This window comes from Mesorhizobium sp. M0207 (genome assembly GCF_040321995.1).
Classification (GTDB): Bacteria; Pseudomonadota; Alphaproteobacteria; order Rhizobiales; family Rhizobiaceae; genus Mesorhizobium.
Genome location: NZ_JAMYSQ010000012.1, coordinates 1 through 175,038, shown reverse-complemented (window position 1 = coordinate 175,038; position 175,038 = coordinate 1). Strand labels below are relative to the sequence as shown.

The 175,038-nt window shown below is 62.3% G+C and carries 167 protein-coding genes, 1 tRNA gene and 3 pseudogenes; 65 read left to right on the top strand and 106 right to left on the bottom strand.

The features are described 5' to 3' along the window. Window positions 1-150: 150 nt before the first annotated feature. Together NKJ15_RS18045 and NKJ15_RS18040 are read right to left on the bottom strand one after the other, a co-directional pair. A complete protein-coding gene (locus tag NKJ15_RS18045; protein WP_352816538.1) occupies window positions 151-1,257 on the bottom strand; it encodes an aldo/keto reductase in 1,107 nt (368 codons plus the stop codon). 53 nt (window positions 1,258-1,310) lie between these two features. After that, window positions 1,311-1,739, bottom strand: a complete 429-nt coding sequence (locus NKJ15_RS18040) for a nuclear transport factor 2 family protein (RefSeq protein WP_352540566.1) — start codon at window positions 1,737-1,739, stop codon at window positions 1,311-1,313. A 114-nt stretch (window positions 1,740-1,853) separates the two neighbouring features. Here NKJ15_RS18040 and NKJ15_RS18035 point away from each other — a divergent pair, with 114 nt between their 5' ends. After that, on the top strand, window positions 1,854-2,804 hold the full coding sequence (locus NKJ15_RS18035) for a LysR family transcriptional regulator (protein WP_352816536.1): 951 nt from the start codon (window positions 1,854-1,856) through the stop codon (window positions 2,802-2,804). On the opposite strand, the gene tsf is transcribed toward NKJ15_RS18035, so the two are convergent. The 5 genes from tsf to NKJ15_RS18010 all read right to left on the bottom strand — a co-directional run bounded on the left by tsf (window position 2,794) and on the right by NKJ15_RS18010 (window position 7,422). Next, entirely contained in the window at window positions 2,794-3,717 is a 924-nt protein-coding gene (gene tsf, locus NKJ15_RS18030; protein WP_352471655.1) for a translation elongation factor Ts, read from the bottom strand. The two genes, NKJ15_RS18035 and tsf, sit on opposite strands and share 11 nt — an antisense overlap. Window positions 3,718-3,836: 119 nt before the next feature. Further along, entirely contained in the window at window positions 3,837-4,634 is a 798-nt protein-coding gene (rpsB, locus tag NKJ15_RS18025; RefSeq protein WP_031211288.1) for a 30S ribosomal protein S2, read from the bottom strand. Window positions 4,635-4,838: 204 nt separating this feature from the next. After that, window positions 4,839-5,117 (bottom strand): DUF4031 domain-containing protein, encoded by a 279-nt coding sequence (locus tag NKJ15_RS18020; RefSeq protein ID WP_352816533.1) that lies wholly within the window; start codon window positions 5,115-5,117, stop codon window positions 4,839-4,841. A gap of 43 nt (window positions 5,118-5,160) precedes the next feature. Then, window positions 5,161-6,459, bottom strand: coding sequence for a lysophospholipid acyltransferase family protein (locus NKJ15_RS18015; protein WP_352816530.1), 1,299 nt, complete (start codon window positions 6,457-6,459; stop codon window positions 5,161-5,163). A gap of 135 nt (window positions 6,460-6,594) precedes the next feature. After that, on the bottom strand, window positions 6,595-7,422 hold the full coding sequence (locus NKJ15_RS18010; protein ID WP_023674927.1) for a cell envelope integrity EipB family protein: 828 nt from the start codon (window positions 7,420-7,422) through the stop codon (window positions 6,595-6,597). Between the two features lie 138 nt (window positions 7,423-7,560). Here NKJ15_RS18010 and NKJ15_RS18005 point away from each other — a divergent pair, with 138 nt between their 5' ends. The 4 genes from NKJ15_RS18005 (at window position 7,561) to NKJ15_RS17990 (ending at window position 10,575) form a co-directional block, all read left to right on the top strand. After that, a complete protein-coding gene (locus NKJ15_RS18005) occupies window positions 7,561-8,025 on the top strand; it encodes a RidA family protein (RefSeq protein WP_352448812.1) in 465 nt (154 codons plus the stop codon). Window positions 8,026-8,039: 14 nt separating this feature from the next. Beyond that, window positions 8,040-8,768, top strand: a complete 729-nt coding sequence (locus tag NKJ15_RS18000; protein WP_023674925.1) for a glycerophosphodiester phosphodiesterase — start codon at window positions 8,040-8,042, stop codon at window positions 8,766-8,768. A 40-nt stretch (window positions 8,769-8,808) separates the two neighbouring features. Further along, window positions 8,809-10,023: a GNAT family N-acetyltransferase gene (locus NKJ15_RS17995; protein WP_352682816.1), complete on the top strand. Its 1,215-nt coding sequence runs from the start codon at window positions 8,809-8,811 to the stop codon at window positions 10,021-10,023. A gap of 120 nt (window positions 10,024-10,143) precedes the next feature. After that, the gene (locus NKJ15_RS17990; RefSeq protein ID WP_352502384.1) at window positions 10,144-10,575 is read left to right on the top strand and encodes an HIT family protein; all 432 of its coding nucleotides are present in this window, start codon (window positions 10,144-10,146) and stop codon (window positions 10,573-10,575) included. 93 nt (window positions 10,576-10,668) lie between these two features. On the opposite strand, the gene clpA is transcribed toward NKJ15_RS17990, so the two are convergent. From clpA to NKJ15_RS17975, 3 genes are all read right to left on the bottom strand, one after another. Next, the gene (gene clpA / locus NKJ15_RS17985) at window positions 10,669-13,137 is read right to left on the bottom strand and encodes an ATP-dependent Clp protease ATP-binding subunit ClpA (protein WP_352613749.1); all 2,469 of its coding nucleotides are present in this window, start codon (window positions 13,135-13,137) and stop codon (window positions 10,669-10,671) included. A 6-nt stretch (window positions 13,138-13,143) separates the two neighbouring features. Further along, window positions 13,144-13,470, bottom strand: coding sequence for an ATP-dependent Clp protease adapter ClpS (clpS, locus tag NKJ15_RS17980; protein ID WP_023717744.1), 327 nt, complete (start codon window positions 13,468-13,470; stop codon window positions 13,144-13,146). Window positions 13,471-13,744: 274 nt separating this feature from the next. Beyond that, window positions 13,745-14,074 carry a phasin family protein gene (locus tag NKJ15_RS17975; RefSeq protein ID WP_352471661.1) on the bottom strand — a complete coding sequence of 110 codons (330 nt, stop codon included), beginning with the start codon at window positions 14,072-14,074 and terminating at the stop codon, window positions 13,745-13,747. Between the two features lie 298 nt (window positions 14,075-14,372). Between NKJ15_RS17975 and NKJ15_RS17970 the strand changes: the two genes are divergently transcribed. After that, the gene (locus NKJ15_RS17970; RefSeq protein WP_352816527.1) at window positions 14,373-15,761 is read left to right on the top strand and encodes an SPOR domain-containing protein; all 1,389 of its coding nucleotides are present in this window, start codon (window positions 14,373-14,375) and stop codon (window positions 15,759-15,761) included. Window positions 15,762-15,808: 47 nt separating this feature from the next. Here the strand turns inward: NKJ15_RS17970 and NKJ15_RS17965 are convergent, their stop codons facing one another. The 4 genes from NKJ15_RS17965 to NKJ15_RS17950 form a co-directional block, all read right to left on the bottom strand. Next, the gene (locus NKJ15_RS17965; protein WP_352471663.1) at window positions 15,809-16,507 is read right to left on the bottom strand and encodes a DnaJ domain-containing protein; all 699 of its coding nucleotides are present in this window, start codon (window positions 16,505-16,507) and stop codon (window positions 15,809-15,811) included. Then, window positions 16,507-17,238 (bottom strand): vWA domain-containing protein, encoded by a 732-nt coding sequence (locus NKJ15_RS17960; protein WP_352471664.1) that lies wholly within the window; start codon window positions 17,236-17,238, stop codon window positions 16,507-16,509. Before NKJ15_RS17960 ends, NKJ15_RS17965 begins: the two co-directional genes overlap by 1 nt. Before the next feature lie 124 nt (window positions 17,239-17,362). Then, window positions 17,363-17,800, bottom strand: a complete 438-nt coding sequence (locus NKJ15_RS17955) for a DUF1489 family protein (protein ID WP_352466463.1) — start codon at window positions 17,798-17,800, stop codon at window positions 17,363-17,365. A gap of 85 nt (window positions 17,801-17,885) precedes the next feature. Next, complete coding sequence (locus NKJ15_RS17950; protein WP_352816524.1) at window positions 17,886-19,289, bottom strand: L-serine ammonia-lyase; 1,404 nt, start codon at window positions 19,287-19,289, stop codon at window positions 17,886-17,888. Window positions 19,290-19,459: 170 nt separating this feature from the next. Here NKJ15_RS17950 and NKJ15_RS17945 point away from each other — a divergent pair, with 170 nt between their 5' ends. Beyond that, entirely contained in the window at window positions 19,460-20,215 is a 756-nt protein-coding gene (locus tag NKJ15_RS17945; RefSeq protein WP_352816522.1) for a DUF599 domain-containing protein, read from the top strand. Here the strand turns inward: NKJ15_RS17945 and NKJ15_RS17940 are convergent. The 6 genes from NKJ15_RS17940 to NKJ15_RS17915 form a co-directional block, all read right to left on the bottom strand. After that, on the bottom strand, window positions 20,152-20,961 hold the full coding sequence (locus tag NKJ15_RS17940; protein WP_352816519.1) for a YdcF family protein: 810 nt from the start codon (window positions 20,959-20,961) through the stop codon (window positions 20,152-20,154). The genes NKJ15_RS17945 and NKJ15_RS17940 overlap by 64 nt on opposite strands. A 27-nt stretch (window positions 20,962-20,988) precedes the next feature. After that, window positions 20,989-22,554, bottom strand: a complete 1,566-nt coding sequence (locus NKJ15_RS17935; protein ID WP_352816517.1) for an amidase — start codon at window positions 22,552-22,554, stop codon at window positions 20,989-20,991. Continuing rightward, entirely contained in the window at window positions 22,554-23,012 is a 459-nt protein-coding gene (locus NKJ15_RS17930) for a GNAT family N-acetyltransferase (RefSeq protein ID WP_352502374.1), read from the bottom strand. Before NKJ15_RS17930 ends, NKJ15_RS17935 begins: the two co-directional genes overlap by 1 nt. 7 nt (window positions 23,013-23,019) lie before the next feature. Next, window positions 23,020-23,307 carry an Asp-tRNA(Asn)/Glu-tRNA(Gln) amidotransferase subunit GatC gene (gene gatC, locus NKJ15_RS17925; protein WP_023674910.1) on the bottom strand — a complete coding sequence of 96 codons (288 nt, stop codon included), beginning with the start codon at window positions 23,305-23,307 and terminating at the stop codon, window positions 23,020-23,022. A 76-nt stretch (window positions 23,308-23,383) separates the two neighbouring features. After that, window positions 23,384-23,800: a hypothetical protein gene (locus NKJ15_RS17920; RefSeq protein WP_352471669.1), complete on the bottom strand. Its 417-nt coding sequence runs from the start codon at window positions 23,798-23,800 to the stop codon at window positions 23,384-23,386. A gap of 25 nt (window positions 23,801-23,825) precedes the next feature. Continuing rightward, the gene (locus tag NKJ15_RS17915; RefSeq protein WP_352816514.1) at window positions 23,826-24,533 is read right to left on the bottom strand and encodes a metal-dependent hydrolase; all 708 of its coding nucleotides are present in this window, start codon (window positions 24,531-24,533) and stop codon (window positions 23,826-23,828) included. 116 nt (window positions 24,534-24,649) lie between these two features. Between NKJ15_RS17915 and ruvX the strand changes: the two genes are divergently transcribed. Further along, the gene (gene ruvX, locus NKJ15_RS17910; protein ID WP_352471671.1) at window positions 24,650-25,135 is read left to right on the top strand and encodes a Holliday junction resolvase RuvX; all 486 of its coding nucleotides are present in this window, start codon (window positions 24,650-24,652) and stop codon (window positions 25,133-25,135) included. On the opposite strand, the gene NKJ15_RS17905 is transcribed toward ruvX, so the two are convergent. From NKJ15_RS17905 to NKJ15_RS17895, 3 genes are all read right to left on the bottom strand, one after another. Further along, a complete protein-coding gene (locus NKJ15_RS17905; RefSeq protein WP_352816511.1) occupies window positions 25,102-25,413 on the bottom strand; it encodes a DUF6105 family protein in 312 nt (103 codons plus the stop codon). The two genes, ruvX and NKJ15_RS17905, sit on opposite strands and share 34 nt — an antisense overlap. Beyond that, entirely contained in the window at window positions 25,413-25,967 is a 555-nt protein-coding gene (locus tag NKJ15_RS17900) for a hypothetical protein (RefSeq protein ID WP_352816509.1), read from the bottom strand. Before NKJ15_RS17900 ends, NKJ15_RS17905 begins: the two co-directional genes overlap by 1 nt. Window positions 25,968-26,126: 159 nt before the next feature. Then, complete coding sequence (locus NKJ15_RS17895) at window positions 26,127-27,755, bottom strand: DNA alkylation response protein (RefSeq protein WP_352816506.1); 1,629 nt, start codon at window positions 27,753-27,755, stop codon at window positions 26,127-26,129. A 155-nt stretch (window positions 27,756-27,910) separates the two neighbouring features. On the opposite strand from NKJ15_RS17895, the gene NKJ15_RS17890 reads away from it, so the two are divergent. The 5 genes from NKJ15_RS17890 to NKJ15_RS17870 are packed head-to-tail and all read left to right on the top strand — an operon-like array spanning window position 27,911 to window position 32,368. After that, window positions 27,911-28,873, top strand: coding sequence for an aspartate carbamoyltransferase catalytic subunit (locus tag NKJ15_RS17890; protein ID WP_352502370.1), 963 nt, complete (start codon window positions 27,911-27,913; stop codon window positions 28,871-28,873). Beyond that, entirely contained in the window at window positions 28,873-30,159 is a 1,287-nt protein-coding gene (locus NKJ15_RS17885; protein ID WP_352816503.1) for a dihydroorotase, read from the top strand. Before NKJ15_RS17890 ends, NKJ15_RS17885 begins: the two co-directional genes overlap by 1 nt. A gap of 58 nt (window positions 30,160-30,217) precedes the next feature. Beyond that, a complete protein-coding gene (gene plsY / locus NKJ15_RS17880; RefSeq protein WP_352471677.1) occupies window positions 30,218-30,805 on the top strand; it encodes a glycerol-3-phosphate 1-O-acyltransferase PlsY in 588 nt (195 codons plus the stop codon). Then, window positions 30,802-31,926, top strand: coding sequence for a DNA-processing protein DprA (dprA, locus tag NKJ15_RS17875; RefSeq protein ID WP_352682843.1), 1,125 nt, complete (start codon window positions 30,802-30,804; stop codon window positions 31,924-31,926). The genes plsY and dprA overlap by 4 nt, the downstream gene beginning before the upstream one ends. Window positions 31,927-31,972: 46 nt before the next feature. Then, window positions 31,973-32,368, top strand: a complete 396-nt coding sequence (locus NKJ15_RS17870) for a hypothetical protein (protein WP_352682962.1) — start codon at window positions 31,973-31,975, stop codon at window positions 32,366-32,368. A gap of 89 nt (window positions 32,369-32,457) precedes the next feature. Here the strand turns inward: NKJ15_RS17870 and NKJ15_RS17865 are convergent. Further along, window positions 32,458-32,533 (bottom strand) — tRNA-Lys (locus NKJ15_RS17865). 308 nt (window positions 32,534-32,841) lie between these two features. On the opposite strand from NKJ15_RS17865, the gene NKJ15_RS17860 reads away from it, so the two are divergent. Next, window positions 32,842-33,315, top strand: coding sequence for a BA14K family protein (locus tag NKJ15_RS17860; protein ID WP_352744256.1), 474 nt, complete (start codon window positions 32,842-32,844; stop codon window positions 33,313-33,315). Window positions 33,316-33,401: 86 nt separating this feature from the next. On the opposite strand, the gene glpK is transcribed toward NKJ15_RS17860, so the two are convergent. From glpK to NKJ15_RS17785, 15 genes are all read right to left on the bottom strand, one after another. Continuing rightward, window positions 33,402-34,895: a glycerol kinase GlpK gene (glpK, locus tag NKJ15_RS17855; protein WP_352816499.1), complete on the bottom strand. Its 1,494-nt coding sequence runs from the start codon at window positions 34,893-34,895 to the stop codon at window positions 33,402-33,404. 145 nt (window positions 34,896-35,040) lie between these two features. Continuing rightward, a complete protein-coding gene (locus tag NKJ15_RS17850) occupies window positions 35,041-36,768 on the bottom strand; it encodes an ABC transporter substrate-binding protein (RefSeq protein WP_352816496.1) in 1,728 nt (575 codons plus the stop codon). A 78-nt stretch (window positions 36,769-36,846) separates the two neighbouring features. Then, window positions 36,847-37,113 carry a DUF2160 domain-containing protein gene (locus tag NKJ15_RS17845; RefSeq protein WP_031193610.1) on the bottom strand — a complete coding sequence of 89 codons (267 nt, stop codon included), beginning with the start codon at window positions 37,111-37,113 and terminating at the stop codon, window positions 36,847-36,849. A gap of 173 nt (window positions 37,114-37,286) precedes the next feature. Then, entirely contained in the window at window positions 37,287-38,201 is a 915-nt protein-coding gene (locus NKJ15_RS17840; RefSeq protein ID WP_352448784.1) for a carbohydrate ABC transporter permease, read from the bottom strand. Between the two features lies 1 nt (window position 38,202). Continuing rightward, entirely contained in the window at window positions 38,203-39,069 is an 867-nt protein-coding gene (locus NKJ15_RS17835) for a carbohydrate ABC transporter permease (RefSeq protein WP_352502510.1), read from the bottom strand. A 1-nt stretch (window position 39,070) separates the two neighbouring features. Beyond that, complete coding sequence (locus NKJ15_RS17830; protein WP_352502509.1) at window positions 39,071-40,138, bottom strand: ABC transporter ATP-binding protein; 1,068 nt, start codon at window positions 40,136-40,138, stop codon at window positions 39,071-39,073. 9 nt (window positions 40,139-40,147) lie between these two features. After that, on the bottom strand, window positions 40,148-41,227 hold the full coding sequence (locus tag NKJ15_RS17825; protein WP_352502508.1) for an ABC transporter ATP-binding protein: 1,080 nt from the start codon (window positions 41,225-41,227) through the stop codon (window positions 40,148-40,150). Between the two features lie 39 nt (window positions 41,228-41,266). Continuing rightward, window positions 41,267-42,793, bottom strand: a complete 1,527-nt coding sequence (gene glpD / locus NKJ15_RS17820) for a glycerol-3-phosphate dehydrogenase (RefSeq protein WP_023674890.1) — start codon at window positions 42,791-42,793, stop codon at window positions 41,267-41,269. 125 nt (window positions 42,794-42,918) lie between these two features. Further along, window positions 42,919-43,686 (bottom strand): DeoR/GlpR family DNA-binding transcription regulator, encoded by a 768-nt coding sequence (locus NKJ15_RS17815; RefSeq protein WP_023674889.1) that lies wholly within the window; start codon window positions 43,684-43,686, stop codon window positions 42,919-42,921. A 129-nt stretch (window positions 43,687-43,815) separates the two neighbouring features. Beyond that, a complete protein-coding gene (locus tag NKJ15_RS17810) occupies window positions 43,816-45,228 on the bottom strand; it encodes a pyridoxal phosphate-dependent decarboxylase family protein (protein ID WP_352816491.1) in 1,413 nt (470 codons plus the stop codon). 58 nt (window positions 45,229-45,286) lie between these two features. After that, window positions 45,287-46,018, bottom strand: a complete 732-nt coding sequence (locus tag NKJ15_RS17805) for a proteasome-type protease (RefSeq protein ID WP_254817354.1) — start codon at window positions 46,016-46,018, stop codon at window positions 45,287-45,289. Window positions 46,019-46,049: 31 nt separating this feature from the next. Then, window positions 46,050-46,844, bottom strand: coding sequence for a transglutaminase family protein (locus NKJ15_RS17800; protein WP_352682855.1), 795 nt, complete (start codon window positions 46,842-46,844; stop codon window positions 46,050-46,052). A 61-nt stretch (window positions 46,845-46,905) separates the two neighbouring features. Further along, window positions 46,906-47,847 carry an alpha-E domain-containing protein gene (locus NKJ15_RS17795; RefSeq protein WP_023674885.1) on the bottom strand — a complete coding sequence of 314 codons (942 nt, stop codon included), beginning with the start codon at window positions 47,845-47,847 and terminating at the stop codon, window positions 46,906-46,908. 164 nt (window positions 47,848-48,011) lie between these two features. Beyond that, window positions 48,012-49,424 carry a circularly permuted type 2 ATP-grasp protein gene (locus NKJ15_RS17790; RefSeq protein WP_352613762.1) on the bottom strand — a complete coding sequence of 471 codons (1,413 nt, stop codon included), beginning with the start codon at window positions 49,422-49,424 and terminating at the stop codon, window positions 48,012-48,014. A gap of 172 nt (window positions 49,425-49,596) precedes the next feature. After that, a complete protein-coding gene (locus NKJ15_RS17785; RefSeq protein ID WP_023674883.1) occupies window positions 49,597-49,833 on the bottom strand; it encodes an Lrp/AsnC ligand binding domain-containing protein in 237 nt (78 codons plus the stop codon). A 236-nt stretch (window positions 49,834-50,069) separates the two neighbouring features. On the opposite strand from NKJ15_RS17785, the gene NKJ15_RS17780 reads away from it, so the two are divergent. Next, window positions 50,070-50,489, top strand: coding sequence for a DUF4864 domain-containing protein (locus NKJ15_RS17780; RefSeq protein ID WP_352455762.1), 420 nt, complete (start codon window positions 50,070-50,072; stop codon window positions 50,487-50,489). 9 nt (window positions 50,490-50,498) lie between these two features. On the opposite strand, the gene NKJ15_RS17775 is transcribed toward NKJ15_RS17780, so the two are convergent. The 8 genes from NKJ15_RS17775 to coaD form a co-directional block, all read right to left on the bottom strand. Continuing rightward, window positions 50,499-51,878: a glycosyltransferase family protein gene (locus tag NKJ15_RS17775; RefSeq protein ID WP_352816488.1), complete on the bottom strand. Its 1,380-nt coding sequence runs from the start codon at window positions 51,876-51,878 to the stop codon at window positions 50,499-50,501. Between the two features lie 221 nt (window positions 51,879-52,099). Next, the gene (gene tgt, locus NKJ15_RS17770) at window positions 52,100-53,230 is read right to left on the bottom strand and encodes a tRNA guanosine(34) transglycosylase Tgt (protein ID WP_352502505.1); all 1,131 of its coding nucleotides are present in this window, start codon (window positions 53,228-53,230) and stop codon (window positions 52,100-52,102) included. An 8-nt stretch (window positions 53,231-53,238) separates the two neighbouring features. Next, a complete protein-coding gene (locus NKJ15_RS17765; protein ID WP_352471691.1) occupies window positions 53,239-53,508 on the bottom strand; it encodes a hypothetical protein in 270 nt (89 codons plus the stop codon). Continuing rightward, entirely contained in the window at window positions 53,498-54,583 is a 1,086-nt protein-coding gene (gene queA, locus NKJ15_RS17760) for a tRNA preQ1(34) S-adenosylmethionine ribosyltransferase-isomerase QueA (protein WP_352816484.1), read from the bottom strand. Before queA ends, NKJ15_RS17765 begins: the two co-directional genes overlap by 11 nt. A gap of 12 nt (window positions 54,584-54,595) precedes the next feature. Continuing rightward, on the bottom strand, window positions 54,596-54,877 hold the full coding sequence (locus tag NKJ15_RS17755; protein WP_352816481.1) for a hypothetical protein: 282 nt from the start codon (window positions 54,875-54,877) through the stop codon (window positions 54,596-54,598). Window positions 54,878-54,985: 108 nt separating this feature from the next. Continuing rightward, on the bottom strand, window positions 54,986-55,498 hold the full coding sequence (locus NKJ15_RS17750) for a peptidylprolyl isomerase (protein WP_254817363.1): 513 nt from the start codon (window positions 55,496-55,498) through the stop codon (window positions 54,986-54,988). Window positions 55,499-55,527: 29 nt separating this feature from the next. After that, on the bottom strand, window positions 55,528-56,118 hold the full coding sequence (locus NKJ15_RS17745) for a peptidylprolyl isomerase (RefSeq protein WP_352471695.1): 591 nt from the start codon (window positions 56,116-56,118) through the stop codon (window positions 55,528-55,530). Between the two features lie 75 nt (window positions 56,119-56,193). After that, window positions 56,194-56,694, bottom strand: coding sequence for a pantetheine-phosphate adenylyltransferase (gene coaD, locus NKJ15_RS17740; RefSeq protein ID WP_352448768.1), 501 nt, complete (start codon window positions 56,692-56,694; stop codon window positions 56,194-56,196). A gap of 195 nt (window positions 56,695-56,889) precedes the next feature. Between coaD and NKJ15_RS17735 the strand changes: the two genes are divergently transcribed. After that, complete coding sequence (locus tag NKJ15_RS17735; protein ID WP_352540595.1) at window positions 56,890-57,042, top strand: hypothetical protein; 153 nt, start codon at window positions 56,890-56,892, stop codon at window positions 57,040-57,042. A gap of 53 nt (window positions 57,043-57,095) precedes the next feature. Here NKJ15_RS17735 and gyrA read toward each other — a convergent pair whose 3' ends face one another. Next, window positions 57,096-59,900: a DNA gyrase subunit A gene (gene gyrA, locus NKJ15_RS17730; protein WP_352816478.1), complete on the bottom strand. Its 2,805-nt coding sequence runs from the start codon at window positions 59,898-59,900 to the stop codon at window positions 57,096-57,098. Window positions 59,901-60,047: 147 nt separating this feature from the next. Next, window positions 60,048-60,875: a helix-turn-helix transcriptional regulator gene (locus NKJ15_RS17725; RefSeq protein WP_352816475.1), complete on the bottom strand. Its 828-nt coding sequence runs from the start codon at window positions 60,873-60,875 to the stop codon at window positions 60,048-60,050. Between the two features lie 86 nt (window positions 60,876-60,961). On the opposite strand from NKJ15_RS17725, the gene NKJ15_RS17720 reads away from it, so the two are divergent. Beyond that, window positions 60,962-61,492, top strand: a complete 531-nt coding sequence (locus NKJ15_RS17720; protein ID WP_352816473.1) for a hypothetical protein — start codon at window positions 60,962-60,964, stop codon at window positions 61,490-61,492. Between the two features lie 74 nt (window positions 61,493-61,566). After that, the gene (locus NKJ15_RS17715) at window positions 61,567-62,196 is read left to right on the top strand and encodes a MarC family protein (RefSeq protein WP_023674869.1); all 630 of its coding nucleotides are present in this window, start codon (window positions 61,567-61,569) and stop codon (window positions 62,194-62,196) included. Between the two features lie 8 nt (window positions 62,197-62,204). Here the strand turns inward: NKJ15_RS17715 and NKJ15_RS17710 are convergent, their stop codons facing one another. Further along, a complete protein-coding gene (locus NKJ15_RS17710; protein ID WP_352816470.1) occupies window positions 62,205-62,630 on the bottom strand; it encodes an OsmC family protein in 426 nt (141 codons plus the stop codon). A 122-nt stretch (window positions 62,631-62,752) separates the two neighbouring features. Continuing rightward, window positions 62,753-63,265 carry a single-stranded DNA-binding protein gene (locus NKJ15_RS17705; RefSeq protein WP_352448761.1) on the bottom strand — a complete coding sequence of 171 codons (513 nt, stop codon included), beginning with the start codon at window positions 63,263-63,265 and terminating at the stop codon, window positions 62,753-62,755. A 208-nt stretch (window positions 63,266-63,473) separates the two neighbouring features. Here NKJ15_RS17705 and NKJ15_RS17700 point away from each other — a divergent pair, with 208 nt between their 5' ends. The 9 genes from NKJ15_RS17700 to NKJ15_RS17660 all read left to right on the top strand — a co-directional run bounded on the left by NKJ15_RS17700 (window position 63,474) and on the right by NKJ15_RS17660 (window position 71,138). Next, entirely contained in the window at window positions 63,474-63,863 is a 390-nt protein-coding gene (locus NKJ15_RS17700) for a cupin domain-containing protein (RefSeq protein ID WP_352471700.1), read from the top strand. An 82-nt stretch (window positions 63,864-63,945) separates the two neighbouring features. Continuing rightward, a complete protein-coding gene (locus NKJ15_RS17695; protein ID WP_352448759.1) occupies window positions 63,946-64,260 on the top strand; it encodes an ArsR/SmtB family transcription factor in 315 nt (104 codons plus the stop codon). After that, a complete protein-coding gene (locus NKJ15_RS17690) occupies window positions 64,257-64,781 on the top strand; it encodes an SRPBCC family protein (RefSeq protein ID WP_352682875.1) in 525 nt (174 codons plus the stop codon). Before NKJ15_RS17695 ends, NKJ15_RS17690 begins: the two co-directional genes overlap by 4 nt. 26 nt (window positions 64,782-64,807) lie before the next feature. Beyond that, window positions 64,808-65,413, top strand: coding sequence for an ATP-dependent Clp protease proteolytic subunit (locus NKJ15_RS17685; protein ID WP_352455702.1), 606 nt, complete (start codon window positions 64,808-64,810; stop codon window positions 65,411-65,413). Next, window positions 65,410-65,808, top strand: coding sequence for a hypothetical protein (locus NKJ15_RS17680; protein ID WP_352682877.1), 399 nt, complete (start codon window positions 65,410-65,412; stop codon window positions 65,806-65,808). Before NKJ15_RS17685 ends, NKJ15_RS17680 begins: the two co-directional genes overlap by 4 nt. A 696-nt stretch (window positions 65,809-66,504) precedes the next feature. Beyond that, window positions 66,505-69,426 (top strand): excinuclease ABC subunit UvrA, encoded by a 2,922-nt coding sequence (gene uvrA / locus NKJ15_RS17675; protein WP_352816467.1) that lies wholly within the window; start codon window positions 66,505-66,507, stop codon window positions 69,424-69,426. After that, entirely contained in the window at window positions 69,426-69,836 is a 411-nt protein-coding gene (locus NKJ15_RS17670) for a DUF302 domain-containing protein (protein WP_352816549.1), read from the top strand. The genes uvrA and NKJ15_RS17670 overlap by 1 nt, the downstream gene beginning before the upstream one ends. Beyond that, the gene (locus NKJ15_RS17665; protein ID WP_352816465.1) at window positions 69,833-70,303 is read left to right on the top strand and encodes a GNAT family N-acetyltransferase; all 471 of its coding nucleotides are present in this window, start codon (window positions 69,833-69,835) and stop codon (window positions 70,301-70,303) included. Before NKJ15_RS17670 ends, NKJ15_RS17665 begins: the two co-directional genes overlap by 4 nt. A 28-nt stretch (window positions 70,304-70,331) precedes the next feature. Beyond that, the gene (locus NKJ15_RS17660; protein WP_352455697.1) at window positions 70,332-71,138 is read left to right on the top strand and encodes a DUF72 domain-containing protein; all 807 of its coding nucleotides are present in this window, start codon (window positions 70,332-70,334) and stop codon (window positions 71,136-71,138) included. 46 nt (window positions 71,139-71,184) lie between these two features. On the opposite strand, the gene NKJ15_RS17655 is transcribed toward NKJ15_RS17660, so the two are convergent. The 6 genes from NKJ15_RS17655 to urtA all read right to left on the bottom strand — a co-directional run bounded on the left by NKJ15_RS17655 (window position 71,185) and on the right by urtA (window position 77,374). Continuing rightward, entirely contained in the window at window positions 71,185-71,385 is a 201-nt protein-coding gene (locus NKJ15_RS17655) for a hypothetical protein (protein ID WP_352471707.1), read from the bottom strand. 212 nt (window positions 71,386-71,597) lie between these two features. Then, window positions 71,598-72,293 (bottom strand): urea ABC transporter ATP-binding subunit UrtE, encoded by a 696-nt coding sequence (urtE, locus tag NKJ15_RS17650; RefSeq protein WP_126041867.1) that lies wholly within the window; start codon window positions 72,291-72,293, stop codon window positions 71,598-71,600. Between the two features lie 70 nt (window positions 72,294-72,363). Continuing rightward, entirely contained in the window at window positions 72,364-73,110 is a 747-nt protein-coding gene (gene urtD, locus NKJ15_RS17645) for an urea ABC transporter ATP-binding protein UrtD (RefSeq protein ID WP_023674855.1), read from the bottom strand. Window positions 73,111-73,117: 7 nt separating this feature from the next. Further along, entirely contained in the window at window positions 73,118-74,350 is a 1,233-nt protein-coding gene (urtC, locus tag NKJ15_RS17640; RefSeq protein WP_352816461.1) for an urea ABC transporter permease subunit UrtC, read from the bottom strand. After that, the gene (urtB, locus tag NKJ15_RS17635; RefSeq protein ID WP_352682885.1) at window positions 74,347-75,963 is read right to left on the bottom strand and encodes an urea ABC transporter permease subunit UrtB; all 1,617 of its coding nucleotides are present in this window, start codon (window positions 75,961-75,963) and stop codon (window positions 74,347-74,349) included. The genes urtC and urtB overlap by 4 nt, the downstream gene beginning before the upstream one ends. Before the next feature lie 100 nt (window positions 75,964-76,063). Continuing rightward, a complete protein-coding gene (gene urtA, locus NKJ15_RS17630) occupies window positions 76,064-77,374 on the bottom strand; it encodes an urea ABC transporter substrate-binding protein (RefSeq protein ID WP_352455694.1) in 1,311 nt (436 codons plus the stop codon). Between the two features lie 301 nt (window positions 77,375-77,675). Here urtA and NKJ15_RS17625 point away from each other — a divergent pair, with 301 nt between their 5' ends. Continuing rightward, a complete protein-coding gene (locus NKJ15_RS17625; RefSeq protein WP_352502497.1) occupies window positions 77,676-78,071 on the top strand; it encodes a hypothetical protein in 396 nt (131 codons plus the stop codon). A gap of 46 nt (window positions 78,072-78,117) precedes the next feature. On the opposite strand, the gene NKJ15_RS17620 is transcribed toward NKJ15_RS17625, so the two are convergent. Both NKJ15_RS17620 and cckA read right to left on the bottom strand, forming a co-directional pair. Beyond that, on the bottom strand, window positions 78,118-78,828 hold the full coding sequence (locus tag NKJ15_RS17620; RefSeq protein ID WP_352682887.1) for a purine-nucleoside phosphorylase: 711 nt from the start codon (window positions 78,826-78,828) through the stop codon (window positions 78,118-78,120). An 84-nt stretch (window positions 78,829-78,912) separates the two neighbouring features. After that, the gene (cckA, locus tag NKJ15_RS17615) at window positions 78,913-81,486 is read right to left on the bottom strand and encodes a cell cycle histidine kinase CckA (RefSeq protein WP_352682889.1); all 2,574 of its coding nucleotides are present in this window, start codon (window positions 81,484-81,486) and stop codon (window positions 78,913-78,915) included. 203 nt (window positions 81,487-81,689) lie between these two features. Between cckA and NKJ15_RS17610 the strand changes: the two genes are divergently transcribed. Beyond that, entirely contained in the window at window positions 81,690-82,442 is a 753-nt protein-coding gene (locus tag NKJ15_RS17610; protein ID WP_352816456.1) for a hypothetical protein, read from the top strand. 83 nt (window positions 82,443-82,525) lie between these two features. Here NKJ15_RS17610 and dksA read toward each other — a convergent pair whose 3' ends face one another. Next, window positions 82,526-82,942 carry an RNA polymerase-binding protein DksA gene (dksA, locus tag NKJ15_RS17605; protein ID WP_023674847.1) on the bottom strand — a complete coding sequence of 139 codons (417 nt, stop codon included), beginning with the start codon at window positions 82,940-82,942 and terminating at the stop codon, window positions 82,526-82,528. Between the two features lie 260 nt (window positions 82,943-83,202). On the opposite strand from dksA, the gene NKJ15_RS17600 reads away from it, so the two are divergent. The 4 genes from NKJ15_RS17600 to NKJ15_RS17585 all read left to right on the top strand — a co-directional run bounded on the left by NKJ15_RS17600 (window position 83,203) and on the right by NKJ15_RS17585 (window position 86,980). Further along, window positions 83,203-83,706 (top strand): SixA phosphatase family protein, encoded by a 504-nt coding sequence (locus NKJ15_RS17600; protein ID WP_352613780.1) that lies wholly within the window; start codon window positions 83,203-83,205, stop codon window positions 83,704-83,706. A 62-nt stretch (window positions 83,707-83,768) separates the two neighbouring features. Beyond that, complete coding sequence (locus NKJ15_RS17595) at window positions 83,769-85,247, top strand: YcjX family GTP-binding protein (RefSeq protein ID WP_352816453.1); 1,479 nt, start codon at window positions 83,769-83,771, stop codon at window positions 85,245-85,247. Further along, window positions 85,244-86,338, top strand: coding sequence for a YcjF family protein (locus NKJ15_RS17590; protein WP_352471717.1), 1,095 nt, complete (start codon window positions 85,244-85,246; stop codon window positions 86,336-86,338). The genes NKJ15_RS17595 and NKJ15_RS17590 overlap by 4 nt, the downstream gene beginning before the upstream one ends. Window positions 86,339-86,425: 87 nt before the next feature. Further along, window positions 86,426-86,980, top strand: a complete 555-nt coding sequence (locus tag NKJ15_RS17585) for a hypothetical protein (protein WP_023674843.1) — start codon at window positions 86,426-86,428, stop codon at window positions 86,978-86,980. 64 nt (window positions 86,981-87,044) lie between these two features. Here the strand turns inward: NKJ15_RS17585 and NKJ15_RS17580 are convergent, their stop codons facing one another. Further along, window positions 87,045-87,209 carry a hypothetical protein gene (locus tag NKJ15_RS17580; RefSeq protein ID WP_352471718.1) on the bottom strand — a complete coding sequence of 55 codons (165 nt, stop codon included), beginning with the start codon at window positions 87,207-87,209 and terminating at the stop codon, window positions 87,045-87,047. 134 nt (window positions 87,210-87,343) lie between these two features. Here NKJ15_RS17580 and NKJ15_RS17575 point away from each other — a divergent pair, with 134 nt between their 5' ends. Together NKJ15_RS17575 and NKJ15_RS17570 are read left to right on the top strand one after the other, a co-directional pair. Continuing rightward, window positions 87,344-89,179, top strand: a complete 1,836-nt coding sequence (locus tag NKJ15_RS17575) for a monovalent cation:proton antiporter-2 (CPA2) family protein (protein WP_352682898.1) — start codon at window positions 87,344-87,346, stop codon at window positions 89,177-89,179. 20 nt (window positions 89,180-89,199) lie between these two features. Then, on the top strand, window positions 89,200-89,748 hold the full coding sequence (locus NKJ15_RS17570; protein ID WP_352448961.1) for a DUF924 family protein: 549 nt from the start codon (window positions 89,200-89,202) through the stop codon (window positions 89,746-89,748). A gap of 24 nt (window positions 89,749-89,772) precedes the next feature. On the opposite strand, the gene folK is transcribed toward NKJ15_RS17570, so the two are convergent. Genes folK through folP form a run of 3 tightly spaced genes read right to left on the bottom strand, consistent with a single transcriptional unit; the run spans window position 89,773 to window position 91,489 of the window. Next, window positions 89,773-90,297 carry a 2-amino-4-hydroxy-6-hydroxymethyldihydropteridine diphosphokinase gene (gene folK / locus NKJ15_RS17565; RefSeq protein WP_352471720.1) on the bottom strand — a complete coding sequence of 175 codons (525 nt, stop codon included), beginning with the start codon at window positions 90,295-90,297 and terminating at the stop codon, window positions 89,773-89,775. Further along, window positions 90,281-90,640, bottom strand: coding sequence for a dihydroneopterin aldolase (gene folB, locus NKJ15_RS17560; RefSeq protein ID WP_352471721.1), 360 nt, complete (start codon window positions 90,638-90,640; stop codon window positions 90,281-90,283). Before folB ends, folK begins: the two co-directional genes overlap by 17 nt. Before the next feature lie 3 nt (window positions 90,641-90,643). Beyond that, window positions 90,644-91,489, bottom strand: a complete 846-nt coding sequence (gene folP / locus NKJ15_RS17555; protein WP_352502492.1) for a dihydropteroate synthase — start codon at window positions 91,487-91,489, stop codon at window positions 90,644-90,646. A 96-nt stretch (window positions 91,490-91,585) separates the two neighbouring features. Between folP and NKJ15_RS17550 the strand changes: the two genes are divergently transcribed. Together NKJ15_RS17550 and NKJ15_RS17545 are read left to right on the top strand one after the other, a co-directional pair. Beyond that, a complete protein-coding gene (locus NKJ15_RS17550) occupies window positions 91,586-92,203 on the top strand; it encodes a DUF922 domain-containing Zn-dependent protease (protein WP_352502491.1) in 618 nt (205 codons plus the stop codon). A 199-nt stretch (window positions 92,204-92,402) separates the two neighbouring features. Next, a complete protein-coding gene (locus tag NKJ15_RS17545) occupies window positions 92,403-93,884 on the top strand; it encodes an MDR family MFS transporter (protein ID WP_352568757.1) in 1,482 nt (493 codons plus the stop codon). A 27-nt stretch (window positions 93,885-93,911) separates the two neighbouring features. Here the strand turns inward: NKJ15_RS17545 and NKJ15_RS17540 are convergent, their stop codons facing one another. From NKJ15_RS17540 to NKJ15_RS17530, 3 genes are all read right to left on the bottom strand, one after another. Beyond that, window positions 93,912-94,940, bottom strand: a complete 1,029-nt coding sequence (locus NKJ15_RS17540) for an NAD(P)/FAD-dependent oxidoreductase (protein ID WP_352770340.1) — start codon at window positions 94,938-94,940, stop codon at window positions 93,912-93,914. A gap of 82 nt (window positions 94,941-95,022) precedes the next feature. Beyond that, a complete protein-coding gene (locus NKJ15_RS17535; protein ID WP_352816448.1) occupies window positions 95,023-95,343 on the bottom strand; it encodes a 2Fe-2S iron-sulfur cluster-binding protein in 321 nt (106 codons plus the stop codon). Window positions 95,344-95,440: 97 nt separating this feature from the next. Continuing rightward, complete coding sequence (locus NKJ15_RS17530; protein ID WP_292660938.1) at window positions 95,441-95,809, bottom strand: Hpt domain-containing protein; 369 nt, start codon at window positions 95,807-95,809, stop codon at window positions 95,441-95,443. Window positions 95,810-96,095: 286 nt separating this feature from the next. Here NKJ15_RS17530 and NKJ15_RS17525 point away from each other — a divergent pair, with 286 nt between their 5' ends. Beyond that, window positions 96,096-102,479 (top strand): apolipoprotein A-IV repeat region-like domain-containing protein, encoded by a 6,384-nt coding sequence (locus NKJ15_RS17525; protein ID WP_352816446.1) that lies wholly within the window; start codon window positions 96,096-96,098, stop codon window positions 102,477-102,479. Window positions 102,480-102,610: 131 nt separating this feature from the next. Next, on the top strand, window positions 102,611-103,066 hold the full coding sequence (locus NKJ15_RS17520; protein WP_352471799.1) for a macro domain-containing protein: 456 nt from the start codon (window positions 102,611-102,613) through the stop codon (window positions 103,064-103,066). A 41-nt stretch (window positions 103,067-103,107) separates the two neighbouring features. Here the strand turns inward: NKJ15_RS17520 and NKJ15_RS17515 are convergent, their stop codons facing one another. The 4 genes from NKJ15_RS17515 to NKJ15_RS17500 are packed head-to-tail and all read right to left on the bottom strand — an operon-like array spanning window position 103,108 to window position 107,193. After that, window positions 103,108-103,764: an ABC-type transport auxiliary lipoprotein family protein gene (locus NKJ15_RS17515; RefSeq protein ID WP_352816546.1), complete on the bottom strand. Its 657-nt coding sequence runs from the start codon at window positions 103,762-103,764 to the stop codon at window positions 103,108-103,110. 37 nt (window positions 103,765-103,801) lie between these two features. Then, a complete protein-coding gene (locus NKJ15_RS17510; protein WP_352816443.1) occupies window positions 103,802-105,175 on the bottom strand; it encodes an MlaD family protein in 1,374 nt (457 codons plus the stop codon). A gap of 13 nt (window positions 105,176-105,188) precedes the next feature. Further along, a complete protein-coding gene (locus NKJ15_RS17505; RefSeq protein WP_352613792.1) occupies window positions 105,189-106,007 on the bottom strand; it encodes an ABC transporter ATP-binding protein in 819 nt (272 codons plus the stop codon). Between the two features lies 1 nt (window position 106,008). Next, the gene (locus tag NKJ15_RS17500; RefSeq protein WP_352613793.1) at window positions 106,009-107,193 is read right to left on the bottom strand and encodes an ABC transporter permease; all 1,185 of its coding nucleotides are present in this window, start codon (window positions 107,191-107,193) and stop codon (window positions 106,009-106,011) included. Between the two features lie 78 nt (window positions 107,194-107,271). Here NKJ15_RS17500 and dgcA point away from each other — a divergent pair, with 78 nt between their 5' ends. Then, on the top strand, window positions 107,272-108,255 hold the full coding sequence (gene dgcA / locus NKJ15_RS17495) for an N-acetyl-D-Glu racemase DgcA (protein WP_352502484.1): 984 nt from the start codon (window positions 107,272-107,274) through the stop codon (window positions 108,253-108,255). On the opposite strand, the gene NKJ15_RS17490 is transcribed toward dgcA, so the two are convergent. Beyond that, a complete protein-coding gene (locus tag NKJ15_RS17490; protein WP_352816439.1) occupies window positions 108,226-109,443 on the bottom strand; it encodes an MFS transporter in 1,218 nt (405 codons plus the stop codon). The genes dgcA and NKJ15_RS17490 overlap by 30 nt on opposite strands. Window positions 109,444-109,570: 127 nt before the next feature. Next, window positions 109,571-110,359 (bottom strand): UDP-2,3-diacylglucosamine diphosphatase, encoded by a 789-nt coding sequence (locus NKJ15_RS17485; protein WP_352816543.1) that lies wholly within the window; start codon window positions 110,357-110,359, stop codon window positions 109,571-109,573. 153 nt (window positions 110,360-110,512) lie between these two features. Between NKJ15_RS17485 and NKJ15_RS17480 the strand changes: the two genes are divergently transcribed. Continuing rightward, window positions 110,513-111,292, top strand: coding sequence for an SDR family oxidoreductase (locus tag NKJ15_RS17480; protein WP_352471735.1), 780 nt, complete (start codon window positions 110,513-110,515; stop codon window positions 111,290-111,292). A 126-nt stretch (window positions 111,293-111,418) separates the two neighbouring features. Next, window positions 111,419-111,856: a hypothetical protein gene (locus NKJ15_RS17475; RefSeq protein ID WP_352471736.1), complete on the top strand. Its 438-nt coding sequence runs from the start codon at window positions 111,419-111,421 to the stop codon at window positions 111,854-111,856. Between the two features lie 128 nt (window positions 111,857-111,984). Here the strand turns inward: NKJ15_RS17475 and NKJ15_RS17470 are convergent. Continuing rightward, a pseudogene (locus NKJ15_RS17470) lies at window positions 111,985-112,377 on the bottom strand (transposase); the annotation flags it as partial. 275 nt (window positions 112,378-112,652) lie between these two features. Here NKJ15_RS17470 and NKJ15_RS17465 point away from each other — a divergent pair. After that, window positions 112,653-114,977 carry an NADP-dependent malic enzyme gene (locus NKJ15_RS17465; RefSeq protein WP_352816436.1) on the top strand — a complete coding sequence of 775 codons (2,325 nt, stop codon included), beginning with the start codon at window positions 112,653-112,655 and terminating at the stop codon, window positions 114,975-114,977. A 12-nt stretch (window positions 114,978-114,989) separates the two neighbouring features. Here NKJ15_RS17465 and NKJ15_RS17460 read toward each other — a convergent pair whose 3' ends face one another. Then, the gene (locus tag NKJ15_RS17460; protein ID WP_352816433.1) at window positions 114,990-115,610 is read right to left on the bottom strand and encodes a DUF1287 domain-containing protein; all 621 of its coding nucleotides are present in this window, start codon (window positions 115,608-115,610) and stop codon (window positions 114,990-114,992) included. A 267-nt stretch (window positions 115,611-115,877) separates the two neighbouring features. On the opposite strand from NKJ15_RS17460, the gene NKJ15_RS17455 reads away from it, so the two are divergent. Continuing rightward, window positions 115,878-117,062: a DUF2865 domain-containing protein gene (locus tag NKJ15_RS17455; RefSeq protein WP_352816430.1), complete on the top strand. Its 1,185-nt coding sequence runs from the start codon at window positions 115,878-115,880 to the stop codon at window positions 117,060-117,062. Here the strand turns inward: NKJ15_RS17455 and gltX are convergent. From gltX to NKJ15_RS17430, 5 genes are all read right to left on the bottom strand, one after another. Continuing rightward, entirely contained in the window at window positions 116,980-118,353 is a 1,374-nt protein-coding gene (gene gltX, locus NKJ15_RS17450) for a glutamate--tRNA ligase (protein WP_352816428.1), read from the bottom strand. The two genes, NKJ15_RS17455 and gltX, sit on opposite strands and share 83 nt — an antisense overlap. 133 nt (window positions 118,354-118,486) lie before the next feature. Next, entirely contained in the window at window positions 118,487-120,292 is a 1,806-nt protein-coding gene (locus tag NKJ15_RS17445) for an ABC transporter ATP-binding protein (RefSeq protein WP_352613797.1), read from the bottom strand. Window positions 120,293-120,674: 382 nt separating this feature from the next. Next, on the bottom strand, window positions 120,675-121,088 hold the full coding sequence (locus NKJ15_RS17440; protein WP_352816425.1) for a GNAT family N-acetyltransferase: 414 nt from the start codon (window positions 121,086-121,088) through the stop codon (window positions 120,675-120,677). Window positions 121,089-121,115: 27 nt separating this feature from the next. Next, entirely contained in the window at window positions 121,116-122,798 is a 1,683-nt protein-coding gene (locus NKJ15_RS17435; RefSeq protein WP_352471743.1) for an NAD+ synthase, read from the bottom strand. Window positions 122,799-122,863: 65 nt separating this feature from the next. Beyond that, entirely contained in the window at window positions 122,864-123,577 is a 714-nt protein-coding gene (locus NKJ15_RS17430; RefSeq protein WP_352816423.1) for a DNA-3-methyladenine glycosylase I, read from the bottom strand. A gap of 83 nt (window positions 123,578-123,660) precedes the next feature. Here NKJ15_RS17430 and NKJ15_RS17425 point away from each other — a divergent pair, with 83 nt between their 5' ends. Further along, window positions 123,661-124,224 (top strand): DUF1003 domain-containing protein, encoded by a 564-nt coding sequence (locus NKJ15_RS17425; RefSeq protein WP_023680015.1) that lies wholly within the window; start codon window positions 123,661-123,663, stop codon window positions 124,222-124,224. Further along, a complete protein-coding gene (locus tag NKJ15_RS17420) occupies window positions 124,221-124,808 on the top strand; it encodes a DedA family protein (RefSeq protein WP_352816420.1) in 588 nt (195 codons plus the stop codon). The genes NKJ15_RS17425 and NKJ15_RS17420 overlap by 4 nt, the downstream gene beginning before the upstream one ends. A gap of 13 nt (window positions 124,809-124,821) precedes the next feature. On the opposite strand, the gene NKJ15_RS17415 is transcribed toward NKJ15_RS17420, so the two are convergent. The 6 genes from NKJ15_RS17415 to NKJ15_RS17390 all read right to left on the bottom strand — a co-directional run bounded on the left by NKJ15_RS17415 (window position 124,822) and on the right by NKJ15_RS17390 (window position 131,807). Beyond that, window positions 124,822-125,409: a hemerythrin domain-containing protein gene (locus tag NKJ15_RS17415; RefSeq protein WP_352816417.1), complete on the bottom strand. Its 588-nt coding sequence runs from the start codon at window positions 125,407-125,409 to the stop codon at window positions 124,822-124,824. Between the two features lie 40 nt (window positions 125,410-125,449). Continuing rightward, window positions 125,450-125,809, bottom strand: coding sequence for a diacylglycerol kinase (locus NKJ15_RS17410; protein ID WP_352471749.1), 360 nt, complete (start codon window positions 125,807-125,809; stop codon window positions 125,450-125,452). A 77-nt stretch (window positions 125,810-125,886) separates the two neighbouring features. Further along, window positions 125,887-126,306, bottom strand: a complete 420-nt coding sequence (locus tag NKJ15_RS17405; RefSeq protein WP_352471751.1) for a GFA family protein — start codon at window positions 126,304-126,306, stop codon at window positions 125,887-125,889. 149 nt (window positions 126,307-126,455) lie between these two features. Next, on the bottom strand, window positions 126,456-127,829 hold the full coding sequence (locus tag NKJ15_RS17400) for a class II 3-deoxy-7-phosphoheptulonate synthase (protein WP_352471752.1): 1,374 nt from the start codon (window positions 127,827-127,829) through the stop codon (window positions 126,456-126,458). A gap of 179 nt (window positions 127,830-128,008) precedes the next feature. Continuing rightward, window positions 128,009-131,506, bottom strand: coding sequence for a transcription-repair coupling factor (gene mfd, locus NKJ15_RS17395; protein WP_352816413.1), 3,498 nt, complete (start codon window positions 131,504-131,506; stop codon window positions 128,009-128,011). Between the two features lie 13 nt (window positions 131,507-131,519). After that, on the bottom strand, window positions 131,520-131,807 hold the full coding sequence (locus tag NKJ15_RS17390) for an FAD assembly factor SdhE (protein ID WP_352471754.1): 288 nt from the start codon (window positions 131,805-131,807) through the stop codon (window positions 131,520-131,522). 91 nt (window positions 131,808-131,898) lie between these two features. Between NKJ15_RS17390 and recG the strand changes: the two genes are divergently transcribed. Continuing rightward, on the top strand, window positions 131,899-134,007 hold the full coding sequence (gene recG / locus NKJ15_RS17385) for an ATP-dependent DNA helicase RecG (protein ID WP_352816410.1): 2,109 nt from the start codon (window positions 131,899-131,901) through the stop codon (window positions 134,005-134,007). Here recG and NKJ15_RS17380 read toward each other — a convergent pair. The 4 genes and pseudogenes from NKJ15_RS17380 to glmS all read right to left on the bottom strand — a co-directional run bounded on the left by NKJ15_RS17380 (window position 133,959) and on the right by glmS (window position 137,254). Then, entirely contained in the window at window positions 133,959-134,711 is a 753-nt protein-coding gene (locus tag NKJ15_RS17380; RefSeq protein WP_352471756.1) for a DUF502 domain-containing protein, read from the bottom strand. The two genes, recG and NKJ15_RS17380, sit on opposite strands and share 49 nt — an antisense overlap. A gap of 81 nt (window positions 134,712-134,792) precedes the next feature. Then, window positions 134,793-135,092: a HigA family addiction module antitoxin gene (locus tag NKJ15_RS17375; RefSeq protein ID WP_352540632.1), complete on the bottom strand. Its 300-nt coding sequence runs from the start codon at window positions 135,090-135,092 to the stop codon at window positions 134,793-134,795. Between the two features lie 37 nt (window positions 135,093-135,129). After that, window positions 135,130-135,398 (bottom strand): annotated as a pseudogene (locus NKJ15_RS17370) (type II toxin-antitoxin system RelE/ParE family toxin). Between the two features lie 32 nt (window positions 135,399-135,430). Further along, the gene (glmS, locus tag NKJ15_RS17365) at window positions 135,431-137,254 is read right to left on the bottom strand and encodes a glutamine--fructose-6-phosphate transaminase (isomerizing) (protein WP_352770298.1); all 1,824 of its coding nucleotides are present in this window, start codon (window positions 137,252-137,254) and stop codon (window positions 135,431-135,433) included. Window positions 137,255-137,481: 227 nt separating this feature from the next. Here glmS and NKJ15_RS17360 point away from each other — a divergent pair, with 227 nt between their 5' ends. Further along, the gene (locus tag NKJ15_RS17360; RefSeq protein WP_023679968.1) at window positions 137,482-137,835 is read left to right on the top strand and encodes a hypothetical protein; all 354 of its coding nucleotides are present in this window, start codon (window positions 137,482-137,484) and stop codon (window positions 137,833-137,835) included. A 1-nt stretch (window position 137,836) separates the two neighbouring features. On the opposite strand, the gene glmU is transcribed toward NKJ15_RS17360, so the two are convergent. Together glmU and NKJ15_RS17350 are read right to left on the bottom strand one after the other, a co-directional pair. Continuing rightward, window positions 137,837-139,198: a bifunctional UDP-N-acetylglucosamine diphosphorylase/glucosamine-1-phosphate N-acetyltransferase GlmU gene (gene glmU, locus NKJ15_RS17355; RefSeq protein WP_352816406.1), complete on the bottom strand. Its 1,362-nt coding sequence runs from the start codon at window positions 139,196-139,198 to the stop codon at window positions 137,837-137,839. A 130-nt stretch (window positions 139,199-139,328) separates the two neighbouring features. After that, on the bottom strand, window positions 139,329-140,276 hold the full coding sequence (locus NKJ15_RS17350; protein WP_352816403.1) for an AraC family transcriptional regulator: 948 nt from the start codon (window positions 140,274-140,276) through the stop codon (window positions 139,329-139,331). Between the two features lie 128 nt (window positions 140,277-140,404). On the opposite strand from NKJ15_RS17350, the gene NKJ15_RS17345 reads away from it, so the two are divergent. Beyond that, window positions 140,405-141,298, top strand: a complete 894-nt coding sequence (locus NKJ15_RS17345; protein ID WP_352816400.1) for an SDR family oxidoreductase — start codon at window positions 140,405-140,407, stop codon at window positions 141,296-141,298. 24 nt (window positions 141,299-141,322) lie between these two features. Here NKJ15_RS17345 and NKJ15_RS17340 read toward each other — a convergent pair whose 3' ends face one another. Continuing rightward, window positions 141,323-142,069, bottom strand: a complete 747-nt coding sequence (locus tag NKJ15_RS17340; protein WP_352471765.1) for a cytochrome c biogenesis CcdA family protein — start codon at window positions 142,067-142,069, stop codon at window positions 141,323-141,325. 187 nt (window positions 142,070-142,256) lie between these two features. On the opposite strand from NKJ15_RS17340, the gene NKJ15_RS17335 reads away from it, so the two are divergent. The 9 genes from NKJ15_RS17335 to rpmG all read left to right on the top strand — a co-directional run bounded on the left by NKJ15_RS17335 (window position 142,257) and on the right by rpmG (window position 151,939). Beyond that, window positions 142,257-142,634 carry a COG4315 family predicted lipoprotein gene (locus tag NKJ15_RS17335; protein ID WP_352471767.1) on the top strand — a complete coding sequence of 126 codons (378 nt, stop codon included), beginning with the start codon at window positions 142,257-142,259 and terminating at the stop codon, window positions 142,632-142,634. A gap of 447 nt (window positions 142,635-143,081) precedes the next feature. Next, window positions 143,082-145,697, top strand: coding sequence for a type I DNA topoisomerase (topA, locus tag NKJ15_RS17330; protein ID WP_352471768.1), 2,616 nt, complete (start codon window positions 143,082-143,084; stop codon window positions 145,695-145,697). Between the two features lie 6 nt (window positions 145,698-145,703). After that, a complete protein-coding gene (gene rnr, locus NKJ15_RS17325) occupies window positions 145,704-148,010 on the top strand; it encodes a ribonuclease R (RefSeq protein WP_502906922.1) in 2,307 nt (768 codons plus the stop codon). Next, window positions 148,010-148,462: a DUF983 domain-containing protein gene (locus tag NKJ15_RS17320; protein WP_023679976.1), complete on the top strand. Its 453-nt coding sequence runs from the start codon at window positions 148,010-148,012 to the stop codon at window positions 148,460-148,462. The genes rnr and NKJ15_RS17320 overlap by 1 nt, the downstream gene beginning before the upstream one ends. Before the next feature lie 72 nt (window positions 148,463-148,534). Next, window positions 148,535-149,269: an NUDIX hydrolase gene (locus NKJ15_RS17315; protein ID WP_352540637.1), complete on the top strand. Its 735-nt coding sequence runs from the start codon at window positions 148,535-148,537 to the stop codon at window positions 149,267-149,269. Window positions 149,270-149,285: 16 nt separating this feature from the next. Continuing rightward, complete coding sequence (locus tag NKJ15_RS17310) at window positions 149,286-150,461, top strand: MFS transporter (protein WP_352502459.1); 1,176 nt, start codon at window positions 149,286-149,288, stop codon at window positions 150,459-150,461. Window positions 150,462-150,571: 110 nt separating this feature from the next. Next, window positions 150,572-151,033, top strand: coding sequence for a YqfO family protein (locus NKJ15_RS17305; RefSeq protein WP_352471771.1), 462 nt, complete (start codon window positions 150,572-150,574; stop codon window positions 151,031-151,033). 51 nt (window positions 151,034-151,084) lie between these two features. Continuing rightward, window positions 151,085-151,453, top strand: a complete 369-nt coding sequence (locus NKJ15_RS17300; RefSeq protein WP_352471772.1) for a YybH family protein — start codon at window positions 151,085-151,087, stop codon at window positions 151,451-151,453. 318 nt (window positions 151,454-151,771) lie between these two features. Beyond that, entirely contained in the window at window positions 151,772-151,939 is a 168-nt protein-coding gene (rpmG, locus tag NKJ15_RS17295) for a 50S ribosomal protein L33 (protein WP_006201775.1), read from the top strand. 68 nt (window positions 151,940-152,007) lie between these two features. Here rpmG and NKJ15_RS17290 read toward each other — a convergent pair whose 3' ends face one another. The 8 genes from NKJ15_RS17290 to NKJ15_RS17255 all read right to left on the bottom strand — a co-directional run bounded on the left by NKJ15_RS17290 (window position 152,008) and on the right by NKJ15_RS17255 (window position 160,531). Next, on the bottom strand, window positions 152,008-153,075 hold the full coding sequence (locus NKJ15_RS17290; protein ID WP_352540640.1) for an ABC transporter ATP-binding protein: 1,068 nt from the start codon (window positions 153,073-153,075) through the stop codon (window positions 152,008-152,010). 4 nt (window positions 153,076-153,079) lie between these two features. Next, complete coding sequence (locus tag NKJ15_RS17285; protein WP_352540641.1) at window positions 153,080-153,928, bottom strand: carbohydrate ABC transporter permease; 849 nt, start codon at window positions 153,926-153,928, stop codon at window positions 153,080-153,082. Further along, a complete protein-coding gene (locus tag NKJ15_RS17280; protein WP_352816393.1) occupies window positions 153,928-154,851 on the bottom strand; it encodes a carbohydrate ABC transporter permease in 924 nt (307 codons plus the stop codon). The genes NKJ15_RS17285 and NKJ15_RS17280 overlap by 1 nt, the downstream gene beginning before the upstream one ends. A gap of 212 nt (window positions 154,852-155,063) precedes the next feature. Next, the gene (locus NKJ15_RS17275; RefSeq protein ID WP_031212851.1) at window positions 155,064-156,341 is read right to left on the bottom strand and encodes an ABC transporter substrate-binding protein; all 1,278 of its coding nucleotides are present in this window, start codon (window positions 156,339-156,341) and stop codon (window positions 155,064-155,066) included. A gap of 29 nt (window positions 156,342-156,370) precedes the next feature. Next, window positions 156,371-157,558 carry a PLP-dependent transferase gene (locus tag NKJ15_RS17270; protein ID WP_352816391.1) on the bottom strand — a complete coding sequence of 396 codons (1,188 nt, stop codon included), beginning with the start codon at window positions 157,556-157,558 and terminating at the stop codon, window positions 156,371-156,373. Between the two features lie 14 nt (window positions 157,559-157,572). Continuing rightward, window positions 157,573-158,289: a FadR/GntR family transcriptional regulator gene (locus NKJ15_RS17265; RefSeq protein WP_352816389.1), complete on the bottom strand. Its 717-nt coding sequence runs from the start codon at window positions 158,287-158,289 to the stop codon at window positions 157,573-157,575. A gap of 463 nt (window positions 158,290-158,752) precedes the next feature. Continuing rightward, window positions 158,753-160,126, bottom strand: coding sequence for a PleD family two-component system response regulator (locus tag NKJ15_RS17260; protein ID WP_352471778.1), 1,374 nt, complete (start codon window positions 160,124-160,126; stop codon window positions 158,753-158,755). A 33-nt stretch (window positions 160,127-160,159) separates the two neighbouring features. Further along, complete coding sequence (locus tag NKJ15_RS17255) at window positions 160,160-160,531, bottom strand: response regulator (protein WP_006334976.1); 372 nt, start codon at window positions 160,529-160,531, stop codon at window positions 160,160-160,162. Window positions 160,532-160,748: 217 nt separating this feature from the next. Between NKJ15_RS17255 and NKJ15_RS17250 the strand changes: the two genes are divergently transcribed. After that, complete coding sequence (locus tag NKJ15_RS17250; RefSeq protein WP_352502452.1) at window positions 160,749-161,048, top strand: DUF3572 domain-containing protein; 300 nt, start codon at window positions 160,749-160,751, stop codon at window positions 161,046-161,048. After that, window positions 161,045-161,698 (top strand): hypothetical protein, encoded by a 654-nt coding sequence (locus tag NKJ15_RS17245; RefSeq protein WP_352816387.1) that lies wholly within the window; start codon window positions 161,045-161,047, stop codon window positions 161,696-161,698. The genes NKJ15_RS17250 and NKJ15_RS17245 overlap by 4 nt, the downstream gene beginning before the upstream one ends. Window positions 161,699-161,707: 9 nt before the next feature. On the opposite strand, the gene NKJ15_RS17240 is transcribed toward NKJ15_RS17245, so the two are convergent. Continuing rightward, window positions 161,708-163,288, bottom strand: a complete 1,581-nt coding sequence (locus NKJ15_RS17240; protein ID WP_352816385.1) for a hypothetical protein — start codon at window positions 163,286-163,288, stop codon at window positions 161,708-161,710. 96 nt (window positions 163,289-163,384) lie between these two features. After that, window positions 163,385-163,960, bottom strand: a complete 576-nt coding sequence (locus NKJ15_RS17235; protein WP_352471783.1) for a GNAT family N-acetyltransferase — start codon at window positions 163,958-163,960, stop codon at window positions 163,385-163,387. A gap of 68 nt (window positions 163,961-164,028) precedes the next feature. Between NKJ15_RS17235 and NKJ15_RS17230 the strand changes: the two genes are divergently transcribed. Continuing rightward, on the top strand, window positions 164,029-165,357 hold the full coding sequence (locus NKJ15_RS17230; protein WP_352816383.1) for a DNA polymerase IV: 1,329 nt from the start codon (window positions 164,029-164,031) through the stop codon (window positions 165,355-165,357). Window positions 165,358-165,507: 150 nt separating this feature from the next. Here the strand turns inward: NKJ15_RS17230 and NKJ15_RS17225 are convergent, their stop codons facing one another. Beyond that, window positions 165,508-166,014 (bottom strand): hypothetical protein, encoded by a 507-nt coding sequence (locus NKJ15_RS17225; RefSeq protein WP_352471786.1) that lies wholly within the window; start codon window positions 166,012-166,014, stop codon window positions 165,508-165,510. 173 nt (window positions 166,015-166,187) lie between these two features. Here NKJ15_RS17225 and NKJ15_RS17220 point away from each other — a divergent pair, with 173 nt between their 5' ends. After that, window positions 166,188-167,069: a DMT family transporter gene (locus tag NKJ15_RS17220; protein ID WP_352816381.1), complete on the top strand. Its 882-nt coding sequence runs from the start codon at window positions 166,188-166,190 to the stop codon at window positions 167,067-167,069. A 14-nt stretch (window positions 167,070-167,083) separates the two neighbouring features. Here the strand turns inward: NKJ15_RS17220 and dnaE are convergent, their stop codons facing one another. Both dnaE and NKJ15_RS17210 read right to left on the bottom strand, forming a co-directional pair. After that, on the bottom strand, window positions 167,084-170,611 hold the full coding sequence (gene dnaE / locus NKJ15_RS17215) for a DNA polymerase III subunit alpha (RefSeq protein WP_352816379.1): 3,528 nt from the start codon (window positions 170,609-170,611) through the stop codon (window positions 167,084-167,086). 574 nt (window positions 170,612-171,185) lie between these two features. Then, entirely contained in the window at window positions 171,186-173,198 is a 2,013-nt protein-coding gene (locus NKJ15_RS17210) for an acetyl-CoA carboxylase biotin carboxylase subunit (protein WP_352816377.1), read from the bottom strand. A 212-nt stretch (window positions 173,199-173,410) separates the two neighbouring features. On the opposite strand from NKJ15_RS17210, the gene NKJ15_RS17205 reads away from it, so the two are divergent. The 3 genes and pseudogenes from NKJ15_RS17205 to NKJ15_RS17195 all read left to right on the top strand — a co-directional run. Next, on the top strand, window positions 173,411-174,538 hold the full coding sequence (locus NKJ15_RS17205; protein ID WP_352541895.1) for an S-(hydroxymethyl)glutathione dehydrogenase/class III alcohol dehydrogenase: 1,128 nt from the start codon (window positions 173,411-173,413) through the stop codon (window positions 174,536-174,538). After that, window positions 174,535-174,807 (top strand): hypothetical protein, encoded by a 273-nt coding sequence (locus NKJ15_RS17200; RefSeq protein ID WP_352451332.1) that lies wholly within the window; start codon window positions 174,535-174,537, stop codon window positions 174,805-174,807. Before NKJ15_RS17205 ends, NKJ15_RS17200 begins: the two co-directional genes overlap by 4 nt. Window positions 174,808-174,827: 20 nt before the next feature. Next, a pseudogene (locus tag NKJ15_RS17195) lies at window positions 174,828-175,038 on the top strand (S-(hydroxymethyl)glutathione synthase); the annotation flags it as partial.

The following is a 175,038-nucleotide window of genomic DNA, read 5'->3' as shown; positions in this document are numbered from 1 at the left end:
GTGGTGCTCCCCGTCTTGGGGGCCTCTGTCTGGGGGGGGGGGCGGTTTTGGGGCCCCCCCAAAAACTGGGGGGTTCCCAAAACCTTCGGGCGCCGTTTTTGCCCGGGGCCCCCCGAGCCGGAAAGTTGAGATCGTGGACCGGGATAGCCGTCAGCTCACGCCGGCAAAAGTTCCTCGCATGAGCAGATCCGGCAGATAGCTTGCCGGCTTACCGCCAACCGCCTGCCCACCGGTCAGGCCGCCTTGTATTTCAGGGCCGAAGAACGAATACGGAAAGGGCGTGACCGGCCGGCTCACCGCATCGAGCCGTGCCCGAAGATCTTCGGGAATGTCGAAATCAAGCGCGCCGAGATTGTCCTTGAGCTGGTCAAGCCTGGTGGCGCCGACGATGACGGACGCAATGCCTGGCCTGTTTGCCGTCCAGTTCAGGGCGACCTGGGCCATGCTGCGGCCGAGCTGGCCGGCAACCCTCTCCAGTTCGGCGACGATTTGCCAGTTGCGATCGGTGAATTTCTGGAAACCGGGATTGGTCGAACCACGCATTGTCTCCAGCCGGCCACCATCTTTGACGATTGTATCGAAACGGTATTTTCCGCTGAGCAGGCCACTGGCCAATGGACTCCAGACCATGATTCCAGCGCCATAGCGCGTGCCGAACGGCACGAACTCGTGCTCGATGTTGCGCTCGGCCAGCGAATATTCGAGCTGAAGCGCCGAAACCGGTTCATAGCCGCGATGCTCGGCGACGGCCTGCGCCCGGCTTGCGTACCAGGCCGGCACGTCGGACAGACCGACATGCCGGATCTTTCCGGCGCGCACCAGATCGTCCAGCGTCCGCATCACCTCCTCCGGCGGCGTCAGCCTGTCCCAGGTATGGAGGATGTAGAGGTCGATGTAGTCGGTGCCGAGCCGCTTCAGCGAACCGTCTATCGCCCGCAGGATGTTCTTGCGGCCGTTGCCCCCGGCGTTCGGGTTGCCCGGTTCGGCGTTGTAGGTGAATTTGGTACTGATCACCGCCTTGTCGCGCAGCCCACGCTCGGCGATGAATTCGCCGAGCCAGGTTTCGGCCGTGCCACCGGTATAGAGATCGGCGGTATCGAAGAAATTGCCACCGGCTTCGACATAGGCATCAACCAAGGCGCGTGCGGTTTCCTTCTCCGCGCCCCAGCCCCATTCCGTGCCGAACGTCATGGTGCCGAGCGCCAGGCGGGTGACACGCAGCCCGCTGTTGCCGAGCGTGTAGTAGGACATGGTCATGATTTCTCCTGAAGTTTGAAAAGCGGGATTGAGGTCTTGCCTGGGATACGCAGTCAGGCCTTGGCCAGAGCATCGACCACCACCTGGAAGCGGCGCGGATCGAAATAGTCGTGGTAGGCGCTGATCAGACCGCTCTTGAAGTGGAAAATCGCGATATTGCTGTTGGTGTATTCAGTGCCGCCGATCAGCACCGCGCGGTTCTTGTACTCAACGACGATCGCGTCCGAATCCGCTGCCGGATAGATGGCTGTCAGCTGCGAATCGAAGGATTCGAAATTACCGAAGAGGCCTCGGAAGGCCGCCAGGATCGCGGCCTTACCATCGATGCTGTTTCCAAATCCTGCCGGCGGGTAGAAGACAAGTATCCGGCCATCTTCAGCCCAAAGGTCGCCCCATGCCTCAATGTCCTTGCTGTGCATCAGATCAAAGAATTTACGCACGGTCTCGAGATTACGGGTTCGTTCGGAATCGAGGTCGGTCATTAGACGTCTCCTTGGCTGCTCGGCGATTGCCGTGTGATGCAGCCAAAGATGCGCCCTCCTTTCCCCGCCGATAAGATTGCATTATGCGAATGGACTATGCGATATCATGCATGAATGGACCGCGATCTGCTTAGCCACTTACCTGTAATCGTTGCCGTCGCGCGACGTGGCGGCTTCGCGCCGGCAGCCGCCGAGCTCGGCATGAGCCCGTCAGCGGTCAGCCATGCGGTTCGGCTGGTAGAGGAGCGAATCGGCCAGCCGTTGTTTGCCCGCACCACGCGCAGCGTCTCGCTGACCGAGGCTGGCACCGCGCTTGTCGCTGCGGCGGAGCCGGCGCTGGAAGACATTGCCGACCGGATCGAACGTATCCGCTCTGTCAAAGGCCGGGCAAGCGGACTGCTCAGGATCAACGCGCCGCGTTTGGCGCTGCCTCTGGCGCTGATGCCCATCCTGACGGCGATGGCGGAACGTTACCCTGACGTGACGGTGGAGATCGTCACCGACGAACGTCTGAGCGATATCGTCGGCGAGGGTTTCGACGCCGGCATCCGGCTGGGCGAGATGATCGTCGAGGATATGGTGACGGTGCGACTGACAGGGCCTTTCCGCAGCATCATCGTTGCCTCGCCGGCCTATGTCGGCGGGCGCGGGCGGCCATGGGCGTTGGCCGATCTCGCCGCGCACAACTGCATCGGCTATCGGCTGTTGCGATCACGTGCGCTCTATCACTGGGATCTATCCGATCAGGGCAAGGATATCAGCGTCGAGACACGCGGCAGCGTGGTCGTCAGCGATCCGCTGTCGGCAAGGGAAATGGCGCTTGCCGGCATCGGCCTCGCCTATCTGTTCGAGCCGCTTGTCAAGCCTGACATCGAGGCAGGCCGGCTGGTTGAAGTCCTTGGCGAGGCATCGATCGAGGAACCGGGACTGTTCCTCTATTTCCCGCGCCGCGCCGCGATGGCCCCGAAGCTCCGCGCCTTCATCGACACCGTGCAAGAAATCGGCCGGGCATCCTCGCGGATACCCGGCCGAAAAAAGCCTTTCAAACGAATAGTTACTTCTTGACCGCTGCCGCGACTTCCGCCGCGAAATCGGTCTCTTCCTTCTCGATACCCTCACCGAGCGCGAAGCGCAGATAGGCAGCGATTTTGGCTGGCGCGCCTATTTCGCTCTCGGCATCCTTCAGCGCCTTCTCGACGGTAATGTCGGGATTGAGCACGAAAGCCTGCTTGAGCAGCACGACCTCTTCATAGAACTTGCGCAAACGGCCTTCGACCATCTTCTCGATGATCGCTTCCGGCTTGCCGGACTGGCGCGCCTGGTCGGCGAAGATCGCCTTCTCGCGTTCCACTGCGGCCGGATCGAGCTCTTCGGTGGTCAGGGCCATCGGATTGGTGGCAGCGACATGCATGGCAACCTGACGGGCGAAGGCGTTGGCGGCATGCGCGTTGCCTGTCGTCTCGATGGCCACCAGCACGCCGAGCTTGCCAAGGCCGTCGGCGACCGCATTGTGAACGTAGGTTGCGACAGCGCCGTGCTCGACGGTGAGCTTGGCCGAGCGGCGGAAGCCCAGATTCTCGCCGATGGTGCCGACAGCGTCCTTGATGGTCTCGGCGACCGACTTGCCCGAGCCCGGATAGGGAGCGGCGGCAACGGCCTCGGTCTTGCCGCCATAGGCAAGCGCGACCTTCGCGACATTGGCGACGATCTCCTGGAACGCAGCATTGCGGGCAACGAAGTCCGTCTCGGAATTGACCTCGACGATCGCTGCCTCGCGGACGCCGGAATCTACGCCGATCAGGCCTTCGGCAGCGGTACGGCCAGCCTTCTTGTCGGCCTTGGAAATGCCCTTCTTGCGCAGCCAGTCGATGGCTTCTTCCATATTGCCGTTGGTCTCGTTCAACGCCGCCTTGCAGTCCATCATGCCCGCGCCGGTCAAGTCGCGGAGTTCTTTGACCTGTGCAGCCGAAATGCTCATTGTCGCCTCTTTGTCTAAATGCACTGACGCACCATCGATTTTCGATGATGCGCCTGGTGCCGGTAGCGCTTACCGCGCCAACATATTGGAAAGATGAACGCCGCAGCCGGCCTTCGCTACTATGCTTCCGGGGTCTGGGCTGCCGGGCTCTCGGCGGCCGGGGTCTGATCGAGCGCCGGCTCGACCGGAGCCTCGACCGATGCGCCGATATCGACACCGAGCGCGCCCTGCTGACGGGCGATGCCGTCGATAGCTGCCTTGGCGATCAGATCGCAATACAGCTGGATGGCGCGGGCCGCGTCGTCATTGCCGGGGATCGGGAAGTCGATCTTGTCCGGGTCGCAGTTGGAATCGATGATGGCAACGACCGGGATGCCGAGACGCTTGGCCTCGAGAATGGCGATCGCTTCCTTGTTGGTGTCGATCACGAACATCAAATCGGGCGTCGAACCCATATCCTTGATGCCGCCCAGCGCCTTGTCGAGCTTCTCACGCTCGCGGTCGAGGTTGAGGCGCTCCTTCTTGGTCAGGCCCTGAGCCTCGCCGGCCAGCATTTCGTCGAGCTTGCGCAGGCGCTGGATGGAATTCGAGATCGTCTTCCAGTTGGTCAGCATGCCGCCGAGCCAGCGCGAGTTGACATAGTACTGGGCCGAGCGCTGCGCGGCATCGGCGACGATGTCGGAGGCCTGGCGCTTGGTGCCGACGAACAGCACGCGGCCGCCCTTGGCAACAGTGTCGGAAACCTGCTTCAGCGCCTGGTGCAGCAAAGGCACCGTCTGCGAGAGGTCGATGATGTGTATGTTGTTGCGGGCGCCGTAGATATAGGGCGCCATTTTCGGGTTCCAGCGGTGGGTCTGGTGGCCGAAGTGAATGCCAGCTTCCAATAGCTGGCGCATGCTGAAATCAGGCAGAGCCATTCTTATTTCCTTTCCGGTTAGCCTCCACGGACACAGGCATTTTTGGACTTTGTCCTCGAACGCCACCGGAGGTTTCAGCCGGATTTCTCCCGGGCAGACACCAAAGTCCGTGTGTGGAATGAGCGCGCATATAGAGGGGAAGCGCGACAAACGCAAGCGCTGTGGCGTCTTGCGGCTCAGCGTGCGGCGATCAGCGCACCGGTGTCATTGTCGCATTTTCCCCTTCGGCACCCGCACACGCCGGAAAACAGCGACGATCTCCTCGCGGGTGCATTCGATGGCGCCTAGCCGCACTGCGCGGTCGCGCTCGAACCCGGTTATGTCATAATGCGGTGCCGATGTCTTCGGCGGTCCTTGGTAGGACGCGCGCTTGATGCCGAGCTGCCCGGCAAAGCGATGCAGCTCGTCGGTGTCGTCTGCCAGCAGATGACACCAGCGGTGGCCGATCCATTTCCAGATCGCCGCATCGACATAGACCGCCATGAGATTTGCCGCACTCCTTCATCTTGCGCCGACCAACACGCCGCTAACGATGATAGAAGGGATTGGCATAGAAAATGAAGCCGCCACCGGCCTCGAGTTGCGTCATCGTCCTGGTGACGGTCTCCTGCATCCGGTCGTGCAGTTCGGCGAGTGTCTCCTCGACGGAGCCTTGATAGGCGTGCAAGCCTAGCGGCTCCGGTACCCGGACATAGGCGCGGCGTGGGCCTGCCGGCTGCGGCACGAAACGGTTGATCGTATCGCGCAGCGTACCCTTGCAATAATCGTTGCGGATCCGCTTCAAATGTTCGGCGATCTCCTCCTGCGTGATGCGCGGGTTGGCTGAAGCCCACGGCCCGACACGCTGCAGGCGCTGGATCGCATCTGCCAGCGTTCGGACCTGCTTCTGGCTTCCGCTGCCATCCGTGCTTTCCCGCAGCCAGCGCCGCGAACGGCGCAAAAGGTCGGCATTGTCGAGCGTGCCGGCGTCGACCGAGACAAGTTCGGCAAGGCGACGGCCGAGTTCGGTCAGCAGGTCCTTTTGACGTGCGTCATACGAAGCCCGCTCATCGGACCGCAGGCCATATGCAGCCTCATCGCGCGACAGCAACGTCGCATAGATATGATGGATGCGCTCCGGCAGCGAATCGGCGGCACGGCGTTCGATTTTCAGGCTGTGCTCGACATAGGCGCATTCCTTTGCCAGCGCTGCCTCGACATTCCCCGTGAAAGCAAGCTTCCAGATCACGGGCGCGATCCAAACCTTGAAATCCGGATCCGTCAGGCGGCCGCGCTTCAACGCCTCGAACCCCATTTCGACCGCGCCCGGCAGCAGCGGGGCAATGATGTTGGCATGCCAGCCGACACCGCCTTCGGGATGCAGGAGCACGCCGTGCCCCTTCAGCGCCCAGGCCACCGAATGTTCCTTGGCGGCCGCGCTGTTGCCCGGGATTTGCGCGATCAGATTGTTGGCCAACCAGAATTTCTGCATCAGCCGGCCAAGCCCGTTGACGACGCCGTGCGTGGCCCAGGATGCCGCCAGCGGGCTTACCCGCGAGACGACCTCCTTGTCGATCATCCAGTCGGTAAAGAATTCAGGATGGTTGGGCGTGATGAACGTCGCCTTGCCCGCGCCGCAACAAGCCTTCAGCCTTTGCCGGTCATCCTCCGGAAAATCGATGTGGCGGACATTGGCGACGCCGCGCAAACCGGCCAGACGGTTGAATGGCAACAGGTCGCGAAACCCCGGAATGCCGTGCAGCATGACAATCCGGTTGACGAATGTCATAGCGTTGATCAGTGTCGCATTGGGCCGCGGCGCCACAAAAACGTCGATCCTGCTCAACCTGCTCCCCCGCGGCGCATACCGTAATAAAACGTTGATAGGCAATTGCGGCATGCTCAAGTCGATGCGACTTGCCCCGCAAGATTAAGCGCTACTATCCCGGATAGCGGCCGGCGGCTTGCCGTTCACTCGAGCTTATTTAGACGGGCAGGTCTTAGGCTGATCGAACAGTGACAGATTGACCAATTTGCCGGTCATCGAGAACTCGCCATAGTCCATGACGAGATCGCGCGTGATGCCGTTCTTGTGCAGCTTGAAGCTGATCCGGTATTCCGGCACCTCCTCGCCGCCTTTGTCGGCATCATCGAAATAGGCGATGTCGACCGGCCAGTATTTGTCGGTGGCGAGCTTGGCCAGCGCCGGCGCTTCCGGATCGGCATTGTCGGCATCGGCTTGCTTGCCGACGACGACGGTGGTGGTCACCACCTTGTTGGCGTCCTCAGAGCCGTCGAACAGGTTGGTTTCGTAGAAACGCTCGCCCTTTTCCGCCTTGCCGATCATTTCGACCATTTGCTGGGTCGGGAACTGGGTCGGCGCGAGTTCCAGGCTGTTCTTCTCGGGCTTGTCGATATCGACCTTGAGACCGTTGGCTTCCTTCGTTGCGGTACCCTTGACCTCCTTGTCGAGGTTCTGGTCGACAAAGGATTTGTTGACGAAGGAGAAGGTCTTGCCCTCGGCATCCTCGAAGGTGGTCATCTGCTGGTCGGTCAGCCTTGTGTTGTCGCTGGTTACGATCTGGGTCACCAAACGGAACTTTACCGTATAGCCCTCGCAAGGCGAGCCGTTGAACTCGTAGACCATGCGGCCGGTGATGCCGGTGATGCCGGAACGGTCTGAGGCCTTGTCGAGTGAAATGTCGTAAACAGCACGATGCGCCTGCAGCGCAGGCACGGCAAAAGCGGGAGCCGCCCAGGAAGCCGCTGTCAAGAGAACGGCGTTGAATGCAAGGCGCGTTGCGCGCATGGGGTGCTCCGATCATCGCGGCTAGTGGCAAGCCGCATGGAAAGATGGTCCAGCTTAAAAAAAGTCGTGGCGGAAGCGAGGCAAAAATAGCAATTTCGGCCCGGCCTGCGCGGCACCTTCAAGCAATAGGGAAATAGCATGAGCGAAACAATCGAAAAGCGGCTAAGCGATCTCGGCGTGACGCTGCCGGCCGCCGCCGCGCCCGCCGCCAATTACGTGCCCTATTGCCGGACCGGCAATCTGCTGTTCACCGCCGGGCAGTTGCCGCTCAAGGAGGGCAAGCTCCAGGCGAGCGGACTGCTTGGCCGCGATGTCGACACCGCGACCGGCAAGGAAGCCGCAAAATACTGTGCGATCAACATCTTGGCCCAGGCTCAGGCGGCACTTGGCGATCTCGAGAAAATCCGTCGCTTGGTGAAGATCACTGTCTTCGTCGCCTCGGCACCGGATTTTGTCGAACAGCATCTGGTTGCCAACGGCGCCTCGGATTTTCTCGCCGCCGTGCTCGGCGATCGTGGCAAGCACGCTCGCTCCGCCGTCGGCACCGCCTCCCTGCCGCTTAATGCCGCAGTGGAAATCGAAGCGATCTTCGAAGTCGAATGACCGGGACTGCAACCATGACCGATCTTTCCTGGCTGACCGCCCGGCCCGTCGCCCATCGCGGCCTCCACGACATGAACAAGACGCGCTGGGAGAACACCCTTTCCGCCTTCGCTGCGGCGGCCGAGCGCGGCTACGCGATCGAATGCGATGTGCACCTGTCATCCGACGGCGTCCCCGTTATCATCCACGATGGCGATCTGCGGCGGCTGACCGGCGAGGACGGCTTCGTCTGGCAGCGTACGGCTGCAGAGATCACGGCGCTGAAGGTCGGCGGCACCGCCGACCATTTGCCGACGCTGCAGCAGGCGCTTGATCTGGTCGACGGCCGTGTGCCGATGGTTGTCGAACTGAAAGGTGCTGCCGGGCATGACGAAGGCCTGGTCGAAAGCGTCGGCAAGATGCTCAAGCATTACAAGGGCAAGACCGCGATCATGTCGTTCGACCATTGGCTGATCCGCGAGTTCCCGAAATATGCACCCGGCATACCCGGCGGGTTGACCGCCTACGGCAACGACAACCACCTGATCGAGGCGCATTTCGCCATGCTGGCGCATGACATCGCCTTCACCTCCTACGCTGCCGGCGACCTGCCGAACCGGTTCGTCTCCTTCGTGCGAGAGAGACTCGGTATGCCGGTGATCACCTGGACCGTGCACGACCAGCCTGCCGTCGACCTGACCTTCAAATATGCCGACCAGATGACGTTCGAAGGATTCGAGCCCGATCTGGTACGGCTTGCCTGAGCGGGCTTGTATGGGTCCGCAGCGAGCTTAAGTAAGCCTCATGGATCAAGGGGACGACTGTGAAAGACAAACGGCGAATGCGGAGCTGTCGATCCGCATCGCCGCGGGCATCGGCGCCTTTACCAGCGCTGAATGGGACAGCCTCGGCGGCACTACACGCGGCGATGCAGAATACGGCTACAACCCGCTTGTCTCATTCGCTTTTTTGAGCGCGCTGGAAGATTCCGGCTGCGCTGTTCGGCGCACAGGCTGGCAAGGCCATCACCTCAGGCTGGAAACCGCGCGAGGCATGTTGCTCGGAGCGGTCCCCTGCTATCTGAAGTCGCACAGCCAGGGCGAATATGTCTTCGACCATGGCTGGTCGGACGCGTTCGAACGCGCCGGCGGGCGCTACTATCCGAAGCTGCAATGCGCGGTGCCGTTCACACCCGTCACCGGCCCTCGCCTGCTGGTCGGCAGGGGCGAGGACATCCCCACCGTCAAGGCCGGTCTTGCGACCGGCCTGAAGGCGGTGACGGATAAGCTCGGCGTGTCTTCCGCGCATGTTACTTTCGCGCCGGAGGACGACGTCCAGGTATTGGCGGCGGCCGGCTTCCTGCATCGCACCGACCAGCAGTTTCACTTCTTCAACGAAGGCTTTTCGAGCTACGACGATTTTCTCACAACGTTAGCCTCGCGCAAGCGCAAGGCAATGAAGAAAGAGCGGCGCGAGGCCCTCGCCGACGGCATCTCGATCGACTGGCTGACCGGCAAGGATCTGACCGAAAAGGCCTGGGACGACTTTTTCGCGTTCTACATGGATACCGGCAGCAGGAAATGGGGCCGGCCCTACCTCAACCGCGATTTCTTCTCACTTATCGGCGAACGCATGGCCGACGACATCCTGCTGGTCATGGCCAAACGCAGCGGGCGCTACATTGCAGGTGCCATCAACTTCATCGGTTCAGACGCGCTCTACGGCCGCAATTGGGGCTGCATCGAGGACCACCCGTTCCTGCATTTCGAGGTCTGCTACCATCAGGCGATCGATTTCGCCATCTCGCGCAAGCTGAAGGTGGTTGAAGCCGGTGCGCAGGGCGAGCACAAGCTGGCGCGCGGCTACCGGCCCGTGACGATGCATTCGGCGCACTACATCGCCCATCCAGGTCTGCGCAATGCAGTGGCCGACTACCTCCAGCGCGAGCGGCGCGAAGTCGAGCGGATGAGCGAATATCTGGAAGAGCACACCCCGTTCCGCAAGGACATGGCGGAGTAGAGTAGCGAGCCCCAATCGCTCAGCCGAGCGGGCCGGCACGGCCGATGTCGACCGATCGTCTTGCCCGCCCGGAACAGCTTCGCTACACGAGACAGCGAGCCAAGAACCGGAGCGCGCGCCATGGCCGAAGCAACCTATGACAGCAGCAACATCTTCGCCAAAATCCTGCGCGGAGAAATCCCTTCGCACCGCGTCTACGAGGATGACGCGGTCATTGTCTTCATGGATGTGATGCCGCAAGGACAGGGTCACACGCTGGTGGTGCCGAAAGCGCCGTCGCGCAACCTGCTTGACGCGGATCCGGCGGTGCTTGGCCCGCTCTTCGCTCACGTCCAGAAAGTTGCGCGGGCCGTAAAGAAGGCCTTCGATGCCGATGGCGTCACGGTTATGCAGTTCAACGAACCAGCTTCGGGGCAGACTATCTTTCACCTTCACGTCCATGTCATTCCGCGCTTCGAGGGCATTCCCCTGAAACCGCACAGCGGACAGATGGAAAAGCCTGAAGTCCTGGCCGAAAACGCCGGCAAGATACGGATGGCGCTGGCAAGCTGAACCGGTGCAACCGCTCTGGCGGGCGCCGGGCGGTTAACCGGAAGGTGTCACAAAAAAAGCCCCGTTTCCGGGGCTTTTTTACTGGCTGGTTCGTCAGTTCTTACGCGGCAGTTGCGGCACAAGGCTGCGCTTGCCACCATCCTTGCCTTTCGGCTCCGGCTTCGGCGCCACCGCCTTTTTCGCGGCGGGCTTCTTCGCCACGGCCTTCTTGGCCTTCGGCACGTCGTCCGGCTCTTCCTTCTTCGGCTTCACCGGCGCCTCGTCGGCGAGCGATTCGAGCTTCAGGCCGGTCTCGCCGGTTTCCTTCTTCTCGACGGTGACACGTACCGTGCCGCCCTTCTTGAGCTTGCCGAACAGCACCTCGTCGGCCAGCGGCTTCTTGATGTGCTCCTGGATGACACGGCCAAGCGGCCGGGCGCCCATGCGCTCGTCATAGCCCTTGTCGGCCAGCCATGCGATCGCCTCCTGCGACAGGTCGAATGTCACGCCGCGCTCGGAAAGCTGCGCTTCCAGCTGCATGACGAACTTCTGCACCACCTGATGGATGACCGGCACCGGCAGCGAGCCGAACGGAATGATCGCATCGAGACGGTTGCGGAACTCCGGCGTGAACAGCCGGTTGATCGCTTCGACATCGTCGCCTTCGCGCTTGGTCGAACCGAAACCGATGGCCGCGCGCTGCGCATCGGACGCGCCCGCATTGGTGGTCATGATCAGGATGACATTGCGGAAGTCGATCTGCTTGCCGTTATGGTCGGTCAGCTTGCCGTGGTCCATGACCTGCAACAGGATGTTGAACAGGTCCGGATGCGCCTTCTCGACTTCGTCCAGCAACAGCACGCAATGCGGATGCTGGTCGACGCCGTCGGTCAGAAGGCCGCCCTGGTCGAACCCGACATAGCCGGGAGGGGCACCGATCAGCCGCGAAACGGTGTGGCGTTCCATATACTCCGACATGTCGAAGCGGATCAGCTCCACGCCGAGCGACGCGGCGAGTTGCTTGGCCACTTCCGTCTTGCCGACACCGGTCGGACCCGAGAACAGGTACGAGCCGATCGGCTTTTCCGGTTCCCGCAGGCCGGCCCGCGCCAGCTTGATGGCCGAGGTCAGCGCTGTGATCGCGGTGTCCTGGCCGTAAACGACGCGCTTCAACTCGATGTCGAGGCCTTGCAGCACCTTCTCGTCGTCGGCGGAAACTGTCTTCGGCGGGATGCGCGCCATGGTGGCGATCGTCGCTTCGATCTCCTTGATGCCGATGGTCTTCTTGCGCTTGGCTTCCGGCACCAGCATCTGCGAGGCGCCGGTCTCGTCGATCACGTCGATCGCCTTGTCCGGCAGCTTGCGGTCGTTGATGTAACGCGCCGAGAGTTCGACCGAAGCCTTGATCGCCTCGCTCGTGTAGCGGACCTTGTGGAACTCCTCGAAATAGGGCTTGAGGCCCTTCATGATCTCGATGGCGTCCTCGACGGTCGGCTCGTTGACGTCGATCTTCTGGAAGCGCCGCACCAGCGCGCGGTCCTTCTCGAAGAACTGACGGAACTCCTTGTAGGTGGTCGAGCCGATGCAGCGGATCGCGCCCGAAGACAGCGCCGGCTTCAACAGGTTCGACGCATCCATGGCGCCGCCGGAGGTGGCCCCTGCCCCGATCACGGTGTGGATTTCGTCGATGAACAGCACGGCGCCGGGATAATCCTCGAGCTCCTTGACGACCTGCTTCAGCCGCTCCTCGAAATCGCCGCGATAGCGGGTGCCGGCCAGCAACGTGCCCATGTCGAGCGCGAAGATGGTGGCATTGTGCAGCACTTCGGGAACGTCGCCCTCGACGATGCGCTTGGCGAGGCCTTCGGCGATTGCCGTCTTGCCGACGCCAGGATCACCGACATAGAGCGGGTTGTTCTTGGAGCGGCGGCACAGCACCTGGATGGTCCGGTTGATCTCGCTCTCGCGACCGATCAATGGATCGATCTTGCCGGCCTTGGCCTTGTTGTTCAGGTTGACGCAATAGGCAGTCAGCGCGTCCTGCTGCTGCTTCTTCTTGCCGCCTTCCTCTTGCGGCTCGGCTCCGCTCTGGCTGCCTTGCTCGTCGTCGGCGCCGCGCGGCGTCCGCGTCTCGGAAGCGCCGGGGCGCTTGGCGATGCCATGCGAGATGTAGTTGACCGCGTCGTAGCGGGTCATCTGCTGTTCCTGCAGGAAGTAAGCGGCGTGGCTCTCGCGCTCGGCGAAGATGGCGACGAGCACGTTGGCGCCGGACACTTCCTCGCGGCCTGACGACTGCACATGGATCACCGCGCGCTGGATGACGCGCTGGAAACCGGCAGTCGGCTTGGAATCTTCATCGTAGCCGGTGACGAGGTTGTCGAGCTCGGTGTCGATATAGGTGAGGACCGTATGCTTCAACTCGTCGAGATCGACGTTGCAGGCACGCATGACAGCGGCCGCCTCGGTGTCGTCGATCAGGGCGAGCAGCAAATGTTCAAGGGTTGCATATTCATGGTGCCGCTCATTGGCGAGCGTCAGCGCTTGGTGAAGCGCCTTTTCCAGGCCTTGGGAGAAAGCCGGCATGTTACCTCACTTCTTCTCCATCACGCATTGCAGCGGATGCTGATTCTGTCGGGCGAAATCCATGACCTGAGACACTTTGGTCTCGGCCACCTCGAATGTATAGACCCCGCACTCGCCCACCCCATGATTGTGAACATGAAGCATTATGCGTGTGGCGGCTTCGCGGTCCTTCTGGAAAAAGCGCTCCAGCACGTGGACCACGAATTCCATGGGTGTGTAGTCGTCGTTAAGAATGAGGACCCGATACAGACTGGGCTTCTTGGTCTTGGTTTTTGTGCGCGTGATGACGGCCGTGCCGCGACCGGCCTCATTGCCGTTGCTGCCGTTCTGCATTCGCACCACGTAGCTCGTGGCAGTCAAACCTATAGTCACGTAGTCCTGCCTCTTTCGAATCCTCATGCATGCTCGACATGTAGGTGTTCGATGGACGATTTTAAGCCCTTCTGTTTAGCTGACAATATGGCTAGGTGGCCAAACTTGACCGATTTTTCAAATCGTGAAGACCGCAGGCCCCCGATTTCGAGCCGGCATGAAAAAACCCGGCCGCGCGTTTGCGACCGGGTCTGTCTTTGCAAGCCCAAGGGCCGGCTCGGAATGTTCGTCGAATTTACTTCGCCTTGGCGACGATCGATTCGAACGGCTTGTAAGCTTCCTTGGCGAGTTCGGCATAGAGATCGCCAAGCTTGGTGGCCTCGGTGACGAAGCTCTCATAGGACTGCTTGGCATAGTCGGACTGGATATCGATCGCCTTGTCCAGCGACTTGGCGGAAAAGAGCTTCTCGACAGCGGCGCTACCGGCTTCGAAGCTTTTCTTGGTGTACTCACCCGCCTCGGCGGCGATAGCCTGCGCCCCCTTGGACAGCGAGGCGAAGCTCTTCAATCCGGTGTCCGCAAATTCCTTGCCGTATTTGCTGAAATCTTCATAGGTCTGGGTCATTTCACGCATTCCCTTGAACGGTTGCCTTGGACGATAGACGCGGCTTGTCCGGGCCGCGTTGTGCAATGCGTGTAAATATATTGTGCAGTGCACAAAAGTCAAGATTCCCGCTGCAATGCGGATCGTGAGCTGCCGGCAATCGCTAAGATTCGAATAAAGAGAAGCTCAATCCCACAGAAAATGGTGAACGCGGCGGTTACCATAAACGGATTGGTAACGCTGCCCGCGTTAGCGTGGCCGGAGGTGAGGCAGGACCCTTTGCCGCCTCCAAGGCAACGGAAATTCAAAGGAACTATCAGTGCGTAAGGCGTTGTCGGGCTTCGTTTCCAAATCCGCGTCCCCCCTCAAAACGATCATGATCCTCGCCATGGCGATGAGCTTCGTCGTCGCGGACGCGGCCTCATCCATGGCGGCCAAGTCGGCGGCCATCGTCATCGATGCCAAGACCGGCAAGGTGCTTTATTCGTCGGATGCCGATGGCCGGCGCTATCCGGCTTCGCTTACCAAGATGATGACGCTCTATCTGACGTTCGAGGCGTTGGCGAAGGGCAGGATCAGCAAGAATTCCCCGGTCGTGTTCTCGGCCAATGCCGCTGCCGAACCGCCGACGAAGCTCGGCGTCAAGCGGGGCGGCTCGGTCACGGTCGAGACCGCGATCCTGTCGATGGTGACCAAATCGGCAAACGATTCCGCAACGGCGCTTGGCGAGATGCTCGGCGGCAACGAAGCCAATTTCGCCCGCATGATGACCGCCAAGGCGCGGGCGCTGGGCATGAGGGGAACCGTTTTCCGCAACGCCAACGGCTTGCCTGATCCCGGCCAGTTCACGACCGCGCGCGACATGGCGATGCTCGGCATCGCCCTGAGAGAGCATTTCCCCCAATACTACGGCTATTTCTCGCAGCGCTCCTTTCTTTACGGGCGGCAGCGCATCAACGGCCACAATCGTCTGCTCGGACGCATCAAGGGCGTCGACGGCATCAAGACCGGTTACACCCGCGCCTCCGGTTACAATCTGGTCTCCTCGGTCTCGGATGGCGATCGGCGCATCGTAGCGGTGGTCATGGGCGGCAGGTCCGGAGGCAGCCGCGACAGCCAGATGGCCGGGTTGATCAATGCCTACATGCCGCAGGCGTCGTCGCGCGGCGGCGGCGTGCTGATTGCCAAGGCCGGCGGCGGCAATCCGATTTCAGCCTTGGCCAAGGTGCTTCTACCGAAGCATGACGCGCCGACACCGGACAGTAAGCCGGACGACGATGCCGTTGCCTCTCTTGTCGAGGAAAATGCGCCCATCGTCGAAGAGACCGCTCCGGTCGTTCAGGCCAAGAGGGTCAAGACGGCGGCTGTGTCGACGGTGGACGACGTGGCGACAGCCCGGGTCGCCGCAGCCTATGCCGAACCGGCGGCAGAGGTCGATCCGGTCAGCACGGCGTCGGTGCCATCCGGCTGGGCAATACAGGTCGCCTCTTCGCCAAAACAGGCCGAAGCGAAGGCTTTCCTCGACAAGGCGACGAAGCAGGCGCCCTCCGTTCTGACCGATGCCTCCGGTTTCACCGTCGCCTTCGACAAGGACGGTGTCACCTACTACCGCGCCCGGTTCGGTGGTTTCGGTTCGAAGACGGCTGCCTGGAAGGCCTGCAACGCTTTGAAAAAGAAGAAGATCGAGTGCTACGCCGTCCATCAGTAAGCGGCGCGCGAAACGATATCTTTCCCGAAGTTCTGCGTCGAAGGAGACTAGTTGTGATTGGAGAGCAAGACGTCCTTGGCTTCATTGATCCGCGCCGCCAGGAAAGACGTGCCACCGATATCGGGGTGCAGGCGCTGCATCAGGCGGCGGTGCGCCTTGCGGACATCCGCCGCGGCAGCCCCCGCTTCAAGACCAAGGATCTTGTAGGCCTCCTCCTTAGTCATGGCGCCAGAACCTGGCGCAACACCCAGCCCTTCGCCACCATTCGCATCAGCGTCTTTGCGCCAGATGGGAAATCTGCCGTCAAGATACGTCTCTAGCAATTGGCGGCTCTCCGGATCGCCGGAGAGTTCGCGATAGAGTTGCTGCAATTCGGCAAGCCCCATCGAGCCAAGCATCTTGCCTTCATGGCGCCCGGCCAGCACAAGGCCTTCGAGGCCGCCGGTATCGTGATCGAGTTCCATCTCAAGCGCCGCCGTACGAACTGTCGAACGCTTGCCTGCCGCCAGTTTGGCTGCCGGCCGATTCATGCGCATGGAGCCGTACCAGGCGAGCGCAGCCGACAGGATCAAGCCCCCGATGCCCTCGCGCCCGACCAGCAGCACGGCGACGCCGACCAGCGCGAGCAGCACAGGTCCAAGCGTCCTCATGCCGCCTGCAAGCTTCGCCGGATCGGCGCGCAGGAAGATGGTGAGCATGCCGAGAAACACCAGAAGCAATGCTACGAAAGCGATAATCGCGCCCATCAGTTTCCGCCGCCCCGCATATGCTCGATCATCAGTCGGTCCTCCGGCCTGCCCCGGGCCTCCAGTGCCTTCAGCCCGCCGGTCGCAAACACGGCGACGGACGAAAGCAGGCCGGCCAACGTCGCGGCAGCCCGCCGATCGAACCGGAACCAGGCCCCTTTCGACAGCCGCGCAATTTCCTTGAACGCCTTTTCCGCAGCGGCATCATGGCCCTCCTGAAAGACGAAGACAGGAACGCCGTGCAGACCGAGGCTGCCGGCCTTTTCGGCCAGATCATCTATGTTTTCTTCCATCGCGTCGCCGATATAGACCAGCGCGTTGACCTTGGCCGCCGCCGTCTGTTTCAGCGCGTGGGCGAGCACCTTGCCGATCTGGGTATGGCCGCTGCGGCAGTTGATGCGCGTCATCAGCTGTTTCAGAGCTGCGGTATCGGTGACGAATGCGGATGAGCGGCACTCGCCAAGGCCGCGAAAATAGACAAGTTGAACCTTGAGCGCCCCGGCCTTGCCGACGGCGTCGAACATCTCGGCCTGCAGCGCACAGGCGAGATCCCAGGTCGGCTGGCGGCTCATTGTCGCGTCGAGGGACAGGATCAGCCTGCCTGAACCGGTGGCGGATGCAGCGAGCGTCCTTGCCTGACGGAGAAACGCGTCGATCTCGCCGGTGCTCGATTGAGACTCGACCGGCGCAGGATTGGCCCTTGCAGGCACGGGCTGCTTCTTGTCGCTCATGACATTCAAGATGTGGCGTTGTTCCCCGGCTTGCAAGCCCAGATGGGGCGACCTGGAGGACCTGTGATGATGGCACCTGCGGACAGCGCTTCGGCTGGTGGTCTTGGCGTTGCGTTTCTCGGCGTCAGAGCAGGCCGAGATCGGCAAGCTCACGCCTGAGCTTCGGCGGCATCTCGATCAGCCCGGCTTTGCCCTTGCCGAGATCGGCCGGCGCGTCCGCCGGCTTCAGGTAGCGCCACCCCTGGAATGCACGGCGCGGTTGCCAGTCAGTGCGCACGACCTCGGGATCGAGGATCAGATGGCAACGGCCGATGCCCTCGTCATCGGTGAAGGGCCGGATTTCGGTGATCAGCTGGCGGCATTGGACATTGCCCTTGATCACCCAGTAGAGCGAGCCGCCGTCGGTAATCTCGGCGCCACGCGTCGGCACCATGCGGGTGGTGTGGTAGTGCTCGGCCGGTTCGCCGGCGCGGCGCCGCTCGTCGAGACGGAAGGCAATCCACTCTTCCAGATCCTCGACGCTGTCACAGCCGACGCAAAGCTTTATGAGATTGAGAGACATCGTTTAAGGTTTAGTCCAGCACGCGAACGCGTCAACGGCCTGATCGACTTCTCCACAGTGGTGGTCCATGCCGCCAGATTGGCGCTCAGCACTCCACGACATTGACGGCCAATCCGCCAAGGCTGGTTTCTTTGTACTTTTCGTTCATGTCGAGGCCGGTCTGGCGCATCGTCTCGATCGCGGCATCGAGCGGCACGAAATGAACGCCGTCGCCCTTGATGGCCAGCGAAGCGGCGGTCACCGCCTTGACGGCACCAAGCGCGTTGCGCTCGATACACGGCACCTGCACCAGGCCGCCGACCGGATCGCAGGTCATGCCGAGATGATGTTCCAGCGCGATCTCGGCAGCATTCTCGACCTGCTCGGGCGTGCCGCCCATGACGGCGCACAATCCCGCCGCAGCCATTGCCGAAGCCGAACCGACCTCGCCTTGGCAGCCGACTTCCGCCCCCGAGATCGAAGCATTGGTTTTGATGATGCCGCCGACGGCCGCCGCCGTCAGCAGGAAATCGCGAATGCTGGGCTGGTCGGCTTCGGGATGGAAATGCAACCAGTAGCGCAGCACTGCGGGCAGAGTGCCGGCCGCCCCATTGGTTGGCGCGGTGACGACACGGCCGCCGGCAGCGTTCTCCTCATTGACCGCCATCGCATAGATCGACAGCCAGTCGTTGGCGAGCAGCGGGTTAGGCCGGTTCTGCTGCCATTGCTCCTGCAGCTTGTCGTGCAGCATCCGGGCACGGCGGCGCACCTTGAGTCCGCCCGGCATGATGCCGTCTTGCGACAGGCCGCGCTCGATGCAGCCCTTCATGGCGCTCCAGATGCCGTCGAGGCCGGCGTCGAGCTCCCCGCGCGACATCTGTGTCTCCTCGTTGACGCGCTTCATCTCGGCAATGGAAAGCCCGCTTTTCGCTGCCATGGACAGCATTTCGACGGCGTTCTTGAACGGATACGGAACCTTCTTGCCTTCGGTTGTCGCCGAGCCCCTCGCCTTGATCCGCTGCAGTTCTTCCTCGGACACTACGAAGCCGCCGCCGATCGAATAGTAGACGCGCCTCAGCAGCAACCGGTCGCCGGCATCATGGGCAGAAAAGGCCATGCCATTGGCGTGACCCGGCAGCGGCGTCTTGCGATCCAGCACAAGATCCGTTGCCGGGTCGAAACGGTAGGACGGATGGCCGGGCGGCGAAATCCGCTTCTCGGCGGCGATGCCAGCGACGATGCCGTCTGCTAGGTCGGGATCCACCGTCTGCGGCGTCTGGCCGGCGAGGCCGAGCACCACGGCACGATCGGAGCCATGGCCGATGCCGGTATAGGCGAGCGAGCCATGCAGGCTGGCAGCGATCCGGTCGACCTTGGCGCCGGCCGGGCGCGGCCAGTCGTCTCCCGCAATCTCGTCGAGAAACCGCCGCGCGGCCGTCATCGGCCCCATCGTGTGCGAACTCGATGGGCCGATGCCGATCTTGAACAAGTCGAAAACCGAAAGGAACACGTGGGCGTTTTCTCCTGGGACCCTGTTGAGGTCTACATATAGGAATTCCCATGATGTTTTCCGCTGTTTTGAAGATTGCGGCGCTGCGCCTGCCGACCTTGTTTGCTCCGGCAGCGACATTCCACCTTCGGCCATCGAAGCATTACTGCCGCCTGTGGTAAAAGCAACGCATGAGCGATTCCTTTCACCTATCGACGGCCGACCTTGCGGCGCTGGGGTTCTTCCTTGCCGCGTGGGTGCTGCATACGCTCGCCGCCGATGGAATGCTGGTCAGCCGCATGTCGCTGACGAGGGCTATGAACACGCAGCGCGAGGCCTGGATGCGGACCATGGCCGAACGCGAGATCCGCATCGTCGACACCGCCATCATGAGCGGGCTGCAACAGGGGACCGCCTTCTTTGCCTCCAGTTCGCTGATTGCGATCGGCGGCTGTTTTGCCCTGCTCGGCGCCTCCGATCAGGTTCTGACCGTGCTGAGCGACCTGCCGTTTGGCGCCACGTCCTCACGCGCAGCCTTCCAGACGAAGGTGCTCGGGCTGGTGCTGATCCTGGCCTTTTCCTTCTTCAAATTCGGCTGGGCTTACCGGCTGTTCAACTATTGCTCGATCCTGATCGGCGCCGTGCCGATTCCGCATGGCGAGGCGTCGCGCAATCCGGTCACCGAAACGGCGGTGTGGCGTGCCGCGCGCATGAACATGTTGGCCGGAAAGCATTTCAATTCGGGCCTGCGCGGCGTGTTCTTCTCGATCGGCTATCTCGGTTGGTTCGTCGATCCCGCGGTGTTCGTCCTGTCGACGCTGCTGCTCCTGGCGGTGCTGGTGCGCCGGCAGTTTTTCTCCGCGGCGCGACAAGCAGTGCTCGGTCAGCCGCCCGGCCCAACATCCGGCGCCGGAAAAGGCCGGTCTATCCGGCCTGACAGCCAGTAGGCAATCAGCCCGATCCATTCACGGGTCGCGATGGTTGTGGTCTGCAGTGCTTCGTTGGCATCTGTGCGGAACAGGCCGATGCCTTCCTTGCCGGAGGTGCGGTAGTCGACCGGCCACGGAACCGTCGGAAAGCCGGCTTTGTCGAACAGCGCCTTGGCGCGCGGCATGTGGAAGGCCGAGGTCACCAGCAGCCAGGTCTCGCCCGGTTTTGGCGTGATCAGTTGCTTGGTGAAGACCGCATTCTCGTAGGTGTTGCGTGATTTGCCCTCAAGGACCAGCCGATCGGCCGTCACGCCGAGCGCAGTGAACAGGCGTGGAGCTGTCGCCGCATCGCCCTCGTCTTCGCGGACCATTGCAATGGGGCCACCTGAAATGACGACCCTCGCTGTCGGAAAACGCCGTGCCAGCACGGCTGCCTCGACCAATCGGTCGCCACTGGCGTTGAGTTCATAGCCACCGCGGACGAAGTTGATGGCGCTCTCCATACCGCCGCCGAGCACAACGATTCCGTCAACTCGTTCCGGCAGCGGTGGCTTGGGGAAACGCTCCTCGAGCGGATTAAGCATCACTGCGCCGAGCGAGGTCCACGCCGAGAGTGCAAGGACAAGGAATGCCAGCACGCTGCCGGTGGCAAACAGCCTCTTGCGCCCGACCAATGCCGCAAGCAATCCAGCCAGCAGCAGGATGATCGCGAGATTAAGCGGCTGGACGAAGAGCCACAGAGCCTTGGAGACATAGAAGAACATCCCTCACCCCTCAGATGAGAAACGATCCTACCACCATTTTTCCGGCTGAAATGTGCCGGCCGCCTGTTCGATGACGTGGGCGGTCTGGAACAGCGTTTCCTCGTCGAAAGGCCGGCCGATCAGCTGCAGGCCGAGCGGCAGCCCCTTGGCGTCGAGCCCGGCTGGAACCGCTATACCGGGCAAGCCGGCCATGTTCACCGTCACCGTAAAAATGTCATTGAGATACATCTTGACCGGGTCGGCGGCCATGTCCTCGTCGGCGATGCCGAAGGCAGCGGAAGGTGTTGCCGGCGTCAGGATGACGTCGACGCCTGCTGCAAACACATTTTCGAAGTCACGCTTGATCAGGGTTCGAACCTTCTGCGCCTGCAGATAGTAGGCATCGTAGTAGCCGGCGGAAAGCACATAGGTGCCGATCATGATGCGGCGCTTGACCTCCCGCCCGAAGCCGGCGGCGCGGGTCTTTTCATACATGTCGACAATGTCCTTGCCGGGCACGCGCAAGCCATAGCGGACGCCATCGTAACGGGCGAGGTTGGACGAGGCTTCGGCCGGCGCCACGATGTAATAGGCCGGCAGCGCGTATTTTGTGTGCGGCAGCGAGATATCGACGATCTCGGCGCCGGCATCCCGCAGCCAGGCAATGCCTTTCTGCCACAGCGCCTCGATCTCCGCGGGCATGTCGTCGACACGATATTCCTTTGGGATGCCGACCTTCATGCCTTTGATCGGGCGGCCGATCGCCGCCTCGTAGTCCGGCACCGGCAGGTCGACGGACGTCGTGTCCTTCGGGTCGACCGAAGCCATCGACTTCAACAGGATCGCGGCATCGCGGACGTCGCGCGCGATCGGCCCGGCCTGGTCGAGCGAAGAGGCGAAAGCTACGATCCCCCAGCGCGAGCAGCGGCCATAGGTCGGCTTGATGCCGACTGTGCCAGTGAAGGCGGCGGGCTGGCGGATCGAGCCGCCGGTGTCGGTGGCGGTGGCGCCGGCGCACAGGAAGGCCGAGACCGCTGATGCCGAGCCTCCGGACGAACCGCCCGGCACCAGTTGGGCATTGTCCAACGTGCGCGCGGTCCTGGTGCCGCCCGCCGAAACGAAGCCGCCCTCGCCCTGATGTGTCGTCGGCATCACCACCGTGTCGAGGCGCGAACGCCGCCACGGGTTGATGACCGGCCCGTAATGCGAGGTCTCATTGGACGAGCCCATGGCGAACTCGTCCATGTTGAGCTTGCCGAGCATGACGGCACCATCCGCCCACAGATTGGCGGTGACCGTCGATTCGTAGCGCGGCTTGAAGCCGTCCAGCACATAGCTGCAGGCCTGGGTGTGGACGCCTTCGGTGCCGAACAGATCCTTGATGCCGAGCGGGATACCCTCGAGCGACCTGCCCTCGCCCTTGGCCAGTTTCGCGTCGGAGGTCTTGGCCATGTCGCGCGCCTTGTCGTCGGTGACCACGACGTAGGCATTGAGCGCCGGATTGGCTCGCTCGACCGCCGATAGATAAGCCTCGGTGATTTCGGTGGCTGTGATCTCCCTGGAGCGCAATTTGGCGCGGGCCTGCGAAATCGTCAGCTGGGTAAGGTCGCTCATCAGGCAAGGCTCTTTTCGTAAAACACCGACCACTCGGAATCGGGATAATCCAGTACCGGGCCGCAGCGCGAAAAACCGGCGCGTTCGTAGACGGTCCAGGCGGCGGGATGACGGTCGCCCGTCTCCAGCACCAGACGCTTAAGCCCTTCTTGGCGCGCCAGCGCCTCGATACGCTCGACAATCTTCGCGCCGATCTTGTGGCCGCGATGCGACGGTCGCGTATACATGCGCTTGACCTCGCCTACGACAGCATCGTGGCGCTTCAGTGCGCCGCACCCGATGGCAAGGCCGTTGTCGCGGGCGATGAAGACGGTCGTGTTGCGGTCCGCCATCTGCTCGACCGTCAAGTGGTAGCAATGCTCTGGCGGCGTCAGCTCCAGCAATGTGGCGTTGAGCTCCTCGATCAGCCCACGCACATCGTCCTGCAGCGGCGTCTCAGCCGCGATGTCGATTGCCATCGGCCTGCTACTCCACGACCTTCGGCACAAGGAAGAAATTTTCTTCGGTCGCCGGTGCATTGGCGACGATGTCGGCTGCCTTGCCGCCGTCGGTGACGACGTCCTGGCGCTTTTTCATTGCCATCGGCGTGACCGAGGTCATCGGCTCGACGCCGGAAACATCGACCTCGTTCAACTGCTCGACAAAGCCCAAAATGGCGTTCAATTCGCCGGTCATGCGCTCTGCATCCTCCTCGCTCACCGCAATACGGGCAAGATGCGCGACGCGCTTCACAGTTTTTATATCAACGGACATGTTTGTGCCTCGGGGAAAACCAGCGCTATAGCGGCGCGGCGCGTGCCACGCAACATGCATCGTGCCTTCAACTGCCCTATGGCATCGCCACGCCGTCGCAGAGGAAATAACTGCCGCCGTTGCCGCTCTGCTCGCCTTCGTCGGCGGCAGGCCGAACCGATACCAGGTCGATTTGCTTCGGGCTCATCTGTGTCAGTGAGAGAACATCGGGAAAGACGTAGCCCGGCTCCTGGCATATAGCGGTCACCGCCCAGCTCGGTGAGCGTGTCGCTTTGGTGATCTGCAGGAATTCACAATTATATTCGATGCTTTCCAGGCCATTTGCCGACAGCACGATATTGCCGCCCTCGATCACCGTCTGCAGCGTATCCTTTTTGGCCTGCGCGCAGAGGTCCTCCGATTGCAGATAGACGCCCTCGATGAAATTTTCCGCGGCCAGCGTCGGCGACGCGGCAACCAGCATTGAAATGCAAAGAGAATTTCTCAAGCGCATCGTATCGTTCCGGACCCGGCTTTCTTTACAGCGTAATCGTCTCGCCGATCTTCGGCAACGCAACTTTCACACCCGATCCATCCAGCCCGGCCACGAATTTGTCGGCGGTCTGATCGATCATCGGAAATGTGCCGAAGTGAGCGGGAACGACCGTCTCGAACTTGAAGAAACGCTGGCAGGCAAGGGCTGCTACCGCGCCACCCATGGTGAAGCGGTCGCCGATCGGCACGATGCCGATCTTCGGTTCGTGCAACTCGTTGATCAGCGCCATGTCGGAAAAAATGTCGGTGTCGCCCATATGATAAAGCGTCTTGTCCTCGGGGAAGTGCAGGACGAGCCCGCCCGGATTGCCGAGATAGGTATTCTGGCCGCCTTCGCCCGGAAAGGACGATGAATGCAGAGCCTGAACGAAGGTGGTGGTGAAGCCGCCGCAATCGACGGTGCCGCCGATATTGCCGGGATTGATCTGCTTGTCACCGACACCCTTGCCGACCAGGTACATGCAAATCTCGAAATTGGCGACCAGCATCGCGCCGCTCTTCTTGAGCGCTTCGACCGCGCCGCTGATGTGGTCACTGTGGCCATGGGTGAGCAACACGTGCGTGATCCCTTCGGCCGGCCCTTCCCAGCCGCCCGCCCATGACGGATTGCCGACCAGATAGGGGTCGATGAGGATTTTCGCGCCTTCGATTTCGATTCTGAATGCCGAATGTCCGTACCAGGTCAGTTTCATCAATGCTTTCCTCGATTTTTGCTTCGGTAGAGGATAGAACGCCGACGGCGAAATTAAAGTGCCGCGCACGCTTTGCGCGTATAGGACGTGCGGCGTCGCGGTCAAAGGAAAAGCCGTTGGGCATCATCACCATCGAGGAGTTGCCGGCCCGGCTGGGCGGCGGCAAGACCCTGGCCGGTCTCGACCTTGGCGACAAAACGATCGGCGTGGCGGTTTCGGACCGCGGCTTGTCGTTCGCGCACCCGCGCCCCGTCATCATGCGCAGGAAATTCTCGCTCGATGCCGCAGTGCTGCTCGCCCTGTTGCAGAAGGAGAATGCCGGCGCCGTGGCAATCGGCCTCCCCATCAACATGGACGGCTCGGAAGGCCCGCGCGCCCAAAAATCCCGCGCTTTCGTCCGCAACATGGCTGGATTGACCGATCTGCCGTTCGTCTTTTGGGACGAAAGACTGTCGACGGTGGCGGCCGAGCGAACACTGATCGAGATGGATTTTTCCCGCAAGAAACGCGCCGGCAAGATCGATTCTGCGGCGGCCGCTTTTATCCTCCAAGGTGTTCTCGACCGGCTTCAGGCGCTCGGCGTCGATGCCTGGTCGAAATAGCGGTTGCGCATCGCCGTGATCCAGCCACCAATCGCCTTGCGGCGGCGAAATGCCCAGAACGCCGTCAGCAGCAGCCCATCGAACACGCAAGCTTTCGCCACCATGCCCGGAATAAGCGCCGGATCAACGCCGAGCATCTGTCCATAGAGCTGGAAGACGAGATCGTGTAATTGGCGGCTCAGCATGACATAGCCGAAATTGATGTCGTTGAGCGACAGAAAGAACCAGCCCCAAAACAAGAGGAGCGGAGCCGCCCACAGCGCGAACAAGGTGCGCATCAGCGGTCATCCCTCGAATCCAGCCGGCCGGAAATGCGTGCAAGCGAGGAATTATGCGCCGCTGCCTTGGCCATGACATGCGCGGCCGCTCGGATTTCGCCGTTCCCTGGAACTGCCGCGGCAACGGTCGACCGCCGCTCCGCGAGCACCGCGACATAGGACGCCAGAAGTGCCGCCAATTGCACCGCGACAATCATGAACAGCCCATTGATGCCTTGCGCGGCGCCGCCAATGACGATCAGCGACAGCACGCCCAAGGCGGAAATGAAGGCGATTCGCATGACGCTGTCGGCGGGATCCGGGTTGGTCGTGTCGCTGGTCAGTGCTTCAACAAAGGCCCAGCAGAACAGCACCGCGACGACAAGCAGTGCCACGGCGAGCGGCGCCACGACGACGGCGTTTTCGAGATCGGCAAATCGAGTGTTCTGGACGGGAACGCCCAGTACGCCAAGGGCCGTCGCCACGCCTCGATTCCCGTCGATGCAAATGAACGCCAGCAGGGCGAAAACGGCCGCCCAATGCAATGCCAGAAAAGAGCTCAGAATATGCCGCATGACGCTCCTGCTTCGCAGGGCAAAGCCGCTCAAGCTGAACAATCCTTGCCTTAACCATAACACTGGGCTTTGCCACCGGCCGCCGCAATGGAAACCATTCGTTAAGGTTAACGGCCATCCACAGGCTCGCGAGAGCGGCAGCGAATTGGGCGACGCCCCTTAGTTGATCGGCGGGTAGAGCGTATCGATGATCATGCGCGCATCATGGCGGGAATCGATCATGCCATAGGTATTGCGCCACTGGCCGGCGAGGCGCGTTTCGACGAAGGCGTCGGCGATCCGCCCTGCCCCGAGCCTGCGAAGCTCTGCCGCCGCCGCCGACAATGCCAATTGCTCGGTCAAGAGCCGCGCCGAGCCCTCGTCGGTTGCAGCGACCTGCATTGCCGCCTTGAGCACGCCGACGGTGCCGCGTCCGCCGGCGCCGAGATCGCGGTCGATGCCGGCCAGCACGTCATCGAACAGGCCGGGTGCACGCCCCAGCACACGTAGTACGTCGAGCGCCATGACGTTGCCGGATCCCTCCCAGATCGCGTTGACCGGAGCTTCGCGATAGTAGCGGGCGAGCGGCCCCTCCTCGACATAGCCGTTGCCGCCGAGGCACTCCATCGCTTCATAGAGCAGCGGCGGCGCAATCTTGCAGACCCAGTATTTGACGACCGGCGTCATGGCGCGCGCGAAGGCCGCCTCGCCGCGGTCGCCGGCCGCCTCGTCGAAGGAGCGCGCCAGCCGGAACGACAGCGCGGTAGCGGCGGCAACGTCGAGCGCCATATCGGCCAGCACACGCTGCATCAGCGGCTGCTCGACCAGATTGGTTCCGAACACCTTGCGGTGGCGCGTGTGGTGGACGGCCTCGGCCAGTCCGGCCCGCATGATCGCCGATGAGGCGACGGCACAGTCGAGCCGCGTCAGGGTCACCATGTCCATGATCGTCTTCACGCCCGCGCCCGGCTCGCCGACCATCTCGCCGATGGCGTTGACGAATTCCACCTCCGACGAGGCATTGGAGCGGTTGCCGAGCTTGTCCTTCAGCCGCTGAAAGCGGAAGCCGTTGCCGGATCCGTCGCCGAGCAGGCGGGGAACAAGAAAGCACGACAGTCCCTCCGGCGCCTGTCCGAGCACCAGGAAGGCATCCGACATCGGCGCCGACATGAACCATTTGTGGCCGGTCAGGCGATAAAACCCGCTGCCCGCGCGCTCCGCCCTGGTGACGTTGGCACGGACATCGGTGCCGCCTTGCTTCTCGGTCATGCCCATGCCGAGTGTCAGCCCGGCTTTTTCGACCGGAGGCTTCTGGCTTTGATCGTATTTGCGCGTCGTCACCCGGGGCGCCCATTCGCGAAACAGCTTTGGGCTGGCCATCAGCGCCGCCAGCGAAGCGCTGGTCATGGTGATCGGGCAGAGATGCCCGGTCTCGAGCTCAGCCGTGAGGTAAAAGCGCGCGGCGCGCACCTGATGGCGGCGGCCGATCTCGGCATCGCCGTTCTCCCAGACCGACGAATGCAGCCCGTTGGCAACAGAGCGGCGCATCAGCGCGTGATAGGCGGGATGGAACTCGACCTGGTCGATGCGCCGGCCCTGGCGGTCATGGGTCCTGAGCTTCGGCATCTCGACATTGGCAAGACGGGCCAGTTCCTGCGCCTCATGGGTCAGAACGAAACGGCCAAGCCCGTCGAGGTCCTTGCGCACCGGATCGGAAAAGCGCTCGGCAAGCTGGATCAGCAACGGATCGCCCCGCCAGGCGTTGCCGCCGGCCAGCGGCGGCGGCTGGTTGGTCACGTCGTCAGTCACGCTTCGTCCTTATCACCTGAAGGCTGCGAATCCAAAGCCAAGGCGGTTTATAGCCTATGGCCAGCGGCGCGCGACGAAAATACCGGGGAGAACCAATCCAATCCCAAGCCGGTGCTTGCAGCCGCGGAGCCTCCCCCCTATAGCAGCGACTTGAGATGACCGACGCATCGTCCCTGCCGCTTTATCCCCACCGCCATCTTCTGGGCATCCGCGATCTTTCCCCTGCCGACATCGAGCTTCTGCTCGACCGGGCGGACAGGGCCGTTGCCATCTCGCGGCAATCGGACAAGAAGACATCGACGCTGCGCGGCCGCACCCAGATCAATCTCTTCTACGAAGCCTCGACCCGTACGCAATCGTCATTCGAGCTGGCCGGCAAACGGCTCGGCGCCGACGTCATGAATATGTCCGTAGCGAGTTCGTCGGTGAAAAAGGGCGAGACGCTGATCGATACGGCGATGACGCTGAATGCCATGCGTCCCGACATATTGATCATCCGCCATCAATCGGCCGGCGCGGCAGCACTTCTTGCCCAAAAAGTTGGCTGTTCGGTGGTCAATGCCGGCGACGGCGCCCATGAGCACCCTACCCAGGCGCTGCTCGACGCACTGACCATCCGCCGCGTCAAGGGTCCGCTCTCGAAGCTGATCGTGGCGATCTGCGGCGACATCCTGCATTCGCGCGTGGCCCGCTCCAACATCATCCTGCTCAACGCGCTTGGTGCCCAGGTCAGGGTCGTCGCCCCTTCGACGCTTTTGCCCGCCGGCATCGAGAGGATGGGCGTCATCGTCACACGTTCCATGGCCGAGGGTCTGAAGGACGCCGACGTGGTAATGATGCTGCGCCTACAGCGCGAACGCATGGAAGGCGCTTTCGTACCGTCGGTGCGCGAATATTTCCGCTATTTCGGCCTCGACGCGGAGAAGCTGAAGGCGGCCAAGGACGGTGCGCTGGTCATGCATCCCGGCCCGATGAACCGCGGCGTCGAGATCGCCTCCGAGATCGCCGACGGCCCGCAAAGCGTTATCCAGGAACAGGTTGAGATGGGCGTCGCCGTGCGCATGGCGGTTATGGAAGCGCTGCTCGACCCCCGTCGAAACCACGAGGGCCGCGCCTGATGAGCATAACGGTCTTCCGCCGGGCCCACATCGTCGACCCGTCGCGCGGCATCGATGAGGTCGGCACCGTCATCGTCGAAGGCCGTAAAATCGTTGCCGCCGGCAGGGCGGCCTTGAACCAGGGCGCGCCCGACGGCGCCACCATCATCGACTGCGCCGGCAAGACTATCATCCCCGGATTGATCGACGCGCGTGTCTTCATCGGCGAACCCGGCGGCGAACACCGGGAGACCATTGCTTCGGCGAGCATCGCTGCGGCGGCTGGCGGCGTCACCTCAATCGTCATGATGCCCGACACCGACCCGGTGATCGACAATGTCGCACTGGTCGAGTTCGTGCTGCGCACCGCCAAGGACACCGCAATCGTCAACATCTTGCCGGCAGCAGCGATCACCAAGGGGCTGGAAGGCCGCGAGATGACCGAATTCGGCCTGCTGCGCGAGGCCGGCGCGGTCGCCTTCACCGATGGCCGGCATTCTATTGCCAGCGCGCTGGTGATGCGCCGCGCGCTGACCTATGCGCGCGATTTCGGTGGCGTCATCGCGCATGAAACCCAAGACGCCGACCTCGCTTCGGCCGGCGTGATGAACGAAGGCCTTTACGCAAGCTGGCTTGGCCTTGCCGGCATTCCGCGCGAAGCCGAATCGATCCCCTTGGAGCGCGATCTCGCGTTGGCTCGCCTGACCGGCGGCGCCTATCACGCTGCCAAGATTTCGACGGCTATGGCAGCAAGCGCGGTAGCACGCGCGAAAGCCGATGGCGCCAATGTCACATCAGGCGTGTCGATCCACAATCTGTCGCTCAACGAGAATGATGTCGGCGAGTACCGCACCTTCTTCCGGCTGACGCCGCCGCTGCGCGCCGAGGAAGACCGGCTGGCGATGATCGAAGCGATCAAGGACGGCACCATCGATCTCATCGTCTCCTCGCACGACCCGCAGGACGTCGACACCAAGCGCCTTCCCTTTGCCGATGCCGCGGCCGGCGCCATCGGCCTGGAAACGCTGCTAGGCGCAGCGCTGCGGCTCTATCACAATGGCGACGTGACGCTGCTCCGGCTGGTCGAGACACTGTCGACCGCGCCGGCAAGATTGTTCGGCCTGCCCGGCGGCACGCTGAAACCGGGGGCATTGGCCGACCTTTCGCTCGTCGATCTGGACGAGCCATGGGTCGTCAGCGAGAGCAGCATCCGCTCACGCTCGAAAAACACCTGTTTCGAAGGCGCACGACTGCAAGGCAAGGTCTTGCAAACGATGGTGGCGGGCCGCACAGTGTTTTCGGCCTAGGACGAAAACAGGCGTCAGGGCTTAAAATCCGCTCAGCCAAGGAAAGTTCGGGGGAACAATGGCTTACAGTCCCGTCTTGGCATTGGTGTTCGGCTATCTTCTCGGCTCGATCCCGTTTGGCCTGCTGATCACCCGTGCCGCCGGCCTCGGCGACGTGCGCAACATCGGCTCCGGCAACATCGGCGCCACCAATGTGCTGCGCACCGGCAACAAGAGCTTGGCCGCGGCCACGCTTCTGCTCGACGCCCTTAAAGGCACCGCGGCGGTGCTGATCGCAGGCCGCTTTGCGCCCGAGCTCGGACTTTGGGCCGGCTTCGGCGCGTTTTTAGGTCATCTCTTTCCGGTCTGGCTCGGCTTCAAGGGGGGCAAGGGTGTCGCCACTTACCTTGGCGTGCTGATCGGCCTTGCCTGGCAGGCGGCGCTGATCTTCGCCGTCGTCTGGCTGGCGGTGGCTTTCCTGTTCCGCTACTCCTCGCTCGCGGCGCTGACGGCAGCAGTCGTGGTGCCCATGGCACTGTATTTCCTGAGCACGCCGCAGATTGCCGGGCTTTTCGCGGCGATGAGCCTAATCGTCATCGTAAAGCACCGCGCCAACATTGCGCGGCTGCTTGCCGGCACCGAGGGTAAGATCGGGGCCAAGGAGTGAGCGAGCCCGACGCTGGGCCGCGCCTCAGCGACCGGCAGCGGCTGAGCTGGCTTCGTCTGATCCGCACGCCGAATGTCGGCCCGGCTTCCTTTCGCGACCTGATCAACCGGTTCGGTTCGGCCGAAGCAGCGCTATCGATGCTGCCCGAGCTGATGATTTCGGGGGGCGCCAAAAAAATCGTCCGCATCCCGTCCATTGCCGAGACCGAGGCGGAGCTGGAGACCGCCCGGCGGGCTGGCGCCCGCTTCGTCGGCATCGGCGAAGCGGATTATCCGCCGCTGATGAAAAGCATGGATCATCCGCCGCCGCTGCTCGCGGTCAGGGGCAATAGCGCGGTGTTCCGCTTGCCAGCGGTCGCCATCGTCGGCGCTCGCAACGCATCGCTGGCCGGCATCAAGATGGCGCGGATGCTGGCGGCGGATCTCGGCCGCGACGGCTATGGCATCGTCTCCGGCCTGGCGCGCGGCATCGATACGGCCGCGCACCAGGGCAGCCTTGCGACTGGCACAATCGGCGTGCTCGCCGGCGGCCTCGATTTGCCCTATCCGCCCGAAAATGCCGGCCTGTGCGACGAGATTGCCGAGCGCGGCGGCGCCATCATCTCCGAAATGCCGTTTGGCTGGCAGCCGCGCGCGCAGGATTTCCCGCGCCGCAACCGGCTTGTCGCGGGTGCTGCATTAGGGCTGGTGGTGGTCGAGGCCGCACAGCGCTCCGGCTCACTGATCAGCGCCCGGCTTGCCGGCGAGATGGGCCGGCTGGTCTTTGCCGTTCCCGGTTCGCCGCTCGATCCGCGCGCTACCGGCGCCAATGGCCTGCTCAAGGACGGCGCAACCCTTGTCACCGAGGCCGCCGATATCACCAGTGCGATCGCCCCGCTGGTCGGCGCCCGGGCCCCAAGGACATCGCCGCTTGAGGAGCCGCCCGACTTTTCGGCAACGCCGCCGCCGCGCGAGGACGACCGCGACCGCGTCGCCGAGGCGCTCGGCCCGACGCCAGTGGCGGTAGACGAGATCATCCGCCACACCGGCCTGCATCCCGCTCAAGTGTTCATGGTGCTGCTGGAGCTCGACCTCGCCGGACGGCTCGAACGCCATCCCGGCGGCAACGTCTCACTGATCTGACCGAGAGCTTGCGCATGTCACGGCAAGCAATCCCGACGTGATCCCGATGGCCGATCCGAGCAACAAACCAAAGCAGACGCTGTTCACTCGTACGACGGCCCTCGTCTGGTCAGCGCTGAGCGTCATGCTGGCGCTGCAATGGTCCGCCGATCTCGGCATGCTGGGTTTTCCTGATGGCTACATAACGCCCTTCGCAAGAGCGACCAGCACGCTTCTGGGCATTCTGACCGCAGCCTGCATGGCCCAGGGTCTCTACTTTTTCCTGGCCGGCGTGTTCGGCAGAAAGGTAAGCGCCGTCGGTCTTTGCCTGCAAATCCTTGCCGCAGCGGTTCTTACCGTGGCGCCAGTGCTTATCGTGAAGGATTGTCCGGGTTCTCAGCTGTGCAGCAAAGCCTATGAGGCACTCACAGGCACGATGATGGACGATGGGGCGGGCGGCTAGAGCCACTGCATGCGTTCGGCACGAGGTTGTCACCCATGTCTTAGGTACAATCTGTTACCCATGTCTCCGGGTTGGACACATCTTGATTGTGGTGAGCGCGATGGGATTCGAACCCATGACCTACTGATTAAAAGTCAGTTGCTCTACCGGCTGAGCTACGCGCTCCCGCGGGCTCAGAAAGGCCGCCCTCGAAATTGCGCGGAACATAGGGAGAGTGCCTCTGCCGGTCAACCGGAAAAAGACGGCTCGCAAACCGGACTGTCCTGCAGTGTCATCATGCCTTGCGGAGCGCTTCGGCGTCGACGGAACGGCCTCGTTCTCGCGCAAGACCGAAGCTCGCCCTCTATGCCGACAAAGGCAAGCAGCAAATCGGAAGAACCTTTGCGGATCAGCAGCTTGGGATTTTTGGCGGAACAATTTGCGCAGCCTGCCCGTTTCCCGCGATAAGGGACATGCGTTTCAAGGAGAAGACCATGAATAGGATCATGTCGGGCCTGCTGGCGACCACTCTTTCGATCTCATTCGCTGCCGCGGAGATCGTGCCAGTCAACGCTCAGCCCAGCTATGCGCCCCCGGCCCAGGGGCTCACCTCGAATATCCAGACCGTCCAGTACGAGCCGTGGCGGAGGCACCGGAATTTCAATCGCGATTTCTCGCGTCGCGATTTCCGTCGCAATTTTGCGCGTGACGACGGCATGTACTGGCGTGGCCATCGCGGCTATCGCGAATATCGTCGCGGCTATCGCCGTCACGGCGACTTCTGGTTCCCGCTGGCTGCGTTTGCTACCGGAGCGCTGATTACCGGCGCGATCGTCAACCAGAATCGTGTCTATCGTGGCGATGCCCACGTGCAGTGGTGCTATGACCGTTATCGGAGCTATCGCGCTTCTGACAACACTTACCAGCCCAATTACGGTCCGCGCCGGCAGTGCCGGTCGCCTTACTGAGTCCCAGATTAGAGGCTGCAAGCCCGCGCCCGAAACGGCGCGGGTTTTTTCATTAGTGCGAATCCCGGGCATCGGGGCATCCCTGCCTATTGCGTACTTAGCGTCCTGCGCACAGCGTGGCGCCAACCGGCTAGCTTGGCCGCACGTGTCGAAGCATCCATGTCCGGCTTGAACCGGCGCTCGAGCGCCCAACTCCTAGCGAATTCCCGCGCCTTCGGCCAGACACCGGCCTTCGAGCCGGCCAGCCATGCCGCACCAAGCGCGGTCGTCTCGAGAATTGTCGGCCGGTCTACCGGCGCATCGAGAATGTCGGCCAGCCGCTGCATGGTCCAGTCCGACGCCACCATGCCGCCATCGACCCTGAGCACGGTCTTGGCCGAGGCGGCCTTCCAGTCCTTGCGCATGGCGTCAAGCAGGTCGCGTGTTTGGAACGCAACGGATTCCAGTGCCGCGCGGGCAAATTCCGCCGGCCCCGAATTGCGGGTCAGCCCGAAGATGGCGCCGCGCGCTCCGGCATCCCAGTGCGGTGCCCCGAGCCCGACGAAAGCAGGCACCAAATAGACGTTCTGCGTCGGATCGGCTTCCGCTGCCAATTTGCCGCTATGCTCGGCCTTGCCGATTACCTTGATGCCGTCGCGCAGCCATTGCACGGCGGCGCCCGCGATAAAGATCGAGCCTTCCAGAGCGTAGGTGGTCTTGCCGTTCAGCCTGTAGGCGATGGTGGTCAAAAGCCGGTTCTTCGAACGAACCAGATCGCTGCCGGTGTTGAGCAGCGCGAAGCAACCGGTGCCGTAGGTGGATTTCATCATGCCTGGCTCGAAACAGGCTTGGCCGATCGCCGCCGCATGCTGGTCGCCGGCCACACCGAGGATTCTGATCTCTGCACCAAACAGGCTTTTGTCGGTGATTCCAAAATCATCGGCACAATCTTTCACCTGCGGCAGCATTCTTGCAGGTATGCCGAAAATGGCCAGCAGCTCGTCGTCCCAAGCGTTTTGTTCGATGTTGTAGACCAGTGTGCGCGAGGCATTGGTGGCGTCAGTCGCGTGGACCTTGCCGCCAGTCAGGCGCCAAATCAGGAAACTGTCGATGGTGCCAGCCAGCAGCTCGCCCTTCTCGGCGCGTTTTCTTGCGCCCTTCACCTTGTCCAGCATCCAGGCGATCTTGGTGCCGGAGAAATAGGGATCGAGCAGCAGGCCGGTCTTTTTCGTGAATTTCTTCTCCAGCCCCAGCTTCTTCAGTTTCTGGCATAGCGGCGCGGTGCGACGATCTTGCCAGACAATCGCGTTGTGGATCGGCTTGCCGGTCTGTTTGTCCCAGATGACGACCGTTTCGCGCTGGTTGGTGATGCCGATCGCGGCGACTTCCGCTGCGTTGCGGCCGGCTGTCTTCAGCGCGGCCTTCACCGTTTCCACGACGCTTGCCCATATCTCCTCGGGATCGTGCTCGACCCAGCCGGAGGCCGGATAATATTGGGTGAATTCCTTTTGCCCGCTGCCGACGACCATCATCTTGTCGTCGAACAGGATCGCCCGGCTCGATGTCGTCCCCTGGTCGATTGCAAGGATATATCCGGTCATTCTCTCTCCCGTCGAAGCGAATTCAAGGTGCTGCGATGTCTCGACGCCAGATGGCGCGGAGCCGTTCACGCAAACAGGGGAGACGGCAACATGCCGCCTCCCCTGAGTATGGCGATGCGGGCGCGGACGCCCGCATCAAACGGCCCTATTGCTGCCAGCTCTTCACCAGCTCGTCGTAGTTGATGGTGACCGGCTTTTCCTTCTCGTTCTCGATCTTGAGCTGAGGAGCGAGATTGCCCTTCTTGACCGCTTCCGCATTCCAGTAGGCGAGGTCATGCTCTTCGGCCATCTTCGGGCCAATATCGCCCTGGACGCCCGACTTCTCGATGCGGCTCATCACCTTTTCCTGCTCGGCGCAGAGCGAGTCCATCGCTTCCTGCGCGCTCTTGGCGCCCGACGAAGCATCGCCGATCGCCTGCCACCAGAGCTGTGCCAGCTTCGGATAGTCCGGCACGTTGGTGCCGGTCGGGGACCACTGGACGCGCGCCGGCGAGCGGTAGAACTCGATCAAGCCGCCGAGCTTTGGCGCACGTTCGGTGAAGCTCTTGTCGTGGATCGTGCTCTCGCGGATGAAGGTCAGGCCGACATGGCTCTTCTTCACGTCGACCGTCTTCGAGGTGACGAACTGCGCGTAGAGCCAGGCGGCCTTGGCGCGGTCGGTCGGCGTCGACTTCATCAGCGTCCAGGAACCGACGTCCTGATAGCCGAGCTTCATGCCGTCCTTCCAGTAGACGCCATGCGGCGACGGCGCCATGCGCCACTTCGGCGTGCCGTCGTCGTTCAGCACCGCCTTGGCGCTGGCGTCGACCATGCTGGCGGTGAAGGCGGTGTACCAGAAGATCTGCTGGGCAACCGCGCCCTGCGCCGGAACTGGCCCCGATTCGGAGAAGGTCATGCCTTGGGCTTCCGCCGGTGCATAGGCCTTCAGCCAATCGAGGTACTTCTGGATGGCATAGACGGAAGCCGGACCATTGGTGTCGCCGCCGCGCGCCGTGCAGGAACCGACCGGACGCGAATTCTCGTCGACCTTGATGCCCCACTCGTCGACGGGCAGACCGTTCGGAATGCCCTTGTCGCCATTGCCGGCCATCGACAGCCAGGCGTCGGTGAACCGCCAGCCGAGCGACGGGTCCTTCTTGCCATAGTCCATATGGCCGTAGACCTTCTTGCCGTCGATCTCACGCCCGGTGAAGAACGCTGCAATGTCCTCATAGGCCGACCAGTTCACCGGCACGCCGAGGTCGTAGCCGTATTTGGCCTTGAAGTCCGCCTTGTTCTTCTCGTCGTTGAACCAGTCGTAACGGAACCAGTAGAGGTTGGCGAACTGCTGGTCGGGAAGTTGGTAGAGTTTCTTGTCGGGCGCGGTGGTGAACGAAGTGCCGATGAAATCCTTCAGGTCGAGATTCGGGTTGGTGACATCCTTGCCGTCGCCTGCCATCCAGTCGGTCAGGTTGCGCACCTGCTGGTAGCGCCAGTGCGTGCCGATCAGATCGGAATCGTTGACCCAGCCGTCATAGAGGTTCTGGCCGGTCTGCATCTGGGTCTGGATCTTCTCGACGACGTCGCCTTCCTGGATGACGTCATGCGTAACCTTGATGCCGGTGATGGCCGTAAAGGCCGGCGCCAGCACCTGCGATTCATATTGATGCGTGGCGATGGTTTCGGAAACCACCTTGATATCCATGCCGGCGAAAGGTTTCGCGGCATCGATGAACCATTGCATCTCGGCTTCCTGGTCGGCGCGCGAAAGCGTCGAAAGGGGCCCGATTTCCTTATCGAGGAAGGTCTTGGCCTCGTCCATTCCGGCATAGGCATTGCTTGCCCCGAGCAACAGGACAAGCGCAGTTGTTGATGTCAAGAATTGCCGTCGCATGTATTTCCTCCACTGTTAAAGTTCAAAGTGCGATCTGGATCGGCGGCCGGCACGCCGCCGTTCCAACAGTTTCCCCCTCTATACGTAGCGGAACACGCCGACGGCGTAGACCACGGAGAGAGCGAGAGCCCACCACAGATTGGGTCCGACTAGACCCAGCCAAGCGAGATGGATAAAGGCGCTGCCAAGCAGCGACAGGAACAGGCGGTCGCCACGCGTCGTTTCGAACCGCAGCACGCCGACGCGCGGATTGCCGCCCGGCGAGACGTATTCCCACACCGCCATGCCGCAAAGCAGCAGAAAGATGGTTCCAAAGAAGGCCGCGGTCGGCCACGTCCAGGCCATCCACGAAAAATCGAGGTTGGACGAGAGGTTAAATCCCCACAGGCGGATATTGGCCGGATCGCTGAAGCCCACCGTTATTGCCACGAAATCGATTTGAAGTGCCACCCAGGCCACGACGACCAGGGCGAGAAGCAGCACGGCCCACCACCATGGGCTTCTGTCGACCTGCTCCATCATACCCTCCCCAGGGCAAAGCCCTTGGCGATGTAGTTGCGCACAAACCAGATGACGAGCGCGCCGGGAATCAGCGTCAGCACGCCGGCTGCGGCGAGCAGCCCCCAATCCATGCCGGCGGCCGAAACGGTGCGGGTCATGGTCGCGGCGATCGGCTTGGCATCGGTTGTCGTCAGCGTACGGGCGATCAAGAGCTCCACCCACGAGAACATGAAGCAGAAGAAGCACGCCACGCCGATGCCGCTCGCAATCAGCGGCATGAATATCTTGATGAAGAAGCGCGGGAACGAATAGCCGTCGATATAGGCGGTCTCGTCGATCTCCTTGGGTACGCCCGACATGAAGCCTTCGAGGATCCACACCGCCAGCGGCACGTTGAACAGGCAATGCGCCAGAGCCACGGCGATGTGGGTGTCGATAAGGCCGAAGGCCGAATAAAGCTGGAAGAATGGCAGCGCGAACACCGCCGGCGGCGCCATGCGGTTGGTCAGCAGCCAGAAGAACAGATGCTTGTCGCCGAGGAAGCGATAGCGCGAAAAGGCATAGGCAGCAGGCAGTGCCGCAGCCACCGAAATCACCATGTTCATAACCACATAGGTGATCGAGTTGATGTAGCCCGAATACCAGGACGCGTCGGTGAAGATGGTGCGGTAATTCGCCAATGTCGGTGCGTGGGGGTAGAGCGTCAGCGACGAGACGATCTCGCCATTGGTCTTGAAGCTCATATTGATGAGCCAGTAGATCGGCAAAAGCAGAACGATGATGTAGAGCGTCGGCACGATCCACCACCAACGCGACTCCTCGCCGCGACGGCGCATCAGCCGTGCGATCTCGTCCTGCCGTAGCGTGCTGGCGAGCCCTTCCGAAGCTGTCGTCTCGCTCACCCTATCGGCTCTCTCTTCGGTGCGGCTCATCTCAGCGCTCCGCGTCGTAATTGGTCATCACGGTGTAGAACACCCATGACAACAACAGGACGATAAGGAAGTAGACCAGCGACATCGCCGCCGCCGGGCCGAGGTCGAACTGGCCGAGCGCGGTCTTGACGAGATCGATCGAAAGAAAGGTCGTCGAGTTGCCGGGTCCGCCGCCGGTCACCACGAACGGTTCGGTGTAGATCATGAAGCTATCCATGAAGCGCAGCAGCACGGCGATCAGCAGCACGCGGTTCATCTTCGGCAGCTGGATGTAGCGGAACACCGCCCAGCGCGAGGCACCGTCGATCTTGGCCGCCTGATAAAAGGCATCCGGGATCGAGACCAGGCCGGCGTAGCAGAGCAGAACGACGAGGCTGGTCCAATGCCAGACGTCCATGATGATGACCGTGACCCAGGCGTCGTATGGGTCTTGCACATAATTATAGTCGATGCCGAGCGCGTTGATGTAATAACCGAGCAGGCCAATGTCGTTGCGCCCGAACACCTGCCAGATGGTGCCGACGACGTTCCACGGGATCAGCAGCGGCAACGCCATCAAAACAAGGCAAACAGGCACGCCCCAACCCTTCTTCGGCATATTGAGCGCAATGAAGATGCCGAGCGGCACTTCGATCGCCAGGATGATGAAGGAGAAGACAAGGTTGCGGATCATCGCCTGCCAGAAGCGGCTGGAGGAAAGCAGTTCCTCGAACCATTCCGTGCCGGCCCAGAAGAAGACGTTATTGCCGAAAGTGTCCTGCACCGAATAATTGACGACCGTCATCAGCGGTATGACCGCCGAGAACGCCACCAGCAGCAGCACCGGCAGCACCAGGAACCAGGCTCTGTTGTTCCAGGTCTTTTCCACTTCAGGCTCCCATCTCGACGCGCCAGGAATTGGCATAGATGTTGATGCCGGCCGGGTCGAACCGCACCTTCGGATCAGCCGGAACTGTCTCGTCCTCGCCGATGACGGCGGCGATCTCGCGCCCTTCAAGATTGGCACGGACCACCTTGTGGCGGCCGACGTCCTCGACCTTGCTGATCCGGACGGCCATGCCCTGGCTGCCTAGGCGCACATATTCGGGACGGATGCCGAGTTCGATGGCGCCGCCGCCCGCCTTGGGCACGCCCGGCAGTTCGATCTGCTGCGAGCCCAGCTTCGCTGTCTTGCCGTCGATCGCCACCGGCATGACATTCATGCCGGGCGAGCCGATGAAATAGCCGACAAAGGTGTGGCGCGGGTGCTCGAACAGCTCTGCCGGTGTGCCGATCTGCACGATTTCGCCGTCATACATGACGACCACCCTGTCGGCGAAGGTCAACGCCTCGGTCTGGTCGTGCGTGACATAGACCATGGTGTAGCCGAAGCGGCGGTGAAGCTGCTTCAACTGCGAGCGCAGCACCCATTTCATATGCGGGTCGATGACTGTCAAAGGCTCGTCGAACAGGATGGCATTGACGTCGGAGCGCACCAGCCCGCGTCCGAGCGAGATTTTCTGCTTCTGGTCGGCGGTCAGTCCGCGCGCCTTTCGTTCGGCCATATCGGCCAGCCCGGTCATCTCCAGCGTCTCGCGCACCTTGCGGTCGACGTCGGCCTCCGGCACGCCGCGATTGCGCAGCGGGAACGCCAGATTGTCGTAGACGGTCATCGTGTCGTAGATCACCGGGAACTGGAAGACCTGGGCGATGTTGCGCTCTTGGGTCGACAGATTGGTCACGTCCCTGCCGTTGAACAGCAGCTGGCCATGCGAGGGATGCAGCAATCCCGAAATGATGTTGAGCAGCGTGGTCTTGCCGCAGCCGGATGGGCCGAGCAGCGCATAAGCGCCGCCATCCTCGAAGGTGTGGTGCACTTCCTTCAGCGCGAAATCGGCATCCGTGCGCGGGTTCTGCAGATAGGAGTGGCGGATATGATTAACATCGATGCGCGCCATCGCTTCCTCCTAGGCCGCCAGCTTCGGCGCGGCCACGGCACGGCCGTGCTCGTCGAAGACCATGATGTGGCGCGGGTCGATGAACACCTCGACCTCCTCGTCCGGCTCGAAGTCGCGAATGCCATGGGTCAGCATGACCCAGCGCGCATCGGCAAAATCGAGATGGACGAAGCTTTCCGATCCGGTGATCTCGGTGATCGTCACCTTTGCGCGCACCGGCACTGCGGCGGCGTTGGGCCGATCGAGGGACAGATGATGCGGCTGGAAGCCGATCGTATAGATCGCATCGGCAATGCCGAAGAGTTCCGCCGGCACCGGCAATTTCACGCCGCCCTCGAGCAGGAAATCCAGACCCTTCTTGGCAAGCACGATGGTGTTGAGCGGCGGATCGGCGAAGGTTCTCGCCGTCACCAGATCAACCGGTTTGCGGAACACTTCGATGGTCGGCCCGAACTGGGTGATGCTGCCTTCGGAAAGCGTCGCCGTGTTGCCGCCGAGCAGCAAGGCTTCGTGCGGCTCGGTCGTGGCATAAACAAAGATTGTACCGGCGGCCGCGAAGACTTTCGGCAGTTCCGCGCGTAATTCTTCGCGCAGCTTGTAGTCGAGATTGGCGAGCGGCTCGTCGAGCAGCACGAGGCTGGCATTCTTGACGATCGCGCGGGCCAGCGCGGTGCGCTGCTGCTGGCCGCCCGACAGACTGAGAGGCGTCCGGTCGAGATAGGGCGTTAGTTTGAGAAGGGCGGCGGCATTGCGCACCTCCCTGTCGATCGCTGCCTGATCCGTGCCGGCCACCCGCAGCGGTGAGGCGATGTTTTCGTAGACCGTCATCGCCGGATAATTGATGAATTGCTGGTAGACCATGGCGACGTTGCGCTTTTGCACCGGCATGCCGGTGACATCCTTGCCATCAAACCAGACCGAGCCCGAGGTCGGCACGTCGAGGCCCGCCATCAGCCGCATCAGGCTGGTCTTGCCGGAGAGCGTCGGCCCGAGCAGGACGTTGAGCGAGCCGTGCTGAAGCGTCAGCGAGACGTCGCGGATATGTTCCGCCGCACCCACCGTCTTCGTCACGTTTCTCAGTTCAAGCATGATGCCTCCTCCCAGGCTTTCTGCATCAGTCGGCCGTTCCTATTCGGCAGCCGCTACGTGCTGCCGGCTTATTCCGCGCATGAACTCGTCGAGCACTGCCGCCTGCTCACGGCTGAGACGCAGGCCGCGCTTGGTCCGGCGCCACAATACATCCTCGGCAGTCATCGCCCATTCGTTTTCGACGAGGTAGCGCACCTCGGCTTCGTAGAGATCGGCGCCAAAGTTGCGGCCAAGATCGACGTTCGACTTGGCGAGGCCCAGCAGCTTCCTTGCGCGGGTGCCGTAGAGCCGGGTCAACCGGCGGGCCAGCCGGGCGTCGAGGAACGGGTACGCCGTTTTCAGTTTCGCCACCTCGGCATCGAAGCCGGTGACGGGAAAGTCACCGCCGGGCAGCGGTGCGTTTGCCGTCCATGGTTTGCCGCGCTTGCCGAGAAAACCCTCGATCTTCTCAAGCATCGATTCCGACAATCGGCGGTAGGTCGTGATCTTGCCGCCAAAGGCGTTGACAATCGGGGCGGCACCCTCGCCTCCATCGGCCTTCAGCACATAGTCTCGGGTGGCTTCCTGCGCCTTTGAGGCGCCATCGTCGTAGAGCGGTCGCACCGCGGAATAGGTCCAGACGATATCCGACGGCTTGACCGGCTGCGCGAAATATTCGCTTGCCGCAGCGCAGAGATAGTCGATCTCGGCGTCATTGATCCTGACGTTGTGCGGATCGCCGGGATAGTCACGGTCGGTGGTGCCGATGAGCGTGAACTCGTCCTCGTAAGGGATGGCGAAAATGATGCGCCCGTCCTTGTTCTGAAAGAAATAGGCGCGTGGGTCGTCGAATTTCTTGCCCACGACGATGTGGCTGCCTTGTACGAGGCGGACATTGTGCACGTCGTTCAGGCCGACGGTGGCCGACAGCACCTGATCGACCCACGGGCCGGCGGCATTGACCAGCAGCCGCGCCTTGACCTCCTCGGTATCGCCGGTCCGCACATTTTCAAGCCTGACCGTCCAGAGATTGCCTTCGCGGCGTGCGCTGACGACCTTTGTTCGGGTTCGAATGGTTGCACCGCGTTCGGCAGCGTCGCGGGCGTTCAACACAACCAGCCGGGCATCGTTGACCCAACCGTCCGAATATTCGAACGCCTTTCGAAACAGCGGCTTCAGCGGCTTGCCGGCCGGATCCTTAGCCATGTCCAGCGTTTTCGTCGGCGGCAGCAATTTGCGCCCGCCAATATGGTCGTAGAGGAAAAGCCCGAGCCGGATCAGCCAGGCCGGACGCAGCCCCTTGGCGTATGGCAGCACGAAGCGCATCGGCCAGATGATGTGCGGCGCGTTCCTCCACAGGACCTCGCGTTCCATCAGCGCTTCGCGTACCAGGCGGAATTCGTAGAATTCGAGATAGCGCAAGCCGCCATGGATCAGTTTGGTCGAGCCGGAAGAGGTCCCGCTGGCCAGATCGTTCATCTCGGCAAGAAAGACCGAAAAGCCACGTCCAACGGCATCGCGGGCGATGCCGCAGCCATTGATGCCGCCACCGATGACGAAAATGTCATGAATCGGTGATGCGCTCAAAGAATCCTCCCTCGATTTCGCATTGCAGCATTTTTGGGTTCTTGCGAAACCGTACGGGAATTATTTCGAAATGATAACGAATGTCAAACGAAATGTGATAGGCGGAAGATGCCGCGACGGCATCTCTAGGATAGCGACGTTTCGATCAGCTGAACTTCTGCCTCCTGGCAGATCTTACGCACCGACGGGATGTCGCAACGATCGGTGATAAAGGTGTTGACCTGCGACAGATGGCCGATGCGGACGGGCGCGGTGCGCTCGAATTTGGTCTGGTCCGACACCAGGATCACATGTCGGGCGTTGGCGATGATCGCCTGAGCCACCTTCACCTCGCGAAAATCGAAGTCGAGCAGTGCGCCGTCATGGTCGATGGCCGAGGCGCCGATCACCGCAAAATCGACCTTGAACTGCCTGATGAAATCGACCGCGGCCTCGCCGACCACACCGCCGTCGGAACCGCGCACGACACCGCCGGCGATCACCACCTCGATCGAAGGATATATGCGCATCCTGTTGGCAACATTGATGTTATTGGTGATGACCATCAGGCCGCTGTGATCGAGAAGCGACTTGCTGACAGCTTCCGTCGTTGTCCCAATATTGATGAACAGAGACGCGTTGTCGGGGATCAGCCGGGCTGCTGCGCGGCCGATCGCCTCCTTCTCCTCGGCGGCGATCTTGCGCCGAGCCTCATATTCCATGTTCTCGATGCCGGAGGGGAACAATGCCCCGCCATGGATGCGGGACAAAAGCCGCTGGTCGCAGAGATCGTTGAGATCCTTGCGGATCGTCTGCGGCGTCACGTTGAAATGCGTCGCCAGCTCCTCGACCAGTACGCGGCCATGGTCCTTGGCCATCTGGATGATTTCGGAATGACGCGGCGACAGATACATCTAGCAACCCTCTCATTTTCGTTTTTCTCGTCTATAGCTGAAAACGAAAGCCATGAACAGGTATGGGCCGGCTAATGACAATCGGACGACTGCAGCGAGAAAAGCTCCGGCGCGATCTCGACGAGGCTATCAACTCAGCCCACGCGCGATCTCAGTGATGACCTCGAACGCAGTATCGACGTCCGCCGCAGTCGTTTCGAACTGCCCGACCTGAAAGCGGATCGCCACCTGCCCGTCCACCCGGGTCTGCGTCAGGTAAATGCGGCCGTCATCGTTGATCGCGCTGACCAACCGCAAATTGTGCTCGTCAGAGTCGATGGCCGCAGCCGCGAGATGGCGGAATGAGAATAGCGACAGCATCGGTTCCGTGACGATCTCGAAATCCGGTTCCCGAGCCAGCCGCGCGGCGAGGCTCTCGCTCCAGGCAACATGGTTGCGGATCATGTTCCGCAGATTTTCCAAGCCATGCGCACGCAGCAGGAACCAAAGTTTCAGAGCGCGGAACCTCCGTCCGAGCGGCACCGACCATTCGGAGTAGTTGATGACCCCGTCGCGGCCATGCGTTTTCAGGAATTCGGGCTTGATCGCCAGCGTGCGGACCAGGTCTTCCGGCTGGCGGATGAACTGCATCGAGCAATCGAACTGTGCCCCCAACCATTTATGCGGGTTGAAGACGATGGAATCGGCATTTTCGGCGCCGGTCCAGAAATGCCGGAACTCGTGGCAGATCATGGCGGAGCCGGCCCATGCGGCATCGACATGCAGGTAGAGCCCGTGCCGCTTCGCCACCTCGGCAACAGCCGCCACATTGTCGGTGCCGCCGGTACTTGTGCCGCCGACGCTGGCGATGATGCCCGCCGGCAGCATGCCGTTTTCGCGGTCGGTAACGATCGCGGCTTCCAGAGCCGCCGTCTGCATGACGCGGAAGCGTCCGGCGACCGGAATGCGCACGAGGTTCGCCTCGCCGATGCCCGACACCCAGATCGCCCGGTCGATAGAAGTATGGACCTGGTCGGAAGAATAGATCCGCACGACCGGCTGCCCTTGCAAGCCGTTCTTGTTGCCTTGCCAGTCGAGCGCGCGCTCGCGCATTGTCAGCACGGCGGCAAGCGTCGCCGATGAAGCCGAATCCTGCATGACGCCGGAAAATCCCTCCGGCAAACCAAGCGCCTGCCGCATCCAGTCGACGACACGCGTCTCGAGCTCGGTTGCCGCCGGCGAGGTCTGCCAGAGCATGCATTGCGCGGCCATCGCGGAAACCAGATACTCGGCCACGACGGAGACCGGTGCCGCGTTAGCCGGGAAATAGGCGAAGAAACGCGGATGCTGCCAGTGCGTCATGCCCGGCAAGATCTTTTGTTCGAAATCGGCGAAGATTGCCTGCATCGTTTCGCTGTCTTCCGGCGGCGCGGCATCGATGCTTTTGAAGATTTCGCCCGGCTCGACAAGCGGCCGCACCGGTGTTTCGCGAAGGCCGTTTCTGTAGTCGACGCCCCATTCAGCCGCTCGCAGCGACCATTCGCGGAATTCGTTGCTATTCATCTTCGCCTCCGTAGCGCCTCATCGAGCCGCGATCAAAGAGCACGAAAAACGAAGGTTTTCATTCGGGAAAATCAGGCAGACTGGCAAAGGCGGTCTTCAGCGCGTTCGACCAGCTATCCGAGATCGTACGATAATATTGATCGTCCTGGGTTATTCGCTTTTTGAGGCCGACCTTGAAAGTGTCCTTTTCATAGAACAGCAGGTCGAGCGGCAGGCCGACCGACAGGTTCGACTTCAGCGTCGAGTCGAACGACACCAGCAGCAACTTCACCGTCTCGGCGAAACTCATGGTCCTTTCATACGCACGGATAATGATCGGCTTGCCGTATTTGGTCTCACCGATCTGGAAGAACGGCGTGTCGTCGGTGGATTCGATGAAATTGCCTTCCGGATAGATCATGAACAGGCGCGGCGCGCTGCCCTTGATCTGACCGCCGAGGATGAAGGAGGCGTTGAAGTAGGAATCCGCCTTTTCGCCCGCCGGCGACGAACTGGCGATGACCTCCTTGACGGTGTCTCCGACCAACCGGACTGTCTGGTACATGGAGGGCGTTTCGAGCAGTGTGGCACGGCGCTCCGCCACTGCCTTGGTGCGTTCGTCGAGCAGGCTGACCACGGCCTGCGTCGTCGCCAGATTGCCGGCCGACATCAAAACGATGACGCGCTCGCCCGGCTCTTCCCAGACATGCATCTTCCTGAAGGTCGAGATCGAATCCATGCCGGCGTTGGTGCGCGTGTCCGACATGAACACGAGCCCGCGATCGATCTTCAGGCCGACGCAATAGGTCATCGAATCTCTTTGGCAACAATCTTGCCGGGGATTACTGCTCCACGGTGACGGTGACCGCAAGCTGTTCTTCCGCCTGTCCCAGCCGAATTCCAGATACCGGCGTGGCGTCGCGATAATCGCGGCCGGTCGCCACCTTCACATAACGCTCGTCCGGAGAAATGCCGTTGGCGACATCGAAGGCGACCCAGCCGAGGCCCGAGATATGCGCCTCGGCCCAGGCGTGGCTTGCCGCCTGCTCGATGGCCGCATCCATCATCAGGTAGCCGCTGATATAGCGGGCCGGAAAATCCATGGCACGCGCCGCGGCAACGAAGATGTGGCTGTGGTCCTGGCAAACGCCGGTCTTGAGCGCCAAGGCCTCTTCGGCCGGCGTCGTCACGTTGGTGGTGTCCGGCGTATAAGCGACGCGCTCGCCGATCACCGCCATCAACCGGTGCAGCCTTTCGATGTCGGTACCCTTGCCGACCGAGGCAGCAAGCTCGCGAATGCCGCTTCCGATCGTCGTCAGCGGCGTTTCCTGGCCGAACAGCCAGAGCGGCGCGAAACCCTGGTGCGGTCCGCAGACGCCAGCGGTGTCGCGCGTCACCACTTCGCCGGCTGCTTCGACGGTGATGAAGTCGCGCTCGCCCTCGACGCTCAACAGCCGGGTATCATTGCCGAAATGGTCGGTGAAGCGCACTTCCTCGCGTGCGCCTTCGATCCTCAGCGCCCAGGACAGCACCGTCTGGGTGCGCCCGTTCACCGGGAGCAGCCGCAAACGCTGCAACAGATAATGCACCGGCGCATCGTAGCGGTATTCGGTCCGGTGGGTGATCTTCAGCCGCATCGCACTCGTCCCTGGAGCATGAGCTTTTCCGAAAACCGGTCTCCGCTTTTTGGGATCATGCTCAATAGAACCTGTAATCCTGCGCGATCTCGTCGCCGAGCCTGGTGTTGTCGCGGATGAAATTGGCCAGGAATTCGTGCAGGCCGGCGTCGAAAATATCCTTGATCGACCCGGCCGTCAGCATGGCCTGGGTCTTGGCAGCCGTCGCATGACAGGCGTGGCGCTCCCCATAGTCGTCACCCAGGAATTTGAGATGCTCCGTCAGGAAGCGGTAGCAAAAGGTCAGCGAGCGCGGCATGCGGACGTTGAGGATCAGATAATCGGCGATGTTGCTCGGCTTGTAGTCGGCATCATAGACCCAGCGATAGGAACGGTGCGCCGACACCGAGCGCAGGATCGATTCCCACTGGTAGTTGTCGAGCGTCGAGCCGACCCAGGAGATCGACGGCAACAGCACGTAGTATTTCACATCCAGGATGCGCGCGGTGTTGTCGGCGCGTTCGACATACGTGCCGAGCTGCGAAAAATCGAAAATCTCGTTGCGCAGCATCGTGCCGTAGAACGAGCCGCGGATCAGCGCCGTCTCGCGCTTGATTGCGTCGAGCGCGTTGGGCAGGTCGCGCTCGTCGATCGGCTTGGCCAGCATCCGCTTCAGCGACATCCAGGCTTCGTTGATGCTTTCCCAGGTCTCACGCGTCAGTGCGGTACGCACCATGCGGGCATTGTTACGGGCCGTTTCGATAGACGACATCGTGCTCGACGGGTTCGATGTGTCGCGCAGCAGATAGTCGGCGACATTGGCGGCGGTGTAGTCGGAATATTTCTGCGTGAAGCTGGCGTCCGAACCGGCGCTGAGCAGCACCGAATTCCACTCCTCCGAAGCGTTCTGAGTACGAGTCAGCGCCATGCGCAAGCCGGCATCCACCAGCCGCGCCATGTTTTCCGCCCGCTCGATGTAGCGGTTCATCCAGTAGAGCCCGTTGGCGGTGCGGCCGAGAAGCATGTCAGGCGGTCCTGTGGTGAATAGTGAAAGGTGAATGGTGAATGGTGACTATCCGGATTCCAGGGCACGATTCCGCGCGCTTCACTTCAGGGCATTTCACCAACATCAACGACCCACATCCTTACCTATTCACTATTCACTATTCACTATTCACTACTTTCACTCTAATCATCCAACACCCACGTATCCTTCGTGCCCCCGCCTTGCGAGGAATTGACGACCAGCGAGCCTTCCTTGAGCGCTACTCGGGTCAGCCCGCCGGGCACGATCTGGATACGGTCGGAAACCAGCACATAGGGGCGCAGATCGACATGGCGCGGCGCCAGCCCCTTGTCCGTCAGGATCGGACAGGTCGACAGCGCCAGCGTCGGCTGGGCGATGTAGTTCGACGGTTTTGCCGCGAGCTTTTTGGAAAACTCTTCGCATTCCTTCTTGGTCGCCGCCGGACCGACCAGCATGCCGTAACCGCCGGAGCCGTGGACTTCCTTGATCACCAATTCGTCGATGTGTTCGAGCACGTATTTCAGGCTGTCCGGCTCCGAGCAGCGCCAGGTCGGGATGTTGCCGAGGATCGCCTTGCGGCCGGTATAGAATTCGACGATTTCGGGCATGTAGGAATAAATCGCCTTGTCGTCGGCGATGCCGGTTCCCGGCGCATTCGCGATCGTGATGTTGCCGGCGCGGTAGACGTCCATAATGCCCGGCACGCCAAGTGCCGAGTCGGGGCGGAAGGTCAGCGGATCGAGGAACGAGTCGTCGACACGACGGTAAAGCACGTCGATCTGCTTGTAGCCCTCGGTGGTGCGCATCGCGACATGGCCATCGACGACGCGCAGATCCTGCCCCTCGACAAGCTGCACGCCCATCTGGTCGGCAAGGAAAGCATGTTCGAAATAGGCCGAGTTGAAGCTGCCCGGCGTCAGCACGGCAATGGTCGGCGCGCCCTTGGTGCTTTGCGGCCGCACTGCCGCCAGCGACTGGCGCAAGAGCTGCGGGTAATTCTCAACCGGCCGCACCTTGATCTGCTGGAACAGCTCGGGAAAGAGCTGCATCATCGTCTCGCGGTTCTCCAGCATGTAGGAGACGCCGGACGGCGTGCGCGCGTTGTCCTCCAGCACGTAGAACTCGTTCTCGCTGATGCGTACGATGTCGACGCCGATGATGTGGGTATAGACGCCGGCCGGCGGCCGCACCCCGATCATCTCGGGCAGGAACGCCTCGTTCTTGGCGATCAACTCCTTCGGCACCCGGCCGGCGCGTAAGATCTCCTGGCGATGGTAGATGTCGTCGAGAAAGGCGTTCAGCGCCTGGACGCGCTGCTCGATGCCTTGCGTCAGCCGTCGCCATTCGTTGCCCGAAATGATGCGCGGAACGATATCGAAGGGTATCAGCCGCTCCGATGCTTCCTGCTCGCCGTAGACGGCGAAAGTGATGCCTGTCTTGCGAAAGACGCGTTCGGCGTCCTGCATCTTCTCGGTAAGTCTGGCCGGGTCCTGTTCCTTCAGCCAGCGATCGTAAGCCGAATACGGTTTTCTCAGCCCGGAAACTTCCGGAAGCATTTCATCGAACGCTGCCAATCGCATACTCCCCTGTGGCGCCATTTCACTGGCCTGGCTGGAGAAAATCAAGCGCAATCGGTGATTTGTTGGGCGCCGGCGATCAGTATATCGCACTTGCCTAAAATTAAGGCAGCACCAATAGGGCCTTGATCAGGCTTTGCCTGGTGTCCGGGCACATGCCGGATGCGGATCAAAACGCGCGAAAGGTGACGACCGTGAACGTGTCCTTGATGCCGGGAAGAATCTGCACTTTCTCGTTGACGAAGTGGCCGATGTCTTCCTCGTCGTCGACATAGAATTTGGCGAGCAGGTCGTAGTTTCCGGCTGTCGAGTAGATTTCCGAAGCGATCTCGGCATCGGCCAGGGCGCTGGCAACGTCGTAGGCCTTGCCCAGATCGCATTTTATCTGCACGAAAAATGCCTTCATTGCCTGGTCCTGCTCACATCGCACGCTCTAATCGAGCGGCCCTTGTGGCAGACTGCCGCCCGGCTTTCAAGCATCGGCAATCGCTCAGGCTGTTCTCGCCTCGACAATGCTTTCTCGGCTCGGACACGGACTGCCACGCCGAATGTTTGCGCTCGGCTGAAACCCTGAAGCACTGCAAAGCGTATGGTATCATGTACCTTCAGGCAGCGATTTCTCAGGGACAACGGAGACAGGCCATGCGCCGCGCGTTTTTCGCATTCGCAGTCGTTCCATTCATTTTCGCATCCCAGGCCTTTGCTGGCGACGCCGAAGTCAAAGCGGCGCAGACAGTCATCGATGGGCAGTTGAGGGCGTTCATCGCCAATGACGGAATGACGGCCTACAGCTTTGCCGCACCGAATGTGAAACGCATCTTTCCGACCGTCGATACCTTCATGAACATGGTGACAAAAGGCTATCCGCCGGTGCGCCAACCGCAGACCTACTCCTTCGGCAAAGTTCGCGAGACGAGCCCGACCTCGATCATCCAGCAAGTGCTGATCGTCGGCCCGGATGGCAAGGACTACGAGGCGGTCTACACGCTCGAACTACAGCCTGACGGCAGCTTTCGGATCACCGGCTGCAGCCTGCGTGCGTCCACGTCGCTCAGCACCTAAAGGGGTGTTTCAATCCTGTCGCCGGTAGAGCGTCCAGCTCAGGCCTGAAAACCCCCAATGCCTCGACGCATCGGCCCGTTCATACGCCAGAGCGCATGCGGCCGTAGGTTGGACATGTTCGGCTTGTTTGTCCACGTCCCCTTCGAGGACCAGCCAGGCGGGCCGTTCGGTGCACATCCCGTCGTCTGTGACCAGCAATGCCCGACGATCCATTCGCGCCGCAAAATAGTTGACGACAATGGGGGTGCGGAAATTACCGTCGCTGGCATAGGTGGTTGCGCCGTTCCTGGTCATTTCATCAACGATAGCGGCGTAGGAGCCGCGTCCATATTGATAGAACTGAAGCACCGACGAAATGCTTCCACTCACCACGATCGCCAGCGCTCCCATCGCAAGCAGCCTGGCAGTTCCGCGAGCATCCAGGCCGCGGCCAATCATCTCGCCGGCCCAGAGCAGCAGCAATGTTCCGCTGATGATGAAATAGCGCGGGAACTCAAGGTTGGGCAGATGCGCCGCCGCCATGAGCAAAGGCAGTCCGATAATCCCGATGGCATAAAGGCTGGCTCGACGACCGCGCCAGACACCGGCGGAGAGGCCGACAAGACCGCAGGCGGCAACGATATAGGGCCCGTCGCCAAACCAGGGTGGCAGGCCGAACAGAGAGCGGATCATCCCGCCATAGCCCTGCGCGAAGGCGGCAATCGAGAATGGCGAAACACCACCGACACTGAAGCCGAACAGCCTGCAGCCGACAAACACGCCGACAGCCAGCGGCAGCACGGCAAGCAAGCCCGGCAGGAAGATCGACGCCAGGTCCGCAACGACGCGGCCGACCTTCGCCGTACGCTGCCAGGCGAGCCAGGCGGTCCAGATTGCGAGGACCGCCACCATTCCGATCATTGTGAGATGGCACAGGAAGCCGAAAAGGATCGCCGCTGCCAAGGCCGCGCCAGACCACCGTCTATTGTCGAGCCGGCGCTCCAGAAAAACCACCGAGAGCAGCGTGAACAGCACAAGGCCGGCATAGCCGCGCGCCTCCGAGCCGTAATGGACCATTGGGTAGCTCACGGCAAACAACAGGCTTGTGGCAATCATCGCCTGTCGTCCGCGCGATGCGGCGCTCGCTGCCGCCGCACCGATCGTGGCAACACCTAATGCTATCGACAGACCTCGCTGGATCAGCGGCGAAGCATCGGGGCCAATGAGATAGAGATAGACCGAGTTGAGGAAATGATTGTTGTCGTGATTGACGCGCCAGAATATCTGGTCGATCGAGGTCAGCGGCTCGATCAGCGCAAAGCTCCAGATCTCGTCCAGCCAAAGGTCGCCGCGCGCGCCAAGCAAGCGCAAGACCAGGCCGGTCACTGCGATCGCCAGAATCGCAAGCAACGACCCAGCCGTCCATCGCTGAACCGCGATGGGGGTCGAAGGCGAAGGCTCGGCGATGCCGTTCGTCCGCACCGTCGTGCCAGGAACTGAAACTTGCCGCGAAACGAACAGGTTCTTGATCCTCGCCCGATGTCGTCCGGCAATGCTTATTGGGCAGTCGTTTCAAAACAGTTCATGGCAGGGACAACTCCTCCCTGGAGCCGGATTCCTGGCGAGCATGCCTACCGGACGGCGAGGTCACCGTTTGCCCATTGCTGCGTGATGATCTCGGCTTCTTCGGCGAACCTGCCAGCCTCGATCGCTTCACGAATGTCGCGCATCAGCTGCTGGTAATAGGACAGATTGTTCCAGGTCAGGAGCATCGCCCCAAGCGCCTCTTGCGAGCGCACCAGATGATGCAAATAGGCCCGCGAATAGTCGCGTGCGGCCGGGCAGTCGCTTGCCTCATCGAGCGGACGCGGATCGTCGGCATGGCGGGCGTTGCGCAGATTGACCTTGCCGCGCCGTGTGTAGGCTAGGCCGTGGCGCCCTGCCCGCGTCGGCATCACGCAGTCGAACATGTCGATGCCGCGCGCCACCGACTTCAAAATGTCGTCCGGGGTGCCGACGCCCATCAGGTAGCGCGGCCGGTCAGCCGGCAGCTCCGGGCAAGTGATGTCGAGCATCTCCAGCATCACCGCTTGCGGCTCGCCGACAGCCAGCCCGCCGATCGCGTAGCCCTTCAGCTCCATTGCCTTCAGCGCCTGCGCCGAGCGCAGCCGCAGATCCGGCACGTCGCCGCCTTGCACAATGCCGAACATCGCCTTGCCGGGCTGCTCGCCGAATGCCGTCTTGCAACGCTCGGCCCAGCGCAACGACAACTCCATGGCACGCTCGATCTCGTTCTGCTTGGCCGGCAGAGCCGTGCATTCGTCGAGCTGCATCTGGATGTCGGAATCGAGCAGCCCCTGGATCTCTATCGAACGCTCCGGCGACATCTCGTAGGCGCCGCCGTCGATATGCGAACGGAAGGTAACGCCGTTCTCGGTCAGTTTCCGCAGCTTCGACAGCGACATCACCTGGAAGCCGCCGCTGTCGGTCAGGATTGGATGCGGCCAGCGGGCGAATTCATGCAGGCCGCCGAGCCGCGCCACGCGCTCGGCGCCGGGTCTTAGCATCAGGTGGTAGGTGTTGCCGAGGATAATGTCCGAGCCGACGCCGCGCACCTGATCCATATACATGGCCTTCACCGTGCCGCCGGTACCGACCGGCATGAAGGCAGGCGTGCGGATTTCCCCGCGCGGCATGGTGATTGCACCACGCCGCGCCCTGCCGTCGGTCGCCAGCACCTTGAAGGTGAATGCGTCAGTCATTGAATTCCCTAGCCATCGAACTCCTTGTCGAATACCGGCGCGTCCGGGGCCTGCTTGTCGAGTGATTGCCGGTAGCGGATGCAGCCGCGCATGAATTTCGGCCACGGCGGCACGGCAATCGCCGGGTCGGTCTTTTCGGGCAAAAGTGACCAGAGGTCGGGATGGTGCCAGCACAGATCATGGCCGGTGGCGTCGCGGTGTTGGCGGATGCCGGCGCGCAGTTTCCTGACCTCGGCGATCAAGGCTTCCCGGTCGAAGGTTTCCAGGTCATCGTCCATCGGTATCCTCCCTGAACAGAAGACTTGCGTCTCCATAGGAATAAAACCTGTAGCGATTCTCGATGGCATGCGCATAGGCCGCCCGCATCGTCTGCAAACCGCAGAAGGCCGAAACCAGCATGAACAGCGTCGAACGCGGCAGATGGAAATTGGTCATCAGCAAGTCTGCGGTCTTGAAACGATAGCCGGGCGTGATGAAGATGTCTGTCGGGCCTGACCATGCGGCCAGCCTGCCGTCCTCGCCAGCCGCGCTCTCCAATAAGCGCAGCGATGTCGTGCCGACGGCGATAATGCGCCCTCCTTTTGCTTTCGCCGCATTCAGCGCCTCGGCGGTTTCCGGGCTGACCGAACCGGTTTCGGCGTGCATCTTGTGGTCGGCGGTGTCGTCCGCCTTCACCGGCAGGAACGTGCCGGCGCCGACATGCAGCGTGACGAAACGGCGCTCTATGCCCTTGGCGTCGAGCGTCGCAAACAGCTCCGGCGTGAAATGCAGCCCTGCCGTCGGCGCGGCGACCGCGCCCTCCTCCCTCGCATAAATGGTCTGATAGTCGCTGCGGTCGCGTTCGTCGTCGTCACGCTTGGAGGCGATGTAGGGCGGCAGCGGGATGTGGCCGACTGCATGCAGCGCCTCGTCGAGGAACGGACCTGACAGGTCGAAGCCGAGCAGCACCTCGCCGCCTTCTCCCTTCTCGATCACGGTCGCGTCGAGCTGGCCGAGAAGGCAGGAATTGGCGTCATGACCGAAATGGATACGATCGCCGGCGGCGATGCGCTTGCCCGGACGCATGAAGGCGAGCCAGCGGTCGGGCGCCATCCGCATATGCAGCGTGGTTTCGACCTGCGCCGCCGCCTCGCCGCGCCGCCTGATGCCTTTCAGCTGTGCCGGAATGACCTTGGTGTCGTTGAAGACCAGCACATCACCGGCCTTGAGCAGGGCCGGCAGGTCGCGCACCGTCCGGTCTTCGAGCCCCTCACCCGGCCTGACCACCAGCATCCTGGCACTGTCGCGCGGCTCGGCTGGGCGAAGCGCGATGCGCTCCTCCGGCAGATCGAAGTCGAAAAGGTCGACGCGCAAGAGATCCCCGCCTCAAGGTTCCGGGCAGGTCACCGCCCAGGCGCCGACACCGTCTATGCTCAATGTGCCGCCCATCGCGAAGCTGGACTGCTCGCTGGCCTTGACCAGCCGCAATCTGGCGACGATCGAGCTGAGGCCCTCATCAGTGAGATCGATCAGCATGCGCTCGTCGTCTTCGAATGCCTGTCCAACGATGACTTTCGTTGAGCCTGGCTGTCTGTCCGTGGTCCATGTCTTGCCGCCGGCATCCAGCCACACACGCGCCACCGCAATGACGGCCGTGTGTCCAAACATCAATCGATGCCGCGCCGCCGTCGGCGCTGCAGACGATCGATTCCGTTGCCAGCGCCGGAGTGGCCGCCGCGGCGAGCATAATTGCGATGGCCGCGACAGCCCGGCTGGTCATTTCACGTCGGCCGCGACCTTGAGCGATACGATCTTGTCAGGATCCTGCACCGGTTCGCCGCGCTTGATCTTGTCGACGTTGTCCATGCCTTCGATGACCTGGCCCCATACCGTGTACTGGCGGTTGAGGAAGGCGGCATCGTCGAAGCAGATGAAGAACTGCGAATTGGCCGAGTTCGGGTTCTGCGAGCGCGCCATCGAGCAGGTGCCGCGGCCGTGGTTGGCGTTGGAGAACTCGGCCTTCAGATCGGGTTTGTCGGAACCGCCAGTGCCGGCGCGCGATGGCGCGAAAGACGGCTTGTTGGAATTGCCGAACTTCACGTCGCCGGTCTGCGCCATGAAGCCGTCGATGACGCGGTGGAAGACCACGCCGTCATAGGCGCCTTCGCGCGCCAGCTCCTTGATACGGCCGACATGGCCGGGCGCCAGATCTGGAAACAATTCGATGACGACCTTGCCCTTGGTCGTGTCCATGATAAGCGCGTTCTCGCGGTCCTTGATTTCGGCCATGTCAGAAATATCCTTTTGAACAATTGGGGTTACTTGCCGTCCGCGGCGATGCGCACCTTGATCATGCGATCGGGGTCGGTCACCGTCCCGTTCTGCGCCTCGTCGCCTTTCTTGATGTGGTCCACCAACTCCATGCCGCTGACGACATTGCCAACGATGGTGTACTGGCCATCGAGCGGCGGTGCCGGCGCGAACATGATGAAGAATTGCGAATTGGCGGAATTCGGATCGTCGGAGCGGGCCATGCCGACCACGCCGCGCTGGTAGTGCTCGGTGCTGGAGAATTCGGCCGGCAGGTCAGGAAGATCGGAGCCGCCGGTGCCGACAGCGTCGGCATTGAAGCCGCTCTTCATGTTGCCGAACTTGACGTCGCCGGTCTGCGCCATGAAGCCGTCGATGACGCGGTGAAAGGCGACGTTGTCGTAGGCGCCCTGGCGCACCAGCTTTTTGATCTGCGCGACGTGCTTCGGCGCAAGGTCGGGCCTCAGCGCGATGGTCACGTCGCCGTCCTTCAGCGTTACGATCATGGTGTTTTCCGGATCGGCGGCAAAGGCCGACACGGATGCGGTCACAAGACCGGCAAGCACGGCAAGCAAGAAGGCAAGCTTTTTCAGCTGCATGGGATCTTTCTCCGAATATCTTCGTTCATGCATGTCGTTACCCAAAGCCGGGTTCCACTTTGGGTGACATGCATTTTATTTCGCGAATTTGGCGGTGAGCGCGCCGGCCACGGCCGCCGGCACGAAGGGGCGGATGTCGCCTCCCATCGAAGCTATCTGGCGCACAAGTGTGGCGGTAATGGTGCGCACTGAAGGGCTGGCGGGCAGGAACACCGTCTGCAGCTCCGGCGCCATGGTCTCGTTCATGCCGGCCATCTGCATCTCATAGTCAAGGTCGGTGCCGTCGCGCAGGCCGCGGATCATGATCGAGGCGCCATGCTTCCTGGCCGCGTCGATTACCAACCCGTCGAAGGCGACTACTTTGATACGCGCACCGTCGCTGCCGAATTCCGCCTTCGCAGCCGTTTCGATCAGGCCAACCCGTTCCTCGAAGGAAAACAACGGCTTCTTGCCGGGATGGATGCCGATCGCCGCATAGATTGTATCCGCCACGGCCAGCGACGCCTTCAGCACGTCGAGATGGCCGTTGGTCAGCGGGTCGAAAGAGCCGGCATAAAGGGCGATGCGTTCGGTCATGGCAGGTGCTTCTAGCGAGCCTCTCTCCTAAAGGCAAATCCGATCGCCAGCCCGCGCCGTGAACCTTTTGGCCGACGTGAACGACAGATGAATGTGCCGCTCACAACAGCTTCACGCAGTGTTCACTAAGTTGCAGCTGCAGGAGATGAAACCAAACACCCATCTAATCGTTGTTAGGCGCAGGAGAACACGCACATGCTGATCTACATGCTCGCCACCGCAATGACCGTCGCCATGCTGATCGCCACCGTATTCGGGTTGCATCAGGAAGCACAGCGCGTCCGCGCCAAGGCCAACACCAAGCGGTTCGAAGGCTTCGGCAACCGCAGGCCTTATCGCCGCTTCTAGATTGCGGGTGTCTTCACACGCCGGCCCACAGGGCTGGCGTCGTCGTGCCAAACTCACTCGACGGAAGTATCGGGCTCCCTACCATCGGCATCGGCAACAGCGCCGCTTTCAGCATTCTCTTCGATCTCTTCATCCGCTTGCGGTTCTGAAATTCGCTCCACCGAAACGACCTTCTCGCCCTCTGCGGTATTGAAGATGGTAACGCCCTTGGTGGCGCGGCTGGCGAAACGAATGCCGTTGACCGGAACACGGATAACGGTGCCGCCATCCGAAACCAGCATGATCTGATCGTCATTGCCGACCGGGAAGGTCGCCACCAGGCGGCCGATTTCGGCCGTTTTCGAGACGTCGGTGGCGCGAATACCCTTGCCGCCACGGCCAGTCAGGCGGAAATCGTAGGACGATGAACGCTTGCCGTAGCCATATTCCGTCACCGTCAACACGAACTGCTCGTGCGCCTTGAGGAATTCATAGCGGTCGTCGGAAAGCTCTGCCTCTTCGCCGACCTCTTCATTGGTGAGCTGGATTTCTTCCTCCTCGCCGGCCGCGATGTCAGCAGCGAGCCGGCGTTCGGCCACCACCCGCTTGAGGTAGGCGGCACGCTCCGCCGGCGGCGCATCGACATGCTCGATCACCGCCATCGAGATCACCCGGTCGCCATCGGCCATCGCAATGCCGCGCACGCCGACCGAATTGCGGCTCTGGAAGACGCGTACGTCGCTAACCGGAAAGCGGATGCACTGGCCGGAACTTGCCGTCAAAAGCACGTCGTCATTGTCGGTGCAGGTCTCGACGCCGAGGATCTCGTCGCCTTCCTCGTCCAGCTTCATGGCGATCTTGCCGTTGCGGTTGACCTGGACGAAGTCCGACAGCTTGTTGCGGCGCACGGTACCGCGCGTGGTGGCAAACATGACGTCGAGCTCGCCCCAACTCGTCTCATCCTCCGGCAGCGGCATGATCGTGGTGATGCGCTCGCCCTGTTCGAGCGGCAGCATATTGATCAGCGCTTTGCCGCGCGATTGCGGGTTGCCGATCGGCAGGCGCCAGACCTTTTCCTTGTAGACGATGCCGCGCGAGGAGAAGAACAGCACCGGCGTGTGCGTGTTGGCCACGAACAGCCGGGTGACGAAATCCTCTTCCTTGGTCGACATGCCGGAGCGGCCCTTGCCGCCGCGGCGCTGCGCCCGGTAGAGCGACAGCGGCACGCGCTTGATGTAGCCGGAATGGCTGACCGTGACGACCATGTCCTCGCGCTGGATCAGGTCCTCGTCTTCCATGTCCGCCCCGCCCTCGGCGAGCTCGGTACAGCGCGGCGTGCCGAACTCGTCGCGCACGGCGATGAGCTCGTCCTTGACGATCTGCTGGACGCGGGCGCGCGACGAGAGGATGTCCAGGTAGTCCTTGATCTCGTCGCCGATCGTGTTCAGCTCGTCGGCGATCTCGTCGCGGCCGAGCGCGGTCAGGCGCTGCAGGCGGAGTTCGAGGATGGCGCGCGCCTGCTCCTCGGAGAGATTGTAGGTACCGTCCTCGTTGATGCGATGGCGCGGGTCGTCGATCAGAAGAATCAGCGATTCCACGTCGCCCGAAGGCCAGCGCCGCTCCATCAACTGCTCGCGCGCCGTCTGCGGGTCCGGAGCGCTGCGAATCAGCTTTATGACTTCATCGATGTTGGCAACAGCGATGGCAAGGCCGACCAGCACATGGGCGCGGTCGCGCGCCTTGCGCAGCAGGAACTTCGTGCGCCGGCTGATCACCTCCTCACGGAAGGCGACGAATGCCTTCAGCATGTCGGTCAGAGTCAGCAATTCCGGCTTGCCGCCGTTCAGTGCCACCATGTTGGCGCCGAAGGACGTCTGCAGCGGGGTGAAGCGGTAAAGCTGGTTGAGGATGACATCGGCGACCGCGTCGCGCTTCAGTTCGATGACGACGCGGTAGCCCTGGCGGTCGCTCTCGTCGCGAATGTCGGAAATGCCTTCGATGCGCTTGTCGCGCACCAACTCGGCCATCTTCTCGATCATCGACGCCTTGTTCACCTGATAGGGAACCTCGGTGATGACGATCGATTCACGATCGTTGCCGCGCGCCTCGACGTTGACGCGGCCGCGCATGACGATGGAGCCGCGACCGGTCGAATAGGCGCTATAGATGCCGGAACGGCCAAGCACGATGCCACCGGTCGGGAAATCCGGTCCCGGAATAATCTCCATCAGCGCCGGAAGGTCGATCGCCGGATTGTCGATGAGGGCAATGGCGCCGTTGCAGACCTCGCCCAGATTGTGCGGCGGGATGTTGGTGGCCATGCCGACGGCGATACCGCCGGAGCCGTTGACCAACAGGTTCGGAAAGCGCGCCGGCAGGACTTTCGGTTCGCTGCCGGACGCATCGTAAGTGTCCTGGAAATCGACGGTGTCCTTGTCGATGTCTTCCAGCAACTCATGCGCGACCTTGGTCAGCCGCGATTCCGTGTAGCGCATCGCCGCCGGCGGATCGCCGTCGATCGAGCCGAAATTGCCCTGCCCGTCGATCAGCGGCACGCGCAGCGACCAATCCTGCGCCATGCGCACCAAAGCGTCGTAGATCGAGGCGTCGCCATGCGGATGATATTTACCCATCACGTCGGCGACCGGGCGTGCCGATTTCACATATTTGCGGTTCCAGTGATAGCCGCTCTCATAGGCGGCGTAGAGGATGCGGCGATGCACCGGCTTGAGGCCATCGCGCACGTCCGGCAGCGCGCGGCTGACGATCACGCTCATGGCGTAGTCGAGATAGGAGCGCTGCATCTCCTCGATGATGGATATCGGCTCGATGCCGGTGGGGCCGCCGTCGGCGCCGCGCGGTGTCTTTTGGTCGGTCAAATCGGATCACAATCTAATCAGGAATCACTTGGTGCTTATATAGGAAGCCAGCCTGAAACTCCAACAATCGCGGCAGTTTTCCAGTGTGGTTTTTAGCGGCAAATTCAAAAGGATAAACCAATTGCGACGATATGGCCGTGCACCCTTTCACGGGCGTCGCCGGCGGGCGCGATAAGTACCCGGCGCCTCGCCCATCAGCCGTCGGAAACGGCGATTGAAGGTTGATAGATCGTTGAATCCCGCCGAAAAGGCAATCGCCGAAATCGTCCGATCCGACGTCCGCAGCCGCACGGCTGCCCTGTGCAGCCGCGCTCTCAGCAGGAATTGGTAGGGCGTCATACCGGCAACGTGCCGGAAGGTGCGCAGGAAATGGTAAGGGCTGGTGGCGGTCTCGTCGGCGAGTTCGGCAAGCGAGATCGGCCGGTCGGCATCGACTTCGATGCGCCGCACCGCTTCGGCGACACGCTTCTGGTCACGGCGGCTCGGCGTCCGTCCCCGATCCGTAGCGCTGCAAGCCGCTGTTACCGCGGCACCGGCAATGCGCAGGGCGAGTTCCTCGAACGCGCCGGTGTCGGCCATCTCGCGCGCCGCCTCTGCTTCGGCAAGCAGCGACACCAGCGCCGGCAAGGGCGGCAGGCGCGGCGTGCCGAAATCGAGCGTCTTGGCGCCCGGCACGTCGGCGACGATCCGCTCCATATAGGCCGGTCCGAAATGGAAGGAGAGGCAACGGTCGCCGGCGCCATGCTCGTGCCCGCATTCGTAGCATGTGCCGGGATTGCCGAGCAGGAGCGCGCCCGGCGCCAGCATCGCCGTGCCCTCGCGCGCACGATAGCGGAAGGTGCCGTTGGTTACGGCGGCAACGCAGAAATCCCGATGCTCCTCTTCGAATGGCCTGTCGGCGGCGCTGGCGGTGCAGATGACATCCGACACCTGCCAGCCTCGGCCCGACGCCAGCCTGTGCGCGCTCGTCGTCATCGCCGAAACATAGCAACTTTTCCCAAGCGCAGAACCCCTGTCGGCCTCTATGCTTGCCGGTCTCCTGACAAGATGAGAGCGAAGCCATGTCCAATTCCTTTGCCAAGGCCCTGCACAGCGATGGGCCCGTATCGGCCCTTGCCGAGAAACTGAATCTTTATGGCCGCTTCGTCGGCGCCTGGACGTTCGACGCCACGCGCCATCTCGAGGACGGTCAGGTGCTGACCGGGCGCGGCGAAGTGCATTTCGGCTGGGTGCTCGAAGGCCGCGCGATCCAGGACGTATGGATCCTGCCTGCCCGTGACGCCGGCCCCTCGCCCTCGCTCGGCAAATGGACCTTCTATGGCACGACGTTGCGCGTCTACGATCCCGGCGTTGACGCCTGGCACATCTTCTGGAGCGATCCGCGCAATCAGTACTACAGCCGCCAGCTCGGCCGTGCCGAGGGCGATACCATCATCCAGCAAGGCGCAGACGGCACCGGATCTGCTGTGCGCTGGAGCTTTTCGCGCATCACCGAAAATTCGTTCCGCTGGCTGGGCGAACGCTCACAGGACGACGGCGCCACCTGGCGTCTCGAAGTCGAGTTTCTGGCGCGCCGCACCGCCAGCCCCTGATCCGCACGGTTTCCACTGGCTCCGCTTTGCTCTACCAATCCCGTTATCCGGCTTTGCCGGCGGGGAGGGTCAGCATGCCGAGCTTCGACAGCCTGTTCAACGCCTTCGTCACCATACTGGTGACGATCGATCCGCCCGGCCTGGCGCCGCTCTTCCTCGCCGTTACCCGCGGCATGAACCGCGAGGAGCGCAACCAGGTCTCCGTGCGCGCCTCGGTCATCGCCTTCCTGGTAATGGCGTTGTTCGCAATCGCCGGCGCGTCGATCCTGTCAGTCTTCGGCATCACTCTGCCGGCCTTCCGCGTCGCCGGCGGCTTTCTGCTGTTCTTCATCGCCTTCGAAATGGTGTTCGAGCGCCGGCAGGACCGCAAGGAGAAGATCGGCGACGTCGCCATCACCAGGGACATGATCCACAACATCGCCGCCTTTCCGCTGGCGATCCCGCTTATTGCCGGTCCCGGCGCGATTTCGGCGACCGTCCTGCTCTCAAGCTCGTTTCAGGGTTTGGGCGCTCAGACAGCCCTTGTCGGCATCATCGCCATCTGCCTCGTCATCACCTACCTGGTGTTCGTGCTGTCAGAGCGCATCGACCGTATCCTCGGCCAAACCGGCCGTTCGATCCTGACAAGGCTGCTCGGCGTCATCCTGGCGGCGCTCGCCGTACAGTTCGTCGCCGACGGCATCAAGGCGCTGATGGCGACGTAGGGACAGCCCTACTTCGCTGTCGTTTCAATGACTTCGAAGTCGTGGGTAATCTCGGCAGTCTTGGCCATCATTGCCGAGGCCGAGCAGTATTTCTCGATCGAAAGCCCGATCGCCCGCTTTACCTTGTCGTGTGACAGCGCCCGGCCCTTGACGACAAAATGCATGTGAATGCGGGTGAACACCCTGGGATCGGCTTCTGCACGGTCGGCATCGAGTTCGACCACGCAATCTTCGACCGCCTCGCGCCCCTTTTCGAGGATATGGACCACGTCATAGGCCGAGCAGCCGCCAGTGCCGATCAGCACCAGTTCCATTGGGCTCGGCCCCGGCGTCTTGCCCTCCGGCCCTAACGCAGTGCCTAGCACCAGCTTGTGCCCATTGGCCGACTCGCCAACGAAAGTGCGCTCCTCGACCCATTTGATCCTTGCCTTCACCTGATACGTCCTTTCACCGCTCAAACGCACAACGTCCCGAAAATCCAAGACAGATTTTCGGGATGCCATTTCGTGACCAAGGTACCGGCGCTTTTCGCCGCAAGGGCAGTCCGCCCGAGAAATCAGAACGGGATTTCGTCGTCCAGCTCGCGCGACGAACCACCGCCGCCGCCCTTGTTGGCGCCACCGCGATTGAAACTTTCGCCCGGGCCGGACTGGCCGAAATCGGAACCGCGGCTCGCACCACCACCGGCATAGTTGCCGACCTGGCCGCCGCCCTCGCCCCGCGCATCGAGCATCTGCAGCTCGCCGCGGAATTTCTGCAACACGATTTCGGTCGTATAGCGGTCATTGCCGGTCTGGTCCTGCCATTTGCGCGTCTGCAGCTGGCCCTCGACATAGACCTTCATGCCCTTCTTCAGATACTGCTCGGCCACCTTGGCGATCTGGTCGTTGAAGATCACGACATTGTGCCACTCGGTCTTTTCCTTGCGCTCTCCGGACGTCTTGTCGCGCCAGCTTTCCGACGTCGCGATGCGGATGTTGACGACCGGGTCACCCGAATTCAGGCGGCGGATTTCAGGGTCCGCCCCGAGGTTGCCCACCAGAATGACCTTGTTGACGCTACCCGCCATGAGACTTCTCCGCGCTCATCCGAAACCGAATTTTTGTCGCCGCACCTTACAGGCTATGGACAATCCCTGCCTGCCGTCGCTGCCTTTTCCCACAAGGTTTTTGTTCTCTTTTCGTTCTATCGGAGAGGCCCTGCACTGTCAATAGTTGTCAGTAAGAAGTAGTGTCTTGGCGTCGAATTTCCACAGACCATGGGATCGAGGCGAACGCATGAAGATGGTTGCGCATAACGATCAGCCGCAAGAAGAGTGGCGGACGGGAGTAAAGACCCGCATGCATGTCTCTGCCCGCAACGGCGCAACTCAACTTTGCATGTTTGAACAATGGGTCGAACCCACCGTTGGCGCCCCGACACATTGGCACCCGGTCGAGGAAGTACTTACCGTCATCGCTGGCAGGGCCGAGATGTGGATCGACGAAGAGCATCTCGTCTTGACTGCCGGACAGTCGCTTGTTGTCGCCGCGTACAGGCAACATGGCTTCCGAAACGTCGGCTCCGAATTGCTTCATATTCATGCTGTGCTCGCGTCACCAGTTTTCGAGGCGACGTTCAACGGATCCCCCGACATGGTGAGACGCTGGCTTCCAGCGAGTTTGTAAAACCTCGCCTGTCTTAAAAAATACCGCCTGTCTTAAAAAACACGGCTTGCCAAACCGATAAGTATTGACTTATGCTTTCGGCATGATCGAAGCAGACATTTTTCGGGCACTAGCGGATCCAACGCGTCGCGCCGTCTATGAGCGGCTCGCCGACGGCGAGATGACGGTGTCGGAACTGCGCACTGGCATACCGGTATCGCAGCCGGCGGTATCGCAACATCTCGCAGTGCTGCGCGGCGCCGGCCTCGTGGTCGAGCGCCGGGCCGGTCGCAACGCCTATTACCGCGTCGATCCGAAGGGGCTTGCGCCACTGCTCGGCTGGATCGAACGCTACCGTGCGTTCTGGCCAGAGCGCATCGAAAGGCTCAAGACGGTTTTGAAGGACATGGACCAATGACCAACCGAGGCAAAGAACGCGCCGAAATGGCCGCAGACAAGATCGAGTTCGAGTGCGAGCTGCCCGAACCGCCGGAACAGGTGTGGCGGGCGCTGACGGTGCCGGACCTGCTCGCGGCCTGGATGATGCCGAACGACATCAAGCCCGAAATCGGCAACCGCTTTGCCTTTAAAGCGCCGAATGCGCCGATCGAGTGCGAAATCCTCGACGCGGATCCCGGACGGCTGCTGCGCTATTCCTGGCGGGAGCGGCCGGCGCCCGGCGATACGCAGGTGCCGCCCGGCAATCCCCTGGACAGCGCAATGAACGACAGCCCAGTGGACAGCATCGTCACCTTTACGCTCGACCGCACCGTTTCCGGCGGCACGCATCTGCGCATCGTCCATGATGGTTTTGCTCGGGCAGCAGTGCCGGAGATCGCGATGGCAGGCGCCGGTTGCCGGCTTTCCTTTGACGCGCACACTCCCAGGCACAAGCAGATCGCCGCAAACACCCCGCGCCTCTTCCTGCGCGCGGCCTGAACGACAACAGTCAACGGAGACAACCGATGAGCGGCCTTGCCAATCTGGTGCCGATGGTGATCGAGCAGTCGAGCCGCGGCGAACGTGCCTTCGACATATTTTCGCGGCTGCTGCGCGAGCGCATCGTCTTCATCAACGGCCCGATCGATGACGGCACCTCAGCGCTGGTCTGCGCCCAGCTTCTGTCGTTGGAATCCGACAATCCCGACAAGGAGGTCTCGCTCTACATCAACTCGCCGGGCGGCGTGGTGACCAGCGGTTTCGCGATCTACGATACGATGCAGTATATCAGTTGCCCGGTCTCCACGGTTTGTATGGGCTTCGCCGCCTCGATGGCCTCGTTCCTTTTGATGGCCGGCACACCGGGGCGGCGCATCGCGCTACCCAACACCAGCATCGTGCTGCATCAGCCTCTCGGCGGTTTCCAGGGCCAGGCCTCCGATATCCAGCGCCATGCCGAGGGCATCCTTCGCACCAAGCGGCGCATGACCGATCTTTACGCCCGCCATTGCGGCCGCACCTACGAAGAAGTGGAACGCACGCTCGACCGCGACTTTTTCATGACCGCGCAGGAGGCCAAGGATTGGGGCCTCGTCGACCATGTTTTCGACACTCGCAAGCAGGCCGCATGAACGAGCCGGGCCGGCGGACGGAACTGAGGCGATTGAGCGCCCGCAATTTCAGCGCCATCGGTCTGGTCTTGCCGCTATCGCGGCACTATAGTCCGGCGATGACCGCCAGCCGCTCATCCAGCCTGTTATGCCTTGCCATCGCTACCGTTGCCGGCACGAACATGCTGGTGGGTATGGCACTTGCCCAAGATAATTCGACGTCTTCGCAAAAGCGCGCTCTGCCCGGTGTGACCAGCGATTATCGCATCGCCGAGCCAGCGCCGCGGCCTGAGCCTGACGATATGGCTCTAGGCAGCGGCAACGGCACCTTCAAGATTGGCGATACCGACGTTCGGATTTCCGGTAGCATCACCATTGATGTCGCTACCGGCGGGATCAGGCCCTCCAGCCGCTAAGTTCGCCTGGTGTGAACCACAAATATTGCGCTTCAAACGAACAGCCCCGCCATTGCTTTGCAACTGACGGGGCTTTCTTGGATCTGAAATCCAAATTGCCGGGAGTGTACTGCCGGCTTTTTATTTCGGATGCTTCGCGGCGTTCAGCCGACGATCCGACTAGCAGTCTCTGATTGTTGTGGGGATCGGCAGGTCAACGTGGGCAGGTAGCGCTAAACGCCTGACCTGGCTACTTATACCTGCCGCGGCTCCAGCGACACGTGGAGCCTCAAGGAACAATCCGGTGGAGTCATGCCTCTGCTCTCCTTCTGTTCGTTGCGACTGTCGTCGAAGCGCTCATCGCATAACCCGCGGCGTCTCGCAGGCTAGCCCCAGGCCGCGAGGCCATCGAAAGACGGCCGGCTTCGTTGACAATTGGATTCTGCCCCCATGACGCGGGGACGTCAACCTTGAATAGCCGGGTTGCCGAAAAATGTGATCGCGAGACGCTTTGTGAAGCCGGCCTCACGGGCAGCTTTTGTCAGGAGCGTGTTCGGCCTTTGTTCTTTCCGCTTGCCCGTTCGCGCGAAAGGCGGTTAAACGCTTTGGTCGAGAGTTGTGGCGTCTCTCGAAAAGGCGGCGAAATTACCTACATAGGGGGTGGTCGGGAAAACCCGCCCATCCCACGAATTCCAGATTCTGAGGCGGCGACCGGCGATGGCCGACCATAAATATCTCTCCATTCGCGGGGCACGCGAACACAATCTGAAGAATGTCGATCTCGACCTGCCGCGTGACAGCCTGATCGTCATGACCGGCCTGTCGGGGTCGGGCAAGTCGTCGCTTGCCTTCGACACCATCTACGCCGAGGGCCAGCGCCGCTATGTCGAGAGCCTTTCGGCCTATGCACGGCAATTCCTCGAAATGATGCAGAAGCCGGACGTCGACCAGATCGACGGCCTGTCGCCGGCCATCTCCATCGAGCAGAAGACCACCTCGAAGAACCCTCGTTCGACGGTCGGCACCGTCACCGAGATCTACGATTATATGCGGCTTTTGTTCGCCCGCGTCGGTGTACCCTATTCGCCGGCCACCGGCCTGCCGATCGAGAGCCAGACGGTCTCGCAGATGGTCGACCGGGTGCTTGCGGTCGAGGAAGGCACCCGGCTGTTCATTCTGGCGCCGATGGTGCGCGGCCGCAAAGGCGAGTACCGCAAGGAACTGCTGGAGCTGCAGAAGAAGGGTTTTCAGCGCGTCAAGGTCGATGGCGTCTTCTATGAGATCGCAGACGTGCCGGCGCTGGACAAGAAGTACAAGCACGACATCGACGTCGTCGTCGACCGCATCGTCGTGCGCGGCGATCTGGCGACGCGGCTCGCCGATTCCATCGAGACCGCGCTGAAGCTGGCCGACGGGCTGGCGGTGGCGGAATTTGCCGACAAGCCGCTCGACGCCAGCCAGACCGGCGAGGATTCGGTCAACAAATCGAAGAACGAGACGCATGAACGCATGCTGTTCTCGGAAAAGTTCGCCTGCCCGGTGTCCGGCTTCACCATTCCCGAGATCGAGCCCAGGCTGTTCTCCTTCAACAATCCGTTCGGCGCCTGCCCGACCTGCGACGGGCTCGGCAGCCAACGCGCCATCGACGCCAGCCTGGTCGTGCCCGACGAGAATGTCTCGCTGCGCGCCGGCGCCGTCAGCCCGTGGGCGAAGTCGACCTCGCCCTATTATGCGCAGACGCTGGAAGCGCTGGGCATTGCCTATGGCTTCAAGCTCGGCGACAAGTTCAAGGATTTGAGCGAGGAGGCAAGGCAAACCGTCCTGCACGGCACCGGCGAGCGCGAAATCACCTTCCATTATGATGACGGTCTGCGCTCCTACAAAACGACGAAAACCTTCGAGGGCGTCGTCCCCAATCTCGAGCGCCGCTGGAAGGAAACCGAATCCGCCTGGATGCGCGAGGAGATCGAGCGCTTCATGTCGGCCACGCCCTGCCCGGCCTGCCGCGGCTATCGGCTGAAGCCCGAGGCGCTCGCGGTCAAGATCGCCGGCAAGCACATTGGCGAGGTCACCGAGCTGTCGATCCGCAAGGCCGACCAGTGGTTCACCGACCTGCCTGCATCGCTCAACGACAAGCAGAATGAGATCGCGGTGCGCGTGCTCAAGGAAATCCGCGAGCGGCTGCGCTTCCTCAACGATGTCGGTCTCGACTATCTGACGCTGTCGCGCAACTCCGGCACGTTGTCGGGCGGTGAGAGCCAGCGCATCCGTCTTGCCTCGCAGATCGGCTCCGGCCTGACCGGCGTACTTTACGTGCTGGACGAGCCGTCGATCGGTCTGCACCAGCGCGACAACGCCCGCCTGCTCGACACGCTGAAGCATCTGCGCGACATCGGCAACACGGTCATCGTCGTCGAGCATGACGAGGACGCCATCCTGCATGCCGACTACGTCGTCGATATCGGCCCGGCGGCCGGCATCCATGGCGGCCACATCATCGCCCAGGGCACGCCGCAGCAGATCATGGCGACGCCCGCTTCGATCACCGGTAAATATCTGTCGGGCGAGCTCGAAGTGGCGACGCCGGCAGCGCGGCGAGAGGCCAAGAAGAACCGCCGGCTGAAGGTCGTCGGCGCGCGCGGCAACAATCTGAAGAACGTCACCGCCGAAATCCCGCTCGGCACGTTTACCGCCGTCACCGGCGTATCCGGCGGCGGCAAGTCGACCTTCCTGATCGAGACCCTGTTCAAGGCGGCGTCGCGCCGCATCATGGGCTCGCGCGAGCATCCGGCCGAGCACGACCGCATCGAGGGGTTGGAATTCCTCGACAAGGTCATCGACATCGACCAGTCGCCGATCGGGCGCACCCCGCGCTCCAACCCCGCCACCTACACCGGCGCCTTCACGCCGATCCGCGACTGGTTCGCCGGCTTGCCGGAGGCGAAGGCGCGCGGCTACCAGCCGGGCCGCTTCTCGTTCAACGTCAAGGGCGGCCGCTGCGAAGCCTGCCAGGGCGATGGCGTCATCAAGATCGAGATGCACTTCCTGCCCGATGTCTACGTCACCTGCGACGTTTGCCACGGCAAGCGTTACAATCGCGAGACGCTCGACGTCCTGTTCAAGGGCAAATCGATCGCCGACGTTCTCGACATGACGGTCGAAGAAGGCGTCGATTTCTTCGCCGCCGTGCCCGGCGTGCGCGACAAGCTGGAGACGCTGAAACGGGTCGGCCTCGGCTACATCCATGTTGGCCAGCAGGCAACGACTTTGTCGGGCGGCGAGGCGCAGCGCATCAAGCTCGCCAAGGAACTATCACGCAAGGCGACCGGCAAGACGCTCTACATCCTCGACGAGCCAACCACCGGCCTGCATTTCCACGATGTAGCCAAGCTGCTTGAAGTGCTGCACGAGCTGGTCGACCAGGGCAACACGGTGGTCGTCATCGAGCACAATCTCGAGGTGATCAAGACGGCTGACTGGGTACTCGATCTTGGCCCCGAAGGTGGTGACGGCGGCGGCGAGCTGGTAGCGTCCGGCACGCCTGAGGAAATCGTTCGCGAAAAACGCAGCTATACCGGGCAGTTCCTGAGGGAATTGCTGGAGCGGCGCCCCGGAGGCAAGCGCGAAGCGGCGGAGTGATGGTAAAGAACGGTCTCATCACGGTCCAAAGCCGCTTCGGCGTGGCCGAAACGATCGATCGCCTGGTCGGGACCGTGGAACGCGCAGGATTGCTGGTCTTCGCCCGCATTGACCACGCCGCCGGTGCGCGCAGTGTCGAAGCTTCCCTGCGTCCGACCCAGCTTCTGATTTTTGGCAACCCGAAAGGCGGCACGCCGCTGATGCAGGACCGGCAACTTGCCGGCATCGATCTGCCGGTCAAGGCACTGGCTTGGGAGGACGAGCAAGGCAAGGTCTGGCTCTCCTGCAATGAGGCGCACTGGCTTGCTGAGCGCCACGGCTTGGGCGACGCCAGTCGCAATGCCGTCGCCGCGATAGCGGCCGGCATGGACAAGGTGATTGCGGCCGCTGTCGGCGCGGGCCAGTTTTGATCATGAGAGCCGCTCGGGCCGATGATCTCCCCACGGTCATCTCGCTCACCACCGACGCCTACGCGCCCTACACTGCCCTGCTCGGCGCACCGCCGATCCCTGTCACCGAGGACTACGTGCCGCGCATAGAACGCGGCGAGGTCTGGCTTTCGGAGCAGGACGGACAGCCGGCCGGCTTGATCGTTCTCGAACGACATGCGGACCATACAATGATCTTCAGCGTCGCCGTTGCGCCCGCCTTTCAGGGCAAGGGTTTCGGCATCGGGCTGCTCGACTGGGCCGAGCAACAGACGCGCCTGTGGAGCTTGCCTGAAATCCGACTCTACACCAATGCCAGAATGGAACGGAACGTTTCGTTGTATAAGGCCTACGGCTTTCGCGAAACGGGTCGCCGGCCCAATCCATATCGGCCAGGATGGACGGTCGTCGACATGGCGAAAGCCGTCGAGACGACCGCCATCGCGTGATCCTTTTCTGCAAACCGGGAGGACGACCATGACTCAATCAGGAACAATCCGCGCCGGCATGGGCGGCTGGACCTTCGAGCCGTGGGACACGTCCTTCTACCCGGACAAATTGTCGAAGGCCAAGCAACTGCATTATGCCAGCCGGCAGGTGCCCACTGTCGAGGTCAACGGCACCTATTATTCGAGCTTCAAGGAGCCGACCTTCGTCAAATGGGCCAACGAGGCGCCGGATGGTTTCGTCTATTCGCTGAAGGGCAACCGCTTCGTCACCAACCGCCGCGTGCTCGGCGAGGCCGGGGAATCGATCATGCGCTTCCTCGGGTCGGGCGTCGCGGCACTTGGCGACAAGCTCGGGCCGATCTTGTGGCAGTTCGCGCCGACCAAGAAATTCGACCCGGACGATTTCGAGGCCTTCCTCAAGCTGTTGCCGGAAAAGCAGGACGGCGTTGCGCTGCGCCACGCCGTCGAGGTGCGCAACGACAGCTTCGTCGTGCCGGAGTTCGCCGCCTTGGCGCGAAAGCACAAGGCCGCCATCGTCTATGCCGACCACGCCAAATATCCGGGGATTGCCGACGTCACCGGCGATTTCATCTATGCCCGGCTGCAGACCGGCAGCGACGACAATCCCGATTGCTACACGCCAAAGGCGCTCGATGAATGGGCGGCGCGCGCAAAAACCTGGGCGGAAGGCAAGGTGCCGGCCGACCTGCCGCGTGTCGCTCCTTCAACCGACGCGCCGGTCAAGCCACGCGACGTGTTCGTCTACTTCATCACCGAGGGCAAGGTCCGCGCTCCGTTCGGCGCCATCGCGCTGATGAAGCGGGTCGCAGGCTGACGCCCCCGCTGTCGGTGATCTGCCTGGCCGGGTCCTCAATTACCGGCTATGCGGCGCGTTCGTCCGGACGCCGATCAACCCTGACGATCTCGTTGAAAGCATCGAGATCGATATAGAAGACCTTGGTGATCTCCGCGATGAGTTCGTCGTGGTCATACCCCTGCGATTTCAGAATGTTGATGGCTGTCAGGATATCGACGCGCTCCGTGAGCCGTCGTTTCTGGTAGTCCTCGACATAGCGCTCCATTGACTGGCCCTGGCTCCCAAGCACCCGAAATGTTGGACGACAACAGATCGCTGGAAGGGCTTGCGCGCAAGCGTGCCGACGCGGGCCGCGCCTTCCCCTGATCTGCCAAGTTGAAACTGCTACGGAAAGCGGCCGACTCACCAAGGCCAAGCAAAATCTAGCACGCAATCTGCAGCGCGCCAGAGTTGCAAAGTAACGGAATCAATAGGAATTCAGACAGTCAGGAATTTGCGGACGTCCGCCCGGTCGAGATCCTCGGCTGGGCCGGTATGGACGATCTGACCGCGGTCCATGATGTTGACCTCATCGGCCAATTCCCGGCAGAAGTCGAGATATTGTTCGACCAGAAGCACGGCGATACCGGCCTGGTCGCGCAGATAGCGGATGGCGCGGCCGATGTCCTTGATGATCGACGGCTGGATGCCTTCGGTCGGCTCGTCGAGCACCAGCAGCTTCGGCCGCATCACCAGCGCCCTGCCGATGGCAAGCTGCTGCTGCTGGCCGCCGGAAAGATCGCCGCCGCGGCGCGCGAGCATCTGCTTCAGCACCGGAAACAATTCGAAGACGTGACCGGGAATGTTGCGATCGGCGCGCTTCAACGGCGCAAAACCCGATTCGAGGTTTTCCCGCACCGTAAGCAGCGGAAATATCTCCCTGCCCTGCGGCACGAATGCGATGCCCGACCGGGCGCGATCATACGCCGCGCTCCGGTCGAGCGCCTTCCCCTCGAAGGCAACGCTTCCGCTCGTCAGCCGGTGATGGCCGACGATCGATCTCATCAAACTGGTCTTGCCGACGCCGTTGCGGCCGAGCACGCAGGTGATCTTGCCGGCGCCGGCCTTCAGCGAGACGCCGCGCAGCGCCTGGGCAGCGCCGTAGTGCAGCGTGGCATTGGAGACTTCGAGCATGGTCAGCGCTTTCTCCAACGCGTGAAGAACGAAAGGTCGAAATGATGGAACGGAACGCGCCAGACCATGTTCATCTCCCCAGATAGACTTCGACGACGCGCTCGTCGGCCGAAACGAAGTCGAGGCTGCCCTCGGAAAGCACCGAGCCTTCGTGCAGGCAGGTAACCTTGACGCCGAGCTCGCGCACGAAATGCATGTCGTGCTCGACGACGATGACAGAATGGTCGCGCGCGATATCCCGGAGCAGCCGCGCGGTTTCCTCGGTCTCGGCGTCGGTCATGCCGGCAACCGGTTCGTCGACCAGCAGCAGCTTCGGATCCTGCGCCAGAAGCATGCCGATCTCGAGCCATTGCTTTTGGCCGTGGCTCAGATTGGCGGCGAGTTCGTCACGCTTGTCGCCAAGCCGGATGATGCCGAGGATGTCGTCGATCTGCCGCACGTCCGCGGCCGAGCGACGATGGAACAGTGCCGGGAAGATCGAGCGCGGGCCTTTCAGCGCCAGCATCAGATTGTCCTCGATCGTGTGGCTTTCGAAGACGGTCGGCTTCTGGAATTTACGGCCGATGCCCATCATGGCGATTTCGGCCTCGTCGTGTTTGGTCAGGTCGACCTCACCGTTGAAGAAAACTTCACCCGCGTCGGGCCGCGTCTTGCCGGTGACGATGTCCATCATCGTCGTCTTTCCGGCGCCGTTGGGGCCGATGATCGCCCGCATCTCGCCCTTGTCGAGCACCAGTGAAAGGTTGTTGATGGCGCGAAACCCGTCGAAGGAAACTGACACGCCGTCGAGATAGAGGATGGTGTTGCTCTTCGACATCAGGCCATCACTCCGCCGGCTGCGGTTCGGCGCCGGAGGCCGACCAGTCGCCCGGCCTTCTCGCCGCCGAGCGGTCGGTTTTCGGCGGCACCGGCGCATCGGGATCGATGCCGGCTTCCTCGACAACCGAGGCCGCCCGCAGCGCCTTGGCGTTGCCGCGCCAGGAATCCCACATGCCGATGATGCCCTTGGGCAGGAACAGCGTGACGGCGACAAACAGTCCGCCCAGTGCAAACAGCCAGAATTCAGGCAGCACGCCGGTGAACCAGGATTTACCGGCATTGACCAGAAGCGCGCCGATGATCGGCCCGACGATGGTGCCGCGCCCGCCGACGGCCGCCCACACCACCACCTCGATCGAATTGGACGGCTCGAATTCGCCAGGGTTGATGATGCCGACCTGTGGCACGTAAAGCGCACCGGCGATGCCGGCCATCACCGCCGACACGGTGAATGCGAACAGTTTGACGTTCTCCGCCCGCCAGCCGAGAAAGCGTGTGCGGCTTTCGGCGTCGCGCACCGCCATCAAAAGCTTGCCGTACTTGGAACCGACGATTGCCCAGGTGACGAAGACGGCAAACGCCAGCATGACGGCGCTGGCCGCGAACAGCGCCGACCGCGTCATGTCGGCCTGCACGTTGAACCGTAGAATGTCCTTGAAATCGGTCAGGCCGTTATTGCCGCCGAAACCCATGTCGTTGCGGAAAAAGGCAAGCAGCAGCGCATAGGTCATCGCCTGGGTGATGATCGACAGATAGACGCCGGTGACGCGGCTGCGGAAGGCAAACCAGCCGAAGACGAAGGAGAGCAGGCCGGGCACCGCAAGCACCATGACCGCGGCAAACCAGAAGTGGTCGAAGCCATACCAGAACCATGGCAATTCCTTGTAGTTAAGGAACACCATGAAATCCGGCAGCAGCGGATTGCCGTAGACGCCGCGCGAGCCGATCTGGCGCATCAGATACATGCCCATCGCATAGCCGCCGAGTGCGAAGAAGGCGCCGTGGCCGAGCGAGAGGATGCCGCAATAGCCCCAGACGAGATCGAGCGCCAAGGCGAGCAGTGCATAGCAGAGGTATTTGCCGGTGAGCGCGACTATATAGGACGGCACGTAAAACGCACTTGTCGGCGAGACCGCAAGATTGAGCAGCGGCACGACGATTGCAACCGCCAGCAGGATGAAGATGGTGATGGCGACGCGGCGGTCGGCGCCGGCGGCAAAGAAGCGTCCCGTGATCATGCTTCCACCGACCTGCCCTTTAGCGCGAACAGACCGCGCGGGCGTTTCTGGATGAACAGGATGATCAGCACCAGGACGACGATCTTGCCGAGCACTGCTCCGGCATAAGGTTCGAGGAACTTGTTGACGATGCCGAGCGAGAAAGCGCCGACCAGCGTGCCCCAAAGATTGCCGACACCGCCGAAAACGACGACCATGAAGCTGTCGATGATGTAGCCGCGGCCGAGATTGGGCGAGACGTTGTCGATCTGGCTGAGCGCGACACCGGCGATGCCGGCAATGCCGGAGCCGAGTGCAAACGTTAGCGCATCGACCCAAGGCGTCCTGATGCCCATCGAGGCAGCCATGCGGCGATTGGCGGTGACGGCACGCATCTGCAGCCCCCAGGGCGTGCGTTTCATCACGTAGAGCAGCACCGCGAACACGCCGAGCGCGAATACCAGGATCCAGAGCCGGTTCCAGGTCACGGCAAGCTGGCCGATATTGAACGAGCCGGACATCCATGACGGGTTGCCTACCTCCTGGTTGGTCGGCCCGAAGATGGTGCGTACGGCCTGCTGCAGGATCAGCGACACACCCCATGTCGCCAGCAGGGTTTCCAGCGGCCGACCGTAGAGATAGCGGATCAGCCCGCGCTCGATGACAAGGCCGACGAGCGCCGCCACCAGGAAGGCCAGCGGCAGGGCGATGACCAGCGACCAGTCGAACAGGCCGGGAAAGGAATTGCGAATAACCTCCTGCACGACGAAGGTCGTGTAGGCGCCGAGCATGACCATCTCGCCATGCGCCATGTTGATGACGCCCATGACGCCGAAGGTGATGGCAAGGCCAATCGCCGCCAGCAGCAGCACCGATCCGAGCGATATGCCGTACCAGATGTTCTGGCCGGCATCCCACAGCGCCAGCGTCGAATTGATGTCGGCGATCGCCGCGGTCGCCGCGTCCTTCACCGCACCTTCGGAACTGGCCTCTACCGACGTGAGCAGCGACACCGCATCGCGGTCGCCGCGCGCACCGATGAGCGCGATAGCCGCCAGCTTGTCGGCCTCCGGCCTGTCTGAAACGAGAACCGACGCGGCGCGGGCCTGTTCGAGCAGCGCCTTGACGTTTGCCACGCTCTCATTGGCGATCGCGGTGTCGAGCGACTCGATGTTTGCCGCGTCCGGCGTCTTGAACATTGTGTCGGCGGCGGCAATCCGCACGGCCGGGTCCTTGGAGCCGAGCGTCAGCGTGCCCAACGCATCGCGAATGACGCGGCGCAGCGTGTTGTTGACCTTGATCTTGGTGATTTCGGCCTTGGCAGCTTCGCCCGACCTTTCGCCGGTGAGCGCATCGAGCAGCTCGATACCGTCGCCGCTCTCCTTGCCGACAAAGACCAGTGAATCGGCCTTGCGGACGTAAAGGCTGCCCTCCGCAAGCGCGGCAAGCGGCCGTTCTACGGCCGGATCGCCGGAAGCCGCAAGCTCGCGCACCACGGCTTCTATCGCCGGAAAATTGGCGGCGGTGGCGAATTTGGCGATGACCACGCGCAGATCTGCTTCGCTGGCGTTCGACGGCAGCAGCGTCCCCAGGAGAAGGAGCAGCATCAGGCCAATCGCGCGGATCAGGATCATTGGTTTCTGGTGGCTCTTGAAGATTGAATGTCGCCTCCGGGCAGGCTGGAGGAGGAGCCTGCCCGGAGGCTTGCGGGTCTGGGAGGACAGACCGGGAGGATCAGTTGGTTCCCTTGCCGCCGCATTTGCCGGTGGCAACGTTGAAGTTGCCGCAGGACAGAGGCGCGCGCCAATCGGAGATCAGGTCCTTGGAGTCAGGCAGGTAGTCGGACCACTCGTCGCCCATCACCAGGCCTGGCGTCTGCGAGACGGTTTCGAACTGGCCGTCGGCCTGGATTTCGCCGATCAGCACCGGCTTGGTGATGTGATGGTTCGGCATCATCGTCGAATAACCGCCGGTCAGGTTCGGCACCGAGACGCCGACCATGGCGTCGATGACCTTGTCCGGATCGGTGGTGCCGGCCTTCTCGACCGCCTTCACCCACATGTTGAAGCCGATATAATGGGCTTCCATCGGGTCGTTGGTGGTGCGCTTGTCGTTCTTGATGAATTTGTGCCAGTCGGCGATGAACTTCGCGTTCTCGGGCGTGTCGACGCTCTCGAAATAGTTCCAGGCGGCGAGATGGCCGACCAGCGGCGCAGTGTCCAGACCGGCAAGCTCTTCCTCGCCGACCGAGAAGGCCATGACCGGGATGTCCTCGGCCTTGATGCCCTGGTTGCCGAGCTCCTTGTAGAACGGCACGTTGGCGTCGCCATTGACGGTCGAGACCACGGCGGTCTTCTTGCCGGCCGAGCCGAACTTCTTGATCGCCGAAACTTCGGTCTGCCAGTCGGAGAAGCCGAACGGCGTGTAGTTGACCATGATGTCTTCCGCAGCGACGCCCTTGGCCTTCAGATAGGCCTCGAGGATTTTGTTGGTGGTGCGCGGGTAGACGTAGTCGGTGCCTTCGAGAACCCAGCGCTTCACCGAACCGCCGTCCTCGCTCATCAGATAGTCGACCGCGGGAATGGCTTGCTGGTTCGGCGCCGCACCGGTGTAGAACACGTTGCGTTCGCTCTCCTCGCCCTCATACTGGACGGGATAGAAAAGGATGTTGTCGAGTTCGCTGAACACCGGCAGCACCGATTTGCGCGACACCGAGGTCCAGCAGCCGAACACCGCCGCGACCTTGTCCTTGGAGATCAGCTCGCGCGCCTTTTCGGCGAACAGCGGCCAGTTGGAAGCCGGATCGACGACCACCGCCTCGAGCTTCTTGCCGAGCAGGCCACCCTTGGCATTCTGCTCTTCGATGAGCATCAGCATGGCGTCCTTCAGCGTCGTCTCCGAGATCGCCATGGTTCCCGACAGCGAATGGAGGATGCCGACCTTGATGGTGTCGTCGGCCGCCTTGGCGGGAACGCTCATCAGCAGGCCGGCGGTGACCACGCCGGCCGAAAACATTTTTGTTATTGTCGAGAAACTGCCCCTCATACTTTTAAACTCCCAAGCTGGTTAACTGCATCGGAACAGACCATGCAACGGCTGTGCCAATCACCGGCGAAAGATCGGAGGGTTTGAGATTTCCCAGCCCTGTCAGTCGGTTAATGTATTAGCCGCAGGAGATGAACCTCGCCTGCCAGGTTTGAAATGAGAAAAGATCACTCGTACCAGCCTAAGTTTTACTCATATACAGGCCAATGCCCGAATTTTGAGCAGCATCATATGAGCGCTGGCGAGGATTGCAGCGCCGCAGCGAAATGGGGCAAGTTCGAACCCTTAAACGAGCGACGCCATGGCCTTCCGAACGTCTTGCATTTTCATCACCATGCTTCTGCTGGCGACGACGACCGTAGCGCGCGCCGGCTTCAGCGACGGCAAGCTGCCGGACGGCTCCTATCATTGCGAAGTCTATCTGCTGGGCATGTTCCTCAGCCTCGGCGACATCACCATCAAGGGAAACGTCTATAGCGGTCCGGTTAGCTTCGGCACCGCGCCGCAGAGTTATAACTACCAGATGGATGCAGACGGGGTGATTACCTGGCTGGGTCCGCTGGGCGGCTACACCAGCGGTGGCAACTCGATCTCGCTTACGCAAGCGACGCTGGAAAGCGGAACCACCCCGTCCTTCGACATCATCATGAAGCAGCCAGACGGCGCCTTTACCGCCTCGACCTGCACGAAGCGTTGAAAAGTACGGAACCTGGCGAGCTTCCGTACTCCGAAGTAGAAGCCGCCTAGCTCTCCGCCGCCATGTCGAGCGCCAGCCGGGTCATATCGGTGAAAAGGCCCTGGCGTTCGGAATAGTCGGTCTGCTCGCCGGTTGCCACATTGTCGACGACGGTCAGGATCGACAGCGCCCGGGCGCCGAAATCGGCCGCAATGCGGTAGAGTGCGCTGGTTTCCATATCCACGGCGAGCGCCCCCTGTGCCTGTGCTTCGGCAAAGCGTTCGCGCCCCAGCGGATGATAAAAAATGTCGCTGCAGATCGTCAGCCCGGCCCGATGGTCGATGCCGAGTTCCGCAGCGCGGGCCAACGCCTGGGCCAACAATGCCGGATCGGGGCCGGCATCGGCACGATAGAGCCCAAAAACCTGGCCGCTCTCCGCATTTTCGCCACGCACCGATTGTGCGATCACCAGGCTGCGCAGCGCCGTCTCGGCGGTCAGGCCACCGCAGGTGCCGGTGCGGATCAACGTTTTCGCACCGTAGAAATCCAGCAGCTCGTGCACGTAGACCAGGAATGACGGGACGCCGATGCCGGTGGACTGGACGCTGACAGGCTTGCCGCGAAACAACCCGGTAAAGCCGAGCGCGCCGCGGCGGCGGTTGACGCAGCGCGGCGCTTCCAGAAAGGTCTCCGCCATCCATTCAGCGCGCTGCGGGTCGCCCGGCAGCAGCACCGTGCTTGCGTAGTCGCCTTTGCTAGCCTCGTTGTGTGGCGTCACGGCATGCTTTCCAAAACCCGTCGCCCGTTTCGCCTGCAATCATGGCAGTCTCACGACATTGCGCAAGCGGAGCGTTGGAAGCGGTCAGGATTCCAGCATGTCCTTTACGATCGTGGCCAATTGCTTGAGCGAAAACGGCTTCGGCAAGAAGCCGAAATGCGCGTCGGCCGGCAAGTTCTTGGCGAACGCGTCTTCGGCATAGCCGGACACGAAGATGAACTTGATGTCGGGCTGCCGTTTGCGCAATTCGCCAAGCAGCGTCGGGCCGTCCATTTCCGGCATCACCACGTCCGACACCACGACGTCGACCTTGCCGCCGAGCGCTTCGTAGACTTCAAGCGCCTCGACGCCCGACGACGCCTCGTGGACGGTGTAGCCGCGCGATTTCAGCGCCCGCATGCCGCCCATGCGCACGGCGTCCTCGTCCTCGACCAGCAGCACCGTGGCCGAGCCCGACAGATCCTTGGCTGAGTCGGCGATCTTGGCGGGGGCGGCCGGCACTTCTCCAGCCTCGCCCGCCTTCCTTGCCTCCGCAATGTGCCGCGGCAGGAAGATGCGGAACACGGATCCCTTGCCGACTTCGGAATCGCAGAAGATGAAGCCGCCTGTCTGCTTGATGATGCCATAGACCATGGACAGGCCGAGTCCGGTTCCCTTGCCAACCTCCTTTGTCGTGAAGAAGGGCTCGAAGATCTTTTTCAGCACATCAGGCGCGATGCCGCTGCCGCTGTCCTCGACCTCGACCAGCACATAGTCGGCCGGAGTAAGTTCGCGGTAGGAAAAGGTCTTGCACTCTCCGGCGCTGACGTTGCGGGTGCGCACCGTGAGGTCGCCGCCGGCCGGCATCGCATCGCGCGCATTGACCACCAGATTGACCACCACTTGCTCGAACTGCCCGATATCGACCCTGACCGGCCACAGGTCGCGGCCATGGTCGATCTTGAGCTTGATGTCGTTGCCGACCAGCCGGGCAAGCAGCATCCTGAGATCGGCGAGCACGTCGGTCAGGTTGAGCACCTCCGGCCGCAGCGTCTGCTTGCGCGAAAAGGCCAGCAACTGCCGCACCAGCGAGGCCGCCCGGTTGGCATTCTGCTTGATGTTCATGATGTCCGGGAATGACGGATCGGACGGCCGGTGGTTGGTCAACAGCAGGTCCGAGGCCATGATGATGGCGGTCAGCACATTGTTGAAATCATGCGCGATGCCGCCGGCGAGTTGGCCGACCGCCTGCATCTTCTGGCTCTGCGCCATCTGGCCCTCGAGGGCCTTTTGCTCAGTGGTCTCCACGGCATAGACGATGGCCGATTCCTCGGCGCCCTCGCCACCGGTTCCGTCTGCGACCGCGTTGACGTAGAAGCGTATGTGGCGCTCCTCGTTGCCGGGCAGCACCGTATCGATCGGCTCGATGTCAGCCTGTTGCTGGCGTGCCTTTTCAAAGGCCGCGGCGAAAGCCGGCCGGTCGCGCTCGTGGATCACCGTATCCAGCCGCACACGGCGATCGACCGCGTCGCGGTCGACGACCGAGGAAAACAGCGACAGGAACGGCGCATTGGTGCGCAGGATGCGGCCGGCATGGTCGACGCCGGCTATCGCCATCGGCGTCGAGTTGAAGAACCGCGTGAAGCGTATTTCCGATGCGCGGAGGTCGGCCGAAGCGTCCTCGCCTTGCGTCCGGTTGAGCACGATGGTGCGAGTCGGGCCGTTGAGCCCCTCTCGGCTGGCCGAGACACGATGCATGAAGCGCACCGGCAGCGCCTCACCGGTCATCGTCGTCAGATCGAGGTCGATAACGGCATTGCGCGTGGTACCAGCGTCGGCCTTGACCGAACGGACCAGCGCCATGCCGTCGCCGGCAACGATCTCCGGCAGCGTGATGGCGCCGGGAGTGAAGCTGGCCAGGTCGATGCCCAGCCACTCCGCAAGGGTCGCGTTGATATAGGTGACGCGGCCTTCCTGGTCGGCCGAAAAGAAGCCGGCCGGCGCATGGTCGAGGTGATCGATCGCCTTTTGCAGGTCGCGAAAGAACCGCTCCTGCTCGGCTCGTTCCTGCGAGATGTCGGCAAGCTGCCAGGCAAGCATGGGCAGCCGCTGGCCGGGAACGCTGAAGGCGCGGGCCCGAACGCGGTACCAGCGAGCGCCCGGTTCGGCGCCTGGCCGAATGGACTGCGCGAGCCGAAACTCGCCGTCGCCAGGCTGGCCGTCACGCAGGCCGGACGCCAGCCGGTATATGGTCACCGAGGCCTCGGGAACGTCTGAAAGCAAACCTTCGACGGTCTTGAGGTCGGCGGCCGACTCGGCACCCGTCATATCGGCATAGGTCCGGTTGGCGTAGATGATACGGCCTTTGGTGTCGGTGACCAGGAGACCTTGCGACATCGAATCGACGAAAGCTTTCGACAGTTCGTCGCTTGTCGAGCGCGGCGTGATGTGCACGAAGCCGATCGCAGTGGCGAATAGAAAGCCGACGCCGATCATCGCCAGCACGCCAAGCATGCCGAGCAGGAATGGATCGCCAAGGCGCTCGCGGAAAAGGCCGAAGACGATCGCTGCCCCAGTCAGGACGACGATGAAGACGATGAGCCGGGTGACCGCTCCCGGTCGCGTGTTCTGGTCGACGATAGGTACCGGATAGAAATCGCCGCGCGCTTCCTTGGCCATGTGCCCCCTGCTCGTGAATTCCGGTGTCGGTTGAATCATATTCTCAGGGTTGGGAAAAGGCCCGGCTGCAGATGTCCGCTAAAAATGACGCCGTTCGGCTCCCGGCGTTTCAAGCTGTTCACGAAGCGTGAAAGGCAACTTGCGGTGGCCTGCCGCAACAGTCTAGTGTCGCTTCTCTTCGAAAGCTGATTTTGGGGGAACCAATGCTGCAATGGCTGGATGGCGTGGCGGGTCCTGGTTATGCCGCAGCAATCCTATGGACGTTTGCAGTACTTGTCCTTCTGCTCATCATTCTTGTTATCATCAGGCTGGTCCGCAGCCTGACGTTCGGGACATTCGTCGCCGGCGGCAGGAACCGCAAGACGCGGCTGGCTGTCATGGATGCCACAGCGGTCGACAGTCACCGGCGGCTGGTGCTGGTGCGCCGTGACGATATCGAGCACCTGCTATTGATCGGTGGTCCGACCGATGTCGTCGTCGAGCGCGACATCAGGCTCTCGGCGTTGCGGCGCCCGGCATTGACCGGAGACAACGGCCACCAGCCGGCAGCAAGGTCTGCTTCGACTACAGCCGCGCCGGTGAGGCAAGCGCCACCGCAGCCGGCAAGCGTAACCGCGACCCCTGTCCGAGCCCGCCAGACGGCGACGATGCCGGCAACAATGCCGGCGCCGGCGCCGAAACCGGCATCGAACGTCACGCCGTTGCCAAGTTATGGATCCGTCAACGCCAGTGCCTCGCGGCATGCGCAGCCGCCGGCAAGACAGGACTCCCCGGCAAGATACGAGCCGCCGGCACAGCACGAGTCGATTGACGATGCGCTGATGAAGGAGCTGGAGGTTTCCCTCGACGAGCCACGCTTCAGCCAAACGCCGAGCAAGCCGGTGGCGAAGGCATCACCCTCTCTCGACGACGAGATGACGAAGCTCCTCGGCGAGTTGTCCAATCAGAAAAGATAGGCCGATAGCGAACGGCCAATGAAAATGGCCGGAAAACCGGCCATTGTGAACGCTTTACCGATGCCGCTGTTTTTCCCGGCGACTCAGTCGTCGCGGTAGACCTTCTCGCGCCGCTCATGGCGCTCCTGTGCCTCGATCGACAAGGTGGCGATCGGGCGCGCGTCGAGCCGCTTCAGCGCGATCGGCTCGCCCGTCTCCTCGCAATAACCGTAAGTGCCTTCGTCAAGGCGCTGGAGGGCCGAATCGATCTTGGAGATGAGTTTTCGCTGGCGATCGCGGGCGCGAAGTTCGATGGCGCGGTCGGTTTCGGAGGAGGCGCGATCGGCGAGGTCGGGGTGGTTGGCGTTTTCCTGCTGCAGGATTTCAAGAGTTTCGCGCGCTTCGCGCAAGATGTCGTTCTTCCAGGTGACGAGCTTCATGCGAAAGTAGGATTTCTGCCGCTCGTTCATGAACGGCTCGTCTTCGGAGGGTACGTAATCGGCGGTAACGATGTCGTTCATTCGACTCACCCAACAAACCCCAAATTTGGCGCCTATATATTCGCGGACCGAAAGCTGCACAAGGTCAATCGACGACAGTTTCACGCAATTGTTAGTCTCGGACAAAACGGCGTCGGCGATGCCCTTTTTGCGAAGAATACGACCGAATCCGTACATGATTCGCTATGCTTGAGGGGCGCTTGCCATTGCGCACGGAGCTCTTCTGATGGCAAATCCTGCGGCGTGCTGACGGGTTCGGTGCCCGGCACAACGGGGATCCGGTGACCAGACTTTACCTGCTGAGGCATGCGAAGGCCGGCTGGGCGCTGCCTGGCGTGGCTGACTTCGACCGCCCGCTCGATCCATCCGGCTTCGCCGATGCCGAAGCGATGGGCGTCCTGATGCGTTCCCGCAAATACGCACCGGCCCTCACCCTTTGCTCAAGCGCCAAGCGCGCCCGCCAGACGCTGGAAAGCCTGGCTGGCCACACGGACACGGGCCGGGTGCTGTTCTGTGACACCCTCTACAGCGACGATGCCGCCGCGTACCTCACTGCCATCCGGCAGAATGGCGGGCTGGATGCCTTGCTCGTCATCGGCCACAATCCGATGATTGAGGATCTCGCCATGGCGCTCTCAGGCGACGGCAACGAAACCGCGCGGGCCATGCTGAACCACGGCTTCCCGACCTCCGCACTTGCGGTGGTCCGGTTCAACGGCAGACTTGCCGAGGCTGCGCCAGGCACCGGCTATCTCGAAGCCTTCCTGACGCCTGCCGATATCTGAGGCCATTTCAAAGCCGCGCATCAAAGCCTATATCGGATCCTGACCGGCCCGCGAGAACAGATTTGGCATCATCGCTGACGACTTTTACCGACGAGGCGAAGATTGCCTTGGATACGTTGTCAGGCCGCGCTGCCGGGCTTTTCGCTCCGTCGCTGCGTCTTGGCGTGACCGGGCTGTCCCGCGCCGGCAAGACGGTGTTCATCTCGGCCCTTGTGCACAATCTCGTCCATGGCGGACGCTTGCCGCTGTTTGAGGCACAAAAATCGGGGCGCATCGCCAGGGCTTTTCTCGAAGAGCAGCCGGACGACGCGGTCCCACGCTTCCAGTACGAGGATCACATCGCAGCTCTTGTCGACGATCGCGTCTGGCCGGATTCGACGCGTGCGATTTCCGAACTGAGGCTCACCATCGAATACGAATCGGCCTCTGGCTGGAGCCGCATGTTTTCCGCCGGCAAATTGTCGGTCGACATCGTCGATTATCCCGGCGAATGGCTGCTCGACCTGCCGCTGCTCGGCAAGTCCTACGCCGATTTTTCGCGTGAGGCCTTCGAGATGGCCGTGTTGGCGGTGCGTGTCGACCTTTCGCGGGAATGGCGGGCGCTCTCCGATCCGGTCGACCCCAACGCCGAGGCCGACGAGATGACGGCGCGCCGTCTCGCTGAGAGCTTCGCGGCCTATCTCAAGACCTGTAAACTCGACGAGCGGGCGCTTTCGACCTTGCCGCCCGGCCGCTTCCTGATGCCCGGCGATCTTGAAGGCTCGCCCGCTCTCACCTTCGCGCCGCTGCCGAATCTGGGCGGCCGGCGCGCCCGCTCGGGATCGCTGCAGGCTATGATGGAGCGGCGCTACGAGGCTTACAAGACGCATGTCGTCAAACCGTTTTTTCGCGAACACATCACGCGTCTCGACCGCCAGATCGTGCTGATCGACGCATTGCAGGCATTGAATGCCGGCCCCGGTGCGATGGCCGATCTAGAGCGCGCGGTCACCGAAATCCTGTCCTGTTTCCGGCCCGGCCGGGGCAATTTCCTGACCGACCTGTTTTCGAGGCGTATCGACCGTATATTGGTGGCCGCGACCAAGGCCGACCATCTGCACCACGAAAGCCACGACCGGCTGCAGGCGATCGTGCGGCGGCTAGCCGACCGAGCCGTGGCGCGGGCGAATTTCACCGGCGCCGACGTCAACGTCGTCGCTATGGCTGCCATGCGCGCGACCCGGGAAGGCACGGTCAAGCAGGGCCGCGAGACTTTGCCGGTCATTATCGGCATGCCGTTGCGCGGCGAAAAAATCGATGGCGAAACCTTTGACGGAAAGACAGAAACAGCCATATTTCCCGGTGACTTGCCGGAGAAAGTTGATGCGGTGTTCGATGTTTCCGAATCGACCCGCCGGCAGAACGATGACGACCCCGCGATCCGCTTCGTGCGCTTTCGCCCGCCGAAACTCGAGCGCACCGCCGAGGGCGTCACGCTGTCGCTGCCGCATATCAGGCTCGACCGCGCGCTGCAGTTCCTGATCGGAGATCATCTCGCATGAGTGCGCCCCGCAGACCGGCGGCCTTTCGCATCGAGCCGGAGCCCCAGCAGAAGGAAGATTCGACGGCTCACCATACTGCGTCCGGGGCCGCGCCGGCGCGAAAGCCGCGTACCGTGACGGCGGATCTTGCCGTGGTCACACCGGCGGAGATCGACGTCTTCGACGAGCCTGATATCGTCGCCGCCGAACCGCCGCCGGCGATTGCGCCGCGAAAACGTTCGCTGCTTGGCAGCCTGTTCTTCGGCGCGCTGGGCGTTCTGGTTTCGCTCGCCGTCGGCCTCTGGACCGACCAGCTGATTCGCGACCTGTTCGAGCGCGCCGAGTGGCTGGGCTGGCTGGCTGCCGCTATGGCCGCGATCGCCATCCTGGCGCTTCTGATCATCCTCGTGCGCGAATTCATGGCGATTGCCCGCCTTGCCGAGGTCGAAAAGTTGCAGAAGCGGGCGCTCGATGCAATTGCCCGTGACGATCCGAAGGCCGCCCGCGCCGTGGTCGACGAGTTGTCGGTCTTTGTCTCGGCCAAGCCTGAAACCGCGGCCGGCAGGCGCTCGCTGGCCGAATTGCGCGGCGAGATCATTGACGGCGGCAATCTGGTGCGCCTGGCCGAGACCGAGATACTCGGCCCGCTCGATGCCCGCGCCAGGGTGATGATCCTCGAAGCGGCGAAGCGCGTCTCCCTGGTGACCGCGGTCAGCCCCCGCGCGCTGGTCGACGTCGCTTATGTCGTGTTCGAAGCCGGCCGGTTGATTCGCCGGCTGTCGGAACTTTATGGCGGCCGCCCCGGCACGCTTGGCTTTTTTCGCCTGGCGCGCAGCGTTCTGGCCCATCTCGCGGTCACCGGGTCGATCGCCGTCGGCGACAGTTTCGTCCAGCAGATCGTCGGCCACGGCCTTGCCGCCCGGCTCTCGGCCAAGCTCGGCGAAGGCGTCGTCAACGGCATGATGACTGCGCGCATCGGCATTGCAGCGATGGAAACCGCAAGGCCCCTGCCCTTTTACGCGGTCAGGCGGCCCGGATTGGGCGATTTCCTCTCCGCGCTGACCTCCTTTGCAGCAAAGAAAGAAAAAGAAACATCCGCTTCCGGAACGTGACTATTGCCTTGGGGTGACAAAGCATTAACCAATCTTGTCCATGGTCGGAAGCGTCCAAACCAGTCTCTTTGTTGCCGGGTGTCGTCGATGAAAAGCGTTATTCTGTCCAGCGGGCTGCCCGTGGCGCTCGCGCTTGTCGCAACCGTCGGCATTGCCGGAAAGACCTCGGCGGCGGAACCGGACAAGCAGTTCTTTCGGTCGGTCGAAGGCAAATGGGTCGGCCCCGGGGAAATCGTTGCCGGCAAATACAAGGGCACGAAATTCACCTGCAGCTTCATCGGCTCGACGCCTGACGGCAAGGTCGGCATGTCGCTCGACGGCGGCTGTCGGGTAGGCATGTTCACCCAGCAGATGTCGGCAACGATCGAACACAAGGGCCGGCAGGGCTACAAGGGTAGCTTTATGGGCGGGGCCGCCGGCTCCGGCCTCGACATTATCGGCGGCAATGTCGTCGATGCGCACAAGGTGGTTTTCACCATCAATCGCAATCAGTTGCGCGGCGTGATGCAGGCGCTTGTCCCCGACGACAATTCGATGACAGTGACCGTTGCCGTGCGCGTCGACCAGCAGCTGGTCCCGGTCATCGGCATGAAGCTGAAGCGGATCGATGCAGTCGAGGTCGGCTCCATAACTCCGAACTGAGCTTTCAGCGTGAGAAGGGCGGCGGCCAAACGGCGCCGCCCTCTTTTGATTTGCAAATAAGTGCTCAGCCTTTGATCGCGGCAATCACCTCGTCATAGGCCTTGCAGGCCGCGGCTGCTGTCGTGCCGCCCTGATACTTGGTTGTCACCGCCTGAAAGGGCCGCGACTTGATCGTCGCTCGCCCTTCACTGGCCGAAGCCGGGTCCTTAGCGCCGGATTGCTGGAACAAGCAACGCGCGGGAGCCCATTATCCTGTTCAGTGCGCCTGCAATATCGCCTTCACAACGCGCCGGATTCGCACTGTTCGATCCGCCCCGAAGCCCCTATCTTGGCCGCTTGTTGCAAGAGAGCGGAACGGCAGGCATGGCGGCAGAGGCATCAAACGGCGATCTGATCCAGGTGGTGGCGCTGCTTGCCGCCGGCGTCGTTGCGGTGCCGATCTTCAGGCGTATCGGACTTGGCTCCATCCTCGGCTATTTGACGGCCGGCGTCGTGATCGGTCCGTTCGGGCTGCGCATTTTTTCCGAATCGGAAGCCATTCTTCATGTCGCCGAACTCGGCGTCGTCATGTTCCTGTTCATTATCGGGCTGGAGATGCAGCCGTCACGGCTATGGGGCATGCGCCGCGAGATCTTCGGGCTTGGCGCGCTGCAGGTCGGCGTCTGCGCGGTCCTGCTGACCGGCGTCGGCCTGGCGGGAGGTTTCCCGATCGCGCAATCCTTCGTCGCCGGCGCCGGTTTCGTACTCACCTCGACGGCAATCGTCATGCAATTGCTGGAAGAACGCGGCGACCTGGCCACGCCCAAGGGCCAGCGCATCGTCTCGGTCCTGCTTTTGGAAGACCTGGCCATCGTGCCGCTGCTGGCGCTGATCGCCTTCCTCGCGCCGGGCGGCGCCGACATGAGCCTGTCGGATCGGTTGACGGAGGTCGGCATCGGCCTTGCCGCGATCGTCGGGCTGGTGCTTGCAGGACGCTATCTGCTCAATCCGTTCTTCCGTATCCTGGCGGATGCGCGCGCCCGTGAGGTGATGACCGCAGCCGCCCTTCTGGTCGTGCTCGGGTCGGCGCTCGCCATGCAGCTTTCCGGCCTGTCCATGGCGATGGGCGCCTTCCTGGCCGGCGTGCTTTTGTCGGAATCGACCTTCCGCCATCAGCTGGAGGCGGACATCGAACCGTTCCGTGGCATTCTGCTCGGACTGTTCTTCCTCGCCGTCGGCATGTCGCTCGACCTGCATGTGGTCGTCGTCAACTGGCAGCTCATTGCCATCTATGTCGTCGCCTACATGATGATGAAGGCGATCGGCATCTATATCGTCGCCCGCATTCTCAAAACCGGCCACCGGGAAGCGCTCGAGCGCGCGGTCTTCATGGCGCAAGGCGGCGAATTCGCCTTCGTCCTCTATTCCGCAGCGGCGGCTGTCGGTATCATCGATAGCCAGGCCAATGCGATGCTGACCGCCATCGTCATCATTTCCATGGTGCTGACGCCCTTAGCGATCATAGCATTGCGGTATCTGACGCCACGCGACGAGCAGTCGCTTGAAGGCGTCGATGTCGCCGAAGGCCTGACCGGCAGCGTGCTGATCATCGGCTTTGGCCGGTTCGGCCAGATCGCCAGCCAGCCGCTTTTGTTGCGCGGGATTGATGTGTCGATCATCGACAATGAGGTCGAGATGATCCAGGCGGCGGCCGATTTCGGCTTCAAGGTCTATTACGGCGACGGCACGCGGCTGGACATCCTGCGTGCCGCGGGAGCCGGGCGCGCACGCGCCGTGCTGATCTGCGTTGACAAGCCCGATGCCGCCGTGCGCATCGCCGAGCTCATCAAGGCGGAGTTTCCGTTGCTGACGGTGCTGGCGCGGGCTTTCGACCGCGGCACGGCATTGCAGCTCATTCGTGCCGGCGTCGACTATCAGCTCCGCGAGACGTTCGAATCGGCGCTTGTCTTCGGCGGCTCGACACTGGAAGCTCTCGGCGTCGATCCGGAAGAGGTCGCCGAGGTAGTCGAGGACGTCCGCCGCCGCGATGCTGCCCGTTTCGAACTTCAACAGGCAGAAGGCATCCGCGCCGGGCGGCGCTTCCTCAAAGGCAATATCGGCACCCCCATCCCGACGCCGCTCAGCACGCCACGGCGCGTGGGCCAGGCGCTCAACGAGGAGACGGCCGGCGTGCTGCAGAAATCCGAGCCGGCCGATTAAACGTTGGAGAGACGCGAATGATGAACGAACTGGACGAGCGCGCTGTCTCCATCACCAGATTCTGGCGCGACGCCGGGGAGGACGCGTGGTTCGAGAAGAACGACGCCTTTGATGCCGACTTCCGCACCCGGTTTCTCGATTTGCACTTTGCCGCCGCCCGCCGCGAATGCGACGGCTGGTCCGAACACGCCGAAGGGTCGCTGGCACTGATGATCCTGCTCGACCAGTTTCCGCGAAACTGCTTTCGCGCCACCGGCCACATGTACGCCACGGACCCGCTGGCGCGGCATTTCGCCGGGAAAGCGATCGCTGCCGGCCATGACCTGGCACTCGACGAAGAGCTCCGCGTTTTTCTCTATCTGCCCTATGAGCATTCGGAGGACCTCGCCGATCAGCTCAAATCGGTAGAGCTTACCGCCGCCAAAGCCCCGATCTATCTGAAATATGCGATCGAGCATCGCGACATCATCCAGCGCTTCGGCCGCTTTCCGCATCGAAACAGGATGCTTGGCCGCGAGACGACACCGGACGAACAAATGTTCCTCGACGGAGGTGGGTTCTCCGGCTGATTTCAGGCACCGATGGCGACAGCATCAGGTTTTCCACCAATCCCGGCCTGACGCCAGCCGTTCAATGCCCGATGTGTCGACGGCGGCCAGCCGCTCCGATACGCTCTTGCCGTCGACCACAAGCTCCGGCGCAATTTCTGCCAGCGGCGCCAGCACGAAGGCGCGCTCCAGCATGCGCGGATGCGGCACCTCCAGTCCGGTCTCGTGGATGATGCGGTCGCCGAACACCAGAATGTCGATATCGATCAGGCGTGGACCCCAGCGCTCCTCGCGCACCCGCTTCAGTTTTCGCTCGGCGTCGAGGCAAAGGTCGAGCAAAGCCCGTGGCGCGAGCGCGGTCGAGATTTCGGCCGCCGCGTTGAGGAAATCCGGCTGATCGAGCTTGCCCCAGGGCGGCGTGCGGTAGAGCGACGAAACGGCAACGACGCGCGTTCTCTCGTTGGCATCCAGAATGCCCAGTGCCGCAGCCATTGACTTCGCCGGATCACCGAGATTGCCGCCAAGGCTGAGATAGACGGTGTTGTTGTTGTTACTATTCTGGCCAGACAACGGTCACCTCGACATGATCGAGCACACCCGGCACCGGGGCGTTCGGCTTGCGCACGGTGATCTCGGCCTTTTTGATCTGCGGAAACCGCGCCGTCAGCGCCCTCGCCACTTCGAGCGCCAGCGCTTCGATCAGAAAGCGCCGTTCGCCGGTAATGATCTTCTCGATGACCGCAAAGGCGATGCCGTAATTGACGGTGTCCTCGATGGAATCCTCGACCAGCGCCCGCCCGGGATCCACCATGAGTGCCGCATCGACATAAAAGCGCTGGCCGAGCGTCTCTTCTTCGTCCAGCACACCGTGCCGGGCAAAGAAGGCGCAGTTCTTCATGCGGATGACATACATGGCTCAGCTTTCCCCGATCTCACGTGCCAGCATAGCATCGGCGATGGCCAGCGCATCCACGTTGATTGCGACATCGTGGACGCGAAAGAGATGCGCGCCTTTGAGCCTCAGGATGACGCTGGTGGCCGCGGTCCCGGCGCCTCTTGCGGCTGCGTCGCGGCCGGTGACGGTGCCGATAAAGCGCTTTCGCGATGTGCCGGCCATCAGTGGAAAACCCAGCGCATGAAGTTCGGAAAACCGTGCCATCAGGTCAAGATTTTCCGCTGCCGTCTCCTTGGCAAAGCCGAAGCCCGGATCGAGCACGATATGATCGTCGGCAACACCGCTCCGCCGCGCGATTTCCAGCGACTTCCTGAGGAAGAAGAGCTGATCGGCAATCACGTCGGGCAGTTTCTGCCGGTCCCGTCCCGTGTGCATGACGACAAGGCCAGCGCCGGTTTCGGCCGCGACGCGGGCAATGCCCGGTTCGCGCTGCAGGCCCCAGACGTCATTGACGATATGCGCGCCGGCTTGAACGGCAAGCCGGGCCGTATCCTCGCGATAGGTATCGACCGAGATCAGCGTTCCGCCGGCCTTCACCAGCGCCTCGATGACGGGCAGTATGCGGGTTTGTTCCTCCTTTGCGGAGACCGCAGACGCCCCGGGACGTGTCGATTCTCCGCCGATGTCGATGACGGAGGCCCCCTCCTCGACCATGCGGCGCGCCTGGGCCACTGCTTTTTCCGGCGCATCGAACAGGCCGCCGTCGGAAAAACTGTCCGGCGTGATGTTGAGGATGCCGACGACCACGGCCTTGCCGCCAAGGTCGACATGGCGTCCGTGCGCCAACTGCCATCGCCCTGTCATCATTGCCCATCAACCATGTTCGATCCCGCGGCGTGGCGGGGGATCAATTCCGTTGCGCCGAGGACGGCGGTAAAGCAAGGTGGGGAAAGAGGCAACACGATGAAACGATCCCTCCTCTGCGCCCTGATGCTCGCTCTGACCGCATTCCCGGCCGGCGCTGCAACGCTCGTCAAGACATATAGTTATTTCCCGATCGGCGGCAGGACGCTCGACGACATCGAGACCCAGCTGTCGAAACTCGGGCCTCAGGTGAAAAGCACCGGGTCGCGGCATCCGGGAGCTACCCAGATGGCGTTCACCACCCGCGTCAGCTATGCGCAAAAGCCGGGCTCGTGCTGGATTGCCGACGCTGTCGTCACCGTCAAGGTCAAGGTCATCCTTCCTGAGTGGCGCCGCCCGCGCAAAGCCGATGCCGGCGTCAGGCTGTTCTGGGATACGTTGTCCGCCGACATCAAGCGCCATGAGGAACGCCACGTCGAGATTGCCAAGAACCACGGCCGCGAACTAGAAGACGCCTTGAAGGCGAGCTACCCGGAAAAGACCTGCGAACTGGCAAAGGCCGAGGCCGCAAAAATCACTGCGGCCATGCTTGCCAAACACGACCAGGACCAGATGCGCTTCGATCGTGTCGAAAGCGCCAATTTCCAAAGCCGCATCCTGCGGCTTTTGCACTATCGCATCGAGCGCATTGAGAACGGCCGGCTCGCTCCCGGCTGAACTCCGCGTCGTCGGACAAAGCCAATTTTGCCGAAACATAGTGCCAGCTTCGGAAAACTTTCGAGCCGCTGTCGAAATCGGCCTATAGCGAACGACATATGCCAGTTCGCAGGGATCAGCCTCCGGCAACGCCAATCGGCGTACTAGATGCTTCCCAGCCCGTCGCGGACGTGCACGCAGGCATAATGGATGAACGGATATGGACCAGGCTGTCGACAAGCAAACGATGGTGGAAACCAGCGCGCCGCTGACCGAAACCGAGAAAAACGCCATCATCGGGGGCGTGCTTTTGTCGATGTTGCTGGCGGCACTCGACCAGACCATCGTCGCGCCGGCGATGCCGACGATGGCACGTCTGCTCGGGCATGCCGAATATCTGCCATGGATCGTGACCGGCTATCTTCTGACCGCGACCGCCGTGGCGCCGCTCTACGGCAAGATCTCCGATATTTATGGTCGCCGGCCGACCGTCTATGCTGCAATCCTGATCTTTCTCGCCGGCTCGCTGGTCAGCGCCACGGCCCCCAACATGCTGGTCCTGGTTGTCGGCCGGGCGATCCAGGGCGCCGGCGGCGGCGGTCTGTTCGCCCTGACGCAGACCGTGATCGGCGACCTCGTGCCGCCGCGCGAGCGGGCCCGATACGCGGCCTGGATCTCGGGCACATGGGCCGTCGCCAGCATCGCCGGGCCGCTGCTCGGCGGCACCTTCGCCGAACATCTGCATTGGTCGCTGATCTTCTGGATCAACATTCCGCTCGGCCTGCTGGCCATGGCGATCATTAACAACCCGCTCAAGAAGCTGCCGATCGCCGCAAAACATCACCGCATCGACGGCCTCGGCGCGCTGCTTCTGGTCGCGGCCACCTCGCTGCTGCTGCTTGCCTTGAACTGGGGCGGCAGCGAGTATCCGTGGCTGTCGCCTGAAATCCTTGGACTGCTCGCCTGCTCGGCGGTGTTCTGGAGCGCGTTCGCGCTACGGCTCATGCGCGCGGCCGAACCGCTGATCTCGCTCGAAGTGCTCGGCAATCCGATCGTTCTCGCTGGCACATTGTCGATGTTCCTGCTGCAGGCCGCCAATGTCGGCTTGTCGGTCTATCTGCCGGTCTACCTGCAATCGGTCGTCGGCCTGTCGGTCAGTCAATCGGGCACCGCATTGCTTGGGCTGATGCTCGGCACGGTGGCCGGTGCGACCTTCAGCGCGCGAATGATCCCGCGCTTTTTCCACTATAAGCGCATTGCCATGATCGGAACTGTTTTCTCGATCCTGTGCCTCGGCGTGCTCAGCCTGGTCGCCGGGCATGCCTCACTGTTGCTCGTCGAGGTGTTGACGACCTGCGTAGGCCTGGGCACAGGCACGACCTTTCCGGTTGCCACCGTCTCGGTCCAGAACGCCGTCGATCGCATGCACCTTGGCGTGGCGACCGGCGTTCTCACCTTCCTGCGCTCGCTGGGCAGTGCGCTCGGCGTCGCCATGCTTGGTGCCGTCGCCCTTGGTTACGGCCTGCCGCTGGCCAGCGAAGGCACGCAGCCGGCCGGCCATATCGCCTCGGCCATGCCGTTCGTGATGATCTTTCTTGCCGCGGCCGCGATCTTGCTGTTGTCGCTCATCACGCTCTGGCTGATGCCGGAGAAAACGCTTCGCGGCCATGCCGAGGCTGTGGCTCCAGCCTTGGCGGAGTAGACCGGCCCGACGAAAATATGGCGAGGTTCAGTCGACCACGCCGAGCTTCTTCTGCAGACTGGTTGACGAGGTCGTATACTGAAAAACGATGCGCTCGCCGGGGCTGACGATGCGCTTGGCCGCTTGCGCCATCAAGGCGACCTCGTGGAAGCCCGACAGGATCAGCTTCAGCTTGCCGGGGTACCAGTTGATGTCGCCGACGGCGAAGATGCCGGGCACCGACGTCTGGAATTTTTCGGTGTCGACCGGGATCAGGTTCTCGTGGAGGTTGAGGCCCCATTCGGCGATTGGGCCGAGCTTCATCGTCAGGCCGAAGAACGGCAGCATCCGCGTGCACGGCACTTCGACATCGCCCTCCGGCCCCTTGATCGTGGCCGAGACTAGCTGGCCGTCGCTGCCGGTCAGGCCAGTCACCTGTCCAACCTGGAATTCCAGCTGCTTCATCTCCTGCATGGCATACATCTTGTTGACACTGTCGGGCGCTGCGCGGAATTCGGGCCGCCGGTGCACCAGCGTCACGCTCTTGGCGACCGGCTGCAGGTTCAGCGTCCAATCGAGCGCCGAATCGCCGCCGCCGACGATGACGAGGTCATGGCCGCGAAAGTCCTCCATCCGGCGCACCGAGTAGAACACGCTCTTGCCTTCATAGGGTTCGATGCCTGGAATCGGCGGCCGCTTCGGCTGGAACGAACCGCCGCCGGCGGCAATCACCACAATTTTGGCTTCGAACACCTCGTTTTCGTCGGTAATGACGCGGAAGCTGCCGTCGTCCAGCCTTTCCAGGCTCGAAACCATGCGGCTATAGGTGAATTCGGGCTTGAACGGCGCGATCTGCTCAAGCAGCTTGTCGACCAGGCCTTGCGCCGAGATCGAGGGCCAGCCCGGAATGTCGTAGATCGGCTTTTCCGGGTAGAGTTCGGCGCATTGCCCGCCGGGCCGGTCGAGTATGTCGATCAGATGGCACTTCATGTCGAAGAGGCCGAGCTCGAATACGGCAAACAGGCCGACAGGCCCTGCCCCGACAATGAGTACGTCCGTCTTGGTGATAGCGGTCATGAAGCATGCGCCTTTATGGGAAAACGGCGCGACACTGCATGACCATTGGTCCGCTGCCAAGCGGCAGCCGCAAAAATCGGCTTCAGCCCTGGCGGGCCGGCACGCGCACGACCAGCCCGTCGAGAGCGTCGCGCACCTTGATCTGGCATGACAGCCGCGAGCTCGGCTGGACCTCGTAGGCGAAATCCAGCATGTCCTCTTCCATGGCTTCCGGCTCGCCGACCTCCGCCGTCCAGGCTTCGTCGACATAAACATGGCAGGTCGCGCAGGCGCAGGCGCCGCCGCATTCCGCTTCTATTCCCGGCACCGCATTGCGGATCGCATTTTCCATGACGGTCGAGCCGTTTTCGGCATCCACGTCAAAATGCGTGCCGTCATGGGCGATGAAGGTCAGCTTGGTCATTTGTCACCTGAAGGGAGTCTGAGCCGACATAATCACTCTGCCGGACAAGTCAACTGCGGCGCGAAAGCGCCCGTGCGTGGCGTCTTTGGGATAAGTCCTATCGGCTGATGGCGGCGACGAAGTCGCGCACTTCTTCGATCAGCGAGCCAAGCCGCTTCAGCGTGCTGGCGTCTTCGGGCCGGCATTCGATCGCGCTGGCGCAATCGGCAATGGCGAAGGCGCCGACCCCGCGCGCCGAGCCTTTGAGCCCGTGTGCCAATAGCAGCCGCTGCCTGACATCCGCATCGACGATCTTGTCGCGCACCGACAGCGCCTGCTGCACGAACAGAGCCAGGACCTCCTGCTCGAGGCTCCGATCGCCCATCGTCTGGCGCGCAAGATGCGCCAGGTCGATCGGCCGCGCCCCGGCTGTCCCCGACACGTCGCCACCGGGCATCGAGAAGGCAATGCCGTTTTCGCCACGTATCACTTTGAGACTCCGTTCTTCGACCGCCGCAAAAACTAGGCGTATCCGGGTGGACAACGGGTTAATGATTGGCCCGGAAAAATGTCGCGATAACGGCGCCGGAATCACGGCTGTGTTAACCTTATATTTAAAGTTTTACGTATCGGACGGAATGCATGTTTTCTTTACCCGGCTGTGTCATTACGATACGACAGGTCCATTTTCAGCCTCCTGCGCGGGACACGCTAGGCAGAATCAATAAGCAGAACCATAAGTCCCGCGGCAGCTTGTACAGGGTAGCGAAGGCATGGCGAAGAAACCAACGACGACAAGAACGCTCGACAGCGACGTAGCCAGGGAACTTGAAAAGGCACTTGATATCGATCTGAGCGGCGATGCCGGCGGCGACTTCGACATGGCTGCATCCATGGAAGATCTCGAAGCGCAAATATCGCAAGCCGCCGACGAACTGGCGCGCGAAGGTCGCAGCCAGAACGAAGCGCCTGCCCCGGACCAGACCCAGAACGCGGCACCTGCCGCCAATCAAAGCCAGATCGCAAATCCCGCGCCAAAGGCCAAGCCGGCTGAGTTGCGTCGTGTCGCAACGCGCAATGGCTCGCAGCCGGCAGCTTTCTCGCCGGCCAACGACGATCGTCAAAAAGACTATAAGACGCTCCTGCACACCCTCAATCGCCGCGCCTCGAACACGATCTACTGGGTCGTGGCTTTCGTTTCGCTGGCCTGGATCGCCGGCGCTGGCGGCCTTGCGAACCTGTTGTTCGGACCTGGCATCTGGAACATCCGCACCTTCGATCAGTTTTTCGCCCGTCCGGAGCTGATCGGCCTGGCGGTAGCGGCAATCGTGCCCGTCATCCTGTTCTGGGCATTCGCAATGATGATTCGCCGCGCTCAGGAGATGCGCCTTGCCGCGCAGTCGATGACCGAGGTGGCCTTCCGTCTGGCCGAGCCGGAAAATCTTGCCCAGGATCGCGTCATGATGATCGGCCAAGCGGTTCGCCGCGAGGTGGCAGCCATGGGCGAAGGCATCGAACGCACGCTTGCGCGTGCCGTCGAGCTCGAAACGCTGGTCCACAGCGAGGTGAACCAGATCGAGCGCTCCTATTCAGAGAACGAGTCCCGCATCCGCTCGCTGGTCGACGGGCTGGGCAGCGAGCGCGAAGCGGTCGTCACCCATGCCGAGCGCGTGCGCGCCTCGATCACCGGCGCCCACGAGACACTGAAAGACGAGATCAACGCCGCCAGCGATATCATTCGCGACAGCATTCTCAACGCCTCGACCAAACTGTCGATGACGATCAACGAATCCGGCGACACGCTGATCGACAGGATCAACGGAAGCTCGATGTCGATCTTCGATTCGGTGGAAGGCCGGCTCGAATCGATTACCGATCGGCTGTCGACGTCGGGCGAGGCCTTCGCCAGCCTGCTCGACACCCGGATCGCCAAGCTGACGGACACCACCGATGGCCTGACGCGGTCACTGACCGACCTGCTCGACGACCGCACGAGCGGCATGGTGTCGCTGCTCGGCGGTGCCGCTCGCACACTCAATTCGGAATTCGAAGCCAGCCTCAACGGCATCGAGCGGACGCTTGCCGAACGTGGCCAGGCGCTGATCAGCGAGTTCCAGACCCGCGCCGAGGCGCTCGACACCGGCACGCAGAAGCTCAACGCCGCGCTGGAGGCTCGCGCACGCCAGATCAACGAGACGCTGGTCGAGCGCGCCCGCGAAATCGCCCACACCTTCCAGGATAGCAAGGAGACGCTGTCGGCGATGATCGATCAGGGCAAGACCCAGATCGGCGCCGACATGGCCGACATCATTTCATCGACCTCGACCATGCTTGAAGCCCGCGCCGGCGATTTCGCCGGGCGCATGGAAGCGGCGCGCCATGTCGTATCGCGTTCGTTCGATACGGACATCGAGCGGCTTGCCGATGCTCGCGCCGGCATCGAGGAAGCCGTCGAGAACCACAGCCGCAAGCTTTCCGAAAGCCGCGACCGGATGGCGGCGGCAATGCAGGCCGATCTGGCGAAGTTCGCCGAAGGTCGCGCCGAAATCGACGCAGCGGTGGCTAACCAGGTGCAGAAGCTAGCCGAAGGCCGCGGCCTGATCTCGCGCGCCCTTGAAGAGGATCTGCGCAAGGTCAATGAATCGCGCGCAGCGATCGACGCTTCGCTGGGCAGCCATCTCGAAAGCCTTGAAGAGGGTCGCAACAGGCTTGCCCAGGCCTGGAACGAAGACTCTGGAAAACTCGTGCAAGCCCGCACGATAATTGATGAAATGGTTGCCGGGCATGTCGGCAAGCTCGCCGAAGGCCGCAGCATCCTTTCGCGCGCGCTCGAGGCCGACCTCGGCAAACTGGCAGAGAGTCGCGCCAGCATCGACGGCCTCGTCGCCGGTCAGGTCGAAAAGATCGCCGAGGGCCGCGCCATACTCGCCAGTGCGCTGGAAGCCGACATTGCCGGCATCAATGGCCTCATTGAGGCCCATTCGGCGAAATTGGCGCAAGACCGCAGCGGGCTTTCCCAGTCACTCGATAACGACCTGTCCGACATCAGGAGCCTGATCGCCGATCATTCGGGCAGGCTCGCCGATGATCGCAGCCTGCTTTCGAAGACGCTTGAAGACGATCTTGCCAAGCTGGCCGAAAGTCGGTCGAGCATCGACGGGCTGGTTGCCGGCCAGGTCGAGAAGCTGGCCGAAGGCCGCGACATCCTCAAGCGCGCGCTGGAATCGGACCTGAACGCTATCAAGGGCGTCATCGCCGGCCAGTCCGAAAAGCTGGCGGAAGACCGTGGCCAGTTGTCGCGGGCACTGGAGAGCGACCTGCAGGCCGTGCGGGGCGTTGTCTCCGATCACATGAACAAGCTCGCCGAAGACCGTTCGACCCTTTCGAAGGCGCTCGAAGACGATCTCGCCAAGTTGGCCGAAAGCCGCTCGAGCATCGATGTGATGGTTGCCGGCCAGGTCGAAAAGCTGGCAGAGGGCCGCGACATCCTCAAGCGTGCGCTCGAAGCCGATCTGAGCACCGTCAAGGGCGTCATCGCCAGCCAGTCCGAAAAGCTGGCGGAAGACCGTGGTCAGCTGTCGCGGGCACTGGAGACCGATCTCGAGACCGTGCGGGGCGTCGTCTCCGAACATATGAACAAGCTTGCCGAAGACCGTTCGGCCCTGTCGAAAGCGCTCGAGGACGATCTTGCCAGGCTGGCAGAGAGCCGTTCGAGCATCGACGGGCTGGTCGCAGGCCAGGTCGAGAAGCTGGCTGAGGGTCGCGACATCCTCAAGCGCGCCTTGGAAGACGATCTTGCCAAGCTGGCCGAAAGCCGCTCGAGCATCGACGGACTGGTTTCCGGCCAGGTCGAGAAACTGGCCGAAGGCCGCGATATCCTCAAGCGCGCCTTGGAGGCCGATCTCAACACGATCAGGGGCGCCATCGCCGATCAGTCGCAGCTATTGACCGATAATCGCGCGCAGTTTTCGCGTGCGCTGGAAGCCGATCTCGGCAACGTCAACAGCCTTGTCGCAACCCACGCAGAGAAGCTCGTCCAGGACCGCTCGACCCTGTCGAAGGCGCTCGAGGACGATCTCGCCAAGCTGGCCGAAAGCCGCTCGAGCATCGATGGGCTGGTCGCCGGTCAGGTCGAGAAACTGGCGGAAGGCCGCGACATCCTCAGGCGCGCGTTGGAAGCCGACCTGGAGAGGCTTGCAATGAGCCGCAGCGAGGTCGACGAGATTGTCGCCGGTCATGTCGGCAAGCTGAGCGAGGGCCGCGACATGCTGACCCGCGCACTGCAGGACGATCTCTCCAGGCTCGCCGAAACGCGCAAGGATGTCGACCGTTCGCTGTCCGGCCATATCGATCAGATCGCCGCCAGGAGCACCGACATCTCTGATGCGATCGCTGCGGACGTAGAAAAGATCGAGCAGGCGTTCAGCCGGCAGACAGGCATCATTGAAGAGCGCGCCAGCACAATGGAGCGGGCGCTGTCGACGGGTGTCGACAATGTGCGCAGTGTGCTCGAAAGAAGCGCGGTCTTCGTCGCCGGCGCGCTGCGCGAGAAGGTCATGGAAGTTACCAGCGCGCTGCATGAGCAGGCGGGCGCGGCATTCAGCGATGCCGACCGCAAGATCGCCGAGCGCGCCGAGCAGACCTCGGCCGCCCTGCTCGCCAGGGCGGAGGACATCGCCCGCACCTTTGAAGAGGCGGATCGTCGCCTCGCCGCCCGCGCCGAGGATACGTCGAGCGCACTGATTGCCCGCGTCGACGACACGTCGAACAGCTTGCTCGCGCGTGCCCAGGAAACGGCCGATCAGCTGGCAGCCAGAGCAAGTGAGATTGCCGGCACCTTCGACGCGGCGGACCACAGGCTGGTCTCTCGCGCCATCGAAACGGCCCAGTCGCTGGCGGCACGTGCCGGCGACATCCTGCGCAATTTCGAAACAGCCGACGAGCGGCTGGGCGTGCGCATCGGCGAATCCGCCGAAGCGCTCGCGGCACGTGCGTCGGATCTCGGCCGCATTTTCGATGCCGCCGACCAGCAACTTATTTCGCGCATTGCCGAGGGCTCCGAAGCACTTTCGGCCCGTGCGTCCGAGATCGGCCGCATCTTCGAGGAGGCCGATCATCGCCTGGTGTCCCGTATCGCTGACAGCAGCACCGCAATCGGCGAACATGCCGACACCATTGTCGGTGCCTTCACCAGCACCGAGCAGCGGGTTGCCGAACGCGCCAGGCAGACTGGCCAGGAACTCGCAGTCCATGCCCGTGAAATCGAGCAACTGCTTGCCGGTGCCGACGAACGCCTGGCATCGAGTGCTGCCGCCACTGCGGCCCGCGTCGAGGAGCAGGTCGCCAGCGTCGAGAACCGCCTCGCTTACTCCGCCGAGACAATGGGCCAAAAGCTCAACGAACAAGTCTCGGGTGCCGAAGCGCAACTGGTCTCGCGTGCCAACACCATCGCCGAAACCTTCACCGCGGTCGGCCAGCATATCGGTCAGAGCACCAATGACGCTGCAAAGACCATCGGTGCCAATACTCGCGAGCTCAGTACGATGCTTGCGGCCCGTTCGGCAGAAATATCGAAAATCCTGGACGAGACGGCGCGGCCTCTGGTCGAGCGCTTCGCCCAGGGCGGCTCCGAGCTGCAAAAGAGCATGGAAGAGGTCACCGAACGTGCGACCGAGAAGCTGCGCAATCAAAACGCCGCCCTCGTCGACGCCATCGCCAGCCGCACGGCCGAAACCCTGTCGGCCGTCGAAGGCGCGCGCTCGACGCTTGCCGACAGCGTTGCCGACCTCATCGGCCGCATGACCACCTCCAGCTCGCAGCTCGGTCAATTGATCGAGCAGGCGGCGACCAATCTCGGCCAGGTCGACGAACGCCTGACCGGGAGCACGCAAAGCTTCGCGGCGACCACGGAAAAGACCGCGCAGACCTTCGCCAGTTCGGCGCGTCTGGTCGATTCGAACACGACGCGGCTCACCGAGCTGTCGTCGTCGACCTTACGCGAGGTTGCTTCAATCGCCACCAAGTTCGACGAGCACAGCCGGTTGCTTTCCAGTGCCTCGGACCTGTTGAGCTCGGCCCAGAGCAATCTTGAGCACACGCTCGAAAGGCAATCGTCGCTGGAGGACCTCGCCGTCGGCCTTGTCAAGAAGTCGGAAGATCTCGAAAGGGTCATGCGCTCGTTCGAGAATTTGGTCGGCCAGACGCTGCAGAACGCCGAGGGCAAGACGCTGGAATCCGCCGACAAGATCCGTACCGCGATTTCCGAAGTGGTCGATTCGGCAACCAAGCGCTTTGCCGATGCGACCGAGGAGATGCGGCGTACCGCCGGCTCGATCAAGAGCGAGCTCGACCTCACCCGGGCCGAGCTTAAGAAAGGCGTCATCGAGATGCCGGAAGAGGCAAAGGAATCAACCACGGCTATCCGCCGTGCCGTTTCAGAGCAGATCAACGCGCTGAAGGAACTTTCTGAAATCGTTGCGAAATCTGGCCGCAGCGCCGACAGTTCGGAACAGCGCAACCTGCGTCCGGCGCCGCAAGCGCCTGCCGCACGCCCCGCCGAACCGCCACGTCGCCCGGCTCCGGCTCCCGAACAGCGTGCACCGCAGGCGCCTTCGGGCGAGACGGCGCTGCGCGGCACGCTCGACCTCGAACGTCCAGCAGACCAAGCGCCGCGCCAGCGCGACCCCAACGGCCGCACGCCGCAGGGCGGTTGGGTGCGCGACCTCCTGACCGGTGCATCGCGCGAAGACGACGCCAAGCCGGCAGCGCCTCCCGAAGCGCCGCGCCCGGCTCCCGCTGCGCGTTCGCCGCTTCATGTCGTGGAATCGCTGAACTCGCTCTCGGTCGATATCGCACGCGCCATCGATCACGACGCCTCGATCGAGTTGTGGAACCGCTACCGGCGCGGCGAGCGCGACGTCTTCACGCGCCGACTTTACACGCTGAAGGGCCAGCAGACGTTCGACGAGATCCGCCGCAAATATCAGTCAGAGGCGGAGTTCCGCGCTGCTGTCGATCGTTACTGCGGCGATTTCGAAAAGCTGCTCAAGGACGTGTCGCGCAACGACCGCGACAACATCATGGCGCAGACCTACCTGACGTCGGACACCGGCAAGGTCTACACCATGCTTGCCCATGCCAGCGGCCGTCTGCACTAAGCGGCGGGACAGGAAAACAGAAAGTGCACTCTGCCCTTTCTGCTTAGACCCGATACTGAAAAAGATAGTCCGCAAATCTCCTGATTTGGTCGGATGTTTGCGCCCAGAGCAGAGGCCGGTATCTCGTGGCAATGCAGACAATTCGCGGTGATCTGCTTCAGCTTGCGCTCGACGGAACGTTCGATGTCATTGTGCATGGATGCAACTGCCAGTGCCAGATGGGCAAAGGAATTGCTCTTTCCATAAAGCAGCCTTTTCCCGAAGCATATGCTGCGGATTGCGCGACATTGAAGGGTGACCCAGCCAAGCTGGGAAGCATATCCGTTGCCGAAATCAAGCGAGGCAGCCGCATTTTCCATGTTGTCAACGGCTACACTCAGTTCCATTGGCAGGGCAAAGGCGTGAAAGCCGACTACCAGGCAATTCGAAAAGTCATGCAGGCCGTCAAAGGTAAATTCGCGGGCAAAAGAATCGGCTACCCGAAAATTGGCGCAGGGCTGGCTGGAGGTGATTGGGAAACCATAGCCTCAATCATCAACGATGAACTCGCGGGCGAAGATCATACGCTTGTCGAATACGCTCCGTGAGCTGCTTCGGTCTCCAGCCGCCTCACAGCAGCTAGCCCGGTTCAGATCACGGTGTCCGTCCAGCGGACGATTTGCCCGGCCGCATCGCCGAACGCGGCATCGAGCGCGCCGACATAGGCCTGGTTGCCATTGCCCGAAACGGGCGCGATGGCGCTAAACGTCTTCGAAGCGCGCACTTCACCGTTGCGGTCATTCAATAGGCGCACGAACAGCTCGACCTCGGCATGTTCGCCCCCATCGACACGCACCTCGAACGAGCGGATCTCAACGATCACCTGATAGTCGATCGCCAGCCCCTCGCCTGGCTTGCCGACGCCGGTGAAGCTGCCCGAGCGCTGGAACGTCTCTGCCAGCCGCGCCTGTACGATCATCGGCAGCCGGTCGGCCCATTGCGCGCCCTTGAGATACTGGATCGATCGCGGCGATGGCTTGATGACGATGTTCTGGCTGTCCAGCGCCTTGAGCGCCGATGGCTGGGCGATGAGGATCTGGCGACGGCTGTGGGCACGCGCTTCCAGCGACGGCGCCGAAAGCTCGAACGTATCCAGCGGCGCCGGTCGGCCGCCTGGCAAAGCCGCGCAGCTTGCTAGCGAAAGCGCCAGTAACACCGCCCCAACCTTAGACCCAGCCGATGTGATGCTGCCTGAACTGATCGACTTCAAACGCGATCCCCCCCGGATCGTGGAAACAACGCGCATCTGCAAGCTTTGTTCTTGCGGTGGTCGGGGATCGAAGTCAACGGCGCACCCTGCCGTCGAACTGCCGGACCTCGCCCTCGCCGCCGGACAAAATCCGTTGTGGGTTGCGGCTGAGATCGGTTACCGCCTCTTCGATGCGGTTGATCGAACGGCGGCTGTCCTGGACCAGCGCTTCGACGTTTTGCAGCCCCTGTCCCGAGAACCGCGCCAGATTGTCGGTAATGGTACCGAGACGGGCGTTCAGCGTGTCGGCGACCTGCTTGAACGATTTGAGCGTCGCCCTGGCATCGGCCATGACGCCGTCGGCCTGGCCGGAGCCGAGCAGTTTGTCGACCTTGGCAAGGATACCGTCGACTCGCACCGAGGCATCGTTGAGGCGTCCTGCGAGCTGGTGCGCGTCTTTGATGGTTTCATCGATGTCGTCGGCTCGGTTTGCGAACTTGTTGGTCACCTTGGCGATGTCGGCAGCAGCCTCGTTGGCGTTTTCGCTGGCCTTCTGGATATTGGCCAGCGCGGTGCGAACCTCAGCCGGATCGATGCCGTCGAGAACGCCGTCGACCTTGGCCAGCGTGCCTTGCGTCTTCTGGGCGAAGTCGTTGATCGAGCCGACCGCGGTGTCCACGTTCTTGATGACCGTGTCGAACTGCTTGCTGGTTTCCTTCAGGTTGGAAGTGACTGTGTCGACATTGGCGACGATGCTCTTGATCTGGTCCTTGTCGACGGCGTTGAGTAGCCCTTCCGCCGCCTTCAGGGTGCCGTCGAGCTTGCCCGAAACACCCTTCAGTTCGTCCGCCAGCGAGCTGACGCTAGCCAGGAACTTGTCGACGCCGTCCGCATTCCTGGCCAGTGCATCGGAGAAGGTCTGGACATTGTTGACGGTCTGCGTCAGCGGCCCGCGAACATCCTTGGTGAAGCCTTCGAGCTCCGAAAGAACCTTGTCGGCGCGGGTGAAGATGTTCTGCGCCGTCTGCAGCAGGTTGGTGACCGCCGACGGATTGGCGACGATCTCGGCGACACGGCCTTCCTTTTCCGCCTCGTCGAGAAGTTTTGGCTCCTTGGGGTCGGCGCCCTTGAGCTCGATGTTGGCCTGGCCGGTGAGGCCGGCAAGCCCGATATCGGCCTGCGTCGACTTGGTGATAGGTGTATTCCGGTCTATTTCGGTGTCGGCGATAGCAGCGGTCGGATTGTCGACGTCGATATAGACACGGCGCACGTCGCCGACTTTGACGCCATTGAACAGCACGAAACTGCCACGGCCGAGCCCGGAAGCGGAGCCTGGAATGCGCACGCGCAGCACCGTCGTCTCACCCTTTTCGCCGATTGCCGCCGTCCAATAGACGAAAGCGAAAGCCGCGAGGATCGCGGCCAGCGTGAAAATGCCGACAATGACGTAGTTGGCCCTGGTTTCCATTGCTCACTTATGGCTATGCGCGCGCGGCAAGATCAAGTTGCCGGGCGCGTTTTCCGCGGAAATAGGATTTTACCCAGGGTTCCTCGCTCCTGAGCATGTCGTCGATCGTGCCCTCGACCAGCACTTTCTTTTTGCCAAGCACCGCCACGCGGTCGCACGCCGTAAACAGCGTGTCGAGATCGTGCGTGACCATATACACGGTCAAATCCATCGTATCGCGCAGCTTGACGACCAATTCGTCGAACTCAGCCGCGCTGATCGGATCGAGCCCGGACGTCGGTTCGTCGAGAAAAACGATGTCCGGGTCGAGTGCCAGGGCGCGCGCCAGCGCAGCACGCTTGATCATGCCGCCCGAGAGCTCGGAGGGGAATTTCTGCGCCGCATCCGGCGGCAATCCGACCAGCTCGACCTTGAGCATGGCAAGTTCGTCCATCAGCTTCTTCGGCAAATCGAGATATTCGCGCATCGGCACCTGAACGTTTTCGAGGACCGTCAGCGCCGAAAAAAGGGCGCCATGCTGGAACAGCACGCCAAGCCGCATGTCGATGCGAAGGCGCTCCCTTTCGGTTGCCTTCTCGACGTCGACGCCGAACAGTTTGATTGTTCCCGATTGCTTGCGCGTCAAGCCAAGGATGGTGCGCAAGAGAACAGATTTGCCGGCACCGGAGGCACCGACGAAGCCGAGAATCTCCCCGCGCCAGATATCGAGCGACAGTTTGTCCAGAACGACCTGATCGGCGAACGACACCGTGACGTCGTGCGCCGACAGCACGATCTCGTCTTCTTTGGCTTTCGCCGCCACCTTGGTCGTGTTTGTGCCCGGCAGCGCCATCTCAGAACTCGATCGCTGCATAGAACATGGCGAAAAGCCCGTCGAGGATAATGACCACGAAGATCGACTTCACCACGGAGGCGGTCACATGCTGGCCAAGCGATTCGGCGCTGCCGCCAACCTTCATGCCCTCGACCGAGGCAATTATGCCGATGATCATGGCCATGAACGGCGCCTTGATCAGGCCGGCAAAGATGGTGCTGAGGTCGATTGCGACACGCAGCCGGTCGATGAACGCTGCCGGTGCAATATCGGAGTAGAGCCATGCAGCCAAAATGCCGCCGCCCAGTGCGGCAAAGTTGGCGATGATCGTCAGGCAAGGCAACGCGACGACCAGCGCGACGAGCCGCGGAAACACCAGCACGCCGATTGGATTAAGGCCGATCACCTTCAGCGCATCGACCTCCTCGCGCATCTTCATCGAGCCGATCTCGGCGGTGATCGCACTACCGGAGCGGCCGGCGATCATGATCGCCGTCATCAGCACGCCGAGCTCGCGCAGGATCAGCACCCCGACCAGGTCGACGACGAAGATGTCGGCGCCGAAATAGCTGAGCTGATAAGCGCCTTGCTGGGCGACGATCGCACCGACGATGGCCGACATCAGCACGACTACCGGTATGGCGCCGACACCCATGCGATCGATCTGGTTGAAGATTGCCGCCATGTTGACGGCATGGCCACGGCCAAGCTTCATCTGCGAGCCGCGTATCGTGGCGCCGAGGATATTCATTGCGGCCAGGAAATCGTCGCGCATCTCATAAACGCGCCGGCCAACCGCCTCGAGCCCGCGAATGATGAAGTTGGGCGGCTTTGCCGGACCTGATTCGGGCTCGCGACGAACGGCGTCCCCGACGGCGCCAAGCAGGATCGAGGCTATCTCGCTTTGCCCCTGCATCGTGATCTCGACGCCCTTCTTTTCGAAGCTGCTGACCAGGCGGTCGATCAGCCACGCCCCGGCTGTGTCCATCTTCTCGATTTGTGAAAGGTCGAGCGCCAGCGTCTTGAAGCCGCTGCGCTTCTCGATCTTGCGCATCTCGGCATCGACCAGCGCCACGGTGCGCGTCGTCCAGGTTCCCGAGAAAGCGCAGCCGAGAACGCCGCCCTCCTCGCCGATCGCGATGCGCGGCTGGTGGTCGGGCTCCTTGGCAGGGCCGCTTGCGTCGCGTTTGCGGATGGTCAACATGGCGTCCTGTTTAGCCTGACGGGGCCGACCTGTCGATTTGCCGACATCCTCCTTGTTGCACAGCCGGAGCAGAAAAATATGGCGCGTGTCATTTCGGTCGAGGCCGAGCGCTTTCCGATAGCCGGGACCTTTACCATTTCGCGCGGCTCGAAGACCGAAGCGGAGGTGATTTCCTGCGCCATCACCGAAAACGGCCGTACAGGACGCGGCGAATGCGTCCCTTACAAGCGCTATGGCGAAACCATGGAGGGTGTGCGCGACGCGATCGAGGCGATGCGCAGCGAGATCGCGCACGGCATCAGCCGCATCGCCCTGCTCGATGCCATGCCTGCCGGCGCGGCACGCAACGCCATCGATTGCGCGCTCTGGGACCTGGAAGCGAAGATCAGCGGAACACCGGTGGCGCATACGATACGAACCGTTCCGTTACGACCGCTCGAGACTGCGTATACATTGTCGCTCGCCGAGCCGGAGGCGATGGCGGCGCAGGCCCGCGCCAACGCCCAGCGCCCGCTACTCAAGGTCAAGATCGGCGGCGACAACGACATCGCGCGCATCCGTGCAGTGACGGCGGCAGCACCCGACAGCCGAATCATTCTCGACGCCAACGAGGGCTGGAATAACGACAACATCGTCGCAAACCTCGCCTTTGCCGCCGAGCACGGTATCGCCTTGATCGAACAGCCGCTGCCGGCGGGACATGACAGTATTCTTCGCCACATCGCGCATCCGGTACCGATCTGTGCCGACGAAAGCGTGCACGAGGCGAAGGACCTTGAAGCACTTGTCGGCCTTTACGACGCCGTCAACATCAAGCTCGACAAATCGGGTGGCCTCACCGCTGCACTCGTGCTTCGCGACCGCGCCCGCGAACTGGCTCTTGGTGTCATGGTCGGCTGTATGGTCGGCACATCGCTTGCGATGGCGCCGGCCGTGCTGTTGGCGCAGGATGCCGATTTCGTCGATCTCGACGGTCCGCTGCTGCTGGCCCGCGACCGCGTTCCCGGTCTCGTCTACCAAGGTTCGCTGGTGTCACCGCCCGAGCGGGCGCTGTGGGGCTGAACGCGCGGCAAGCCCGATCAGAGCCAGGCCCGTCAGGGCGATCGGGATCATCGCAAAGAAGCCATTCGCGCCGAAGCGGTCGTAAAGAGGACCGGAAATCAGCGTCGCCGCCGCCATGAAGAAGCCATTGGAGAAGTAGGCGATGCCTTGCGCCGCCCCGGTGCGTTCTTCCGCGACCGTCTCACCGATCATCTTTTGCAGGCCGATCAGCACCAGCGCCACCGAAACCGCGTGCAGCGTCTGGATCGCGAAAAACCCGCCAACGCCAAGCCCAAGCGGCCAGATCAGCGGAAAGGCGAACCAGCGCACGATCGCGCCGATCCCGGCAATCAGCATGATCGAGACGACCGAGAAGGAGGCGAAAGCGCGGGTGAAAACGACGAACATGCATATCTCGGCGACGACGCCCCACCCCCACAGAAGCCCGACAACCGAATCGCTGATGCCGATCGACTTCCAGTAGATCGACACGAAACCGTAGAGAAATGCGTGGCTGGCGGTGATGACGCCGACGCCTGTCGAAAAATAGAGGAAGTACCGGTTGAGGAGTTTCGGTACCGATTGCTGGATATCGGCGGCCGAAAGCGGCGAGGCGCGGCGTGGACGGCCGAGGCGCGGCGCAATCAGTCCGGCGGCTAGCGCGGCACACAGCGCCGCGAAGATGATCACCGGGACAGCCTGGGCACCGCTCGCCGACAGGATGAAACCGCCGGCAAGATTGGCGCAGAGATAGGAGATCGAGCCCCATTTGCGCATGCTTGCGTAATTCGAGCCGAAGCGGCGAACACCTGAAAGGGCGAGCGAATCGGCAATCGGCGAATGCGGCGTCCAGACCACCGTCAAGGCCAGCGACACGGCAAGTACCGTTGCGTAGGTCGGCGGCAGGAGGTAGCCGGCGGACAGGATCAGCGATGCGGCGACCAGCGCAACATAGACATTGGCGCGGTCGCTCGCTTTATCTGCCAGCGCAGTAAGAAAAGGCGTCGTCGCCACGCGCAGGAACATCGGCGCGGCGAGGATCACGGCTATCTGTTCGGCATGGAACCCCTTCGCCTGCAGCCACAGCGGGAAATACGGCACATGCGTCCCGAGCGGAACGAAGAGCGTAAAGAAGATCAAGCTCATGCACAGTTCGAAATGGCGTGGCTTGACGAGCTGTTCGGGCGAAAGCGGCGGCAGCGAGGACATTGACAGGCGATCCGTCGGCACGGCATTCAGCCGGGTCGGCCCGCCATACCTGCCGCTGCTTAACACGGCGAAAAAGTCGACGAAACCGCTGGACTAACCGATTAAAGCGAGATGAGGCCGGGTTTGGTCAAGCCGCCTGGACTGCCCTGCCCTTGATGTCGATCGGCACGAGCACCTCGCTGCCGACCGGAGTCTCCGGCAGGACATGCGCCCAGTGCAGGATCTCCATCCTGCCGTCAAAATGCTCGACCACCGCCGTGCAGCTCTCCACCCAGTCGCCCGTGTTGATGTATTGCATGTCCTCATAGCTTTCGATCGCGGCATGGTGGATGTGCCCGCAGATCACGCCGTCGACATGCGAGCGGCGCGCCTCCTCGGTCAGCACGGTCTGGAACGAGCCGATGAAATTCACCGCCTTCTTGACCTTGACCTTGGCCCAGGACGAGAACGACCAGTAAGGCAAGCCGAGCACCTGGCGCAGACGTGTGATGACGCCGTTGAGCAGCATCGCCGCGTCGTAGGCATAGTCGCCGAGATAGGCCAGCCAGCGCGCATTATGGACGACGGTGTCGAACTGGTCGCCATGGATGACAAGAAGGCGTTTGCCATCGGCGGTGTCGTGGATGGCGCGGTCGGCGACGACAATGCCGCCGAAATGAACGCCCTGGAACTGTCGCGCGAACTCGTCATGGTTGCCGGCGATGTAGGTGATGCTGGCGCCCTTGCGCGCCTTGCGCAGCAATTTCTGGATCACGTCGTTATGGCTTTGCGGCCAATGCCAGCTTCGTCTCAGGCGCCAGCCGTCGACGATGTCGCCGACGAGATAGATGATATCGGCATCGTGATGGCGCAGGAAATCGATCAGGAATTCGGCCTTCGCCGCCTTCGATCCGAGATGGACGTCGGAGATGAACATGCTGCGGAAAGTGCGAGGCTCTGCGCCGTACATCATTTGTCACCGTTGCTTTCGCCTGAGCCTATGCCCCGATTCATGCAACAACCGTATGACGGTTGCGATTGGTCCAGCCATCCGGATAGGTTGCCGCGGCAATCAGAGGAGAAAATCACCATGGATCTCGGCATTCGCGGCAAGAAGGCCATCGTCTGCGCTTCGAGCAAAGGCTTGGGACGCGGCTGCGCCATGGCACTGGCAGAGGCAGGTTGCGATCTGGTGATCAATGGCCGCAACGCCGACGTGCTGGCCAAAACCGCCGCTGAACTGCGCGAGAAATTCGGCGTCAAGGTGACCGAAATCGTCGGCGACGTATCCAAGCCCGATGTCCAGAAGGCGCTGCTTGCCGCCTGCCCCGATCCCGACATCCTCGTCAACAACAATGGCGGTCCGCCGTTTCGCGATTTCCGCGCGCTCGACCGCGAAAAGATCCTCGAGGGCGTCACCCAGAACATGGTGACCCCTGTCGAACTGGTTCAGGCCGTGATCGACGGCATGGCGGTGCGCGGCTTCGGCCGCATCGTCAACATCACCTCGCTGTCGGTCTATGTGCCTATCCCCGGCCTCGACCTGTCGTCCGGCGCCCGCGCCGGCCTCACTTCGTTGCTTGCCGGCGTCGCGCGGACGGTGATCGACCGCAATGTGACGATCAACAACATGCTGCCGGGAAAACTCGACACCGACCGGCTGCGCGGCCCGCACGAGGCCGGCACGCCCGAAGATCCAGCCGCCGCCGCCGCGCGCAAAGCGCAAGCAGCAGCCAACGTTCCGGCCAAACGGCTCGGTACACCGGAGGAATTCGGCCAGATCTGCGCCTTCCTGTGCTCGGTCCATGCCGGTTACCTGACCGGTCAGAACATACCGGTCGACGGCGGCCTCTATGTCAGTGCGTTCTAGCGAGAATCCAATGCTCAATGCCCACTGAATAGTGGGAGACGACCTCAAAAAGGGCGCCCAGTTCACAAGAACTAGGGTTAGTCCGCATGCTATGTCCTGCCTCGCAAATGAAAATGAGACCGGCGAATGGCGTCTATTTATCGCTTTGTTGCGCAAAAACTGCTGTCGCACGGGGTTCGAGACACGGCCGACGGCAACCTTGCAATTACCGACCGGAGATTGTTCCTTGACTTCGTTCGTCTAGAACGAGCGGTTAGGCTAGAGGATTTCGCCACAGTCCAGTCTGCGGTGGTGGCGATTGAAAATCGTTGCTTATCAATGGGTAAACGTCATATCGCGGTGTTTGCATACATGTATCTCAGGTTTTCGGATGCGGCCCCAAAGTTTACTCACCTGGACATCGAGCTTGAGGAAGAAGGAGGTATCCGCCGAACAGTCGACTACCGGCGTAGGGTGTCGTCGACAGAGCGACTTGTCGGCGAGTGGGCTGCCGCTTGGTACGATCGCTATTCCAAGAGTTTCTTTCGTGCACTTTATAGGAGCAACAGCCCCACAGCGAACTAGCGAAAGAATACCTAATCGTCCGCAAACCACCGATAGTGTTGAAGAAGTCGGCGATGAAGCCGTGGATCCACTCGCACCGAAGCGTCTTGATTAAGGTCGACGCGACCTCCTCGCCTTAAGTGGCTCGGACGCCGGACGACGGTCTCGAACAGTTCGCGCAGCAGGTCGGCATCGCGGAAGCGGCCGTGGCGGGTCTTGGAGAAGGTTGAGTGGTCAGGCACATCACCCTCGAGGCCAAGCCGGCAGAACCACCGATAGGCCAGGTTCAGATGTACCTCCTCGCACAGCCGGCGCTCCGAGCGGATGCCGAAGCAATAGCCGACGATCAGCATGCGGATCAGCAGCTCAGGGTCGATCGAGGGACGGCCGATCGGGCTGTAGAAGGGCGCCAGATGCTGGCGGATGGCGGACAGGTCGACGAAGTGGTCGATCGCTCTGAGCAGGTGATCCGCCGGCACATGCCGCTCCAGGCTGAAGCCGTAGAACAGCTCCTCCTGCATCACACTTTGCTCGCCCATCATCGACTCAATCTCCTCTTACGACAAAGATTGAATCAGTGCTTCAGGACTGCTGCAACCCGGACTTTTTCAACACTATCCACCTGAAGCAGACATTCGGCTCGCAGCTCGCTCCAGCAACGCGCCTATCGCCCCAACATTTCAATGGCAGACCGTACAGGCCGGCGGGCGGTGCAAGCCGTAAGCTCGCGCTTGCGACATATCACCTCTCGAAAAGCCTCGGCTGCATGCTAAGAGACTCAAAACATCAAACGGACTGAACTGAGGAGGCGGCCGTCATGACAGGCGAAAGCAAGAAGGCGGCTCGATCCGATCTCGACGAAGCAGCGCTCTATTTCCATAAGCACCCCCGTCCCGGAAAGCTGGAAATCCAGGCGACGAAGCCACTGGGCAATCAGCGCGACCTGGCGCTTGCCTATTCGCCGGGGGTCGCCGCCCCCTGCCTTGAAATCCGCGACGACCCGGCAACCGCCGCCGACTATACAGCCCGTGCCAATCTGGTCGGCGTTGTCACCAACGGTTCGGCGGTGCTGGGCCTCGGCAACATCGGTCCGCTCGCCTCCAAGCCGGTGATGGAGGGCAAGGCGGTGCTGTTCAAGAAGTTCGCCGGCATCGATGTCTTCGACATCGAGATCGACGCACCGGGCATCGAGCGCATGGTCGAGACGATCTCGGCGCTGGAACCAACCTTCGGCGGCATCAACCTGGAAGACATCAAGGCGCCCGAATGCTTCGAGGTCGAGGAGCAGTTGAAAGCCCGCATGGGCATACCAGTCTTCCATGACGACCAGCACGGCACCGCCATCATCGTCGCCGCCGCCGTGCTCAACGGGCTGGAATTCGCCGGCAAGTCCATCTCGGATATCAAGATCGTCACGTCGGGCGCTGGTGCTGCGGCGCTTGCCTGCCTCAACCTACTGGTCTCGCTCGGCGCGCGGGTCGAAAACATCTGGGTCACCGACCGGTTCGGGGTCGCCCATAAGGGCCGCGTCGAGGAGATGGACCGCTGGAAAGACCCCTATGTGAAGGACACCGAGGCGCGCACGCTGGCCGACGTTCTGCCCGGCGCCGACGTGTTTCTCGGCCTGTCTGCCGCCGGCGTGCTGAAGACGGAATTGCTGCACCACATGGCGCCAAAGCCGCTGATCCTGGCGCTGGCCAACCCCAATCCCGAGATCATGCCGGAAGCGGCACGGGCGGCGCGACCCGATGCGATGATCTGCACCGGCCGCTCCGATTTCCCCAATCAAGTCAATAACGTACTCTGTTTTCCTTACATCTTCCGTGGCGCGCTGGATTGCGGCGCAAGTGCCATCAACGAAGAGATGAAAATGGCCGCCGTTCGGGCGATCGCAGCGCTTGCCCGCGAAGAGCCGTCCGACGTTGCCGCGCGCGCCTATTCCGGCGAGACGCCGATCTTCGGCCCGGAGTTCCTGATCCCCTCGCCTTTCGATCCGCGGCTGATCCTGCGCATTGCCCCCGCCGTTGCCAAGGCGGCCTGCGAGACCGGCGTCGCGACCCGGCCGATCACCGATTTCGCCGCCTATATCGACAAGCTGAACCGCTTCGTCTTCCGCTCCGGCCTGGTCATGAAGCCCGTGTTCTCGATGGCCAAGACGTCGAGCGCCAAGCGCGTCATCTATGCCGACGGCGAGGACGAGCGCGTGCTTCGCGCCGCGCAGGTCGTGCTCGAGGAAGGCATTGCCGAACCGATCCTGATCGGCCGCCCGCACGTCATCGACGTGCGGTTGAAACGCTATGGGCTGCGCATCAAGCCGGGCGTCGATTTCGGCCTGATCAACCCGGAAGACGATCCGCGTTACCGCCACTATGTCGACCTTTTGATCGAGCTTGCCGGCCGCCGTGGGGTGACTACGGAAGCGGCACGCACCATGGTGCGCACCGACAATACGGTGATCGCCGCCCTTGCCCTGAAGCGCGGCGACGCCGACGCCATGGTCTGCGGCCTTGAGGGCCGTTTCGAGCGCCATTTGCGCAACGTCACGCTGATCATCGGGCCACGCGCCGGCATTAGGGATCGCGACCTGTCGACGCTTTCCATGCTGATTTCGCAGCGCGGCATCATCTTCCTCACCGATACCCATGTCTCCGTCGATCCGACCGCCGAGGAGATTGCGGAGATGACCGTTCTGGCGGCCGAGGAGATTCAGCGTTTTGGCATCGAGCCCAAGGCAGCCCTGCTTTCGCATTCGGATTTCGGCTCCCGCGATTCGCCAAGCGCCATGAAGATGCGGCAGGCGGCGGCGATCCTGGCGCGCATCGCGCCCGACCTGCAATGCGACGGCGAGATGCATGCCGACTCGGCACTGTCGGAGCAGCTGCGCCAGCGCGTCTATCCGCATTCGCGGCTGAAGGGCGAAGCCAATCTGCTGGTGTTCCCCAATCTCGATTCGGCGAACATCACGCTGACCGCGCTGCGCACGATGATGGACGCGCTGCATGTCGGCCCGATCCTGCTCGGCACCGACAGCCCGGCGCACATATTGACGCCGTCGGTCACCTCGCGCGGCGTCGTCAACATGACCGCACTGGCAGTGGTCGAAGCCGCGCATAAGGCGCAAGCCATCGTCGAACTGGGATAGCCGCGGGCTTTCTCAGACTGGCTTGAACCGGAAATGCCCTGTCTGCCTGAAGGCAAACAAAGTGTCCTCTTCCCTGGCGCCGCCGCCGATATTGTGAATGACCAGTCTTCTTGTCGGTACCAATGTGGAGCGATTGGACGACACGATGGCAATATGCGGCAGATTGCCGGGCAGCATCTGGGCGACGAGATCCCCAGGCCGATAATCGGCGGGGTCTTGGCTGACGGGCAAGGTGGCACCGCGCCGCTCGAAATAGACCGCAAGATTGGGCACACGGCGGTGGTCGATGTTGCGGTCCGGCGCTTTCAGGCCCCAAGCCTTCGGATAGGCGGCAAAATTGGCCCGCATATCCTCATGCACCAATTTTTGCAGGTCGAGATCGAAGGCGCGGCGATAGGCACGGATCACGACATCCGTGCAAACACCCCGCTCGGGCCCAACGTCCCCGCCCGGATAGGCCAGGCGTGTATAGGTCGGATCGTAGAGTGTGGTGACGCCGATCTGCTCACGGGCAGCTTCAACCAATCTGGTACCCCAATCCAGCGCGATGGGCTTTTGCTGCGCCATGGCATCCGGCATCGCCAGGCACAAAAGACCAAACTGCAGCGCGGCTCGACGGGTAATCGCGGTCATGCCAAGCCTCCGGGCGTTACTGAATCCAGGCATTCTTCTGGGCGAATACGCCTTTTTCGTGCAGCGCCAGGACGTCGCGGTTCTGGCTCTGTCCGAATACGCAGTGTGGCGTGGTCGAAATGACAGCACCGGTCGTGATCGAAGCCGCGCACAAGGCGCAAGCCATCGCCGATTTGGGCTGACGGCGGAATCGGCGGTATGCTAAACAAACGGTTAACCGCAAGCGCGGTAGCTTTCTGAACGACAGGCAGTCGGAGTTCCGGAGGGATGACGGGCGCAAGTTGGAAGCTGACGCGGGCCGCTGCGCTGCTCGGCGCCGTGGTGCTGTGCGGCATTGCCGCCACTCAGGCACAGGCCGCTTCCCGCCTCTGCCGCCAGCTTGAAGCCGATCTTGCCGCCGCTTCTCGTGGTGGCGGCGGCAAACCGGCATTGCTCAGGAAATATGACGACGCAATCGTCCGGCAGCGCCAGCAGATTTCAAAGGCCGTCAGGCAGGCCAGCAGCGCCGGCTGCGGCTTTTCGCTGTCTCGCCGCAACGCCAACGCATGCGCAGCACTCGACGCCACCATCGATCGCATGGCAGCCAATCTCGACGCCCTGCAGGCCAAGCGCGGCGACCTTGCCGGCGGTGGTTCGCGACGTGATCGTGCGCGCATATTGACGTTGCTTGACGCCAATGGCTGCCGCGATGATGCGGCGGCGCGGACGCCCGCGCCGGTCCGCGAAGCCAGCCGTGAAAACGGCAAGCGAAACCTGCTCGACCAGCTTTTGGGCAGTCAGCCCGAAGAGGCCGACCAGGCTGAAGAACTGAGCCAGCCGGGCAACATCCGCACCGTGCTCAACAGCGCCGACATGGGCCAGCCCCAAGGCGAATTCCGCACCATGTGTGTGCGGACCTGCGACGGCTATTTCTTCCCGATGTCGAATGCTGCCTCGCTGGGCGATTTCGAGCGCGATCAGAAGAATTGCGAATCGAGCTGCCCCGGCACCGAGATGCAGGTTTTCTACACGCGCGGCATGAACAGCGATTCGGCGTCCATGACGTCTTCGGTGACGGGCAGGCCTTATATCGAACTGCCGACGGCCTACCTCTACAAGCAATCCGACATGCCGCGGCCGCCGACCTGCGGCTGCAACGCCGCGCAGAATTTCGAGATCATCGCCGGCAACCCGCCAACCCGGGAACAATCCGAGGCGAATGTAGAGAGTACCCCGTTCATTCCGCTGCCGGTTGCCAGGCCTGATCCGGGCGCCGACCCGGAGTCCTTGGCCAATGCGCAAGACGGCCTCGACCGTGGGGCGATCAGACGCCTTGCTGTCAAACCTGTGCCCTCGCCGACATCGCTGCCGCCGCCGGAGCAGCGCAAGGTCAGGGTCGTCGGGCCAACGTTCCTTCCCGACCCAGCAGCGGCAACAGATCTGCAAGCTCCGGACCCGAAGGCTGTCCCGTAAGCGCCAGCCTGAGCGGCATGAACAGCGCCTTGCCCTTACGGCCGCTCGCCGCTCGGATCTTGCCCGTCCAGTCCTTCCAGACGGTGCCGTTCCAAGGCTCTTCCGGCAGCAACTCGAATGCCTGGCGAAGAAAGTCGCGGTCCTCGTCGGAAAACTCCGCCGGCTCCTCTGGACCGTCTCGAAGCGTACGCCACCAGATCGCCGCATCGGCCAGCCTGTCGAGATTGCCGCGCACGGCCAGCCAGAAAGACTCGGCCTGTTCGCCGGAGATGCCGAGCACGATCAGCCGGTCGCGCGCCTCGGAAAACGGCATGTGATGCAGCAGCGTGCGGTTGAGCACGAAGAGTTCGTCCGGGTCGAATTTGGCGGCGGATTTCGATGTTGCAGCCGGATCGAAGCGCTCGACTAGCTCGGCCATCGTTGGCACCGCCACGACGTTTTCCGAGGTGCCGACGAGCACCGCCAGCGAAGCGATCGCCATCGGCTCGATGCCGCTCTCACGCAGGCTCTGGATGGACAGCGCGCCGGTGCGCTTCGAAAGTCCCTCGCCTGATGCCGTTGTCAGGAGATTGTGGTGGCCGAACACCGGCGGCTCCGCGCCAAGTGATCGGAACAGGGCTATCTGGACGCCGGTATTGGTGACGTGGTCGTCGCCGCGAATGACATGGCTGACGCCCATGTCGATGTCGTCGACAACCGAAGGCAATGTGTAGAGGTAGGTGCCGTCCTCACGCCGCAGAACCGGGTCTGAAAGCGAGGCGAGGTCGACGGTCTCTTCGCCGCGCACCAGGTCGTTCCAGTGGATTTCGGTGCGCTCCGGCTGTAGCGGATCGCTGCTGAAGTTGGGCAGCAGAAAGCGCCAGTGCGGCCGCCGGCCATCGGCCTCATATTCCGCCACCTGCTCGGGTGCCAGCGTCAGCGCCTCGCGGCCATAGACTGGCGGCAGGCCACGCGTGCGGCGCACCTTGCGCCTCAGGTCGAGCTCTTCAGGCGTCTCATAGCAAGCATAGACGAGGCGCGCCTCCTTCAGCCTCTCCAGTGCGGCATCGTAGATTTCGACCCGCCGCGACTGGTACTCCGTGGCATCGGGGAAGATGCCCAGCCAATGCAGGTCATAGAGGATAGCGTCGGAAAACTCCTGCGTCGAACGGGCGACGTCGGTGTCGTCGAAGCGCTGGATGAAGCGGCCTTTGTTCTTGATGGCGAACAGCCAATTGAACAAAGCGGTGCGCGCATTGCCGATATGGATGCGGCCGGTCGGTGACGGGGCGAAACGGACGGTAACTGTCATGAGCGGGGCGTACCGGATGGTTTTGCTGTTGACAAGACGCGCCCCCGCGCTCGGCGGCAGACATAGAACATGACAAAGGCGAAGAAAAGACTGCAGCGCCGCACGTCTATCAAGACGCGCGGCACCGCAACCGTCAGATCACCAGGCCTTTGGTCAGTTCAAGCGCCTGGCGTTCGAACAGCCGGCGGTAGATGCCGCCTTGCAGCCGGATCAGTTGGTCATGCGAGCCCTCTTCGACGATGCGGCCGCGATCGAACACCAAAAGCCTGTCCAGCGCCCGCACCGTCGACAGCCGGTGGGCAATGACCAGCGTCGTGCGGCCGACCATCAACCGCTCCATCGCCTGCTGGATCAGCACCTCCGATTCCGAATCGAGGCTCGACGTTGCCTCATCCAGGATGAGAATGCGCGCATCGGCAAGAAAGGCGCGTGCGATTGCAACGCGCTGACGCTCACCACCCGATAGCTTTACGCCACGCTCGCCGACCAGCGTGCCATAGCCTTTCGGCAAATTGGCAATGAAGTCATGCGCGCTGGCCAATCGCGCCGCGTGCTCGATCTCGGCCTGCGTGGCGGCCGGCCGAGCATAGGCGATGTTTTCGGCCAGCGACCGGTGAAACAGGATCGGCTCCTGCTGGACGATTGCGATCTGTGCGCGCAGCGACGCCTGCGCCACATTCGCAATATCCTGGCCGTCGATCAGGATATTGCCCGCAGTCACGTCGTAGAGGCGCTGGATCAGCTTGACGAATGTCGTCTTGCCGGAGCCCGAATGGCCAACCAGCCCAACCCGTTCGCCCGGCGCGATGTCCACCGAAAAGTCGCGATAGAGCGGCAGGCGGTGGCTGCCATAGTGGAACGTGACATTGTCGAAGGTGATACGGCCATCGGTGATCCGGATCGGTTTGGCTCCGGGCCGATCCTCGATGCCGAGTGGTTCGGACTGGAAGTCGACCAGTTCCTCCATGTCGTTGATCGAGCGCTGCAGATTGCGGATATGTGTGCCGATGTCGCGCAGATAGCCTTGCAGCACGAAGAATGAGGTCAGCACGAAGGCGACATCGCCGGCGCTCGCCTGCCCCCACGACCACAACAGCAGGGAGAACCCGATGACCGCTGCCCTCAAAAGCAGCAGCATCGTCCCTTGCGTGGTGCCGTTGACGGTGCCGCGCATCCAGGTGCGGCGCGTGCGACCGCGCCATTTGGCGACGACCTCGGCAAGCCGCGTCTCCTCGCGTTCCTCGGCGCCAAAACCCTTGACCACGGCGTTGCAGCTTACCGCGTCGGCCAGCGAGCCGCCGAGCCGTGTATCCCACGCATTGGCAAGCCTTGCCGCGGGCGCGACATAGCCAAGCGACAGCATCGTCGTCACCGCGATGAACAGAACCGAACCGGTGGCGACGACAGCACCCATCAGCGGCCAGAACCAGCCAAGCAGCAGCGTCGAGCCGACGAGCATGACGACCGATGGCAGCAGCGCGATCAGGATCGTGTCGTTGAGCAGGTCGAGCGCCCACATGCCGCGCGTTATCTTGCGCACCGTCGATCCGGCGAAGCTGTTGGCGTGCCAGTCGGTGGAGAAGCGCTGGACGCGGTGGAAGGCGTCGGCGGCGATATCCGCCATCATCTTCAACGTCAGCTCGACAATGGCCATGAAGGCGAGATTGCGCAGCACGACACCGGTGAGCGCCAGGGCCACCAGCATCGAAAAGGCCGCTGTCGCCGCGTTCCACGCAACATCGTCGGCCGCAGCACTGCTGGCGACGGCATCCACCAGCCGGCCGGAATAGAGCGGCGTCAGCACGTCGGCCAAGGTCGACAGCAGGAATGTGCCCATAATGCCGGCAAGCCGCCACGGCTGACACCGCCAATGGCTGAGCGTGAAGCCAAGAACGCTGCGAAAGGCGCCCGCGCGCAAATCTATTCGAAAACGAGTCATGATGTCATTCGGGCGCAAACGAGCCCGATCCCACGAAAGTAGAAATTGAAAAACCGCGTCGGCGCCGTTTGGCGCCCGGAGATGCGGAGGTTTGGCGTATTTGGCGGCCCTGTAGAGGGGCGGCGACCGGCAGCGGCGAAATACCTGCCTCGGTTCAGCCTTGCCGCGAGGCTATCTCGCGGCGCACTGACCAAGACCTAGGCTTCGCGGCCTCGCATAACGATGTCAAATCCTGGCATTCGGTTCCTCCTGAAGGGGAATCGCGGAGAGGTGTTTATAGAGACGCGTCAACGCCGCGCCAAGTCAGTAGATAGCCAAAAGCGCATCTGGTCCAAGCAGTGAGACGATTTTGCAACAATCGCGGGTTGTGCGCTGCCTCTGTTCAGGTTGCCGGGATACGGTCGAAGCGCATATAGCGGCCGTCGGTGGAAGGCCTGAAGCCGAGCTTTTCGTAAAGCGCATGGGCGTCGTTGGTCGACAGGCTCCAATGCGTGACCGTCTTGACGTCCGAGTGGTCGATAAGCGCCTCGACAAGCCGGGTTCCGATGCCTTGTCCGCGATACGCGGGCCAGACAATTATGTCGGCGAGATAGGCAAATACCGTACGGTCGGTGATCGCCCGGCCGAAGCCGACCTGATTGCCGCCGACATAGGCGCCGACGCACAGTGAGTTGGCAAAAGCGCGGCGGTGCAGTTCATCGCTGCGGCCGCTGCCCCAATAGCTCGCCTTCAAAATGTCGGATGTCGCCCGGAAGTCGATCCGCGACAGGTCAAAGCTAATTTCAAGGTTGGCCATGGCTAAACCGTTACGCAGGCCAATGGCCTACCCGCGATCCCTGAACCGGTTGGTGATGGGATAACGGCGGTCGCGGCCAAAGTTCTTCCTGGTGATCTTCACGCCGGGCGCCGCCTGCCGGCGCTTGTATTCTGCGACGTAAAGCAGGTGCTCGACACGCGCCACCGTCGCCCGGTCATGGCCGCGCGCAACGATCTCGTCGACGCCCATCTCGTTCTCGACCAGACACTCCAATATGTCATCGAGCACTGGATAGGGCGGCAGCGAATCCTGGTCGGTCTGGTTCTCTCGCAGTTCCGCCGAGGGCGCCTTGTCGATGATGTTGGTCGGGATCACCTCGCCGGACGGACCGAGCGCACCCGGCGGCACATGCGCGTTGCGCCAACGCGACAACGCATAGACCTGCATCTTGTAAAGATCCTTGATCGGATTGAAGCCGCCATTCATGTCGCCGTAGAGCGTCGCGTAGCCGACCGACATCTCGCTTTTGTTGCCGGTGGTGACCACCATCGAGCCGAACTTGTTGGAAATCGCCATCAGGATAGTGCCACGTGCACGGCTCTGCAGGTTCTCCTCGGTAATACCTTCCTTGGTGCCCTCGAAAAGCTGCGTCAGCGCGTGCAGGAAACCTTCGACCGGCTCGAAGATCGGCACGATATCGTAGCGGCAGCCGAGTGCGCGGGCGCAGTCCTCGGCATCCTTGAGCGAGTCCTTCGAAGTGTAGCGGTAAGGCATCATCACGGCGCGCAGCCGTTCCTCGCCGAGCGCGTCGACGGCAAGTGCCGCGCAGATCGCCGAATCGATGCCGCCGGAGAGGCCGAGCACGACATTCTTGAAGCCGTTCTTGTTGACGTAATCGCGCAGGCCCAACATGCAGGCGCGGTAGTCGGCCTCCTCCTTCTCCGGGATTTTCGACATCGGTCCGTCAGAGCAGACCCAGATGTCATTCTTTCTCTTCCAGGTGGTGACGTTGACCGTCTCCTCGAACTGGCTCATCTGGAAGGCCAGCGTCTTGTCAGAACCTATGGCAAACGATGCGCCATCGAAAACCAGCTCGTCCTGGCCGCCAAGCTGGTTGGCATAGATAATCGGCAGTCCGCATTCGATGATCTGGCGGATGACGATCTGGTGGCGGACGTCGACCTTGCCGCGGTAATAGGGCGAGCCGTTCGGGACCAGCAGGATTTCCGCGCCGCTTTCGGCCAGCGTCTCGCAGACGGCAACCTCGCCCCAGATATCTTCGCAGATCGGCACTCCCACGCGCACGCCGCGGAAATTGACCGGCCCCTGGATCTCGGGACCGGCCTGGAAGACGCGCTTCTCGTCGAACTCACCGTAATTCGGCAGATCGAGCTTGTAGCGTTCGGCAAGGATCTTGCCGCCATCGGCAAAGATGATCGAATTGTGCGTGCCGGTCTTGCGCTTCAACGGCGTGCCGATGACGAAACCCGGGCCGCCGTCGGCGGTATCGCCGGCGAAATCCTCCGCCGCCCGCTCGCAGGCCTTCAGGAAGGCGGGCTTCAGCACCAGATCCTCAGGCGGATAGCCGGCAAGAAAAAGCTCGGTAAACAGCACGAGGTCGGCGCCTTGGCGGGCGGCATCCGCCCTCGCCTCGCGTGCCTTGGCAAGATTGCCGGCGACGTCGCCGACCGTCGGATTGAGCTGGGCGACGGCGATGCGCAATATGTCTGGAGCGGTCTTGTCTGTCATGCCCGTGGGTTTAGCGCGGCAAAATTTGTCGGGCAATGGCGTTCGTTTGGACCAAACAGTCGATCCTAGTCGCCCATATATTCGCGCAAGGCTTCCGGCGGATGGTTCTCGCCGATCGACATTGCCAGAATGCGCGAAATGTGCCGGCGCGGCAGTCCGGTTTCCGCCGCCCAGGCGTTTATCTGCACTTGGATCTTGCCCAGGTCCTTCTTCGATGTCGGGCTCTGCGCGAGGTCGAGCCCGGCGTCGCGCAGCGCTGCCGCCATGTCGGCCGAGACGATGAAGGCGTCCCACTCCAGCCAGCGCAGAAAATACTGGCCGGTATTGCCGCCGAGCCGGCTGCCATGCTTGCCGAGATAGGCCATCAATCCGACCTGGTCATCCGCCGGCCAATTGGCCAGGAACTTGCCGAAGCTGCCATGCTCCTTCGACACGCGCTCGACGAAGGCTGCGTTGTCGCGTACGGATTTGATCTTCTGCGGATTGCGGACGATGCGCTTGTCGGCTGTGAGATCGTGCCAGAAATCGTCAGGCTGGAACAGCAGCCGCTTCGGCTCGAAGCCAAGAAATGCTTCCTCGAAACCCGGCCATTTCTGCTCGATGACGCGCCAGACAAAGCCGGCGGCAAAAACCCGCTCGGCCATAGTCGACAGGATCCGGTCGTCCGCAATCTTTGCCACCGCGGCATTGTCGGGCATAGGACCCAGCAGCGACGTCAGCGCTGCCTCACCGCCTTTGCGCTTCGCTGCACGGGCGCGAATTTTCTGAAAATCCACCATTGTTTCCTGACCCCATCGCGTCAATCTACCACTTCCCGTAGGAACCGGCAGCTTCTACCTCATCGCGGACGACGGAGGCGACGATGAACAAAACGATCGAGGACCTGGCAAGCCGCTGGCTGAAGCGAAAGCCGGACGGCCTCAGCGCGCTCGAAAGCCGGGTACTGCAATCTACGCTCGAGCGCACCACGATCTCCAAGGACACCAACAAGGCCGTCGCCTTTCACCAGACGTTTGGAGATCGCCTGGCCGACACCATCGCCCGGATCGGCGGCTCTTGGTCCTTCATCCTGGCATTCATTGGCTTCCTGATCCTGTGGACGGCAGGCAATGTCTGGCTCTTGTCGCGCGCCGCCTTCGATCCCTATCCCTTCATCTTCCTCAATCTCGTGCTTTCCATGGTTGCCGCCCTGCAGGCGCCAGTGATCATGATGGCGCAAAACCGCCAGACGGAGCGCGATCGAATCGACGCCGCCCACGACTATGAGGTTAATCTCAAGGCCGAGATCGAGATCATGGCGTTACACGAAAAGCTCGACGAACTGCGCCACAGCCAGATCATCGGCATGCGAGACGAGATCGCCCGGCTGGCCGAGCAGGTGAAGCGCATCGACGACATTCTGTCGAAGCAGCGAACGTCTTCATGACGGAAGTCATCCATCGTCTCATTGAGCAATATGGATTGGTCGCGGTTTTTCTGGGCTGCGTCGCAGAGGGCGAAAGCGCCGCAATTCTTGGCGGTTTTTTTGCGCATCAGCATGTCTTCATCCCGTGGCAGGCATTTCTCGCAGCCGCGCTCGGCGCCTTCGGTGGCGACACGTTCTTCTTCATCTTGGGACGGAGCTTCGCCGACCATAAATTCGTGATCAGGCTCCGAGCCCGGCCGGGCTTCAGCCACGCCTCCCGCCTTGTCACTTCTCATCCCAACATTTTCGTGCTGTCGAACCGCTACATCTATGGCCTCCGCCTGGTCGGCGGCATCGCCGCCGGGCTGTCGGGCATTGCGGCGGCGCGCTTCGTCATCCTCAACGCCATCTCATCGGTGGTCTGGGCGGCACTGTTCTGCACTGTCGGTTATGTCTTCGGGCTGGGCGCGGAGCACATCGTCGGCCAAGCGCTGGCTCGTCACGAGCGATTACTGATCGCTCTGGCAATCGGCCTCGTTGTGGCCATCCTCGGCTGGCTCGCGGCCCATATCGTCGCCAAGAAGGAACTCCACAAGGGAAGCTGATCGTCAATCATCGTCAATCAATGCCGAGCGCACGATCACCCTTCTCGAGGATCAGCGGAATGATCAGGTCTTCCTCGTCGGCAAGATGCCGGGTCAACATGGCGATCAACCGGCCGTTCTCGTCGGCATAGGCATCGGCGGCGAAACGCTGTTTGTCTTCGCTCTCCTGAAGCGTGCGGATGAAGGCATTTGCCGCCTCGGCATTGCGCTCCAGTCCCTCATGGATTGTGTGGTGATCGGCATCGAGAATCTCGAAGCCGCGCTTCAGACGGGTCTCGGCCCTGGCGAAGACCGGGAAATAATGATGGTCCTCGACATTGTGATGGCCGTCGAGATTGCCGAGGAAATGGTTGAGGCGCGGCGCGAACCAGCGCGCGAATTCCGGCGCGTTCAGCCTACTTTCTCGATAATCGCCGATACCATTGGTGAGCATGCCGCCAAGCTCGCGGAACATGTCGTGCCGCTGCAGCCACATATTGGCTATGCCGTGGATATTGGCATGCGCCTGCCAGTCCTCGCGCGGAAATTTTTCGACCAGCCAGTGCAGATCGTCCGGCAGGCCGTCACGTTCAAGCAACAGAAATCCGGTGGTATCGGCCATGTCGGGCCCCTCAGTTGACCGGCATGTAGTGTCTGAAACGTCAGATCGGTACCCCGAGGATCCGCTCGATGACGGCGACGCCCCATACCCCGGCAGCGATCACCACCGAAATCAGCACCGCCAGCGAACCGCAATCCTTGGCCAGTTGGATATCGACGTTGAATTCGCGGCTGAACGCGTCGCATGCCGCCTCGATGCCGGTGTTCAGCACCTCGATCATGATCATGAGCAGCACCGCGCCGATCAGCAACGCATAGCCGCGCCACGATTCCGAAAGGAACCAGCCGAGCGGCAAGGCAAGCACGAGCAGCGTCAGCTCCAGCTGGAAGGCCTCCTCGCCGGCGGCCAGTTTGCGAAACGCCCGCACCGAATTGTAAAAAGCGTCGATCAGTCGCTGCATGCCAAAACCCTTCGGAATCACCGGCAGGGGATAGCGCAATGGCTGGACCAAGGGAATAAGGCGGCCTCTGCAAAGAATCAGCCGTCTGCCACCTTGATCGACGGCGTCGACTTCTCGAACTGCGGCAGCCCGTCATCGATGGCGTAATAATCGCCCTTGTCGCCGACGAAGATATGACATTCGCCTTGGAGCCTAGTTGGCGCGTCGAACAGCCCTGCCATCACCGAAACATAGCCGTCATCGCTCGGCTTCCAGAACAACAGAGAGCCGCATGTCTTGCAGAAGCCGCGCCTGGCGAACGAAGAGGCCTCGTACCAGGTGATGCTCTCCGCGCCGGTGATTGTAATGTCGCGGTCGGCAACGTTGGTCGCCGCATAAAAATGCCCGCTCTGCTTCCGGCACTGCGAGCAATGGCAGTAGATGACACCGCGTAGCGGTCCTCGTGTCTTGAACCGCACTGCCCCGCACAAGCATGATCCGGTGTGACTGTCAGCCATGTCGGCCTCCCGATGCAATTGCCATCGCCTGGCAGGATTCCGGTTTTGCGCGCGTTAGGCACGAGCAAATGCGACACCGGCGGGATTGAATACAAAAAGCGCCGGTTTTCGCCCGGCGCTTCTTCAATGACATCAAAGTTCAGATCATATCAGCCGTTAACGGCCTGCTTGTGCTGGACCGGATGGGTCTTCTTGAGCAGATCGGAGACCAGGAACGCCAACTCGATCGCCTGATCGGCATTGAGGCGCGGATCGCAATGGGTGTGGTAGCGGTCCTGCAGTTCTTCGGCGGTGATGGCGCGGGCACCACCGGTGCACTCGGTGACGTTTTTGCCGGTCATCTCGATGTGGATGCCGCCCGGATGCGTGCCTTCGGCGCGGTGCACCTCGAAGAAGGTCTGCACTTCCTTCAGGATGCGGTCGAACGGCCGTGTCTTGTAGCCGGCGGCCTCGATCGTATTGCCATGCATCGGGTCGGACGACCACACCACGCTGCGGCCTTCCTTCTGCACCGCGCGCACCAGTTTGGGCAGATGGTCGGCAACCTTGTCGGAGCCGAAGCGGGCGATCAGCGTCAGCCGGCCGGGCTCGTTCTCCGGATTGAGCAGGTCGATGAGCTGCAACAGGCCATCCGGCGTCAGCGACGGACCGCATTTCAGCCCGAGCGGGTTCTTGATGCCGCGGCAGTATTCGACATGGGCATGGTCGGGTTGGCGCGTGCGATCACCGATCCAGATCATGTGGCCAGAGGTGGCGTACCAGTCGCCGGAGGTCGAATCGACGCGGGTCAGCGCCTCCTCGTAGCCGAGCAGCAACGCTTCGTGGCTGGTGTAGAAATCCGTCTCGCGCAGCGCGTAATTGGTCTCCGAGGTGATGCCGACGGCCTTCATGAAGTCCATCGTCTCGGTGATGCGGTTGGCGAGCGATTCGTATTTCTCGCCCTGCGGGCTGTCGGACACGAAGCCGAGCATCCATTGATGCACGTTCTCCAGGCTGGCGTAGCCGCCCTGGGCGAAGGCACGCAAAAGGTTGAGCGTCGCCGCCGATTGGCGGTACGCCATCTCCTGTCTTGCAGGATCGGGAATGCGCGACTTGGCGTCGAACTCGATGCCGTTGATGATGTCGCCGCGATAGCTCGGCAGCGTTACACCGCCCTTGGTCTCATTGTCGGACGAGCGCGGCTTGGCGAACTGGCCGGCGACACGGCCGACCTTCACCACCGGCTGGGCGCCGGCGAAGGTCAGCACCACCGACATCTGCAGGAAGACGCGGAAGAAGTCGCGGATATTGTCGGCGCCATGCTCGGCGAAGCTCTCGGCGCAATCGCCGCCCTGCAGAAGGAATGCGTCACCGGCAGCGACGGCTGCAAGCTGCTTCTTCAGCTTGCGTGCCTCACCTGCAAAAACCAACGGCGGAAACGTGGCAAGCTGGGCTTCCGTGTTCCTCAGCGCGGCAAGATCCGGATAGGCAGGAACCTGCTGGATCGGCTTGGCTCTCCACGAATTCGGCGACCATTTCGTCATCGAAGCACCTAACGCTCTTTCACACGGACGCCATCGCCCGCCAATCCGCCCCATATGGGGTCGCGGCTCCATACACGAAGCCGATTTCCTATTCTAGACCGGAAGTGGTCGCGTGGCGAATGAGCACGGCACTGCGAAAGTGCCGATGCGGCTGTGCCCAGAGCACCAGCCACGCGCTGCTACGCCGCCTTCTCCACCAGCCGCGCCAGCTGCGTCATGACAACCGCTGAGCCAGCCAGCCGCTTCTCGGGCGTCGCCCAGTCACGGCTGAAGACGACGCTCTGGTCGGGTCGGATCTTGGCCAGCGAGCCCTGTTCGCCGATGAGCTTGACCAGCCCGACCGGATTGGGGAATTCCCGCTTGCGGAAATGGACGACGACACCTTTCGGCCCGGCGTCGAGCTTCTCCACGTTGGCCTTGCGGCAAAGCGCCTTGATGAAGACGATCTTCAACAGATGCTTTACCTCTTCCGGCAACGGTCCGAACCGGTCGATCAGCTCGGCGCCGAAAGCATCGATCTCTTCCGTATTTTCGAGATCGCCAAGACGGCGATAGAGCGCCAGCCTGAGCTGCAGATCCGGGACGTAGCTTTCCGGGATCATCACCGCCGTGCCGACGGCGATCTGCGGCGACCAGCCGCCGTCCTGCACCTCGCCGGAATCCTTCACTTCGGCCACCGCCTCCTCCAGCATCTGCTGGTAGAGCTCGAAGCCGACCTCCTTGATGTGGCCCGACTGCTCTTCGCCAAGCAGATTGCCGGCGCCGCGGATGTCGAGGTCGTGGCTGGCCAGCTGGAAACCGGCGCCTAGCGTATCGAGCGATTGCAGCACTTTCAGCCGACGCTCGGCTGTATCGGTTAGCTTGCGGTTGGCGGGCAGAGTGAACAGCGCATAGGCGCGCACCTTCGAACGGCCGACGCGGCCACGCAACTGATAGAGCTGAGACAGGCCGAACATGTCGGCGCGGTGTACGATCAGCGTATTGGCGGTCGGTATATCGAGGCCGGATTCGACGATGGTGGTCGACAAAAGCACATCGTACTGGCCGTCATAAAAGGCATTCATGATATCGTCGAGCTCGCCGGGCGGCATCTGGCCGTGGGCCACCGCCACTTTCAGCTCAGGCACGGATTCGCGCAGGAAATCATGGATTTCCGTGAGATCGCTGATACGCGGTACGACGTAGAAGGAATGGCCGCCACGGTAGCGCTCGCGCAGCAGCGTCTCGCGGATGACCAGCGGATCGAAAGGGGAGATGAAGGTACGCACGGCCATGCGATCGACCGGCGGCGTGGCGATCAGCGACAGCTCACGCACCCCGGTCAAGGCAAGCTGAAGCGTTCGCGGGATCGGCGTCGCCGACAGCGTCAGAACGTGGACGTCGGTCTTGAGATCCTTCAGCCGCTCCTTGTGCTTGACGCCGAAATGCTGCTCCTCATCGATGATCAGCAGGCCGAGATTCTTGAACGAGATCGAGGAGCCGAGCAGTGCGTGCGTGCCGATGACAATGTCGACTTGGCCTTCGGCGACGCCCTTCTTGGTCTCGGCCAGTTCCTTGGCGCCGACCAGCCGCGAGGCCTGGGCAACGCGGATCGGCAGGCCGGAGAAGCGCTGCGAGAAGGTCTTGAAATGCTGGCGCGACAACAATGTCGTCGGCACCACCACCGCGACCTGAAAGCCTTCCATCGCCGCGATGAAGGCGGCACGAAGCGCGACTTCGGTCTTGCCGAAGCCGACATCGCCGCAGATCAGCCGATCCATCGGCTTTCCAGCGCCCAGATCACCCATGACCGAATCGATTGCCGTTTGCTGGTCGTCGGTTTCTTCATAGGGGAAACGCGCCGCAAACTCGCCATAGAGGCCTTCCGCCGACACCAGCGCCGGCGCGGCCCGCATTTGTCGCTCGGCGGCGATGCGGATCAGCTGCCCGGCCATGTCGAGCAGGCGTTTCTTCAGCCGTGCCTTGCGCGATTGCCAGGCGCCGCCGCCAAGCTTGTCGAGCGTCGCCTCGGCCGAATCCGAGCCATAGCGCGACAGCAGCTCGATGTTTTCCACCGGCAAGAACAGCCGATCGTCGCCGGCATAGTGGATTTCAAGGCAATCGTGCGGCGCACCGACCGCCTCGATGGTGCGCAGCCCGATGAAGCGGCCAATGCCATGGTCGGCATGCACGACGATATCGCCTGAAGACAATGCCGAAGCCTCGGCGATGAAGTCGGACGCGCGCTTCTTGCGCTTCGAGCGCCGGATCAGCCGGTCGCCGAGAATGTCCTGCTCGGCGACGACGACCAGTTTCTCGGTCTCGAAGCCGGATTCGAGCGGCAGCACGGCCAGGGCCGCCTGCCCTGGCTCAAGCCTTTCGGCTTCGGCAAGCGTCGCCACCGGCTCCAGATTGCCAAGGTGATGCTCGACCAGGATCTGGCCGAGCCGGTCGAGCGAACCTTCAGTCCAGCCGGCGACGACGACACGGCGGCGTGCAGCGCGCTCGTCGGAAATGTGTTTGACGACGACGTCGAAGACGTTGGCGTTAGGGTCGGCGCGTTCCTCGACGAAGCTGCGGCCATGGCGCGAGCCGGCATGGAACACCTTTTTCGCACCGGCATCGGGCGCGTCGAAGGAGGTGAAGTCGATCGCTTCGCGCGGACCAAGCGAGGCAATCAGGTTCTCGGGCGACAGATAAAGCTGATCCGGCGACACCGGCTTGTAGGGCACGGCATCCTTCAAGGCGCCGTCGGCCTGTTTTTTTCGCGCCTCGTAATGATCGAGGATCAGAGTGTGGCGCTCGGCCAGTGCCTCATGCGCCAGATGATCAAACACCACGGGCGCATCCGGCAGGTAATCGAACACGGTTTCCAGCCGCTCATAGAAGAACGGCAGCCAGTGCTCCATGCCGGCAAACCGCCTGCCCTCGCTGACCGCCGCATAGAGCCCATCGTCGCGCGAGGGCGCGCCAAAGGCTTCGATGTAGGCGCGGCGGAAGCGGCTGATGGTTTCCGGCGTCAGCGCCACCTCGCTCATCGCCTGCAGCGCCATCGACTTGCGTTGGCCGATGGTGCGCTGGGTTGCGCTGTCGAAGACGCGGATCGATTCCAGCGTATCGCCGAAGAAATCGAGGCGCAGTGCCTCCGTCCAGCCGGGCGCGAAGAGATCGAGAATGCCGCCGCGCACGGCAAATTCGCCGATGCCGCGCACCGTCGGCACCCGCTCGAAGCCGGAAGTCTCCAGCCGTGACACCAGCGCGTTCATGTCGATCTGGTTGCCGGGCTTGGCGTGAAAGGTCTGCGCCTCGACGAGTTCCGCCGGCGGAATGCGTTGAAGCAAGGCGTTCGCGGTGGTGAGAATGACGGCGCGGTGCGGCTTCTTCGCCAGCGCGATCATCGCTGCCAGCGCATCGAGCCGCCTTGCGGCGGCGTCGGCGCCGGGCGAGACGCGGTCGTAAGGCAGGCAGTCCCAGGCCGGCAGTTCCAGCACCGGCAGGCCCGGCGCGGCAAAGGCAAGCGCCTCGACGATCGCCGGCAGACGCTGGCCGTCGCGCGCCACGAACAGCACCGGCTTGTCAGGGGCGATCTCGTGCGCAGCCTGCACCAGCGCAAAGGCTTCGTAGCCGTCGGCGACGCCATCGACGATGAACTGGCCGGCGCGGCCTTTCGGCAGACCGATCGTAGGGATAAGGCTCATGGCTACACGTTGTTCAGAAGGTCATCTCCCGGCGCGAAGCCAGGATTTTTTGCAGGACGGTACAGTCGATATCCGCCGGAACCGGGCGTTCGCCAGTGACGAGAGGCAGGAATTCGGTGTCGGGAATGTCGAGGAGCCTCTCATATTGGTCGATTTCGTCGCCGGTCAAGGCGCCGATCTCGGCATCGGCGAAGCTGCCGAGTATAAGGTCCATCTCGCGCATGCCGCGGTGCCACGAACGAAACAGAAGCTTGCGGCGGCGGGCATCGAGCCCCTCGCTTGATCGTTTCGTTCCGGTCATCTTGCAACATCCTTGCCCAGGCGGCGCATATAGCGTGGATAGAAGGCGGTGTCAGCCTTGCGCTACAGTCGCCGCAACATAAGCTGACATCATGCGTCCCTCCCTCCTCGATCCGCTGTTTGTCCCGATCACCTCGCTTGCCGGGGTCGGGCCAAAAGTTGGCGCCCTGATCGAAAAAGTCGTAGCAGCCGACCTCGGCGACCGGGCCGCGCGCGCCGGGGATCTCTTGTTCGTGCTGCCGCATACTGTCATCGACCGCCGCAACCGGCCTGGCATCGCCGGCTCGGCGGAAGGCGCCATCGTTACGCTCGACGTCCGCATCGACCGCCACCAGCCGCCGCCACGCGGCAACAGGTCGGTCCCTTACCGGGTCTACGCCCATGACGACACCGGCGAGATCGCGCTGACCTTCTTCCATGCCCATGCCGCCTATCTCGAAAAAGCAATGCCCGTAGGCGAGCATGTCGTCGTCTCCGGCCGCATGGAATGGTTCAACGGCCGCCCGACCATGGTTCACCCCGACCATATCGCACTTGCCGACGACGCGGAAAACCTGCCGCTGGTCGAGCCGGTCTATCCGCTGACCGCCGGGCTCTCGGGCAAGGTACTGCGCCGGGCCATCGGCCAGGCGCTGGCCCGCCTGCCGGTGCTGCCCGAATGGCAGGACGGTGAGTTCCGGCGCCGCCATGCCTTTCCTGCTTTCAGCGATGCGCTCAACCGCATCCACAATCCTGCCGACCCGATCGACGTCTCCGTCGACGGCGCAGCGTGGCGGCGCCTTGCCTATGACGAGTTCTTGGCCGGCCAGGTATCGCTGGCGCTGGTGCGGGCCAAGGTCCGCCGATTATCTGGCCGGCCATTGGTCGGCGACGGCCGCATAGTCGAACAACTGCGCGTGGCACTCCCCTATTCGTTGACCATGTCGCAGGAAATGGCGCTTGCCGAAATCAACGCCGATCTCGGTGACCCCGAACGCATGCTGCGCCTTTTGCAGGGCGATGTCGGCTCCGGCAAGACGGTGGTCGCGCTGCTTGCCATGGCGCGTGCCGTCGAGGCCGGCGGCCAGGCGGCATTGATGGCGCCGACCGAAATCCTGGCGCGCCAGCATCTGGCAACAATTGCGCCGTTGGCGGAACGGGCCGGCCTGCGTGTCGCCGTCCTCACAGGTCGCGAAAAGGGCCGCGAGCGTGCCGACACGCTGACCGGGCTGGCCAATGGTGACATCGACATCGTCGTCGGCACCCATGCGCTGTTCCAGGAAACGGTGACGTTCCGTGACCTCGTGTTCGCCGTCGTCGACGAGCAGCACCGTTTCGGCGTCCATCAGCGCCTTGCCATTACCGCCAAGGGCGATGCGCCCGACATGCTGGTGATGACAGCAACGCCGATACCGCGGACGCTGGTGCTGACTGCATTCGGCGACATGGATGTGTCGAAGCTGACGGAAAAGCCGGCCGGCCGCCAGCCGATCCGCACCGTCACCTTGCCGCTTGAACGGCTCGACGAACTGATCGGACGCATGCTCGACGCCGTCGCCGATGGCCAGAAAATCTACTGGATCTGTCCGCTGATCGAGGAATCCGAGGAGATCAAGCTGATGTCGGCCGAGGACCGTTTTGCCTCGCTGAAGCCGCTGTTCGGCGACCGCATCGGCCTGGTGCACGGCCGCATGAAAGGCACCGACAAAGACGAGGCGATGCGCGCCTTCAAGCAGGGCGACACCCGTATCCTGATCGCCACCACCGTCATCGAGGTCGGCGTCGATGTGCCTGATGCGACGATCATGGTCATCGAGCATGCCGAGCGTTTTGGCCTCGCCCAGTTGCACCAATTGCGTGGCCGGGTCGGGCGTGGCGACAAGCCTTCATCCTGTGTGCTGCTCTACAAGGACCCGCTCGGCGAGACGGCAAAACGCCGTTTGTCGGTGATGCGCGAGACCGAGGACGGCTTCCGTATCGCCGAAGAGGATCTGAAGCTGCGCGGCGAAGGCGAGTTGCTCGGCACTCGCCAGTCTGGCACGCCGGGCTTCCAGGTGGCGCGCATCGAGGTGCATGCCGACCTGCTCGAGGCCGCTCGCGACGATGCGCGGCTGATCCTGTCGCGCGATCCGGAACTGCAGTCCGAACGCGGCACGGCGCTGCGCCTGTTGCTCTATCTGTTCGGCCGCGACGAGGCCGTGCGGCTCCTGCGTGCCGGCTGAGGCATCGTGTCGAGCGGAGGATTGGCAAGCGCGCCGTGGATATGCTCGCCGTTCACCGTCACCATTTTGACAGCTGGCGCCACCAGGCCGGCCGACACGATCAGCTTGGCTCCGTCCTCGATTGTCATGTCGAGCAGCACAATGTCGGATTTCGGCACATACATCAGAAAGCCGGTCGTCGGGTTGGGCGTACACGGCATGAACACGGCAATCAGCGGATCGCCTTCCCGGTCGAGCTTCTGGTTGATCTCGGTTTCCTTCTCGCTGGCGACGAAGACAAGCGACCAGACCCCTTTGCGCGGATATTCGACCAACCCGACCTGCCGGAACATGTCGCCCTTGTTCGACAGCACTGTCTCGAAAATCTGCTTCAGCGAACGGTAGATGCCGCGCACCAGCGGCATGCGGCCAAGCAGGCGCTCGCCGAAATTGACGATGGCGCGGCCAACGATATTGGCGGTCATAAAGCCGATGAAGGTGATGAGGATCAAGGCAACGATCAGCCCAAAACCCGGCACTGGAAACGGCAGGTAGGTGTCCGGATTGTAGCGTACCGGAATGTAGGGTTTCACCCAGGAATCGACCCAACCGATCAGCGACCAGGCAATGTAGGCGGTAATCGCCAGCGGCGCGCAAACGACGAAGCCGGTCAGGAAATAGTTTCTCAGCCGGGTCATGCCTGAGGTCTTGAGAGCATCCGACATGGTTCACCGCAGCGTGTGTTTGCAGCGCGACACTACTGAACCCCAAGGCGCTTTGGAATGGCGAAGTTTTTAAAAGATCAACTATGCCGCGGCTTCCAGCGGTTCGATCTTCTCGAGCTCCGGTGCGAGTTTCTTCGCCTCGGTTTCAAGTTCATAAGCCTGCTGAAAATTCATCCAGAATTCCGGCGTGGTGTTGAAGAGCCTGGCGAGGCGAAGCGCGGTATCAGGAGTCAGGCCGATCTCTTCCTTGGCAATGCGTTCGATACGGGTACGAGGAAGATTGAGCTTCTTCGCCAGCGCACCGGCACTCATACCGAGCGGGACGAGATATTCCTCGCGCAGGAACTCTCCGGGGTGAATTGGACGTACGAACTTGAGCATGGTTCAGAGACCTCAAGGGTTTAGGGCAAGTGCCCGCTCAATGGTAGTCGACGATCTCCACCTCTTCGGCGCCAGCGTTGGTCCATTTGAAGCAGGCATTGGTCGTTGATACGAATTGAATGCTGCCCAGCTCTGCTCCCTTCAGGGCTTCAAGGCGATTTCCGGGTGGCGATCGTTCAATTGTCCGGCGTTTTCGATCGCTCGAAGACGACGTTCGCCACGGGCAACCAGATCCGGTGGAAAACCTTTCGGTGCCTTCCCCTCGGCAACCGCTTCCACCGCTTTGCCTTTGAACGAAACGATCAACTTGGACCCTATCGGTAGCCGTTTGGAACCGATCATTCCACCGTTACCGATTTCGCCAGATTGCGCGGCTGGTCGACATCCGTGCCCATGAACACGGCGGTGAAATAGGCGAGCATCTGGATCGGCAGTGCGTAGATGATCGGCGAGATGATTTCCGGCACGTCCGGCAAAACGATCGTCTCCATCGTCTTCACCGTGGCGTGCGCGGCGCCCTTGCTGTCGGTGATCAGGATGATCTTGCCGCCGCGCGCCGCCACCTCCTGCATGTTCGAGACGGTCTTTTCGAAGATACGGTCATGCGGGGCGATGACGATGACGGGCATGTTCTCGTCGATCAGCGCGATCGGGCCGTGTTTCAACTCGCCGGCGGCATAGCCTTCGGCGTGGATATAGGAAATTTCCTTGAGCTTCAGCGCGCCTTCCAGGGCCAGCGGAAAATTGGTGTCGCGGCCGAGATAAAGCACATTCTTGTAGTGCGAGAGGTCGCGCGCGACCTTTTCGATCTGCCCGTCGAGCTTTAGCACCTGGTTCGCATAACGCGGCGCTTCCGACAGCTCGCGTATCAGCGTTTTCTCCTGCTCCTGCGAAATCGTTCCGCGCGCCACGCCCGCCCGCACCGCCAGCGAGGCCAGCACGGAAAGCTGGCAGGTGAACGCCTTGGTCGAAGCGACGCCGATCTCCGGGCCGGCCAACGTCGGCAGGATGACGTCGGATTCGCGCGCCATGGTCGATTCGCGCACATTGACGACCGCGCCGATCTTCATGCCGGCCTTGCGGCAGTAGCGCAGCGACGCCAGCGTGTCGGCGGTCTCACCCGATTGCGAGATGAAGAAAGCGGCATCGTTCTTCGACAGCGGCATCTCGCGATAGCGGAACTCCGAAGCGACATCGATGTCGACCGGCAGCCGCGCATAGCGCTCGAACCAGTATTTGCTGATCAGCCCGGCGAGATAGGCGGTGCCGCAGGCCGAGATCGCCAGCCGGTCGATCTTGGCGAAATCGAACGGCAGGTCGAGCGGCTTCGAGACGCCGCTGATGAAATCAACATAATGCGCCAGCGTGTGCGAGATCACTTCCGGCTGCTCATGGATTTCCTTTTCCATGAAATGGCGGCGGTTGCCTTTGTCGACCATGAAGCTCGTGCTGAGCGACTGTTGGCGTTTGCGGTCGACCTTGTTGCCGCCCATGTCGAAGATATCGACCTCGTTGCGGCGCACCACCGCCCAGTCGCCGTCTTCCAGATAGGTGATCGAATTGGTGAAAGGGGCAAGCGCAATGGCGTCGGAGCCAAGGAACATCTGGCCGTCGCCATGACCGACCGCGAGCGGCGGGCCATTGCGCGCGCCGACGATCAGATCCTCGTCGCCCTTGAACATGATGGCGAGCGCAAAGGCGCCTTCCAGCCGCTTCAGCGCCTTGTGCGCCGCCTCAACCGGCTTCAGCCCCCTGGCCAGTTCGCGCGCCACCAGATGCGCGACGACTTCGGTATCGGTCTGCGAGGTGAAGCTGTAGCCGTCGCGCATCAGCTCGTCGCGCAATTCGGCGAAATTCTCGATGATGCCGTTATGGACGATGGCGACGCCGTCGGAAAAATGCGGATGCGCATTACTCTCGTTCGGAACGCCATGCGTGGCCCAGCGCGTGTGGCCGATGCCGATCATGCCGTCGAGCGGTTCGTCCTTCAGCAGGCGCTCGAGATTGACCAGCTTGCCCTCGGCGCGGCGGCGGTCAAGCCTGCCGTGCTCGATCGTGGCGACGCCGGCCGAGTCATAGCCGCGATATTCGAGCCTTTTCAGCGCATCGACGATAAGCGGCGCGACCGGCGAGTCACCGACAATTCCAACGATACCGCACATGGCGCTTGCCCCCGATTCCGACCTCAAACCCGGCGCTATTTAGAGACTGCCGGGCTGTCGCGAAAAATCACATTCCATTTCGTCCGGTATCAGCCGGACTATCCTGCACAGATGCACCATGACAGGGCGCACTTGCAATCCGGTTACTGCAATTGCTCAGTTTCTCCGCTTATGTATCCTATCTCGGCTCAACGGCTCCAGAAATCAGTCAAAGACATGATGCGGCTATGAACGAACGAATTGACACGGTGACGCTTTGGCGTCCGGTTGGTCCCCGCGAACTGGAGTTGATCCAGAGGGCAGGGATGCGCGCCTTTCCTCCTCGACTTGCCGATCAGCCGATCTTCTATCCGGTTACCAGCGAGGCCTATGCCACCCAGATCGCCCGAGACTGGAACGTGCCCGCGAGCGGATCAGGTTTCGTGACGCGTTTCGAGGTGCGTCGCAGCTTTCTGGATCGTTACAGCGTCCAGCATGCCGGCAGCCGGGCGCATCTGGAATACTGGATCCCGGCCGAAGACCTGTCGGCCTTCAACGATGCAATTGTTGGCGAAATCCAGCTTGTCGCCGAGTTCCGCTAGTCTACCCTTTTTTGCGGGCCGCCGCGGCCTGAGAAAAACGCTCTCGCAACTCCTTGCCCTTGCCGGGTAGAGTCCGCTGGCGGGCGCGGCCGAAAGCCAGCGCATCGTCGGGTACGCTTTCGGTAATGACGCTGCCCGAGGCGATGTAGCCGCCCTTGCCGATCGACACCGGCGCCACCAGCGAGGAGTTTGAGCCTATGAAGGCGCCCTCGCCGATATCGGTGAAGAATTTCGAATAGCCGTCATAATTGCAGGTGATGGTGCCGGCGCCGATATTGGCGCCGGCACCGATGCGGGCATCGCCGATATAGGTCAGATGGTTGACCTTCGCGCCCTCCTCGACGATCGCCTGCTTGACCTCGCAGAAATTGCCGACCTTGGCCTTGGTTCTCAGATCGGCCCCGGGCCGCAGCCGCGCGAACGGCCCGACATCGCAATTCGACGCGATGGTGGCGCCTTCGATATGGCTGAAGGCATGGATCTTGACCCCCGTCGCGATTTTCACGTCCGGCCCGAACCAGACATTGGGTTCGACGATCGTATCGGCGCCGATCTCGGTGTCGTGCGAGAAGAACACAGTTTCGGGCGCGATCAGCGTAACGCCAGAAAGCATCGCCTCGCGCCGCCGGCGCTGCTGCCAGATACCTTCCGCCTGGGCAAGCTCGGCACGGTTGTTGATGCCGAGCGCGTTCTCGAAACTGGCTTCGGTGGCGACGACATCAAGTCCCTGGGCAGCGGCGATCTCGACGATGTCGGTGAGATAATACTCGCCCTTGGCGTTCTTGCTGCCGACTTGATCGAGCAGCTTCAGCGCGTGCCTGCCGGCGACCGCCATCAGCCCGCCATTGCAGAAGGTGATCTTTTTCTCCTCGTCCGAGCAGTCCTTCTCCTCGCGGATGGCCACGAGCTTGCCGGCCTTTTCGATAAGCCGGCCGTAGCCCGAAGGATTTTCCGTACGGAAGCCGACCACGACGACGGCCGCACCTTCCGCCAGCTTCAGCCTCGCCGCCGCGAGCGCTTCCGGATCGATCAACGGCGTGTCGCCAAACATCACCAAGATATCGTCATAACCTTTTGATATTGCTGCACGCGCGGCAAGCACGGCGTGCGCGGTGCCGAGACGTTTTTCCTGAACGAAAGCCTCGGCCTTCGGCGCAAACTTGAGTGCAGCCTTGCGCATCTCATCGGCGCCATGGCCGATCACCAGCGCCAATTCGCCGCTGCCGGCGGCTTCGGCAGCCTTGACGACATGGGCAACCATCGGCAGGCCCGCGATTGTGTGCAGCACTTTCGGCACTGCACTCTTCATGCGCGTGCCTTCACCGGCGGCGAGGATGACGGACAGGCAGGATCTCTGGCTCATGGGGACAGCAACCGTTGAAAGGGGTCTGGAATCGAAGCGTTAGTAGCACCGGCGCCATGCTGCACCAATGCGGTTAAATTCCGGTGAGACGGTGGAACCTCCAACCCGCGACACGCTCAAGCCGATCGGCTCAGGCGGCTTCCGCCTCGTTGCGTGATGCGAAGCTGGGGGCTCGGCCACGGCCGTATTGCCGTGGCGAGCAGTACATGACCCGCTTGAAGGCTGTGCTGAAGGCGCTTTCGGATTCGTAGCCGAGCGAAAGCGCTATGACGGCGACGGGATCGCTGGAATTCGTCAGCCGGTCGCCAGCCAGCAGCATTCGCCAGCGCGTCAAATAGTCCATCGGCGACGCGCCAACCGTCTCCTTGAATCTGAGCGCAAAGGTCGATCGCGACATGCCGGCCCGTTCCGCCAGTTCCTGTAGCGTCCAGCCATGCGCCGGATCGTCATGCATGGCGCTGATCGCCGCGCCGATCTGTTTGTCCGCGAGGGCAAAGAGCCAGCCGATGCCACCTTTCAATCCTTCCGAAAGATGCAGCCGCAGCGCCTGAACCAGCATCATGTGGGCGAGGTGCTGGATCATCAGAAAGCCGCCCGGCTGCGGCTCGCGCAGCTCCTGCATCATCCGCTCCACAGACCAGCGCAGCGCCGACTGGTCCGACTCTTTGCGGATATGCACAATGGCTGGCAGCATCCGCAACAGCATGCCGGCATGATTGCCGCCAAGCGCGAAGCGGCTGCTGACCAGAAAGAAATCACCACCGCCATTGTGGGTCACGACACCGCCGGCTCGCGCAGGCGGAAAAATCTTGACGGCTTCAACAGGCGTCAAGCTCATGTCGCTTGCAAGGCGGAAAGGCCGTCCACTCGGCAGCAGGAAGCTGTCTCCCGTCTCAAGGCGCACTGCGTCAGCAACGCCCTCCACAGACAGCCAGCACCGGCCGGAGACTACCGCTCCGGTCTTGATGCTTTGCTGCTGGTCGGGGAACTGGATCGACCATTCACCACCAGCATCGAAACCGGCCGACATATAGTTTCGCGGCTTCAGCAGCGACAGCACATCTGAAAGGGGATCCACAGGTCATTCCGGACGATTGCGAAGATAATACGGACTTTACCGCATAGATCGTATTTTCTCAAGCGCCTATCACGACACAACTGAGCCGCGAAAATGGTCGTGGCCAGAAACGGACAGGAGAAGTCGTGATGCGTGTTTTCGTTACCGGAGCGACCGGATTCGTCGGTTCTGCCGTCGTTCAAGAACTCATCGGCGCCGGCCATCAGGTGCTCGGCCTCGCCCGCTCGGCGGCGTCGGCCAAGTCGCTTGCAGCCACCGGAGCCGAGGTGCATCGAGGTGACCTCGAAGACCTCGAAAGCCTCAGCAGGGGCGCAGCGGCAGCTGATGGAGTGATCCATACCGGCTTCAACCACGACTTCTCGAAGTTCGCGCAAAACTGCGAGATGGACCGGCGCGCCATCGAGGCCTTGGGCGGTGCACTCGAAGGCTCCGAGCGGCCCCTGCTCGTTACCTCCGGGACCGCGCTCCAGGCGCGGGGCCGTATCGCGACCGAGGAAGATGCGCCTGTCCCATCTTCCGCTTCGTATCCCCGCGCCTCCGAAGCGACAGCCGCCGCGCTGGCGGCACGCGGCGTGCGCGCGTCGGTTGTGCGCCTTCCTCCGTCGGTCCATGGCCAAGGCGACCATGCCTTCGTTCCTATTCTCATCGACCTCGCTCGCGAGAAGGGCGTGTCGGCCTATATCGGCGAAGGGCTCAATCGCTGGCCTGCCGTGCATCGGTTCGATGCCGCCCGCGTCTACCGGCTTGCGCTCGAGCATGGAGCCGGTGGCGGGCGATATCACGCGATCGCCGAAGAAGGCGTTCCGTTCAAGGACGTCGCCGGCGTGATCGGCCGGCGCCTGAACGTGCCGGTCGTCGCCAAGTCCGCGGAAGAAGCCGCCGATCATTTTGGCTGGTTCGCTATGTTCGCGGCGATGGATGTCCCGACCTCGAGCGAACGGACCCAGGCGCTGCTGGGGTGGCAGCCGAGCGGACCCGGGCTGATCGCTGATATCGACCAGCCGGGCTATTTCGAAGGCTGAACAGACCCATGTCGGGCGGCAAACCTATCCCAATTGCCCCAGCACCGGAAAATTCTCGAGCAACCAATAGGACACCGCCTGCACGCCGCCGGTCAGGAAAAACACGCCGGCGACCACCAGCAACGCGCCGATGGCCTTTTCGACGCGGCCGAGATGGACGCGGAATTTCCCGAGAAAGCGCATGAAGGCGCCTGAAAACAGCGCCGCAACGAGGAAGGGAATACCGAGGCCGAGCGAATAGGCGGCGAGCAGCAGCGCGCCCTCGCCCACCGTCTCGCGGCCGCCGGCAAGCGTCAGGATCGGCCCCAGCACCGGGCCGATACAGGGCGTCCAGCCAAAGGCGAAGGCCAGGCCCATGACGTAAGCGGCGATCAGGCTGGCCGGCTTGCCTTGTGACTGGAAGCGCGCCTCGCGTGAAAGCAAAGGGATGCGCAGTACGCCGAGGAAATTCAGCCCCATCAGGATGATCAGCACGCCTGCCGCCATTGCCAGCGGCTCCTGCCAGACTCGCAGCAAATGGCCGATGGTCGAGGCGCCGGCGCCGAGCGCGACGAAGACGGTCGAGAAGCCGAGCACGAAGGCGATTGAGGAATTAATCAGCGCGCCTCGCGCGCCGGCCTTTGCCGTAATGCCGGCCTCGCCGCGGAAATCGTCGACCGACACGCCGGCCATATAGCACAGGTAAGGCGGCACCAGCGGCAGCACGCAGGGGGACAGGAAGGAAATTGCTCCCGCCCCGATCGCACTGACATAGCCGACGTCCAATGCCATTTCCGTCTCCCGATGACTGCGCAGCCATATAGCCGCGACAACAGCCGTCCGCCAATCACCATCGCGTGGCCCCATCACATTGGGTAGCAAGTCGACGCCCGCCCGGGAAGAAAGGGCGGCCAGGCAGCGTTGGTCAAACGAAACTGCGTTGTTCCGCGCGCTTTTCGAATGATCCAGGGAGAAGTCCATGAAAACGATCGCAATTGGCATGGCCGCGCTTTTGCTCGGCACTGCCGCATCCTTCGCTGCCGAGGCGTGGAAGGAAGCGGAGGTCGGCGGCACCAAGATCTACACCGACGCCAGCGGCATGACGCTCTACACATACGACAAGGACGAGGCGGGCAAGTCGAACTGCTACGACAAATGCGCCGCCAATTGGCCGCCGCTGAAGGCTGACGCCAACGCCAAGGCCGAGGGCGAGTGGACGATCGTCGACCGCACCGACGGCACCAGGATGTGGGCCTACGAAGGTAAGCCGCTCTACACGTTCATCAAGGACAAGAAGGCCGGCGACGTGACCGGCGAGGGTGTCGGCGGCGTCTGGCATATCGCCAAGGCCGACTAGGCCTTGAGCTTCTGATCGGCCGTAACAGGCGGTAACACGGCTGGTCGCTGGGAACTCGACCCAACCGCCCCGGCGGCCAGCTTTTCAGCACGGTACTTCCTTGCGACTGTCCGAGCAAAATGCCGGGCAAGCGATTGCGCGCTTTACCGCATCTGTTCAAGCAGGGCTGGCGCGTGCTCGATGTTTCTCTTATATCCGCGGGAGAGTTTGTCCCGTTCTCCAGGATCAATTGCCGGGTTTGTCCAGCGATAGGCTGCTCATTTCCCTTGTCCAGGATTGCGGAAATCGCATGGCGCGCCGTTGGGTTGCGCATTCGGTACAGGGCCGCATTTTGACTGCTTGGCCTTGACCGGATGCAAAAGCGCGGCCATGTGAGCGACACATTGAACGAGATTTCGTCGCGCGCAGCGGAATTCTTCTGCCGCATCACAACTGATATGAGACCGTATGGACGTCGTCGTCGTCGAATCGCCGGCCAAGGCGAAGACAATCAACAAGTACCTCGGCAAGAACTACAAGGTTCTGGCCTCGTTCGGCCATGTCCGCGATCTGCCGGCCAAGGATGGCTCGGTGCGTCCGGATGAGGACTTTGCCATGTCCTGGGCCGTCGACACCGCGTCTGGAAAGCGTCTCGCCGATATCGCCAAGGCGGTCAAGGACGCCGACGGGCTGATCCTCGCCACCGATCCGGACCGCGAGGGCGAAGCGATCTCCTGGCATGTCCTGGAAGTGCTGAAGCAAAAGCGCGCGTTGAAGGACAAGCCGGTCAGCCGCGTCGTCTTCAACGCCATCACCAAGGCGTCCGTGCTGGAGGCGATGGCCAATCCGCGCCAGATCGACGCGCCGCTGGTCGATGCCTATCTCGCTCGCCGTGCGCTCGACTATCTGGTCGGCTTCACGCTGTCGCCCGTGCTGTGGCGCAAGCTGCCCGGCGCCCGCTCCGCCGGCCGCGTCCAGTCGGTGGCGCTGCGTCTGGTCTGCGACCGCGAATCCGAGATCGAGCGCTTCATCCGCGAGGAATACTGGCAGGTCGCCGCCATTCTCGGTACGCCGCGCAAGGATAATTTCGAGGCGCGGCTGACCGCCTTCGAGCGCAAGAAGCTGCAAAAGCTCGACATTTCCAACAAGGCGCAGGCCGACGACATCAAAGCGATGCTCGAAGGCGCCAGCTTCAAGGCGGCGTCGGTCGAAGCCAAGCCGACCAAGCGCAATCCCGGGCCGCCCTTCACCACCTCGACGCTGCAGCAGGCAGCCTCATCGGGCCTCGGCTTTTCGGCCAACCGCACCATGCAGGTGGCTCAGCGGCTCTATGAGGGCATGGAGATCGGCGGTGAGACCACCGGCCTGATCACCTACATGCGAACCGACGGCGTGCAGATGGCGCCGGAGGCGATCTCTGCCGCGCGCGATGCGATTGCCAAGGAATTCGGCCCTAAATACCTGCCTGAAAAGCCGCGCTACTATTCCGCCAAGGCCAAGAATGCCCAGGAGGCGCACGAAGCGATCCGTCCGACCGATTTCATGCGCACGCCGGCTTCCGTCAGGCAGTATCTCGACGCTGACCAGGCGCGGCTTTACGAGATGATCTGGAAACGCGCCATCGCCAGCCAGATGCAGCCGGCCGAGATAGAGCGCACCACGGTCGAGGTCGAGGCCATCAACGGCCCGCGCACCGCCGAGCTTCGTGCTGTAGGCTCGGTTGTTCGCTTCGACGGCTTCCTTGCCGCTTACATCGAGCAGAAGGAAGAAGATTCGGAAGACGAGGAAAGCCGCCGCCTGCCCGAGATCCGTGCCGGCGAGCAGCTCACACGCGAGGCGATCAACGCCACCCAGCACACCACCGAACCGCCGCCGCGTTATTCGGAAGCTTCGCTGATCAAGAAGCTGGAAGAGTTGGGCATCGGCCGGCCGTCGACTTATACGGCGATCCTGAAGACGCTCGAGGATCGTGACTATGTCACCATCGACAAGCGCAAGCTGGTGCCGCAGGCCAAGGGCCGGCTATTGTCGGCCTTCCTCGAAAGCTTCTTCGAGCGTTATGTCGAGTACGACTTCACCGCTTCGCTGGAGGAAAAGCTCGATGAGATTTCCGACGGCAAGCTCGCATGGAAGGACGTGCTGCGCGATTTCTGGAAGGATTTTTCCGGCGCCGTCGCCGACATCAAGGAGTTGCGCGTCACCGACGTCCTCGATGCATTGAACGAGGAGCTGGCGCCGCTGGTCTTTCCCGCGCGGGAAGACGGTTCGAACCCGCGCATCTGTCCGAAATGCGGTACCGGCAACCTGTCGCTGAAGCTCGGCAAGTTCGGCGCCTTCGTCGGCTGTTCGAACTATCCCGAATGCTCCTTCACCCGCCAGCTCGGCGACGCCGCCAATCCCAATGGCGAGAACGGCGGTGGTGAAGACGGCACCAAAGTGCTCGGCAAGGACCCCTATACCGCCGAGGAGATCACGCTGCGCAATGGCCGGTTCGGCCCCTATATCCAGCGCGGCGACGGCAAGGATGCCAAGCGCTCCAGCCTGCCCAAGGGCTGGACGGTCGATTCGATCGATCACGAAAAGGCGCTCGCCTTGTTGTCGCTGCCGCGCGACGTCGGCAAGCATCCGGAATCCGGCAAGATGATTTCGGCCGGGCTGGGGCGCTACGGGCCGTTCGTGCTGCATGACGGCACCTACGCCAATCTCGACAGCATCGAGGACGTGTTCTCGATCGGCCTCAATCGCGCCGTCTCGGTGATCGCCGAGAAGCAATTGAAGGGCAAAGGCGGCCGCAATGGCGGCACAGCCGCTGCGCTCAAGGAACTAGGCGAGCATCCTGCCGGCGGCGGCAAAATAGTCGTGCGCGACGGCAAATACGGGCCTTATGTGAATTTCGGCAAGGTCAATGCGACGCTGCCGAAGGGCAAGGATCCGCAATCGGTGACGATCGAGGATGCGGTGGCGCTCATTGCGGAAAAGGAAGCCAAGGGCGGCAACGGTGCCAGGAAGCCCTTCCGCAAAGCGGCCGCGCCTGCGAAGAAACCGGCTGCGGCCAAAAAACCGGCCGCCAGGAAAAAGGGATAGGACGGGTTGGCGCGCAAAGTCTCCGGAAGAAGCCACGGCGATCTGCGCACCGCCGATACCCGTGCCAAGGTCAGGGACAATTACCGGCCTTCACGCGACGAGATACTGCGTTACATCGCCGAAAATCCGGACCGCGCCGGAAAACGCGACATCGCCAAGGCGTTTGCGCTGCGCGGCGAAGACCGTATCTGGCTGAAGGACGTCTTGCGCGACCTGCAGGATGAAGGCCTGCTGACCAAGGAGCGCAAGCGGCTTGCCCGTGTCGGCGCCCTGCCCCACGTCGCGGTGCTCGACATCTTCGGCCGTGACGCCGACGGTGTGCTGCTGGCGCACCCGACCGAAGTGATTGGCAATGGCGAACCTCCGGTCATAGCGATCCGCGTGTCGCGCGGCGGCAACGGCCCGACGCCGGGCATCGGCGACCGCGTGCTGGCCAAGACCTTTCCGACCGACGATCCGGCAGGCCCGGCCTATACGGGCCGGGTGATGAAGATATTCGAGAAGCGCACCGATGCGGTTCTCGGCGTTTTCCGTGTGCTGAAGGACGGCACGTTCCGCATCGAACCGGTGGAAAGGCGTCAGCCGGAGCTGGTCGTCGACAAGGAATTCCAGAACGGCGCCAAGAACGGCGACCTGGTCGAGGTCGAGCCGGCGCGGGCCTCGCGCTACGGGCTGCCGCGAGCCAAGGTTCTGGCGGTGTTGGGGTCGCTGACCAGCGAAAAGGCGGTCTCGATGATCGCCATCCACGCACACGACATTCCGCATATTTTCCCAGCCGACGTCATCGCCCAGGCGGAGGCGGTCAAGCCGGCGACGCTTGCCGGCCGCGAGGATTGGCGCGAGCTGCCGCTGCTCACCATCGATCCGGCCGATGCCAAGGATCATGACGACGCGGTGTTCGCCATGCCTGACACCGACGAGAAGAACGCCGGCGGCGTGATTGTCACCGTCGCCATTGCCGATGTCGCTGCATACGTGCGCTATGGCACGGCGCTCGATCGCGAAGCGCTGAAGCGCGGCAATTCGGTCTATTTTCCCGACCGAGTCGTACCGATGCTGCCGGAGCGCATCTCGAACGACCTCTGTTCACTGCGCGAGGGCCAGGATCGTCCGGCGATAGCGGTGCGTATGACTTTCTCGGCCGATGGCCACAAACTCAGACATTCCTTCCATCGCGTCATGATGAAGTCGGCGGCGAAACTCGCCTATCAGCAGGCGCAAGCGGCGATCGACGGCGCACCGGACGACACGACTGGCCCGATCCTCGATACGGTGCTGAAGCCGCTATGGGACGCCTACGCGATCCTGAAGCGCGGCCGCGACACCCGCCAGCCGCTCGAACTCGATCTGCCCGAGCGCAAGATCCTGCTCAAGCAGGACGGCACCGTCGACAAGGTCGTCGTGCCGGAGCGGCTCGACGCGCACAAACTGATCGAAGAGTTCATGATCCAGGCCAATGTCGCCGCCGCCGAGACACTCGAGGCGAAGCGCCAGGCGCTGGTCTACCGCATCCACGATGCGCCCTCGCTCGCCAAGCAGGAATCGCTGCGTGAATTCCTGCAGACGCTCGGCCTGTCGCTGGCGCGCGGCGCGCAAATGCTGCCGAACCAGTTCAACGGCATCCTCGCTCGCGTGCGCGGCGCCGATAATGAGGGGCTGGTCAACGAAGTGGTGCTGCGCTCGCAGAGCCAGGCCGAATATTCGCCCGCCAATATCGGCCATTTCGGCCTCAACCTGAAGCGCTACGCGCATTTCACCTCGCCGATCCGTCGCTATGCCGACCTGATCGTGCATCGTGGGCTGATTGCCGCACTCGGCCTTGGTCCGGGGGGCCTGACGCAGGACGAGGCGGAGCGGCTGGAAGAGGTCTCGGCGCTGATTTCGGCGACCGAGCGGCGCGCGATGGCCGCCGAGCGCGACACGGTCGACCGGCTGATCGCCGCCTTTCTCGCCGAGCGCATCGACGACCGTTTCGACGCCCGCATCTCGGGCGTCACCAAATCGGGCCTGTTTGTCCAATTGCCGCAGTACGGCGCGGATGGCTTCATTCCGGTTTCAACCCTGGGCGGCGACTACTATATATACGACGAAACTGCTCGATCGCTTTTCGGAGAACGCACCGGCAAGGGCTATCAGCTTGCTGATCGCGTCGAGGTTCGCCTGATCGAGGTGGCGCCGATGGCCGGCGCGATGCGTTTCGAGATGCTGACCGAGCCCAAGCCGCTGCCCGGCTCCAAACGGTCGTTCCACAAGGCCAAAGGCCGCGCCCGGGCGTCGCAATCGCGTCCAGGCTCGCGCGGCAGGAGACGGTAATGCCAACAGAACTGCAGGTGGAAGAACGGATTTTCGGTGGCGAACATCACTCGGGCCGGACCGCCCGGCCGCTATGGACAGCAATGAAGCGCGGCATGCTCGGCCGCTGCCCGCATTGCGGCGAGGGCAAGCTGTTTCGCGCCTTCGTCAAGACCGTCGACAAATGCGATCATTGCGGCGAGGAGCTCCACCACCATCGCGCCGACGACCTGCCGGCCTATCTCGTGGTCGTCATTGTCGGCCACATCGTGCTCGGGGCCTTCATGGGTGTCGAGGCGACCTCGACGCTGTCTACCTGGCAGCACATCGCCATCTGGGTGCCATTGACCATCATTCTGGCCGTCGTCCTGCTGCAGCCGGTCAAGGGCGCTGTCATCGGCCTGCAATGGGCGTTTTATATGCACGGTTTTGGCGGTGAAGAAGATCTGATCGAGTCGCATCCCGAGGCTTGAAACCGAGGCTGGCGCAATCGGCATGGCTGGACGCCACTTTCGCATCGGAGAAGATTCCGCTAGGTCGACCGCATGGACGTTATGACCAAGGCGGAAGTCGACAAGGTTGAGCGGATCGCGCTCGAGGCCAAGCCTATACGCCCGCGCGACGCCGCGACGCTGATCCTGCTTGACCGCAAAGGCGACGAATTCCTGGTGCTGATGGGCCGCCGCCACGCCGGTCATGCCTTCATGCCGGGAAAATTCGTGTTTCCCGGCGGCCGCACCGATCCGGCCGACAGCCGCATCTCGACAGCCACCGCACTTCATCCCGAGGAAGAAGCGAGATTGACCGCTGGCATCGGTCGCACCAGCCCGGCTCGCGCCCGCGCCATTGCCTTGTCGGCAATCCGCGAAACCTATGAGGAGGCCGGCCTGCTGATCGGTCAAAAAGGCGTGTTCGCAACCGCCAGGCGCGACTGGCAGGGCTTTGTCGAACACGGCGTCATCCCATCACTGCAAGCGCTGCGCTTCGTCGCACGCGCCATCACCCCGCCCAACCGGGTGCGCCGCTTCGATACGCGCTTTCTCGCCGCATGGCGCGACGATGTCGCCGTTGAACGGCCGGGTGGCGGTCCGACCAACGAGTTGGAGGACGTCGTTTGGCTGCCGCTGGCCAAGGCCAGGCAAGCCGATATTCCAGACATCACGCGCACCGTCCTGGAGGAACTGGAAACGCGGCTCGCCTGGGATCCGCTGCTGAGCCCCGGCAGTCCCGTGCCGTTCTACCGGCTTGTCCGCAATCGCTTCGTCCGCGAAATTCTCTAGAGCAGCCAGGCATTCCATGACAGTCGATACCCAGCCGCAGGGCAAGGAACGCGTACACTGGCTGCCGATGGTCGCGGCGATCTCGTCGATCAGCGTCGTCGGCATTGCCATCGGCCTTGGCATGCCGCTGCTCAGCGTGATCCTGGAAACGCGTGGCCATTCCGCGTCGATGATCGGTCTCAACACCGCGGTCGCCGGCCTCGCCTCTATCGCCGGCGCGCCGCTCGCCACCCCGCTTGCCATGCGGTTCGGGGTCGCCTGGACGATGCTTGCCATGATCGCCGCCGGGGCGCTGGCCTTTGTCGGTTTCCATTTCGCGCCAGCTTTCTGGATGTGGTTTCCGCTGCGCGTGCTGCTGCATATCGCGCTGACGGTGCTGTTCATCCTGTCGGAATTCTGGATCAGCACCTCGGCGCCGCCACACCGGCGCGGACTGGTCCTCGGCATCTATGCCACCGTGCTGTCTCTCGGCTTTGCCGCCGGGCCTTGGCTGTTCGCCCATCTCGGCAGCAGTGGCTTCCTGCCCTTCGGCGTTACCATCGCCTTGGTTACGCTCGCTGCCATACCGGTCCTGGCGGCACGCAACGAGAGCCCGACGATCGTCTCGGACGGCGAAACCAGCAATTTCCTGCGTTACATCTGGCTGGTGCCGACGGCGACCGCCGCCGTGCTGGTGTTCGGCGCGGTCGAGACCGGCGGCTTTGCACTGTTCCCGGTCTACGGTAGCCGCATCGGCTACTCAGAGGCGGACGCCGCCCTTTTGCTCACCATGATCGGGCTTGGCAACGTGCTGTTGCAGATCCCGATCGGCATGATCAGCGACCGCGTAAGCGACCGTCGCTATCTGCTGATGGCCTGTGCCACCGTCGGGCTTGCCGGTACGGTCTTCATGCCGTACTTCGCGCAGAACTGGCATTTGATGGCAGCGCTTCTGTTCGTCTGGGGCGGTGTGGTCGCTGCCATGTACACAATCGGCCTGGCGCATCTCGGCTCGCAGCTTTCCGGCCACGAATTGGCCTCCGCCAACGCCGCCTTCGTGCTCTGCTACGGCGTCGGCATGGTGCTTGGCCCGCAGGCGATCGGCATCGGCATGGACGCTTTCGGTCCGTCGGGCTTCGGTTGGGCGCTCGGCCTGTTCTTCGCCTGCTATATCGTGCTGGTCGGCACCAGGCTGCTCCGCAAAATCCTCTGAGTCGGCCCAGCTGCCGACATCGCTCCCACTGCTGACCAACTCCTGACACAACCATGTCAGGAGGGCTCGAGTATATGCTCCCCCAAAGTGCATAAGCAGGGAGACCTCGGATGATCGATAGTGGCTTTGAAACGAAATCGCTGCGGATGGAATTGCTGCTGCTGGTGACCTTTCAGGCACCGGCAGCCGATGTCGACCGCATCATGGAGGCGGTGGTCGCGATCGCGCCGCTCGAAATGGGCAAATATGACAGCAATGCCTTTCAGTCGGCGGACGGCATCGAACGTTACCGGCCGCTTGAAGGTGCCGCCGCCGGCGCCGAGACGGAATTGCGCAGGCGGTCGGGGACTGTCGAGGTGTCGTTCGAACTGCCTGATGACCAGAAGCTCGCCGCACGCGTCGTCGAGGCGATTTATCAGGTTCACAGCTATCAGGAACCGGTGATCCGCATTCAGCCACTGCTTGCCAGCCGCTCCAAGGGTCTCGACGACCGCACCAACCCGAACCGCTGGTGGAACACGACGGGAGACTGGAAGAAGGCGTTACAACCGGAAACCGTCGCGGCGGAGTGACCGGAACCTGGTCGTATCTCGGTTTGAATCTGGCTGTCAGGAAGCCTGCCGATGAATGATGAAGCAAACCGCAAACCGGCAAGCGATCCCCAGGACCTGGCGCGGCTATTGGTTTCTCGCGAGCAAGCGGGAGACGCGGAAGGAATGGCTGCTCTTTACGAACCCGGTGCCATCCTCGATACCGGCAACGGACAGTTGGCCTGCGGCAGAGATGCCATCCGCCGATTTTACGCCAAGTTGGTGGCAGCGGGACGAAAGTTTGATCTCGGAGATCAGCGTCCGGCTATCATCAACAGGGATTTGGCGCTCACTTCCACGCGCCTTGCCGACGGCACCGTTACTGCGGAAATCGCTCGCCGGCAAGGTGACGGGAACTGGCTTTGGGTGATCGATCAGCCGTCCATCGCTCGATATTCATAGCCAGCATTCAAACTGAGACGCCACCCAGAGGACGGCCGGAGGCACACAGGAGCCTCCCGCGGCTGTCGGCACCCAATCAACTTGTCGGGTTTTGGTAGCACTCAATGTCCGCTTCGTCCCCAGCCTCCATCGGCTGGCATAAACCCGGACAACTCATGTGCTACCTAATCCGGACAACTCATCTGCTTACGACACAGAACCTGGACAAGGGTTGACTTTCCGGGCGCGTTCTTTATGTGTCGCGGCAAGTTTCCCGCGTCCGGGTGTTTCCCGTGCTCCAGCGGCCAAAACTCCACGAACATTCAACGGACGAACATCATGGCCAAAGCCGCAAACATCAAAATCAAGCTTCTGTCGACCGCCGACACCGGTTTCTTCTACGTGACCAGCAAAAACAGCCGCACCAAGACGGACAAGCTGTCGTTCCGCAAATACGACCCGGTCGCCAAGAAGCACGTCGAATTCAAGGAAACCAAGATCAAGTAATCGGGTTTTCTCTCGCAGTACCGAAACGCCGCCTTCCGGGCGGCGTTTTTCATTTCGGGGATACAGGGCTAGCCGATGCGATCGCCGCTTGCCGGATCGAACAGATGGAGCGATGCCGGATCAGCCGACAGGCGCACGGCCTCACCCGGCTTCACGCTGGCCCGGCCCATGGCAAACACGCAGACCTGCTGGCCGGCAAGCCTGGCATAGAACTGGGTGGACAGGCCGAGCGGCTCCACGACGCCCACCTCGCCCTTCAGCGCGCCATTGTCGGCGAGCCGGATATGCTCGGGCCGCAAGCCGACGGTGATCGCATCGCCATCCCTGAGCGGCAGGCCGTCCGGCAGCCTCAGCTTCTGGCCGTCGGCCAGGATGGCATCCGGCTTGGCGCCCTTTTCAACCACGGCAGACAGAAAATTCATGCCGGGCGAGCCGATGAACCCGGCGACGAACATGTTGACCGGCCGGTCGTACAGATCGAGCGGCACACCGACCTGCTGGACGAGGCCGTCATGCATGACGACAATGCGGTCGGCCATTGTCATCGCTTCGGTCTGGTCGTGGGTGACATAGACTGAAGTGGTCTTCAATTGCTGGTGCAGCGCCTTGATCTCGGCACGCATGTGAACGCGCAGCTTGGCATCGAGGTTCGAAAGCGGCTCGTCGAAGAGAAAGACCTTCGGGTCGCGTACGATGGCACGGCCCATGGCGACGCGCTGACGCTGGCCGCCGGACAATTGCCGAGGCAGGCGCTGCAGAAGCGCATCGAGCCCGAGCCGCTTGGCGGCCCCGTCCACCCTTGCATCGATCACCGGCTTCCCGGCCTTCCTCAGCATCAGGCTGAAGCCCATGTTCTTCGACACGTCCATGTGCGGATAGAGCGCGTAGGACTGGAATACCATGGCAATGTCGCGGTCCTTTGGCGCCATATCGTTGACCAGGCGCTCACCAATATGGATTTCGCCGTCGGAGACCTCCTCCAGCCCGGCGATCATACGCAGCAGTGTCGACTTCCCGCAGCCGGACGGGCCGACCAGAACGACGAACTCGCCGTCGGCGATTTCGAGATCGACTGCGTGCAGAACGCGCACCGCTCCATAGTCTTTGCGGACTTTGTCGAGTGTAACGGAGGCCATCGATCTATCCCTTGACAGCGCCGGCGGTAAGGCCGGTGACGAGGTAGCGTTGCAGGAAGGCAAAGAAGACGCAGACCGGGATCAGCGCCAGGATGGAAGCCGCCATCATCTGTCCCCAGTCGACCGCGAATTTGCCGATATAGGTGAGCAGGCCGACCGCGAAGGTCTTCTGGTCGTCGCTGGAAATCAGCATCAGCGCAAACAGCAACTCGCTCCAGGCGGCGGTAAAGACGAAGCCGAGCGTCGCGCCCATGCCGGGCAGCGTCAGCGGCACGATCACCTTGCGCATCGCCTGCAGGCGCGTGCAGCCGTCGATCATGGCTGCCTCTTCCAGGTCTCGCGGGATGCCGTCGAAGAAAGATTGCATCAGGAAGGTCGCAAAGGCCGTATTGAATGCGGTGTAGATGATGACGAGGCCGGTTAGGCTGTTGATGAGGCCGATCTGTCCCATGATGCGGTAGATCGGCGGAATGACCATCACCAGCGGAAAAGTCTGGGTGAGCAAAAGCAGGATGGCCAGGGTCGCCTTGCCGCGGAAGGAAAATCGCGACATGGCGTAGCCGGCCAGCGTGGCAATGACCGTTACGAAGGCTGCCGTCGACACCGAAACGATAACGCTGTTCAGGAAATAGCGTGGAAAATCGGTGGCTTCGAGCACGGTGACGAAGTTCTGCAGCGTCGCTTGCGACGGCCAGAAAGTGATGCCTTCGGAATAGAGCAGCCGCTCCGGCGTAACCGAGATCTTCAACGTCCAGAAGATCGGGAACAACGCGAAGGCCATATAGGCACCGATGCCGCCGTAAAGGCCGATACCGCCGAGGACGCGCGAGGAAGCGGAGCGTCCGGCAATCATCAGACGTGCCTCACCAGCGAACGGCGGATGCCGATAAGCGCAATCGCATAGACGATGAGCAGCACAAGCAGCAGGACCGCCACTGCGGAGGCATAGCCTTTGTCCAGCGACTTGAACGCGCTGACATAGATATAGACCGGCACTGTGGCGGTCGAACCGGCAGGCCCGCCTTCGGTCATGACGAAGATCAGGTCGGCGAATGTGGCGATCCATATCGTGCGCAGCATGACGGTAATGACGATGGTCGGCGCCAGGAACGGCAGCGTCACCTTGGTGAAGCGCTGCCACGGCGAGGCGCCGTCGATCGCCGCCGCCTCATGCAGTTCTGACGGGATCGACTTCAACGCCGCCAAAAGGGTGATGGCAAAAAAGGGAATGCCGAACCAGACATTGGCGACGATCGGCCCCCACATGGCTGTCGAGGGATCGGAGAGCACGTTGGTTGGCTCGGCTTTCAGCCCCAAGGCGTAGAGCCAATGCGGCAGCGGCCCGATGATCGGGTTGAACAGCCAGGCCCAGGTCAGGCCCGAGAGGAAGGACGGTACCGCCCAAGGCAGGAACACCACGGCCTGCACGATCTTTCTGCCCCGGAACGGCGTATCGAGCAGCAGCGCCAGGCCAAGTCCAAGGAAAAATTGGAAGAACAGGCTGGCTGCCGTCCACCATAGCGTGTTGACGAGCGCCTGCCCGAGCACAGGATCCGACAGCATCGCCTGATACTGCCCAAGCCCGACATATTCGGATTTGAAAGCGGAGAATTTGCGGAACGAGTAGCCGACACCGATAACCAGCGGCACCAGGAGCACGACGACCAGCAGCGCGATCGCCGGGCTGAGATAGAGCCAAGGCTCGATCACGGCATGGGATAGCCGCTTCTTTCGCGGCCTGCCGGCGGATCGGATTTCGGACACGGCATAGGTCATTGGTACTGGATCGTCTCCTGGGTAAGCACGGGCTGGCGACAGCGCCTTCCCCGTTTACGGGGAGATGCCGGTCCACCCTCCGCAGCTGCAGCGCAGCTGCTGCGGAGGACGGGCAGGCAGATGAGAGGCAACACGAGCCACGACGGGTTGGCGCCGCCCTCATCCGTCACTTCGTGACACCTTCTCCCCGTGAACGGGAGAAGGAAGAAAAGCTATTTCTTGTTCTTGGCCAGCCAGTCCTGCTGTTCCTTGGTCAGGAACTTGGCCCATTCGTCGGCCACGTCCTTGGCCGCCTTCTGACCAAGTAGCACTTCCTGAAAATTCTTGATCGCCACCTGGTCTACGAAATTGCCAAGGTTTTCCAGGTGAGTCGGCGGCGTCACCATCTCGTATTTGTCGCCGTTGTTCAGTTCCTCGAACCAGCCCTTGAACTGCTCGGTCCTGAAGTGAGCGTCCTGGTCGGCGCCGTTGTGGATTGGAATGACGCCGACTTCCTTTGCCCATTCCAGATTGTCCTTGGGCGACAACAGCGTCGCCATCAGCTTCCAGGCATCGTCCTTGTGCTGGGAATTGGCGAACATCGCCCAGCCGGCATAACCGAGCGTCGGATAGGATTTGCCGCTCGGCCCGACCGGCATCGGCGCCACGGCGAAGTCGTCGGCGCTCATCTTGTCGGCGATGCCGAGCAGCGCGTCGGGATCCTGGTTCAGCATGGCGCAAGTGCCGGAATAGAAGCCGGTGACGGTCTCGTTGAAACCCCAGCTCACCGCATCTTTCGGCGCCAGGCCGTTCTTGTACATGTCGGCGAGCATCTGCAGGCCTTTGACCGAGCCTTCCTCGTTGATGGTCGAGGTGCCGTCCTCGTTGAAATAGCCGCCCTTGCCAGCGGCGATGTTCATGAACATATGCATGCCGTTGAAGGCGCCCGGGCCGCCGCGCAGGCAGTAGCCATATTTGCCCGGTATCGCCGAGATTTTTTTGGAGTCCTCGACGAATTCATCGAGCGTCGCCGGCGGACCGTCCAGACCGGCCTCCTTGAACAGCTTCTTGTTCCAGAACAGCGCGTTCAGGTAATAGCCGTAAGGGATCATGTACTGCTTGTTATCGACCGTCGAGCCGAACTGCTTGGCACGCTCGCCAAGCGTTTTGGCATCGTCCCATTTGGCCATGTATGGCCCGAGATCCTCGAGCTGGCCGTTGGTCGCATAGAGGCCCATCCAGCGCTCCGGCATCTCGACGATGTCGGGCGTGTCGCCGGCCTGCACCATGGTGAGGAACTTCTCGAACGCCTGGCCCCAGGGCAGCGATACCAGCTCGACCTTGACACCCGGATTGGCCGCCTCGAATTCGGCGATCTGCTTCTTGAGGAATTCGGTACGCGGCGGACTGGTGATGACCTCGACCATCTTGACCGTGGAATCGGCCAGCACGCTGCCGGCGGAAATCGCCAGACCCGCGACGGCACCAAGAAGGATGCTCAGTTTTTTCATGTTCAGCACTCCCATTTTGAACGGCTCCTTTATCTTTTTGCTCTGTCGAAGGCCCGGGCAACATCCGCCCACAGGTCTTCGACACTTTCCAATCCGACACTGAAGCGGATGGTTCGTGGGCTGACGCCGAAGCGCGCCATCGAATTCAGGCCCGGCGTCTGCTCGAGCGAGGCCTTTGCCGGAACGACCAGGCTCTCATGGCCGCCCCAGCTGACGCCGATGCGAAAGAGTTTCAGCGCATCGACGAAAGCCGGGATGTCGACGTCTTCCGTCACTTCGAACGAGAACAGCCCGGCATAGCCGGCAAGCGTCGCCTTGCCTGGATGGTTGGAATAGGCCGGGTGGTTGACCCGCTCGACATGGTCATGCGCTTTCAGCCGTTCGGCGATGGTCAGCCCGCTCTTCATATGGTGCGGCAACCGCAGCGGCAATGTGCGCAGGCCACGCAGCAACAGCCAGGCCTCGAAAGGCGAAAGTTTGCCGCCGAGATAGGAATAGGTCTGCTCGTTGATATGTCGGATATGGGCGGCCGAACCGGCCACCACACCGGCGACGGTGTCGCTGTGGCCGCCGAGATATTTCGAGGCCGAATGCAACACCAGGTCGACACCGTGCGAAATCGGCTTCTGGAACACCGGCGTAGCCCAGGAATTGTCGATCGAGGTGATGATGCCCTGCTCTTTGGCCAGCCGCGCGAGCTGGGTTATGTCCTGGAGCTCGAACATCATCGACGTCGGGCTTTCCAGGTAGAGCAGCTTGGCGCCGGGAAGTGCTGCCGCGACCGCGTCCGGATCGGAACCGTCGACGTAGTCGACCCTGATGTTGAGCCGTGGCAAAAGCCGTTCGAACAGCCGGTAGGCATCGCCGTAGCAATTGCGCACGACAACCATGCGCTCACCGGCACCGACGAAAGCAAGCACCGTGGCGCTGATCGCCGCCATGCCGCTGGAAAAGCCGCGTGCGGCCTCCGCGCCTTCGAGAGCGGCGACACGCGCCTCGAACTCCATGACCGTCGGGTTGTCGCCGCGCGAATAGATCGGCTGATGTCGCCTGCCGGCGAATGTGTCGGCCATCTCGGAATAGTTGGCGAAGGTGAAGAGCGAAGTCTGGTAGATCGGCGGGACCACCGCGCCGCCGGGGAAAGGCTCGTCATGGGCGAGAAGCGTCGCTGCCTCGGCGAGATAGTCGTTTTCGAAACCGGCGGGATGATCGCTCATTTCTGGCCTGAAAGTTAGAGTTTGGCCGCGCCGCGCTTCAGATCGTCCTCGACGGTGGCGATCAGCTTGAGCGCCTCGGCCCGAGCCCCCTCCGGATCGTGCGCGGCAATGCGTTCGTAGATGGTGCGGTGGTAAGGAAAGCTGGCGTGGCCGAAATCACGAACGCCGAGCGGATGCTCCCAGAAACGATGGAACAGTTCGTGCATGGCGGCGATGATCTGCTCGAACAGCGGATTGCCGGAACTGCGGTAGATCGACTGGTGGAATTCCCAGTCCTCCTCCGCCGACATCCCGGCGCGGGTGTGGAAGGCCTGCTCCATAATGTCGAGCTTGCGCCCGATCTCGACGAGATCTGCCTGGCCCGCGCGGACGGCGCACAGGGCGGCGGCTTCCGCTTCCAGTGCCCGGCGGATTTCCAGCGTCTGCATCAGGCTGGTGAAATCATTGCCGCCGGCCAGCGTCAGCGGCATGTGCAGCATGTCCAGCGAGACCACTCCCTTGAGATAGGTGCCGCTGCCTTGGCGCCGTTCGACCAGGCCGAGCCCTTCCCACCGCGTCAACGCCTCGCGCACGGTGTTGCGGCTCACCTTGAGGCGCTCGGCAAGGATTCGTTCGGTCGGCAGTCTCTGGCCGGGCCCGAGAGCTTCCCGCATCACAAAGCCGGCCAGCGCCTTGAGCACCGCGTCGTCACGAGCAGTTGCCTGTATGGGGGAAAGGCCGAATTCGGTCATGCCAACGGGTCACCAAATGGCTCAATGGTCCAACCAATTTCTGCATAGAAGACAGGGCCTGTCAATCGACTGCGGCCGCATACGCCCTGCCCAAGCCGGCTATTTCAAAGGGCGCTGTCGCTGCCGCAACAAAAACCAAACATTTTCCGGGTCTTGGCGTAGAATCCTGATGTGTTTTGAAAATTGGGGGCCGGCCGGCGTTTGGCAGCGGTACGAGGAGGCCACTATGTGCCAGCGCCGGCCGGCCGACCCCACGGACCCAGGAGATGCGGCGGACCTGAGCATCATGGGGTATTCTTCGGGTCGAACCGGCGATCTAGCCTCGTGCCGGTTACGTCTAAGGGCTGCACATTTGCGCAACAACTTATGGAAATCAACCGTTTCTTAACCAAGCCTCGCAAATCGCTTGGATTAAGGTAAATTCGTAACCTTGTCGCGTTGACCCGGCAATTGGTGTTCGGTGCTAAGCCGCCTTGGCGACGACGCGATTGCGGCCGCCGCTCTTGGCTTCGTAGAGCGCAAGGTCGGCGCGTTTCATTAGCGCGGAGACCGTGTCCACCCCTTTCAGCACCGACGAAACGCCGACGCTGACGGTGACTTCGACGGCTTTGCCTTCGGCGCCGACGGGAAACGGCAGTTGGGCGATTTCGGCGCGAATGCGCTCGGCGACCTTTTCGGCCACCGCGCCGTCGGTGTCCGGCATCACCACGACGAACTCCTCGCCGCCGAAGCGGCAGGCCAGGTCGATGCCGCGCACATTCTTGCGCAGCCGCCGCGCGAATTCGCGCAGCACGTCGTCGCCGCCGTCATGGCCATGCGCGTCGTTGATGCTCTTGAAGCGGTCCAGATCGGTGATCATCACCGACAGCGGCCGGCGCCGTGCCACGGCGCGGTCGAACAGCGTCTGCAAATGGCTGTCGAGATAGCGCCGGTTGTGCAGGCCGGTCAGGGCATCGGTCACCGCCATCTCGATGGTCTGGGTGACGCTGGCGCGAAGCTGGTCGTTGTAGCGCTTGCGGCGCACCTGCGTACGCAGCCGCGCGGTCAGCTCCTGCTGGTCGATCGGCCGCATCAGATAATCATTGATGCCGAGTTCGAGGCCGCGGATGATACGCCCCTCCTCGCCCTCGTCCGCCAGAAGGATGATCGGCAGGAAACGGGTGCGATCGAGCGAGCGCAATTGCGAGCAGAGCCTCAGCGGGTCGAAATCGGCGAAGGCCGTCGAGATCATCACGCATTCATACGGCTGCTCGGCGGCCTGGAAGAAGCCTGCATGCGGATCGTTGGCGACGTCGAGATCGGCACTGCCGCGCAGCATCTTCTGGACGCGATCGAACGAGGATTTGCGCTCGTCGACCAGCAGCACCTTCGGCACCGCGTCGTCGGCAGCGAAGTTGCGGCTCAAAAGCTCCTCGATGCCGATATTGCGTGTCGTCGAGGCGCGCAGCCGCAGCTCGTCGGTCAGCGATTTCAGCCTGACCAGGCTCTTGACGCGCGTCATCAGCTGCAGATCGTTGACCGGCTTGGTCAAAAAATCGTCGGCGCCGGCCTCGAGGCCGCGCACCCGGTCCGAAACTTGGTCGAGCGCGGTGATCATCACGACAGGGATGTGCGATGTCGCCGGGTCGCCCTTCAGCCGCCGGCAGACCTCAAACCCGTCCATATCGGGCATCATCACGTCGAGCAGCACGACGTCGACCTTGCCGTTCTCGCAGATCTCGATCGCGTCCGGCCCGTTGGTGGCGGTCAGAACCTCGAAATATTCGGCGAGCAGCCGAACCTCCAGCAGCCTGACATTGGCTGGGATGTCGTCGACGACGAGGATCCGCGCGGTCATTTCACAAAGCTCCGGCTCGGCTGAGAAGGGACATCAGGCATCGCCCAGGTAGGATTTGATGGTTTCGATGAAACGCGGCACCGAGATCGGCTTGGAGATATATGCCTCGCAGCCGCCCTGGCGAATGCGCTCCTCGTCCCCCTTCATCGCGAAGGCGGTGACGGCGATGACCGGGATGACGTGGAGATCATCGTCCTCCTTCAGCCATTTGGTGACCTCGAGGCCCGACACTTCCGGCAGCTGGATGTCCATCAGGATGAGGTCCGGCCTGTGCTGCCGCGCCAGATCCAGCGCTTCCAGGCCGTTGCGTGTGCGCACCGTCTCGTAGCCGCTCGCTTCGATGAGGTCGCGAAAGAGCTTCATGTTGAGCTCGTTGTCTTCGACGATCATAACCTTCTTTGGCATCGATTTCCCGTCCCGGCTGACCTTCCACTCGAAGGGTGCCGTCATGCGCCCCTTGTCGGCACGCACCAAACCTGTTCCCACTATACGGCAATATGATTGACGAAACGCAAACCGGCCGCCCTAAAAGCGTTCGGATTCCAGGTGGGCGAGCTTGCTGCCGGCGACACTTGCCACTACTGCGAAAACAGAACGATTCCGCCCATGAAGGAAGGTAGCGATGGCAAACGCAGCGTCAATGCGCGAGGAAGCGGAAACCATTGCCGTAAAGGCGTTGGGCTTCGTCGCCGCCGATCCGGAACTTCTGCCCCGCTTCCTGGCGATCACCGGCATCGAAGCCCATTCCATCCGCCGGGCGGCAGGCGAGCCGGGATTCCTGGCCGGCGTGCTGCAGTTCATCCTTGCCCATGAGCCGACGCTGATGCGTTTTTCCGAGGAGACCGGAACGCCGCCCGCCGCAGTCGGCAAGGCATTGCGGGCGCTGCCGCTCGGCGACGACAATCATGAGCATTCGGTATGAGCGACGATCCCGAGACGGCGCGGCAGATCGAGGAGCTGGCCGCCGACGACCGGCCGATGCTGGTGCTCGACGTCGACGACGTCGTGCTCGAATTCATCCGGCCGTTTCCGCATTTCCTCAAATCGCGCGGCTTCGGCCTGACGCTGGCTTCCTTCCGCCTCACCGGCAACATCACCGAAACGGCGAGCGGCCGTTTGATCGAACAGCCCGAGGTTACGGCACTTCTGGGGGAATTCTTTGACGCCCAGGCCGATTGGCAAAGCATCACCGACGGTGCCGAGGATGCTCTTGCAGCGCTTAGCGACAGCGCCGAGATCGTTCTGCTAACCGCCATGCCGCACAAGCACCGCGTGGTGCGCCGTGCGCATCTCGACGCGCTCGGATTGCCCTACCCGCTTTTGACCACCGAAATGGCCAAGGGACCGGCGGTGGCCAAATTGCGCGGCAACAAGGGCCGCCCGGTCGCTTTCGTCGACGATCAGCCGTCCAATCTTGTGTCGGTGCAGAACTCGGTCGCCGATGCGTATCTCTTCCATCTGATGGCCGACAATTCGCTGCGCGCTTTCCTGCCGCCGCCGCCGGACGGCGTCAGAGTCGTCGAAGACTGGCGCGACGCCGCGCCGAAGATCGCGAGCGCTCTGGGGCTTTAATGCGAGCGCTCAGGGCTGCAGCTTCGGTCCTGCCCCGCCATTGTCGCCGCCGTCCGAATCCTCGCCCCCGGTCGAATTGTCCGTTCCATTCGCGCCATCATCGCCCGAGTTGTCATCCTGGCCGGCGCTGTCGTCCTGGACTTCATCCGGTCCCTTCAGCATGGCGCCGTTGATCGCAACGGACCCATCGGCCTTGGTGTTGATCACCCATTCCAGCCGGCCATCCGGCAGCGTCTTGCCAAAACCTTTGACGGCCAGCGCAAAGGGGAAGGCCTGCGCCATCTGCTCATCGCTCTTGGCGCCTTCCTTCAGGGCATCGACGATCTTGTCGTAGCCGGCCACAGCGACGGTCACGGTCGCATCAGGCTTTTCGCCGCCCGGGAAAGTCATCTCGCCTTCCATGGCGACTTCGACGTCGCCATTCTTCACGGTCGAGTGGCCGAGGATTACTTTGGGTTTCTTGGCCTTGAAATCGGCGACCAAAGCCTTGCCGAATTCCCCCGGCAACGGCGGATTCTTATTGAGATCAAAGGCTTCGATCGCCTTCTTCGCCATCGTGTCGAGATCGATATTGGCACCGCCGAAGTTGAGGTCGATATCCGTCGGCACCAGTGGACCAGTCCAGGCGGGCAGCAATTGCCGGGGGATCGTCAGACCGGAGGCTTTGATCCCATAGTTGATTTTGCCGTTCTGGGAGACGCCATCCATGCCGCTAGCCAAATCCAACTGCTTCGCACCCCACTTGCCGACTGGGCTCTCAATTGCGAAATCATTGAAGGCGTACGTTCCGTCGATTCTTTCCCAGACAGGCAACGCCGCAAGGAGACGTGACTTAAGTTCCGCCTGATTTACTTTCAGTTTCGCCTCGTTTTCATTAGCGACGGCAAAAGCAAGCAGATCCATCAACGGCTTTGTCCGAACACCCTTGCCGTTTGCATGCACCGAAAGTTCCGGCGCATTGAGGGTGACCGGGAAATTCAACCCTCGCTCGGGATCGTTGATTTTGAGGACTTCAGCAAAATTCAAGATCTTTTCCGCGACAGTGAAATCGATGCCGCCGTTCGCCGATTTCGTCGAATTTAGCGTGGCGGTGCCGGCACCGGCAGAGACATCGGCCTCTTGCTTCGGCTCCCGGGTTTTCATCGTCATAGCGTCCATTGACCCCGTGGCGCTGACGAAGGCCACCAGGGCCGGATCATACACACCGGTGAACTTGTTGTTCGACACCGAAAAGTCGATGTGCTGCGGCCCTTGAGGCCCCTTGAAATCGAACGATCCGTTCAGCGACGTATCCGCCGACACGTCCCACTGCCCGTCCTGGCGCGGCTTGACCCGCATGTCGTAAGGCGTGACGTCGAACTTGAAGGAATCCTGTTTCGACAGCAAAGCGACGAGCGGCTTGAAATCGACGGCGAGTTTGTACGCATCGCCGTCGGCAGTGATTTTCACCAGCCCGATATCGAAACCCTGCCTGCCGAAATAATGTGCCAGATCATCGGTAAGCTTCTTCGCGCCTTGGCTGTCGACGGTCTGGGCGAAAGCGGGCGCGCTAAACGCGACGGCGAGAACAAGTGGCAATACACGCTTCACGTCGATTCTCCGTTGTCTCGGGCCAAATCATTGCTTGTATTAGTGAAACAGCGTTACAGCGGCAAGACGCCGGCTGTAGGCCAAAAGCGCATCCGGCTAAAGCACCAGCCGCACCAGCGGTCGGCCTGGCTTACGTTCGACCAATCGCTGGAACCCGGCCTTCTCGAAGACCCGCGACGAGCCTACGAACAGCCCGATCGAGCGCGAATCCTTCGACAGGTCGATCGGGCAGGCCTCGATCAGCCGCGCGCCGTTCTCGCGGGCGAACTCGATGCCGCCTTGGACCAGGCGGTGCGACAGGCCCTTGCCGCGTGCTTTGGTGCGGATGAAGAAGCAGGAGATCGCCCAGACGCCCGGATCGCTGGCGTCGGCGGGGTCGATCGGCGCCGACCCCCTGCCCTGGTTGTTCCATTCGGGCACGTCGGCACGCGGGCCGATCTGCATCCAGCCGACCGCCTGGCCACCCTCGAAGGCCAACAGGCCCGGCGGCGGCCCGGCCTCGATCCGCGCCTTGATGTGGTCCTTGTTGCGCTCCCGGTTGCTCGCGCGGCGCGCTGCGGGCGACAGCCGGAAATGTGTGCACCAGCAGCCGTAGCAGGCGCCTTGCCTACCGAAAAGATCTTCGAAATCCGCCCAAAGCTCGGGCACTAGCGGCGCTATGGTCGTATTCATGAGCTCTCTCCCGGCCCACCGCCTTGTCGTGGCATCCGTCCTGACGTACCATTGCATTTGTTCTCTTTATGTTCGCAGCGATGGCGGCCCCTGTCAACAATCCCGAACACGGTTTTTGCCGCGACTGCCTGAGTTTTCAGCGCGGCGAGGCACGCCGTTGCGAGCGCTGCGGCAGTCCACGGCTCGCCCGCCATCCGGAGCTCTACCGGCTGCGCCTTGCCCATATCGATTGCGACGCGTTCTACGCGGCGGTCGAAAAGCGCGACAACCCGGCGTTGAAGGACCGGCCATTGATCATCGGCGGCGGCAAGCGCGGCGTCGTCTCCACCGCATGCTACATTGCCCGCATCCACGGCGTGCGCTCGGCAATGCCGATGTTCAAGGCGCTCGAAGCCTGCCCGGAAGCGGTGATCCTGCCGCCGGACATGGAAAAATACGTCCGCGTCGGCCGTGAGGTGCGCGCCATGATGCAGGCGCTGACGCCGCTGGTCGAGCCGCTCTCGATCGACGAGGCCTTTCTCGACCTCGCCGGCACCGAGCGCCTGCATGGCCTGCCGCCTGCGGTGGTCCTGGCGCGCTTCGCACTCGGCGTGGAAAAGGAGATCGGCATCACCGTTTCGGCCGGTCTTTCCTACTGCAAGTTCCTGGCCAAGGTGGCATCGGACTTCCGCAAGCCGCGCGGCTTTTCGGTGATCGGCGAGGCCGAGGCTATCGGCTTCCTGGCCGAGCAGCCGGTGACGCTGATCTGGGGGGTCGGCAAGGCCTTTGCCGCCACGCTCGAGCGCGACGGCATCCGCACCATCGGCCAGTTGCAGCGTATGGAACGTGGCGATCTGATGCGCCGCTACGGCGTCATGGGCGACCGGCTCTACCGGCTTTCGCGCGGCGAGGACGACCGTCGCGTCGTTCCCGACCAGGACGCGAAAAGCGTCTCGGCGGAAACCACTTTCGATACCGACATCGCCTCCGTCGACGAACTGGTTTCGGTGCTGAGGGCGCTGTCGGAAAAAGTCTCGGCCCGGCTGAAGAAATCCGGAATTGCCGGACGCACCGTCGTCCTCAAGCTGAAGACGCAGGATTTCAGGATCCGCACGCGCAATCGCCAGCTCGGCGATCCAACCCGGCTGGCCGACCGCATCTTTCAGACCGGGCTCGAGCTGCTGCGCAAGGAAGCGGATGGCACGAAATACCGGCTGCTCGGCATTGGCGTCAGCGATCTCTCCGACGATGACCGGGCGGACCCGCCCGACCTGGTCGACGTCCAGTCACGCAAGCGCGCCATGGCCGAAGGCGCCATCGACACGCTGCGCGGCAAGTTCGGCCGCAGGGCGGTGGAAACCGGCTATACCTTCGGCAAGGGCCGCGATGCCCATCCGCCCGAACCGGTCGAGGAATGATACCGGCATGTTTGAGATTCAGGTCAGGCCGAGTCGAGAAGGGTGGTTTCCGAGAACCGGAGCGGAGCGCACTTGTGAGTACGTGAGCACTGGATGCGCAGGAAACCGCTTTTCGCAGGCCGGCCTCACCTGAATATCAACTTGCCCCAGTCACGTGCGCTGCAGATCGATCCGGGTGGTCACCACACTCTTCCCGGTTTTCGGATCGGTATCGACGACGATCAGCCGCATGCCATTCTCGCCGTTCTTCTCGACCGTCATTTGCGCCTTGCGATCGCCATTGACCTCCTTGGCCCAACGGATGCCGAGATTGATTGCGTTGCCGGAGCGGCTGCCGCTCAATTGCGCCGGCCCGGTGCGCGATCCGACATAGGTGCCGGTGTATTTCGTCCCGCTCGATTTGAGATCGGCGCTGATGGCGCGCGTTACCACGATAAGACCGCGGCAGCTGCCGTCGAGCGACAGCGAGCTCGACGTTGCGTCGGAATTGAAATGACAGGAGACATTCACCGTCGGCGCATCGGTGGTCACCTTGACGATGCCTTTGCCGGCGAAATTCCCCTGGAATGAGCGAAGAAAATCCGGATCGTCGGCATGCGCTGCCCCGGCCCCGGCCGTCAGGCAGCCGGCAAGTACAAATCGTGCAAGTGATTTCATCGGACCGCTCCTCGTTGGTATCCAAAACACAGCACGCAAACACTGAGGGACCAACGCTCCCCTCAGCGGCGGGTTCCGGCTTCAACATCACTGTTTGCAACGCTGCGCGGCTGGCCCAGTCGAATGCGTCGGCTAGCGGTTGCGATGAGCGCTCCGGCTTGCGACATAGCCGCATGGCACCCGCACCCTCGATCCCCAAGGCCGCGTTCTGGATGGCGCTGTCGATCGCCTCGTTCCTGGCGATGTCGGTGGCCGGCCGTGCCACGACGGCCGAACTAAACGTCTTCCAGGTGCTCGAGCTGCGCTCGGTGATCGGCTTTTTCATCCTGTTGCCGCTGGTCATGATGTCAGGCGGTTTTGCGGCGATGCGCACCGGACGCCCGCTGGCTCATATCGCCCGCAACGTCGTCCACTATACCGGCCAGGCTGCCTGGCTCTACGCCCTGACGCTGATCCCGCTTGCGGTACTGATCTCGATCGAATTCACGACGCCGATCTGGACCGCTTTGCTGGCCGTCGCTTTCCTCGGCGAAAGGCTGTCCCGGCCACGGCTGGCGGCGATCGTGCTCGGGCTGATCGGCGTTGTGATCATCGTGCGTCCGGGCGTCGGCGCGGTCAATCCGGGGCATGTTATCGTGCTGGGAGCCGCGGTCTGCTTCGGCGTCTCGGTGGTCCTCGTCAAATCGCTGACGCGGACGGACAGCGTCGTGCGCATCATCTTCTGGATGCTGATCATCCAGTCGCTGCTTGGCCTCGTCCCGGCGCTTTACGAATGGCGCAACCCGCCGCTTGAACTCTGGCCGTGGATCCTGCTCATCGCCTTCACCGGCATGTCGTCGCATTTCTGCATGGCCCGCGCACTTGTCTATGCCGATGCGACGGTCATCTCGCCAATGGACTTTTTGCGCGTGCCGCTGTCGGCGGTGATCGGATGGCTGCTCTATCACGAGCAGATCGACGCCTTCACCGCCGGTGGCGCCCTGCTGATCCTGCTCGGCAATCTGCTCAATCTGCAGCGGAGAGCACCGCAACCGGCGGAGATCGCCGCTTCATAAGCGTGCGCTAACTCTTAGACCAGTTCCACCTCGACCACGCCCGGCACCGCCCGCATCGCCGACGCGATCTGCGGCGAAACGCGGTAGCGGTTGGGCAACTCGATCTCGACCTCGCCCTCGCCGCCTTCCTTGATGACGATGATGCTCACCTGACTGTCGCCACGCTGGCCAAGCTGCGATTGGATTGTCGATGCCGGTGCGTCATTTCTGACGAAGATGCGCAACGCTTTCTGGATACGGCTTGCCTCTTCCTCCAACGACTGCACGGTCTGGATGCGCAGATTGACGCCTTCAGGCCTGTCCTCGGCCGAAACGGTGATCACCACCGAGCGGCCGGGTTCGAGCAGGTCGCGGTATTGCGCCAGCCCCTCGGAAAACAGCACCGCTTCATACTGGCCGGAGGTGTCGGAGAACTGCACGACGCCCATCTTGTTGCCGGTGCGCGTCTTGCGCTCCTGCTTGGTGGTCACCGTGCCGGCGAGCCGGCCGGCGGCAGCACCGCGTTTGACGGCGGCCGAAAACTCGCCCCAGGTCTGCACCCGCATTTTCTGCAGCGCCGCCTTGTATTCGTCGAGCGGATGCGCCGAGAGATAGAACCCGACCACCTGGAATTCACGGTGCAGGCGGTCGGCGGCGAGCCAGGGATCGGTCGCCGGCAAGTTGAGCGCCTGCGACTGTGCGCCGAGCGAGGCGCCAAAGATGTCATGCTGGCCGGTGACGGCATTCTGCTGCGCCAGCGACGCCAGCCCCATCATCCGCTCGACGCCGGCCATCATCGCCGCGCGGTCATGACCGAAGCAGTCGAGCGCGCCGGCCATGATCAGGCTTTCGAAGACGCGCTTGCCGACGATCTTCGGATCGACCCTTTCACAGAAATCGGCGAGGCTCTTGAAGGGTTTTTCGCCGCGCGTGGCGACGATGTGCTCGACCGCCGCATCGCCGACGCCCTTGAGCGCGGCCAGCGAATAGAAGATGCGGTTCTCGCCGACCTCGAAATCCCGGAACGACGTCATGACCGACGGCGCCACCACCTCGATGCCGAGGCGCAGCGCATCCTGGCGGAAATCGGCGAGCTTGTCCGTATTGCCCATGTCGAGCGTCATCGATGCCGCCAGGAATTCGACGGGGTAATGCGCCTTCAGATAGGCGGTCTGGTAGGAGACGACGGCATAGGCGGCGGCATGCGATTTGTTGAAACCGTAGTCGGCAAACTTTGCCAGCAGGTCGAAGATGAAGTCGGCTTGCGGCTTGCCGACGCCGCGCTCGACCGCGCCCGAAACAAAGCGCTCGCGCTGCTTGTCCATCTCGGCGCGGATCTTCTTGCCCATGGCGCGGCGCAGCAGATCGGCTTCGCCCAGCGAATAGCCGGAGAGCTCCTGCGCGATCTGCATCACCTGTTCCTGGTAGACGATGACGCCTTGCGTCTCCTTGACGAGATGGTCGATCTTCGGGTGGATCGACGCCATCTCCTCCTCGCCGTGCTTTCTGGCGTTGTAGGTCGGTATGTTCTCCATCGGCCCCGGCCGGTAGAGCGCGACCAGCGCGATAATGTCCTCGATACAGTCGGGCCGCATGCCGATCAGCGCCTTGCGCATGCCGGCACTTTCCACCTGGAACACGCCGACCACCTCGCCGCGCGACAGCATGGCGTAGGTTTCGGGGTCGTCGAGCGGAATGTGGGCAAGATCGATCTCGATGCCGCGGCGGCGGATCAGCTTGACGGCCCTGTCCAGCACCGTCAGCGTCTTCAGGCCAAGGAAGTCGAATTTCACCAGCCCGGCCTGCTCGACATATTTCATGTTGAACTGCGTGACCGGCATGTCCGAGCGCGGATCGCGGTACATCGGCACCAGCTCCGACAGCGGCCGGTCGCCGATGACGATGCCGGCGGCGTGCGTCGAGGCGTGCCGATAAAGACCTTCCAGTTTCTGCGCCGTATCGAGCAGCGTCTGCACGATCGGCTCACGCTCCGCCTCTTCGGCAAAGCGCGGCTCGTTGGCGATGGCGTCGGCGAGCTTGACCGGATTGGCCGGGTTCGACGGCACCATCTTGCTCAGCTTGTCGACCTGCCCGTAAGGCATCTGCAGCACGCGGCCGACGTCGCGCAGCACCGCGCGCGCCTGCAACGTGCCGAAGGTGATGATCTGGCCAACCTGGTCGCGGCCGTATTTCTGCTGGACGTAGCGGATGACTTCCTCGCGCCGGTCCTGGCAGAAGTCGATGTCGAAGTCGGGCATAGACACGCGGTCGGGATTGAGGAAGCGCTCGAACAGCAGCGAAAAACGCAGTGGATCGATGTCGGTGATGGTCGTGGCATAGGCGACCAGCGAGCCGGCGCCCGAACCGCGGCCCGGGCCGACCGGAATGCCTTGTGCCTTGGCCCATTTGATGAAGTCGGCAACGATCAGGAAATAGCCCGGATATTTCATCTTCTCGATGACGCCGAGCTCGAAATCCAGCCTTTCGCGATATTGCTCGACGGTATAGCCGGGCGTCGGCCCGTGCGCCGCCAGCCGCGCCTCCAGCCCTTCATGCGCCTGCCTGGCAAGCTCCTGCGCCTCCGCCTTGACCGCAGCATCGGCGTCGGCGACATCGCGGCCGGCAAAGCGCGGCAGAATCGGATTGCGGGTCTTCGGGTAATACGAGCAGCGCAGCGCGATCTCGACGGTGTTGTCGATTGCTTCCGGCAGGTCAGCGAACAGCCTCGCCATATCGGCCTGGCTTCTCAGGAAGTGGTCGGGCGAAAGGCGGCGGCGATTGTCGGCCGCAACCACGGAACCTTCGGCGATGGCGATCAGGGCGTCATGCGCCTCATAGTCTTCACGAGAGAAGAAAAACGCCTCGTTGGTGGCAACCAGCGGCAGATCGTGGCGGTAGGCGAGGTCGACCGACGACTGCTCGATGGCGCGGTCGTAGCCGGAGACCCGCTCAAGCTCGACATAGAGCCGGTCGCCGAACAGGCTCTTGAGCGCCGAGAGCCGGGTCTCGGCGAGTTCGCGGCGATCCTGTTTCAAGGCAGTGCCGATCGGACCGCCCGGTCCGCCCGTAAGGCAGATCAATCCGTCGGTGTGGCCCTGCAGCATCTCGCTCGTCAGATGCACCGCTTCGCCGGGCGGTGTCTCGAGATAGACGCGGCTGACCAGCCTGACCAGATTGCCGTAGCCGGCCTCGGTTGCGGCGATCAGGACGACCGGCCGCATCTCCGGTCCTTGCCGCCTGCGGTCGCGCTGGCTGTCGCTCGCCTCGCCGGAAAAGGCGAGGTCGATCTGGCAGCCGATGATCGGCTGGATGCCGTCCTTTACCGCCTTCTGGGCGAATTCCAGCGCGCCGAACAGATTGTTGGTGTCGGTGACGGCGATTGCCGGGCATTCGTCCTGCACCGCATGGCCGACGATCTTGCCGAGCTGCAAGGCACCTTCGAGCAGCGAATAGGCCGAATGCACGCGCAGATGAATGAATCGACGCGCCGCCGCCTCCGCCCGCGACGCCTTTGCATAGGCCTCGCGCAGCAAGGGATCGCGTGGAAGTCTTTCATCCGCCATGGTTTTTTCGCGCCGCCTGAAGGGACTCAGTCGATGAAGTTGTATTGTCGAGCGCCGGGTAGCACGAGTCCAGCGCTAGTGATTAGAGCTTTGGAGGTTTAGAGCAACCGCCGAAGCTGCCAATTTCCCCCTTGTGGGGGAGATGTCCGGCAGGACAGAGAGGGGCGCTGTCCCGCCAACCTCAGGCTACAAACAAAACCCGCCTCGGCGGGCGGGTCGTTGGAGCCAATTAGCACCATAGCCAAATTAATAGCATAGCTGCCGGCACAAAGCAAGAACAAAATACGGCGCGACGGGGAAAAATTCGAGTTGTCCGTCTCCCGAGAGCGTATCCAGAGGATTGCAAGGTCGCGTTCCTTCGCGCCCCCCTCTGTCCTGCCGGACATCTCCCCCTCTAGTGGGGAGATTAGCCATCATCTCGGCTTTCGCCAATTTCCAACTTTGCAGGAGCGAGCTAGGCCCCGAAGCTGCCAATCTCCCCACTTTAGGGACACTTGAGGGGGAGATATCCGGCAGGACAGAGGCGCGCGCTGTCCCGCCAACTTCAGACAGAGCGTCGAGGGCGGGTACGGCCTCATGCGAATTCCATGATCACCGCATCGACGGCAAGGCTGTCGCCTGGCCTGGCGTTGAGCTTCGAGACGATGAGGTCGCGCTCGGCGCGCAGCACGTTTTCCATCTTCATCGCCTCGACCACGGCCAGCGTCTCGCCGGCCTTGACCTCCTGCCCCTCGGCAACGGCAATCGACACGACGAGGCCGGGCATCGGGCATAGCAGCATCTTCGAGGTATCCGGCGCCACTTTTTCCGGCATCAGCCTTTCGAGTTCGGCGGTGCGCGGCAGCATGGCGCGGGCTGTCACCGAGATGCCTTTCCAGGCGATGCGGAACCCGTTCAGCACCGGCCTGACTTGCGCCGCGACCTTGCGGCCGCCGACCGTGCCGCGCCAGATGAGATCGCCCGGCCGCCAGTCGGATGCCACCGTCAGCGGTTTGCCGCCGTCGATTGTGAGGTCGAGCTCCATCGGAATGGAAATCATGCCTTCGACGATGGCAACCGAAAGATAATCCCGGCCGATCTTCACCACCCAATCGCGTTTCAAGGCGCCCGAATGCGGCGCCAGCCGCCCGCCCAGCCGGTCGAGCCGGTCGCGGCGCAGCAGTTCGACTGCGGTGGCGATCGCGGCCAGCACCGCGTTTTCTTCGTTGTTCGGCACAATGGGCGCGAAGCCGTCGGGATATTCCTCGGCGATGAACGCCGTCGATAGCCGCCCTTCCCGCCAGCGCGGATGCTGCATCAGCGCCGCCAGGAACGGTATGTTGTGCTCGATGCCGTCGACGACGAAACTGTCCAGCGCTTCCGACATCGCGTCTATCGCCGCCAGCCGTGTCGGCGCCCAGGTGCACAGCTTGGCGACCATCGGGTCGTAGAACATCGAGATTTCCGAGCCTTCGGTAACGCCGGTATCGTTGCGGATAACGACCTCGCCGAATTTTCCCTCTTCCGGCGGCCGGTATTTCGTCAGCCTGCCGATCGACGGCAGAAAGTTGCGATACGGGTCTTCGGCATAGAGGCGGCTTTCCACCGCCCAGCCGTTCAGCTTGACGTCGCTCTGCTTGATGGCGAGCTTTTCGCCGGCTGCCACGCGGATCATCTGCTCGACCAGGTCGATGCCGGTGACGAGTTCCGTCACCGGATGCTCGACCTGCAGCCGCGTGTTCATTTCTAGGAAATAGAAGTTCTTGTCGCTGTCGACGATGAACTCGACCGTGCCGGCGCTCTGGTAGTCGACGGCCTTGGCCAGCGCCACCGACTGCTCGCCCATGGCTTTGCGGGTCTTGGCGTCGAGGAAGGGGGACGGCGCCTCCTCCACGACTTTCTGGTTGCGGCGCTGGATCGAGCATTCGCGCTCGCCGAGATAGAGCGTGTTGCCATGCGCGTCGGCGAGCACCTGGATTTCGATATGGCGCGGATCGACGATGAATTTTTCGATGAAGACGCGGTCATCGCCGAACGAGCTTTTCGCCTCCGACCGCGCCCGGTCGAAGCCGTCGCGCACCTCTGCCTTGCTCCAGGCGATGCGCATGCCCTTGCCGCCGCCGCCGGCTGAAGCCTTGATCATCACGGGATAGCCGATTTCGCCGGCTATTCTTTCGGCATGGGCGGCGTTTTCGACGACGCCGAGCCAGCCGGGCACCGTCGACACCTTGGCCGCATTGGCGAACTTCTTCGATTCGATCTTGTCGCCCATCGCCTTGATGGCCTTGGGCTTCGGGCCGATGAAGACGATGCCTTCCTGCTCCAGCGCTTCGCAGAAGGATGCCCGCTCGGACAGGAAACCGTAGCCGGGATGCACGGCCTCTGCTCCTGTGGCCTTGCAGGCGGCGATGATCTTTTCCGCGACCAGATAACTTTGCGCAGCCGGCGAAGGCCCGATATGCACCGCCTCGTCGGCCATTTCGACATGCACGGCGTCGCGGTCGGCGTCGGAATGGACCGCGACGGTGGCGATGCCCATCTTGCGCGCCGTCTTGATCACGCGGCAGGCGATCTCGCCACGGTTGGCGACCAGGATCTTTGTGAACATGCAGGCCTCGTCCCTCGGCTGCCCTTCTTTTACGGACCTCCCGTTTTATGGGCTTCAGGGGGCCGGTCAAGGCAAAGTCGGAGCCTATCCCGCATGCAAACGGCGGGCGCTGACGAAAATCCGGGGTCAGAACGTCGCTTCGTGCATAGCGCAGAGCTGAATGGTAAGTTAAATCTAACCTGGATTGCAGACTGCCTTGGGAGGATTGCCTGATGAAAACGCGCGCCGCTGTCGCCGTTGCCGCCGGAAAGCCGCTGCAGATCATGGAGGTCGACCTCGAAGGTCCCCGCGATGGCGAGGTGCTGGTCGAGATCAAGGCAACCGGCATCTGCCACACCGACGAGTTCACGCTGTCGGGCGCCGACCCGGAAGGCCTGTTTCCGGCGATCCTCGGCCATGAGGGCGCCGGCATCGTCGTCGACGTCGGCAAGGGCGTCACCTCGGTCAGGAAGGGCGACCATGTCATCCCGCTCTATACGCCGGAATGCCGGCAGTGCCCGTCCTGCCTGTCGCGCAAGACCAATCTGTGCACCGCCATCCGCGCCACGCAGGGACAGGGTTTGATGCCGGACGGCACCTCGCGCTTCTCGATCGGCAAGGACAAGCTGTTCCACTACATGGGCTGCTCGACCTTCTCCAATTTCACCGTGCTGCCCGAGATCGCGGTGGCCAAGGTCAATGCCGACGCCCCGTTCGACAAGATCTGCTACATCGGCTGCGGCGTCACCACCGGCATCGGTGCTGTGATCAACACGGCCAAGGTCGAGCAAGGCGCGACCGCGGTCGTCTTCGGCCTCGGCGGCATCGGCCTCAACGTCATCCAGGGCCTGCGCCTTGCCGGCGCCGACATGATCATCGGCGTCGACCTGAACAACGACAAGAAGGAATGGGGCGAGAAATTCGGCATGACGCATTTCGTCAATCCGAAGGAGATCGACGGCGATGTCGTGGCTCATCTCGTCAACATGACCAAGCGCGGCGCCGACCAGATCGGCGGCGCCGACTACACGTTCGACTGCACCGGCAACACCAAAGTCATGCGGCAGGCGCTGGAAGCGTCGCATCGCGGCTGGGGCAAGTCGGTCATCATCGGCGTTGCCGGCGCCGGCCAGGAGATCTCGACGCGGCCGTTCCAGCTGGTCACCGGCCGCACCTGGATGGGCACCGCCTTCGGCGGCGCGCGCGGCCGCACCGACGTGCCGAAGATCGTCGACTGGTACATGGCCGGCAAGATCGAGATCGATCCGATGATCACCCACACGCTGAAGCTCGAGGACATCAACAAGGGCTTTGACCTGATGCATGAAGGCAAGTCGATCAGGAGCGTGGTAGTCTATTGAAGGAGGTACTGATCCGGGTTCGGATCCGATATCCGAATTTCAGCGAGTCGCTCAGTATGCAGAGCTGGCAATTCGGCGAACATCTTTGGGTAGCGCTTAGGAATAACAACCGCGTTCGCATCGACCTCGATGAGATCGACCGCGGCAGAGAAGAAATATCGTTTCTCGTGCGCGATACATATCTGAGTAAGGCGCTCAAGGTGGTAGAGCGCGTCAAGCAAGAACACCGTATGGAGAATGAAGCGGTAATCGAAACGGAACCAGCATAGAACCAAGGGAGGAGACAAAAATGCCGGAAAAACTGCATCCTAAAATCGACAATGGACTGCCACGGGAAAAGGCCGACTTTGCCGGCGGCACGCTGGTCTGCGCCTGCACCAGCAACCCGGTCAAGGTCAAGGTCAAGGGCCAGATCGCCCACAACCATGCCTGCGGCTGCACCAAATGCTGGAAGCCGGAAGGCGCGCTGTTCTCGGTCGTGGCGGTTGCCGGTACAAACG

What these genes read in the sequence shown, in the direction of transcription:
- NKJ15_RS18045 (WP_352816538.1), bottom strand. Translation starts at nt 1,257, where the DNA reads ATGACCATGTCCTACTACACGCTCGGCAACAGCGGGCTGCGTGTCACC.
- NKJ15_RS18040 (WP_352540566.1), bottom strand. Translation starts at nt 1,739, where the DNA reads ATGACCGACCTCGATTCCGAACGAACCCGTAATCTCGAGACCGTGCGT.
- NKJ15_RS18035 (WP_352816536.1), top strand. Translation starts at nt 1,854, where the DNA reads ATGGACCGCGATCTGCTTAGCCACTTACCTGTAATCGTTGCCGTCGCG.
- tsf (WP_352471655.1), bottom strand. Translation starts at nt 3,717, where the DNA reads ATGAGCATTTCGGCTGCACAGGTCAAAGAACTCCGCGACTTGACCGGC.
- rpsB (WP_031211288.1), bottom strand. Translation starts at nt 4,634, where the DNA reads ATGGCTCTGCCTGATTTCAGCATGCGCCAGCTATTGGAAGCTGGCATT.
- NKJ15_RS18020 (WP_352816533.1), bottom strand. Translation starts at nt 5,117, where the DNA reads ATGGCGGTCTATGTCGATGCGGCGATCTGGAAATGGATCGGCCACCGC.
- NKJ15_RS18010 (WP_023674927.1), bottom strand. Translation starts at nt 7,422, where the DNA reads ATGCGCGCAACGCGCCTTGCATTCAACGCCGTTCTCTTGACAGCGGCT.
- NKJ15_RS18005 (WP_352448812.1), top strand. Translation starts at nt 7,561, where the DNA reads ATGAGCGAAACAATCGAAAAGCGGCTAAGCGATCTCGGCGTGACGCTG.
- NKJ15_RS18000 (WP_023674925.1), top strand. Translation starts at nt 8,040, where the DNA reads ATGACCGATCTTTCCTGGCTGACCGCCCGGCCCGTCGCCCATCGCGGC.
- NKJ15_RS17995 (WP_352682816.1), top strand. Translation starts at nt 8,809, where the DNA reads ATGGATCAAGGGGACGACTGTGAAAGACAAACGGCGAATGCGGAGCTG.
- NKJ15_RS17990 (WP_352502384.1), top strand. Translation starts at nt 10,144, where the DNA reads ATGGCCGAAGCAACCTATGACAGCAGCAACATCTTCGCCAAAATCCTG.
- clpA (WP_352613749.1), bottom strand. Translation starts at nt 13,137, where the DNA reads ATGCCGGCTTTCTCCCAAGGCCTGGAAAAGGCGCTTCACCAAGCGCTG.
- clpS (WP_023717744.1), bottom strand. Translation starts at nt 13,470, where the DNA reads ATGCAGAACGGCAGCAACGGCAATGAGGCCGGTCGCGGCACGGCCGTC.
- NKJ15_RS17975 (WP_352471661.1), bottom strand. Translation starts at nt 14,074, where the DNA reads ATGACCCAGACCTATGAAGATTTCAGCAAATACGGCAAGGAATTTGCG.
- NKJ15_RS17965 (WP_352471663.1), bottom strand. Translation starts at nt 16,507, where the DNA reads ATGGGCGCGATTATCGCTTTCGTAGCATTGCTTCTGGTGTTTCTCGGC.
- NKJ15_RS17960 (WP_352471664.1), bottom strand. Translation starts at nt 17,238, where the DNA reads ATGAGCGACAAGAAGCAGCCCGTGCCTGCAAGGGCCAATCCTGCGCCG.
- NKJ15_RS17955 (WP_352466463.1), bottom strand. Translation starts at nt 17,800, where the DNA reads ATGTCTCTCAATCTCATAAAGCTTTGCGTCGGCTGTGACAGCGTCGAG.
- NKJ15_RS17945 (WP_352816522.1), top strand. Translation starts at nt 19,460, where the DNA reads ATGAGCGATTCCTTTCACCTATCGACGGCCGACCTTGCGGCGCTGGGG.
- NKJ15_RS17940 (WP_352816519.1), bottom strand. Translation starts at nt 20,961, where the DNA reads ATGTTCTTCTATGTCTCCAAGGCTCTGTGGCTCTTCGTCCAGCCGCTT.
- NKJ15_RS17935 (WP_352816517.1), bottom strand. Translation starts at nt 22,554, where the DNA reads ATGAGCGACCTTACCCAGCTGACGATTTCGCAGGCCCGCGCCAAATTG.
- NKJ15_RS17930 (WP_352502374.1), bottom strand. Translation starts at nt 23,012, where the DNA reads ATGGCAATCGACATCGCGGCTGAGACGCCGCTGCAGGACGATGTGCGT.
- gatC (WP_023674910.1), bottom strand. Translation starts at nt 23,307, where the DNA reads ATGTCCGTTGATATAAAAACTGTGAAGCGCGTCGCGCATCTTGCCCGT.
- NKJ15_RS17920 (WP_352471669.1), bottom strand. Translation starts at nt 23,800, where the DNA reads ATGCGCTTGAGAAATTCTCTTTGCATTTCAATGCTGGTTGCCGCGTCG.
- NKJ15_RS17915 (WP_352816514.1), bottom strand. Translation starts at nt 24,533, where the DNA reads ATGAAACTGACCTGGTACGGACATTCGGCATTCAGAATCGAAATCGAA.
- NKJ15_RS17905 (WP_352816511.1), bottom strand. Translation starts at nt 25,413, where the DNA reads ATGCGCACCTTGTTCGCGCTGTGGGCGGCTCCGCTCCTCTTGTTTTGG.
- NKJ15_RS17900 (WP_352816509.1), bottom strand. Translation starts at nt 25,967, where the DNA reads ATGCGGCATATTCTGAGCTCTTTTCTGGCATTGCATTGGGCGGCCGTT.
- NKJ15_RS17890 (WP_352502370.1), top strand. Translation starts at nt 27,911, where the DNA reads ATGACCGACGCATCGTCCCTGCCGCTTTATCCCCACCGCCATCTTCTG.
- NKJ15_RS17885 (WP_352816503.1), top strand. Translation starts at nt 28,873, where the DNA reads ATGAGCATAACGGTCTTCCGCCGGGCCCACATCGTCGACCCGTCGCGC.
- plsY (WP_352471677.1), top strand. Translation starts at nt 30,218, where the DNA reads ATGGCTTACAGTCCCGTCTTGGCATTGGTGTTCGGCTATCTTCTCGGC.
- NKJ15_RS17870 (WP_352682962.1), top strand. Translation starts at nt 31,973, where the DNA reads ATGGCCGATCCGAGCAACAAACCAAAGCAGACGCTGTTCACTCGTACG.
- NKJ15_RS17860 (WP_352744256.1), top strand. Translation starts at nt 32,842, where the DNA reads ATGAATAGGATCATGTCGGGCCTGCTGGCGACCACTCTTTCGATCTCA.
- glpK (WP_352816499.1), bottom strand. Translation starts at nt 34,895, where the DNA reads ATGACCGGATATATCCTTGCAATCGACCAGGGGACGACATCGAGCCGG.
- NKJ15_RS17850 (WP_352816496.1), bottom strand. Translation starts at nt 36,768, where the DNA reads ATGCGACGGCAATTCTTGACATCAACAACTGCGCTTGTCCTGTTGCTC.
- NKJ15_RS17845 (WP_031193610.1), bottom strand. Translation starts at nt 37,113, where the DNA reads ATGGCCTGGACGTGGCCGACCGCGGCCTTCTTTGGAACCATCTTTCTG.
- NKJ15_RS17840 (WP_352448784.1), bottom strand. Translation starts at nt 38,201, where the DNA reads ATGAGCCGCACCGAAGAGAGAGCCGATAGGGTGAGCGAGACGACAGCT.
- NKJ15_RS17830 (WP_352502509.1), bottom strand. Translation starts at nt 40,138, where the DNA reads ATGGCGCGCATCGATGTTAATCATATCCGCCACTCCTATCTGCAGAAC.
- NKJ15_RS17825 (WP_352502508.1), bottom strand. Translation starts at nt 41,227, where the DNA reads ATGCTTGAACTGAGAAACGTGACGAAGACGGTGGGTGCGGCGGAACAT.
- NKJ15_RS17815 (WP_023674889.1), bottom strand. Translation starts at nt 43,686, where the DNA reads ATGTATCTGTCGCCGCGTCATTCCGAAATCATCCAGATGGCCAAGGAC.
- NKJ15_RS17810 (WP_352816491.1), bottom strand. Translation starts at nt 45,228, where the DNA reads ATGAATAGCAACGAATTCCGCGAATGGTCGCTGCGAGCGGCTGAATGG.
- NKJ15_RS17805 (WP_254817354.1), bottom strand. Translation starts at nt 46,018, where the DNA reads ATGACCTATTGCGTCGGCCTGAAGATCGATCGCGGGCTCGTGTTCATG.
- NKJ15_RS17800 (WP_352682855.1), bottom strand. Translation starts at nt 46,844, where the DNA reads ATGCGGCTGAAGATCACCCACCGGACCGAATACCGCTACGATGCGCCG.
- NKJ15_RS17795 (WP_023674885.1), bottom strand. Translation starts at nt 47,847, where the DNA reads ATGCTTCTCGGCCGCACCGCCAACGGGCTCTACTGGATGAACCGCTAC.
- NKJ15_RS17785 (WP_023674883.1), bottom strand. Translation starts at nt 49,833, where the DNA reads ATGAAGGCATTTTTCGTGCAGATAAAATGCGATCTGGGCAAGGCCTAC.
- NKJ15_RS17780 (WP_352455762.1), top strand. Translation starts at nt 50,070, where the DNA reads ATGCGCCGCGCGTTTTTCGCATTCGCAGTCGTTCCATTCATTTTCGCA.
- tgt (WP_352502505.1), bottom strand. Translation starts at nt 53,230, where the DNA reads ATGACTGACGCATTCACCTTCAAGGTGCTGGCGACCGACGGCAGGGCG.
- NKJ15_RS17765 (WP_352471691.1), bottom strand. Translation starts at nt 53,508, where the DNA reads ATGGACGATGACCTGGAAACCTTCGACCGGGAAGCCTTGATCGCCGAG.
- NKJ15_RS17755 (WP_352816481.1), bottom strand. Translation starts at nt 54,877, where the DNA reads ATGTTTGGACACACGGCCGTCATTGCGGTGGCGCGTGTGTGGCTGGAT.
- NKJ15_RS17750 (WP_254817363.1), bottom strand. Translation starts at nt 55,498, where the DNA reads ATGGCCGAAATCAAGGACCGCGAGAACGCGCTTATCATGGACACGACC.
- NKJ15_RS17745 (WP_352471695.1), bottom strand. Translation starts at nt 56,118, where the DNA reads ATGCAGCTGAAAAAGCTTGCCTTCTTGCTTGCCGTGCTTGCCGGTCTT.
- coaD (WP_352448768.1), bottom strand. Translation starts at nt 56,694, where the DNA reads ATGACCGAACGCATCGCCCTTTATGCCGGCTCTTTCGACCCGCTGACC.
- NKJ15_RS17735 (WP_352540595.1), top strand. Translation starts at nt 56,890, where the DNA reads ATGCTGATCTACATGCTCGCCACCGCAATGACCGTCGCCATGCTGATC.
- NKJ15_RS17725 (WP_352816475.1), bottom strand. Translation starts at nt 60,875, where the DNA reads ATGACGACGAGCGCGCACAGGCTGGCGTCGGGCCGAGGCTGGCAGGTG.
- NKJ15_RS17720 (WP_352816473.1), top strand. Translation starts at nt 60,962, where the DNA reads ATGTCCAATTCCTTTGCCAAGGCCCTGCACAGCGATGGGCCCGTATCG.
- NKJ15_RS17715 (WP_023674869.1), top strand. Translation starts at nt 61,567, where the DNA reads ATGCCGAGCTTCGACAGCCTGTTCAACGCCTTCGTCACCATACTGGTG.
- NKJ15_RS17705 (WP_352448761.1), bottom strand. Translation starts at nt 63,265, where the DNA reads ATGGCGGGTAGCGTCAACAAGGTCATTCTGGTGGGCAACCTCGGGGCG.
- NKJ15_RS17700 (WP_352471700.1), top strand. Translation starts at nt 63,474, where the DNA reads ATGAAGATGGTTGCGCATAACGATCAGCCGCAAGAAGAGTGGCGGACG.
- NKJ15_RS17695 (WP_352448759.1), top strand. Translation starts at nt 63,946, where the DNA reads ATGATCGAAGCAGACATTTTTCGGGCACTAGCGGATCCAACGCGTCGC.
- NKJ15_RS17690 (WP_352682875.1), top strand. Translation starts at nt 64,257, where the DNA reads ATGACCAACCGAGGCAAAGAACGCGCCGAAATGGCCGCAGACAAGATC.
- NKJ15_RS17685 (WP_352455702.1), top strand. Translation starts at nt 64,808, where the DNA reads ATGAGCGGCCTTGCCAATCTGGTGCCGATGGTGATCGAGCAGTCGAGC.
- NKJ15_RS17680 (WP_352682877.1), top strand. Translation starts at nt 65,410, where the DNA reads ATGAACGAGCCGGGCCGGCGGACGGAACTGAGGCGATTGAGCGCCCGC.
- uvrA (WP_352816467.1), top strand. Translation starts at nt 66,505, where the DNA reads ATGGCCGACCATAAATATCTCTCCATTCGCGGGGCACGCGAACACAAT.
- NKJ15_RS17670 (WP_352816549.1), top strand. Translation starts at nt 69,426, where the DNA reads ATGGTAAAGAACGGTCTCATCACGGTCCAAAGCCGCTTCGGCGTGGCC.
- NKJ15_RS17660 (WP_352455697.1), top strand. Translation starts at nt 70,332, where the DNA reads ATGACTCAATCAGGAACAATCCGCGCCGGCATGGGCGGCTGGACCTTC.
- NKJ15_RS17655 (WP_352471707.1), bottom strand. Translation starts at nt 71,385, where the DNA reads ATGGAGCGCTATGTCGAGGACTACCAGAAACGACGGCTCACGGAGCGC.
- urtE (WP_126041867.1), bottom strand. Translation starts at nt 72,293, where the DNA reads ATGCTCGAAGTCTCCAATGCCACGCTGCACTACGGCGCTGCCCAGGCG.
- urtD (WP_023674855.1), bottom strand. Translation starts at nt 73,110, where the DNA reads ATGTCGAAGAGCAACACCATCCTCTATCTCGACGGCGTGTCAGTTTCC.
- urtC (WP_352816461.1), bottom strand. Translation starts at nt 74,350, where the DNA reads ATGATCACGGGACGCTTCTTTGCCGCCGGCGCCGACCGCCGCGTCGCC.
- urtB (WP_352682885.1), bottom strand. Translation starts at nt 75,963, where the DNA reads ATGATCCTGATCCGCGCGATTGGCCTGATGCTGCTCCTTCTCCTGGGG.
- urtA (WP_352455694.1), bottom strand. Translation starts at nt 77,374, where the DNA reads ATGAGGGGCAGTTTCTCGACAATAACAAAAATGTTTTCGGCCGGCGTG.
- NKJ15_RS17625 (WP_352502497.1), top strand. Translation starts at nt 77,676, where the DNA reads ATGGCCTTCCGAACGTCTTGCATTTTCATCACCATGCTTCTGCTGGCG.
- cckA (WP_352682889.1), bottom strand. Translation starts at nt 81,486, where the DNA reads ATGGCCAAGGAAGCGCGCGGCGATTTCTATCCGGTACCTATCGTCGAC.
- NKJ15_RS17610 (WP_352816456.1), top strand. Translation starts at nt 81,690, where the DNA reads ATGCTGCAATGGCTGGATGGCGTGGCGGGTCCTGGTTATGCCGCAGCA.
- dksA (WP_023674847.1), bottom strand. Translation starts at nt 82,942, where the DNA reads ATGAACGACATCGTTACCGCCGATTACGTACCCTCCGAAGACGAGCCG.
- NKJ15_RS17590 (WP_352471717.1), top strand. Translation starts at nt 85,244, where the DNA reads ATGAGTGCGCCCCGCAGACCGGCGGCCTTTCGCATCGAGCCGGAGCCC.
- NKJ15_RS17585 (WP_023674843.1), top strand. Translation starts at nt 86,426, where the DNA reads ATGAAAAGCGTTATTCTGTCCAGCGGGCTGCCCGTGGCGCTCGCGCTT.
- NKJ15_RS17575 (WP_352682898.1), top strand. Translation starts at nt 87,344, where the DNA reads ATGGCGGCAGAGGCATCAAACGGCGATCTGATCCAGGTGGTGGCGCTG.
- NKJ15_RS17570 (WP_352448961.1), top strand. Translation starts at nt 89,200, where the DNA reads ATGAACGAACTGGACGAGCGCGCTGTCTCCATCACCAGATTCTGGCGC.
- folB (WP_352471721.1), bottom strand. Translation starts at nt 90,640, where the DNA reads ATGTATGTCATCCGCATGAAGAACTGCGCCTTCTTTGCCCGGCACGGT.
- folP (WP_352502492.1), bottom strand. Translation starts at nt 91,489, where the DNA reads ATGATGACAGGGCGATGGCAGTTGGCGCACGGACGCCATGTCGACCTT.
- NKJ15_RS17550 (WP_352502491.1), top strand. Translation starts at nt 91,586, where the DNA reads ATGAAACGATCCCTCCTCTGCGCCCTGATGCTCGCTCTGACCGCATTC.
- NKJ15_RS17545 (WP_352568757.1), top strand. Translation starts at nt 92,403, where the DNA reads ATGGACCAGGCTGTCGACAAGCAAACGATGGTGGAAACCAGCGCGCCG.
- NKJ15_RS17540 (WP_352770340.1), bottom strand. Translation starts at nt 94,940, where the DNA reads ATGACCGCTATCACCAAGACGGACGTACTCATTGTCGGGGCAGGGCCT.
- NKJ15_RS17535 (WP_352816448.1), bottom strand. Translation starts at nt 95,343, where the DNA reads ATGACCAAGCTGACCTTCATCGCCCATGACGGCACGCATTTTGACGTG.
- NKJ15_RS17525 (WP_352816446.1), top strand. Translation starts at nt 96,096, where the DNA reads ATGGCGAAGAAACCAACGACGACAAGAACGCTCGACAGCGACGTAGCC.
- NKJ15_RS17520 (WP_352471799.1), top strand. Translation starts at nt 102,611, where the DNA reads ATGCAGACAATTCGCGGTGATCTGCTTCAGCTTGCGCTCGACGGAACG.
- NKJ15_RS17515 (WP_352816546.1), bottom strand. Translation starts at nt 103,764, where the DNA reads ATGCGCGTTGTTTCCACGATCCGGGGGGGATCGCGTTTGAAGTCGATC.
- NKJ15_RS17510 (WP_352816443.1), bottom strand. Translation starts at nt 105,175, where the DNA reads ATGGAAACCAGGGCCAACTACGTCATTGTCGGCATTTTCACGCTGGCC.
- NKJ15_RS17505 (WP_352613792.1), bottom strand. Translation starts at nt 106,007, where the DNA reads ATGGCGCTGCCGGGCACAAACACGACCAAGGTGGCGGCGAAAGCCAAA.
- NKJ15_RS17500 (WP_352613793.1), bottom strand. Translation starts at nt 107,193, where the DNA reads ATGTTGACCATCCGCAAACGCGACGCAAGCGGCCCTGCCAAGGAGCCC.
- dgcA (WP_352502484.1), top strand. Translation starts at nt 107,272, where the DNA reads ATGGCGCGTGTCATTTCGGTCGAGGCCGAGCGCTTTCCGATAGCCGGG.
- NKJ15_RS17490 (WP_352816439.1), bottom strand. Translation starts at nt 109,443, where the DNA reads ATGTCCTCGCTGCCGCCGCTTTCGCCCGAACAGCTCGTCAAGCCACGC.
- NKJ15_RS17485 (WP_352816543.1), bottom strand. Translation starts at nt 110,359, where the DNA reads ATGTTCATCTCCGACGTCCATCTCGGATCGAAGGCGGCGAAGGCCGAA.
- NKJ15_RS17480 (WP_352471735.1), top strand. Translation starts at nt 110,513, where the DNA reads ATGGATCTCGGCATTCGCGGCAAGAAGGCCATCGTCTGCGCTTCGAGC.
- NKJ15_RS17475 (WP_352471736.1), top strand. Translation starts at nt 111,419, where the DNA reads ATGGCGTCTATTTATCGCTTTGTTGCGCAAAAACTGCTGTCGCACGGG.
- NKJ15_RS17465 (WP_352816436.1), top strand. Translation starts at nt 112,653, where the DNA reads ATGACAGGCGAAAGCAAGAAGGCGGCTCGATCCGATCTCGACGAAGCA.
- NKJ15_RS17460 (WP_352816433.1), bottom strand. Translation starts at nt 115,610, where the DNA reads ATGACCGCGATTACCCGTCGAGCCGCGCTGCAGTTTGGTCTTTTGTGC.
- NKJ15_RS17455 (WP_352816430.1), top strand. Translation starts at nt 115,878, where the DNA reads ATGACGGGCGCAAGTTGGAAGCTGACGCGGGCCGCTGCGCTGCTCGGC.
- gltX (WP_352816428.1), bottom strand. Translation starts at nt 118,353, where the DNA reads ATGACAGTTACCGTCCGTTTCGCCCCGTCACCGACCGGCCGCATCCAT.
- NKJ15_RS17445 (WP_352613797.1), bottom strand. Translation starts at nt 120,292, where the DNA reads ATGACTCGTTTTCGAATAGATTTGCGCGCGGGCGCCTTTCGCAGCGTT.
- NKJ15_RS17440 (WP_352816425.1), bottom strand. Translation starts at nt 121,088, where the DNA reads ATGGCCAACCTTGAAATTAGCTTTGACCTGTCGCGGATCGACTTCCGG.
- NKJ15_RS17435 (WP_352471743.1), bottom strand. Translation starts at nt 122,798, where the DNA reads ATGACAGACAAGACCGCTCCAGACATATTGCGCATCGCCGTCGCCCAG.
- NKJ15_RS17430 (WP_352816423.1), bottom strand. Translation starts at nt 123,577, where the DNA reads ATGGTGGATTTTCAGAAAATTCGCGCCCGTGCAGCGAAGCGCAAAGGC.
- NKJ15_RS17425 (WP_023680015.1), top strand. Translation starts at nt 123,661, where the DNA reads ATGAACAAAACGATCGAGGACCTGGCAAGCCGCTGGCTGAAGCGAAAG.
- NKJ15_RS17420 (WP_352816420.1), top strand. Translation starts at nt 124,221, where the DNA reads ATGACGGAAGTCATCCATCGTCTCATTGAGCAATATGGATTGGTCGCG.
- NKJ15_RS17415 (WP_352816417.1), bottom strand. Translation starts at nt 125,409, where the DNA reads ATGGCCGATACCACCGGATTTCTGTTGCTTGAACGTGACGGCCTGCCG.
- NKJ15_RS17410 (WP_352471749.1), bottom strand. Translation starts at nt 125,809, where the DNA reads ATGCAGCGACTGATCGACGCTTTTTACAATTCGGTGCGGGCGTTTCGC.
- NKJ15_RS17405 (WP_352471751.1), bottom strand. Translation starts at nt 126,306, where the DNA reads ATGGCTGACAGTCACACCGGATCATGCTTGTGCGGGGCAGTGCGGTTC.
- NKJ15_RS17400 (WP_352471752.1), bottom strand. Translation starts at nt 127,829, where the DNA reads ATGACGAAATGGTCGCCGAATTCGTGGAGAGCCAAGCCGATCCAGCAG.
- mfd (WP_352816413.1), bottom strand. Translation starts at nt 131,506, where the DNA reads ATGAGCCTTATCCCTACGATCGGTCTGCCGAAAGGCCGCGCCGGCCAG.
- NKJ15_RS17390 (WP_352471754.1), bottom strand. Translation starts at nt 131,807, where the DNA reads ATGACCGGAACGAAACGATCAAGCGAGGGGCTCGATGCCCGCCGCCGC.
- recG (WP_352816410.1), top strand. Translation starts at nt 131,899, where the DNA reads ATGCGTCCCTCCCTCCTCGATCCGCTGTTTGTCCCGATCACCTCGCTT.
- NKJ15_RS17380 (WP_352471756.1), bottom strand. Translation starts at nt 134,711, where the DNA reads ATGTCGGATGCTCTCAAGACCTCAGGCATGACCCGGCTGAGAAACTAT.
- NKJ15_RS17375 (WP_352540632.1), bottom strand. Translation starts at nt 135,092, where the DNA reads ATGCTCAAGTTCGTACGTCCAATTCACCCCGGAGAGTTCCTGCGCGAG.
- glmS (WP_352770298.1), bottom strand. Translation starts at nt 137,254, where the DNA reads ATGTGCGGTATCGTTGGAATTGTCGGTGACTCGCCGGTCGCGCCGCTT.
- NKJ15_RS17360 (WP_023679968.1), top strand. Translation starts at nt 137,482, where the DNA reads ATGAACGAACGAATTGACACGGTGACGCTTTGGCGTCCGGTTGGTCCC.
- glmU (WP_352816406.1), bottom strand. Translation starts at nt 139,198, where the DNA reads ATGAGCCAGAGATCCTGCCTGTCCGTCATCCTCGCCGCCGGTGAAGGC.
- NKJ15_RS17345 (WP_352816400.1), top strand. Translation starts at nt 140,405, where the DNA reads ATGCGTGTTTTCGTTACCGGAGCGACCGGATTCGTCGGTTCTGCCGTC.
- NKJ15_RS17340 (WP_352471765.1), bottom strand. Translation starts at nt 142,069, where the DNA reads ATGGCATTGGACGTCGGCTATGTCAGTGCGATCGGGGCGGGAGCAATT.
- NKJ15_RS17335 (WP_352471767.1), top strand. Translation starts at nt 142,257, where the DNA reads ATGAAAACGATCGCAATTGGCATGGCCGCGCTTTTGCTCGGCACTGCC.
- topA (WP_352471768.1), top strand. Translation starts at nt 143,082, where the DNA reads ATGGACGTCGTCGTCGTCGAATCGCCGGCCAAGGCGAAGACAATCAAC.
- NKJ15_RS17320 (WP_023679976.1), top strand. Translation starts at nt 148,010, where the DNA reads ATGCCAACAGAACTGCAGGTGGAAGAACGGATTTTCGGTGGCGAACAT.
- NKJ15_RS17315 (WP_352540637.1), top strand. Translation starts at nt 148,535, where the DNA reads ATGGACGTTATGACCAAGGCGGAAGTCGACAAGGTTGAGCGGATCGCG.
- NKJ15_RS17310 (WP_352502459.1), top strand. Translation starts at nt 149,286, where the DNA reads ATGACAGTCGATACCCAGCCGCAGGGCAAGGAACGCGTACACTGGCTG.
- NKJ15_RS17305 (WP_352471771.1), top strand. Translation starts at nt 150,572, where the DNA reads ATGATCGATAGTGGCTTTGAAACGAAATCGCTGCGGATGGAATTGCTG.
- NKJ15_RS17300 (WP_352471772.1), top strand. Translation starts at nt 151,085, where the DNA reads ATGAATGATGAAGCAAACCGCAAACCGGCAAGCGATCCCCAGGACCTG.
- rpmG (WP_006201775.1), top strand. Translation starts at nt 151,772, where the DNA reads ATGGCCAAAGCCGCAAACATCAAAATCAAGCTTCTGTCGACCGCCGAC.
- NKJ15_RS17290 (WP_352540640.1), bottom strand. Translation starts at nt 153,075, where the DNA reads ATGGCCTCCGTTACACTCGACAAAGTCCGCAAAGACTATGGAGCGGTG.
- NKJ15_RS17285 (WP_352540641.1), bottom strand. Translation starts at nt 153,928, where the DNA reads ATGATTGCCGGACGCTCCGCTTCCTCGCGCGTCCTCGGCGGTATCGGC.
- NKJ15_RS17280 (WP_352816393.1), bottom strand. Translation starts at nt 154,851, where the DNA reads ATGACCTATGCCGTGTCCGAAATCCGATCCGCCGGCAGGCCGCGAAAG.
- NKJ15_RS17275 (WP_031212851.1), bottom strand. Translation starts at nt 156,341, where the DNA reads ATGAAAAAACTGAGCATCCTTCTTGGTGCCGTCGCGGGTCTGGCGATT.
- NKJ15_RS17270 (WP_352816391.1), bottom strand. Translation starts at nt 157,558, where the DNA reads ATGAGCGATCATCCCGCCGGTTTCGAAAACGACTATCTCGCCGAGGCA.
- NKJ15_RS17265 (WP_352816389.1), bottom strand. Translation starts at nt 158,289, where the DNA reads ATGACCGAATTCGGCCTTTCCCCCATACAGGCAACTGCTCGTGACGAC.
- NKJ15_RS17260 (WP_352471778.1), bottom strand. Translation starts at nt 160,126, where the DNA reads ATGACCGCGCGGATCCTCGTCGTCGACGACATCCCAGCCAATGTCAGG.
- NKJ15_RS17255 (WP_006334976.1), bottom strand. Translation starts at nt 160,531, where the DNA reads ATGCCAAAGAAGGTTATGATCGTCGAAGACAACGAGCTCAACATGAAG.
- NKJ15_RS17250 (WP_352502452.1), top strand. Translation starts at nt 160,749, where the DNA reads ATGGCAAACGCAGCGTCAATGCGCGAGGAAGCGGAAACCATTGCCGTA.
- NKJ15_RS17245 (WP_352816387.1), top strand. Translation starts at nt 161,045, where the DNA reads ATGAGCGACGATCCCGAGACGGCGCGGCAGATCGAGGAGCTGGCCGCC.
- NKJ15_RS17235 (WP_352471783.1), bottom strand. Translation starts at nt 163,960, where the DNA reads ATGAATACGACCATAGCGCCGCTAGTGCCCGAGCTTTGGGCGGATTTC.
- NKJ15_RS17230 (WP_352816383.1), top strand. Translation starts at nt 164,029, where the DNA reads ATGTTCGCAGCGATGGCGGCCCCTGTCAACAATCCCGAACACGGTTTT.
- NKJ15_RS17225 (WP_352471786.1), bottom strand. Translation starts at nt 166,014, where the DNA reads ATGAAATCACTTGCACGATTTGTACTTGCCGGCTGCCTGACGGCCGGG.
- NKJ15_RS17220 (WP_352816381.1), top strand. Translation starts at nt 166,188, where the DNA reads ATGGCACCCGCACCCTCGATCCCCAAGGCCGCGTTCTGGATGGCGCTG.
- dnaE (WP_352816379.1), bottom strand. Translation starts at nt 170,611, where the DNA reads ATGGCGGATGAAAGACTTCCACGCGATCCCTTGCTGCGCGAGGCCTAT.
- NKJ15_RS17210 (WP_352816377.1), bottom strand. Translation starts at nt 173,198, where the DNA reads ATGTTCACAAAGATCCTGGTCGCCAACCGTGGCGAGATCGCCTGCCGC.
- NKJ15_RS17205 (WP_352541895.1), top strand. Translation starts at nt 173,411, where the DNA reads ATGAAAACGCGCGCCGCTGTCGCCGTTGCCGCCGGAAAGCCGCTGCAG.